We start from the raw sequence: 182,550 nt of genomic DNA, 5'->3' as shown, positions 1-182,550 counted from the left end.
GGGCTGTGGGGGGTGCGGCCTGCGGGGGCACCGGGGCGGCGGGGCGGTGCGCGGGCGGCGGCGGGACGGCGGGGGCGGCGGGCACCGGGCGCAGAACCGTGGTCATCGGGTCGTCGTCGGGCATGGCGGGCCGGTGCGGCGGCTGCGGGGGTATGGGAGGGGTGTGCTGCGGACCCGCGCACTCCGCGTCGGTGCTCACCAGCGCTCCCCCTCGCGCCCCGCGCCCGTCCCGATCGGCAATCCGGGCAAGGCGCTTCGTATCCGGACATCGCTCCGCCGACCTGCCGGTCGCGGCGTTCCGACACTGTACGGGCTGGTGCCGCCACCGCTCCAACCCCTGTCCCCTCTGTGTCCGCTCTGTCGCGTTCTCCCCCCTACCCCGTGGTAGCCGCGTCTGGCAGGCTGCGCCCATGTCCCACTACCCCACCGATACATATGGCGACAAAGCCCTGTACGACCGGGCCACGGCGCATCTCGACGCCCCGCTGGCCGTCGTCGATCTGCAGGCCTTCGACGCCAATGCCGACGATCTGGTGCGCCGCGCGCAGGGCAAGCCGGTCCGGGTGGCGAGCAAATCGGTGCGCTGCCGGGCGCTGTTGGAGCGGGTGCTGGCGCGGGACGGTTTCGCGGGGATCATGAGCTTCACGCTGGACGAGTCGCTGTGGCTGGCGCGTTCGGGGTTCCCGGACGTGCTGCTGGCGTATCCGTCTGCGGACCGGGCCGGGTTCGCCGAGCTGACCGCCGATCCGAAGCTGGCGGCGGCGGTGACGGTGATGGTCGACGATCCGGTGCAGCTGGATCTGATCGACGCGGCGCGGCCGGCCGGGGCGCACAGCGGCGAGGAGATACGGGTGTGCCTGGAGCTGGACACCTCGTACCGGCTGGGGAAGGTGCGGGTCGGTGCCCGGCGGTCGCCGCTGCGGGCGCCCGGCCAACTGGGCGCGCTGGCCCGTACGGTGGTGCGCCGCCCGGGGTTCCGGCTGGTGGGGCTGATGGCGTACGAGGGGCATGTGGCGGGCGTCGGCGACGAGGTCGCCGGGAAGCCGGTGTTCTCGGGGGCCGTGCGGGTGATGCAGGCGGCGGCGCGCAAGGAGCTGGCGCGGCGGCGCTGGGAGGCCGTGCGGGCGGTGCGGGCGGTGACGCCGCGGCTGGAGTTCGTCAACGGAGGCGGGACCGGCAGTGTGCAGCACACCGCGGCGGAGGCGGCGGTCACGGAGGTCGCGGCCGGGTCGGGGCTGTACGTGCCGCGGCTGTTCGACAACTTCCGTTCGTTCACCGGGCGTCCGGCGGCGCTGTTCGCCCAGCCGGTGGTGCGGCGGCCGGGGCCGGGCGTCGTCACGGTGCTGGGCGGCGGCTATCCGGCGTCGGGGGTGGCGGGCGCGGACCGGCTGCCGGTGCCGTATCTGCCCGCGGGGCTGCGCTACGACCCGCAGGAGGGGCCCGGCGAGGTGCAGACGCCGCTGCTGGGGGCGGCGGCGGACGGGCTGGCGATCGGCGACAAGGTGTGGTTCCGGCATGCCAAGGCCGGGGAGCTGTGCGAGCGGTTCGCCCAGCTGCAGCTGGTCGACGGGGACCGGGTGGTGGCGACGGTGCCGACGTACCGGGGTGAGGGCCGCACCTTCCTGTGAAAGGGGAGTGCGGTGCGGCCCGTGCCCGTCAGCCGTGGATGCGGTCCTGCTGGTCGGGGATCACCGAGCCGTCGGGTCGGTGGATCGGTGCGAGCTTGCCGTCCGGAAGGACGTAACCCTCGGTCGAGCAGGGGTAGGGGTCGGTCTTCTGCTTCTTCGGCTCGATGAACATCGGGTTGATCAGCCAGCGGTCGTCGCTGTTGTCGTACGCCCGGCACATCAGCTCGGTCTTGTTGCGGTTGATGGCCAGGTGCGCCCCGGTGGCGTCGCCGACGAAGGTCACATCGGTCTCGGCGTCGCCCGCCGCGAACGCGGGGCGGTGCGCCTTGTCCTGCTGCTTCCAGGCGTCGGCGCCCTTGATGCCGTAGATCGCCTTGTTGATCCAGCAGCGCTTGCCGTCCATGTACGTCAGGACCTCGCCGTTGGTGTCCTTGACATCGCCGCAGCCCTCGACGCCGGTGGTGAGCTTGCCGTCGGTGACGATGTTGCGGATGCCGACGACGTGGTCGTTGTTGATGCCCACGCCGGGCGCCCAGGCGCGGACGATCGGCTCGGCGGAGGCGGAGACGATGTAGACGTTGAATCCGGCCTCCTTGAGGGTGCGGATCAGGTCCCGCTGCTGGACGTAGTAGCGGATGTAGCCCGCCATCTTGTGGGTGCCCACGGTCTGTTCGGTGCCGATGGGCGCCTTGAGATTCTCCTCGCGCGCCTGCTTGGCGTACGCGGTCAGCGTGGCGGGCTTGTGCCCGGCGAACAGCTGGGTGATCCAGACGTAGCCCGGGACGGTGCGGCGGTGGTTCCACTCGCCCTCGAACGCGTCCTTGCCGCCGGAGGTCTTGGCGTCCTCGTAGATGTCGAGGATCTCGTCGGTACAGCCGGTGTCCGTGGAGGTGGGCAGCGGACGGCCGACGGGGACGGAGGTGCCGCAGGCCTGGGTGAGCGCGCGGTGGGCGTCATCCGTCATCCACTTGTTGGTGGCCTTCCAGCTCGCCGGGCGCAGCACCTTGTCGTGCCGCAGCATCCAGGCCAGCGTGGCGTCGGAGACGTCGTTCTTGATGACGGTGTTGTCCCAGTCGAAGGTCGCGACCGGACGCGCGCCGTCGGAGCCGGCGCAGACACCGCGCTCGTCGATCATCTTCTGCAGCTTGGCGCGGTTCTCGCCGTACCAGCCCTGGGAGACGTGGAGGGTGGGACAGTGCTGCGGGGCCGGGCTCGCGGTGGCCGTCTGGGCGACCGCGACGCCGCCTCCGGCGACGGCGAGGGCGGCACCTGCTGCCAGCCAGCGACGCTTGTTGCGCATGAACACACTCCTGTCGAACGGGGAATCGAAGGCGGACGCTAACGTATGGCAGCCGGGCGTTGCACGACGCCCGGCTGCCATGGGGGTTGCCCGGAGGTGAACAGCGGGCGGTTACACCGGGGTGACGTACGCGCCCGCGATACCGCCGTCCACCAGGAATTCGGCGGCGTTGACGAACGAGGAGTCGTCGCTGGCGAGGAACGCGACGGCGGACGCGATCTCCTCGGGCTCGGCGAACCGGCCGACGGGGACGTGCACCAGGCGGCGCGCGGCCCGCTCGGGGTCCTTGGCGAACAGCTCCTTCAGGAGCGGGGTGTTGACCGGCCCGGGGCACAGGGCGTTGACCCGGATGCCTTCGCGGGCGAACTGCACGCCCAGTTCGCGGGACATCGACAGCACACCGCCCTTGGACGCGGTGTAGCTGATCTGGGAGGTGGCCGCGCCCATCACCGCCACGAAGGACGCCGTGTTGATGATGGATCCCTTGCCCTGCCGCTGCATGTAGGGCAGCGCGTGCTTGCAGCAGAGGTAGACCGAGGTGAGGTTGACCTCCTGGACCCGCCTCCAGGCGTCGAGGCCGGTGGTGAGGATCGAGTCGTCGTCGGGCGGCGAGATACCGGCGTTGTTGAAGGCGATGTCGACCGAACCGTAGGTGTCGAAGGCGGTCTTGTAGAGCGCCTCGACCTCGTCGGAGTCCGTCACATCGACCTTGACGAAGACGCCGCCGACCTCGTCGGCCGCCTTCTTTCCGGCGGCCTCGTCGATGTCGGCACACACGACGTTGGCGCCCTCGGAGGCCAGGCGACGGGCGGTGGCCAGGCCGATCCCGCTGCCGGCTCCGGTGATCACGGCGGTACGGCCGACGAGGCGGCGGCACACTGCGGTCTGGTCGGTCACTTGGACTCCTCTGTGCTGATGAAGATGTTCTTGGTCTCGGTGAAGGCTTTGAGCGCGTCGGGGCCCAGTTCGCGGCCGAGGCCGGACTGCTTGAACCCGCCGAAGGGGGTCCAGTAGCGCACGCTGCTGTGGGAGTTGACGGAGAGGTTGCCCGCGGCGACGGCGCGCGAGACGCGGATCGCCCGGCCGACGTCGCGGGTCCACAGGGAGCCGGAGAGGCCGTAGTCGGTGGCGTTGGCGAGGCGTACCGCGTCGGCCTCGTCGTCGAAGGGCAGCACGACGGCGACCGGGCCGAAGATCTCCTCGACGGCGCTGCGGTCCCCGGGGCGGCCCTCCAGGACGGTGGCCGGGTACCAGAAGCCCTTGCCGGCCGGGGCCTCGCCGCGGATGGCGGCCGGTGCGTCCTCCGGGACGAAGGACCGTACCCGCTCGCGCTGAGCGGCGGAGATCAGCGGGCCCATCTGTGTGGCGGGGTCGGCCGGGTCGCCGACGGTGAAGGCCTGAACGGCGGGCTCCAGCAGCTCCATGTAGCGGTCGTAGACCGAGCGCTGGACAAGAATACGGCTGCGGGCGCAGCAGTCCTGGCCGGTGTTGTCGAGGAAGGAGCCGGGGGTGGCGGCCGCGGCGGCCTCGAGGTCGGCGTCGGCGAAGATGATGTTGGGGCTCTTGCCGCCGAGTTCCAGGGTGAGCCGTTTGGTCTGCTCGGCGCAGCGGGCGGCGATCCGGCGGCCGGTGGCGGTGGAGCCGGTGAAGACGACCTTGGCGACGCCGGGGTGGTCGACCAGGGCGGTACCGGTGACCGGGCCCTCGCCGGGCAGGACCTGGAAGAGGCCTTCGGGCAGACCGGCCTGCAGCGCCAGTTCGGCGAGTTTGAGGGCGGTGAGCGGGGTGGTCTCGGCGGGCTTGAGGAGGACGGCGTTGCCGGCCGCGAGGGCGGGGGCGGTACCCCAGGCGGCGATCGGCATCGGGAAGTTCCAGGGGGCGATGACGGCGACGACCCCGAGCGGCTCCTGGACGGTGATGTTCAGGCCGCCCGCGACCGGGATCTGAGTGCCCGTCAGGCGCTCCACTCCCCCGGCGGCGTAGTCCAGCAGATCGCGGACGTTGCCCGCCTCCCACTCGGCGTTGCCCAGGGGGTGGCCCGCTTCCTGGAGCTCCAGTTCGGCGAGCGGGGTGATGTGGGCGTCCACGACACCGGCGAAGCGGCGCAGGATGCGGGCGCGGTCGCCGGGGGCCACGGCGGCCCAGGACTCCTGGGCGGCGGCGGCCCGGCGGACGGCGGCGTCGACCTCGGCGGGCGAGGTGGTGGGGACGGTGGCCACCACTTCCTCGGTGGCCGGGTTGAGGATGTTCAGCTCGTGCAGACCATTGGACACGGTCGGGTTCCTTACATGCGCTCGAAGGAGCGGAAGCGCTCCCAGTCCGTGACGGCGGCGTCGTAGGCGTCCTGCTCGACGCGGGCCATGTGGCGGTAGTGCTCGACGACCTCGTCACCGAAGGCGGCGCGGGCGATCGGGCTGCTCTCCCACAGCTCGGCGGCTTCGCGAAGAGTGGTGGGGACGTGCGCGGCGTCACCGGCGTAGGCGTTGCCGGTGGTGGCCTCGGGCAGCTCCAGCTCGTGTTCTATGCCGTACAGCCCGGCCGCGACCATGGCGGCGACCGCGAGGTAGGGGTTCACATCGCCGCCGGGCAGGCGGTTCTCCAGGCGGTGTGCGGGGCCGTGGCCGACGACGCGCAGCGCGCAGGTGCGGTTGTCCGGGCCCCAGGCGACGGCGGTGGGGGCGAAGGAGCCGGGGCGGAAGCGCTTGTAGGAGTTGATGTTGGGCGCGTAGAAGAGCGTGAAGTCGCGCATCGCGGCGATCTGCCCGGCGAGGAAGTGCTGCATGGTCCGGGACATGCCGTACGGGCCGTCGTCATCGGCCATCACCGGCCGCCCCTCCTCGTCCCGCAGGGAGAGGTGGATATGACAGGAGTTGCCCTCGCGCTCGTCGTACTTCGCCATGAAGGTGAGCGCCATGCCCTCCTGGGCGGCGATCTCCTTGGCGCCCGTTTTGTAGATGCTGTGCTGGTCACAGGTGGTGAGCGCGTCGTCGTAGACGAAGACGATCTCGTGCTGGCCGAGGTTGCACTCGCCCTTGGCGGACTCGACGGTCATCCCGGCCGCGCCCATTTCGTTGCGGATCCGGCGCAGTACGGGCTCGACGCGGCCGGTGCCCAGGACGGAGTAGTCGCCGTTCCACTGGTTGGCCGGGGTCATCTGGCGGTAGCCGCGCGACCAGGCGTCCTCGTAGGAGTCCTTGAAGAGCATGAATTCCAGCTCGGTGCCGGCGTAGGCGGTCCAGCCGCGCTCGGCCAGCCGGTCGAGCTGGCGGCGCAGGATCTGCCGGGGCGAGGCGGCGACCGGGGAGCGGTCGTGCCAGGCGAGGTCGGCGGTGATCAGGGCGGTGCCGGCGTTCCAGGGCGTACGCCGCAGGGTGCCGGCGTCGCCGTGCATGGCGAAGTCGCCGTAGCCGCGTTCCCAGGAGGACATTTTGTAGCCGTCGACGGTGTTGAGGTCGACGTCCACGGCGAGGAGGTAGTTGCAGCCCTCCGTGCCGTGCTCGAGGACGGTGTCGAGGAAATAGCGGGCGGCGAACCGCTTGCCCTGGAGCCTGCCTTGCATATCGGTGAAGGCGAGGACGACAGTGTCGATCTCCCCGGTGTCGACGAGGATTCTCAGCTCCTCGACGGAGAGCGGGGGCGTGCGGTCTGCCACGGTGTTGCCTCCTGTCACTGCATCCGGAGGTCATAAGGTAGGCACACGAACCATTGATTGGGAAGGGGTTCCGATGAACGGTGCGGCGGACCGCCTGGCACCGGTGCTGCGGCCGGTGCGGGCGGGCAACGGTTTCGAGGAGGCGCTGGAGCAGATACTCCAGATCGTCCGGCTGGGGCTGGTACCGCAGGGCGAACGGCTGCCCGCCGAGCGGGAGTTGGCGGAGCGGCTGCAGATCAGCCGGGTCACCCTGCGCGACGTACTGAAGGTGCTGCAGGACGAGGGCCTGGTGGAGAGCCGGCGCGGACGCTACGGCGGCACGTTCGTCCGCGTCCGCACGGAGAAGCCGGGCGAGGCGGAGCTGCGCCGCCGGATCGAGAAGACCGACGTCGAGGACACCCTGCGCTTCCGGGAGGTGCTGGAGGTCGGCGCGGCCGGACTGTGTGCGGCCCACGGGCTCACCGACGAGGGGGCGGGGCGGCTGCGGGCGGCCCTGGCGGCGACCCAGGACGCGCCGCTCGCGGAGTACCGCCGGCAGGACACCCTGCTCCATCTCACGCTCGCCGAACTGTCCGGCTCCCCGACACTGGCCGCCCAGTACGCGGCCGTACGGGCGAGCGTGAACGACCTCCTGGACTGCATCCCGCTGCTCGTACGCAATCTGGAGCACTCCCAGACACAGCACGCCGCCCTGGTGGAGGCGGTGCTCGAGGGCGATGCGGACGGTGCGCGCGAGGTGATGCGCGAGCACTGCTGCGGGACCGCGGCCCTGCTGCGCGGCTTCCTTTCGGGCAGCTTGCGGAACCCGTGAGGCTTGCGAAACCCGCCTGTTACGAGATTTTCCCGCCGGGGTCTTGCGCTCGGCCGACCCGGCAGCAAAGGTATCGGCTCATACCTTTATTGCGGGGCTGGTAGCGGTGCATCGACGGCCGTACCCGCCGCGGACTGTCGAGGCCCTCGGAGGCGTGGTGTCCATCAACGAGCACGCAGCGAACCCAGACCAGGAACAACAACCCCCTCAGCTGTCCAGCGACGAACAGCGCCTCCACGAGCTCGGATACGCCCAGGAGCTGGCCCGCTCGATGTCGGCGTTCTCCAATTTCGCCGTCTCGTTCACGATCATCTCGGTCCTCTCCGGCTGTCTGACGCTGTACGGCTTCGGCATGAACACCGGCGGGCCCGCCATGATCACCTGGGGCTGGCCGCTGGTCGGCCTCATGACGCTGTTCGTGGGCATGGCGATGGCCGAGGTCTGTTCCAGCTACCCGACGGCGGGCGGCCTGTACTACTGGGCGGCGAAGCTGGCCCCCTCGCACGGCCCCGCCTGGTCCTGGTTCACCGGCTGGTTCAACTTCCTCGGCCAGGTCGCGGTGACCGCGGGGGTCGACTTCGGCGCCGCGTCCTTCCTGAACGCGCTGCTGGACCTGCAGTTCGGCTTCACCGCCACCCCGGTGCACACGATCCTGCTGTTCGGCATAGTGCTGATGGTCCACGGCCTGCTGAACACCTTGGGCGTGAAGCTGGCCTCCCTCCTCAGCAACGTCAGCGTGTGGTGGCACGTCTTCGGTGTGCTGGTCATCGTGGGCGCCCTGGTCGTGGTGCCCTCGAAGCACCAGTCCGCCTCCTTCGTCTTCACCCACTTCACCAACAACACCGGCTGGCACTCCGGCCTCTACGTCGGACTGCTGGGGCTGCTGCTCGCGCAGTACACCTTCACCGGCTATGACGCCTCGGCGCATATGACCGAGGAGACGCATGACGCGGCCAAGGCGGGTCCCCGCGGCATCGTGATGTCGATCCTGGTCTCCCTGGTCGCCGGATGGGTGCTGCTGGTCGGCATCACCTTCGCCATCCAGAACTACGACGGCGCGCTGGCCAGCAAGACCGGCGTGCCCCCGGCCCAGATCTTCATCGACGCGCTGGGCGCCACCGGCGGCAAGCTGCTCCTCCTGGTCGCCATCGGCGCCCAGTTCTTCTGCGGCATGTCGTCGGTCACCGCCAACTCGCGGATGATCTACGCCTTCTCGCGGGACGGCGCGCTGCCCGGCTCGCAGCTGTGGCACCGCATCAACAAGCGGACCAAGACCCCGACCAACGCGGTGTGGCTGGCCGCCGGCGGCGCCTTCCTGCTGGGCCTGCCGTACCTGTGGAACGCCACGGCGTACGCGGCCGTCACCTCGATCGCCGTGATCGGCCTCTACATCGCCTACGTCCTGCCGGTCATCCTCCGCCTGCTCCAGGGCGACCGCTTCCAGCGCGGGCCCTGGCACCTGGGCCGCTGGAGCAAGCCCGTCGGCATCATCGCCGTCGGCTGGACGCTGGTCATCTCCGTCCTCTTCATGCTCCCGACCACCAGCCCGGTCACGGCGGAGACCTTCAACTACACCCCGCTCGCCGTCCTCTTGGTCCTCGGCTTCGCCGGCACCTGGTGGCTGGTCTCGGCCCGCAAGTGGTTCACCGGCCCCAAGGTCCAGGGCACGGCGGAGGAGCTGGCCGCCATCGAGCACGAACTGGAATTCTGACCGCAGCGCCGGTACGTATCAGCACCCCTCGGAGGATCCGTGTCCCAGCCCCTCATCGGCATCAGCACCTACCAGGAAGAGGCCCGGTGGGGGGTCTGGGCGCTGCCCGCCGCACTGGTGCCCGCCGGGTACCCCCGGCTCGTCCAGCGCTCGGGCGGCCTGCCGGCCCTGCTGCCGCCCGGCGATCCGGACACCGCCGCGGCGACCGTCGCCCGCCTGGACGGTCTGGTGATCGCCGGCGGCGCGGACGTCCAGCCGGCGCGGTACGGGGCGGAGCCGCACCCGCGGACCGGCCCGCCCGCGCTCGACCGGGACGCCTGGGAACTGGCCCTGATCGAGGCCGCGTTGGCGGCCCGGGTACCGCTGCTGGGCATCTGCCGGGGACTGCAGCTGCTGAACGTGGCGCTGGGCGGCACGCTCGTCCAGCACCTCGACGGCCATGCGGGCCCGCCCGGCGTCTTCGACCACCACGAGGTCAAGCCGGCCCCCGGCACCCTGCTGGAGCGCACCCTGCCCGAGCCGGTCTCCGTACCGACGTACCACCACCAGGCGGTGGACCGGCTCGGCAGCGGACTGGTGGCCTCGGCCTACGCGGAGGACGGCACCATCGAGGCACTGGAGCTCCCGGATGCGTACGGCTTCGCCCTGGCCGTGCAGTGGCACCCGGAGGCCGGGGACGACCCGCGGGTCATGGACGCGCTGGTGGCGGCGGCGCGGGGGGCGGCCCCCGGGGCGTGAGGCGGCTAAGACCCCTTCTTGCACGCGGCGGGGATCCAGCCGGTAACACCCCGGTCAGAAGTGATCTTCAGCCAGTCGATACCGACGCGCCCGCAGAAGGTGTACTTCCCGCCCATGGCCTTGCCTTCCAGGCAGGCCGACTCTCCCTGGTCGAACAGCCCGAGCGCGGTGCTGTTCACCTCCCGCTCCACGCGGATCTTCACACTCTCCTTCGCGTACACGTGGAGGCACTGGACCGACGCCGCCCTGGCGGCCGTGTGCGCTGCCTTCGGTGCGTCGGCCGCGGCGACCCCGCTGGTCATGGCGGTGCCGATCAGGGTCGCCGAGGCGATGGCGGGCGCGATGAACGTGAGCCTCATATGTGGTGGTTCCCCCTTGCATGTGGTGTCGAGCGCCTTGGAGCGCACCAACAATTCGCACACGCTAGCGAAATACGCAGGGGGTGATCAAACGGGTTCCCGGTACCCGTGAAAGGAGGTACGCACGGACCGACCGGCCGTCGAGGGGCCGACGTCGGGCATTGCCCGCTCTGCCGCCACCCGCTGCGTGCCCCGCAGCCTCCCGCCGGCCGGTTCCGGTCCGCGCGCCGTTCAGTGCGTCAGCGGATACGACGTCCGGCCGGACGCCGCGTCGATCTCGTCGTGCGCCTTGGTCAGCAGCTTCATCGCCAGCTCATTGAGCGCCCTGGCTCCGGCGACCTCCTCGCCGACCCTCGGCTGGTCCGAATCGGCGGGGTGGCGGCTGGCGTAACCGTGCGAGCGCACCTCCGTCCCGTCCGGGAGCCGCACAAGGGCTGCCGCCCGGGTGCGGTGGTGGTCCTCCTCGAATTCCAGCTCGACATGCCATCCGACAGCGGTCTGCATCCTCACCATGACGATCACCTCCGGAACCGCTGCTACCAGGGTGCGTCAGGTCCCGCATCCGCGCACACCCGGGCGGTCCCGCGGCTACCCCCGGAAGTCGTCCGCCACCCCCACCAGCAGCACCCGGCTCTCCGGTACGAGGGAGCGCCAGCGGTGCGTGACGCCGCCGGAGCAGTAGAAGGTGTCGCCCGGTCCCAGCTGGTGGCGGCTGCCCTCGGCCTCGGCCTCCACACGGCCCTCGATGACGTACATCAACTCGTCGTGGGGATGCCGGAATTCGCGCTGCCAGTCGTGCCGGCCGGTGAACTCCAGGGCGTGCAGCTGCTGCCGGCCGCGGACCAGGGGGCGGACCCGACCCCCGTCGCCGTCCTCGGGGACGGCCGCGGAACCGGCGCGGACCACGTCGACGGTACGGGGGACGTCGGCGGCGGCGAGCAGGCGGACCGCGGTGGTCTCCAGCGCATCGGCGATCTTCTGGAGGGAGCGCATGCTGGGGCGGGCGCGGTCGTTCTCGACCTGGCTGAGGAAGGGGACGGACAGGCCGGTGCGGCGGGCGAGTTCGGCCAGGGTGAGCTCCAGGGCGCGGCGGCGCCTGCGCACTCCGGTCCCTACCCGGGGAGTCTCCGGCGGCTCGCTCATCTCTCGCCCCTTCGCTGTGGCCTTATTGGTGCGTTCACAGTGCTGCAACAAGGCGTCCCTAACGTCTACGCTGTTTGATCCCATCAAACAAAGTTTGACGAGATCTAGTCCGCCCATCGTCGGCATCGCGTTTGACCAGGGGAATCCTCATGACAGCAGTCGATCAAAACACACGCCGCCGCCGCGGCACCGGCCTGATCGCCCTCGACGAACAGGCCGCCCACGACGGCTACACCCTCTACGCCCCGCTGACCGGCGGCGGCGAAGTGCTGCTCATCGATCTGCACGGCACCGTCGCCCACCGCTGGCGGCTTCCGCACCGCCCCGGACGGCACGCCCGCATCCTGCCGAACGGCAACCTCGCCTACAACGCCACCCTTCCGGACCGGAACACGAAAGACGGGCCAGACGGGCCGCGGTTCCCCATGTGGCACAAGTACCGGGGCGGGCTGATGCAGGAGATCGGCCCGGAGGGGCAGGTACTGCGGGAGTTCACCGATCCGCTGCAGCATCACGACGCCCATCACCACGGCGACGGGCGGATCCTCTACACCGCGCTGGAGCCGCTCACCGGCGAGCGGGCGGCGGCCGTCCGCGGCGGGGTGCCCGGCTCGGAGCCGGACGGCGGCACGGTCTGGGCCGACACCATCCGCGAGGTCGACGCGGACGGCCGGCTGCTGTGGTCCTGGCGGGCCGCCGACCACCTCGACCGCGACGAGTACGCCCTGCACCCGGACTACTCCCGGGAGCACTGGCCGCTGATCAACTCCGTCCTCCCGCTCGCCGACGGCACCGTCCTGGCCAGCCTGCGCAGCGTCTCCGCGGTGGTCGTCATCAGCCGCGCGACCGGGGAGATCCTCTGGCGTACGGAGCCCGGTCTGGTCTCCCAGCAGCACCACCCCACCGAGCTGCCCAACGGCAACATCCTCATCTTCGACAACGGCGTCTTCCGCCCCGGCCGGGACGTCCCGTTCTCCCGGGTCATCGAGGTCGAGCGGGCATCGGGGAAGATCGTGTGGGAGTACCACGACCCGGCCCGCGAGGCGTTCTTCGCACCGTTCATGGGCAGCGCCCAGCGGCTGCCCAACGGCAACACCCTGATCACCGACTCCCCCGCCGGGCGGCTCTTCGAGGTGACGGCGGAGGGGCTGCTGTGCTGGGAGTACGTCGTCCCGCAGTTCGGCGGCTACCGGGAGCCCGAGGTGGGCGCGCTCTTCCCGTCCCTCAACAACGCGGTCTTCCGCGCCTACCGCTACGACGCCGGGCAACTGCCCTGGCTGAAGCGGCAGGTGTGAGCGATGACTCCCCCCGTGGACGAGCGGCTTCCGCTGCTGCGTCTGCTTCCGTACGCCGCCCAGCACGTCCTCGCGATGATCGCGGCACCGGTCTCCTCGGTCTTTCTGATCGCGGCCGGACTGCGGCTGTCGCCCGGACGCACCGCGTCCCTGCTCAGCGCCACCCTGGTGCTGTGCGGGGCGGGCGCGCTGCTGCAGTCCTTCGGGGTGCTGCGGACCGGCGCCCGGCTGCCGTTCATGATGCTGCCGGGCGGCGCGGCGGTGGCCATCTTCCTGGAGATCGCCCACACCCACGGCGCGGCCACCGCCTCCGGGTCCGTCCTGCTCGCGGCCGCGCTGCTGCTGGCCGTACTGCCGCTGTACGGGCGGCTCGTACGGTTCTTCCCGCCACTGGTGATGGGCGCGACGGTGCTGGTCATCGGCATCAACATGATCCGTGTCGCGGCGCCGATGGCGGTCGCGGGGCGAGGGACGGCGCTGGTCACCATCGCCGCCACCACCCTGGGTCTCCTGGTGCTGCGGGGTGCCTGGCGCCGGCTGTCGGTGCTGATCGGCATGGCCGTCGGGACGGTCACGGCCGCGCTCACCGGGTCCGTGTTCCCCGCCGTCCCCGGTGACGCGGTGCTGTCGCTGCCGCAGCCGCTCCCGTACGGCGCCCCGCAGTTCGATCTGCTCGCCGCGCTCCCGCTGATGGTCTTCGCGCTCGCCTCGCTGGCCGAGGCGACCGGCCAGACGGTGCTCAACAGCGAGGCGGTGGGCCGCACACCGGACCCGGCGCGCGACGTTCCGCGCACCGCCCGCGCGGACGCGGTCCTCTCGCTGGGCGCCGGCCTGTTCGGCGGCCCGGTGATGGTGACCAGCGCGGAGAACATCGGGATCGTCCAGCTCACCGGCGTCCGCAGCCGGTTCGTCACCGCCGGGGCCGGTGCGCTGCTCGTGCTCGCCGGTCTGCTGGCGCCCGTCACCCGGCTGCTCGCCGCGCTGCCCGCCCCGGTGGTCGGCGGTGCGGCCCTGGTGATCTACGCCGTGATCGCGGCCATGGGCATCGACATCCTCCGGCGCAGCGATCTCACCGGTCGCACCGAGGGCACCGATGGCACCGGCGGCACCGGCGGCACAGGTCCCACCGGCCGCGCCGCCACCACCGTCGTCGCACTCACCCTGCTGGCGGGCCTGCTCCCCATGCTGGCCCCGCAGTTGTACGCGCCGCTGCCCGGCTGGGCCCGCACCCTGTTCGGCAGCGGGGTGCCGGCCGCCGCCCTGACGGCCATCGTGCTGTCGGCGCTCTTCGCACGGTGCGCACCCCGGGCGGAGCGGCAGTCCCGCGAGGCGCGGCCTCACGTCCCCTGAGTGAGTCCCAGCAGCTCCCGGGCCGGGCCGGCCGGCCGCTGACCGGCCGGCCACACGGCCCGCAGATCGCGGCCCAGGCGCAGGTCGCGCACCGGGATCTCCACCAGGCGGCGGGCGGTCAGCTCCTCCCGGACGGCGAGCTCGCTGACCACGGAGGGGGCGGCCTCGCTGACGACGGCGGCCTTCACCGCGGTGGTGGAGGCGAGTTCGAGCAGCGGGTCCGCCAGGCCGCCGTGCCGGGCGAGCGCCGCGTCCAGCACCTGGCGGGTGCCGGAGCCGCGTTCGCGCAGGATCAGCGGGGCGGCGGCCAGTTCGGCGGGGGCCAGCTCCCTACGGCGCCTGGCCCAGCGGTGGGACGGCGCGGCGACCACGATCAGCCGGTCGTGGCCGATCACCGTGCCGTCCAGCCCCGCGGGCACCTCCAGCCCCTCGACGAAACCGAGGTCCGCCTCGCCCGCCAGCAGCCGTTCCGCGACCGCGCGGGAATTGCCCGCGAGCAGCGACACGGCGGTCCCGGGGCGCCGGGCCCGCAGCGCGACCAGCCAGCCGGGCAGCAGATACTCGGCGATGGTCATGCTGGCGGCGACCCTCAGCCGGGAGTCGCGGCGCCCGCGCAGCGCCTGCGCGCCCGCATCGAACGCCTCGGCCGCCTCCACCACCCGCCGCGCCCAGTCCGTGACCAGCACCCCGGCGTCGGTGAGCCGGGAACCGCGCGGCGAGCGCTCCACCAGGGCCACGCCCAGCTGCCGTTCCATCGAGCGGATCCGGCTGCTGGCGGCGGGCTGGGTGATGCCCCGCGCCCGGGCGGCCCGCCCCAGACTGCCGAGCCGGGCGACGGCGAGCAGCAGCTCGAGCGCGGCGAGATCCGGCACCCGGTGCGCGAGAGGCACCACGGGCTCGGTCTCACCGCCCACCACCGTCACCACCCATCACGCCCCCTGAAGACCCTCCTGCACATAACCCCAGCTTATGCCCTCATAGACCCAAGGTCCCTGGTGGGGACGGCTCCGGCGCACGACGCTCACGTCATGACACTTCTCGCGCAAGCACCTTCCCCGGCACCGGCGGCCACCCCGCCCGCCGCGCCCGCCCTCCGGTTTCTCGGCCCGAACTGGTACGCCGCCGTGATGGGCACCGCGATCGTCGCCAACGCCGGTGCCGCCCTGCCGCCCGGCGCACCCGGGCTGCGCGGGGCGTACGGCCTCGTCTGGGCGCTGTCGGCGCTGATGCTGGTGACGCTGCTGGGCGCCCGGACCGCGCACTGGGTCCGGCACGGCGACCACGCCCGGCGGCAGCTGCTGGATCCGGCGGTCGCGCCGTTCTACGGATGTCTGTCGATGGCACTGCTCGCGGTCGGCTCCGGCACGCTGGCGGTCGGCCGGGACATGATCGGCACCACGGCCGCGCTCACCGCCGACACCGTGCTGTGGACCCTGGGTACCCTCATCGGCCTCGCGGCCGCCGCCGTGATCCCGTATCTGATGGTCACCCGGCACCGCCTCGAGCCCGGCAGCGCCTCCCCGGTCTGGATCCTGCCGCTGGTCCCTCCCATGGTCGCCGCGGCGACCGGCCCCGCCCTGGTGGCACATCTGCCCGCCGGCCAGTGGCAGGAGGCGATGCTGCTGGGCTGCTACGCGATGTTCGGGATGTCGCTGCTCGCGACGCTGCTGGTGCTGCCCCTGGTTCTGGCCCGGCTGTTCCACCACGGCCCGCTGCCGCTCGCGCTGACCCCGACGCTGTTCCTGGTCCTCGGCCCCCTGGGCCAGTCCACCACCGCGGTGAACAACCTCGCCGACGCCACCACCGGAGCCGTCGCCGCGCCGTACGCACACGCCCTGAGCGCCTTCGCGGTGCTGTACGGCGTGCCGGTGACGGGCTTTGCGCTCCTCTGGCTCGCGATCGCCACGGCGATGGTGGTGCGGGCGTTCCGGAACGGGATGGGCTTCGCCATGACCTGGTGGGGCTTCACCTTCCCGGTCGGCACCTGCGTCACCGGCGCCGCGGCGCTCGCCCGGCACACCGGGCTCGCCGCGTTCGACTGGCTGGCGGTGTCGCTGTTCGCCGTCCTGGTGACGGCGGTGGCGGTGGCCGGTACGCGCACCGTACTGGGGCTGGCACACGGACGGCTCCTGGCGCCGCCGCACCCGCAGCCCGCGGCGGGGTGATCACCGCGCCGCGGCCAGCGCCGCCGCCAGAACCCCCGGAGCCTCGGCCAACGACGGCCCGTACCAGGTGAGATGGCGGCCGCTGACCAGCGCGGCGGGCAGCCCCGGGAACGCCTCCGGCCCGTCCTCGGCGGTGAAGCGGTAGGGCTCGTCGAGCAGCACGACCAGGTCGGCGCCGCGGGCGTTGAGCTCGTCGAGGGGGATCCGCGGGTAGCGGTCGGCGTGCCCGGCGCAGAGGTTGCGGACGCCGAGCCGGGCGAGCAGATCACCGGCGAAGGTGTCCCGCCCCAGCACCATCCACGGCCGCCGCCAGACGGGCACCACCGCGGTCAGCTCCGCGGGCGCGGCGGGCAGGTCCCGCCAGGCGGCCGCGGCGGCGTCCAGCCATTCGGGCCGGGGCAGTCCGCAGCCGGACACCAGCACCCGGTCCAGCTCGCGCAGCGCCTGGTCGAGCGTACGCACCTCGGTGACCAGGACATTCAGCCCGGCGGCCCGCAGCGCGCCGAGGTCCTGGGGGCGGTTCTCCTCCTCGTTGGCGAGGACGAGATCGGGCTCCAGGGCGACGATCTTCGCGGTGTCCGGGTTCTTGGTACCGCCGATGCGGGCGGCCCCGAGCCCGGCGGGATGACTGCACCAGTCGGTCACCCCCACCAGCAGCCCCGGCCCGCCGGCCGCCACCGCCTCCGTGAGGGACGGCACCAGGGACACCACACGCCGCACGGAGCTGCCTCGGATCATCCCTCCACCGTACGCCGGTGAACCCGGCGCACCGTCAACCCGCCGCTCATGTACGCGGGTTGGCGGTGCGCCGGAGCAGATGGGCCGCACCGGCGGCCAGCGCCAGCAGGACCAGGCCCCCGGCCGCCTGACTGGCGTTGACGCCTTCGGCGCGGCCGTCCCGTACGGTCACGGTCTCGGTGAACCGCTCGCCGCCGGACCCCCCGCAGTCGATGGTGACCCGGTAGTGGCCGGGCGTCGCGCTCCGGGCGACCGTGGTGTCGGCGGCCATGCCGCGGGTGGCCGCCGGCTCGAGGACCACGGACCCGAACAGCGTCGAGGCCGCCGTGGCACCCCGGTCCGTTGCACACCGTCTGCCGTCGCTGACGTTCACCCGCTGCCCGGCCGCCATCGGATCGGGTTCGACCCGCGCCGACGCGGCGGGCGCGGCGAGCCCCACGACGGCGGCGCCGGTCACGGCGACGGCTGCCACACGGACACGGTTCACGGTCGCCTCCTCCTGCACCGGCCGCGGCTCCGGCTGCCGCGCGGGATGACCGGCACAAGGGGAGCGAATCACCGCCCCGCGCGCGTCGCGACGCGGGCGCGGCCGGTAGGTGGAGCCGATACTCCATCAGGGCGGCCGCGGGCTATCAGGAAACAATCGCAGTGCGCCTGCTTGAGCCGGGTCGTGAAGCGACTCCGAGAAGGGCTCTCACCCGTTGCTTCGGGGCGGACGATGTTGCTGCGGGATGCGCTGGTGGACGATCGGTCGCGGGGCTGTACCTAAGGAACCGGCGAACGGGCGGGAGATTCACGAGTAGGCACACATGACTCTTCCCCATGCTTCACCTGGGCATTGATCATCACGTGGTGACGGCGTCTCGTCATAAAAGTCATCATTGAAGGCGGTAGGCGCCACGTATCTGTCATTTCTGGTCTCCGAGCCTGCGGCCAATGCGAACGGTCGTGCTCATGCAGCTTCGTTACTCCTTCCGCATCGAGCCGGGCCCTGGGCAGCGTCTCGCGTTGAACCGGGCCTTCGGTTGTGCGCGGGTGGTGTTCAACGGCTGCCTGCTTGCGCGGCGAGCCGCGCACGCGGCGGGTCTGCCGTATCCGAAGTCGGCGGAACTGTCGAGGCGGTTCATCACCGAGGCGAAGAAGACACCCGAGCGGGCGTGGCTGGGTGAGGTGTCCGCCGTGGTGCTGCAGCAGGCCCTGCGGGACCTGGACGCCGCGTACGCCAACTTCTTCGCAAGCCTCAAGGGCACCCGCAAGGGGGCGAAGGTAGGTGAGCCGCGCATGAGGTCGAAGCGGGACAGTCGTCAGGCCGTCCGGTTCACTGCCAACGCCCGCTGGTCGATCACTGCGGACGGGAAGCTGCACCTGCCGAAGATCGGTCCGGTGCAGGTGCGTTGGTCAAGGTCCCTGCCGTCGGTGCCGTCCACGGTGACCGTGATCAAGGATGCGGCAGGCCGGTACTTCGCGAGCTTCGTGGTGGAGACCGACCCGGCGGACGAGATCCTGCCCCCGCTCGATACCGACCAGGGCATCGACCTGGGACTCTCCCACTTCGCCGTGATGGCGGACGGCTCCCGGGTCAGGTCACCGCGTTTCCTGCGCAGGGCGGAGAAAAAACTCCGCCGTGAGCAGCGCCGCCTGTCCCGCAAAGCGAAAGGGTCGAGGAATCGTGACCGGCAGCGGGTCAAGGTCGCCAGGGCGCACGCCAGGGTGGCGGATGCGCGTAAGGACTTCCATCACCAGCTGTCCACGAAGCTGATTCGCGAGAACCAAGCCATCAGCGTGGAGGGCCTGAGTGTGAAGGGCCTCGCCCGCACCCGCTCGCCAAATCCGTCCACGACGCCGGGTGGTCGGCGTTCGTGGACATGCTGGAGTACAAAGCCGCACGGTACGGCCGAACGCTGACGAGAGTGGACCGGGCGTTCCCGTCCTCCCAGGTGTGCTCTGCCTGCGGGCACCGTGACGGGCCCAAACCCTTGCACGTCCGCGTGTGGACCTGCGGCCGGTGCGGTACCCGCCACGACCGCGACTGGAATGCGGGAGTGAACATCAAGCACGAAGGCCGCCGCATACGAGCGGCGGCCTCCTAGAGACAGCACCATCCACCCCCGGGCCGGGGGCCCCGCACCGGTAACGGCGCGGGTAAAAGCCTGCGGAGCGCACGTAAGACCAGGATCCGTCCCGGCAGAGCGCACAACCCCCACCCCCAGGTGGGAAGGAACCAGGAACCCGACTCAAGGCGGACCGTCACCACGGACGCCAGGGAGAGAATCCCCCACCTTCATCTGGGGGAGGAGGTCAATTCACCGGCGCCATCTTGTCGACGATCCCCGGGTGGTCAGCGATCCACTTGTCCACGCCCTTGTTCTCGTGGCCCTTGCCGGCGTCCTGGATGTCCTGTTCCAGGCTGCCGAGCTCCTCGGGCGTCATCTTCCAGTTCCTGAGCCAGCCGGCGAACTCCGGGAACTTCTTGGCGAAGCTCTTGTGGGCCAGCGTCTTGATCTGGTTGTTGGCGCCCCAGGTGCCCTTGGGGTCCTTCAGCTTGGTCAGGTCGTACTTGCTGTACGCCCAGTGCGGCGACCACAGGACGACCGCGATGGGCTCCTTCTTGGCGTAGGCCCGGTCCAGCTCGGCGAGCATGGCGCTGGTGCCGGCCTCGGTGACCTGGAAGTCCTTCAGCCCGTAGGCGGGCTGGACCTCGTCGTGCAGGCGCTTCATCTCGCCGGTGCCCGGCTCGATGCCGATGATCTTGCCCTTGAACAGGTCCTTGTGGGTGCGCAGATCGTCGAGGGTCTTGACGCCCTTGACGTAGGACGGGACCGCGATCTCCAGGGACGTCTTGTCGTACCAGGCGCCCAGGTCGTCGAGATCCTTCCGGTATTTGTCCCAGTACTGCTTCTGCGCGACCGGCAGCCAGCCGTCGGTCTCGACGTCGATCTGCCCGGTGGACAGGCCCGTCCACATCGGCCCGATATCCAGGTTGCGGATGTCCGGCCGGTAGCCGCGCTTCTCGAGGACGTTCTTCCACAGGTAGGTGGTGGCGATGCCCTCGTCCCACGCGGGGTAGCCGATGTTCGGCGTCTTGCCCGCGTCCTTGCCCTTGGCGTACGCGGCGTGCGCGGACGGGGCGAGCTTGTCGACCAGACCCGGGTTCTTCTTGAGCCAGGTGCGGACGCCGTCCTGCTCATGGCCCACACCGGCGGTCGTGACGTCGTTCTCCAGGCTGGTGAGCTGCTTCTCGTCCAGGTGGAACTTCTTCATCCACCCGGCGACCTGCGGCTCGTCCTTGGCGAAGCCCTTGCGGCCCAGCAGGTGCAGGCTGTCACCGGAGCCGAAGGAGCCCTTGGGGTCCTTCAGCTTGGTCAGGTCGTACTTGTTGTACGCCCAGTGCGGGGACCACAGGGTGACCGCGATCGGCTTCCTGGCGTGGATCGAGCGGTCCAGCTCGGTGAGCATCGAGGAGGTGCTGGACTCCTGCACCTTGTACTCGCCGCCGAGGCCGTAGTCCTTGAGGACCTTGTCCTTGAGGATGCTCATCTCGCCGGCGCCCGGCTCGATACCGGTGATCTTGCCGCCGAACTCGCCGGCCCTGCCCTTGAGGTCGTCGAGGGTCTTGATGTCCTTCATGTAGGACGGTACCGCGATCTCCAGGGACGTCTTGTCGTACCAGGCGCCCAGGTCCTCGAGCTTGTCCTGGTACTTCTTCCAGTACGCGGCGTGCGTGGTCGGCAGCCAGGCGTTGGTCTGAACGTCGATGTCCCCGCGGGCCTGCCCGGCGAACAGCGGACCGGCCTCCAGCGCCTGCACCTTGGGCCGGTAGCCGCGCTGTTCGAGGATTTCCTTCCACAGGAAGGTGGTGGCCTTGCCCTCGTCCCAGTTGACGTAGCCGAGGCTGACGGGGCGGCCGTTGCCGTCGGTGGTGCCGCCCGCGCCGCCGTCCTTCTTGCCGAGGACGTTCATCCCGCCGGCGAGCAGCGCCAGCACGACGACGCCGGCCATGGCGACGGAGGTGGCGGGCTTCCACTGCAGGAACTTCGCACCGCCGAGCGCGGCCTGTGCCTTGGCCAGGGCGCGGCGGCCGAGCGGGGAGACCCGCTGGTTGAGCGCGCCGGTCATCCGGTCCAGGTACATGGCGAGGATGACGACCGCGAGGCCGGCCTCGGAGCCCAGCGCCACGTCGACGGAGCTGATGGAGTTGTAGACGGAACCGCCCAGACCGCCGCCGCCGACCATGCCGGCGATGACGACCATGGACAGCGCCAGCATGATGACCTGGTTGACACCGGCCATGATCGTGGGCAGCGCCAGCGGCAGCTGGACGCGGAAGAGGGTGCGGCGCGGGTGCGTACCGAACGCCTCGGCCGCCTCGACCAGTTCCTCGTCGACCTGCCGGATGCCCAGCTCGGTCATGCGGACCGCGGGCGGCATGGAGAAGACGATGGTCGACACGATGCCGGGGACGACGCCGAGGCCGAAGAAGAGGATGCCGGGGATCAGATAGACCATCGCGGGCATCGTCTGCATCAGGTCGAGCACCGGGCGCAGCGCGCTGCCGACGGCGCGGCTGCGGGCCGCCAGGATGCCCAGCGGGATGGCGACCGCGATCGTGATGAGGCAGGCCACCAGTACCAGGGACAGCGACGAGACGGTCTCGTTCCACTGCTCGATGGAGTCGATCAGTGCGAAGCCGAGGAAGGTGAGCAGTGCGGCGGGCAGTCCGCGCAGCCACCAGGCGATCACCGCGAGAATGCCCGCGAGGAGGAGCGGTGCGGGCGCGGCGAGAACGGTGTGGATCGCGTCGTACAGGGTGTTCAGTACGTGCGTGATCAGGTCGAAGAGCCAGTTGAGGTGGTCGCGCAGCCAGTCGACGCCGTGGCTGACCCAGCTGCCGATCGGGATCCTAGGCACCGGCGATCACCTTGCCCTTCGCGGCCGTTGCCGGGGCGGCGGCCTCGGCCGCCGGCTCCGGACGGCCGGGTTCACCGAGGACGGCGAGCAGCTTGGCGACCGGTACGGCGCCGACCAGCTCGCCCTGCGCGTCGGTCACGGCGACCGGAACGGTGCTGGTCGAGCAGGGGACGAACAGCTCGGCGAGGGGCGTGTCGACGCCCACGGTGGCGGGCGCGGCGGCGCGGAACTCCGCGGCGGTGCCGAGCTTGGTGCCCTTGTCGGTGGTCGAGCCGAGCACGGTGCCGACCTCGTCCATGACCGCTCCGGCGGTGAGCACCTTCGTGCGATCGACGTCCTGGATGAAGGACGCGACATAGTCGTTGGCGGGGCGGACGAGGATGTCCTCGGCGCTGCCGGTCTGGACGATCCGGCCGTCGCGCATGACGGCGATCTTGTCGCCGAGCCGCATGGCCTCGTTCAGATCGTGGGTGATGAAGACGATGGTCTTCTTCAGCGTCTTCTGCAGTTCCAGCAGCTGGTCCTGCATATCGCGGCGGATCAGCGGGTCGAGCGCGCTGAAGGACTCGTCCATCAGCAGCAGATCGGCGTCGGTGGCCAGCGCACGGGCCAGGCCCACGCGCTGCTGCATACCGCCGGAAAGCTCGTCCGGCCAGGACTTCTCCCAGCCCTCGAGCCCGGTCAGCGCGAGCGCCTCGGTGGCGCGCCGCTCGCGCTCGGCGCGCGGTACGCCCTGCACCTCGAGCCCGTAGGCGGCGTTCTCCAGCACGCTGCGGTGCGGGAAGAGCGCGAAGTGCTGGAAGACCATGGAGATCTTCTCGGAGCGGACCCTGCGCAGCTCCTTGCCGCTGAGCGAGGTCAGGTCCTGGCCGTCGAACCGGACGGTACCGGCGGTCGGTTCCAGCAGCCCGTTGAGCATGCGCAGCAGCGTGGACTTACCGGATCCGGACAGACCCATGACGACGAATATCTGGCCCTCGTCCACCTCGATCGAGGCATCGATCACCGCGGCGGTGGTGCCGTCGGCCCGCAGTTCCGTGCGGTCGGCGCCGCCTTGGAGCTGACGGACCGCGTCCTCGGGTCGTCTGCCGAACACCTTGTACAGGTGCTCGGCCTGCAGCCTGGACACATATACCTCTCTTGTCGCACGAGAAACGACCTGCCACCCCCGCCGGCAGGTCGTGGAGCGGGACGGGTTCGGCCCGTCGTCACCGACCGGAATCCGGAATTGTTCATTCCGCGACCGGGTCCACTCCGGGTGCGCGCCTGCCCGTCTTTATGCGGCGCAAACAAGACGGTGCGCCAGATCACATCCGCGTCACGTTTGGGGCATACGGCATCATGCGGGGTGTGACTCGACGCCTGATGCTCCTCGACACCGCTTCTCTCTACTTCCGCGCCTATTTCGGGGTACCGGAATCGGTCAAATCCCCGGACGGCATTCCGGTCAATGCGGTACGCGGCCTGCTGGACTTCATCGCCCGGCTCGTCCAGGACCACCACCCCGACGATCTGGTGGCCTGTATGGACTTCGACTGGCGCCCGCAGTGGCGGGTCGACCTGATCCCCTCGTACAAGGCCCACCGGGTCGCCGAGGAGGCCCCGGCCGGGTCCGCGGAGCCCGACGAGGAGGAGATCCCCGACACCCTCTCCCCGCAGGTACCGGTCATCGAGGAGGTCCTGGACGCGCTGGGCATCGCCCGGATCGGCGCCGCGGGCTACGAGGCCGACGACATCATCGGCACGCTGACCGCACGGGCGACGGGCCCGGTCGACATCGTCACCGGCGACCGGGACCTCTTCCAGCTGATCGACGACGACCGCGGTATCCGGATCCTCTATCCCCTCAAGGGCGTCGGCACCCTCCAGATCACCGACGGGACGCTGCTGCGCGAGAAGTACGGTGTGGACGGCTCCGGCTACGCCGATCTGGCGCTGCTGCGCGGCGACCCGAGCGACGGCCTGCCCGGCGTGCCGGGCATCGGGGAGAAGACCGCCGCCAAGCTGCTGGACGCGTACGGCGATCTGGCGGGCATCATGGCCGCCGCCGACGACCCGGCGTCGAAGCTGACCCCGGCCCAGCGCAAGCGCCTGACGGAGGCGCGCCCGTATGTCGAGGTCGCACCCAAGGTCGTACGGGTCGCCACCGACGTACCGGTCCCCGACGCCGACCACGCCCTCCCGGCCGGACCGGCCGACCCGGAGCGGCTGGAAGCGCTCGCGGGCCGGTGGGGCTTGGGCGGATCTTTGCAACGGCTGCTCGCCACTCTCCCCCGGTAACCTGTTAGGTTAGGCATGCCTAAGAGGCGGCGTGCAGGTGGTATGCCTACCCGACCAGAGGCCCTGCCCGCCCTGCGCCCCGCAGGCAGGTCCATCCATTCGGCGATCACGTCAGGGGAATGTCGTGGCAGCAGAGCGTCCGGCCCGTAAACAGCCCACACTGCACCGCGGCCGCGTGGTGCGCACCGAGCAGCTGAGCCCGCACATGGTGCGGGTGGTGCTGGGCGGTGCGGGCCTGGCGCGCTTCGCGGCGGGCGAATACACCGACCACTACGTCAAGCTGGTGTTCCCGCTGCCGGAGGTCAGCTACCCCGAGCCCTTCGACATGGCCCGGATCCGCGCCGACCTCCCCCGCGACCAGTGGCCCCGGACCCGTACGTACACGGTGCGCGCCTGGGACGCCGCGGCCGGCGAGCTGACCGTCGACTTCGTGGTGCACGGCGACGAGGGGCTGGCCGGTCCGTGGGCGGCCGGGGCGAAGCCGGGCGACGAGATTCTCTTCCTCGGCCCCGGCGGCGCCTACACCCCGGCCGCCGACGCCGCCTGGCATCTGCTGGCGGGCGACGAGAGCGCCCTGCCGGCCATCGCCGCCGCCCTCGCCCGGATGCCCGCCGGCGTACCGGTGCACGCCTTCATCGAGGTGGCCGGCCCGGAGGAGCGCCAGGAACTGACCGCCCCGGCCGGCGCCGAGATCACCTGGCTGTACCGCGGCGCCGCCCCGGTCGGCCGCGAACTCGTCGCCGCCGTACGGGAGCTGACCTTTCCCACCGGCCAGGTCCAGGCCTTCGTCCACGGCGAGGCCGGTTTCGTCAGGGAACTCCGCCGCCTGCTGCGCATCGACCACGGCATCCCGCGCGAGGCCCTGTCCATCTCCGGCTACTGGCGCACCGGCCATGACGAGGACGGCTGGCAGGCGTCCAAGCGCGACTGGAACCAGCAGGTGGAGGCGGAACAGGAAGCCGTTCCGGCGGGGGCTTCCTGACCCGGCGTCGCCCAACCGCTCTTCCACGGTGATGTCCTCGCAGACGAGGGTCACCCGCCCACCGGGATTCCCGTGCGCGGGCGAGAGGGATGCGCCGGACGGCGTTGTCGTGGGATCACCCGCACAACGGCCGAGACCCCTCCAGGTGGCGCGCGCTATCGGCCGCCCGCGCCCGGGGCCGCACCGCCTTCCGCGTCCTTCTCGTACCGACGGGCCGAGGCGTCCACATGCGCGAGTCGGCGCATCGCCATGAGGACCGCATCGCCCAGCACGGTCCCCACCACGACGCTCTCCACCAGCCCGTCGACCTCGGCGTTGCGCCCCACCCACGCCAGATCGGCGGCGGCCACCCGCTCACAGGCGTCGGCGTAGTCGTCCAGGACCTCCAGGAAATCGCCGCGCCCGATGCCCCGGAAGGCGGCCAGCGCGACGGCCATCGCCTCGGCGGACGGATGATCCGGGTCGGTGTGCCAGCCGCGACGGCGCACGAGCTCCGCGACCGTTCGCCGCGCCTCCTCCAGCCCCTCCGGCGCCACGGCGGACTTCGGGGTGATCGCCTCCTGCGCCGCGCCGAGCACCTTGTGCACCGGCCGCTCCGGCGAGTCGACGGCGGCCAGCACCTCGCGGACGGCCGAGACCGAGAGCCCCCCGACGTCCATCAGCCCCCGGATCAGCCGCAGTCTGCGGACATGACCGTCGTCGTAGCTGGCCTGGTTGGGGCTGGTCAGACGGCCTGCGGGCAACAGCCCCTCCCGGACGTAGTACTTGATCGTCGGGACCGCCACACCCGTCTCACGACTCAACTCCCCGATGCGCATCTGCCGCCCTTCCCTGTCCCCGGGCGCACGTCCCGGCGCCATGCGTCCCGGGTTCCGCCGACTCCCGGCCTTGCCAGTTCCTCCCTCCATCATAGATAGTCTCACTATCAGATAGCGGTAAGCTCTACTATCCATTGCGCTGGGGGATCCGCATGTCCAGATACCGTTCCCTGCTCGCCTTCTCCTGGGCGATGGCAGCAACGGCCGTCGTCTCGGCGGTGGGCCTCGTCGTCGACGACCGCGTCCTGGTCGGCTCGCCGATCTGGTTCAAGCCGTTCAAGTTCTCGTTGTCGTTCGCCGCCTACGGGCTCACGCTCGCCTGGATGCTGTCCCGGCGCACCGCTCCGAGCCGGGCCGGCCGGTGGGCCGCGCACTCCGTCGTGGCGTCCGGCCTCGTCGAAATGGCGGTCATCACCGGCCAGACCATCCGCGGCCGACGCAGCCACTTCAACACCGAAACCCCTCTGGACCAGGGCCTTTTCGTGGTCATGGGGGTCACCATCGCCGTACTGTGGACCGGCACACTCGTCATCGCGGTACTCCTCTTCCGGGCCCGCCTGGGCGACCGCGCCGCCACCTGGGCGATCCGGCTCGGGCTGCTGCTCGCGCTGGCCGGGCTGCTGCTCGGCGGACTGATGGTGCTGCCCACGCCGGAGCAGCTGGCCACGGACGGCGCCGTGCGCACCACCCTCGGCGCGCACAGCGTCGGCGTTCCCGACGGCGGCCCCTCCATGCCGCTCACCGGCTGGAACACCACCGGCGGCGATCTGCGCATCCCGCACTTCCTCGGCATGCACGCCCTCCAGGCACTCCCCCTCTTCCTGTACGGAATCGAGGCCCTGGCCACACGCTTCACCCGGCTGCGGGACGAGCGGGTACGGCTGCGTCTGGTGCTGGTCGCGGCCGCCAGCGCCACCGCACAGCTCGCGCTGGTGACCTGGCAGGCGCTGCGCGGCCAGGCTCTGGTCCACCCGGACGCGGCGACCCTCTGCGCACTCGGCGCCGTCGCGGCGGCCACGGCAGCCGGGACCTGCGCGGCCCTGCGGCGCCCGCACGACAGCGAGCCCGCCTCTCAACGCCCCGCTTCCACAACGGAATTCAAGGAGTTCACGGCATGACCAGCAGCGCCCTCTTCGATCTGGCCTTCTACCTCGCGGCACCCTTCTGGGCGCTGCTGATCCTCGCCCCCGGCCGACGGTGGACCGACCGGATCGCCGCCTCCCCGCTCCCGCTGGTGCCGGTCATCGCCGTGTATCTCGCCCTGGCCCTGCCGGTGTTCCCGCAGCTGTGGGCCGCGGTGAGCCGGCCCGACCTGGCCGGCTTCCAGGAGTTGCTGGCCCTCGACGACGGAGCCGGCGCGATCTGGGCGCAGGTCATCGCCTGGGATCTCTTCCTGGGCCAGTGGATGTACCGCGAGGCCCGCGCCCTCGGCATCCATCCGCTGGTGATGGGGCCGTTGCTGGTGCTGACCATCCTGCTGTCCCCCCTCGGCGTCCTGGCCTTCATCGGCATCCGCGCGGGGGTCCGGGCCCGGGCGCGACGACTCCCGTCCCGCGGCGAGCCGTCCCTCGCCTCCCGATAGCCTGCGGCAGGCGAACGGAACGGCCCCCCGGGGGATCATGCTCCGCGACGAACGGGCGCTCGGCGCCGTACTCGGCTCGGCCGTCGGCGACGCGCTCGGCGCGCCCTTCGCGTCCGGCGCGCCGGGGGCGTACACCGCACGCTTCCCTGACGGCCTCGGCGCGCCGCACGCGGGCGGCGGCTGGGACCGCGGCGAGGCCACCGACGGCATCCAGATGGCGGTGCTCACCGCCCGTTCGCTCCTCGAGCGCGGCGGCCTCGACCTCCCGGATCTCTTCCGCCGCTTCCAGCACTGGGCAGCGGCCTGCCCGGGCTCCGCACTCTGGGCACTGCGCACCACCGGCTCGTATGCCGCAGCGGTGCGCGCCGCGATCGACCTCGGTGGGGACACCGACACCGTGGCGGCGGTGACCGGCGGTCTCGCGGGAGCGGTGTACGGCGCGGCCGCGATCCCGCGGACCTGGCTGCGGCCGCTGCACGTACCGCTGCCGGGGTCCGGCGACACCGTGCTGCGGGTGCCGGAACTCACCGCTCTGGCGGATGAGTTGGTACGGGCCGGAAGCTGACCCGGGCCACCGGCGCCGCCAGCTCCCCCACCAGACACATTGGTTGACTGCGCATACATCTTTTTGTTCCACTGGGCACATGCGTCCTCAGCAGCGGCTGGTCACCCGCGACCACATCGACTTCGGCCGGGTGTGGTCGGCCTCCTGTTGCCGCTGACTTCTCCGTAGCACTCTCCTTCCCCTGCCGTACGGCAACTCCGTACGCCCGCATGCCCCCGCATGCCCCCGCATGCTCTACGAGAAGACGAGGCCACCCCATGCCTGTCGAGTTCCTCGGCATCGCCGCGACCCACGACGGATCCGAAGTCAGCCCCCGCTCCGGCGCGTCCTTCGACAAGGACTACACGCTGAAGCTGGCCCGCGCCCATGAGGAGTACGGCTGGGACCGGGTGCTGTTCGCCTACTCCTCCGGCTCGCCCGACCCTTCCCCGGCAGCCGCCTACATAGCCGCCCGTACCGAAACCCTGCAGCTCCTGGTGGCGCACCGCCCCAACGTCTCGTATCCGACGTTCGCCGCGAAGACCTTCGCCACGCTGGACCGGATCAGCGACGGGCGGCTCGCCGTGCACTTCATCACCGGCGGCAACGACCACGAGCAGGGCCGCGAGGGCGACACGCTCGGCAAGGACGAGCGCTACGACCGCACCCGCGAATACCTCCGTATCGTCAAGAAGATCTGGACCAGCCACGAGCCCTTCGACCATGAGGGCGCCCACTACCGCTTCCATGACTTCGTCTCGGACACCTTCCCCGTCCAACAGCCGCATCCGCAGGTGTCGTTCGGGGGCTCCTCGGCGGCGGCCTACGCGACGGGCGGCGCCGAGGCGGACATCTACTGCCTGTGGGGGGAGCCGCTGGCGGGGACCGCCGAGCAGATCGCCTCGGTCAAGGCGGCGGCGCGGGCGGCGGGCCGCAGCGATGTGCCCCGGATCCAGGTGGCCTTCCGGCCGATCCTCGCGCCCACCGAGGAGCTGGCGTGGGAGAAGGCGCACCGCACCCTGGAGCGGATCAACGCCCGTAAGGCGGGCGCGCCGCTCAACCGCCACCAGGGGCTGAAGAGCCCGGAGAACGCCGGATCCCAGCGGCTGCTCGCGGTGGCCGCCGCGGGCGAACGGCACGACCGGGCGCTGTGGACCCCGACCGCGGCGGCGACGGGCGGGGCGGGCAACTCCACCGCCCTGGTCGGGACGCCGGAAACCGTCGCGCAGGCGCTGCTGGACTACTACGACCTGGGCGTGGACATCATCTCCGCCCGGGGCTACGACCTGCTGGACGACGCCATCGACTTCGGGCGCCAGGTGATCCCGATCGTCCGCGAGGAGGTCGCCAAACGGGACGCCGAGCGAGCGGCGGAACAGCCGCAGCCGCAGCCGGTGGTGTAGCGGATACGACGGCGCCCGCCCCCCGGTACAGGGGAACGGGCGCCGTCATCGGCTCATCCGGCCGACGGCTCACCCCACCGACGAATACGCCACCACGCCCCGCAGCACGCCGTCCACGGCCTTACGGGCCGTCCGCGCCACCGTGCCGCCGGACGGGGCCGCCGCCGCGATCTGGCCGAGGATGTCGACCAGCTGCTTGCACCAGCGCACGAAGTCGCCGGCCGGCATCTCGGCCTCGCGCAGCACCTCGTCGAGGCCGAAGCCGGAGGCCCAGCGGTAGGCCGCCCAGGCGAAGCCGAGATCCGGCTCGCGCTGGCCGACGCCCTCCGCCTGATTGATCTTGTGGTCCTCCTCCAGGGCATCCAGCCGGCCCCAGATCCGGACCATCTCCCCCAGCGCGTCCCGCGCCTTGCCGGACGGCAGCTTGGGGGCCATCGCATCGTCCGCCTGCCGCGCCTCGTACACCAGCGCCGAGGCGCAGGCCGCGAGCTCCGGGGCGCTCAGCCCCTCCCAGACGCCGTCCCGCAGGCACTCGCTGGCCAGCAGGTCCAGCTCGCCGTAGAGCCGGGCCAGCCGCCGGCCCTCTTCGGTGACGGTGTCGCCCTCGAGGTAGTCCAGCTCGGTCAGCAGCGCACAGATCCGGTCGAAGGTGCGGGCGATGGTGTTCGTCCGGCCTTCGATACGGCGCTCCAGCTGGCGGGTGTCGCGCAGCAGCCGGTGATAGCGCTCGGCCCAGCGGGCGTGGTCCTCCCGCTCGGCGCAGCCGTGGCAGGGATGCGCGCGGATCTCCGTACGCAGCCGGCCGATCTCGCGGTCGTCGGCCGCCTCCGCACGCGGCTTGCGGTGCCGGGACGGTACGAGATGACCGGCCTTGGTGCGCAGCGCGGACGCCAGATCGCGGCGCGACTGCGGGCTGCGGGCGTTGAACGACTTGGGGATCCGCATCCGGTCCAGCGCCGTGACCGGCACCGGGAAGTCGATCGAGGCCAGCCGCTTGACCTGCCGCTCGGCCGTCAGCACCAGCGGCCGGGGGCCGTCCTGGGCGTCGAAACCGCGATGGCGGTCCGTACGGCCCGAGGGCATACCGGGGTCGAGGACCAGCGCCAGGCCCGCGTACTTTCCGGTCGGCACATGGATGACATCGCCGGGCTTGAGCTTCTCCAGCGCCGATGCGGCGGCCACCCGCCGCTGCGCCGCGCCCTGTTTGGCCAGCTCCGTCTCCCGGTCCTTCAACTCCCGCCGCAGCCGCGAGTATTCCTCGAAGTCACCGAGATGGCAGGTCATCGAGCCGCGGTAACCCGCCAGCCCCTCTTCGTTCTTCTGCACCTGCCGGGAGATCCCGACCACCGATTTGTCGGCCTGGAACTGCGCGAAGGACATCTCCAGCAGCTCCCGCGACCGGTGCCGGCCGAACTGGGAGACGAGATTGACCGCCATGTTGTACGACGGCTTGAAGGAGGAGCGCAGCGGATACGTCCGCGTCCCGGCCAGACCGGCCAGTGCGCCCGGGTTCATCCCGCGCTGCCACAGCACCACGGCATGGCCCTCGACGTCGATGCCACGGCGCCCGGCGCGCCCGGTGAGCTGGGTGTATTCGCCGGGGGTGATATCGGCGTGCTGCTCGCCGTTCCACTTCACCAGCTTTTCCAGCACCACCGACCGGGCGGGCATGTTGATGCCCAGGGCCAGCGTCTCGGTCGCGAAGACGGCCTTGACCAGCCCCTGGACGAACAGCTCCTCGACGACCTCCTTGAACGTCGGCAGCATGCCGGCGTGGTGCGCCGCGATGCCCCGCTCCAGGCCCTCCAGCCACTCGAAGTAGCCCAGCACATGCAGGTCGTCGTCCGGGATACCGGCCGTGCGGGCCTCCACTATGCGGCGGACCCGCTCGCGGCCCTCCTGGTCGTTGAGCCGCAGGCCCGAGTACAGGCACTGCTGGACGGCCTGCTCACAGCCGGCGCGGCTGAAGATGAAGGTGATCGCGGGCAGCAGGCCCTCGTTGTCGAGGCGCTCGATCACCTCGGGCCGGCCGGGCGTCCAGATCCGGGCCCGCTGGCGCCGCTCGCGCTCGCGGTCCGCCTCGCGCATGTTACGGCCGCGCCGCTTGTCCCGGCCGAACGTCGGGCGGCTGTTCTCCATCCGGGCCAGCCGCTCCAGGTCCGGGTTGACCTCGCGGCGGCCGCCGCCCTGGCCGCCGTCCCGCTCCTCGAACAGGTCGTACATCCGCCGGCCCGCGAGGACGTGCTGCCACAGCGGCACCGGCCGGTGCTCGGCGACGATCACCTCGGTGTCACCGCGGACCGTGTCCAGCCAGTCACCGAACTCCTCGGCGTTGGAGACCGTGGCCGACAGTGACACCAGGGTCACCGACTCGGGGAGATGGATGATCACCTCTTCCCAGACGGCGCCCCGGAAGCGGTCGGAGAGGTAGTGCACCTCGTCCATGACCACATAGCCGAGGCCTATCAGGGACTGCGAGCCGGAATAGAGCATGTTCCGCAGCACCTCGGTGGTCATCACGATCACCGGGGCCTCGGAATTGACGCTGTTGTCGCCGGTCAGCAGGCCGACCTTCTCGGGGCCGTACCGCTTGACCAGGTCCTGGTACTTCTGGTTGGACAGCGCCTTGATCGGGGTGGTGTAGAAGCATTTACGGCCCTGCTCGAGGGCCAGATGCACGGCGAATTCGCCGACGATCGTCTTGCCGGATCCGGTGGGGGCCGCGACCAGCACTCCCTTGCCGGCCTCCAGGGCCTTGCACGCGTCGATCTGGAAGGCGTCCAGATCGAAGTCGTACATCTCTCGGAAAGGGGCGAGTGCGGTGGCCTGCTCGGCCGCCCGGAGCTTGGCGGCGGCATAGCGCTCAGCAGGGGACATGTCCTCGGTCATCGTGCTTACGAGACTACCGGCCGCCTCTGACAACGACCGGATCTTTATCGGGCGCCTTCACCGGACCCTCAGGGGCCGGAACGCCGTAAGAACCCCCGTACCCACCGGACCGGGCGAAACCCCCTTCCGACCCCCCAAATCACCCTGCTTATACCCATCAAGATCATTCCGCATGTACCGCGGGAACCGATACGTCACGCCCCTGACCAGGCGCGACAGCCGCGGGCGGGACAGGAGCGGGCATTCCGCCCCCGTGACGAAGGGGACCGATGAACAAGTCCAAGGCAGCAACGGTGACCGCGGCGCTCGCCGTGACCGCGGTAGGGATCCCGATGGCGGCGGCCGGTCCGGCCGCCGCCGCGAGCTCGGAGTTCGGAGTTCGGAGTTCGGAGTTCGGCAAGTGCGTCTCCGCGACGTGGTACCTGAGCTCGCACTGGTTGGGTGCTCGCCTGTGTGCTCAGGTGACGTCGTCGTAGCCGCTGCGGCGCTCGGCGTCACTGCCGTCGGTCAGCGCCGCGGGCCCCGCCACCGGCTCCAGCTCACCGATGTCCTCGGGCGTCAGATCCAGTTCGGAGGCCTCGTCGTCGGCGGGCCCGGCCGCTTCCCGGCGCGTGCGGCGCAGGTCGTTGGAGAGCGCGATGCCGACCGCGACGAAGTAGAGCAGGGCGATGGGCAGGGCCAGCGCGAGCATGGTGAGCGGGTCCGTGCTGGGCGTGGCGATGGCCGAGAAGACCGTGATGGCCATCACCATCGCGCGCCACCAGCCCAGCATCCGCCTGCCGGTGATGATCCCGGCGAAGTTGAGCATGACCAGCAGCAGCGGCAGCTCGAAGGAGAGCCCGAAGACCAGCACCATGCGGGTGATCAGATCGAGCAGCTTGTCCAGCGGGACGAGGTTGCCGATGCCTTCCGGCGTAAAGCTGATCAGCACCTTCGCGGTGGTCGGCAGCGTCCAGTACGCGAAGTAGGCGCCGGCCGCGAACAGCGGGAACCCCGCGGCGGCGAAGGTCATCGTGTACTTCTTCTCGTGCCGGTGCAGACCGGGCGCGAGGAAGGCCCACAGCTGGTAGAGCCAGATCGGCGAGGCCAGCACGACGCCCGCCATCAGGGACACCTTCAGCGCCAGGGTGAACGGCCCGAGCAGGTCCATCATCACGATGCTGGCGCACCGGTCGTCCTTGCCCAGCTTTGCGACATCGGTGAAGAGCGAGTGACAGCCGACCGACTCCAGCACCGGCTTGGTCAGGAAGTTGATGATCGCTTCGTAGAAGAACGCCGCCACCACCGTCGCGACGATGATGGCCAGTACGCCCTTGGCGAGCCGGTTGCGCAGCTCACGCAGATGCTCCACGAGCGGCATCCGCCCCTCGGGGTCCTTCTCCTTGGCTCGCTTTTCAGGGGCAGACTTGCGCAACCCACGTCCTCATCTCATGCCACAGGCGGCGGCCCGGCCGCCGCCGCAGTCAAGCCCTCGGTCAGCGCTGCGCGGTGTGCTCGGGATCGGCGACGGGTCGCGCGCTGGTCACATCCCCCGGAGCGGCCTTGATGGTCTTGCGCTCGGCCTGCGGCTCATCGGCCTTCGGCGGGTCGGCGGGCGCGTCCTGCTGCTGGGCGGACTCGGACTTCATCGCCTTCGCCTCGCTCTTGAGGATGCGGGCGGACTTGCCCAGCGAGCGCGCCATGTCGGGGAGCTTCTTCGCGCCGAACAGAAGGAAGAGCACGCCGATGATGAGGACGAGCTCCATAGGGCCGATCTTTCCACCGAACATAAGGTCTACCTTCTCACCGAGGCGGCTGGGGATGGAACGAGCTGGACTTGGCCGGACATCCGTCCGCCCGCCGTACTTGCAGCGATCGTAACGCTCACGGGTGAATACGGGGCAACCCCTGTGCGCACTGCCGGTTGCGGGGCCGCGCCTCGAACATCGGCCCTGGGCAACAGCGTACCGTCCACGGGGAACAGCAGGCCGGTCCCGTACGCGGGAGGTCACTTCTTCGTAAGGTCCAGCGATGCGGCAAGCGGCGTGGCCGCCCGCTCGAGATCCTCGGCGGCCCGCTGGATCCGCGCCGACGCCGCCCCGACCTGCCGGGCGAGCCGCCGCACCTCGACGAAGACACGGACGGCGAGGACGCCCAGCACGGCGATCCCGAGGAAGCCGAGGGCAACAGCGATCATGGGCCAGAGCATGCGGCGAGCCTACCGGTCAGCGGGTGTGCAGCCGCAGGGTGCGCACCCCGCCGCCGGTGAGCAGCTCCACGATCCGCTCACCGGCCGGCCGGCGCGCCGAACGGCCGCAGTCGGGGCAGGTGAAGGCGTAGAAGGTGGTGCGCCGGCTGGCGCCGATGGCCAGCCGGAAGGCGTCCGAGGCCAGTTCGAAGCGGGCCCGGCAGTGCGGGCAGGCCGCCTTGAAGAGCACCGGGACGGTGGTCGCCGCCCTCGTGGTGGTCGCTCTCGTGGTCGTCATCCTTCGCTGCCTCCTCCTTACGGTGATCGCCGATCCCTCACAGCGTCCGGTGCACCGCCGGTGCCGGCCGCGCCGCGCTCACTCGCCGTACGCCGCGAGGGCCGCGCCCGCCGCCCGCCGGGCGCTGTCGGCGAGCGCCTGCGGCGCCACGATCCGCCCGTCCCTGCCCAGCCGCAGCGCGAGGCGCCGCAGCGACGCCGGGTCCGGCGTGCGCAAGGTGATCCGCAGCCCGCCGTCGGGCAGCTCCTCTGCGCTGTCGTGCGGGTAGTACTCGGCGACCCAGCGGCCGCCGGGCCCGACCTCGATGCACACCTCGGGATCCTCGGCCGCGGGCTGGACCAGGCCCTCCGACAGATCGCGCAGCTCGATCGGCGGCGGATCGGCGGGCGCGTCCAGCAGCTTGATCTCCGCGACCCGGTCGAGGCGGAAGGTGCGCCGCGCCTCGGAGAGCCGGCACCAGGCCTCCACGTACGTGTGGCCGACGGCAAAGAGCCGGATCGGGTCGACCTCGCGCTCGGTCAGCTCGTCGCGGGCCGGGGAGTAGTAGCGCAGCCACAGCCGGCGCCGCTCGGCGATGGCGCGGTCCACATCGGCGAAGACCCCGCCCTCGGACTCGAAGGTCACCGAGAGCCGGGAGCTGGCACCGGCCGCCTCGCCGGCCGCCGCCTCCAGCTTGGCGGTGGCGCGCAGCAGCGCCTGCCGGTCGCCCTCGCGCAGACCGGGCAGGGTGGCCACCGCGCGCGCGGCGACCAGCAGGGCGGTGGCCTCGTCGGCGGCCAGCCGCAGCGGCTCGGCCACGTCGTCGGGGTTGTGCCACCAGATGCGGTCGCCGTCGGTGTCGATGTCCAGCAGGTCGCCGCCGCGGAAGCTCGTCCCGCACATCGGCAGGACGTCGAGGTCGGCGATCAGCTCGTCCTCGGAGATGCCGAAGGCGCGGGCGACATCGCCCACGCGCGCGCCGGGGCGCTCGCGCAGATAGGTCACCAGGGACAGCATCCGGCGGGTCTGGTCGATCGCGTTCGTCGCCATGGGTCTCGGTATCCCTCTCAGCCCTTGGCCACGGCGCGCAGCCGGTCGATGACATCGGCGCGCAGTTCGGCCGGCTCCAGCACCACCACATCGGGCCCGAACTCCACCAGCCAGGCGTCGAGTCCGTGCCCGCTGGGGATCTCCAGCTCGTCCCAGCCGTCGCCGAGATCCCGTACGGTCAGCGCGCGGGCCCGCAGCGGATAGCCGTGGTCGGCACGGAGCTTGATCCGGGCGGTGCCGGTGGCGGTCTCCCCCGCCCAGCTCTCGACGGTCTCCCGCACGGTGACGTGGTCGGGCACCGGCGCGGTGAACGCCCCTTGCCGGGAACGGACCTTGCCGGTGATCCGGGAGAGCCTGAAGACCCGCTCGGCCTGACGGCCCCGGTCCCAGCCGGCGACGTACCAGTGGCCGCGCCAGCACTCGAGGATCCACGGTTCGACATGGCGCTGCTCGGGGCGGGCGGCGTTGGCCTTGCGGTAGTCGAAGACCACCGGACGGCGGTCGCGGCAGGCCAGCATCAGCGGTTCGAAGGCGGCTTCATGGGCCGGGATACGCGGTTCGAGCGCGCTGTGCGGCGCCGCGTCCTCGTACTCCTCGCCGTCCCCGGCCAGCGGCATACCGGCCGCCCGCAGCTTCTGCAGCGCGCCGCTGGCGGCACCGGCGAGCCGGGCCTGCTGCCAGATCTTGGCGGCGAGCCCGAGGGCCGCGGCCTCCTCGGCGTCCAGGGTGATCGGCGGGAGGCGGTTGCTGTCGCGGCGGGCGAGGTAGCCGACCTCGCCGTCGATGGCGTCGACGGTCTCGATGACCAGCCCGAGCTCGCGCAGATCGTCCTTGTCCCGCTCGAACATGCGGTTGAAGGAGTCGTCGGTGCTCGCCTCGATATAGGCCTCGATCGACGACCTGAGCTCACGCTTGGTCAGCGGGCGTCGCGTCCCCAGCAGGCACAGCGCCAGATTCATCAGCCGCTCGGCCTTGGCAATGGCCATCGACGCCCTTTCTCGTGGAACTCCCGAGCGCTGACCGTACCGCTCGGGGTGCTCCGGGCAAAGCCGAGGGCCCCGGCCGTCCCGGCCGGGGCCCTGCGGGTGCGCCGTACGCCGACGCGGAAGGCCTCAGACGGCGACCAGGTCGCAGACGAAGATCAGCGTCTCGCCCGGGGCGATCTTGCCGCCGCCGGCGCCGCGCTCGCCGTACGCGAGGTGCGCGGGGATGGTCAGCCGGCGGCGGCCGCCGACCTTCATGCCCTGGATGCCCTTGTCCCAGCCGGTGATGACCTGGCCGGCACCCAGCTGGAACTCCAGCGGCGTGCCGCGGTTCCAGCTCGCGTCGAACTCCTCGCCCGTGCTGAACGCCACGCCGACGTAGTGGACCTTGACGAAGTCCCCGGCCTTGGCGACCGGCCCGTCGCCCTCCCACAGGTCCACGATCTCCAGGTCCTTGGGAGCCGGGCCGTCAGGAAAGTCGATCTCGGGCTTGTCGATGCTCACGAATGTGCTCCTACTTACGAATCTTTACGACTACCGCGCCAGTCTCGCAGATCTTGCCGTACCTGCCGCTCCGAGCGGGCCGGGTCAGGCCGTGCCGACGATGTCGACCACGAAGACCAGGGTGTTCTTCCGCAGCTCGCTCTGCGGGTTCGTCCCGTAGGCCAGCTTCGGCGGGATCACGATCTCCACCCGGTCACCGATGTGCTTGCCGACCAGCGCCTTGTCCCAGCCCTGGACGACGCTGCCGGTCCCGATCTGGAACGCGGTCGCACCACCGTGGTTCCAGGACGAGTCGAACTGCTTGCCGTCCTCCCACTTCACACCGGTGTACTGCGCGATCAGGCCCTGGCCGGCCTTCACCTCGGCGCCCTTGCCCTTGATCAGGACCTGCTCCTTGAGGTCCTTGGGGGCCTTCTCGCCCTTGGGGATGGTGATCGTCGCCGCCTTGGCGCCCTCGGCCTTCACCTCGGGCATCCCGCTCTCCGGCGCCGCCTGCTCGCCCTCGGCCTTCGCCTTCTTGTCCAGCTTCTTCGCGGCGGCCACATCCACGACCCACACCAGGCCCTCGTCGGGCTGCAGACCGAGCTGTGCGGCCACCGCCTCGCCGTACGCCGTCTTGGCGGTGGTCTCCACCTCGATGCGGCTGCCGACCTTCTTCCCGGCCAGCGCGTTCAGCACCTTCGGCGGCATCGTCGGCTGGGTCAGCTGGTCGGTGAGCTCGGCGACGATCTGCCGGTGCGGCTCCCCGGGCTTCGCGGCCGGCTCCCAGGTGCTGTCGATGCGCTGGCCCTTCATCGTCTGCGCCGCGACCTCGAGCCGGACCACATCGCCCTTCTTGACGGCCTGTCCCTTGCCCGTCACCAGGGCCTTGGTGACGACCTCGTCGGACGCCTTGGCATCCTTCGGAACCGTGATCTTGGGCTGCGCCCCCGGCTTGCCCGTGACCTTGGCCACGGCCTCGGCCGACGAAGCCTTGCTGTCGTCGGACCCGCAGGCGGCGGTGAACAGGAACAGGGGCACGGTCAGCGCGGCCGCGGCCGCACGACGGGTGTTCTTCGTGAGGTTCATCAGTCCAACTCGGGCTCGGGGGGTGGGTGGGCAGTGCCCGCCACTCTACGACCTGTCCCTGTGCGCGTTACCCGCAGCAACACAGCGGCCCTCCCCGCAGGCGCACACAAATGTGCCGGGAGCGCAGGCGCTCCCGGCACACCATCACACTTCCCGCCGGTCACATCCCGGCGATCAGCTTCTCCACTCTGTCGTCCACCGAGCGGAACGGGTCCTTGCACAGCACCGTGCGCTGCGCCTGGTCATTGAGCTTGAGATGCACCCAGTCCACGGTGAAATCGCGGCGCTGTTCCTGGGCCCGCCGGATGAAATCGCCGCGCAGCCGGGCACGGGTGGTCTGCGGCGGCACCGATTTGCCCTCGAAGATCTTCAAGTCATTGCAGATCCGGGCCGCTTGCCCCTTCCGCTCCAGGAGGTAGTAAAGACCCCGGCGACGGTGAATGTCGTGATACGCGAGGTCTATCTGCGCCACGCGCGGGTGAGACATCGTGATGTTGTTCTTTGCGCGATACCGCTCGATGAGCTGATGTTTCATCACCCAATCGATTTCGGTCGCGATACGGTCCAGCTCCTGGTCCCGGACCGCCTCGAGGGTACGGCCCCACAGTTCCAGAACCCGCTCGACGGTACCCGTACGGATTCCGCGGCGATCGCAGAAATCGACGGCCTTTTCGTAGTACTCCTGCTGCACTTCCAGCGCCGAGGCCTCCCGCCCGCTGGCGAGGCGCACCTTGCGCTGGCCGGTGATGTCATGGCTGACCTCGCGGATGGCCCGGATCGGGTTCTCCAGCGTCAGATCGCGCATGACCGTGCCCGCCTCGATCATGCGGAGCACGAGATCGGTGGCCCCGACCTTGAGCAGCATGGTCGTCTCGGACATGTTGGAGTCGCCGACGATGACATGCAGCCGGCGGTAGCGCTCGGCGTCCGCATGCGGCTCGTCCCGGGTGTTGATGATCGGCCGGGAGCGGGTCGTCGCGGAGGAGACGCCCTCCCAGATGTGCTCCGCACGCTGGCTGACGCAGTACACGGCGCCGCGCGGCGTCTGCAGCACCTTGCCCGCACCGCACAGCAGCTGACGGGTGACGAGGAACGGAATGAGGATGTCCGCGAGCCGGGAGAACTCACCGTGCCGGGCGACGAGATAGTTCTCGTGGCAGCCGTAGGAGTTTCCCGCCGAATCGGTGTTGTTCTTGAAGAGATAGACGTCGCCCGCGATTCCCTCCTCGTGCAGGCGGCGTTCGGCATCGACGAGCAGGCCTTCGAGAATGCGCTCACCGGCCTTGTCGTGGGTGACCAGCTCGGTCACGTTGTCGCACTCGGGTGTTGCGTATTCCGGATGCGATCCCACGTCCAGGTACAGGCGGGCGCCGTTCCGCAGGAAGACATTGCTGCTGCGGCCCCATGACACAACACGGCGGAAGAGGTACCGCGCCACTTCGTCAGGTGACAGTCGGCGCTGTCCCCTGAACGTGCACGTGACGCCGTACTCGTTCTCCAGCCCGAAAATGCGGCGGTCCATGACTGAACATTACGCCTGACGGCCTGCTCTGAAACCGGGTTCGACGGCCCCGTTCCGATCATTTTCCGCCGGGGCCGCACCCGCCTTGGGCTGCACCGGATCCCCGAGAAATCGCTTCGTCGACAAAAGGACGAGCAGTGCGGCGATCCCTCCGGCGCCGGCAACCGCGAATCCCGCCGCCGAGCCGCCGCCCTCCACCGCGGGGCCGACCACCGAGTTGCCCACCGCCGAGCCGACTCCGAACGTCGTCACCAGCCAGGAAAACGCCTCCGTCACCGTGCCGTTGGGAGCATGCCGGTCCACCACCACGAACGCACAGGCCAGCGCCGGCGCCAGAAAGAGCCCGGCGACCCCGGTCAGCGCCGTCATCCCGGCCACGCCGGGGGCCAGCGCCAGCGGCAGGTACCCCAGCGCCAGCAGCCCGATGAGCAGCCGCAGCCGGCCCTCCGGCCGTCCCGGCCACTCGCGGGCGCCGTAGACGATGCCGCCGATCAGCGCGCCGACGCCCAGCGCGGAGAGCAGCCAGCTGGAGACCATCCCCCCGCCGTGCTCATCGGCGTACGCCACCGCCGCCACCGCTATCGACCCCAGCGCGAGCCCCACGAAGAAGAACGCCCCGATCAGCACCAGCAGGCCGGGCGAGCGCAGCGCCCCCAGCCAATGCGCCTCGCGGGGCTCGCTGCGCCACTGCCGGGACGGCTCGGAGACGACGACGGAGAGCGCACCGAGCACCCCGATCGCGTTGATGACCAGCAGCGCACCCCCCGCCGACCAGGCCGCCACGCACAGCGTCACCAGCAGCGGGCCGACGGCGAACATGACCTCCTGCGCCACCGCGTCCAGCGCGTACGCGGCATGCACCTGGTCCGGCCGCCTGAGGACCCCGGGCCACAGGGCCCGCAGGCCGCCCTCCAGCGGCGGGGTGAAGAATCCGGCGACCACCATGGCGGCGCAGGCGGCCCACAGCGGATCCAGGCCGACGGCGGCCAGCAGCGCCATGCCGAGGGCGGAGAGCACCGAGGCGGGCAGCATCACCCGCGGCTGGCCGTAGAGGTCCACCGCCCGGCCGAGCAGCGGCTGGCCGATTGCGTTGCAGACGCCGTAGACCGCGGAGAGCACCCCGGCGAGGGCATAGCTGCCACCCTCGGCGCGGACGAACAGGACCACGGCCAGCGCCGCGGTGGCGTTCGGCAGCCTGCCGACCAGCGTTCCCGTCAGCAGCCGCGCCGCATGCCGGGTTTTGAGCAGCTCCGCATATCCCGTGGCCATCACCGCCCCCTTCCGTCCGGACCGGCCGGACGTTTTACGTATAACTTCCGGCGTTATACGTATCATGGCGCCAACCCGCGGTCCACCCCGCACCGGCCGCACACAAGGAGTGACACACCCGGTGACCAGCCACGAGGCCACGCCGCCCCCCGGTGCGAGCAACGGCTCCCCCGGAGCGGCCCGCATCACCAGCCGGGACGTCGCCCGCGCCGCCGGGGTCTCCCAGGCCGCCGTCTCCCTCGTCCTCGGCGACAAATGGCGCGGCCGGGTCTCGGAGACCAAGGCCGAGGCCGTACGGACCGCCGCCCGCGAGCTCGGCTACCGCCCCAACCTCGCCGCCCGCAGCCTGCGCATGGGCCGCACCCGCACCGCGCTCCTCGTCGTCCCGGCCCTGACCACCGAATTCTTCGCCCGCGTCTACACCGGAGCGGCCCGGATCGCCGCCGACCACGGCTTCGGCGTCGTCCTCTACCCCTCCCCCGAGGGCATCGGCCCGGCCCGCGACCCCTTCGACTCCGCGGCCGCCACCCTCGACGGCGTGATCGCCTCCTCCATGGCCGCCGGAGCCCTCACCGCGCTCCGCGACGCCGGCCTGCCCCTGGTCATGCTCGACAGCGATCCCGACGACACCAGCGCCACCGCCACCGTCAATCTCGATATCGCCGACGGCGCACGGCAGTTGGCAACCCACCTCACCGCCCTGGGCCACCGCCGCATCACCCACCTCGCGGCCGACATCGACTCCTGGACCTTCGCCCTCCGCGGCCACGCCGTCACCGAGGCGCTGGCCGCCGTCCCCGGCACACTCCTGCGACGTCAGCCCTCCGCCCTGGGCGTCGACGCCGGCCTCCGGGCCGCGCACACCGCGCTGACCGCCCCCGGCCCCCGCCCCACCGCCCTGCTCTGCGACGACGACATCATCGCCGCCGGCGCCTGCAAGGCCGTACGGCGCCTGGGCCTGCGCGTCCCCGAGGACATCTCCGTCACCGGCTTCGACGATCTCGCCCTCTCGGTGGCCGTCGAACCGGAGCTGACCACCGTACGGCTGCCCGCCGAGGAATTCGGCGAAGCCGGCATGCGGGCCCTGATGACCGTGCTCGACGGCGCCCGGCCCGCGCCCGCCACCCTCCCGGTCACACTGATCAGCCGCGGCTCCACGGCCCCGCCGCCGGCCGGCGCCCACAACACCGCGCGCCCCGGCGGGCAGTGACCCACCGGGGCGCGCAAAAAGACCGGAACTCTCCTGCGGGACTACGCGTCGTCCGACGTCCCCTCAGAGCTCTCCGAGCCCTCCGAAGACCCCGAACCGGCGTCCGGCTTACCGGACTTGGCGCCCGGAGCGCCGGACTCTCCGGCCGCCCCTCCGGCGTCCGCGGCCGCCTCGTCCCCGGCATCCGCATCACCGTCCGCGGACTTCCCGCCGTCGCCCGCGCCGTGCTCATCCAGCAGCCGGGACAGCTGACGGCCCAGGATCCGCTTGAACTTCCGCTGCTGCGGCCGCGTACGGTCCAGCGTCGCCACCTCGAGCTGCTCCGCGGTCAGCGTGCGCTCACTGCCGTTGGTGTCCCGCGACAGCGACTCCACTGCCAGCTTCAGCGCCTCGCCCAGCGTCATGCCCTCACGGTGCCGCTGATCCAGATAGCTGCTGATCTGATCGGCATTGCCGCCCACCGCGACCGAACCGTGCTCATCCACGATCGACCCGTCATGCGGCAGCCGGTAGATCTGATCCTCCTCCGGGGCATTGCCCACCTCGGCGACGATCAGCTCGACCTCGTACGGCTTCTCCGCGGCGCTCGAGAAGATCGTGCCGAGCGTCTGCGCATAGACATTCGCCAGACCGCGCGCGGTCACATCCTCGCGGTCGTAGGTGTACCCCCGCAGATCGGCGTAGCGCACCCCGCCGATCCGCAGATTCTCGAACTCGTTGTACTTGCCGACCGCCGCAAAGGCGATGCGGTCATAGATCTCGCTGACCTTGTGCAGGGCGCGGGAAGGATTCTCGGCGACGAAGACCACGCCGTCGGTGTACTGCAGCACCACGACACTGCGGCCGCGCGCGATGCCCTTGCGGGCGTACTCGGCACGGTCGGCCATGGCCTGCTGGGGTGAGACATAGAACGGCGTCGACACCGGCTATCCGTCCCTTTCTGTCAATGGCTCTCTCACTGGCGAAGGCATCACGGATCATCCGTCCCGTCAGAGCAGCGCGGCACGCGGGCCGTCGGGCTGGTCGAGGCGGCGCTCGTGAATGGCGCGGACGATCTCCGACACCTCGGCCTCGGTCAGCTTCCTGAAGCCGTCCTCGGTGATCACCGTCACGATCGGATAGATCCGCCGGGCCAGATCCGGCCCGCCCGTCGCCGAGTCGTCGTCCGCCGCGTCGTACAGCGCCTGGACGACGGCCGTGGCGGCCTGATTCTCCGTGAAGTCGTCGCGGTAGAGCTTCTTGAGGGCACCGCGGGCGAAGACGGAACCGGAGCCCGTCGCCGCGAAGCCGTGCTCCTCGGAGCGCCCGCCGGTGACGTCGTACGAGAAGATCCGGCCCTTCTGGCGGTCCACGTCCCAGCCGGCGAACAGCGGCACGACCGCCAGGCCCTGCATGGCCATCCCGAGATTGCCCCGGATCATCGTCGACAGGCGGTTCGCCTTGCCCTCCAGGGAGAGTTGGGCGCCTTCCACCTTCTCGAAATGCTCCAGCTCCAGCTGGAACAGCTTGACCATCTCGACGGCGAGCCCCGCCGTGCCGGCGATACCGACCGCCGAGTACTCGTCCGCCGGGAAGACCTTCTCGATGTCCCGCTGCGCGATCACATTGCCCATCGTCGCCCGGCGGTCACCGGCGAGCACCACACCGCCGGGGAACGACGCCGCCACGATGGTCGTCCCGTGCGGCGCCTCGATGGCCCCCTGCACGGGCGGCAGCGGCCGGTTGCCCGGCAGCAGCCCGGGCGAATGCGCCCCGAGAAAGTCCATGAACGACGAGGACCCAGGCGTCAGGAAGGCCGCTGGCAGACGCCCGGTGCTTCGAGTGTTGGCTTCCACACGTTTCCTTCCAGATATGCGATGGCCCGGCGTATGGCGTCGGGGTCATCTCCCAACTTGCCGAGTGCCGAGTTGCAGTTGAAGCACAGTACGCCTCGGACCTTACCCGTCTTGTGGCAGTGATCCACATGGACGGGCTCGGAGCTCTGGCAGATCGGGCAGAGCCCGTTCTGATCGGCGATCATCACATCGCGCTGGGCCACCGTGATGCCGTACTTGCGCTTGAAATTGCTCTCGCGGTTCCGTTCCGCCCTGCAAGATCGGCAGTAGCTTGCCCAGCCGTCCGACGACGACCTGTTGCGTTCCCACTCGTTGTGCGATTTCACTTCACGGCACTGCGGGCACCGCTTGAGTCCCCGAGGCACAGGCACCTTCTCGCGGACCGTTCGCCCCTCGGCTGCCTGGCGCTGCCGGTAGTACTCCGCAGAGCACTCCCGGCAGTACGCCTGCAGCCCGCCATTCATCGACTTGTTACCGGAGAATGCGCCTCTGGACAGCGTCCGCTTGCACCGTGAGCAGCATTTCCGTCCCCCCGAACTCTTCATGTCCGCTTTGCCGCCTATTGTCCACCTTTTTGAACAAATGACCGGACAAAGTCCTCTGCGTTCTCTTCGAGTACGTCATCGATTTCGTCGAGGACGGAATCGACGTCATCCGACAATTTCTCCTGGCGCTCCTTGAGATCCTCCGAAGCCTGCGCATCCTGCGCCTGCTCCTCGACCTCTTCCGTGGAACGCGTGGCCTTCTGCTGCCCGCCGCCGCTGTCCTTGGTCGCCATGTCCCTCACCCCGCTCGGTTCGCCCGCTCGATGTGACCTTGCTCGATGTGACCTTCAAGATCCGACCCTACAAGCAGGGTCCGACATCGGCCCCGCACTTGGTGCAACGTCCGGGAGTCCCCCAGATCATTCCCGCACTGCGGCCGTTTCAGCCCCGGATCGGCCCTCGATCGGCATGAATCTGTCATGCACCCTTCCCCGGCCCGTCGCACGTCAGCGGCCGGAAAGCGTCCTGACCAGGTCCTCCGCCGTACGGCAGCGGTCCAGGAGCTCCTTGACGTGCTTACGGGTCCCGCGCAGCGGCTCCAGGGTGGGGACGCGTTGCAGGGAGTCACGGCCGGGGAGGTCGAAGATGACCGAATCCCAGGACGCGGCCGCGACGTCGTCGGCGTACTGCTCCAGACAGCGGCCACGGAAGTAGGCCCTGGTGTCCTCAGGGGGCTTCAGCCGGGCCCTCTGGACATCGGGCTCGTCCAGGAGGCGCTTCATCTTGCCGCGGGCCGCCAGACGGTTGTACAGGCCCTTCTCGGGGCGTACGTCGGCGTACTGCAGGTCGATGAGGTGCAGCCGCGCCGCGTCCCAGTCGAGGCCGTCGCGGCGGCGGTAGCCCTCCATCAGCTCGCGCTTGGCGACCCAGTCCAGCTCGCCCGACAGGCTCATCGGGTCGTTCTCGAGCCGTCCGAGCACGTCCTCCCACCTGGTCAGGACGTCCTTGGTCTGCTCGTCCGCATCCGCTCCGTAACGGTCCTCGACGTATTTGCGGGCCAGCTCGAAGTACTCCATCTGCAGCTGTACGGCGGTGAGCGTGCGGCCGCTGCGGAGCGTGATCAGGTGTTGCAGGGTGGGGTCGTGGGAGACGTGGTGGAGGGTGCGTACGGGCTGGTCGACGGCCAGGTCGACGGCGATGAAGCCGTCCTCGATCATGGACAGGACCAGGGATGTCGTGCCGAGCTTGAGGTAGGTGGAGATCTCGGAGAGGTTGGCGTCGCCGATGATCACGTGGAGGCGGCGGTATTTCTCCGCGTCGGCGTGGGGCTCGTCGCGGGTGTTGATGATGGGCCGCTTGAGGGTCGTCTCGAGCCCGACCTCCACCTCGAAGTAGTCGGCGCGCTGGCTGAGCTGGAAGCCGTGCTCGTGGCCGTCCTGGCCGATGCCGACCCGGCCGGCGCCGGTGACCACCTGGCGGGAGACGAAGAACGGCGTCAGATGGCGCACGATGTCCGAGAAGGGGGTCTCCCGCTTCATCAGGTAGTTCTCGTGCGTGCCGTAGGAGGCGCCCTTGTTGTCGGTGTTGTTCTTGTAGAGGTGGATGGGCTGGGCGCCGGGTACCTGGGCGGCCCGCTCGGCGGCCTCGGCCATGATCCGCTCGCCGGCCTTGTCCCACAGGACGGCATCGCGGGGGTTGGTGACCTCGGGGGCGCTGTATTCGGGGTGGGCGTGGTCGACGTAGAGCCGGGCTCCGTTGGTGAGGATCACATTGGCCAGGCCGATGTCCTCGTCGGTGAGCTGGCTGGAGTCGGCGGCCTCGCGGGCGAGGTCGAAGCCGCGGGCGTCCCGCAGCGGGTTCTCCTCCTCGAAGTCCCAGCGAGCCCGTCGTTCCTGGTGCATCGCGGCCGCGTAGGCGTTGACGACCTGGGACGAGGTGAGCATGGCATTGGCATTCGGGTGGCCCGGTACGGAGATCCCGTACTCCGTCTCGATCCCCATTACTCGCCGTACGGTCATGCGGCCCTCCTTGCCCGGCGGCGCCCCCGGATGGGGTCGGCGCTCAAGTACCGCTGCGCTTCCGGTCCGTGTGCGTTCCCCGCTCCCGCACAGCGTGACGCGGCGGTATGGACGAGCCTAGAACGCCTTTGCGGCGCTGGGGAGATCATTACAGTCATTGCTCCAGTCCGGTTTTCCCTGGTCCATCGCACTCTTGACGGGGCCGGCCCATGCGGCGCCCGGAAAAGCGTCCGGCTGCGGACGCCCCGTGCAGGACATCCGCAGCCGGAGTGCGGTGTTACAGGTATTGGCCGGTATTCGCCACCGTGTCGATGGAGCGGCCGGTGTCGGCGCCCTGCTTTCCGGTCACCAGCGTACGGATGTAGACGATCCGCTCGCCCTTCTTGCCGGAGATCCGGGCCCAGTCGTCCGGGTTGGTGGTGTTCGGCAGGTCTTCGTTCTCCTTGAACTCGTCCACGCAAGCCTGGAGGAGATGGGAGACCCGCAGACCCTTTTGATTGTGCTCGAGGAAGGCCTTGATGGCCATCTTCTTCGCACGTCCGACGATGTTTTCGATCATCGCTCCGGAGTTGAAATCCTTGAAGTAAAGGACTTCCTTGTCACCATTCGCATAGGTGACCTCCAGGAATCGATTTTCCTCGGATTCCGCGTACATCTGCTCGACGACCGACTGGATCATCGCGCTGACCGCGGCCCTGCGGGAATCGCCGTGCTCGGCGAGATCATCGGCGTGCAGCGGGAGATTCTCGGTGAGGTACTTCGAGAAGATGTCCTTGGCGGCCTCCGCGTCCGGACGCTCGATCTTGATCTTCACATCGAGGCGGCCGGGGCGCAGGATCGCCGGGTCGATCATGTCCTCGCGGTTCGAGGCGCCGATCACGATGACGTTCTCGAGGCCCTCCACGCCGTCGATCTCGGAGAGCAGCTGCGGGACGATGGTGTTCTCCACGTCCGAGCTGACGCCGGATCCCCGGGTGCGGAAGAGGGAGTCCATCTCGTCGAAGAAGACGATGACGGGGGTGCCCTCGCTGGCCTTCTCCCTGGCCCGCTGGAAGACCAGCCGGATGTGCCGCTCGGTCTCGCCGACGTACTTGTTGAGCAGCTCGGGACCCTTGATGTTGAGGAAGAAGCTCTTCCCCGCGGGCTGCCCGGTCACCTCGGCGACCTTCTTGGCAAGGGAGTTGGCGACCGCCTTGGCGATGAGTGTCTTGCCGCAGCCGGGCGGGCCGTAGAGCAAGACGCCCTTGGGCGGGCGCAGTTCGTGCTCCTTGAAGAGGTCGGGGTAGAGGTAGGGGAGCTCGACCGCGTCCCGGATCAGTTCGATCTGGCCGCCCAGACCGCCGATCTTGGTGTAGTCGATGTCCGGGACCTCTTCGAGGACGAGTTCCTCGACCTCGCTCTTCGGGATGACTTCGTAGACGTAGCCGGAGCGGGGCTCGAGCAGCAGGGCGTCGCCGGGGCGGATGGTGATGTCCAGCAGCGGCTCGGCGAGCCGCACCACCCGCTCCTCGTCGGTGTGCCCGATCACCAGCGCGCGCTCGCCGTCCTCGAGGATTTCCTTGAGGGTGACGATGTCGCCGGCGCTCTCGAACTCCATGGCTTCGACCACATTGAGCGCTTCGTTGAGCATGACCTCCTGGCCGCGCCGGAGGTCGTCGAGCTCCACGCTGGGGCTGACATTGACCCGGAGTTTTCTGCCTCCGGTGAAAATGTCGGCCGTGCCGTCCTCGTTCGTCTGCAGGAAGACACCGAAGCCGGCCGGGGGCTGTGCGAGCCGGTCGACTTCCTCCTTGAGCGCGACGATCTGGTCGCGGGCCTCGCGGAGAGTATTGGCGAGTCGCTCGTTCTGCGCGGAAACGCCGGCCAGGTTGGTCTGCAGCTCGACGATCCGCTCTTCGAGAATCCTCGTGTGCCGCGGAGAGTCGGCGAGCTTACGTCGCAGGACGGCGATCTCCTGCTCGAGATAGGCAACCTGGCCGGCAGGATCTTCAGACCCTCGCCCCGGCCGGATGCCGCGGTTGATGTCGTCGTCGTGGGCTGCCACGGTCCTCACCTCCTCCAAGGAGCTGGACGCTTCCTGACCCTACCTGGGCCGGTGCAGGTTGAAACCCCTAGATCGAAAAGACTGTCGGGGCGTGTCCGATCTTCACCCTTGCGCACGTCCTCACGCCAAGGGAATACCCACCCAACAACATCGGAAAGCGAGCGGTTGTATCGTCGAGTCGGTCAACACCCGTCAGGGCTGGCGCCACTTAGACAAAAACGGTTCACGTACGCAGGAACGGCAGGCGAGATGACCGCGCAGGATGAAGCCTCTCCAGAGCTCGAAGTCTGGATCGACCAGGACCTGTGCACGGGCGACGGGATCTGCGTGCAGTACGCGCCCGAGGTCTTCGAGCTCGATATCGACGGGCTGGCCTATGTCAAGAGCGCGGACGACGAGCTGCTGCAGGACAAGGGGGCCACAACGCCCGTCCCGCTGACGCTGCTCAACGATGTCCGGGACTCGGCCAAGGAGTGCCCCGGGGACTGTATTCATGTGCGCCGGGTCACGGACCGGGTCGAGGTCTACGGGCCGGACGCGGACTAGGACGTGCCCGGCCCCGGGCCGCACGGCCCCGGCCCACCGGTCAGGCGCCGGCCATAACGCGGTGTAGACGAATCGGGGACGGGGCGTAGACGGAGCGTAGGGAATCCCCCGCCGACGCGCACATCATGTGACGGATCAGACACCGGCTGTGCTCGTCCCGGCGGGAACTTCGCTCTGGATGAACTTCCCGTCGCTCCACTGCCACTTGGCGCTCTTGCGGACGTCGGGGCAGCAGCGCGGGACGTCGAACGTGGAGTAGCCCAGGAGCGTCGCTGAGATCTCGCGGCCCTGGAGGGCGAAGTCCTGGACGCTGAGCTTCTGGGAGGGCGCGAGAAGGGTCGCCACGACGCGAGGAGCGGCCTGCGGGTCGGACTGCCGGGCCAGGACGAAGACACCGCTGGGCGGGGTTCCGGTCACGGAATGGCAGCGGACCACCGCGATGGTCTCGGTGGTGCCGTCGCCGTCGAGGTCACCGGAGGTCTTCTTCACCACGTCGAGGCGGTTGGGCCCGCAGTTGACGGGAAACGTGACCTTGGCCGGATCGGGGGCGGCCAGGGCGGAAGCAGCCGAGCCGGGGGCGGCCATGGTGTGGCGGCCGGATTTCGCGCCGTGCGCGGTGGTGGCAGTGGCATCCGGGGGCTGGATCACGGACGCGAGCGCCACGACCGCCGAGACCGCGGTGGCCGTGGCGAGCCAGTGCATGGGGTGGGGCTGGGTATGCAGAAGGTCCTGGCCTGCCAAGGGCTGCACGCGGGGTAACTCCTGTGAAGAGCTGTGGCGGTGGGAGTGCCCAGCATCGTTCCACAGGAGGTGGCGGCGCGGAACCAGCGGGAGCGGAGTTTTACGCTCCGATCACGCGGTGGGCGCAAACGTGAACGGCGGGGTGCAACGGAGTGCTGGGCGGGGAGTCCGACGAGAAGGCGCCGCCGGCGGCTCCCCTGGGGGAACTCGTCGGCGGCGCCCGGTGGTTCGGTGAGGGGACCGGAGGCCGGTCCGGGAGGGTCAGTCCTGTGCGGTCGCGTCGTCGGCGGCGCCGGATGCCGGGTCCCCGGCCTTCTCGCCCGGCGCAGCCTTCTCCCGCCCGCCCGGCGCAGCCTTCTCCCGCCCGCCCGGCGCAGCCTTCTCCCGCCCGCCCGGCCCGGTGTAGTCCTCGCCGTAAGCGCCCTTGGCGGGCCGGCGCCGGCGCAGCGGCGGCTCGACGCCGTCCGCCAGGCGGCGGGCGGTGAGGAGGAAGCCGGTGTGGCCGATCATGCGGTGGTCGGGGCGGACGGCGAGGCCCTCGACGTGCCAGGTGCGGACCATGGTTTCCCAGGCCGACGGCTCGTTGAAGGTGCCGTGCTCGCGGATCGCCTCGACGGTGCGGGCCAGCTGCGTGGTCGTGGCGACGTAGGCGCAGAGGATGCCGCCGGGGACCAGGGCCTTGGAGACGGCCTCCAGGCACTCCCAGGGGGCGAGCATGTCGAGGATGACGCGGTCGACGTCGGTGTCGGAGAGGTTGTCCTGGAGGTCACCGACGGTGAGCGTCCATGCGGGGTGCGGACCGCCGAAATAGCGCTCGACGTTCTGCGTGGCGATCTCGGCGAAGTCGGCGCGGCGCTCGTAGGAGTGCAGCATGCCGTCGTCGCCGATGGCGCGCAGCAGGAAGCTGCTGAGCGAGCCGGAGCCCACACCGGCCTCGACGACGCGGGCGCCGGGGAAGATGTCGGCCATCGCCAGGATCTGCCCCGCGTCCTTGGGGTAGACCACGGCGGCACCGCGGGGCATGGACAGGACGTAGTCGGGGAGCAGCGGGCGCAGCGCGAGGTAGGCGACGTTCCCGGTGGTACGGACAACACTGCCCTCGGGAGCACCGATCAGCTCGTCGTGGGGGAAGGCTCCCTTGTGGGTGTGGAAGCTTTTTCCCTCTTCGAGCGTGAAGGTGTAGTGGCGTCCCTTGGGGTCGGTGAGCTGGACCTGGTCCCCGACCTTGAAGGGCCCGCGACGGCGGGCGGCACCGGTCGGTTCGGACATGTGACCAGCCTACCGGCCGATCGGGGCGGGGCGGACCAGTGGGCGGGCCGGGGGCGCCGCGGGGGTGGTCCGGGCGGCGGTTCGGGGGCGGTGCGTCCGTGGCGTGGCCGGGCTCCATCTGGCCGTTCGAACGCGCTCGTCCCCCCGGCTGGGGGCTACCCAGAGGTACCGGACGCGAAGCCCGCGCGGCACCCGCGGCACGCCCGTGCCCCGCCCGCGCGCAGCGCCCGCGCGCAGGCCGCCGTTCAGGACCGCCGGGCCATCGCCGACACGAAGGCCCGTTCCACGTCGGCCGTCGAGAGGACGCCGTAGATCTCGCCGGTTTCCTCGACGACGAGGTATTCCGTGGCGGGGGTGGCGCGCAGGTATTCCAGGAGGTCTTCGCCGGCGAGTTCGGCGGAGACGCGCATGCCGTCCCTGAGGTCCTGGGCGAGGGTGCCCACGGCGACCCAGGGGCGGCGGTGGTCGGGGACGCCGACGATGGCGGCCTCGCGGACGAGGGCGGTGGGGTTGCCCTGGCGGTCGACGACGACGAGGGCGCGGGCGCCGGCTTCGTTGGCGCGGCGCAGCGCCTCGGAGAGCGGGGTGTCGGTCTCGACGGGGACGGCGCGGCGGGTGAGGATGCGGGCGGTGAGGTCGGGGAGGCGTTCGCGCAGCCGGGCCATGCGCAGGCTGTTGCCGGCGCCGGTCCAGATGATCGCGGCGAGGATCGCGGCGAGCAGGGCGTCGGTGAGCGAGTCGGCGCCGCCGAGCTCTTCGGGGGTGGTGCCGAGGGCGCCGGTGTGGGTGAGCAGCGGAAGGCCGATGAGGACGGTGACGGCGAGTGCGCGGCCGACCCAGGCGGCGGCGACGGTGCCGGTCATGGGCCTGCCGGTGATCTTCCAGACGACGGCGCGCAGCATCCGGCCGCCGTCCAGGGGGAGGCCGGGCAGCAGGTTGAAGACCGCGACGATGAGGTTGGAGATCATCAGGCCGGCGAGCAGGACGCCGGGGACGGTGGCGGGTTCGACCAGCTGCATGCCGAGGTAGAAGATGCCGGCGAGGACGAGGGAGAGCAGCGGGCCGACGAAGGCCAGGACGAATTCCCGGCCGGGGGTCTCGGTCTCCTTCTCGATCTCCGAGACGCCGCCGAAGAACTGCAGCTGGATGCGGCGTACGGGGAGCTTGAAGCGGAGCGCGGCGATGGTGTGGGCCAGCTCGTGGACGAGCACGGAGGCGTAGAACGCGACCGCGAAGAAGAGGGAGACGAGGTAGCGGGCGACGCCGAGCTCGGGCAGCACGCGCTCGAGCTGGCCGCCGAAGACCCAGGTGATCAGGGCCGCGACGACGAACCAGCTGGGGGCGACGTAGACCGGCACGCCGAAGGGGCGGCCCATCAGGATGCCGCCGCCCTTCTTGCCGTCCGGCGCCTTGGGGCCCCTCGGTCCGCCGACGGTGTCCGTCGGCCCGCCGTCCCCAGGTTCTTCGGCCGCCGCGGCGTCCCCGTCCCGGGGCGCGGCGGCTTCCTTGCGTTCTTCGGCGTCCTTGGGCGGCTCGGGCGGCTCGGGCGGCCGGTGCTGCACGGACTCCTGGGGGTCCTGCGGCTTCCCGCTGTCGTCCACGGCGTCCCCTCGTCGAATGCGGCCTTTGCGTCTGCTTGGCGTGATCTACCGATCATGCAGGGCAAAGGGGTCTGCCGTCGATGGTATGCGGAGCGCGGGGCCCGTATCCGCTGCGGGGCCCGCCTTGGGCGGTCCGTACGCGGTTGTCAGTGGCGGGCCGTAGGGTCTGATGACATGGGAACGAGCACCGAGAGGGCCGGGGCGGCCACGCAGGGCGGGCAGGGCGGGCAGCCGGCCACGGGCGGGCCCGGGGCCCAGCGCATGGCGCCGGAGGGCGAGCGGGCGGCGGGCGGGGCGCAGCCGCCGGTGGCGCTGTCGCCGTCGCGGGCGAGCGATTTCATGCAGTGCCCGCTGCTGTACCGCTTCCGGGTGATCGACAAGCTGCCGGAGAAGCCGAGCGCGGCGGCGACCCGGGGCACGGTCGTGCATGCGGTGCTGGAGCGGCTCTTCGACGCGCCGGCGGCGGAGCGTACGGCTCCGGGCGCGCGGGCGATGGTGCCGGGCGAGTGGGAGAAGCTGCTGGCCAAGCGGCCGGAGCTGGCGGAGCTGTTCACCGACGGCGCAGGCGGTGCGGACGGCGAGCGGCTGGCGGTCTGGCTGGCGGAGGCCGAGGCCCTGGTGGAGCGGTGGTTCTCGCTGGAGGACCCGACGCGGCTGGAGCCGGCCGAGCGCGAGCTGTATGTGGAGACGGTGCTGGAGTCCGGGCTGCAGCTGCGGGGGTTCGTCGACCGGGTCGACATCGCGCCGACGGGCGAGGTGCGGATCGTGGACTACAAGACCGGCAAGGCGCCGCGGCCGCAGTTCGCCGAGGGTGCGCTGTTCCAGATGAAGTTCTATGCGCTGGTGATGTGGCGGCGCAGCGGTACGGTGCCGCGGCGGCTGCAGCTGGTGTATCTGGGCAGCGGCGATCTGGTGACGTACGACCCGACCGAGGCCGATCTGCGGGGCGTGGAGCGGAAGTTGCTGGCGCTGTGGGAGGCGATCCAGCTGGCGACGCGGACCGGGGACTGGCGGCCGCGGCCGACCAAGCTGTGCGGCTGGTGCGACCACCAGGCGCACTGTCCGGAATTCGGCGGTACTCCCCCGGTGTATCCCCTGGCGGTCCGCCCGGCGGCGGGTGAGGGCGGGGAGCAGGGCAGAATGGGGACGATCTAACGAAGGAGACCTCGTGGCTATCCGCGTCCTGCTGGTCGACGACCAGCCCCTGCTGCGCACGGGATTCCGGATGATCCTGGAGGCCGAGCAGGATCTGGCGGTCGTCGGGGAGGCCGGTGACGGTCTGCAGGCACTGGAGCAGGTACGGGCGCTGCAGCCCGATGTGGTGCTGATGGACATCCGGATGCCCCGGATGGACGGTGTCGAGGCGACCCGGCAGATCACCGGTCCGGCGAAGGACGGCCCGGCGAAGGTGCTGGTGCTGACCACTTTCGACCTGGACGAGTATGTGGTCGAGGCGCTGCGGGCCGGGGCCAGTGGCTTTCTGCTGAAGGATGCGCCGGCCAATGAGCTGGTGCAGGCGATCCGGGTGGTGGCCGCGGGCGAGGCGATGCTGGCGCCGAGCATCACGCGCCGGCTGCTGGACAAGTACGCCAATCATCTGCCGTCGGGCGAGGAGGCGGTGCCGGACACCCTGCACACCCTCACCGAGCGCGAGGTGGAGGTGCTCAAGCTGGTGGCGCGCGGGCTGTCGAACGCCGAGATCGCCGCGGATCTGTTCGTCAGCGAGACGACGGTCAAGACGCATGTGGGCCATGTGCTGACGAAGCTGGGGCTGCGGGACCGGGTGCAGGCGGCGGTGTACGCGTACGAGAGCGGGCTGGTGCGTCCCGGCGCGCAGTAGGCGCGCAGCAGCACCGAGGCGTGCCGGGTTCGCCGGCGCGTGCGCAGGCATGACAGTGGGGCCGGTCCGAGGATTCTCCGGACCGGCCCCACTGTCATGCCTGCGCAGGCGTCATAGGTGCACAGGCGTCATGCGTGACGCCTGTGCACGGGCCGGATCAGGTGTCGGCCGCCTTGCTGATCTCCCAGAACCGGAAGACGGTCGAGGCGTCCAGGGTCCATTCCAGACCGGAGATCCCGTCGCGGGCGACGGCGTACTGCTTGCCCTGCCAGACCGGGATGACCGGTACGTCGCGGGCGACGATGTCCTGGAGCTCGCGGAACGTTTCCGTGGCGGCACCGCGGTCGGGCTGGTCGGCGGTCTTGGGCAGCAGCCGGCCGGTGATCTCCGGCGAGCTGTAGTGGTTGCCCAGCACGTTGCCCTTGCCGAAGAACGGCTGGGTGAAGTTGTCCGGGTCCGGGTAGTCGGGGATCCAGCCCTTGACGTAGAAGCCGAAGCGGCCGGACGCCATGCCCTGCTCGTACTCCTTGGTGGGCACGCTGCGCACCTTGACGTCGAACAGGCGGCTCGCGTTGAGCTGTTGGGCTATTTCCTTGACGGCGGGGACGGTGCCGGGGCCGTAGCGGTCGGGGGTGGCCCACAGGGTGAGCGGGACCTTGCCGTGGACACCGGCGTCGCGCAGGGCGTCGGCGGCCTTGCCGGGGTTCGGCCGGTCGCCGAAGGTGTCGAAGAAGGCGGTGTTGTGGCCGGTGATGCCCGCGGGAACGATGGAGTAGAGCGGTTCGGCGGTGTGCTGGTAGACGTCGCGGACGAGGGTGGGGCGGTCCAGGAGGTAGGCGATCGCCTTGCGGACGCCGAGCTTGCCGGCGACCGGGTCCTTGAAGTTGAAGACGAGGTGCATGACCTCGGCGCTGGTGCCCTGGATGAGCTGGGTGCCGTGCTTCTGGTCCAACGAGGCGTTGGAGAGCGCGGCGAGGTCCTCCATGGACAGACCTCGGTAGGCCAGGTCGACGGCGCCGCTGCGGACGGCCTTCTTGAGGTCCTCGGCCGCGGTGAAGTACTTCACCGTCATCCCGGAGTTCTTGACCTTGGCGGGGCCCTTGTAGGAGGGGTTGACGCCGAAGAGCGCCCTCTTGGGGCTGTAGTCCTTGAGCGTGTAGACGCCTGAGCCGACCGCCTTGCCGTCGGTGCGCAGCCGGTCGGCCGGATAGGCGGTGTGGTCGACGATGGAGCCGGCGCCGGAGGCGATCTTGCTGGGGAAGGTGGCGTCGGGCGTCTTCAGGTGGAAGACCACGGTCTTGGCGTCCGGCGCCTCGACCTTGTCGAGCGCGGTGAACATCACGGCGGGGCCGTTCTTGTCCTTGATGCGCCGGGTGCGGTCGAAGGAGAACTTGACGTCCTCGGAGGTCAGCTTGTGACCGTTGCTGAAGGTCAGGCCGTCCTTGAGGGTGCAGCGGAAGACCTGGCTGTGGGTGTCGGTGAAGATGCAGCTCTTGGCGGCTTCCGGTTCCGGCTTGGTGCCCCCCTTGGGGAAGCTCAGCAGCGACTGGAAGACGTTGTTGAACAGCAGCCACGAGCCGGGGTCGTAGCCGGCGGCCGGGTCGGTGGAGACGGGCTTGTCCATCGTTGTTCCCATGACGACGGGCTCGCCGTGGCCGTTCGCCCCGGAGTCGTCGGCGCTGCAGCCCGCGAGCGCGAGCAGGGCTGTTGCCAGCCCTGCTCCGATCGGGGCGGCCAGCCGCTGGTCACGCTGCCTCACTACGTGGTTCCTCACGTTCGGTGTCGCGGTGGTGCGGTGTCGCATTGGTGCGGTCTCGCGTTGGTGCAGGCTGCTGCTGCTGCGGGTCTGCCTCGGCAGCAGCCGGTGTCGTACGGGCGGTTCTTGTGTTGTGCGGTGGTGCCTGTGCCGTACGCGTGGTGCCTGGGGGCGTACGAGGGGCCGGGTCAGTCGGCGACGCCGCGGCCCAGTTCCCAGATCTGCAGCCCCGAGGAGGAGTTGAGGGCCCACTCGGTGCCGGTGATGTCGTCGCGGGCGGCAACGTACTGCTTGCCCTGCCACAGCGGGAGCAGCGGTACGTCCGCGGCGATGATGTCCTGCGCCTGCTTGAAGTCGTCCGCGGCGGCGTTGCGGTCGGACTGCTGGCGGCTGGACGGGATCAGCTGCGACTCGATCTTGCCGTTGCGGTAGGGGGAGCCGAGGAAGTTCTGCTTGCCGATGAACGGCGCGATGTAGTTGTCGGCGTCCGGGATGTCGGGGAACCAGCCCATGTGGTAGACGGTGTACTTGCCGTCCAGGGCGTCGGTGCGAAACTGCTGCCAGCTGTCGACGCCCTTGAGGCTGACGTCGAACAGCGTGCTGTCGTTGAGCTGCCGCTGCAGTGCCCGGACCTCCTTGGTGGTGCTGGGGCCGTAGTGGTTCGTGGTGTACGTGAGGGTGAACTTCACCGGGGTGGTGATGTTCGCCTGCTGCAGGGTCTTGCGGGCGGCCGCGACGCTGGGGTCCCCGTACTTGTTGAAGAACGCGTTGATGTGGCCGGTGAGGCCGGTGGGGACCATCGAGAAGAGCGGGTCACCGGTGTACGCGTAGACGTCCCGGACGAGCCGGGGGCGGTCGACGATCTGCGCCATCGCCTGCCGCACGGCCTTGTTGGAGACGACCGGGTCCTTGGTGTTGAAGGCGAGGTAGCGGATCTCCTGGCCCGGCATCGTCTGCATCGTGAGGTGCTCGTCGCGGGAGTTCTCCAGGCCCTTGACCTGGCTGGGTGCCAGACCGCGGTTCATGAGGTCGATGTCGCCCTTGCGCAGCGCCTTCTCCGTCGTCGCGGAGTCGTCGAAGAAGCGCATCTCGACCTTGTCGTTCCTCGCCGTCAGCCCGCCCTTGTAGCCGGGGTTCCTGGTGAAGACGACCTTGGTGATGCGGTTGCCGCTGTGCTCGGCCTTGACGGTGTACGGGCCCGAGCCGACCACCTCGAAGCCGCTGTAGAGGCGGTTCTTGGGGTACACCTCGGGGTCGACGATGGCCGCGGCGGGCGTGGTGAGCTTCTGCGGGAAGGTGGCGTCGGGTCTGCTGAGGTGGAACACCACCTCGGTCTTGCTGGGCGCCTCGACCTTGTCGATGTCGTCGAGCAGCGACACCGGGCCGTTGGTGTTGTTGATGGCCTTCATGCGCTCGATGGAGAACTTGACGTCCTGTGCCGTCAGGTCGTGTCCGTTCGCGAACTTCAGGCCGCTGCGCAGGGTGCAGCGGTACTGCTCGTTCTGACTGTCGCTGAACCTGCAGGACCTGGCCGCGTCGGGCACCGGCGCGGTACCGCTCCGCGGCAGCCGCATCAGCGTCTGCAGGGTGCTGCGCAGCACGTTCCACGCATCGACGTCATAGGCCTGCGCCGGGTCGAGGGGGGCGGGTGCCGCCTTGGTCGCCTCGATCCGGGAGGCGACCCCGACGATGATCGGATCACCTTCGTCGCCCGCGCCGTCCGAGCTGCCGCAGGCAGCGAGTACGGGGGCGATCAGACCGGCCATGACCGGCAGCACCAAGGTCTTGCGGTTCATCGTCGGCAGGTTCCTTATCAGCGCAGAGGTGTTGCTCGCGACGACATTAGTAGGAACGGTCAGCCGGTCCGGGACACAACGTAGTTGAAACAATGGGGCCCCGGGATACCGGTGGCGGCACGACCGATATCCGGACGGCGGAACGTTTCGCACGTTGCTCCACCAATCCGGACACTTACCCCCGCGGAAAACCCCGGACAGACCCCCTGGAACACCTGCCGCCGCCCCTGTCGACGGCCCGGCACGTGAGAAACGTCACGCATTCCCCGGCCTGCAGCACCGGCGGAATTCGGCCGCTGTATTCACCGCGGAGACGTCACGGAAAATAAGCACGCAGCTCCCCTGAGTTCCCAGTGCTTTTCCGTTCGGACACGCTCGGTACTCTCGGTGGATGATTCACCGGCTTTCCGTGATGAGGGCACGGAGAAAAGCCAGATCGACTTCTTTCAGCGACCCCACGACCGTACGGCCCCGGGCCGGCGGGATCGGCGTCACCGACGGCACCGCGACGACCCGGCAGCCCGCGGCCTCGCCCGCCGTCACTCCGGTGAGGGTGTCCTCGATGACGGCGCAGCGGTCCGGGGCCACGCCCAGCCGGGCGGCGGCCGTCAGATACGGGTCCGGATGCGGTTTGGTGCGCTCCATCTCGTCGCCGGCCAGCGTCAGGTCGAAGTTCTCCCGGCCCAGCCAGTGCAGCATCGAGTCGATGATGGCGCGGTGCGAGGCGGAGACCAGGGCGGTCGGCACCTGGTGGGCCCGCAGCTCGGCCAGCAGCCGGCGCGCACCCGGCATCAGCGGCACCCCGCCGGCGATCCGGGCGGCGAAGCGGGCGTTGAGCAGCCCGCTGAGCTCGGTGAGGCCGATCTGGGCGCCGGTGGCCTGGATGAGGTAGCCGGCGCTGCGGGTCATCGGGCCCCCGACGACGATCTCGCGGTGTCCGTCGTGCAGGGTGTGGCCCAGTTCCGCGAAGACCTCGGCCTCGGCCTCCCACCAGAAGCCCTCGGTGTCGACGAGGGTGCCGTCCAGGTCGAGGAAGACGGCCTGGAGGGTGGCGGGCTCGGCCGAGCGGGTGCCGACTGCGGGGATGCTGCTGGTCATCCATCCACCTCCGTGACGACGTCCCCGAAAGGGACGAAAGGGCCGGCCGCTGCCCCCGGCGGGGGTTGCGACCGGCCACTACCGGACCGACCAGTGTACGACGGTGCGGCCCGGAATGCGCGGTACGGCGGAAGGGAAACGGAGGGAGGCCCCCCGGGAGGGCCTCCCTGGCGTCACCGCGTCACCGCGCTACCGCGCATTGAAGTACTTCGCCTCCGGGTGGTGGATGACGATGGCGTCCGTCGACTGCTCGGGGTGCAGCTGGAACTCCTCGGAGAGCTGGACGCCGATCCGCTCCGGCTGCAGCAGGTCCGCGATCTTGGCGCGGTCCTCCAGGTCGGGGCAGGCGCCGTAGCCCAGCGAGAAGCGCGCACCGCGGTACTTCAGCGCGAACATGTCCTCGACATCGGCCGGGTCCTCGCCCGCGAAGCCCAGCTCCGCGCGGACCCGGGCGTGCCAGTACTCGGCCAGCGCCTCGGCCAACTGGACGGACAGACCGTGCAGTTCCAGGTAGTCGCGGTAGGCGTTGGCCTCGAAGAGCTCGGCCGTGGCGGCGCCGATCTTCGAGCCGACGGTGACGACCTGCAGGCCGACGACATCGCGCTCACCGGACTCCTCCGGACGGAAGAAGTCCGCCAGGCACAGGCGGCGGCCGCGGCGCTGGCGCGGGAAGGTGAAGCGGGTGCGCTCGGTGCCGTCCTCGTTCAGGAGGATGAGGTCGTCGCCCTTGGAGTGGCAGGGGAAGTAGCCGTGCACCACGGCGGCTTCCAGCAGGTTCTCGGTCTGGAGCTTGTCCAGCCAGCCGCGCAGCCGCGGACGGCCCTCGGACTCCACCAGCTCCTCGTACGACGGGCCCTCCCCCGTACGGGCCTGCTTGAGGCCCCACTGGCCCTTGAAGAGCGCGCCCTCGTCCAGCCAGGACGCGTAGTCGGCGAGCTGGATGCCCTTGACGACGCGGGTGCCCCAGAACGGCGGGGCGGGGACGGGGTTGTCGACGGCGACGTCGGAGCGCACCGAGCCCTCGGGCTCCTCGACCTCGAGGACGGCGGTGTCCTTCTTGGGGACGCGGCGCTGCTTGAGCTCGGGGAGGGCGGCGCCGGGCACCCCGCGCTTGACGGCGATCAGGGCGTCCATCAGGCGCAGTCCCTCGAACGCGTCGCGGGCGTAGCGGACCTCGCCCTCGTAGATCTCGTGGAGGTCCTGCTCGACGTAGGCGCGGGTGAGGGCGGCGCCGCCGAGGATGACGGGGAAGTCGGCGGCCATCTTGCGCTGGTTGAGCTCCTCCAGGTTCTCCTTCATGATCACGGTCGACTTGACCAGGAGCCCGGACATGCCGATGACATCGGCCTTGTGTTCCTCGGCGGCTTCCAGGATCGCGGAGACCGGCTGCTTGATGCCGAGGTTGACGACGTTGTAGCCGTTGTTCGACAGGATGATGTCGACGAGGTTCTTGCCGATGTCGTGGACGTCGCCGCGGACGGTGGCGAGCACGATGGTGCCCTTGCCCTCCGCGTCCGACTTCTCCATGTGCGGCTCGAGGTAGGCCACCGCGGCCTTCATGACCTCGGCGGACTGGAGGACGAACGGCAGCTGCATCTGGCCGGAGCCGAAGAGCTCGCCGACGACCTTCATACCGGCCAGGAGGGTCTCGTTGACAATGTCCAGGGCGGGGCGCTCCTCCAGCGCCGCGTCCAGGTCGGCCTCCAGGCCGTTCTTCTCGCCGTCGATGATGCGGCGCTGGAGGCGCTCCTCCAGCGGCAGGGCGGCCAGTTCCTCGGCCTTGCCGGCCTTGAGGGACTTGGCGGTGGCGCCCTCGAAGAGCGCCATCAGCTTCTGGAGGGGGTCGTAGCCCTCGGTGCGCCGGTCGTAGATGAGGTCGAGGGCCGTGGTGACCTGCTCCTCGTCGAAGCGGGCGATCGGCAGGATCTTGGACGCGTGCACGATCGCCGAGTCCAGGCCCGCCTTGACGCATTCGTCGAGGAAGACCGAGTTGAGCAGGATGCGGGCCGCCGGGTTGAGGCCGAAGGAGATGTTGGACAGGCCCAGCGTGGTCTGTACGTCCGGGTGGCGGCGCTTGAGTTCGCGGATCGCCTCGATGGTGGCGATGCCGTCCCCCCGGGACTCCTCCTGGCCGGTGCAGATGGTGAAGGTGAGGGTGTCGATGAGGATGTCCGACTCGAGGATGCCCCAGTTGCCGGTCAGGTCGGCGATGAGCCGTTCGGCGATCTCGACCTTCTTCTCGGGCGTACGGGCCTGGCCCTCCTCGTCGATGGTGAGGGCGATCAGCGCGGCGCCGTGCTCCTGGGCCAGCCGGGTGACCTTGGCGAAGCGCGATTCGGGGCCGTCGCCGTCCTCGTAGTTGACGGAGTTGATGACCGCGCGGCCGCCCAGCTTCTGCAGGCCGGCCTCGATCACGTCGACCTCGGTGGAGTCGAGGACGATGGGCAGGGTGGAGGCGGTGGCGAAGCGGCCGGCCAGTTCCTCCATGTCGGCGACGCCGTCCCGGCCGACGTAGTCGACGCACAGGTCGAGCATGTGGGCGCCCTCGCGGATCTGGTCGCGGGCCATCTCCACACAGTCGTCCCAGCGGGCGTCCAGCATCGCCTCGCGGAACTTCTTCGATCCGTTGGCGTTGGTGCGCTCGCCGATGGCCAGGTACGAGGTGTCCTGGCGGAAGGGGACGGTCTGGTAGAGGGAGGCGGCGCCGGGCTCGGGGCGCGGGTCGCGGGCGGTGGGGGCGATGCCGCGGACCCGCTCGACGACCTGCCGCAGGTGCTCGGGAGTCGTGCCGCAGCAGCCGCCGACCAGGGAGAGGCCGTATTCGGCGACGAAGGTCTCCTGGGCGTCCGCGAGCTCGGCGGCGGACAGCGGGTAGTGCGCGCCGTCCTTGCCGAGGACGGGCAGGCCGGCGTTCGGCATGCAGGCGAGGGGGACGCGGGAGTGCCGGGCCAGATAGCGCAGGTGCTCGCTCATCTCGGCGGGGCCGGTGGCGCAGTTCAGGCCGATCATGTCGATGCCCAGCGGCTCCAGGGCCGTCAGGGCGGCGCCGATCTCGGAGCCGAGCAGCATGGTGCCGGTGGTCTCGACGGTGACGGAGCAGATGATCGGCAGGCTGGCGCCGGTGGCCTCGAGGGCGCGGCGGGCGCCGAGGATGGCGGCCTTGGTCTGCAGCAGGTCCTGGGTGGTCTCCACCAGGAGGGCGTCGGCGCCGCCGGCGATCATGCCCTCGGCGTTCTGCTGGTAGGCGTCGCGGAGGGTGAGGTACGGGGCGTGGCCGAGGGTGGGCAGCTTGGTGCCGGGGCCCATGGAGCCCAGGACGTAGCGCTGCTGCCCGGTCTTCTCGGTGAACTCGTCGGCGACCTCGCGGGCGATCCGGGCGCCGGACTCGGACAGCTCGAAGACCCGCTCGGCGATGTCGTACTCGGCCAGCGCCGCGAAGTTCGCGCCGAAGGTGTTGGTCTCGACGCAGTCGACACCGACCGCGAAGTACTCCTCGTGGACCGAGCGGACGATGTCCGGGCGGGTGAGGTTGAGGATCTCGTTGCAGCCCTCGAGCTGCTGGAAGTCGTCCAGCGACGGGTCCTGCGCCTGCAGCATCGTGCCCATTGCACCGTCGGCTACCACCACCCGCGAGGCGAGTGCCTCCCGCAGTGATTCGACTCGGGATGTGCTGGTGGACGATGGCGTGTACGAGGCCATGGAGGTGCTCCCTGGTTGCGACGGCTGTCGGCTTTGCGTCCTCCGGAAGAGGGCGCACCCGGCCAGCGTAGCTGTCGGTCCCGTACAGGGGTTCCCCATTCCACGCCGTGGACAGCGGGGCCGAGCGGGGGGTCCGTCGACTATCCATGATCGTTGACACACTCTGTTCGCTGCCCAAGAGTCGGCATGGGCCGATATCGTTTGGCATTGTCGAACCGCATACTTCGGAGGTTGCCCGATGGCACGCACCATCCAGTCGCTGGAGCGAGCTGCCGCGATGCTGCGGCTGCTCGCAGGAGGGGAACGGCGGCTGGGACTCTCCGACATCTCCTCGTCCCTGGGGCTGGCGAAGGGTACCGCCCACGGCATCCTGCGCACGCTGCAGCAGGAGGGCTTCGTCGAGCAGGACCTGGCGTCCGGCCGCTATCAGCTGGGCGCGGAGCTGCTGCGCCTGGGCAACAGCTATCTGGACGTGCACGAGCTGCGCGCCCGCGCCCTCGTCTGGACCGACGACCTGGCCCGCTCCAGCGGGGAGAGCGTCTATCTCGGCGTGCTGCACAAGCAGGGTGTCCTGATCGTGCACCACGTCTTCCGGCCCGACGACAGCCGGCAGGTCCTCGAGGTCGGGGCGATGCAGCCGCTGCACTGCACGGCGCTGGGCAAGGTGCTCTCCGCGTACGACCCGGTGGCGCACAGCGAGGTCACGGAGGCCGAGCGGGAGGCGTTCACCCCGCGCACGGTGACCGAGCTGGACGACTTCGAGAAGCTGCTGGACCTGACCCGGGCGCGCGGCTGGGCCGCGGACGTGGAGGAGACCTGGGACGGGGTGGCCTCGCTGGCCGCGCCGATCCATGACCGGCGGCGGATGCCGGTGGGTGCGGTGGGCGTCACAGGAGCCGTGGAACGGGTCTGCCAGGACGGTGAACTGCGGCCGGAAATCGTCGCTGCGGTGAGGGATTGCGCACGCGCGGTGTCAAGGGATCTTGGCGCGGGACGGTTTTGACCGTATTGCGGCCTTTTGTTCACCTAAGTTTTTGGCCATGGAACCCTTGACGGGGTTCTTACGGTGAATAAAACTGCCGTTCATCGGTCGGCATTGTCGAACACCTAACGACAATATTCGCTATGGTGGGCACTGCCGCGGGCCGATCACCGCCCTCTAGGAGGGCGCGGACCACCGGAGGGACCCGGGGTTCGCCTTCCCCTGGACGAAGGACAAAGGAGTCGCGGGTGTCCAGCTCCGACATCTTCATCAGCGAGACCATCGGTACCGCTGTACTGCTTTTGATGGGTGGCGGCGTCTGCGCCGCCGTCACGTTCAAGCGCTCCAAGGCGTTCAACGCCGGATGGGTCGCCATCGCCTTCGGGTGGGGCTTCGCCGTCCTGACGGGTGCCTATATCGCCGCGAAGTCGCACGCGCATCTCAATCCCGCCGTCACCATCGGCTCCGCCATCACCGGCGGCACCAAGTGGGGGCAGGTCCCGGTTTACTTCGCCGGCGAGATGCTCGGCGCCATGATCGGTGCCGTTCTGGTGTGGCTCGTGTACTACGGACAGTTCCGGGCCCATCTGACCGACCCCGAGGTGCTGGCCGACCACAGCACGGAAGAGGGTCTGGTCGACCCGAAGGCGGCCCCCAAGGCGGGCCCGGTGCTCGGCATCTTCTCCACCGGTCCGGAGATCCGGAACGTCGTGCAGAACCTGGTCACCGAGATCATCGCCACCATCGTGCTCGTGCTGGCGATCCTCTGCCTCGGCCTGACCAAGGCCATCGGCCTCTCCGGCATCGGTGTCCTGCTCGTCGCGCTGATCGTCGTGGGCATCGGTCTGTCGCTCGGCGGGCCGACCGGATACGCCATCAACCCGGTCCGCGACCTCGGCCCGCGCATCGTGCACGCGCTGCTGCCGCTGCCGAACAAGGGCGGTTCAGACTGGGGTTACGCCTGGATCCCGGTCGTCGGCCCGCTCATCGGCGGAGCCATCGCCGGTGGCATCTACCAGGTGGCGTTCGCCTGAGCCGCCTGACCACCCCGACTCCGCCCGCACAGACTTCTTGGAGCACACCATGAGCGACACCCCCACCACCTCCTCGCACGGCCACGGCACTTCCTCCCACGGGCATGGCCCGTTCATTGCGGCCATCGACCAGGGCACGACCTCCAGCCGCTGCATCGTCTTCGACAAGGACGGCCGGATCGTTTCGGTCGACCAGAAGGAGCACGAGCAGATCTTCCCGAAGCCGGGCTGGGTCGAGCACGACGCCACCGAGATCTGGACCAACGTCCAGCAGGTCGTCGCCGGCGCCGTCGAGAAGGCGGGCATCACCGCCAAGGACGTCAAGGCCATCGGCATCACCAACCAGCGCGAGACCACCGTGCTGTGGGACAAGAACACCGGTGAGCCCGTCCACAACGCCATCGTCTGGCAGGACACCCGGACCGACGCGCTCTGCAAGGAGCTCGGCCGCAACGTCGGCCAGGACCGCTTCCGCCGCGAGACCGGTCTGCCGCTGGCCTCCTACTTCGCCGGTCCCAAGGTCCGCTGGCTGCTCGACAACGTCGAGGGCCTGCGCGAGCGCGCCGAGCGCGGCGACATCCTCTTCGGCACGATGGACTCCTGGGTCATCTGGAACCTCACCGGCGGCGTCAACGGCGGCCACCACGTCACCGACGTGACCAACGCCTCGCGCACCCTCCTGATGAACCTCCACAACCTGGAGTGGGACGAGAAGATCCTCGCGTCGATGGACATCCCGGCCGCCGTGCTGCCGGAGATCAAGTCCTCCGCCGAGGTCTACGGCACCACTGCCGCCGGCGTCCTCGCCGGTGTGCCGGTCGCCTCCGCGCTCGGCGACCAGCAGGCCGCGCTCTTCGGCCAGACCTGCTTCTCGCAGGGCGAGGCCAAGTCCACGTACGGCACCGGCACCTTCATGCTGATGAACACCGGCCACGAGCCGGTCAACTCCTACAACGGCCTGCTGACCACCGTCGGCTACCGCATCGGAGAGCAGCAGCCGGTCTACGCCCTGGAAGGCTCCATCGCCGTCACCGGCTCGCTCGTCCAGTGGATGCGCGACCAGATGGGGCTCATCAACTCCGCGGCCGAGATCGAGACCCTCGCCAGCACGGTCGAGGACAACGGCGGCGCCTACTTCGTACCGGCCTTCTCCGGCCTGTTCGCCCCCTACTGGCGCTCCGACGCGCGCGGTGTGATCGCGGGCCTGACCCGTTACGTCACCAAGGCGCACATCGCCCGCGCCGTTCTCGAGGCCACCGCCTGGCAGACCCGCGAGATCACCGACGCCATGACCAAGGACTCCGGCGTCGAGCTGACCGCGCTCAAGGTCGACGGCGGTATGACCTCCAACAACCTGCTGATGCAGACCATCTCGGACTTCCTGGACGCCCCTGTGGTGCGCCCGATGGTTGCCGAGACCACCTGCCTCGGCGCTGCCTATGCGGCCGGACTGGCCGTCGGCTTCTGGTCCAGCACCGACGAGCTGCGCGCCAACTGGCGCCGGGCCGCCGAATGGACCCCCCGCATGGACGCGGACATCCGTGACCGCGAATACAAGAACTGGCTCAAGGCCGTCGAGCGGACCATGGGCTGGATCGACGACGAGAGCTGACGAGGAGCACATCATGAGCACCCTGCAGAGCGTCCCGGCCCTCGGGACGCACCCGGCCAGCGGTTCCACCGCGAGCCGTGCCGAGACCCGGGAGCAGCTTTCCAAGGCGACCTACGACCTCCTGGTGATCGGCGGCGGCATCCTGGGCATCTCCACCGCCTGGCACGCCGCGCAGGCCGGACTGCGGGTGGCCCTGGTGGACGCCGGTGACTTCGCCGGCGCCACCTCCTCCGCCTCCTCCAAGCTGCTGCACGGCGGTCTGCGCTACCTGCAGACCGGAGCGGTCAAGCTGGTGGCGGAGAACCACTTCGAGCGTCGTGCGGTGTCGCGCCAGGTGGCACCGCACCTCGCCAACCCCCTGACCTTCTACCTGCCCGTCTACAAGGGCGGCCCGCACGGCGCGGCCAAGCTCGGCGCGGGCGTCTTCGCCTACTCCGCGCTGTCCGCGTTCGGCGACGGCGTCGGCCACGTCATAAGCCCGGCCAAGGCCGCACGCGACGTGCCCGAGCTGCGGACGGACAACCTCAAGGCCGTGGCCGTGTACGGCGACGACCAGATGAACGACTCCCGGATGGCCCTGATGACCGTCCGCGCGGCCGTCGCGGCCGGCGCCACGGTCCTCAACCACGCCGAGGTCACCGGACTGCGCTTCACCCAGGGCCGGGTCACCGGCGCCGAGCTCAAGGACCGGATGGACGGCCAGGAGTTCGGCGTCAACGCCCGCCTGGTCCTCAACGCCACCGGCCCCTGGGTCGACCACCTGCGCAAGATGGAGGACCCCGGCGCGGCCCCCTCCATCCGCCTCTCCAAGGGCGCGCACCTGGTCCTCAAGCGGACCGCCCCCTGGAAGGCCGCCCTGGCCACCCCGATCGACAAGTACCGCATCACCTTCGCCCTCCCCTGGGAGGACATGCTGCTGCTCGGCACCACGGACGAGGAGTACGAGGGCGACCCGGCGGACCTCACGGTCACCGAGAAGGACACCGCCCAGATCCTGGACGAGGCCGCCTTCTCCATCCGCGACCAGCAGCTGTCGCGCGACCTGATCACGTACTCCTTCGCGGGTCTGCGGGTGCTGCCCGGCGGCCCCGGCGACACCTCCAAGGCCAAGCGCGAGACGGTCGTCACCGAGGGCAGCGGCGGCATGCTGTCGGTCGCCGGCGGCAAGTGGACGACCTTCCGCCACATCGGCCGTACGGTGATGAACAAGCTCGCCGCGCTGCCCGGCCACCCGCTGGGCGAGGACATGGAGCCGATCTCCCAGCTGCCGAAGAAGCTCCCGCTGCCCGGTATCGCCAACCCGAACGCGGTCGCCCACCGGCTGCTCGTCGACGGCGGCACCCCCGGCCCGCGGATGGCCGCTGACACCGCCCGCCACCTGGCCACCCACTACGGCTCGCTGTCCTTCGACATCGCCCGGCTGGCCAACGACAACCCGGCGCTGGCCGAGCGCATCCACCCGGACGCGCCGGAGATCTGGGCGCAGGTCGCCTACGCCCGCGACCACGAGTGGGCCGAGACGGTCGACGACGTGCTGCGCCGCCGTACGACGCTGATGATCCGCGGACTGGACACGGAGGATGTCCGGGCCAAGGTGAAGGACATGCTCAACGACTGACGGTACGTCAGGAAGTAGTTCAGTGCAGACGACGGTGGGGCGGGCCACGGGGCCGCCCCACCGTCGTCTGCGTACGCACATCCTCTGCGTCCGCGGTTATCCACAGGCAGGCGGCCGAAATGGTCACTGTCAGTGAGGGCTGCGATGATGGGCACCGATATCCCGCCGGGGACACGGGCGGGGATCGGGGCAACGGGGAAGCGGGGGCAGTGATGACGGCGATGACGGCTACGGCCCGGAAGCGATGGCTGCGGGCGGGGAAGTGGGCGGCCTGGCTGCTGGCGGTGCTGATCGTGCTGCCGGTGACGGCGGCGGCCACCGCGCTGCGCGTCGGGTACGCGGGGACGGCCGCGCCCGAGGCCACCACCCGCGGACGGGATGCGCTCTGGCTGGGCCATGCCTGGGTGGACGGGCGGCGGGACGCCTCCGATGTCGCGGCGCTGCGGCGCCGCATCGGGGACACCGGCATCCGCGATCTGTACGTCCACGCCGGGCCGTTGGAGCACGACGGCACGCTCCCCCCGGCCCGTAAGGCCTACCCGCGGGCCCGCTGGCTGATCGCCGCGGTGCACCGTGAACTCCCGGAGGTCAGGGTGCACGCCTGGCTGGGCGACCGGCTGGTGTACGAGCCGGGCGAGCGGGGCGGACTGCGGCTGGCGGACGCCGGGGCCCGTAAGGCGATCGTGGCGAGCGCCCGGCAGGTCCTGGCCGACGGATTCGCCGGGGTGCATCTGGACGTCGAGCCCCTGCACTCCGACAACCCCGACTACCTGCGCCTGCTGGACCGGCTCGTCCCCGCGGTGCACGCCCAAGGCGGCGTGTTCTCCGTCGCCGTCCACCAGATAGATCCCCTGCCCCGTCTCCACACCGTCAGCAACGCCGTGACGGGCCATCGCAAATGGATATCCCAGCGGTTCTTCGGGCAGGTGGCGCGCCGCGTCGACCAGATCGCGCTGATGTCGTACGACACGGCACTGCCGACCGAGGGCCTGTACGGCGGCTATGTGGCGCAGCAGACCCGGCTGGCGCTGGAGGCGACGCCCGAGGGGACCGATCTGCTGATGGGGCTGCCGTTCTTCCACACCGACGGCATGGGCCACCACGCCTCGGCGGAGACGGTGCGTGCCGCGGTGCGCGGTATACGGCTGGGGCTGACCCGCGAGGACCTGGGCCGGAAGCGGTTCGGCACGGCGCTGTATGTCGACTTCGCGGCCACGGAGGAGGACTGGTCGGCGTACGGGCGCGGCTGGGGAGAGCGCAAGGGGTCATAATGAACGCCAGACATCGGATGTCTGCGCCCTCTGCGGGCGTACGGCCGTGCGGACCGCACCCGCGGTGGCGGCCGCAGGGGCATCCGGGCGGGTCCGAGCGGGGAGGGCGGCCATGGCGGTCACCGACGAGGCCATCGAGAAGATCAAGGGAATGATCGTCTCCGGTGCGCTGCGGCCGGGCGACCGGCTGCCGAAGGAGAGCGAGCTGGCGGCCGAGCTGGGCCTGTCCCGCAACTCGCTGCGCGAGGCGGTGCGCGCGCTCTCCCTCATCCGGATCCTGGACGTCCGCCAGGGCGACGGCACCTATGTCACCAGCCTCGATCCCCAACTCCTGCTGGAGGCCATGAGTTTCGTGGTGGACTTCCACCGCGACGACACGGTGCTGGAGTTCCTCGCCGTCCGCCGGATCCTGGAGCCGGCCGCCACGGCGATGGCGGCCGGCCGGATCACCGCCGGGGAACTGGACGCGCTGGAGGCGCAGTTGGCCGCGCTGGGACCGGCGCCCTCGGTCGAGGATCTGGTCGCCTGCGATCTGGAGTTCCACCGCGCCATCGTCTCCGCGTCCGGCAACTCCGTGCTCTGCTCGCTGCTGGAAGGCCTGTCCGGCCCCACCACCCGGGCCCGGATCTGGCGCGGTCTGACCCAGAAGGACGCGGTGGCGCGCACCCTCACCGAGCACCGCGCGATCATCGGCGCCCTGCGCGAGCGGGACGCGGAGGCGGCGCGGGCCTGGGCGACGGTGCATATCGCCAGCGTGGAGCAGTGGCTGCGCACCTCGCTGTGACCGCGGGGCGGGCGCTTCGCCCGCCGGCGCCTCCGCCGCCCCGACCTCGCCCCGCCGTCGCCCCTCTCCCGTTCCGCTCAGGCCGCGAAGCCGCCGTCCACGGTGATGGCAGCGCCGGTGATGTACCGCCCGCCCTCCCCCGCGAGGTGGGCCACCGTCGCCGCGACGTCCGACGCCCGTCCGTAGGAGCCGAGCGAGGTCAGTCCGGCCTGTGTGGTCGCGGTCTCGCCGTCGGCGGGGTTCATGTCGGTGTCGATCGGGCCGGGCTGCACCAGGTTGGCGGTGATGCCGCGCGGCCCCAGCTCCCTGGCCAGGGTCTTGGTCAGGCCGATCAGCGCGGCCTTGCTGGTGGCGTAGAGGGTGCTGCCGGGGATGACCACCCGTTCGGCCAGACAGCTGCCGATGGAGATGATCCGCCCGCCCTCGCCCAGATGCGGCGCCGCGGCCTGCGTCACCAGGAACGGCCCCCGGACATTGGTCCGCAGCACCCGGTCGACGTCCGCCACGGAGATCCCCTCGAACGGCCCGACCACATTGATGCCGGCGTTGTTCACCACGATGTCGAGCCTGCCCAGCCGGTCGGCGACCCCGGCGACCGCGGACCGCACCTCCTCCGCGTCCGCACTGTCCGCCCGCACCGCCCAGGCCTGCCCGCCCGCCTGCCCGATCCGTTTGACCACCTGCTCCGCGAGGTCCTCGCGGCTGCGGTACGTCAGCGCCACCGCGGCCCCCTCGGCGGCCAGCCGCACCGCGATCTCCGCCCCGATCCCCCGGCTGCCGCCGGTCACCAGCGCCACCTTGCCGCCGAGCGGCCGCGCGCCGGAAGCCGTCACCACTGTCGCCATCCTCATCACCTCGCTGGTCTGCGCGGATACGTCTGCGCGGATGCGCGCAGACATCTCCGCGCCTGTGGAGTCCGTCCCGTGGACCGCACCGCCCCGCGCCGTACGGCACCGGCTGCGGTACGCCTCCATCGTCCGGCGGTGCGCGGGCCGGGGCTGGCGGAATCCGGACGGGAACCCGACGCCCGCCCGGCCAGGGCCACCGGGCATGCCCTAAGGCGCCGCCACCCCGTACACCCGCCCCGCCGTCTCCCCGAACACCGCCGCCCGCTCCGCCGGGCCGAGGCGGCCGGTGGCGGACTCGGCGAGGGCGAGGACGTCCTCGTAGTCGGCGGCCAGGGTGCACACCGGCCAGTCGGAACCGAAGAGGAGACGGCCGGGGCCGAAGGCGTCGAGGAGGTGGCGGGCGTAGGGCAGGATCTGCTGGGGACGCCAGGCGGACCAGTCCGCCTCGGTGACCAGACCGGAGAGTTTGCAGGCGAGGTTCGGGTGCCGGGCGAGTGCGGTGATCTCGTCGGCCCAGGGCTGCCAGTCGCCCCGGGCGACCGCGGGTTTGCCTGCGTGGTCGAGGACGAAGGACAGCCCGGGCAGGGCGCGTACGGCGGCCCGCGCGGCGGGGAGTTCGCGCGGGGTGACCAGGAGGTCGTAGACCAGGCCCGCGTCCGCCAGGACGCCCAGTCCGCGCAGCACCTCCGGGCGGGTGAGCCAGCCGGGGTCCGGTTCGTCCTGGACCTGATGGCGGATGCCGACCAGGCCGCCCGGGCCGAGGGGCAGCGCCGCGAGGACGTCCGCGAGCCCGGGATCGGTGAGGTCCGCCCAGCCGACGACGCCGCGTACCGGTCCGTCCCCGGCGGCCACCGCGAGCAGCTCGGCGGTCTCCTCGTACGAGGCGGACGACTGGACGAGGACGGTGCCGTCGAACCCGTGCGCCGAGAGCTGCGGGGCGAGATCGGCCAGCGTGTAACTGCGGCGGACCGGATCGGCCCACGGCCCGTCCATCCAGGGCTGGTCCCGGCGGGTGAGGTCCCACAGATGGTGGTGGGCGTCGATACGCATCAGGCTCCCGGGGCAGCGGTGAGGGGCAGCGGCAGATCCGGGGCGAGCAGGCCCCGGGCGACGAGAGTGTGCCAGAGGGCGTCGGGGATGTCCCGGGCGAACAGGGCGGCGTTCTCCGTGGCCTCCTCCGGGGCCGCGGCACCGACGACGGCCGAGGCGACGGCCGGGTGCCCGAAGGGGAAGCGCAGGGCGGCGGCCTTCAGGGAAACGTCGAACCCGTCGCAGACAGCGGCCAGTTGGCGGGCGCGCTCCAGCAGGGCGGCGGGCGCGGGCGCGTAGTCGTACGGGGCTCCCGGGGAGGGGTCCGCCAGCAGGCCGGAGTTGTAGACCCCGCCGACGACCACCGAGGTGCCGCGGCGTTCGCACACCGGGAGCAGGTCGTCGAAGGCGGTGCGTTCCAGAAGGGTCCAGCGGCCCGCGCACAGGACGACGTCCACATCGAGGTCCGCGACGAGGCGGGCGAGGATGCCGCTGTGGTTCATGCCGAAGCCGATGGCGCGGACGAGCCCTTGGCCGCGCAGCTCGGCGAGGGCCGGGAAGCCCGTTGCGTAGACCTCGGGGAGGTGCTCCTCGACGTCATGGAGGTAGACGATGTCGGCGGCGTCCGCGCCGAGCCGCTCCAGGGACGCCTCGAGGGTGGCGCGGATGCCGTCGCGGGTGAGGTCCCGTACCCGGGCGCGGGCGGGGGTCGCCACGAAGCCCTCCCCGTCCGCCTCCTCCCCCGGCGCAAGCGGGCGCAGCCGGCGGCCGACCTTGGTGGCGAGCGTGTACGTCCCCCGGTCGCGGCCGCGCAGGGCCCGGCCGAGGCGCTCCTCCGACAGGCCGAGGCCGTAGTGCGGGGCGGTGTCGAAGTGGGTGGCGCCGGTGGCGAGGGCGGCGCGCACGACGGCCGCCGCGCGCTCCTCCGGGACGGCGCGGTAGAGGTTGCCGAGCGGTGCGCAGCCGAGGCCGAGGGGCGGCACGGTGACGCCGCTGCGGCCCAGCTCCCGTGGCCCGTGCAGCGGGTACGGCGGGCGTGGGGACCTCATGCGCGGGAGCCTGTCAGTCCTGCTTCTCGCCGCTGGTGAAGCGGGAGATGACCAGCGCGACGATGATGATCAGGCCGTTGAGGAACTGCGTCCACAGGGGCGGCACGCCGCCCAGCGTCATCACGTTGATGACCAGTTGGAGCGTGAGCACACCGGTGAGCGCCCCGAAAAGGGTGCCGCGCCCGCCCTTGAGGCTGATGCCGCCGATCACCGCCGCGGCGAAGACCTGGAAGATCCAGCCGCTGCCCTGGGAGGCGGAGACCGCGCCGTAGTGGCCGGTGTAGAGGATGCCGGCGAAGGCGGCGAGCATCCCGCCGAGGGTGAGCACGGTCCAGGTGATGCGGTCGGCCCGGATGCCGGCCGCGCGGGCCGCCTCAGGGTTGCCGCCGATGGCGTACAGCGCCCGCCCGTGGCGGAGGTAGCCGAGCGCCGCGCCGCCGAGTGCGAAGAGGGCCGGGCAGAGCCAGACGGCGGCGGGGACGCCCAGCCAGTCGGCGCTGCCCGGATAGGCGAAGGACGCGGGGACGTTCCCGATGGACCGGCCCTCGGAGAGGCCCAGCTGGAGGCCGCGCAGCATGGTGAGCATGCCGAGGGTGGCGATGAAGCCGTTGACCCGCAGTCCGATGATCAGGAAGCCGTTGGCGGCGCCGATCGCCGCGCCGACGGCCAGGCAGAGCGGGATCGCCGTCCAGGCCGGGAAGAGCTCCAGACCGGCGAAGCGGGCCCCGTGCGCGGGCATCACCAGCCACAGCGCCACCACCGGCGCCAGCCCGATGGTGGACTCCAGCGACAGGTCCATCCGCCCGCTGATCAGGACGAGCGCCTCGGCCAGCACCAGCAGGCCCAGTTCCGTGGACTGCTGGATGACGCCGACGAGGTTGTCCCGGGTGAGGAAGGCGGGCGAGACGACGAAGCCGACGACGCCCAGGACGAAGATCACCGGGACCAGGGAGAAGTCCCGCCAACGGGCCGGGTCCGGGCGCAGGCCGCGCCCCGCCGCCCGGCCGGCCGGCGCCTCCGCGGCCGGCGGCCGCGCCGTGTCGGTCATGGCGCGTCCCCTTCCGTTCCTTCCGTTCCTTCCCTTCCTCCTGTTCCTTCCCTTCCTTCGGTTCCTTCCCTTCCTTCGGTTCCTCCCGTTCCTCCCGTGACGGCAGCTCCCCTTCCGCCCCCGGCAGCGGCCGCCATCCCCTCCATGGCGGCGACCAGCTCGTGATCGCCCCAGCCGCTGCCGAATGCGGCGGTCACCCGTCCGTGGAAGACCACCAGCACCCGGTCGCAGATCCGCAGATCGTCCGGCTCGTCGGAGACGATCAGCGCGCCGCTGCCGCCGTCCGCGACCTCCCGTACGACGCCCAGCAGCGCCTCCTTCGACCGGACGTCCACACCGTTGGCGGGCCGCACGGCGACCAGCACGCTCGGCTCGCGGGCCAGTGCGCGGGCGATCACGACCTTCTGCTGGTTGCCGCCGGAGAGGGCGGACACCGGCTGGTCCGGGCCGGTGGCCTTGATGTCCAGCGAGGCGATCATCCGGCGGGCGAACTCCCGCGTTCTGGCGGGCAGTACGGTCCCCATGGGACCCAGCCGGCCGGCGACGGTCAGGGTGACGTTCTCCGCGATGCTGCGGCCCGGGACGATCCCCTCGCGGTGCCGGTCCTCCGGTACGTAGCCGATGCCCGCCTCCAGGGCGTGCGGCACACTGCCCGTACGCACCGGCCGCCCCCGCACCGAGATCCGCCCGCCGTCCGGGGTCCGCAGCCCCGCCAGCGTCTCGCCGATCGCGGTGCCGCCGCCGGCCGCCGGGCCCGCCAGACCGACCACCTCACCGGCCCGTACGGTCAGATCGAGCGGTGCGAAGTGACCGTCCAACGCCAGCCCTTCGGTCACCAGCACCGGCTCCCCCGCCGTCCGCGCCGGCCGCCGCACCCGCCGCACCGCGCCCGCCTCCTCCCCCGTCATCGCCGCGACCAGCTCGTCCTCGGCCAGCCCGGCGACCGGGGCGGTCAGCACATGGCGGGCGTCCCGGAAAACGGTGACGGTGTCGCACAGCTCGTAGACCTCCTGGAGGTGGTGCGAGATGAACAGGAAGGCGACGCCCTGGGCCCGCAGGGCGCGCAGCCTGGCGAAGAGCCGGCCGATACCGGCCGCGTCCAGCCGGGCCGTGGGCTCGTCCAGGATGACGGTCCGGGCGCCGAAGGACAGCGCGCGGGCGATTTCGACGAACTGCCGCTGCTCCACGCCCAGTTCCCTGATCCGGGCGGCCGGGTCGGCGTCGACGCCGTATGCGGCGAGCAGCCGGCGGGCCCGCTCGCGCAGCGCCCGCCAGCGGATGGTGCGCCCGCCGGTGAAGCGATTCAGGAAGAGGTTCTCCGCGACGGTCAGCTCCGGCACGGTCATCGGCTTCTGGTGGACGCAGGCGACCTTGTGCTGCCAGGCGGCGGTGTCGCCCCGGCCGGGCGCCGGCTCGCCGCCGAAGGAGACCGTCCCCGCATCCGGCCGCACCATCCCCGTCAGCACGGACACCAGGGTGGACTTCCCCGCGCCGTTGCGGCCGACGAGGGCGTGCGACTCCCCCGGCCGTACGGTCAGATGAACGCCGTCCAGCGCGACGGTGGGCCCGTAGCGCTTGACGATGCCCTCGGCGCGTACGGCCGGGGATCCGGCGGCCGCCGTGGTCATGGTGTCTTCTCCAGCTGGTTGGCCCACAGCTTTCTGTCGTCGACATTGGCCCTGGTGACCAGGGGCGCGGGAAGCCGGTCCTCCAGGCCGTTCCTGATCCGCACGATGGTGGAGCCGTGATCGGTCGGGCCGGGCGCGAACGTCTTCCCCGCCAGGCCCGCCCTGGCGTAGTAGAGCGCGTACTTGGCGTAGAGGTCGGCGGGCTGCGAGAGGGTGGCGTCGATCTTCCCGGCGCGGATGGCGGCGAGCTCGTCCGGTATGCCGTCGTTGGAGATGATGGTGATGTGGCCCTCGGTCCCGGCGGGCCGCAGCCGCTTGTGCTGCTCCAGGAGGGCCAGCGTCGGCTGCAGAAATGCGCCCCCGGCCTGCAGGTAGATCCCGTCGATGTCCCGGTGCTGGGCGAGCAGGCTCTGCAGCTTGGCGGAGGCGGCCTCGCCCTTCCAGTCGGTGGCCAGCTCATGCACGGTGATCTTCGGGAACCTCTTCTTCATACAGGCGGCGAACGCCTGTGAGCGGTCCCGCCCGTTGACGGAGCTGAGGTCCCCCTGGAGCTCGGCGACCCGGCCCCGGCCGCCCAGCTTCCGGCCGAGGTAGGCACAGGACTTCTCGCCGTAGGCGCGGTTGTCGGCGCGTACGACCATGTAGACGGGGCCCTCGTCGGGGCGGGTGTCGACACTGACCACCGGGATCTTCTTCTCCCCCAGCCGCCGCAGCTCGGCGGCGATGGCGCCGGTGTCCTGCGGGGCCATCACGATCGCCCTGGCACCCTGGTCGGTGAGCGCCTGCACATCGGCGACGACCTTGGCGGTGTCGTTCTGCGAGTTGGACAGCGGCAGCGCCGCCGGGCCGCCGTGGCCCAGGTCCTTTTCGAGGTACTGCTGGTAGGAGTTCCAGAAGTCGGTGTCCGTACGGGGCAGGTCGATGCCGATCCTGCCTCCCGCGGCATCGCTGCCGCGGTTGCAGCCGGCGAGCGCGGCGGCGGACAGTACGGCACAGACCGCCGCGCCGGTCGTACGCAGTCTCATGGTGCTCCCTCGGTCGTGGGGGGGGCGTGGGGGTCGTGGGATACGGCTGGGGGCTCGGGTACGGCTCAGGTGGCGGGGCGCAGGCGCAGGCCCTGCATGCCGCCGTCGACGGCGAGCGCGGTGCCGGTGACCGCGGAGGCGGCCGGGGACGCCAAGTGGGCTATGGCGGCGGCGACTTCGTCCGCCGTGACCAGCCGGCCCATCGGCTGACGGGCGTTCAGGGCCGCGCGTTCGGCGGCCGGGTCGTCCGCCCGGTCCAGAAGACGGCCGATCCACGGGGTGTCGGCGGTACCGGGATTGACGCAGTTGACCCGGATGCCCTCGCGGAGGTGGTCGGCGGCCATGGCCAGGGTCAGCGAGAGGACCGCGCCCTTGGAGGCGCTGTAGAGCGCGCGGTGCGGCAGACCGGCGGTGGCCGCTATGGAGCAGGTATGGGTGACCGAGACCCGGCCCGGAGCTCCGGCGGCACTGCGGCGCAGATACGGCAGCGCGGCACGGGCGGTACGCACCAGACCCAGCACATTCACGTCCAGGACCCGGCACCACTCCGTGTCCTCGTTGTCCTCGACGGTCCCGACGGCACCGGTCCCGGCATTGCCGACGAGGGTGTGCAGGGCGCCGCCCAGTTCCCGTACGGCGTCGTCGACGGCGGCCCGTACGGCGGTGTCGTCGGTGACATCGGCCGTCACCCGGACCGTCCCGGCGGGCGCGCCGGAGGGGTCGCGGTCCAGGACGGCGACCCGGGCGCCGCGCGCCTGCAGCAGAGCGGCGGTGGCCGCGCCGATGCCGGAGCCGCCGCCGGTGACCAGGGCGGCCATGCCCGCGAAGTCGGCGGGCCGCGGTGCATCGTTCATCGGGAGACCTCCTGCTCGGGGCGTTCCGGGCGGCCACGCCACACCGGTCCGTCCGGGAAGCGGTGGGCGGCGACGGACTCCGGCTCCATCCGCGCCGAGAATCCGGGCGCGCTCGGCGCGCGGTACCGGCCCCGTTCGACGACCACGGGGTCGGTGAAATGCTCATGCAGATGGTCGACGTACTCGATGACCCGGTCGTCCCAACTCCCGGACACCGCCACGTAGTCGAACATCGCGAGGTGCTGCACCAGCTCGCACAGCCCCACCCCGCCGGCATGCGGACAGACCGGCACGCCGTACTTCGCGGCCAGCAGCAGGATCGCGAGGTTCTCGTTGACCCCGGCCACCCGGGCCGCGTCGATCTGGACGAAGTCCACGGCACCCGCCTGCAACAGCTGCTTGAAGACCACCCGGTTGGCGGCATGCTCACCGGTCGCGACCTTGACGGGCTGCCCGGAGCGCACCGCGGCGTGCCCGAGGACGTCGTCCGGGCTGGTCGGCTCCTCGATCCAGTACGGGGCGAACGGCGCCAGCGCGGTCATCCAGCGGACCGCCTCGGCCACGTCCCAGCGCTGGTTGGCGTCGACGGCGATCCGTACCCCGGGGCCGACGGCCTCCCGCGCCAGCCGCAGCCGCCGCTTGTCCTCCTCGAGATCGGCGCCGACCTTCAGCTTGATCTGCCCGAAGCCGTCGGCCACCGCCTCCTTGGCGAGCCGCACCAGCTTCCCGTCGTCGTAGCCGAGCCAGCCGGGCGAGGTGGTGTACGCGGGGTAGCCCTCAGCCCTGAGACGGGCGGCGCGCCCGGCCCGGCCGGGCTCGGCGGTGCGGAGGATGGCCAGCGCCTCATCAGGTGTCAGCGCGTCGGTCACATAACGGAAGTCGACGAGCGAGACCAGCTCCGCAGGGGTCATCCCGGAGAGGAACTCCCACACCGGCAGGCCCGCGCGGGCCGCCGCCAGATCCCAGGCGGCGTTGATCACCGCCCCGGCCGCCATCTGCATCACGCCCTTCTCCGGGCCGAGCCAGCGCAGCTGGGAGTCGTGGGTGAGGTCGCGGTGCAGCGCGGCGAGGGCGGCGGCACCGGCGGGCGCGGGGCGGCCGACGACGTACGGGGCCAGCGCTCGGATCGCGGCGGCCATGACCTCGTTGCCGCGGCCGATGGTGAAGCAGAAGCCGTGGCCCGGCGGGCCGCCGTCCGTGTGCAGCACCAGATAGGCGGCGGAGTAGTCCGGGTCGGGGTTCATGGCGTCCGAGCCGTCGAGCCGCCGCGAGGTGGGGAAGCGGACGTCGTGGACCTCCAGCTCCGTGACGGTGCCGACTGCGGTCATGCGTACGCCCCCTGGGACAGCGCGGACGACGGAACTGCTGCGGACGACCGGGCGGATGTCAGGGGTGTTGCGAAAGAACATCGGACCTTTCCCGGTCATCCGATGTATAGACCCGTACCGGAGACCGCGTCCAGACCGCATACCGAATCCCGCGCGTAAGGACGAGCAGCGGGCGGCACGCCTACCCGCAACAGGTCGGATGAATCAGCACCCGTTCGTGCACAGGGGCTGCGGCTGGGCACGGGGGACGCCGTAGTGTGGGAAACGCACGCACTGGAACGGCAACCGGTGGCCGCCGCGGAGCGGCCGGACCGGTCGGAAGGAGGCGCTGGGTGATCGAGCTCGAGGGGGTTCCCGAGCTGATCGACCCGGTCATGGTGGCCGCGTTCGAAGGCTGGAACGACGCCGGCGACGCCGCCTCCGCCGCGGTCGCACACCTGGACCGGGAATGGAAGGGCGAGGTCTTCGCCGCGCTGGACGCGGAGGACTACTACGACTTCCAGGTGAACCGCCCGACCGTCTTCCTGGACGGCGGCGTACGCAAGATCACCTGGCCGACGACCCGGCTCTCCGTGGTCCGCGTCGGCGAGGGCGGCGGCAAGGGGCGGCGGCGCGACCTCGTCCTGGTCCGCGGCATCGAGCCCAGCATGCGCTGGCGCTCGTTCTGCAACGAAATCCTGGGCTTCGCCCATGAGTTGGGCGTCGAGATGCTCGTCGTGCTGGGCGCGCTGCTCGGCGACACCCCGCACACCCGGCCGGTGCCGGTCAGCGGTGTCACCTCCGACGCGGACCTGGCCGCCCGGCTCGACCTGGAGGAATCGCGCTACGAGGGCCCCACGGGCATTGTCGGCATCCTCCAGGAGGCCTGCACCCACGCGGGCGTCCCGGCGGTGAGCCTGTGGGCGGCGGTGCCGCACTACGTCTCCCAGCCGCCCAACCCGAAGGCCAGCCTGGCGCTGCTCAACCGCCTTGAGGACCTGCTCGGCATCAGCATCCCGCTCGGCGAACTGAGCGAGGACGCCCGCGCCTGGCAGCTGGGCGTGGACCAGCTGGCGGCCGAGGACAGCGAGGTCGCCGAGTACGTCCAGTCACTGGAGGAGGCCCGGGACACCGCCGAGCTGCCGGAGGCCTCCGGCGAGGCCATCGCCCGCGAGTTCGAGCGCTATCTGCGGCGCCGCGACCCGTCGGCGGGGCCGGGGTCGCCGACGGACGGCGGGGCCGTGGCGGACGGCGTCCCGCCGTGGGGGTTTCTCTGGTGCGCCTGCGGCGGGCGGGGGTTGGTTGTCGGCCGCGGTGCCGGCCCTCCGGACTCCGTCCTGCGGTCCGTCCCCACCGGTCTTCTTCCACCCTCAACGGGGAGGTGCCGGGCTGTAGCGGCGGAGCCGTGTAAGCCCGGTACCGCTGCCGAACAGCCCCGCGCAGCGGCACCAGCCCGCCGCAGGCGCAACCGCGAGAAAGCCCGACACGTCGGCCCAGGCAAAGCGCAGCGGATGGGTCCGGATCTGACAGGGAATCGTCATTGCCGCCACAGGGCGGCAACGGCGAAGATCGGCCCATGCCCACCCCGCACCGAGTCGTCATCGCCGTCTTCCCCGATGTCGACCTCCTCGACGTCACCGGCCCGGCCGAGGTCTTCGCGCTGGCCAACCGGGAGACCGCAGGCCGGGCCGGCTACCAGGTCCGCCTCGCCGGGCCGGTCGCCGGTGAGGTCCGTACGTCGGCGGGTGTGCGGCTGCTCGCCGACGTGGCGTTCGACGACGTCGGCGGGCAGGTGGACACCCTGCTGGTGCCGGGCGCGGTCGACATGACCGACGACGGCCCCCTCGCCCGTATCGACGGTGCCGTCGTGGCGTGGGTGAAGGAGACCGCCGCACACGCCCGGCGGGTCGCGTCGGTGTGTGTCGGCGCGCACCTGCTGGCCGCGGCCGGACTGCTGGACGGGAAGACGGCGACGACCCACTGGTCGACCGCCGCCCAGCTCGCGGCCGACCATCCGTCCGTCACCGTCGACCCGGACCCGATCTTCGTCCGGACCGACCGTGGCCGGCTGTGGACCGGGGCCGGGATCAGCGCCTGCCTGGATCTCGCCCTGGCCCTGGTGGCGGAGGACCTGGGCGAGCAGGCCGCGCTGACGGTGGCCCGGCAGCTGGTGATGTATCTCAAGCGGCAGGGCGGGCAGAGCCAGTTCTCCGTGCCGCTCAGCCGCCCCGCCGGCCGCCGGGACATCGACGAGCTTCGGCTGTGGATCACCGACCATCTCGACGAGGACCTGTCCGCCGGGGCCCTGGCCGCCCGGATGTGCCTCAGCGAACGGCACTTCGCCCGGGTCTTCAAACAGGAGACGGGCACCGGTCCCGCCGCCTACGTCGAAGCGGCCCGCATCGAGGTGGCCCGGCGCCTGCTGGAGACCACCGACTGCCCGCTCGGCCAGGTCGCGGCCGCTGCCGGACTCGGCTCGGCGGAGACCCTGCACCGGGCGTTCCGGCGGCAGCTCGCCACCACCCCGGCGGCCTACCGCCGCCGCTTCCGCACCCAGGCCGTCTGACCTTCCGTACCCCCGTTTTCCCCGGCATGCAGCGAGGCGGAGGGCTTCGCCATGTCCGATTTCCCTGAGGAAAGGCTTCTGATGAGCACGAACCCCGCGTCCACGACCCTGCGCGACGTGAGCGGACTGGACAACCGGCCGCCCCGGCTGAGCGAGTCCGCCCTGATCATGATCGACTTCCAGAACACCTACCGCACCGGCGTCATGTCCCTGGAGGGCGCCGAGGAGGCCCTCACCGCGGCCGCACGCCTGCTGGAGCGTGCCCGCGCCGCGGGCACCCCCGTCGTCCACGTGATCCACGACGGCGGCGAGAACACCCCCTACGACATCCGCGCCCACATCGGCTCGATCAGCGACGAGGTCGCACCGGCCGACGGCGAACCGGTCGTGGTCAAGCAGTTCCCCAACGCCTTCCACGCCACCGGGCTGGAGAAGACCCTCGGCGGCCTGGGCTTCGGACCGGACGGCGGCAAGGACCTCGTGCTGGCCGGATTCATGACGCACATGTGCATCTCCTTCACCGCCGAGGGCGCCTTCCACCGCGGCTACCGGCCCACCGTCGTCGCCGAGGCCACCGCCACCCGCTCCCTCACCGCCCCGGACGGCACCGTCCTGCCCGCCGCCGCCCTCCAGGCCGCGGCCCTGACCACCGTCACCGATGTGTTCGGCCTCGTCGTCCCCACCGCCGACACCCTCCTCGCCTGAGCCGGCACGCGCAGAGGAGGCCACGGCCGGGCGCAGCAACAAGGCGGGGCGCCCCCACCAGCGGTAGAGGCGCCCCGAAGGAGGAACGGAAAGTTACAGGGCCACGCCGAGGAGCGCGTCGACCGCACGGGAGACCAGCCCCGGCGCGCCCTCGTCGGTGCCCCCGTCGGACTCCTGGGCCGCGGCCCAGGAGTCCACCGCGGCCAGCGCCGCCGGCGAGTCCAGGTCATCGGCGAGCGCCGTACGGATCTCCTCCAGGAGGGCGTCGGCAGACGGGCCGTCAGGGCGGGAAACGGCGGCACGCCAGCGCCCCAGCCGCTCCACGGCCTCGTCGAGCACCGCGTCGGTCCACTCCCAGTCGGCGCGGTAGTGGTGCGCCAGCAGCGCCAGCCGGATGGCCGCCGGGTCCGTCCCGTCGCGCCGCACCTTCGACACAAAGACGAGATTGCCCTTGGACTTGGACATCTTCTCGCCGTTCAGGGCCACCATCCCCGCGTGGACGTACGCCTTGGCGAACGGGTGCTCGCCGGTGAGGGCCTGGGCGTGCGAGGCGCCCATCTCGTGGTGCGGGAAGGCGAGGTCGGAGCCGCCGCCCTGGACGTCGAAGCCCATGCCGAGGTGCTCCAGGGCGATGGCGACGCACTCGATGTGCCAGCCGGGCCGGCCGCGGCCCAGCGAGGCGCCGTCCCAGCTCGGCTCGCCGTCGCGGGCGGCCATCCACAGCATCGGGTCGAGGGGGTTCTTCTTGCCCTCGCGCTCCGGGTCGCCGCCGCGCTCCGCGGACAGCAGCCGCATCGCCTCGGCGTCCAGTCCGGAGACCTCGCCGAAGTGCGCGTCGGAGGCGACCGAGAAGTAGATGTCGCCGTCCAGCTCGTAGGCGGCACCGGCGTCACGCAGCCGCTCCACCAGCGGCACGATGCCGGGTATCGCCTCGACGGCGCCTATGTAGTGGCGGGGCGGCAGCATCCGCAGCGCTGTCATGTCCTCACGGAACAAAGCGGTCTCGCGCTCGGCGAGCGCCGTCCAGTCGTCACCCGTGGCCACGGCCCGCGCCAGCAGCGGATCGTCCACGTCGGTGACGTTCTGCACGTAGTGAACCTGGCGCTTCGTGTCGAGCCACACGCGCTGAACCAGGTCGAACGCGTTGTAGGTCGCCGCGTGCCCCATGTGGGTGGCGTCGTAGGGCGTGATGCCGCAGACGTAGATACGGGCGACGGGACCGGGGTCGAGGGTCACCCGTCCGCCGGTCGCGGTGTCGTGGATCCGCAGGTCGCGGCCCTGGCCAGGCAGGGCGGGGACCTCAGAAGCAGGCCATGCATGCATGCCTTGAGCGTAACCGGACGCATGTTCCGCATACGAACCGGACCAGCGGTCTTGGCCGAAATCATGGTCTTGTGTTCCGCGGCGAAGCATGCTTACCGGCATTTCGCGCGTACGGCGCCCGGCCGGGCCGTACCGGGCCGGGTCAGACCGGCGGCCAGGGAATGGCGGGCCACTCGCCACCGGGCTCGGGGTGCTTGCCGGTGCGCAGCAGCTGCGCCACCCGCTCCCGCAGCGCCGCGATCTCGTCGTCCGTGATCAGTTCCGCCAGTCGGGCGGCGAGCGGCGCACCGTCGGCCAGCGCCTCCCGGAGGCCGCGCAGCACCTCCAGCGCCTCGTCGGTCAGCGGCTCCCCCGCCCAGCCCCACAGCAGGGTGCGCAGCTTGTCCTCGGCGTTGAAGGTGACGCCGTGGTCGATGGCGAAGAGCCGGCCGCCGGCGCCGGGCAGCAGATGCCCGCCCTTGCGGTCCCCGTTGTTGATCACCGCGTCGAGTACGGCGAGCCGCCGCAGCCAGGGATGGTCGGCGTGCACCAGCAGCGCGGTGCGGCCCCCGCCGATGTCCGCGTACCCGACGGCCTTCCAGCCCGGCCCCGGCTCCTCGTCCTCCACCAGGGCGAGCAGTTCGGGCACCTCGCCGCCGTCGTCCTCGGGCGGCTCGATCCACTCCTGGACCATGCCGGTGCCGTACGGGCCGTCCCGCAGCACCGTCGCGGGGATCAGGTCCCAGCCGGTGGCCCGGGAGATCTCGTAGGCGGCGACCTCGCGCTGGGCGAGCGTGCCGTCGGGGAAGTCCCACAGCGGGCGTTCGCCGGCGACCGGCTTGTAGACGGCGGAGACGGTGCGGCCGTCGCGCTCGACGGTGCAGTAGAGCACGGCGTTGGACGCCTCGCGGATTTGGCCGCGGACGGTCAGCTCACCGTCGGCGAGAAGGGCGTCGCCGGGCCCCGCGGCGGGCTCCCGTGCGGTCCGCGGCGGGTCGGCGGGCGCGGGCACGGCCGGTTCTGCGGCGGGCTCCATGGCGCTCAGGCGTCCCGTCGGTATCCGTTCTGGCGCGGGCATACGTGTCCCTCCGGGTCGAGCGGCAGGCTGCACAGCGGGCACGGCGGGCGGCCCGCGTTGACGACCTCCAGGGCCCGCTTGGCGAACGCCCTGGCCATCGTGCCGGTCAGGCGCACCCGCAGCATCGGCGGGCCGTTCTCGTCGTCCTGGAGAAGGCGTTCCTCGGCGTCGGCGAGGTCCTCATCGCTGTCGGCCTCCAGCTCGACCAGCGCCTGCGCCTCGATGATCATGCGCTGGTCCTCGCCGTCCCAGGCGAGGGCCATGGTGCCGACCCGGAATTCCTCCTCGACGGGCGATTCCAGCGGTGCGGTGTCGCTCATCTCGGCGGGCGAGACCGCCGGCACCGGGGCATTGCCGCCGCTGCGCCGGACCACCTCGTCGAGCAGCTCGTCGATCCGCTCGGCGAGGGCCGCGACCTGGGTCTTCTCCAGGGCGACGCTGGTGGTGCGGCCGGCCGCCGTCGCCTGGAGATAGAAGCTGCGGCGTCCGGGCAGCCCGACCGTACCGGCCACGAAGCGGTCCGGCGCGTCGTAGAAGAACACCTGACGGGACAACGTCCTGCTCCGATTGCTCGACTTCGGGGGCACTGCGGTCGCTGCGCGGTGCACAGGGGTACGACAGAGCAGCGCCGTCGCACCACCCTACTGCGCCGACTGATCACGGTGCTCCCGAAGCCGGACGATCACGGCGCTCCGGCACCGCCGCCCAGCGCCGCGTCCCGCTCCGCGGCGGTCCCGGCGCCTTCCTCCGGGGGCACCAGGGAGGTGAAGTCACCGGTGTCGCCGAGCCGTACGAGGAAGGGCCGCAGCCGGGTGTAACGGATCACCGTGACCGAGCAGGGCTCGACCGAGATCCGCTGGAAGAGGTCGAGATGCATGCCCAGGGCGTCCGCGACCAGCGCTTTGATGATGTCGCCGTGCGAGCACATCAGATACGCGGCCTCGGCGCCGTGCCGCTCCTCGATGCGGGCGTTCCAGTCCCGTACGGCATCGACCGCGCGGGCCTGCATGGCGCGCAGGGACTCGCCGCCGGGGAATCCGGCCGCCGAGGGGTGCTGCTGGACGGCCTCCATCAGGGGCTCGTCGTTCAGCTCGGCCAGTTTGCGGCCCGCCCAGTCCCCGTAGTCGCATTCGCTGATCCGGTCCTCGGTGTGCAGCGGCAGGCCGGGGCGGGCGGCCAGCAGCGGGCGCAGGGTCTCCTGGCAGCGCTGCAGCGGGCTGGAGACGGCGGCGGCCAGCGGAATCCCCGCCAGCCGGGCGGGCAGCGCCGCGGCCTGGGCGGCGCCCCGCTCGTCGAGGGCGACACCGGGCAGCCGTCCGGCGAGCACTCCGGAGGTATTGGCGGTGGAGCGGCCGTGCCGCACCAGGATCAGCGTGGGCATGACCGCCACCCTACGTTCCCGGCGGCCATGAGCGGCAGGGCGCCCGGCGCCGGGACGCTCCCGGTGGTCATTCCTGGCAGGCCGCCGGATGACGGGCGAGAATGCCAGATGTGATCGTGGACTGCGCCATCTACCGGGAGGGCCGCCGCATCGACTGCGCGGCCGACTTCTCCCACGCCCTGGAGGAGGCGCGGGCCGAGGGCCACTCCTTCCTGTGGCTGGGGATGTACGAGCCGACCCAGGACGAGTTCGACATGGTCACCTCCGAATTCGCGCTGCACCCGCTCGCCGTCGAGGACGCCCTCCACGCCCACCAGCGGCCCAAGCTGGAGGTCTACGACGACTCGCTCCTCGTCGTCCTCAAGCCGATCACCTACGACGTCGGCGCGGACACCGTGACCGCGTCGGAGCTGATGCTGTTCGTCGGCGACTCGTTCGTGGTGACCGTCCGGCACGGCGAGGCCAGCCCGCTGGGCGCGGTGCGCAAACGGCTGGAGCAGCAGCCGAACATCCTGCGGCACGGCCCGACGGCGGTGCTCTACGCGGTCAGCGACGCGGTGGTCGACCACTACATCGAGGTCGCCGCCGAACTCCAGCAGGATCTCGAGGAGTTGGAGGCCGAGGTGTTCGCCCCGGTCCGCGGCGACACCAAGAACACCGCGGCCCGGATCTACACCTTCAAGCGCGAGGTGATGGAGTTCCGGCGCGCCACCGGCCCGCTGGCGGAGCCGATGGCCCGGCTGCAGAACCCGGGGGTGCCGTTCGTGCACGACCACGCCCGGCCGTTCTTCCGCGATGTGGACGACCACCTCACCCGCGCCAACGAGTCGGTGGAGGGCCTGGACCGGCTGCTCTCGGACATTCTCGCGGCCCATCTGGCCCAGATGGGCGTACGCCAGAACGACGACATGCGCAAGATCTCGGCGTGGGCGGCGCTGGCGGCCGTCCCCACCCTGATCGCCGGGGTCTACGGCATGAACTTCGACCTGATGCCCGAGCTGAAGTGGCATTACGGCTACTACGCGATCCTGCTGCTGATGGCCGTCATCGAGGTGTCGCTGTACCGGCTGTTCAAGCGGCGCGGGTGGCTGTGAGGACGGCCGGCCGGACAGGGGCGGACGGACGGCGCGGGCCGCGGCTCAGGCGAACTCCGGGGCCGAGGTGGCCGGCCCGCCCAGCGCATTGCGCCGCTCGGGCATCCGCAGGCTGACCATCCGCCGCCAGCCGACCGCCCGCTCATAGCCGTACATCCCCCAGATCGCGGCGGCGAGCAGGCAGGACTTGGCCGCGGGCCAGCGCAGGATACGGCCCATGTGGTCCATCACCGCCAGGCTGACGTCCCGGTAGACGGAGACCTCGGCGAGCGCGCAGTCGCGCAGGACGCCCTGGATGGTCCGGCCGTGCCCGGCGCGGGCCAGCCGCAGCAGCTCCTCGTGGCAGTAGGCGAGGTGGTTGTCCTCGTCCTGGGAGATCATCCGGATCGCCCTGCCGACTTCGGGGTGGTCGCCGAAGCACCTCTTGAGCATCACCATCTGGTCGGAGGCGCGCTGCTCGGTGACCCGGCTGTGCGCGAGGTAGGTGATGATGTCCTGCTCGGTGAGCGGCTCGTCGCGGCGCAGCTTGTCGTGGGCCAGCCCGATGCCCCGCCGCTCCAGCAGTCCGGTGTAGTCGGTCTCCTTGGGGACGTGGGTGGGCGTCAGGCCGCGCTTGCGCATCAGGGCCTGGAAGATCCGGCCGTGTTTGTCCTCGTCGGCGCCGTGCCGGGTGACCTTGGGCGCCAGCTCCCGCTGCGAATCGGGCAGCAGCGCGGCGATCCGCCCGTTCTCCCAGCCGCCCTGCGATTCCCCGCTGGCCGCGATGGAGCAGAACAGCCGGTAGGCATCGTCGTTGTCGACGATCTCCTGGAACAGGCTTCTGGCCGAGAGCATCCGCGCCACCTCCCGCACGACCACAGCGTAACGAGTCATATGCGGCCTTCAGCCAGTCAAATGCGGCCTTCCGGGAGCGGCAACCGCAGTGCCGGTCCATGCGCCCGTTCGAACGACTCCCCGGTGGTGGCGGGGCGTAACCAGGGCGCCGTCGGGGCGTTGTGCTGCGTGACGGCCGTGGCGGGGAAGACCCCCGAGCCCCCACCACGGCCGCAGAGCCGCACCGGCCCGGCGCCCCTCGGCGCCGGGCTTTCGTATGCCACCCCCCTTACGCCAGTCCGGCCCGCTCCAGGGCCTCGGTGCCCGCCCGCAGCGACGCCAGCCGCTCCTCCAGCGTGAAGCCCGCCGGAGCCAGCGTCAGCGTGGTGACCCCGGCCGCCGCGTACGCCTGCATCCGCTCGGCGATCCGGTCGACGGAGCCGAGCAGCGTGGTCTGGTCGATCAGCCGCTCCGGTACGGCCGCGGCGGCGCCCTCCTTGTCACCGGACAGGTACCTGTCCTGGATCTCGGCGGCTTCCTTCTCGTAGCCCATCCGCCGGGCGAGCTGGTTGTAGAAGTTCTGCTTGCGGCTGCCCATACCGCCGACGTACAGGGCGGTGTACGGGCGGAACATATCGGCCAGCGCGCTCACGTCGCCGTCGGCGCCCACGGCCAGCGGCAGCGTCGGGCAGATGTCGAAGCCCTCCAGCGTCCTGCCCGCCTTCTCCCGGCCGGCCCGCAGATGCGCGATGGCGGTCTCCTCCAGGTGGTCGGCGGACGGGAAGATCAGCAGCGCGCCGTCGGCGATCTCACCGGTCTGCGTCAGGTTCTTCGGGCCGATCGCCGCGATGTAGAGCGGGATGTGCTCGCGCTGCGGGTGCACGGTGAGCTTGATCGGCTTGCCGGGGCCGCCGGGCAGCGGCAGCGTCCAGTGCTCGCCCTCGTACGACAGCCGCTCGCGGGACATGGCCTTGCGGACGATCTCGACGTACTCACGGGTGCGGGCCAGCGGCTTGTCGAACTTGACGCCGTACCAGCCCTCGGAGACCTGCGGCCCCGAGACACCGAGGCCGAGCCGGAAGCGGCCCCCGGAGAGCGAGTCCAGCGTCGCGGCGGTCATCGCGGTCATCGCGGGCGTACGCGCCGGAATCTGGAAGATCGCCGAACCGATGTCGATCCGCTCGGTCTGGGCGGCGACCCAGGAGAGCACCGTGGCGGCGTCGGATCCATAGGCCTCGGCGGCCCAGCAGACCGAGTAACCGAGGCGATCGGCCTCCTGCGCCACCGCGAGATTGTCGGAGTCCATCCCGGCGCCCCAGTAGCCGAGGTTGATGCCAAGCCTCATTGCCGTTCCCCTTACCGATGAGCAATTTACCGGTCAGTAACGTCGCTGTTCCGGGGACTGTAGCGCGCGGCGCCGTCCGCCGTCACCGACGGGTTCCTCCGCCGTCGCCGACGGACCGTCCACCGGCCCCGCCGGTCCGGTTGTCCACAGGTCCCCTGATCCCGGCGTGCGGCGCGTAATCTCAGGCCCCATGGAGCAAAGGCACCTCGGCCGTACGGGCCTTCGCGTGTCCCGCCTCGGACTCGGCACCCTCAACTGGGCGCGCGACACCGACGAGCAGGAAGCCGCCGACCAGCTCAAGACGTTCTGGGAGGCCGGCGGCACCCTCGTCGACACCGCCGACATCTACGCCGACGGCGGCGCCGAATACCTCCTGGGCCGGCTGACGGACGGGCTCATTCCGCGCGACGATCTGGTGATCGCCACCAAAGCGGGCAGCGTCCTGGAGGCGGAACGCCGGGTGGACGGTTCCCGACGCCATCTCCTCGCCGCCCTGGACGCCTCACTGGAACGCCTGGGCACCTCCTACGTCGACCTGTGGCAGCTGCACGCCTTCGACCCCCACACCCCGCTGGAGGAGACCCTCCAGGTCCTCGATCTGGCGGTCACCAGCGGCCGGGCGCGCTATGCGGGGCTGGCGAACTTCTCCGGCTGGCAGCTCGCCAAGGCCGCCACCTGGCAGCTGGCGGCGCCGGGCGTACGCACCCGCCTGGCGAGCACACAGATGGAGTACTCCCTCCTCCAGCGCGGGATCGAGCGCGAGGTCCTGCCCGCCGCCCTCGACCTCGGCATCGGCCTGCTCCCGTCCTCGCCACTGGGCCGCGGCGTCCTCACCGGCAAATACCGCAACGCCACACCCGCCGACTCCCGCGGCGCCTCGGAACATCTCGCGCCCTTCGTCGCGCCCTATCTGGACGAGACCGCGGGCCGCGTCGTCGAGGCGGTCAGCACCGCCGCCGACGGACTGGCCGTCACCCCTCTCCAGGTGGCGCTCTCCTGGGTCCGCGACCGTCCCGGCGTCACCGCCCCGATCGTGGGCGCCCGCACAGCGCAGCAGCTCAGAGCGGCATTGTCAGTGGAGACCCTTAGTCTTCCTGACGAGATCCGCCGGGCGCTGGACGATGTATCGGCTCCGGTGCACCACTACCCCGATCACGACTGGAGCACGCTGTGAGCACCGACCCCCTCACCGGCGACACCCCGCCCGAGCCGGAGGCCGCGGCCGCGGTCCCCGCCCCGGACGCACACGCGGGCGAGGACACCGTGGAGGCCCCGGGCGCCGACGACGCGGGGGCGGTGGACGGCGAGCCGTCCGGGCCGGCCGCGACGGCGACGCAGCCCGGGGAGGCGGGACGGGCAGGGGGGACCGGCGAGTCCGGCACTGCGGATGGCCGGTCAGCGGAGGACGCCACCGGGTCCGATGGCGCCGGCGATCCGGCCGGGGAGGCGGTTCCGGCTGACGAGGCGGCACCCGCCGGGGCGGCGGGCGAGCCCGGCGCCCCGGACGCCCGGCCGGCCGGGGACACCACCAAGACAGCGGGCACCGACGACGCACCCGCCGACGCAAGTGCCGTGCCCCCCAGGGCCTCCGGGACGTCCGCGGCGACGGCCGCGCAGCTCGCGGAGGCGGTACGGGCCGTGGAGCGCGGCGAGCGTTCGGCCGCCTCGTTCTTCGCCGAGACACCGCGCGCGGCCAGGCCCGCCGCCGCCAGGCCACCCGCCGGGAAGCCGGAGGGCGCCCCGGCGGAGCGCACCCGTCCGGCACCGGAGGCGGCGACACCGCACCCGGCCGCCCCGCCCGCAGCCCCGGCCGCCCCCCGGCCGCCCGCCCCCCGCAGCGCTCCTCCCGCGCCGGCGGCCCCCGGCATCGAAGGCGTACGACAGATCCTCACGGCAGGCGGCGCCCCCGCAGCGCTCGCCGAGAAGACCGCGGAGGCGCTGGGCGAGAGTGCCGCCGAGACGCTGCGCGCCGACCCCTGGCAATTGCTCACCGTGCCCGGCGTACGCCCCGACCAGGCCGACGGCTTCGCGCGGGCGCTGCTCGGGTCCGACTGCGGCCCGGACGACGAACGGCGCGCCCAGGCCCTGGTCCTGTGGCTGCTGGAACAGGCCGCCGTGGCGGGCCACTCCGCCCTGGAGGCGACCGCACTCCGCGCCGCGCTCGCCCAGCGGTCCGTGCCCGACCCCGACGCCGCCCTCCAGACGGCCATCGCCGAGGGCGCGGTCCTGGTCTTCCAGGACGCCCTGGACACCCCGGGCCAGTCCCGCCCCGCACCCGCCGAAGACGACGAGGAGGACGACCGCCCGGTCCGGATCCTGCTCGGCCTGGACCGTTTCGCCATGGCCGAGGAGAGCGTGGCCGACGGCCTGGCGCGACTGCTCAACACCTTCGAACCGCCGGCCGACGTACCCTCCGATACTCGCGGCCCGGCCGCGGAGCGGGACTCGGCCGAAGGCGAGGGCCACGACGAGGAGGGCCCGAACGAGAACAACGAAGCCCCCGTCCAAGCCCCTGACAAGGCCCCCGACAAGGCCTCCGACGAAGGCCACGAGGAAACCGCCCCGGGATCCGCCCGCCCCACCGTCGCCGACTGGGCAAGGGTGGCAACCGCCGCCCCCTCCGCATCCGCCGCCGAACTGATCCAGGCCGCCGCGCTCAACGGCCTCGTGGCACACACCGGCGCCGAGGCGGCCCGCGCCGAACCCGCCGCGCTGATCGCCGCCGCCCGCTCCCTGGGACTACGGGCCTACGGCGCCACCCACACCGAGAACGGCCGCGACCGCCTGGCCGCGCACCTGGCCGAGGCCGCACCCGAAGCTGCAGCCGAGGACCCGACCGCCGCGGCGGTGACCGTATCCGGCCTGCTCTCCGGCCAGGAGGGCCCCGGCCGGGACCCCGACGGCGCACTCGCCCTGGACCTCCTGGTGGTGCTGGACGCCCCGCAACTGGACCTCGAAACCGGCGCGATGCTCATCGAATCGCTGACCGACGGCACCCGGCTGATCCTCAGCGGCGACCCCGGCGTCCTGTGGTCCACCGGGCCCGGCCGCCTCTTCGCCGACCTCCTCGCGGCCCGGTTCTGCGACCAGGTCGCCTCCCGCACCCCGGACTTCGGCCCCATCGGCGAGCTGGTGTCGGGCATCGGCATCGGCGAACTGAACCAGGTCGAGGCGCCCGGCAAGGAGGTGGTGATCGTCCCGGTGCGCGACGCCGGCGAGGCGGTACACCGCACCGTCCAGCTCATCGCCGAATCCGTACCCCGCGCGTTCGGCATCCCCGCCGACCAGATCCAGGTCATCACGGTCGGCCACGGCGGCGCGGCCGGCACCCGCGTCCTGAACGCCGCCCTCAAGGAACGCCTCAGCCCCGGCCCCGGCCGCTTCGGCGGCTTCGACCCCGGCGACCGCGTCGCCTACACCCCCACCCCCGGCCGCACACTGCCCGGCACCGTCACCGGCGCCGACACCACGGGCCTCCACCTCGACTGCGCGGGCACCCCCGTCGCCGTACCCCGCGACCAGGTCGAATCCGGCGCGCTACGCCACGGCTGGGCCCTCACCGCCCACCAGGCAGCCGGCCGACGCTGGCCCGCCGCAGTGGTCGTCCTCCCCGGCGACGCAGCCGCCGGCCTGACCCGGTCCTGGGTCTACACCGCCTTCAGCCGCGGCGAACGCCACCTCTCCGTCGTCCAAGGCGCCGACCAGGCCCTCCCCCACGCCGTCACCGCCATCCCCACCAAGGAACGCACCACCCGCCTGCGCACCCTCCTCCAACTCCAGCCCACCGCATCCGAAACCTCCGCCCACCCCCATTCCCCCTAAGTAACGATAAGCAACCACGTCACTACTCAGAGGGAACTATTCACTCCAACCATTCGTTGCCGGAACAAGGAGGCAAGGAGGCAAGGAGGCAAGGCAGACACCAAGGCACCCGCGACAGCCACAGAAACCGCCTCGCCACCGATGCCACCACCACCAATCGACAGCCCCACCCGCCAAGGAGCCCCACCAATCACCGCCGCGGCCCCAGCCGAACCACCCCCAAGGCGATCACGCAACGCCCCCAGGGGAGCCACCCCCTCCAGGGCGATGACCAGCCCCGGGGGCAACAGCGCGGGAAAAGGAGACGGACGGGAAAAGGGGCAGCCCCTGGACGTTATGACGCCGTCCAGGGGCAATGGAGGTCCGCCACTCCACCACGACGTGCAGTCAACGGCGGAGACGCATCAGCGAGACCCAGGCGAAGACCCACCAGCAATCAGATTTCAGCAATCAGATTGCTGGTGGGGTCAGCGGGTAATCAACGCTCCCGATCAACCGGCTCCACCAGCTCGTCGTCCCCCTCCAGCTCTTCGTCAAAGACCGAGCTGACGTCGAAGCGGCACACCACCCGCTGGGGATCGGCCTGGTCGAACGGCGCGGAGAGCCACTCCCCCGGCTCGGTCGGCTCGTCGGCGGCGGCCACCCACAGCGTGGAGTCGCCCTCCTCCAGGCCGAACTCCTTGTGCCGGGAGGCGATCTCGTCCGGTTCGAATTCCCCGAAGAGCACCCCGAGCGCCGCATGCACGCTGGTGCCCACGACGCCCGCGGCCTCGCCCGAGCCGTTCACCGCCGCCTCGTCGACGGCGTCCGGATCAAGATCGGCGATGCGCTGCGCCTGATGCAGCAGGCGCTGCGGTGTGGCGACGGTGTAGTCGCGCCGGATCAGCACGCTGACCGCGCTCGGTTCCTCGGGGCCCGCATAGGCAGGCAGCGCCTCGTTCCCGGGGATCTCGAAGGGGGTGACCTCGTCGTGGGTGTCGTAGAGCAGCTCGTCATAGACCTCAGCCGCCGCGGCGAGCTCGTCGAACGCGGCGTAGACAGCCGGATCGTCCGGCCCCGAGCGGCGTTCGACCGCGTCGAGGTGACGGTCCAGCGCGGCTTTGACCGCCTCGGCGGCGGCACGTACCTCGGCAGCGGAAGGCTGCGCAGCATCAGACATAGTGCAGACGCTATCCGTACCAGGGCCGGTCCCGCACAATAGATGCGATGCCGGAATACGAATTCTGCGATGTGTATGTGCCCCGGGGGGTCTCCCGGTCGGCCGCCACACGCCTGCTGACCGACCATGCCGAGTACGGACACTGGGAGTTGGACCGTCTTCGCCTCAATCCCGACGGGAGCCGCAGAGTGCGGCTGCGCCGCCGGATCATCCGACAGCTCCGCGCCACGTGGTGAGCGCCAGACGCCTCTGAGATGCCAGACGCCCCTGGGATGAGCGCCAGACGTGCCTGAGAGCAGCTGAGAGCAGCGGCGCAACACCAGGGGGAAGCACGGGGGAAGCAGGGGGAAGAACAGAGGGGCCCGGGGGGCCAGGGGGACAGAGGGGCCGGGTGGGGGTGTCTGGCTGTGTCTGTGGCAAAGGGGCGGGCGCAGTGGAGCGGGCCCTGCCATGACAGGGCCCGCTCCTTTTCGTGCGCTCTGCGCGTTTTGTGTGGTTCACGCTATGTGGCGTGTGATCCGCGTTGTATGGCGTGCGGGCCGGCTACATAGCGTGTGGGGTGCGCTGCCTGGCGCTGATCACCTGCGCGCAGTGCGGGCGCGGCGGTAGAGCACCGCTCCACCGAGGAGCATTCCGGCGCCGGCGGGTACGGCGTAGCCGATCGTTCCGGTGCCGGTCTGGGCGAGATGCCCGCCGGGGTTCGGGGTCGCGACGATGGCCGACTTCCCGTGCGTCTCGGTCTGCGGCCGCATCCCCGGGCCCTCCGAGGTACCGGTGGAGTCCGGGCCGTGGGGGTGCTTCGGGGGCGTCGCCTCCGAGCCCCCCGGGCCGTGCGGATGGCCCGGGGCGTGCGGCTGCTCGGGCTTCGGGTGGCTGGGGTGACCCGGCTGGTGCGGGTGGCCCGGCTGATGCGGGTGACCCGGCTGGTGCGGATGACCCGGCTGGTGCGGCCCCGACGGCGACTGCGGGCGCGCTTGGTTGCCGCAGTCGTTGCCGGTGGCGGGGTTCACCAGCCCGACGACGTCGACGGTGTTCCCGCAGACGTTCACGGGAGCGTGGACCGGCACCTGGACGGTGTTGCCGGAGCCGATGCCGGGCGAGTCCGCGGTCCCGCCCGTGGCGGCGGCGCCACCGTGCCCGCCGGAGCCGCCGTGGTGGTGACCCCCGCCATGGTGGCCGCCACCAGGCTGGCTGCCACCGGGCTTGCTCCCCCCGTGCTTGCCGCCCCCGTTGGTGCAGTCGTTGCCGGACGCGGGATTGAGCAGTCCGACGACATTGATGGTGTTCCCGCACACATTCACCGGTACATCGACCGGCGCCTGGACGGTGTTGCCGGAGGCGACGCCGGGCGAATGCGCCGCGGCTCCCTTGGCTCCAGAATCCGCGTGTGCGTATCCGCTGACGGCGGCGAGTACGCCACCCGCGGCCGCCATCGTGATCAGGCCTTTCCTTGCGACCTGTCTCATAGGTTGTTTCCCTGCCTTGTGCTTTGCCGGAATGCGCGCGGCCGGCTCCCGTACGAGACGGGTCCGCCCGCGCAGAAATACCCAGCGGCTCCGGAATGCACTGCATGCATTCCGGAGCCGAACTGGATCGGGCCCTTACTGCGGGCTCTTGCGCAACGTCGAATGAACGTCAGAACGTCGAGGAACGGCGGAACGCCGAAGAGCGTCAGAACGTCACTTGTTGATGCAGGTGTTGCCGAAGGTCGGGTTCAGCAGTCCGACCACGGAGAGCGTGTTCCCGCAGACGTTCACCGGGATGTGGACCGGCGCCTGGACCGTGTTGCCGGACAGGACACCGGGGGAGTGCACGGATGCGCCCTGAGCACCCGAGTCGGCGGCGGCCAGTCCCGCACCGGCAAGCACGAAACCACCGGTGATTGCCGCAGCTGCGACGGCCTTCTTGATCATTGTTCCTCCTTGTAGGCAATGCGGTCCCAGCCGCGGACCGCACACACTGCAACGAGGCCCATGCCGTTGAAGCTACGAACACATCACAGCATTCACTCTTTTCAGCTAATCCGGTACGAACGACAGGAAATCCGCACCGAATCCAGCATCAATGGGCCGCCCGATATCTCCTCTCAGCTCTGGTCGATGAAGCGGTCGAGCACCCGCACCCCGAACTTCAGCCCGTCCACCGGCACCCGCTCGTCCACACCGTGGAACATCCCCGCGAAATCCAGCTCCGGCGGCAGCTTCAGCGGCGCAAATCCGAATCCCCGGATCCCGAGGTCGTCGAAGGACTTGGCGTCCGTACCAGCGGACAGCATGTACGGCACGGCCCGCGCGATCGGGTCCTCTGCCTGGAGTGCCGACTGCATCGCCTCGACCAGCGCCCCGTCGAAGGTCGTCTCCAGGGCCTTGTCCGCGTGGACGTCCTCGCGCCTGACCCGCGGACCCAGGATCCGGTCCAGGTCGGCCAGGAACTCCTCCTCGTAGCCGGGCAGGAAGCGTCCGTCGACATGCGCGGTGGCCTGCCCGGGAATCACGTTGACCTTGTACCCGGCACCCAGCTGCGTCGGATTGGCGGTGTTCCGCAGCGAAGCGCCGATCAGCTTCGCGATGCCGCCGAGCTTGGCCAGTGTGGCGTCCATGTTCTCCGGGTCGAGCTCGGTGCCCAGCGCGTCCCCGAGCTGGTCCAGGAACGACCGCAGTGTCTTGGTCACCCGCACCGGGAACTCGTACCGCCCCAACCGCCCGACGGCTTCGGAGAGTTCGGTGATGGCGTTGTCCTTGTGGATCATCGAACCGTGCCCGGCGTTGCCGTCCACGGTCAGCTTCATCCAGTGCATGCCCTTCTGGGCCGTCTCGATCAGATACAGCCGTACCTGCTCGTTGACGGTGAAGGAGAAGCCGCCGACCTCGCTGATCGCCTCCGTGACCCCCTCGAACAGCTCCGGGTGTTTGTCGACGAGGAACCGCGCGCCGTACGTGCCGCCCGCCTCCTCGTCCGCGAGGAACGCCAGCACGATGTCCCGCGGCGGTTTACGCCCCGTGCGCAGCCGGTCACGGACGACGGCCAGCGTCATCGCGTCCATGTCCTTCATGTCGACCGCGCCACGGCCCCAGACGCACCCGTCCGCGATCTCCCCCGAGAACGGGTGATGGGTCCAGTCGTCGGCATTGGCCGGCACCACATCCGTATGCCCGTGGATGAGCAGCGCGGGCCTCGAGCGGTCCTCGCCCTCGATGCGGGCGACGGTCGAGGCGCGGCCCTTGTGGGACTCGAAGATCTGCGGCTCCAGGCCGACCTCGGCGAGCTTCTCCGCGACGTACTCGGCGGCGGCGCGCTCACCCGGGCCCGAGTGGTCGCCGTAATTGCTGGTGTCGATCCTGATCAGATCCCGGCACAGGTCGACGACCTCGTCCTCGCCGGTGACCGTACGGGCCGGCTGCGGCTTCGACTCGCTCATGCCGGCACCCCGCTTCGCTCGGCCCCGCTTGCGCAGGGCTCGCACCTCTCCATGGTTCGCTCGCGAAGCTCACTCACAGTGCCTCCTCTTGGTTCACGGCCTGGTCGCGCTCCCCCGAGGAGCACGGCCGCGGCGGGGTCCATCGCCATCCTCCCTCTCCGGCCTCCCACACCCAAGGCCGCAATACTCCCGACATGCGCTGGTCACAGGCCCGCGCCCGGCGCCATGTACGGGTGATCGACCACCCCCGAAGGTTTGCTATTGTTTTCCACGTCGGAACGGCCCAGGCCGCAACGGCAGACACCTAGTCCGGGTGGCGGAATGGCAGACGCGCTAGCTTGAGGTGCTAGTGCCCTTTATCGGGCGTGGGGGTTCAAGTCCCCCCTCGGACACCACCAGCGGAATGCCGGCCGGGAGCGATCCCGGTCGGCATTTCGCGTTGTCGGGGTCCATGTCGCATTGTCGGGCCCTCGGAGTCCGGTGGCAGGCGGACGCGCAGCAGCGGGTCCGGCGACCGGCCATCGCGGGCGGGGGCCAAAACCGCCTGCCGCTCCTCACATCTCTCACCGATTTGACGGTTCGCCAGCGAGGGCGCAGCAGCCCCGTCCGAACCAGGCTCCTGGAACACCGCCTGGCGGCCTCCATGTACGCGACACACAGCCCGGACTTTGTCGGTCCGCGGCACTGTCATGAGGTCCGGCGGATCAGCCGCGACTTCGCCGGGGTCATCCGGCCGCGCGGTCGATCAGGTCGACGACACGGCGTTGTGCGAGGTCCTCGGGCGGTACGGGGTGAAGGCGAACGGCATCAGGAGCCGGGCGGGGAGCAAGCTCGTCGGCGTACTGGCGGATGCGTTCTTCGCGGACGCCGCCGTGCTGATGAAGGTGAGACCGGCTGGAATTTCCTGGTCGGGTGAGCGCAGCGGGAGGGTGTCAGCCTCGGGGCGGAGGGGATCGGTTTTGGCGATGCCGGAGGCGAGGGAGGGAGTCTGCCGTGCGGTGCACTCTTCTCCCGGCTGGGTGCGCATGGTCTTCGACGGCGACAACGGCCTGGAGGAGCGCAAGCGGGAGTCGGTCAGGAACAAGCCGGAGGCAGCGGAGCGCCGTGGTGGGCGGGCCCCCTGTCCCGGGCGCGATTTGAGAACGCCGCCGGGCTGAGGTTCCCTTTCCCCGTGAGACGCCGATCCCCCATTCCGCCCGCCCCGCTCCCCCAGCGTGACGGCATCGATCCCGTGCGGGTGCGGCTGCCGGCCGATCCGGAGGGGGTGTGGGGGACGGTCGGTGATCATCTTGTCGGCCGGTTCCGGGAGGCGGTGGGGGCCGGGCGGGTGGAGGCGATGCTGCGGGCGGGGCGGTTTGTCGGGGTGGAGGGGGTGCTGAGCGGGGGCGAGCCGTATACGGCCGGTCGGTATGTGTGGTTTCACCGGGATTTTGTGCCGGAGGTGGCGGTGCCGTTCGCGGTGGGGATCGTGTACCGGGACGAGCGGATCGTGGTGGCGGACAAGCCGCATTTCCTCGCCACGACGCCTCGCGGGCGGCATGTCACCGAGACCGCGCTGGCCCGGCTGCGGCGCGATCTCGGGCTGCCCGCGCTGCAGCCCGCGCACCGGCTGGACCGGCTGACGGCGGGGCTGGCGCTGTTCGTCGTGCGGCCCGAGGACCGGGGTGCGTACCAGGGGCTGTTCGCCGAGCGGCGGGTGCGCAAGGAGTACGAGGCGGTGGCGCCGTTCGACGAGAGCGTGGCGCTGCCGGTGACGGTGCGCAGCCGGATCGTGAAGGAGCGGGGGGTGCTGGCCGCCCGGGAGGTGGCCGGCGAGGCCAATGCGGAGAGCCGGATCGAGCTGGTGGAGCGGCGGGGCGGGCTGGGGCGGTACCGGCTGCTGCCGGCCACCGGGCGTACGCATCAGCTGCGGGTGCACATGGATCGCCTAGGGGTGCCGATCGTGAACGATCCGCTGTATCCGGTGCGGCCGGTTCCGGAACCCGAGCCGGAACCCGAGCCGGAACCGGATCCGGCGGATTTCAGCGCGCCGCTGCAGCTGCTTGCGAAGCGGCTGGAGTTCAGGGATCCGGTGGACGGGCGGGTGCGGCGGTTCGAGAGCGGGCTGCGGCTGTCGGTCTGGGAGGCCGCTGCGCGCTGAATTTCCGGTGCGCGGCGGGGGCCGGGGTGCCTACGCTGCCCGGGTTGCCGGAGCGGAAGGGGAGCCACGGGTGGTGCTGATCTTTGATGCGGATGACACGTTGTGGGAAAACAACGTGATCTTCGAGCGGGTCATCGACGAGTTCCTGGAGTGGACGGTGCGGCCCGAGCCCGGCCGGGACGGGGTACGGACCGGGCCCGGCCAGGACGGTGTACGGGCCCGGCTCGACGCGATCGAGGCGGCGAATGCGCGGACGCACGGGTACGGGAGCAAGGTGTTTCTGCGGAGCCTCGAGGAGTGCCTGGTGGGGCTGCGGGGGCGGGCGGCCACGGCCGAGGAGTCGGCGCGGATTTCCGGGTGGGCCGCGGCCTTCGACGGGCACCAGGTGGAGCTGATCACCGGGGTGGCCGAGACCTTGGCGGAGCTGGGGCGGCGGCATGAACTGCTGCTGCTGACCAAGGGGGACGAGGAGGAGCAGGAGCGGAAGGTGGCGGCGTCCGGGCTGACGCATCACTTCAAGGGTGTGCACATCGTGCCGGAGAAGGATGTGGCCACGTATGAGGAGCTGGTGCGGGCGTATGCGCTGGTGCCGGACGCGACGTGGATGATCGGCAACTCCCCCAAGTCGGACATCCTGCCCGCGCGGTCGGCCGGGCTGAACGCCGTCTTCATCCCGAACGACAACACCTGGGTGCTGGAGCACAGCGAGCTGGATCCGGCCGATGAGAAGGTGCTGCGGCTGGCGGCGTTCGGGGAGCTGCTGGAGCACTTCTGAGCCGCCTGCGGTGACTCAAGGGCCCTGAGGGGTCAGGGGGGTTGCCCGTACGGTCGGCAGGTGGTGAAGGATGGGTGCATGGCGACCCTTCTGGCGTTTCACGCCCATCCCGATGACGAAGTGCTTCTGACCGGCGGCACCCTGGCCCGTGCCGCCGCCGAAGGCCATCGGGTGGTGGTCGTGGTCGCCGCCGACGGGCTGATGGGCGCGGTCCCGGAGGGTGCGGACGAGGCGCCGCGGATGGCGGAGCTGCGGGCGAGTGCGGCGGTGCTGGGCGTGGCGCGGGTGGTGCACCTGGGCTACGCCGACAGCGGGCACGGCCCGGTGCTCTATCCGGACCCGCCGGACCGGGCGCGGTTCGTACGGGCCGGGACCGAGGAGGCCGCGGAGCGGCTGGCGGCCGTGCTGCGCGAGGAGGACGCGGACCTGCTGCTGAGCTATGACCCCAACGGCGGGTACGGCCACCGGGATCATGTGAAGGTGCATCAGGTCGGTCGGCGGGCCGCCGAACTCGCCGGGGTCCCGCGTCTGCTGGAGGCCACGGTGCCGCGGGACGTGGTCACCCGGCTGGTGCGGCTGGTGCGTCTGTTGCGGATCCCGATGCGGCACGACGATGAGGTGCTCCGTACGGCCTTCAGTCCGCGGGCGGCCATCACGCACACCGTCGACGTCCGGCGGTTCGCCCGCCAGAAGCAGGCGGCGCTCGCCGCGCACCGGTCGCCGGTGGCGGGGACCGGCCGGCTCGCGCCCGTCATGCGGGCGCTGCTGCGCCTTCCGGCCCCCGTCTTCGGCCTGCTGCTCGGGCGGGAGTGGTTCGTCGAGGTGCGGTAGCCGGGCCCCCGGTGGGCTGCCGTTACAGCGGTTCGATGCCGGTGAGTTCGCCGTTCTCCAGGGCCGTCCAGCGGGTGATGCCGAGTTCGCGCAGGAACGGCAGGTCGTGGCTGACGACCATGAGCACGCCCTCGTAGGACTCCAATGCCGTCACGAGGCTGCGGACGGATGCCATGTCGAGGTTGTTCGTCGGCTCGTCCAGCATCAGGAGCTGGGGGGCCGGTTCGGCCAGCATCAGGGCGGCGAGGGAGGCGCGGAAGCGTTCGCCGCCGGAGAGCGTGCCGGCCTGCTGGTCGGCGCGGGCGCCCTTGAACAGGAAGCGGGCGAGCCGGGCGCGGATGCGGTTGTTGGTGGCGTCGGGGGCGAAGCGGGCGACGTTCTCGACGATGGTCAGGTCGTTGTCGAGGACCTCCAGTCGCTGGGGAAGGAAGCGGTAGGGGACGTGGGTCTGCGCGGTGCCGGAGGCGGGTGGGATCTCGCCGGTGACGGTGCGCAGCAGGGTGGTCTTGCCGGAGCCGTTGCGGCCGGTGAGCGCGATGCGTTCGGGGCCGCGGACCTCCAGGTGGGCGTGGCCGCCGTAGCGGACTGTCAGGTCGTTCAGGGTGAGGACGGTGCGGCCCGGCGGTACGGCCGTGTGGGGCAGGTCGATACGGATCTCGTCGTCGTCCCGGACGGCTTCGGCGGCCTCGTCGAGGCGTTCCCTGGCCTCCTTGAGGCGTTCGGTGTGCATGATGCGGTGTTTGCCGGCGGCGACCTGGGCTTCCCCCTTGCGCGCGTTCATGACGATCTTCGGTTCGCGTTTGTTGGCGTACATCTTGTTGCCGTAGCGGACCCGGCGGGCCAGTTTGACGTGGGCGTCGGCCAGTTCGCGTTTCTGGCGCTGGACGTCGGCCTCGGCGACCCGCAGCATCCGCTCGGCCGCGTCCTGCTCGGCGGCCAGGGCGTGTTCGTACGCGGTGAAGTTGCCGCCGTACCAGTGGACCTCCCCGCCGCGGAGGTCGGCGATCCGGTCGACGAGTTCGAGGAGTTCGCGGTCGTGGCTGACGACGAGGAGCACGCCGGACCAGCCGCGGACCGCGTCGTACAGCCGCTGCCGGGCGGCGCGGTCGAGGTTGTTGGTGGGCTCGTCCAAGAGCAGGACGTCGGGGCGGCGCAGCAGGAGCGCGGCGAGGCGGAGCAGGACGGATTCGCCGCCGGAGACCTCGCCGATGGTGCGGTCGAGGTCGAGGGACGGCAGGCCGAGCTGGTCGAGGGTGGCGCGGGCGCGTTCCTCGACGTCCCAGTCGTCGCCGATGGCGGTGAAGTGTTCCTCGCCGGTGTCGCCGCGTTCGATGGCGTGCAGGGCGGCGCGGGCGGTGGCGATGCCGAGTGCCTGGTCGACGCGGAGGTGGGTGTCGAGCGGGGCGTGCTGCGGGAGGTAGCCGATGTCGCCGGCCACCCTGATGCGGCCCGCGGCCGGGGTCAGTTCGCCCGCGATCAGCTTCAACAGGGTTGATTTTCCTGCTCCGTTGAGGCCGATGAGGCCGGTGCGGCCGGGGCCGACGGCGAGGTGGAAGTCCTCCAGGACGGGGGTGCCGTCGGGCCAGGCGAAGCCGAGGCCGGTGCAGGCGATGGAGGAAGCGGTGGCGGGTGTGGGCGGCTTTGGCATAAGGGTGGTTGTCTCCTGGGTGCGCTGGGTGGGCGAGGGGGCTCTGCGCTGGGAGACACCGCGTGGGAACGCCGGGTGCGCCGGGGTACGCCGTGCGTACGCCGAGGTCGCGGACGGGCGGCCGCGCGATGCCAACGTCGCGGTGCGGATCGCAGTGCGGAGCACAGTGCGGATCGCAGCGCGCGGGGCGTGTCGCGGGCGCGGTGTCTCAGGACCTCAGACGAGCAACGGCCTTCTCCTGTCGGTGCGGTGGCGGCCAAGACGGCCATGAACGGCCGGGACGACCGTGCCGGCCGTCGACCGATAACGACGTTACTGTGGCCGCCACCGAAACGCAAACGCTATTTTCGTTGCGTTTAGGTGGGTCGTGGGCGGACCCGTTCACGGAACCGTCTACGGGGCTGCTTCCGTGTCCGTGCCTGTGCCTGTGCCTGTGCCTGTGCCTGTGTCTGTGTCTGTGCCTGTGCCTGTGCCTGTGTCTGTGTCTGTGTCTGTGTTTGCGTTTGCGCCCGTGGCCGCGTCCAGGACCCGCGGACGCAGCCGCACCCGCGCCGGCCCCGTCGCCTGCAGCGTGATCCCCGCGGCCACCGGCACCTCCCCGTCCACCGCCTCGAGTTCGTACGCGCGCAGCAGCGTCGCCAGCGCCAGCACCGACTCCAGCATCGAGAAGTGCTGCCCGATGCAGGCACGCGGACCGCCGCCGAACGGGAACCATGCGTAGCGGTGGCGGGCCGCCTCGCGGTCGGGGGTGAAGCGGTCCGGGTCGAAGCGTTCCGGGTCCGGCCACAGGTCCGGGTTGCGGTGGGTTACCCAGGGCGCGACGACCACATCGGCGCCGGCCGGGATGCGGAATCCGCCGATCTCGGTGGCCGCGACGGCCCGGCGGCTGATGACCGGCGCCGCCGGATACAGCCGCATGGCCTCCTTCAGCGCCCGCGTCAGATACGGCAGCCGGTCCAGGTCGGCGGCCGTCGGGGTGCGGTCGCCCAGTGCGCGGTCGATCTCCTCGCGGGCGCGCCGCTGCTCCTCCGGGTGCCGGGCGAGGAGGTGGAGGGTGAAGGCCAGGGAGGTCGCCGTCGTCTCATGGCCGGCCAGCAGGAAGATCAGGACCTGTTCGCGCAGTTCGGTGGCGTCGAGCGAACCGTCCTCGTCGTTGCCGGCCTGCGTGAGGAGGGTGAGCAGGTCGTCGCCCGGTACGGCGCCGCCCCTGTCCCCCCCGGCCGCGCCGGACGCCGTGCGCCGTTCCGCGATGATGCGGTCGCACAGGGCGTTGAGCTCGTCGGTGGCCGCGCGGGCCCGCCGGTTGCGGGGAGTGGGCCACTCGCGCGGGATGTTCACGGGGAGGTAGGCACGCCGTACGACATAGGCGTTGATGACCGGCGCGCAGCGGTCGATGGCGTCCACCGCCGTCGCCGCGTCCGTACCGAACAGGATGCGGGAGACGGTGCACAGGGCCAGGCGGTTCATTTCCGGTACGAGGTCGACGGTGGACCCGGCTGCCGTCCGCCAGCGTGCGGCGACGGCGCCGGCCTCGGTCGTCACGGCCGCCGCATAGCCGTCGACGCGGCGCTTGGTGAACAGCGGCTGCACCAGCCGCCGCTGCCGGAGGTAGTCGGCGTCCTGGCTGGTGAGCAGGCCGTTGCCGAAGGTCTGCCGGACCTCCTCGTAGAACGGGTGGTCCTTGCGGAAGTCGGCGGCCTCGGAGGCGAGGACCTGCTGGATGCCCTCGGGGGCGAAGACCGCGTGGAACACGCTGCGCAGACCGGGCGGGCCGGCTTCCAGGCGGACCACGTCGCCGTGTTCGCGCCCGGCCCGCAAGAAGGTGCCGAGGGGGTCGCGGCGCAGGTCGAGCATCGAGCCGAGGAGGGGGGCGCCGGCCGGGCCGGGGATGCGGCAGGGGGAGGCGAGCGGGGTTGTCGTCATGGCGCATTCCTGTCCAGGAGGCGGGCCGGATATGACACGCGCATGGCACGTAGCATGTGCCGGATGATCAGCAAGCGTTCCGGCCGGGCGGCCGCCGAGACCCCCTGTCGTGTCACCGTGTGCCGCGGCTGCTGCTGCGGCGACCCGGCCAAGGTCCCGGGTGTCGACCACAACGGCCAGATTCCGCGGCTGCGCGCGGCGCTCGCGGGCGCGGCGCCGGTGCGGGCCTCGGAGTGCCTGGACGTCTGCGACCAGGCGAATGTGGTCGTGGTCCAGCCGTCGGCGGCGGGGCGGGCGGCGGGCGGGCGGCCCGTGTGGCTGGGACTGGTCAACGATGACGACGCGCTCGCGGACATCGTCTCCTGGATTCGTGCCGGGGGCCCCGGGATCGCCGAACCGCCGGGCGTCCTCGATCTGTATGCGATCACGGTGTCGCGGCGGGTGCGGGAGGGGCTGGAGGGGTAGCGGGCAAGACGGCCGGCCGGAGGATCAAGCGGTTCTGCACCCACTGTGCAGCCGCGCGAATATGCCGAACAAATACCCTGCAGTCATCGAACGGTGATGGGGAGAGCCCTTTGCGGGACAGCCCTGCCGGACCCCGGAAAAGTCGTTCCGCTTTCAATTTTACCGATGCTGAAAAAAGCGCGGAACCAGATATTCCTGGCGACTTGATTTCGCAGCGAGTTGTTGATGAGTAGGGTGTGACTCGTTGCCACTTGACCAGTGGCAGGATCAAGCCGAATTCGACGTGGCCGGAATGCGGTGCGGGGGGTGACGCCTTCGCCACGGGGAGGAACCATGGCGGCAGGCTCCTTCGAGGGGCAGTACGTATGGAGTCCGGCAGCCGATGACCGGGCACTGGCGCGCGCGTGCATGGACGTCAGGGCCGGCCGGTACTTGAGTGCGCACGAGGCCCTGAAGGAGACCCGGGAAGATTTCGACTTACGGGCCCACCGGTCGCTCGTGCTGGCGTCCGAAGCGGCCGACTCGGATCTCGCGGAGCGCTGGCTGGCCGAAGAGCCGGGCCCGGAGGCCGCGTTGCTGTGGGCCCGGGTGGCGATGCTCCGGGCCCTGCGGATGGCCGACGCCGGTGACGGGCGACAGGGCGCCCTGACGCGGATCGCATGGACGGCGTGCGAACGGGCCGCGGAGCTGCTCCCCGGGGACCCCACTCCTTGGGTGGCCCAGCTGGCGCTGACACGCCTCGACCGTCCGCGGGACCCTGCGCCGCAGGGGCTGCTGACCGCGCCCCGCGGCCCGTGGGGCCTCTTCTTCCACCTCCTCCGGCTCGACCCCTGGCACCGCGAGGCGCACCACCGTTTTCTGTCCTTCTTCTTCGCCCGGCACGGCGGTTCGCCCGGCGCGAGCGGGGACGTCGCCGCGTTCCTGAGCCAGCGGGCCCCGGGGACCTCACCGCTCCGGCTGCTGCCGCTGGTGGCGCTGGTCGAGGGCTACGACGCCTCCGCCCTGCTCGCGGACCGCACATGGGAGCTGCCCCAGTGGATCTCCACCGCGACGGGTGTGCACCACACCTGGTTTCCGCAGGTGGCCGAGTACCGCTTCACGCCGGTTCTCGACCTGTCCTATCTGGCGCATGCGCTGTACATGGCGAAACGTGAATTCGAGGCACGGGAAGTCCTCACCGCCATGGGACCGTATGCCGCACGCATGCCCTGGAGCTCGTTCGGAGATCCCGTGGAGCAGCTGACCAGAGCCAGACGCTCCTGCGGACTTCCCGTCCCTTACGGCATCTGATGCGTTCCGGATTCAGCGTTGCGAGCCCCCCGATTCGCCCCTCGTTCGCCCTGATCCGGACCTCGTTCGCACCTCGTTCGCCGTGTGTCCGTCGCGCATTTTTCTGTATTTCGCGCCGCATTCCTTCCGTCCCGCTCGACCGGTCAGCCCGATCAATCCGCCCCCGATTCCCCCACGAAAGGTTGCGGTTGTGTCCGAGCGCACGAAAACGGCAGCCCGCCAGAAATCCCGCCATCCGGAGGATCCCGTCGCGCTCGACGATGACGCGACGCTCCACGCCATGGGCTATCCGCGGAAACTCACCCGCAGATTCCGCGCCTTCGACAATTTCGCCATTTCCTTCACCATCATCAACATCATTTCCGGGATCTTCTCGTCCTTCGGTTTCGGGATGAACGCAGGCGGTCCGCGGATCCTGGTCTTCGGCTGGATCGGCGTATCGGTCATGGTGCTGTTCGTCGGCGCCGCGATGGGCGAGATCGCCTCCGCCTACCCGACCAGCGGTGCGCTCTACTTCTCGGCCGGCAAGCTGGCCAAACGGCACCAGGGCGCCTGGTCCTGGTACACCGGCTGGCTGAACTTCGCCGGCCAGGTGGGCGGCACGGCAGCCACCAACTTCGCCGCCGCCACCTTCATCCAGGCATTCCTCGCCATGCAGTGGCCGTCCTACGAGCCGACGCCGCAGCAAACGGTGGGCATCACCGCGGCCATCCTCCTCGTCCAGGCACTGGCGAACACCTATACGGTGCGCCTGGTGGCGATCCTGAACCGGATTTCCGTGTGGTGGCTGCTGATCGGCCTGGTGGTGATCGTCGGCGCGCTCACCTTCGTACCCGGCCACCATCAATCGCCCGCGTTCGCCACCCACTTCGTCAACAACACCGGCTTCACCGGTGCCCTGTACGGCGGAATGCTGGGCCTGCTCGTGACCAGCTGGACATTCACCGGATTCGACGGCAGTTTCCACATGTCCGAAGAAACGGTGAAGGCAACGGTCAACGCACCCAGGGGCATCATGCGGGCCATCAGCTGCTCCGCCATCACCGGACTCGTACTGATGCTCGCCCTCGTCTATGCGATCCGTGACTATGGCCACGCCGCGCGCGCCGAGGCCCCGCCGGTACAGATTCTCATCGACGCACTCGGCCAAAGCACCGCGAAGTTCCTGCTGTTGATCGTTATCGGCGCCATGCTGTTCTGCGGTCTCGCCAACATGACCAGCAATACCCGGCAGATCTTCGCCTTCTCCCGCGACGGTGCGATGCCCGGCTCCCGTTGGTGGCATTCGGTGTCCGCGCGCACCCGTACCCCCGTCAAGGCCGTCTGGCTCGCCGCGGCCTGCCCGCTGGTGCTGGTGATCCCCGGCTGGTGGTCGCACACCGCCTTCACCGCGGTGGTGAGCGTCAATGTCGTCGGGCTGTTCCTCGCCTACGCCGTGCCGATCTTCCTGCGGCTGCGGCTCGACGACTTCCAGGCCGGACCGTGGAACCTCGGCCGCTACGGCAAGCCTGTCGCCGCGATCGCGGTCGTCTGGATCCTGGTCAGCAATGTGCTGTTCATGCTGCCCCAGGCGTACCCGATCACCCCCGCCTCGTTCAACTACGCCCCCATCGCGCTGGCCGTCGTACTGATCATCGCCGCCCTGTGGTGGTTCGCCACCGCCCGACGGCGCTTCCAGGGCCCGGTCAGCTACGGCCGCCCCGACGAGGTCGCCGCCATGGACCTCATCTAGCACCCGATTCCGCGCCCCCTGCCACCGGAAGGGACCAACCCCCTATGCCCCACACAGGCGACAACGCACCAGATCAGCAGCCCGCCCCGGCCGGCGGACTCGCCGTCACCACCGCCTCGTCGGCCGACTGGCACCAGGTGGCGCAGTGGGCCGCCGACGAGGAGTGGAACCCCGGCCGCGGGGACACCGCCTGCTTCCACCCCACCGATCCCGCCGGTTTCTTCATCGGCCGCCGCCGCGGTCGGGCCGTCTCCGCGCTGTCGGTCGTCAACTACTCGGACGCCTACGCCTTCCTCGGCTACTACCTCGTGCACCCCGCACACCGCCGGCAGGGCCTGGGCCTCGCCACCTGGCGCGCCGCGTTCCCGCACGCCGGCGCCCGGACCGTCGGCCTCGACGCCGTCCCCGCCCAGCAGTCCACCTACAAGCGCGCCGGGTTCACCCCCGCCCACGACACCATCCGTTACACCGGACGCCCCGCCCGCCCCGGCACCCCTCCGCCGCCGGACGCCGTCCCCGTCACCGGCTCCCATCTCGACGCCCTCGCCGCCTACGACCGGCACTGCTTCCCCGCCGACCGCCGCGCCTTCGTCGCCCGCTGGCTGACCGCCCCCGGCCACACCGCCCGGGTGTATCTGCGCGACGGCGCGATCGCCGGCTACGGGGTGATCCGCCCGGCCCGCACGGGCCATCGCATCGGCCCGCTCTTCGCCGACACCCCGGAGGCCGCCGAGGCGCTCTTCGACTCCCTCACCTCCTCGCTGGATCCGGCCGACGAGGTGTCCCTCGACATCCCCGAGCCCCGGCGGGCCGCCCACACCCTCGCCACGGCCCGCGGCCTGACCCCACGGTCGCACACCGTACGCATGTACACCGGTCCGGTCCCGGCGACGGAGCAGCGGCGCACCTTCGGCGTGACGAGTCTCGAACTGGGCTAGGGACCGGCGGCTCACAGTTACCGGTAACCGGCTCACGGTTACCGGAGTCTTACGGCGGCGGGGGCCTCCGCCCGGCACGCCCTCCCGTGGTGTTGGCTGGACGTATGACGTCCCCCGCGCCCCCGCCGCCCGCGCCGACCGCTCCGCACGGCCCGCCGCGGCGTGTCCTGGTCGTCGAGGACGATCCGACCGTCGCCGAGGTCGTCACCGGCTATCTCTCCCGCGCGGGATACGCCACCGAGCACGCCGCCGACGGGTTCGCCGCGCTCGACCGGGCCGCGGCCTTCCGTCCGCACCTCGTCGTCCTGGACCTGATGCTCCCGGGCATCGACGGCCTGGAGGTGTGCCGGCGGCTGCGCCGCGCGGACGGCGGGGCCGCGGTCCCGGTGGTGATGCTCACGGCGCGGGGCGAGGAGGCGGACCGTATCCTCGGGCTCGAGCTGGGCGCGGACGACTACGTCACCAAGCCGTTCAGCCCCCGGGAGCTGGTGCTGCGGATCGGCTCGGTACTGCGCCGCGCCGAGTCCGTCCCGCCGGCCGCCCACTCCCCCGTGCTGCGTGCCGGGGACCTCACCGCCGACCCCGGCGGCCGGCGCGCGGACCGCTCCGGCCGCGAACTCGCCCTGACCTCCCGCGAGTTCGACCTGCTCGTCTTCCTGATGCGGCACCCGGGGCAGGTCTTCTCCCGGGAGGAGCTGCTGCACCGGGTGTGGGGCTGGGAGTTCGGTGATCTGTCGACGGTGACGGTCCATGTGCGCCGGCTGCGCGAGAAGATCGAGGACGATCCGGCGGCGCCGGCGCTGGTGACGACGGTCTGGGGGGCCGGGTACCGCTTCGATCCGGTGGAAGGTGCGGCAGCGCCATGACGGACTTCCTGGTCATCGTCGCCTTGGCGGCGCTCGGCGCGGCCCTCGCCGGACTGCTCGCTGCGCCCGCCGTGCGGGTGCTGCGCCGGCGCTCGGTGGCGCTGTCGCTGTTCGCGGTGGCGGCGCTGGCGGTGGCCGCGATGGCGGCGGGGACGATGGCGGTCGCCCAGGCGATGTTCCTCTCGGGGCACGACCTGGGCGTGGTGATGGCCGTGGTCGGCGTCTCCGGAGTGGTGTCGCTGGCGGCCGCGCTGCTCTTCGGGCGGCGGATCGCGGCGGGCAGCCGGGAGCTGGCGCGTTCGGCCCGTACGGTCGGCAGCGAGGGTGGTTTTGTCGCGCCCGCCGAGCCGCCGACCGCCGAACTGGCCGCGCTGTCAAGGGCGTTGGAGGAGACCAGCGGACGGCTCGCCGAGGCCCGCGAACGCGAGCGGGCGCTCGATGCCTCGCGGCGCGAACTGATCGCCGGAATCTCACACGACCTGCGCACCCCGCTCGCCGGACTGCGGGCGATGGCCGAGGCACTGGAGGACGGCGTCGCCGAGGACACCGCGCGCTACCACTCCCGGATGCGGATCGAGGTGGACCGGCTGGCCGCGATGGTCGACGACCTCTTCGAACTGTCCCGTATCCAGGCCGGAGCGCTGGCGCTGACGTACTCGCGGGTGTCGGTGTACGACCTGGTGGACGATGCGCTGACGGCGGCCGGGCCGCTGGCGCGGGCGAGCGGGGTGCGGCTGGTGGACGGCGGGGTGGCGCCGCTGCCGGTCCGGGTCGACGCCCAGCAGATCACCCGCGTACTCGGAAACTTGCTGGTCAACGCGATCCGGGCGACGCCGGCCGACGGTACCGTCGCGGTCAGCACGCGGCAGGAGGAGGGCCGCGTGGTGCTCGCGGTCGAGGACGGCTGCGGCGGCATCCCGCCGGAGGACCTGGCACGCGTCTTCGACACCGGCTGGCGCGGCGGCCTCGCCCGTACCCCCCGCGCGGACGGCGAGAGCGGCGCCGGGCTGGGGCTGGCGATCGTACGCGGCATCGTGGAGGCGCACGAGGGGCGGGCCACGGTCCGTAATGCGGGGGCGGGATGCCGGTTCGAGGTGGAACTGCCGGCCGGTTAGCCGCGCTTGCTCAGCCGTACGTTGCCGGGTGCGGCGCCGTTGTTCTTGTTTCCGCTGCGCGGTGCGGTACGGCCGCGGCACCTGGCCTCCACGGCTTCGCCGCTACGGCCCGGCGCCTCCCGTGGGTGGGTGGTGGGTTTCCGGGGGCCGGTCTTGTCGGGCCTCCGCGGCCCACAGCGGATGCTCCCGGCGGGCCCACTGTGCGTCCACCGACCCCGTGCGCATGCCCCGGCGTGCCTCCGGGTCGCCGAAGGCCATCCAGACATGGCCGGCGACGGCGATGATCACGGCGAGGGCGAGCCAGTCGTGGACGAAGGTGGCGCCGGTGCGCCAGATCACGGGGGCGAGGTGGGTGAACCACATCAGGAGGCCGGTGGCCGTCATCACCAGGACGGCGCCGGCGAGCCAGGCGGCGTAGAGCTTCTGGCCGGCGTTGAACTTGCCGGAGGGGCGGCCAGTACGTCGGCGGCGGAGGGTGGAGTGGAGCCAGCGGCGGTCGTGGGGGCCGTAGCGGTTGAGGCGGGTGAGGTCGGCGCGCAGGGCGCGGGAGGCAAGGCCGAGGAGGAGGGGGACGGGCAGGAGGATGCCGGACCATTCGTGGACGGTGACCAGCAGGGCGCGGCGGCCGACGAGTTCGGCGAGGAAGGGAAGGTAGAGGCAGGCCGCGGTGAGGATGCAGAGGGTCAGGAGGGTGGCGGTGGCGCGGTGCACCTGGCGTTCGGCGCGGGTGAAGCGGGGGATGCGGGCCGGGGCGGTGTCGCCCGCGGTCGGCTCCCCGGTGCGGTCAGCTGGTCGGGGCATCGTCGCGTCCGTTCGAGCGGCCGACCCAGGCGTCGACGTCGTAGCCGCGGTTTTCCCAGAAGCCGGGTTCCACGCGGTCGGTGACGGTGATGCCGGAGAGCCATTTCGCCGATTTGTAGAAGTACATGGGGGCCACGTAGAGGCGGACCGGGCCGCCGTGGTCGTGGCCGAGGGGTTTGTCCTGCATACGGAGGGCCACCAGGACGTCGCGGCGGCGGGCCTGGGCGAGGGTGAGGGATTCGCTGTAGGCGCCGTCGAAGCAGGTGAAGCGGACGGCCTTGGCGCGGGGGCTGACGCCGGCCGCGTCGAGGAGGGTGGCGAGGCGTACCCCTTCGAAGGGGGTGCCGGGGACCCGCCAGCCGGTGACGCACTGGACGTCGTGGACGATCCGGGTCTGCGGGAGGCGCCGCAGGTCGGTCAGGCGGTAGCTGGTGGGGCGGCGGACCAGGCCGTCGACGGTGAGGCGGTAGGTGCGCTCGTTCTTGTGCGGTACGGAGCCGGTGACGGAGTAGTAGCGGAAGCCGCCGCCGGCGGGGAGCAGGCCGGAGAGGCCGGTGGGATCGTTCTGCGCGGCGGCGCCGAGGGTGCTGTCGTAGGCGCGTTGGAGGACGGGCCCGGCCGCGATGCCCGCGGCGCCGGCGGCGAGCATGCCGAGCACCAGGCGGCGGCCGACGGGCGTGCCGCGCCCGTCCACACCGCGGGGCCCGTCCACACCGCGGGGCCCGTCCACGCCGCCGGGCCCGTCCTCCCCGCCGCCCTGGTCCGCCGCGCGGGGCGGATACGCATCGTCTGTGGTCACGCTTCGATTCGAACACCGGGCGGCGGCCGGGGCCAGTGTCCCGGCCCCGGCGTCAGACTTTCGTCATCCGGCCTTCGTCATGGGCACCCTGCCGTACTGCAGTGGCCGCCGCTCTCCTCCGGCAGGTCCAGCGCGGGATTGCGGTCGAAGAAGCCGGTGGGACGGAGCGTGAAGCCGCAGCGGTCGACGGGCATCACCGGCCAGTCCTCCAGGCGCGGGAGGTGGGTGGGGCCGAAGGTGTGCCAGAGGGTGAGTTCGGTGTCGAGGAGGGATTCGCCGGGCCGCGACCACTCGAGGACGCCGGCGCCGCCGGGGTGCTGGTTGGGGTAGTCGCCGTCGGGGAAGCGGCGTTCGGGGCGGGTGCGGGTGACCCACAGATGGCGGGTGGCGTAGCCGACGCGGCGGGCGACGGAGGAGCCGGGGCGGGCGAGGAGGGTGGGGCCGGGCTGCGGGGTGAGGGTGTAGGAGACGGGGCGGCCCATGCGGTTGCGGGCGGCGGGGTTGGTGATCGCCCAGCGGCGGCCGGCGGTGGTGTCGGCCAGCCGGCCCGCCTCGGCGGAGTCGGCTATGGGGGTGGCGCGGGTGGTGAAGGCGTTGCCGTGCGGGTTGTCCGGGCCGGTGGGGAGGGGGACGACGTCGATCTCTTCCACGGTGTTGGCGTGGCCGTCGACGGCCGGGTCCAGCCGGACGCAGAACAGGTGCTGGTGGAAGGGTGCCTGGAGGCCGGGCGCGACCTCGGTGGCGTAGTCGCTGCGTGCGCCGGGCGCGGTGGCGGTGGTCTGCACCAGGCCGGTGGACTTGGCCTCGAACTCGATGGTGCCGTCCTGGTAGAGGTACCAGTAGAAGCCGTAGTCGTAGTTGCCGAGGGTCGCGATGAAGGAGATGACCAGGCGGCGGGAGCGGCGGCTGTGGGCGGCGAAGTCGTCGAACATGTTGGAGTGTTTCCACAGGAGGCCGTGGTCCTCCTCGTGGAGGCAGATCGCGTTGGGCAGCGTCTGCGGGGCGCAGTCGTCGTCGGCGACGACGGCGTCGAGGTAGCGGATCTCGCCGAGGCAGTCGCAGCCCAGGCGCAGCGCGTTGGCGTTCCGGCCGAGGGTGTACTCGCCGACGTCGAGGTAGCAGACCCAGTTGCGGGTGACGTCGGGATCGGCGTACGGGACGGCCATTTCGGCGAGTGAGGCGCGGTGGAGCACGGGGCGCAGCCGGTCGCCGTCGCGGTGCGCGAGCTGGTGCAGGACCAGTCCCTCGCGGGCGTTGAAGTCGATCCGTAACTGCCAGTTCTGCCAGGTGAGGAGGGGGCCGTCGAGGGTGAAGGAGGGGCCGTCCGGCTGGCTGATCTCCAGCGGCCTGAGGTCCGTACGGGGCGGGCCGGTGAACTCGGCCTCGTAGCGGCCGCATTCGGCGGGGACGGGGACGGGGCCGGTGTCGATGAGGCGGAGGACCCGGGCCTCGGTGAGGTCGACATCGGCGACCAGGCCCGCGACGGGGTGGGCGAAGGGGTTGTCGGTGGTGTTGCAGCGCAGGAAGGTCAGCGAGCGCAGCATGCGGCGGCCGCGCTCCTCCTCGACGGAGAAGTTGCCGGCGGCGAGCGGGGCGCAGATGACCAGTTCGGTGTCGGTGATACCGCGTTCGGCCATGGCCTTGCGCCAGCCCGGGTCGGCCTTGACGATCGCGTCGCAGCGCTCGTACTCCTCGAAGAGGATGGGCGGCTGGCCGTCGGTCTCCGGGTCCAGCGGGCGGTGGGCGAGCAGGGTGCGGGCGGTGACGTCGACCAGCGCTTCGTGGCCCTTGCCGGTGGCGGGTTCGAGGAGGGTGACGCGGAGCCGGCGGGTGACGGGGTCGCCGGGGCGGTGTGCGGTGACGGTGTGCCGGTCCGGTTCGTCGAGGAGGACGAGCGGGTAGCGGGTGGTCCCGCCCGCCTTGCCGGCCTCCTCCAGGACGGCGCGGGCGGTGGCTATCTCGTCGGCGGTCAGCGGGTCGAGGGGGTGGCGGGTCGTCATGGTCAGTTCTCCTTGGGGGAGGCGGGGGCGGGGGTCGCCGCGCCGGCCGCCTTGTCCAGTTGGAAGGCCTCGTTGCCGAGCCCGATGCGGGCGTGCACCCCGGGCCGCCGGGCGCGCAGTACGCGGCCGTGCACGAGGCCGATGACGGCGGCGATCCCGATCAGGGAGGGCAGCAGCCAGGTCAGTACGGAGCCCCGCTCGGCGGCGACCAGGACGTCGAAGTCGGTGACGCCGTAGCCGAGGACGATCAGCAGGGCGAGGGCGGCGAGCCCCGCGCAGAGCAGCCGGACGGCCTGGGCGCGGCCCGCTCCGCGGCGTACGAAGAAGGCGATGACGGCGACGGAGGCGGTGGCCATCAGCAGGATCACGCCGATCGCGCCGACGTTGCCGGCCCAGGTGAACAGCTCGAGGACGGGGGCGGTCGGGTCACCCGTGGGCTTGTCGTCGGTGGCGGCGAAGACGGTGACGACGAGCAGGGCGATGACGGTCTGGAGGAGGGAGCCGAGGGCCGGGGCGCCACTGGCCTTGGCGGTGCGGCCGAGCGGGGCGGGCAGCAGGCCCTCGCGGCCCATCGCGAAGGCGTAGCGGGCGACGACGTTGTGGAAGCTGAGCATCGACGCGAAGATCCCGGTCACGAAGAACAGGTGCAGGACGTCGGTGAAGACGGTGCCCAGGCGCGGTTCGGTGAGCGCGAAGATCAGTCCCGGGCCGTGTTCGCCGGCGGTGGCGACGACGTGGTCGGGGCCGGTGGCGACGCCGATGAGCCAGGAGCTGAGGGCGAAGAAGACCGCGACGATGCCGACGCAGAGGAACATCACGCGGGCCACGACGGTTCCCGGGCGGCTGGTCTCCTCGGCGTAGACGGGGGCCTGTTCGAAGCCGACGAAGGCGGTGACCGCGAAGCACAGGGTGGTGCCCAGTCCGGCGCCGCCGAGGGTGGCGGGGTCGAAGGCGTGCAGGGACAGGCCCTGCGGCCCCGGCTGCGCGGCGAAGGCGGTGTCGAAGACGACGATCATGGCGACCTCGATGCACAGGAGGACGCCGAGGACCTTGGCGTTGAGGTCGATCTTCAGGGCGCCGAGCACTCCGGTGACGGCGACGGCGAGCAGTCCCGGGATCCACCAGGCGACGCTCACCGAGAAGTGCCGCTCCAGCAGCCCGGAGACCTCGAAGCCGAACATGCCGTAGATACCGCACTGGAGGGTGCTGTAGGAGGCGAGCGCGACGAAGGAGGCGCCCGCGCCGACGGTGCCGCCGAGGCCGCGGGCGATGTATGCGTAGAAGGCGCCGGCGTTGTGGACGTGCCGGCTCATCTCGGCGTAGCCGACGCTGAACAGCGCCATCACCACACCCAGGATGACGAACAGCAGGGGCTGTCCCACGATGCCCATGACCTGGTACGTGGTGGCCATGACGCCGGCGACGACCATCAGGGGTGCGCTGGCGGCCAGCACGGACAGCAACAGGCCGGGAGTGCCGATCCGGTCGGCCCGCAGCGCCCGTTCCTGGCCCTTGAACGTGCTGATCCCGGGGCCGTCCGCAGGCCCGGGTCCGGCGGTGGCGGTGGCGCTGCTCGTCTTTCCCGAACTGCCGATCGGCATGGCGGGGTTGTCCTTTCCAGGGGTGTGGGGGTTCCGGTCGGGTGGGGCTCAGGTGGCGCCGAGGGCGGTGGCGCGGGCGGTCTTGAACGCCTTGACGGGGTCGCGGCCCGCGTAGGACCACGGTTCGGGGGTGACGTGGGTGCCGATGCGGTGGAAGAGCGCGGCGGCTTCGGCCATCCGCCCCTCGTGGAACTTTGCATGTGCGAGGAAGTTGAGGTCGACCTTGGAGCGGGGGTGGTCCTCGCCCTCCCACTCCAGCCACCAGTCGAAGGCGGCCTTCATGGCCTGGCGGGCGCGGCGGGTGGCCCAGTGGCCGGAGGCGGCGGGGTCGGCGGGCTCGAGGCCGTGGGCGGCCAGGACGCGGTAGCGCTCGGCGTGCGCGATGACGGGGAGGACGGCCAGCGGGGAGTCGGCGGGGGCCTGTTCGGCGGCCCAGGCGGCGAAGTCGTAGACCTGGTGCAGGGGGTCGTCGCGGTCGCCCTGCTGGAGTTCGGCGAGGCAGGCCGTCATGAGGTGGTGCGCGTGGTGGTGGTCGGGGTGGCGGGCCCGGATCTGGTCGAAGGCCTGCTCGCGTTCGTCGACGGTGCCGGTGCGGCGGGCGAGGATCAGCGCGGCGAGCCAGGGGGTCGGGTCGGCGGGCCGCATGCCGGCGGCGGTCCGGCAGGCCTCGGCGGCGTCCTGGATGCCGCCCTTGCCGGCCAGGGCGAGGTGGACGGCGGCGCAGGCCAGCAGGGTGGCGGCGTCGCCGCTGTCCGGTTCGGCGAGCTGCCAGTCGCGGGCCCAGGCGGCGCAGCCCGGTGCGGTGCCCAGGACCGTTAACCGGTGGCCGCGCAGGTCCCATTCCTCGCCGGTCTCGGCGAGCAGGGTGCGTACCTCGGTCCACCTGCCGTGGGTCAGCGCCGTTGCGGCGGCGGCGAGTTGGGCGTCGTCCAGGCCCGGGGCGAGGGCCGGGGCGTCTTTGCGGCGGGTGCGTCCCAGCGGAGGGGGCGGGGGCGGAGTCATGGACCAGGGCACTCCATGCCGCACTGCACCGATCTTCCACCTCGCTGTGTCGTCCGGGCGAGCCGCGCCGCCCGGTGAACCGTTTCGTCCCCGTGAGCCGTGTCATCCGCGCGCACCGTGCCGTCCGCCGGGAAGCGGGACGGGTCTGCGCGCGTAGCGCGTCAGCGGAATGGTCTGGTCCACTGCGCGAACTTCACGCACAGCAAACCGGTAGTCACAGCTTCGCGTCAAGGCCGGACGAGGAATGGCCGGATCCCCGTCAACTCCCCTTCCCGAAACCGGCATTGTCCGATCCCGGCCGGAAGCGGCGGCGGGCACGCCCGGGGCGCACGGACCCGTCAGGAAACCGCCCCGGCCGCCGCCCGTCCCGCCGCACGCCCCGAGAACAGACAGCCGCCGAGGAAGGTCCCCTCCAGCGACCGGTAGCCGTGGACGCCACCGCCCCCGAACCCGGCCACCTCGCCCGCCGCATACACGCCCGGCAGGGGCTCACCGCCCTCGGTCAGCACCCGCGAGGACAGATCGGTCTCCAGCCCGCCGAGCGTCTTGCGGGTCAGGATGCTCAGCCGTACGGCGATCAGCGGGCCGGCCTTGGGGTCCAGCAGGCGGTGCGGGGCGGCGGTGCGGATCAGCCGGTCGCCGAGGTATTTACGGGCCCCGCGCATCGCCGTCACCTGGAGGTCCTTGGTGAAGGAGTTGGCGATCTCGCGGTCGCGCGCGACGACCTCGTGGCGCAGCGCGGCCTCGTCGATCAGCGGGTCATCGGTGAGCTCGTTCATCCGCCGCACGAGGGACGTCAGCGACCGTTCGACGACGAAGTCCGCGCCGTGGTCCATGAACGCCTGCACCGGCCCCGGCGCCCCGGCCCGTGCCCGGCCCAGCACCTCGCGCACGCTCTTGCCGGTCAGATCGGGGTTCTGCTCCGAGCCGGAGAGCGTGAACTCCTTCTCGATGATCTTCTGCGTGAGCACGAACCAGGTGTGGTCGTACCCGGTCCGCATGATGTGCTCGAGGGTGCCCAGGGTGTCGAAGCCGGGGAACAGCGGCACCGGCAGCCGTTTGCCGCGGGCGTCCAGCCACAGCGGGGACGGGCCGGACAGGATCCGGATGCCGTGCATCGGCCAGATGGGGTTCCAGTTGTCGATGCCCTCGGTGTAGTGCCACATCCGGTCGCGGTTGATGATCCGGCCGCCGGCCGCCTCGGCGATGCCCAGCATCTTGCCGTCCACATGCGCGGGCACCCCCGACAGCATCCGCTGCGGGGGCTTGCCCAGCCGCTCGGGCCAGTTGGCACGCACCAGCTCGTGATTGCCGCCGATGCCGCCCGACGTGACGATCACGGCCTGCGCCCGCAGCTCGAAGGCGCCGGTGACCTCGCGGCTGCTGGGCCGGCCGCGCTCGGCGTCCGAGGGCGCCAGGATCTCCCCGCTGACCGTGTCCACGCTTCCCGCGCTGCGCGACAGCCCGGTGACCCGGTGACGGAACCGCAGGTCGACCAGGCCGCGGGCCGCCCCCGCCCGCACCCGGCGCTCGAACGGCGCGACGAGGCCGGGACCGGTGCCCCAGGTGATGTGGAAGCGGGGGACGGAGTTGCCGTGCCCGGTCGCGTCGTAGCCGCCGCGCTCGGCCCAGCCGACGACGGGGAAGATCCGTACGCCCTGCCGGTGCAGCCACGCCCGCTTCTCCCCCGCCGCGAAGTCCACGTACGCCTCGGCCCACTTGCGCGGCCAGTGGTCCTCGGTCCGGTCGAAGCCGGCCGTGCCCAGCCAGTCCTGCCAGGCCAGCTCGCGGCTGTCGCGGATGCGCAGCCTGCGCTGTTCGGGGGAGTCCACCAGGAAGAGGCCGCCGAAGGACCAGTGCGCCTGGCCGCCGAGGGACTGCTCGGGCTCCTGGTCCAGCAGGATCACCTTGCGCCCGGCGTCCACCAGCTCCGCGGTGGCCGCGAGTCCCGCCAGCCCCGCACCGATCACGATCACATCAGCGTCGTACGCCATCTGCGCTCTCTTCCGCTCTCCTCGCCGAAGCCCGCCGGACGCCCCGGCCGCCGTGGTGGTCACGATCCTCAGCGCGTGCTCACCATGCCGTCAACCCTTTGTTACCGGGTGGTACGGGCGGGTGCGCGCAAGAATGGTGGGTGTTGAGGGCCACCCCGGGCAGCCCGCCGGATGACTGTCCTCAGGCGCAATCCCCCGCCCCGCGCGATACGAGGTGTGCGACGTGACGGTGATTCTGCTCGCCCTAGGGGCGGCCTGCTGTCTGGGACTGGGCTTCGTCCTCCAGCAGGAGGCGGCGCAGCACGCCCCGCCCAAGGACTACCTCTCGCTGCGGCTGCTGCTGGACCTGGTGCGGATGCCGCGCTGGCTGGCCGGCATCGGGCTGTTCATCGTGGGGATGGCGCTGGGGGCGATGGCCCTGGGGATGGGTGACATCACTCTGGTGGAGCCGCTGCTGGCGACCAATCTGCTGTTCGCGATGGCGCTGGCCCGGCGGCTGAGCGGACAGCGGCTCGGGCGCAGCGGCTGGGCCGGGCTGTGGCTGCTGGCGGGCGGGGTGACGGCGTTCATCGTGGCCGGGCAGCCGCACGGCGGCACCAGCGAGGCCGGCCGCCCCGCCCAGTGGCTGATCACGGCCGTCCTGCTGGGCGCCGCGCTGGTACTGGCGGCCGTCGCCAAACACGAGCGGACGCACGTCAGCCTGGAGGCGGCGCTGCTGGGCGTCGCGGCCGGGCTTCTGTACGGGCTGCAGGACGCGCTGACCCGGATCAGCGGCGAACGCCTCGGCCAGGGCGGCTGGGCCACCGTGCTGACGAGCTGGCATCCGTACGCCATCGTCGTCCTCGGCGTGATGGCGCTGGTGATGGTGCAGAGCGCCTTCGAGACCGCGCCGCTACGGCTGTCGCTGCCCGCGCTGACCGCGGCCCAGCCGCTGGCCGGGATCGCCTGCGGGGTCGGCTTCCTCGGCGACCAGCTACGGGTCACCACCGGGGCGCTGGCCTGGGAGGCCGCCGGGATAGCGGCCGTCATCGCGGGCATCGTCCTGATCGGCAGCCATCCGGCGATGCCGCCGGGGGCAGGCAAGACGGACCCTCCCGTACGGGAGCTGCAGCCGCGATAGGCGCCCCCGCCGCCAGGTGGGGGCGCCCCACGTTGTCGGCCGTCCCGCCGTGGGAGGGATGTCGCCGTTGCGCCTGCGGCGGGCTGTTCGGCAGCGGCGCCGGGCTTACACGGCTCCGCCGCTACAGCCCGGCACCTCCCCGTTGAGGATGGGAAAACCCCGTGGGGGCTTGCGTGGGTGGTCCGGTGCCTCTTGTGGATCGATCATGGTGAACGGACACTCGACGCATGACCGATCCCGCTCAGCAGCCGCTCAACGCCGACGAGGTCCTCGACGTCGTCGATGAGAACGACGAGGTCGTGGGGCAGGCACCACGCGGCGAGACGTATGCCCGCCGGATGCGGACCCGCTGCGCCTTCGTCCTGGTCCGGGACGCCGAGGACCGGATCTTCGTGCACCGGCGGACCCCGCAGAAGCTGGTGTTCCCCGCGCACTACGACATGTTCGTGGGCGGGGTGGTCGGCACCGGCGAGAGCTACGACCAGGCGGCGCTGCGGGAGGCGGAGGAGGAGCTGGGGGTGCGGGGGCTGGCGCAGCCGGAGCCGCTGTTCAAGTTCCTGTACGAGACGGCCGAGCACACCTGGTGGTCGGCGGTCTACCAGGTGCGCTGGACGGGGCCGGTCGACCCGCAGGCGTCGGAGGTCGACTGGCACGCCTTCATGACGGAGGAGGAGCTGGCCCGGCGGCTGGAGGAGTGGCCGTGGACGCCGGACGGGCTGGCCGCGTACCGGGAGCTGCTGGCCCGCCGGGAGTCCGGATCCGTCGGCGGCAGCCACGGGACCGGCCGTTAGGGTGCGGGCATGATCCTCAGGGACGGTCTCCGGTCGGTCGGCGCTGCCGTACGGCTGTGGTGGGCGCCCGCGCGGGTCCGCGAGGAGGGCAGCACACCCGACTACCGCTTCTCGCTGGCCAATGAGCGCACGTTTCTGGCCTGGTTGCGTACCGGGCTGGCGCTGGTCGGCGGCGGCTTCGCGGTGGACCAGTTCCTGCCGCGGCTGTCCGGGACGCTGCGGCTGACCTGCACCGTCGTCCTGCTGGTGGCGGGCGCGCTGTGCGCCCTGCGGGCGGTCAACCACTGGGTCCGCTGCGAGCTCGCGATGCGCCGCGGCGAGGATCTGCCCCTCTCCCGCTTCCCGTCCGTGCTGGCCCTGGGTGTCGGGGTGCTGGCGGCCGTGCTGGTCGTCCTCGTCGTGCTGGGCCGGACCGGCTAGCGATGGGGGACGCGCAGCGGGGCGCGGGGTCCCGGCCGCCGGCACCCGGCCGGGACCCCGGGCTCCAGCCGGAACGCACCCGGCTGGCCTGGCGGCGGACGACCCTGTCCTGCACGGTCGTCGCCCTCCTGGCCGGCCGCCGGCTCCTGCGGAGCACCGCGCCGTTCGCGGTGGACGTCGCCCTGGCGGCCCTGGTGGCGCTGCTCTGGCTCACCTTCGTCGCGGTGTCCCACCGCCGGGTCCGCGCCATGGCCACCGGCCGCCCGCCGGACCTGCCCGCGTGGATCGCGCTGCTGCTGGCCGGCTGCACGGTGACGCTGGCGGTGTTCGGGGCGGCGATAGTGGTGTCGTAGTCACGGAAAAAGACAGAGAAGCTGACCGCTCGTCACAAGGGGATTCATGACCGGTTCCGCCCGTACAGCCGACGCCGCCCTCCCGGAGCCCTATCTCACCCAACTGGCTGCCGGTGTGCACGCCTTCATTCAGCCGGACGGCGGCTGGTGCCTCAACAACGCCGGGTTCGTCACCGACGGGGACGCCACCCTCGTCGTGGACACCGCCGCCACCGAGCGCCGGGCGCGCCTGCTGCGCCGCCGGATCGCCGAGAGCGGCGCGCCCACGCCCCGGACGGTGGTCAACACCCACCACCACGGCGACCACACCTACGGCAACAGCGTCTTCACCCCCGAGGCGACGGTCATCGGGCATGCCGCCTGCCGCCGCGAACTGCTGGCCGCCGGCCACCAGCTGCATGCGGTGTGGCCCGAGGTGGAGTACGGCGACATCCGCCTGACCGCGCCCACGGTCACCTTCACCGACGAGCTGACCCTCCACGTCGGCGGCATCGAGGTGCGGCTGCTGCACCCGGGCGTCGCGCACACCCCCGGCGACACCATCGTCTGGCTGCCCGCGCAGCGCATCGTCTTCACCGGGGACCTGGTCTTCCACGGCGGGACCCCGTTCGTCTTCATGGGCTCGCTGACCGGTTCGCTGCGCGCCCTGGACCTGCTGCGCTCGCTGGACGCGCAGACCGTCGTCCCCGGGCACGGGCCGGTGACCGGGCCCGAGGTGTACGACGGCATCGAGCGCTATCTGCGGTATGTCGAGGCGCTGGCGCGCAGCGGCCGGGAGGCCGGGCGGACGCCGCTGGAGGTGGCCCGGGAGGCGGATCTGGGGCCGTTCGGGGAGCTGGCCGAGAGTGAGCGGCTGGTGGCGAATCTGCATCGCGCCTACGCCGAGCTGGCGGGCGGGGAGCCGGGTGCCCCGCTGGATCCGGTGGCCGGGTTCGGTGAGATGACGGCGATGAACGGCGGGGTTCCGATGGCTTGCCACGCCTGACGGGCCGGGTGCGGGGCGGGATGCGGGGCGGACGGGGTGCGTGACGGAGGCCCCACGCTCCGGCACTGGACTCCATACCGACTAGTCGGCATGATCGGTGCAGCGATCGGTCGACCGTCCCCATCCACCATCGGAGGAGCATGATGAGCAAGGGCACCCCTGCCCCGCAGGCCGCGGGCCGGGAGGAACCCCCGGGCCTCGATCTCACCCGGCTGCGCGCGCATCTGGACCGGGAGCGGCCGGGCCTGGCCGGCGGGCCGCTGAGCGCGCAGCTGATCGAGGGCGGGCGGTCCAATCTCACCTACCGCGTCACCGACGGCGCCTCCTCCTGGGTCGTCCGGCGGCCGCCGCTCGGCCATGTGCTGGCGACCGCGCACGACATGCGGCGTGAGCACCGGGTCATCAGCGCGCTGTACGAGACGCCGGTGCCGGTGCCCGAGGCGCTGCTGCTGTGCGAGGACGAGTCGGTGATCGGGGCGCCGTTCTATGTGATGGAGCTGGTCGAGGGCACCCCGTACCGGACGGCGGACCAGCTCGCCCCGCTCGGCGCCGAGCGCACGCACGCGGTGGTGCTGTCCCTGGTCGACACGCTCGTCGATCTGCACGCCGTGGACCCGGAGGCGGTCGGGCTCGGCGACTTCGGGCGGCCGGAGGGCTTCCTGGAGCGTCAGCTGCGGCGCTGGGGAAAGCAGCTGGGGGCATCGAAGAACCGCGAGCTGCCGGGGATCGACGAGCTGCACGAGTCGCTGGGCCGGGCGCTGCCCGCCTCCCCCGCACCGGCCGTCGTCCACGGCGACTACCGGCTCGACAACGTTCTGGTGGGTGCCGACGGGGCCATCAGGGCCGTCCTGGACTGGGAGATGTCCACGCTCGGCGATCCGCTCACCGACCTCGGCCTGCTGGTGATGTACAGCCAGGACCTGGGGCTGGCCGAGTCGCCCGTCAGCACCACCAGCGGCGCCGCCGGCCACCCCTCCCCCGCCGAGCTGATCGAGCGCTATGCCGCCCGCTCCGGCCGGGACACCTCCGCGATCTCCTGGTACACCGCCTTCGCCTGGTTCAAGCTCGCGGTGATCCTCGAGGGCATCCACTACCGCTTCACGCTCGGCCAGACGGTCGGCGCGGGCTTCGACCGGATCGGCGAGCTGGTGCCGGTATTCATCGACCACGGACTCACCACCCTCAAGGAAGGCTGAGGCACCCATGGACTTCGCATTCGACGCCCGTACGGAAGAGCTGCGCGAAAAGCTCCTGACGTTCATGGACGAGCATGTCCATCCGGCCGAGCGGACCGCGGACGAGCAGCGGGCCGCGCTCGCTTCGCCGTGGGACACCCCGGCGGTCGTGGAGGAGCTGAAGGCCGAGGCCCGTCAGCAGGGGCTGTGGAATCTCTTCTTTGTCGACCAGCACAGCCTGCCGGGCGAGGAGCACGGCGCGGGGCTGACCAACCTCCAGTACGCGCCGCTGGCCGAAATCACCGGGCGCAGCCCGCAGTTGGCGCCCACCGCGCTGAACTGTGCGGCGCCGGACACCGGCAACATGGAGGTGCTGGCGCAGTTCGGCGACGAGGCGCAGAAGAAGCGGTGGCTGGAGCCGCTGCTGGCGGGCGAGATCCGGTCGGCGTTCGCGATGACGGAGCCGGAGGTCGCGTCGTCGGACGCGACGAACATCGAGACCCGGATCGAGCGGGACGGCGACGAGTACGTCATCAACGGGCGGAAGTGGTACATCTCCGGGGCGATGAACCCGCTGTGCCAGATCTTCATCGTGATGGGGAAGACGGACCCGGAGGGCTCCGACATCCGCCGGCAGCAGTCGATGGTGCTGGTGCCACGCGATACGCCGGGCCTGGTGGTGAAGCGGGCCATGCAGGTCTACGGGTACGAGGACCACTATCACGGCGGGCACGCCGAGGTCGTCTTCGACGACGTACGCGTCCCGGTCGGCAATCTGATCGGTGAGGAGGGCGGCGGCTTCGGTATCGCCCAGGCCCGGCTCGGGCCCGGCCGGATCCACCACTGCATGCGGCTGATCGGGATGGCCGAGCGCGCCATCGAGCTGATGTGCCGGCGCGCGGTGTCCCGTACGGCCTTCGGGAAGCCGCTGGCGCAGCAGGGGGTGGTCCAGGAGTGGATCGCGGACGCCCGGGTCGCGGTGGAGCAGCTGCGGCTGCTGGTGCTGAAGACCGCCTGGCTGATGGACACCGTCGGCAACAAGGGCGCGCACACCGAGATCCAGTCCATCAAGATCGCCACCCCGCGGACGGTCGTGGACATCCTCGACAAGGCGGTGCAGCTGCACGGTGCGGGCGGGGTCAGCCAGGACTTCCCGCTGGCCGAGCTGTGGGCGGCGGCGCGGACGCTGCGGCTGGCGGACGGGCCGGACGAGGTGCATCAGCGGTCGCTGGCGCGCCGTGAGCTGCGGCAGTACCGGTGAAGCAGTACCGGTGAATCCGTATCTGTAACGGCGTTACGGGCGCAGTGCCCGCAGCAGGAGGTCGGCCAGATGGTCGGCCACCTGCTGCGGGCTGAGCGGGCCGTCCTCCCGGTACCACGTGCCGAGGTGGTGGACGGACCCGAAGTGGTAGTCCACGACGAGATCGGCGGGGATGCCGGAGGTGAAGACCCCGGTCCGCTGGCCCTCCTCGATCAGCGCCCGGAAGCGCTCGTGGTAGCGCCGCCGTTCGGCCCGTACCTGCTTGTCCTTCTCGGGGCCGAGGTGGTGCATCGAGCGGAAGAAGATCTTGGTGTCGTCGAGGTTCTCGATGGTGGTGACGACGACATCGGCGGCGGCGTCCCGCAGCCGCTGCTCCACCGGAGCGTCGGCGTCCGCGAAGTGGTCCAGCCGTTCCTGCTGGAGCCGCAGCACCCGGCCGTAGACCTCGTGCAGCAGATCTTCCTTGGAGCCGAAGTAGTGGTAAAGGGCGCCCTTGGTGACCCCCGCCGCGTCCACGATCTCCTGGACGGAGGTGCGGTCGTAGCCCTGTTCCGCGAAGAGCCTGGTGGCGGTGGCCAGCAGCCGTCGGGCCACCGGCTTCGCGCTGCCGTTGCCGCCGTTGCCGCTGCCGTCCTTCGTGCCGGCCATCGCCCTCACCTGTCCTTCGTCGTACGTCATGCGCGGTGGCGCAGCTCCCGTCGGAGGATCTTGCCACTCGTGGTCTTGGGGAGCTCGGCCAGGATCACCACCGTCCGGGGATATTTGTACGCGGCCAGCCGTTCCTTGCAGAAGGCGGACAGCTCGGCGGGCTCCGCCGAGGCTCCGGGACGGAGACTGACATATGCCTTGACCGACTCGCCGCGGTAGGGGTCCGGCACCCCGACGACGGCTGCCTCGCGCACCGCCGGGTGGGTGTAGAGGACGTCCTCGACCTCCCTCGGCCACACCTTGAAGCCAGAGGCGTTGATCATGTCCTTCTTGCGGTCGACGACGTAGAGCCAGCCGTCGGTGTCCATGAAGCCGATGTCACCGGTGCGCAGTTCGCCGTCGGGGAGGGCCGCGGCGGTGGCCTCCGGGCGCCGCCAGTAGCCGGGGACGACCTGGGGGCCGCGCACCGCGATCTCGCCCGGTTCGCCGAACGGCAGGTCCGCACCGTTCTCGTCGATGATCCGGATGACGGTGTCGGGGCCGGGGACGCCGACGGCGAGCGCGCCGGAGACCTTGTCGACGGGGGCCTCGCGGCCGGGCGGGACGCTGGCGCAGGGGGCGGTGCACTCGGTCAGTCCGTAGCCGTTGTGGAGGTACGGGCCGAAGTCGGCACGGAACGTCTCCACCAGGGCGGGCGGCAGCGGCGCCCCGCCGGAGTACATGGCGACGAAGGACGCGAAGTGGTCGCGGCTCGCGTCCGGGTGGGCCATCAGCGCCATATAGGCGGTGGCCGGGCCGACCGTGTAGGCGGGCCGGTGCTCCAGGAAGGCGTCCAGGACGACGCCTGCTTCGAAGCGGTAGGCGAGCGCGAGGGTGCCGGCGTTGACGAGGGCGGCGGCCAGCTCGCTGACCAGGCCGGTGATGTGGAAGAGCGGGGCGAGCGCGAAGTAGGTGGCGCCCTCGGGCAGGCCCAGGCCGGTGCGCTGGCGTTCGGCGATGTAGGTGATGTTGCCGTGGGTGTTGGTGGCGCCCTTGGGGGTGCCGCTGGTGCCCGAGGTGTAGCTGATCAGCGCGACGTCGTCGGCGGTGAGCTCCGGGTCGGGCGGCACCGCCCGGATCCGGCCCGCCGTCCGCGCGACGGCCAGCAGGTCGTCGGCGCCCTCGCGCGGGCCGGAGCGGGTCCCCCCTGCACCGGAGCCTGTCGAAGGTGCTTGGGGGAGCTGACCGCGCAGCACCCGCTCGTCGTCGCGCGTCTGGAGTCCCGCCTCCTGGGCGGTGAGCGCGATCCGTACGGACGGCGTCCCGGCGGCGAGGGCGCGGAGAAAGGCGTCCCAGGTGCGGTCGGCGCAGATGACGGCCGTGACCTCGGCGTCGTCCAGGATGTGCCGCATCTCGCCGGATTTGTACATGGGGTTGACGGGCACCACCACTCCGCCCGCCTTCCAGACGCCGAGCACCGCGAGCACGAAGTGCGGGGTGTTCTGCAGCATCACCGCGGCCCGGTCGCCGCGGGCGAAGCCGCGGGCGGCGAGGTGGGCGGCGATGCCGTCGGAGAGCGCGTCGGTCTCGGCGTAGGACAGCCGCCCGTCGAAGTAGGCGAGCGCGGTGCGGCCGGGCGCGCTGCGGACCGCCGCCCGGAAGGCGTGCAGCACCGAGGGCGGCGGCTGGACGGGGGCGCGCTGGGCCTCGTTGAGCTGTGCCAGCCACGGCTTGTCCCGGTAGGAGGTCACTGCACGTCCCCCTCGCGCTCTTCGAGCTTTTGCTGGAGATGGTTCATGCTCGCCAGCCAGCGGTCGGGGTCGGTGGCCCGCCCGATGTAGTAGTCGCCGGCCTCGGGGTGCGGCAGGACCAGGAAGCGGCCCTTGTCCATCGCCGTGAAGAGTGCGTCGGCCACCTCCTCGGGGGCGATGGCGGTGGGCGCGAGGACGAGGTCCCCGGCGGCTCCGCTGCCAGTGAGCATGTCGGTGCGTACGCCCTGGGGGCAGATGGCGTGCACATCGATGCCGCGGTGACGGTACGTCAGCGACAGCCACTCGGCGAAGGCGTACGCGCCGTGCTTGGTCACGCTGTACGGCGCGGCGCCGACCATGCTGAGCAGCCCCGCGGCGGACACGGTGGAGACGAACCGGCCTTCGCCCCGGGCCAGCCACTCGGGCACCAGCTCGCGCGCGGCCCGGACATGCGCCATCACATTGACGTCCCAGGCCAGCTCCCAGGCGTCCTCGGGCGCCTCGGGCCCGCCGCCGGTGCCGACCCCAGCGTTGGCGCAGAAGATGTCGATGGCGCCGCCGAGCGCCTCGCGGGCGGCCCGGACGACGGCGGAGGCGTCGCCGGGGACCGCGATGCCCCCGGTCTCCTCGGCCGTCCGCTGCGCCTTGGCCTCGTCCAGGTCGTTGACCACGACCCGGGCGCCCTCGGCGGCGAACCGGCGGGCGAGCGCGGCGCCGATCCCCCCGCCCGCTCCGGTCACGACAACGGCCTTGTCCCGTACGGCTGCCACGGTGCGTCTCCCTCGGTCGCGCTGACTCGGCTCTCCCCCGCGGACGGGGTGCCTCCGCACGCAGACTAACCAGTCGGTATGTAGCAACGGAAGAGCCTGTTTCCGTCACGGCGGAATGCGTTCCGTTACGGCTCGGCGCGTTCCGTAACGCCTCCGGGAGCGTTAGCGTGCCCACGTCACAACCAACCATCGGCTCCATCCCGATCACGGAGGTGTGCGCATGGCTCTGTCGAGACGTGTTCTGGTGGGCGGACTGGCGGCGACCGGAGCGGCCACCGCCGCGGGCCCGGCCCGCGCGGCCTCCCCCGGCGGCCGCCGGGTACGCACCGGCTTCGACCGCCTCTCCGCCGACGGCTACCGCCTCCTGGACGGCCGGCGGGTCGGCATCGTCACCAACCCCACCGGGGTCACCCAGGACGTCCGGCACATCGTGGACGTGATGCACGCCGACCCACGGGTCCGCCTGACCGCCGTCTTCGGCCCCGAGCACGGCTTCCGGGGCACCGCCCAGGCGGGCGGCTCGGAGGGGCGTGACGACGATCCCGCCACCGGGCTGCCGGTCTACGACACGTACAACAAGAGCGGCCGGGAACTCGCCGGTGTCTTCACCGACTCCGGCGTGGACACGATCGTCTTCGACATCCAGGACGTCGGCGCCCGCTTCTACACCTACATCTGGACGCTCTACGACTGCATGGTCGCGGCCGTGCTCGCCGGCAAGCGGTTCGTCGTCCTCGACCGGCCCAATCCGGTCACCGGCCGGGCCGCGACCGGGCCCGTACTGGACAAGAAGTACGCCTCCTTCGTGGGCCGCGAGCCGATCTCGCAGGCGCACGGGATGACGGTGACGGAGCTGGCGCTGCTGTTCAACGGCGAGTTCGTGCCGCAGGCCGCCGGGCGGCCGGCGGAGCTGGAGACCGTACGGATGACGGGCTGGCGGCGCGACGACTTCTTCGACGCGACGGGGCTGCCGTGGGTGCCGCCGAGCCCCAACATGCCCACCGCCGACACCGCCCTCGTCTACGCGGGCACCTGCCTCTTCGAAGGCACCAACCTCTCCGAAGGACGCGGCACCACCCGGCCCTTCGAGCTTCTCGGCGCCGACGGCATCGACGCCCGGTGGGCCGCGGCCGCGAACCGACTGGACCTGCCCGGCGTGCACTTCCGCGAGGCCTACTTCACCCCCACCTTCTCCAAGTTCCAGGGGAAGACGATCGGCGGCGTCCAGCTGCATGTCCACGACCGGGACGCCTTCGACCCCGTACGGACCGGCATCGGCCTGCTGGTGACGGCCAGGCGGGTCTGGGGCGGCTTCGCCTGGCGGCCGGACCACGGCATCGACCGGCTGACCGGATCGTCGGCGGTACGCACGATGATCGACGCGGGTGCCGGGACCGACGAGGTGGCGGCCTCCTGGCAGGACGGGCTGCGGGGCTTCCGTAGGATGCGGCGGAGGTATCTGCAGTACACGTAGGCGGTTCGGGGGCGGGGGACGGGTGGTGGATCAGCGGGCCGTCGCCGTATGGCAGGCGCTGAGGCACCGCCCCGCGCGCTATCTCGTCTCGGGGTGGCCCTGGCGGTGCTGGGCCTATCTGCTGAGCGGCACGGTGCTCGGCTACGCTGCGCTGATCGCCCTGGTGCTCCTGGTGCTGGCCGGTATCGCGCTCTCGGCCGTCGGCGTGGGGCTGGTGATCCTTGCGGCCACTCCCCTGTTCGGCAGCGCCGTCGGTGCCCTGGAACGGCGTCGTCTGCGGCTGATCGAGCCGGTGCGGCCGGCCGGCCCGCACGGTTCCGTCACCGGACGGGGACCGGTGGTCTCCCGGCTGGGGAACCGCCTGCGGGAGCGGGCCACTTGGCGCGAACTCGGCTACACCGTGCTGTTCGGGACCGTCTTCACCCTCGCCGGTGCCGGCGTCATGGCCGTGGTGTCCGTCAGCGCACTGCTGACCGTCTCCCCCGTGGTCGCCTGGGCCCTGGCCCCCGAGACGGTGATGATCATTCCCGGGCAGCCGGTCACCGGCCCCCTGGACGCCCTGCCCGGCCCGGCCGCGGGAATCCCCGGACTCGTCCTGGGCGCCTACGCGGCCGGTCTGCTGGCCGGACTCCAGGCCAGAACCGTTCAGTTCCTGCTGGCGCCGCGGGACGACGAACCGAGCGAACGGGTCATCGAACTCACCCGCTCCCGCGCCCGGCTGGCCGATGCCTTCGAGGCCGAACGCCGCCGCATCGAACGCGATCTGCACGACGGCGCGCAGCAGCAGCTGGTCGCCCTCAACATGACCCTGGGCCTGGCCGAGACGGAGCTGCGCGCGGCCGGCTCCCCCACCACGGAGCTGGTCTCCCGCGCCCGCGGCGAGGTGCGGGCCGCCCTGACCCAGCTGCGCGACCTCGTCCGCGGTATCCACCCCCAGGTGCTGACGGACCATGGTCTGGCCGATGCCGTCGCGGAGGTGGCGCTGCGCCATCCGGTCCCGGTCACCGTGGACATCGCGCTGCCGCACCGGCTGCCCGAAGCGGTGGAGACCGTCGCCTACTTCACCGTGACCGAGGCGCTGGCCAACGCCGCCAAGCACAGCGGCGCCGGCGCGGTCACGGTCGTCGGCCGGCTCCGGCACGGCGCGCTGCGCCTGCTGATCACCGACAACGGGAAGGGCGGCGCGGACCCCGCCGCGGGCACCGGCCTGCAGGGACTGGCCGATCGGATGGCGATTCTGGGAGGCAGGCTCGTGGTGTCCAGTCCGGTGGGCGGTCCCACCCAGCTGCGCGCGGAGGTGCCGTGCTCCGCATAGTCCTGGCCGAGGACTCCGTACTGCTGCGGGCCGGGCTCGTCGAGCTGCTGACCCGCAGCGGCCACACGGTGACCGCCGCGGTCGGCGATGCCGGGGAGCTGGCGCGCGCGGTGGACGCCGACCTCCCCGACGTCGTGATCACCGACGTGCGGATGCCGCCCGACCACCGCGACGAGGGCCTCCGGGCGGCGCTCGCCCTGCGGGCCCGGCACGTCCGGCTGCCGGTGCTGGTGCTGTCCCAGTACGTGGCCACCGCCTACGCCACCCAGCTGCTCGGCGGCGGGGCCGGGACCGGCGGCCTGGGCTATCTGCTCAAGGACCGGGTCGGCGAGGTGGCCGAATTCCTTGACGCGCTGCGGCGGGTGGCGGACGGCCGGACCGTGATCGACCCCGAGGTGGTCCGCGTCCTGCTGGCCCAGCAGACCGAGGACCGGCCGCTGAGCCGTCTGACGCCCCGTGAACGCGAGGTCCTGGCACTGATGGCGGAGGGACTCAACAACCAGGCCATCGCGCAGCGGCTGACCGTCACGGAGGCGTCCGTGGTCAAGCACTCCGGGAACATCTTCATGAAGCTCGACCTCGATCCGACGGAGGGAAACCGGCGGGTCCTTGCCGTCCTGGCCCATCTGCGGAGCCGGCCGGGCTGAGCCGGCGGCCCGACTCCGTGGTGAGCAGCCGCTCCAGGTGGCGGGCGGAGGCCTCCCAGGTCCACCGCTCGGCCACCCAGTGCCGGCCGGCCTCCCCCATCGCGGCCGCCCGCTCCGGCGACCGCAGCATCCGGACCAGCGCCTCCGCGACCTGCGCGACCCGGCGCCCGTCGGTCACCAGCCCCGTCTCCCCGTCGCGTACGGCATCGGGTGCGCCGCCGGAGTTCCCGGCGATCACCGGCAGTCCGCACGCCGCCGCTTCCAGGTAGACGATGCCCAGGCCCTCCGCCTCGAGGCCGCCCTTCCGCGTACGGCACGGCATGGCGAAGACATCGGCGGCGGCGTAGTACTGCGCGGTCCGCGCGTGGTCCATGCCGCCGGCGAAGACCACGGACCCCGGGGCGTGCCGGCGGGCGAGCCGGCGCAGCCGCCGTTCGTCCGGCCCCTGTCCCACCAGCACCAACACCGCGTCGGGTACGGCCTGTCGGACCAGCGGCAGCGCGCGGATGAGGGTGTCCTGGCCCTTTCGGGGGACCAGCCGCGAGACGCAGAGGATGGTCTTGCCCCCGTTGCGGGCGGCCGCTCCGGGCCGGAACGCGCCGGGATCGACCCCCGGCACCAGCCGGCTGAGCGTCGCGTGCGGGCCCAGGGCCGGGGCGATGCGTTCGCGGGTGTAGCGGCCCAGACAGGTCACGACGTCCACGCTGTCGCCGATGCGCCGCAGGACGCTCCGCGCCCCCGGGATGCGCGCCCACCAGATCTCGTGGCCGTGCGTGGTGGCCACCATCCGCCGTATCCCGCTGCGCCGCAGTGCGGGCGCCATGAAGGCGAGCGGGGCCGCGGCCCCGAACCAGACCCGGTCGCAGCCGTGCGCGCGGGCGATGCCGATCGCCTCCCGGGTGACGCGGCGGGTCGGCAGCAGCATGCGACGGGGGTCGCGGACCACGGGGAACGGCAGGGTGGCGTCGTATGCGGCGGCGCCCGGTTCGCTCGAGGTGTAGACGACGACGCGGTCGGCCGGGAGGCGGGTGGCCATGGCGTGCACAAAGGTCTCGATGCCGCCTTGGCGGGGCGGGAAGTCGTTGGTGATGACCAGGGTCCTGCCCGTGGCACCCCCGGTGGGTCCGGCCGGGCGGGCGGGCCGGACGGCGGTTGCCGCCCGCGTCCACACCGCCAGCACGATGGGCAGCGCGAGATAGCCGAACCGTCCGGCGGGCGCCAGCACGAAGGCCAGGCACAGGCCGAGCGCGAGCCGGTCGGCGGCGGCCACCGCATCGGCCGGGGGACGCCGCAGCAGCGACCCGGCGACCGCGAGCGCACCGCACACCAGCAGCCCCACCGCGAGATACCAGCCGCCGGGCACACAGTTCGCGAGGAGTTGGCCCGGGAAGGGGCTGCGGGCCGGGGTCGCCACCTCGGCACGTCCGGTGGGAAAGGCCAGGACCTGCTGGACGACGGCCTGCGGTGAGCGCAGGGCGCACGGCAGGATCAGCGCCGCCGCGCCCGCCGCCGCGGCGCCCGCGCACCTCAGTGCCGCCCGCCCTCCGCAACAGCAGGCCAGCAGCGCCGCCGCGACCGGAATCGCGGGCCACGCCGTCCACTTGAGGGAGCAGGCGAGCGCCAGCGCGGCCCCCGCCGGCAGCGGGCGCCCCCGTGCGGCCAGCGCGAGCGCCAGACAGCACAGTCCGGTCAGCGGAAGGTCCACCCCGCTCACGCACAGCGGCAGGGCCACGACGGGCGAGGCGGTCAGGACCGCCATGGCCGTTCCGTAGGGACTACGGCCGCGGCCCAGCACCCTTCTGCCCGCCCACAGGCACCCGAAGAACGCCGCCGCGCACCAGAGCCGGGCATCGCCCAGCGGGCTGCCGCCCAGCACCGCCCGGGGAATCCCGAACAGCGCCATGCCCGGCAGATACGGCGTGTAGTCCCCGACGTTCTGAGGATGCGCCAGATACGGGGTACCCCGCTCCAGCAGCAACGCCCCGGAACGCTCGATCACATGGACCTCGCTCTGCCCCTGCCCGGTCAGCACGAGGTACAGCAGGGGAAGGACGACGGCACCCACGAGAGCGATCGCCGCGGGTGCCGCCGCCGTCCGGGCGCTCCCGCGGGGCAGGCAGACGACGGCAACCGCCGCACAGACATAGCCGATTGCGGCGCCCGTCCCCCACAGCCGATGGGTTTCCAGGGAAGAGAACAGCGGAAATATCGCGGCCCACGCTGCGGCGGCCGCCCATCCGGCACACCGGACGGAACGAGAAATACTCACCCTGCTATTGCAGTCGCGGGACGGGCGCAGGTCATGACGGCTGAGTCGAGGGTTCATGGTCGGGTTTCCCCTACCGTCGCGGCACCTGTGCCTCCCGGGATCTCACCAGCCGGGACGGGCCGGTTCGCCTCTTGACTGCTCCGTACACCTACCAAGAGAGTGCGGCCCGTGCAGAGTGACGCGAGATCAGACAGCATTGCGCCGGACACGGCGGCGAGCACACCGGACCAGGGCGGCGGCGAGAGCCTGCGCCGGGTGGCGGTGGCCTCGTTCATCGGGACGGCCATCGAGTTCTACGACTTCTACATCTACGGGACGGCCGCGGCCCTCGTTCTCAACCAGGCGTTCTTCCCGACCCTCGACCCGGTCAACGCCACCCTCGCGTCCTTCTCCACCTACGCGGTGGCGTTCGCCGCGCGCCCGCTCGGGTCGGTGGTCTTCGGGCACTTCGGGGACCGGGTGGGCCGCAAGTCCGTACTGGTCGCCTCGCTGCTGCTGATGGGCCTGTCCACGGCCTTCGTCGGGCTGCTCCCCGGCTACGGCACGCTGGGCGTCTGGGCGCCGCTGCTGCTCATCGCGCTGCGCTTTCTGCAGGGCATCGGCCTGGGCGGGGAGTGGGGCGGGGCCGCGCTGCTGGCCGTCGAACACGCCCCGAAGCGGCGCCGTGGCCTGTATGCCGCCTTCCCCCAACTCGGGCCGTCCGTGGGTTTCTTCGCGGCGACCGGGGTGTTCTGGCTGCTGTCCGCCGTGCTGGACGACGCGGCGTTCCGCTCCTGGGGCTGGCGGGTGCCGTTCCTGCTGTCTTTCCTGCTGGTCGGGGTCGGGCTGTTCGTACGGCTGAAGATCAGCGAGACGCCGGTGTTCGCCAAGGTGATGGACGCCCAGGAGGCCGCCAAGGTCCCGGCTCTCGAGGTCTTCCGGCGCCATCCGCGCGAACTGCTACTGGGCGCGGGCGGCATGATCGTCGCGTACGGCCTCTTCTACACCGCCACGACCTACTGTCTCGCCTACGCCACCACCACCCTCGGCATCTCCCGTAACACCATGTTGGCCCTCTCCCTCGTCGCCTGCCTCTTCCTTGCGGCCGGCACCTGGCTGGCGGCCACCCGCTCCGATGCCGCCGGCCGCCGCAAGCTGGTCCTGACCGGCTGCGCCCTCGCGGCGGTGTGGCCCCTCTTCCCGCTCCTGGACACCCAGCGGCCGGTGTTCGTCGCGCTCGGCATCGGCGGCGCGCTGTTCTGCATGGGCGTGGTGTACGGCCCGATGGGCGCGTATCTGCCGGAGCTGTTCGGTACGACGGTGCGCTACTCGGGCGCGTCGCTGGCGTACAACCTGGGCGGTGTCCTGGGCGGCGCGGTGGCACCGCTGGTGGCCACCCGGCTGCAGTCGGAATTCGGTTCGTCGTCGGTGGGCTGGTACGTCAGCGCCATGGCGGTCGTCTCGATGGTGTGCGTACTGGCGCTGCCGGAGACCCGGGAGCGCGAGCTGGGCTGAGGCATCGGCTCGTTGAGGCATGGCGGGTGGGTGTCGGCGGGGTGTCGGCGGGCTGTCGGCGGTGTACGCGAGGGTGGCACCGGGCCGCTGCCCGGCCGCCCGGCTTCCCCGGCCGGCCTCTTCCCGGACTCTCGGAGGTTCACCATGACGACACCCCGGACCGGCACCCTCGAAGTGCCCGGCGCCCGGCTCCACTACGAGGTGCGCGGCAGCGGGCCCGTACTTGTCCTGATACACGGCGGCGCAGGTGACGCCGGGGTGTTCCACGAGATCGCGGACCCGCTCGCGGAGCACTTCACCGTGGTGGCGCCGGACCGCCGGGGCCACTCCCGCAGCCCGCTCGATCCGCCCAGCGGCACCCCGCGGGTCGCCGACCACAGCGACGATGTCGTCCGGCTGCTCGGCGAGCTGACCGACGGGCCCGCCCTGGTCTACGGCAGCAGCTCCGGCGCCGTCGTGGCGCTGGACCTGCTCGCCCGGCACCCGGACCGGGTGCGTCGCGTCCTCGCCCATGAACCGCCGGTGATCGGGCTGCTGCCGGACGCGGCGGCCTACCGGCGGCTGTTCGCCGATGTCCGGGTCACCCATCGGCGGCAGGGCGCCGAGGTGGCGATGCGGCAGTTCCTGGTGGGTGTTGGGCTGGCGGAGGCCGGATGGGAGATGCCGCCGCTGTCCGAACTCCCGCCTCCGCTACGGGAGCTGATGACGCGCACGGCGGCCAATGAGCCGTTCTTCCTGGAGCACGAGCTGACCGAGGTCACGGAGTACGAGCCCGATACCGGTGCGCTGCTCAAGGCGGCGGACCGGCTGCTGGTCGGGGTCGGCCGCGACGCGGCCCGGCAGATGCCCGGCCGTACGGGTGCCGCGCTCGCCGCCCGACTGGGCCTGCCGGTGGCGGAGTTGCCCGGTGGGCACACGGGCTACGTGGAAGACGCCGAGGCCTTCGCCGCCCGGCTGACGGAACTGCTCGCGGACGGCCCGCTCACGGCCTGAGCCACCACCGCTCGCTCTCCCAGGACAGCGCCTCCCAGAGGCGGTTGAGGGGGTGGGCGGGGCCGTACGAGTCCCGCTCGCCCCGCCGGGTGAAGACCCCGACCAGCACCTCGGTCCGCGGCCCCACATCGCCGACGATGTCCAGCATCCGCAGCCCGGCGGCCTCCGGGAGCCGGCCGTCCGCCGCCGCCTCCCCGATACCACGGGTGACCAGCATCGCGCCGCTGACCACCCCCGAGCGCAGCAGCTCGAAGCCGTAGTGGGCGGCCTCTATCTCGGCGGCGACGGTCAGCTTCTGGCGGTAGTCGGGGCCGTACCAGGACGTGAGAAAGCGGCCGATCAGGCCGCGCGCGGAGATCACCAGCGGCAGCGCGGGCAGGTCCCGGGCGCCGAAGGAGCCGCCGGGGAGGCGTTCGGGCGGCAGATTCGTCAGCAGGGACAAGCCGCTGCGGCGCCACTCCATCACCTCGTACGGCTCCAGCTGCTCCTGTTCCTCGCCCTCCGTCACCACGACGCTGCCGCAGACCACGTCCAGTTCCTTGGAGCGGAGTTTGGCGAAGAGGTCGCCGGTGCGGACATGGGTGACCTTGAGGTCGACGTTGTCGCGCTCGTACTCCCCGCTGACGTGCTCCACGGCGTCCAGGAGGAAGCCGAGGGTGTAGCGGGTGGTGCCGACGGACAGCGTCCGGCCCAGGCGGCGGCGGGCGTCGTGCACCCCGTCCGTCCAGTCGCCGAGCGTACGCCGCGCCAGTCCGACCAGCGCCTCGCCGGTCGCGGTGAACAGGGCATCGCGCCCGCGCCCCTGCTTGAGCACCAGTTCCTCGCCGCACAGCGCCGCGAAGGTACGGTTCATCGTGTCCAGCTGCTTCTGCACACTGGACTGTTCGCGGCCCAGCCGGCGGGCGGCACCGAGCGCGGTGCCTTCCTCCCGAACCATGATCAACGTGCGCAACTGGTCCATGGTCGTATCGAGCAGCTCCGGCGGATACTGCAGCGGACCCTCTAAGGCCATGCGCCCCTTCTCGCTTTCGCACTCCCTTTTCACATCACGGCTGTGCAGCATATCCCTTTGCCCAAAACCGGCCACGAACTGATCCCGAGACCACCAGGGATTATCTGGGGATTTCTTCCGGAAAAGGCTGGATGCGTTCCCGGTACCCATGCAATGGTCAAGCCAATCCCCAGCAACCATCTTCTCTGCAAGGAGAGTTGAGCTCGTGAGCCATTCCCAGGTCGCGCCGCCGCACGGCGGATCCGTACCGATGGGCCCGGCTGCCAAGCGGCCCGGCACCCTTACCGCCACCGTGGTGGTAACGGTGCTCTCGGCGGTGTCCGCCTTTGTCGGCGCGATCCTCGTCTACGCCGGCGGAAAGGAAGGCGCGGAACAGAACATTGTGGACGTCTCCAAGGCCCATCCGGAGATCCTCGGGGGTGAGACCATCTCCGCCGTCAAGTCCCTCGGTGCGCACTACTGGCAGGAGGCGGTCAGCGAGCGTTACAGCACCCTGTCGGCCCGTGCCGGAATCGCCATCTTCTTCGGACTGTGCCTGCTCGTCTTCGGACTGTGCGCCCGAAACGGAGCGACCTGGGCCCGCGTGCTCATCACCATTTCCTCGGTGCTGGCGCTGTTTCCCCATATCCTCATCGCCGGTGATTACGAGCCGAACCCGGTCTTCCTGACCAGCCTGGCCGCCATGCTCACCGCGGTCGTGGCGATCGTGGTCAGCTGGCTGCCGCCGAACGGCCGGTATGCGAAGCAGTTGACGGCACAGCGGCCGGTCGGATAGCCCCGGCCGGAACGTGCGACAGGCCCCGGGCGGGTGCCCGGGGCCTGTCACGTCGGTTCTCCTTTGCCGGCGCGCGGGATTTACCCGTGTGCGGGATTCACCGGCGTGCGGGATTCACCGGCGTGCGGGATTTACCGATGTGCGGGGAATTCCACCACCTGCTGATAGGTCGGCCGGTTCTGCCAGCTGATGGTGTCGTGGGTCAGACCGCCCACCGCGCGGTGGATGATCGCGTCCGCGCACCACTGGTCACCGGCCTTGCAGCTCGCGTCGCCCGGGTAGACCTGCTCGGCCGTTAGGGCGGTGGCCTGGCGCAGGGTGTCCAGCAGGGTGTCACGGCAGTCGGACAGATCGCCCTTGCCGCAGTACCGCTGGGCGAGCGGGCCCTTGACCTGGTCGCCCAGCACCGAGCGCAGATCCTTGTCGGCATAGCCCCACCAGCCGTACTGGAAGGCCGACCCGGCATGCCCCCCGGTGGGGCCGTGGCCCGCCGAAGGGGACTCGTCGATCGCGAGGTTGGCGGTCAGTGCCTGGTACAGATCGCCGCCGAGCCCCGGCTCGAAGACGGCCTCGATCATCCGCGGCCACCAGGCGTCCATCAGCCGTACGGCGTCGGAGTGGGCGTAGGTGTGCGAGCCCGCGGCGGTCTCGCGGCGCTGCGCGCCGTCCCTGCGCCAGGCCTCCAGCTGCTGCACGGCCCGCTGCAGCGCGGGGTCGGTGACCGGCTTGCTGCGGAGCACCCGCAGCATCTCGGGCAGCACGTCCTCGCCGCGCAGATCGGTGACCGCGGCCTCGGCCATCGCCCGGGTCAGCGAGGCCCGGGTCACCCCGCCCTCCTGGGTCAGCGCGCGCACCCGGTCGTCCAGCAGATTGGCGCGGTGCACCGGGCCGTTGCCGAATCCGGCCGAGTCGTAGTCCTTGGCCTGCTTGTTGTTCCAGGAGATGTAGTAGTCCTGGTCGACGGACTGCGGGTGCTGCGCGGGCGGTGTGTAGTCGGTGGTGTTGGTCGCGGGGTCGTAGCCCTTCCAGGCATAGGCCGGGTCCGCCTTGACGGGCAGCGCGGGATCGACATCGGGGTTACGCACCGGGTTCAGGCCGCTGTTGTAGTACGCGATGTGGTGTGCATCGGCGTAGAACCAGTTGAAGGCGTAACCGATGTGCTGGGCGGCCTTCTTGAAGGTCGCGGCACTGTGCACGGCCGAGGGGTCGTTGAGCATCTGGAAGCCGATGATGGAGTCGGCCTCGTGCCGGTAGGTGGTGCGCAGCGCCGTATAGGCGACCGGCCTGCCCTTGATGGTGGCGCGGTGGGTGACGGTGCCCCACTTGGTCCGGTAGACCTGCATCCGGTACGAGCCGGCGGCGGTCGGGTCGGCGATGGTGGGCTGCCAGGAGTTCGTCCGCTCCAGCTTCTCCATGGGGATGCAGGCGCCGCGGTAGCGGTAGGACGTCGAGTCCTTGGTGGGCCTGGAGCCGTCCGCGTTGCACAGGTCGAGGGCGTAGGTGTCGGTGATGTCCTGGCCCGCCGAGGTGGCGCTCCAGGCGTAGTCCTGGCCGCGGCCCAGCTGGACGTACATCCCGACGCCCGCGAAGGAGGCGCCGCGGGCGCTGATGCCCGGCCCCTGGATCTCCTGGAGCATCAGCAGCTGGGGGGCGAAGTAGCCGGTCTGCGGGCCGAAGACGGCGACCGGGTTTCCGCTTGCGGTGTGCTTGCCGGAGACCAGCAGGGCGTTGGACATACCGCGGCGCTGGGTGGGGTTGAAGCTCCCCTCGGGCAGCACCCCGTCCTTGAAGAGGCCTTCCAGCTTCCGGTATTTCTCCGGCGCCCTGACCGGGTCCTGCGGGGCCTGTCCGCCCTTGACGGCCGCGCCGCCGGTGCGGTCGAAGACCAGCGGCTCGGGGGTGACCGAGCCACGGTCGGGCAGTGCGGTGCCCTTGGCCCTGGCGGGCTTGACCGCATACGGGAAGCTCTGGCCGTCGTGCAGGGTCCTGACGGCCTCGGGGTCGTTGCGCTCCCGGAAGGACTCCCAGACCTTGGTGCCCTTCTCGACGCCGTACTTGTGCTGGGCGGAGAGCAGCGCGAGGGCCGATGTCACCTCGCCGCCACCGCCGTTGCCGAACAGTCCGCCGACGACGGAGGCCAGGGCTATCAGGTCGGTGAGCTTGAACGGCTTGATCTCACCGGCGTTGGTGACGGCGTTGATGTGCCCGGTGAGGACGTACTCCCCGGGGAAGTAGCGGCCGTTCTTGGACTGCTCCCGGTAGGCGTTGATGCCGTCGACGTACGCCTGGGCGTCCTGCATGGCCTGCCTGCCGCGTGCCCCGTTGTTCTTCCGGATGGCGTCGACCTGCGCCTGGAGGTCCTTCTCGGTGTACGGCGCCTGCGGGAAGAACTGCTGCTCCAGGCCCTGGTTGGCGGGCGCGCCGCCGGCGAAGGAGGTCAGCTCGCCGCGTCCGATGTGCCGGAAGAGGTCCATCAGCCACAGCCGGTCCTGGCCCGCGGCGTATCCGGCGCCGAACTCGGTGCCGTAGCGGGTGGTGCCCTTGATGTGCGGGACGCCGGTCTTCTTGTCGCGGGTGATGGTCACGTCGTCGCGGGGCGTGGAGACCTTGCCGGCCTGGTCCTGGGGGACGCCGAAGGAGGCGTCGTTGAAGAAGTCGGTGAGCGTGTCGTCCGTGAGGTTCTGATAGCCGCTCGCCAGCGCGCCGTACGGGCCCAACTGGTCGGTGGAATGCGGGGGATGGGTGCCGAACAGCTTGTTGCCGAGGATCTGCATCAGGGTGGCGTCGCCGGTGGCGCCGGGCGGCAGGATGTCGGCGCACTGCCCCTGGCAGTAGTCGCGGGCATCCTGGCCGGGGTTCGGCGCGGCCGAGGCCGCGGTGGGGGGCGGTGCCAAGAGCGTGGCACCCAAGGCGAACAGGGCAGCCGCGGCGGCAGCTCTGAGCCTTCCGGTACGTCGTTGCATTCCTGCTCCTTGGGAGGCTGGTCGGCGGGACGTTACCGGCGGTTACTCATGACGGGAAGATGAACACCGGTCACCTTTTCGAATTCCCCACAGTCCGCTGCACGGCGGCCGGGCCGGGACGCAGGAACGAAGCACACGGAAATTCGATGGATCCGGGCGGCGATCGGGTACGTCCCTTCCGTGTCCAGTCGGGTTCTCCGCACGGAGGTGGGGACAAGGTGGCCGGTTTCAGAGCACTCGCACAACAGGTCCGCAATCCAGGGCTCGTGGCCGCGCAGCGCCGGACGGCGCTGCGCAAGTGCCTGGAGCGCTTCGCCCCGTACGGGCATCGCGCCACCTGGCACCATCTGTGCACCCGGGCCGGGATCGTGGCCCACGACCGCAATCCCGACCCCGAGCGGCTGGTGGCCGCGCTGGCCGAACTGGAGGAGGCCCGTACCGTCTGGCTGGCGTACGAGCAGGAGTTCGCCGCCCGGCGCCGCAGAGAGAAGCACGACGGCATCCGCCAGCCCGGCGCCCTCGACGACTGGCACCGGCGCACCTGGGGCGGCTGTGACATCGTGCCGTGCGAGTCACCGCAGCGGCATCCGGCGGCCCGCCTCGCGGTGGTGCTGCGCAGCATGATCGCGGCGATGGAGTCGGGGCGGCCGCGCCGGGACTGCCCGGTGTGCGGCGGGACGCGCTTCGCCTGGCTCCCGGAATCCGCCGACTGCCCGGCGTCCGGGCCGGCCTGCCGGGAGTGCGGGGTGGTGGCCCCGGTATCGGTGCTCACCTCGGAGGCACTGCGGGAGGCGCTGGCCGCCGCCGGGCGGGCCGGCGGAGCGGGGGCCTTCGCGGCGGCGTGAGCGTGCGGAGGTGAGAGCCGGCCCCGCCCGCTCCCCCGCACCAACGACCGTGAACTCCAAGGGCGTTGTCAGACCCCTGTGCCATGATCGGAACATGATTCAGGTCTGTTTGAACGGCGCCCGGACCGCGGCCGAATCCGCCGCGGTCCTGCTGACACCGGCCGCGCTCGCCGATGCCGCCCGGCAGGCGGTGGCGGCCGGCGCCGAGGACGTCCATGTCCATCCGAAGACCCCCTGCGGCGAGGATTCGCTCTCGCCGAATGTGGTGGGCCCGGTCCTGGAGGCGATACGGGAGGCGGTGGACGTGCCGGTCGGTGTGACGACCGGCGCCTGGGCCGAGCCGGACCCCGAGCGCCGGGTCGAACGGATCCGGTCGTGGACCGTGCTGCCCGACCACGCCTCCGTCAACTGGCATGAGCCCGGCGCCGACAGCGTCGCCGCCGCCCTGCTGGAGCGCGGCGTGGGCGTCGAGGCCGGGCTGTGGGCACGCACCGACGCCGTGGCGCACTTCGCCCGCTCTCCGCACGCGCCGCGGGTCCTGAGGGTGCTGGCCGAAGCCATCATCGACGACGCCGAGCCGGCGCTCGAGGCCGTCCGCGAGCTGCTGGCCGCTCTGCCGCAGCACGGCCGCCCCGTACTCCTCCACGGCATGAACGGCAGCGCCTGGCCGGTGCTGCGGCTCGCCGGTGAACTGGGCCTGCACACCCGCATCGGCATCGAGGACACGCTCCTGCTGCCGGACGGCAGCCCGGCCGCCGGCAACGCCCAGCTGGTGCGGGCGGCGAAGGCGGAGTACGGCAGCCGGGCCGGCTCGGCCGGGGCGCAGGGGTGAGCTCGGCGCGGCCGGACAGCCGTACCGCCTGACACGGCCACGGCGGAGCAGCCACCGGCCACCGGAACGGAGAAAACCGGCCCATGACCGCCCGTCACGCCCGTCGCCCCGCGCTTGTGGTGCTGGGATGGCTGTGGGCCGGCGTGGCGACGCGGCGGCCCCCCGGTCCGTGCGGCACCAGGGCGGCACGGACGCCAGACGAGAGGGTGGACGCCCATGGCCGAACTGCACGATCTGACCGCGCTCGAGCAGGCCGCGGCCATCCGGTCCGGCGAGCTCTCCCCCGTCGAGCTCACCGAGCACTATCTGGTGCGGATCGACCGGCTGGACGACACCCTCGGCGCCTTTCTCACCCGTACGCCCGAGATCGCCCGCAAACAGGCCGCGGAGGCCGAGCGCGAGGCCGTCGCGGCCCGCCGGGAGGGGCGGGCACTCCCGCCGCTGCACGGCGTCGCGGTGCCGGTGAAGGACCTCAACCACGTGGCGGGCGTGCGCTGCACAATGGGCTCGCGGGCGCTGGCCGAACATGTCCCGGTCGTCGACGACCATGTGCAGGGCAAGCTGCGGGCGGCCGGCACGATTCTGCTCGGCAAGACCAACACCCCGGAATTCGGGCTGCCCTGCTACACCGAGAACGGCCTGGCGCCGCCCGCCCGTACGCCCTGGGACCTGGAGCGTTCGGCGGGCGGTTCGAGCGGCGGGGCGGCCGCGGCCGTCGCCGCAGGCCTGGCCCCCGTCGCACACGCCACCGACGGCGGCGGCTCGGTCCGCATCCCGGCGGCGGCCTGCGGGCTGTACGGCATCAAACCCAGCCGCGGCCGGATCAGCAACGGCCCGGTGCTGCACGACATCACGGGACTGATGACCTCCGGCCCGCTGGCCCGTACGGTCGCCGATGCGGCCGCCCTGCTGGACGCGATGGCGGGCGCGATGCCCGGCGACCCCTACACAGCTCCGCCGCTGCCGCCCGGCGAGACCTTCGCCTCGTACGCCCTGCGCCATCCCGGCCGGCTGCGGATCGCCTGCCTCACCGGGGCGCCCGTCCCCGGCGTCGAGGTGCACCCCGACTGCCGCGCGGCGGTCACCGACACCGCCACGCTGCTGACCTGGCTCGGCCACGAGGTCGAGGAGCTGTCGCTGCCGTCCGACGACGCGATCGACGAGGCCTTCCTCCACGTCTGGTCCGTGATGGCCGCGAACCGCCCGGTCCCGCCGGGAGGCGAGGAGCTGCTGATGCCGCTCACCCGCTATCTGCGCGACCGCGGAGCCCAGGTCTCCGGCACGGACTTCGCGCGCTCGGTGTACGCGTTCCGCACGCTCGCCCAGTCCCTCGCCGACGGCCTGATGCCGCCGGGCACCGGCTACGACGTGATCCTCTCCCCCACGTTGGCGTCACCCCCGGTGCCGGTCGGTGCGCTGCGCAACGACGCCGCCCTGCAGGTCGAGATCGCCGCCCTGGCGGCCTTCACGCCGTTCACCGGGCTCTCCAACATGACGGGGCAGCCCGCGGTGAACGTCCCGCTGCAGTGGAACGCCGAGGGCCTGCCGATCGGTGTGATGCTGGCCGGCCGGTACGGCGACGAAGCGACGCTGATCGCGCTCTCCGCCCAGCTGGAGGGGGCCCGCCCGTGGGCCGGCCGTAAACCGTCCGTCTGGTGATCAGCGCCGCGCTCGCGCTGCCCCGCGCGAGCGCGCGCTCACCGGCGGACGGCGCCGCCCTCCCCCGGCGCGCAGGACCCGCCCTCGGCGGCGCTCTCCTGCTCCGGGTCCTTGGCGCTGCGGTCGACACGCAACCGCCGCGCGCCGGGCCCCTGTTCGCCGAGGTTGTCGTACGGATTGGACAGCGCGCACTTCTCCATCGAGAGGCAGCCGCAGCCGATGCAGTCGGTCAGCCGGTCGCGCAGTTCGACGAGCTGGCTGATCCGTTCGTCCAGTTCGCCGCGCCAGACCTCGGAGAGCCGGGCCCAGTCGGCGCGGTTGGGCGTGCGCTCGTCCGGCAGCTCGGCCAGCGCGTCCCGGATCACCGCCAGCGGGATGCCGACCCGCTGCGCCGCCCGGACGAAGGCGACCCGGCGCAGCGCGTCCCGGGTGTAGCGCCGCTGGTTGCCGGCCGTCCTGGTGCTGCTGATCAGCCCCTTGGACTCGTAGAAGTGCAGCGCGGAAACGGCCGCACCGCTGCGCGCGGAGAGCTGGCCGACGGAGAGTTCATGAACCTTGTGGGGAAGCTGAGGCACCCCTCAACCCTAGCCGCCGACGTTTCCCCGGCCGTTGACACGGGTGCTCGCACTCCGCATGCTGAGCAAGCGCTTAGTAAGCGCGGCGCCGAGCAGGTATGCGCCGAGCAGGACACCGAATCCCGAGGAGGCGGACAAGGATGGCAGAGCCCCGAGTGTTTGCATCGGCCGACGAGCTGCGGGGAGCGGTCGGCGAGGAGCTGGGCCCCAGCGACTGGCTGGAGATCGACCAGAAGCGGATCGATCTGTTCGCGGACGCCACCGGCGATCACCAGTGGATCCATGTGGACCAGGAGAAGGCCGCGGCCGGCCCCTTCGGTACGACCATCGCGCACGGCTATCTGACGCTCTCGCTGCTGCCCACCCTCGTACCGCAGCTGATGCGGGTCGACAACGTGAAGATGGGCATCAACTACGGCACCAACAAGGTGCGTTTCCCCGCCACCGTCCCGGTCGGCTCGCGCCTGCGCGCCACGGCGAAGATCGCGGAGGTGGCCGAGGTGAAGGGCGGGGTGCAGCTCACCACGGTCGTCACGGTCGAGCGCGAGGGCGGCGACAAGCCGGTGTGCGTCGCGGAGTCGGTCAGCCGTTTTTATCTGTGACGCGGGCACCCACCATGCGCAGGACGAGGTCGGCGTAGAGCGCGCCGACCTCGTCGGGGGTGCGCGGGCCGTCCGCCGTGAACCAGCGGGCGACGTCCACGCACAGCGACAGCACGGCGAGCGTCGTGCCCGGGACGTCATCGACCAGGAATTCGCCGCCGTCCGCACCGTCCTGGATGATCCCGCGCAGCAAACGGTCGGTCCGGCGGCGCAGACCGGTGATCTCGGCGTAGTGCTCCGTGCTGAGCGCCTGGAGTTCGTACTGGATGACCCGGGCGGTGGTGTGGTGCTCGGCGTGCCAGCGGGCGAAGGTGCGCACCGCATCGGCGAGCCGCTCGGTGGCGGTGCCCCCGGCCTCGGCGGCGGCGCCCATGATCCGCAGCGCCTTCTCGTGGCCGATGCCGCTGATGCGGTAGAGGAGCTCTTCCTTGGTCTTGTAGTGGATGTAGAGCGCGGCGGGGCTCATCCCGGCCCGGCCGGCGATGTCCCGGGTGGTGGTGGCGTGGTAGCCGCGCTCGGCGAACGCCTGGACCGCGGCGCCGACCAGCCGTCGCGCGGCGTCCGGGGTGACCCCGGCCCACTCCTCGTTCTCGGCCTTCGCGCGTTCCGCCGCCGCACCCATCGCGTACCCCGCTCCTCGATCCGCCAGGGACGTTCCCCTGACGGATCGAACACCATACCGCGTTGCTGAGCAAGCGCTTAGCGACGCGGCCGGGCCGCGTCAGAAAGCGGAGACCCCGGTCAGCGCCCGCCCGATCACCAGCTTCTGTATCTGGCTGGTGCCCTCGTAGAGGGTCATCACCCGGGCGTCCCGCAGCAGCTTGCCGACCGGGTACTCGTCGATATAGCCGTAACCGCCGAAGACCTGAAGGGCGTTGTTGGCGGCGCGCACCGCGGCCTCGGACGCGAACAGCTTGGCCTTCGACGCCTCGGTGACAAAGGGTTCGCCCCGGTCGATGAGATCGGCCACCCGCCAGGTCAGCAGCCGTGCCGCATCCACATCCACCGCGATATCGCTGATCAGCTCCTGCACCAGCTGATGCCCCGCGATCGGCCTGCCGAACTGCTCGCGCTGCCCCGCGTAGCCGAGCGCGGCGTCCAGGGCGGCCCGGGCGATGCCGACGCACCCCGCGGCGACCGACATCCGCCCCTTGGCCAGCGCGGACATCGCGACCGAGAAGCCCTTGCCCTCCGGCCCGAGCAGGGCCGCGGCCGGGACCCGTACGCCGTCCAGGATCAGCTCGGCGGTGGCCTGGCCGCGCAGCCCCAGCTTTCCGTGGATCTCCCGGCGGTCGAGGCCGGGTGTGTCCGCCGGTACGAGGAAGGCGCTGATGCCGTGGTGACCGGGGGCGTCGTTGGTGCGGGCGAAGAGCAGGACGACATCGGCCCAGGTGCCGTTGGTGATGAACATCTTGGCGCCGTCGATGACGTAATCGTCGCCTTCGCGGACCGCCCGGGTGGCGAGGTGGGCCGCGTCGGAACCGGTGCCCGGCTCCGTCAGGGCGAAGCAGCCGACCGCCTCGCCGGACGTCAGCCGCGGCAGCCAGGTCCGCTTCTGCTCCTCGTCGCCCCAGGCGGCGAGGGTCTTGGCCACCAGCCCGAGGGAGACCGAGACGATGCCGCGCACCGCGGAGTCGCCGCGGCCCAGCTCCTCGGTGACCAGGACGTACGAGAGATGGTCGCCGCCGGAACCGCCGTACTCCTCGGGAACGGTGAGCCCGAGAAAGCCCACCTCGCCGAGCTTCTTCACGATGCCGCGGTCGACCTGCTCCGCACGGTCCCAGGCGGCGGCGTTCGGTGCGACCTCGCGGTCGACGAAGTCCTGGGCGAGCCGGCGTACCGCGGTCTGCTCCGCGCTGAGCTCCAGATTCATCAAGGCCCCCTGTCGACGACAGCAGTCGATCACCACTGGATCACCACTTAATTACCACTGCTAGTTTTAGCCGGACGGCCTTTACTATGTGCGTCATGGCCCGACCCCGCAAGCCCCTCCTGAGCCGCGAACGCATCGTCACCACGGCGCTGGCGCTCATCGACGCGGAAGGACTCCCGGCGCTCTCCACCCGGCGCCTCGCGGCGGAGCTGGGCGTGAGCGGGCCGTCCCTCTACAACCACTTCACGACCAAGGACGAGATCCTCGACGCGGTCGCCGACACCGTCATCGCCGAGGTCGATGTGTCGGCGTTCCGGGCGGGTGGGGACTGGCGGTCCGGGCTGCTGGGCTGGGCCCGCTCCTACCGCGCCGCGCTCGCCGCGCATCCGCACATCGTGCCGTTCCTCGCCCAGGGCCCCGGCCGCCGTCCGGCCGGGCTGAAGATGGCCGATGCGGCGTTCGGCGGCATGGTCGAGGCGGGCTGGCCCCCGGCCCAGGCCACCCGGATCTGCGCGATGGTCCGCTACTTCGTGGCGGGCTCCGCCCTGGGCTCGTTCGCCCGCGGCTTCGTGGACGACCCGGGCGCGTACGACCCGGCCGACTATCCGCACCTGGGCCAGGCCCATCTCCTGGCCGAGCACCAGCGCCAGGTGGACGAGGGCGCCTTCGAAACCGGCCTGCAGGCCCTGGTGGACGGCCTGGCGCTGCACCACCCGGAACGCGTACCGCCCCACCACGACTGACGACGCCGTACGGAGCGACGAACGGCACCCGACACCTCCGTACGGAACGACGATGTCCGGATAACCCTGCGCACCCGGAAAATAAAGGTAAAGTCCCTCGGCCTCCGGCGGTCAGGGACATCCGGTACCTGCAGGAGGCGGCGTGCACGCGTCGGGCACGGCGGCCGTCAACGGCCCTTTCCGGACGGGTTGCAGACGGCTCGTCGGCTTCGGCATCGAGGTGCTGCGCGGTCAGGCGCAGGTGGACTTCCTGCCGAGCGCACTGACCGGTGTGGTCTTCTCGGTCGCCCTCTTCGCGGCGGGCTGGGAGTTCGGCCTCTACGGACTGACCGGCACGGCCGTCGGCACCGCCACCGCCCGCCTCCTGGGCGCCGACCGGGACCGGATCACCGCCGGCCTCGAGGGGTTCAACTCCTGCCTGGTGGCCGTCGGCTGTGCCGTCTTCCTCGGCCCCCACCATCCGTCCACCGCCGTACTCGCCCTCACCGGCAGCGCGGTGGTCACGATCCTCACCGGCGCCGCCGCGCGCATACTGGCCACCTGGGACCTGCCCACCTTCACCCTCCCCTTCTGCCTCACGGCCAGCGCGATGACCATCGCCGCGCCCGCCGAAGGGGGTACCTCCCACGCCCTTTGGCAGTGGGGGAGGGTCTGGCACCAGGACGCGGGCCCGGCCACGCTCTCCCGCCCGGCCGCCGGCCCCACCGCCCTGACCGTCACCGACCTGTGGCACGCCTTCTTCGCCAACATCGGCCAGATCTTCTTCATGCCGCAGTGGTACGTCGGCCTGATCTTCCTGCTCGGCATCTTCCTCGCCTGCCGCCGGGCGGGCGTCCTGGCGTGTGTCGGCAGCGCCGTCGGCATCCTCACCGCCTGGGCCCTCGGCGCACCCGCCGAGCAGGTGGCCGAGGGCACGATGGGCTACAACGCCGTACTGGCCGCGATGGCGCTGTGCGGGGTGTTCCTCGTCGCGGACGCCTGGAGCCTGGCCTACGCCGTCATCGGCGCGGCGGCCGCGACCGCCCTGAGCCCGGCCCTGGCCGCCCTCTTCGCCCCGTCCGGCGGCCACACCTTCACCTGGCCGTTCGTCCTGGTCTCGCTGGCCTTCCTGGCGGCGGCACCGGCGTTTCCCAGGCTGCGGCGGGTCACGGGGTGAGGGGGCCTGGGACCTGTCCGGCGGATCAGGGCCGGAAAGGCCGCAACGTCCGGTGCTCCCCCACGCCTTGAGGGCGCGGGAGCTACCCCCCCTGGCTTCGCCCCGCCTGAGCCCTGAGGACGTTTCGGCAACGCCACGAAGTGCCGTGGCAGGTGTCGCGGGCCCGGCCATGATCCGCTGGACGGGCCCCAGGGGCGGCTCAGTGGCCGAAGGGCGGCTCGAAGCAGCCGTGTTCCAGGTACGGGCCGTTGGTCGCGACCTGGTAGTTGGTCTTCTGCACGAACGCCGTCACACAGGCGTCGTCATGGACACGAAGCCCGACCAGGGCGCCCTCGGGCGTGACGTAGTGGTCGGTCTCGAACCGCGAGTCCATCTCCCGCACGGTGAGCGTCCCGCCGAGCCGTTCGCCCTTCGGCCCGGTCCGCTCCTCCTTGTACCCGAGCTCGAGCAGCGCCGCGCGCACGCTCTTGGGGTCCCACTTCTTCTGTCCCCAGAGCCGCTTGAGCACGGGCTCGATGCGATCGGCTTCCTTCTTCGCGTCCTTCGCACTGGCGGGGGACATATCGCGGGGACGGCGAAAGGCGTTGTTCTCCCGGTAGTGCGGAGCACCGTCGCCGGCGCCCGGCTCCACGTAGGGGGAGGCGCCCGGGGAACCGGGGCTGTGGCTGGGGCTGTGGCTGGGGCTCGGGGGCGCGCCAGGGGCACCGGCCGCCACATCCGTAGCGCGCTGCGTACCGCAGGCGGTCAGGGATATGGCGGCGCTCACGAGGAGAGCGGCCGCGGCAACGCGTCTGCGCCGGCCAAGGGGCAAGGTCAACATGGCGATGACTCTGCCATGACAGGCGCGCCGAATGTCGGATTCCGGCACATCCGTACCCGGCCGACTGCGGTGCCCGGTGCCACTCACCGTCCTGGAACACCCCCTAGAACACCACCAGCGACCGCCCGCCCTTCCCCGCCACCATGGCCTCGAACGCGGCCGGGATGCCGTCGAGGCCGATGCGTTCCGTTACCAGGGCCGAGAGGTCGAGGGCGCCGGAGCGGACGTGTGCGGCGATGACCGGGAGGTCGGCGGCCGGGTTGCTGTTGCCGTAGACGCAGCCGGACAGGGTGCGGCCGAAGTAGAAGAGTTCCAGGGCGGAGAAGGTGACCTGCTGGTCCTGGCCGCCGATGCCGACGACCGTGGTGCGGCCGCCGCGGCGGGTGGCGGACCAGGCCGTACGGATGGTGTCGGCGCGGCCCACGCACTCGATGGCGACGTCGGCGCCCATGCCGCCGGTGAGTTTGCGGATCCGCTTCGCGGTGTCCTCCCCCGACACCACGAACTCGGTGGCCCCGGCCGCCCGCGCCAGTTCCTCCTTCTCCGGGGAGACGTCCACGGCCACGACCGGGCCCGCCCCCGCGATCCGCGCCGCCTGGAGGGTGGCCAGGCCCACCCCGCCGACCCCGAAGACCGCGACCGACTCGCCCGCCCGCACCTGCGCGCTGTGGTGGACGGCGCCCCAGCCGGTGAGCACCGCGCAGCCCAGCAGCGCGGCGTCGGCCAGCGGTACGCCGTCCGGCAGCGGCAGCGCGGCATGGGCGGGCACCACCGTCTCCTCGGCGAAGACGGCCGTGCCCAGGCCCGGGTAGAGCTCGCTGCCGTCGGCGGCGAGGGTGGCGTACGGGGTGTTCGCGGTGAGACCGGCGTTGGCGCAGAGCCATGGTTCGGACAGCCCGCAGAAGTGGCAACTGCCGCAGGACGGCGCCCAGTTGAGGACGACCTTGTCGCCGGGGGCCACCGTCGTCACCTCCGGCCCGACGGCGGTGACGGTACCCGCGCCCTCGTGGCCGAGGACGGCCGGGGCGGGCTGGCGCAGGGTGCCGTTGGACAGCGACAGGTCGGAGTGGCAGACGCCCGCGGCGGCGAGCCGGATCCGGACCTGCCCGGGGCCGGGCTCGGGCAGATCGATCTCGGCGACCCGGAGCGGGGCGTTGACGGCGGACAGGACGGCGGCGCGGACGGCCACGGGAGCTCCTCGGGGAGTAGGGAGGGGGCGGCTCAGAACTGCAGCGACGTCAGAACTGCAGCGACTTGGTCTGCAGATACTCGGTCAGACCGTGCGGGCCCAGTTCGCGGCCGACGCCGGACTGCTTGTACCCGCCGAACGGGGCCAGCAGGTTGAAACGGCCGCCGTTGATGTCGACCTGGCCGGTGTCCAGGCGGCGGGCGAAGGCCACCGCGGTCTCCTCGTCGGCGGCCCAGACCGCACCGGCGAGCCCGTAGACCGTGCCGTTGGCGATCCGTACGGCCTCCTCCTCGTCCTCGTACCGCAGGATCGAGATGACCGGGCCGAAGATCTCCTCCTGGGCGATGGTCATGTCCTCGGTCACGTCCGCGAAGACGGTCGGGCGGACGTAGTAGCCCGACTCGAGGCCGTCCGGGGCCTCCTCGCCGCCGGTCACCAGGCGGGCGCCCTCCTTCACGCCCTGCGCGATGAAGCCGCGGACGCGGTCGCGCTGCTTGGCGTTCACGAGGGGGCCGAGGCGGCTGCCCTCCGCCGTCGGGTCGCCGGGCACGCACTGGGCGACCGCCTCGGCGGTGAGCGCGACCGCCTCGTCGTACTGGTCGGCGTGGACGAGCATCCGGGTCAGCGCGTTGCAGGACTGGCCGGAGTTGCGGATGACATCGCCGACATTGGTGTGCACGGCCTTGGCCAGATCGGCGCCGGGCAAGATGACGTTGGCGGACTTGCCGCCGAGTTCGAGGGCGACGCGCTTGACGGCGCCGCCCGCGATCGCGCCGATCTTCCTGCCGACGGCGGTGGAGCCGGTGAAGGAGACCAGGTCCACGCCCTCGTGCTCGGCCAGCGCCTGGCCGGCGACCGTACCGAGCCCGGTGACGAGGTTGAAGACACCGGCCGGGATGCCCGCCGCGTCGACGCACTCGGCGAACAGCTGGGCGGTCAGCGGGGTGTCCTCGGCGGGCTTGAGCACGACGGTGCAGCCCGCGGCGAGCGCCGGGGCGACCTTGTTGGTGATCTGGTGGAGCGGGTAGTTCCAGGGCGTGATCGCGCCGACCACGCCGACCGGCTCGTGCAGGACGGTGGAGTTGCCGAGCTTCTCCTCGAAGGCGTACGAGGCGGCCAGTTCGGCGTAGATCCCGGTCACCGCGACGGGCACGGCAGCCTGCACCCGGGTGCTGAAGGCCAGCGTCGAGCCCAGTTCGGCGGTGATGGTCGCGGCGATCTCCCCGGCGCGCTCGGCGAGCCGGTCGCGCAGTGCGGCCAGCCGGGCGGCGCGCTCGGCCGGGGCGGTCGCCCGCCAGGCCGGCAGCGCGGCACGGGCGGCGCGTACGGCGGCGTCGATGTCCTCGGCGCTGCCGGCCGGTACGGTCGCGATCACCTGCTCGTCGGCGGGGTTGCGCACCTCGATGGTGCCGTCCCCGGCCGCGGGCCGCCACGCTCCGTCGATGTACATCCCGTCGTGTGCCGTCATCTAGCCGTCCTCCCGAGCGGTCCAGGCGCGCGGCGGTCTGCCGCGCCCCTCAAACTAGCGGCGCTAGTTTGAGGGGCGCCACCCCTCTCCGGGAGTGGAGCGCGTCACCCGGCCATCATGACGAACGGGGCGTACGAGCGGTCACCCGGCCGGGAGGTGTGCCCGGAACTTCTTCGTCAGATCGGCGCCGCGGATCACCCCGCCCTGGTGGTACTTCAGCCCCCAGGCGTCGATCACCGACCCGTCGCCGAACATGCAGGCCGAGACCGGCTTCGACGGGTCCGTCTCGTTCCGGACGCCCCAGCCGCCGCCGTCCGTGGGCCGGTTGCCGAACATCGCGGTGCCGTTGATGCCCTGGCAGTAGGCGATGGACGGGTTGCCGGGGCCGCTCGGGCCGTCGGGCTTACGGACGTAGGCGAGCGCGGCCAGGGTCGGCTTGCCGGCGGCCAGGGTGTCCGCCGCGATCATGATCCGGCTGCCGTCCTCGGCGGTGAACAGGCACATCTCCCGCTCACCTCCCAGCGGCGTGATCTTGTTTCCGCTGCCGGTGTAGTACGGGACGCGGGTCTGGGCCTCGCCGCCCTGCTGTGCACACCAGGACGCGGCGGCCGACCTGCCGTGCGCGGCGGGAGCGGCGGAACGGGAGCCGTCGGCCGCATGAGCCGTCACGGCCGTACCGGAGACGAGAACGAGGGCGGAGAGCACAAGAGCACGGGAACGCTGCACGCTTCCTCCTGGAAGGGGTCCACCGCACGGCGGCGGAGTCGCTCACCGGGGCGATGTCGCTGGTCGGGGCGGTGTCGCTGGTCTGGCGGTGCGTACGGGCACATCCTCGACACCGCCCCGCCCCACCGTCAACGCACATCGGGCCTCCTCCCGGCGGCCCCCGGTACATTGACGCGATCACTGCGGCCGACCGCCCGTGACCGGCCACGCCGAAGGACCGGATCCCGCCAGTGACATGCCAGTAACAGCCCCCGCTACCCGATCGGTTGGAGCGTCCACGGCCATGACTCCCCCGCTGCTGCGCATCCGTCTCCTCGGCGGATTCCGGCTGGCGCGTGACGGTGGCGCGCCGCTCGCGGAGCGCTGGTCCCGGCCCAGCGCCCGGACGGTGGTGAAGCTGCTCGCCCTCGCGCCGGACCGTCAGCTGCACCGCGAGCAGATCATGGCCGTGTGCTGGCCGCACGCCGAACTCCCGGCCGCGCTGCGCAGTCTGCGGGTCGCGCTGCACGCGGCCCGGCATGCGCTGGAGCCCGAACTGCGGCCGCGCGCTGCCTCCTCGTATCTGACCGCCGACGGGGTACTGCTGCGGCTGGCTCGGGACGCGGTGTGGATCGACACCGAGCACGCCGCGGCGCTCGCCCGGCAGGCACTGGCCGGCGGCCGGGGCCCGGAGCTGACGGCCGCACTGGCGGCGCTGTCCGGTGAGCTGCTCCCCGAGGACCGGTACGCGAGCTGGGCCGAACCGTCGCGCGAGCGCCTGGCGCGGCTGCGCGACGAGGTGCGCGGCGCCCTGGCCCGCGCGGAGCCCGCCGCGGGGGATGCGGGGCCCCGGCCCGAGGCGGACGCGGCGCGGGTGCGGCTGGACTGGGCGCGGGACCTGGACCGTGCGGGACGGTACGAGGAGGCCGTCGGCGTACTGCGGGAGGCGCTCGCCGCGTACCGGCGCCAGGGGCTGTGCGACGCCGCCGCGCTGGCCGCCGCCCGGCTGGCGGAGGTGCTCTCCCGCAGCCGCGGCGCCGGCGCGGAGGAGGCGCTCGCCGTGCTCGGCGCCCATCCGCCGGGGCCCGGCGCGCCCGACGAGGTGCGGGCGGCGCATCATATGGCGTGGTCCGCGGTGTTCTCGTACACCGGCCGGTACGAGGAGGGGCTGGCCGCCGCGCGGGCCGCCCAGCGGGCGGCCGGAACGGCCCACGGTCGCGGCGGCCGCATCCTGCTGGCCCGTTCCCTCGCCCAGCAGACCGTCTGTCTGGGCCTGTCCGGCCGGACCGGAGAGGCGGCGGGGCCCGCCGAACGGGCGCTGGCCCCGGCCGAGGAGTCCGGGGATCCGGCCGTGATGGCCACCGTCCTGTCGGTACTGCGCGAGACCGCGCGCCGGGCGGGCCGGTACCGGCAGGCACTGGAGTACGGGCGCCGCGCCCTGGCCCTGGCCGAACAGGCCGGGCGCCCCACGGCCACCGCCTTCGAACGCGCCAATCTCGCCGAGCTGCATCTGCTGCTCGGCGAGTCGGCGGAGGCCGAGCGCCTGGCCGGGGCGGCCGTCGAACTGGCCGCCCCCTTCGGCGGTACCGCCCTCGCCTTCGCGCTGACCGCCCTGGCCCGGGTCCGTACCGTCCCCGCCCCGGACGACGCGGCCCGGCTCCTGGACCGGGCCGAGCGCTGCGCGGAGTCCGGCGGGCATCTGCAGGCGATGGACGAAGTCCGGGCGGCACGGGCGGCGTTGGCCGCGGGGCGGCCGATGGGCGGACCGGCGGGGGCGGCCCGCGGCGTCTAGATGATGCCGAACAGCAGCCCGGCGCCCAGCACCACCAGCGAGGTCAGCGCGGCCCATTTGACGGTGAACCTGGTGTGGTCGCCGAACTCGACCTTGGCCATGCCGACGAGGACGTAGACGGCGGGGACCAGCGGGCTGGACATGTGCAGCGCCTGGCCGACGAGGGAGGCACGGGCGATCTCGATCGGGGCGACCCCGTGGGCGGCGCCGGCCTCGGCGAGGATCGGGACGATGCCGAAGTAGAAGCCGTCGTTGGACATGAAGTAGGTCAGCGGGATGCTCAGCACGCCGGTGACGAGGCCCATGTGCGGGCCGAGGGCGTCGGGAATCCCGGCGACCAGCCAGCGGGCCATGTGCTCGACCATGCCGGTGCCGGTGAGCACACCGGTGAAGACGGCCGCGGCGAAGACCATGCCGGAGACGTTCAGCACGTTCTCGGCGTGCGCGGCGACGCGGGCCTTCTGGTCCTTCATGTGCGGGAAGTTGACCGTCAGGGCGAGGGCCGCGCCGAGAAGGAAGAGGACCGGGATCGGCAGGGTCTGCATGATCAGCAGGGTGAGCAGCGCGACGGTGAGCGCGGCGTTGAACCAGTAGAGCCCGGGCCGGAGAGTGGGCCGCTGCGGGTCCAGGCCCTGGAGGTCCACCTCCGCCGCGGCATCGGCAGCCGCCGGGCCGGTGCCCCCGCCGCCCGCCGCGGCCGTACGCCCGGTGGCGACCGCACCGCCGCCGCCCGCGCCGACCAGCACCTGCTCGGCCTCCTTCTCCTCGACGGTCTCGTCCACCACCCGGACGTCCCCGAGCGTCAGCACGCCCAGCCGCTTGCGCTCGCGGCGCCCGAGGACGTACGCGAGGGCGAAGACGGCGACCAGTCCGACGGCGAGCGCCGGGATCATCGGGACGAAGATGTCTCCCGCGTCGAGCTTGAGCGCGGTGGCGGCGCGGGCGGTCGGGCCGCCCCAGGGGAGGGTGTTCATCACGCCGTTGGCGGTGGCGGCGACGCCGGTCATGACGACCAGGCTCATCTTCAGCCGCTTGTAGAGCGGGTAGAGCGCCGAGACCGTGATCATGAAGGTGGTGGAGCCGTCACCGTCCAGCGAGACGATCGCGGCGAGCAGCGCCGTACCGACCACGACCCGCACCGGGTCGGCCTTGCAGAACCTGAGGATGCCGCGGACGACCGGGTCGAAGAGCCCGACATCGATCATCACCCCGAAGTAGATGATGGCGAACATCAGCATCGCGGCCGTAGGGGCCAGGTCGCCGATGCCCTTGAGGACGTAATCGCCCAGGTGGGCGCCCTGTCCGACCAGGACGCAGAACAGCGCGGGAATGAGCACGAGCGCTGCCATCGGTGACATCTTCTTCATCATGATCAGCACCAGGAAGGTGGCGATCATGACAAATCCGAGGATTGTCAGCATTAGGGGTACCTCACGTTCGCCCTTGAACATCAGCCGGGGGGTGGCGGCTGGGGTGACGTTAGGTGCCGCAAAGTTTCGTTAACAAGGCCTTGACACGCGAGCAATACGAGCAAAACGGGGCGCTGCGCTTGGGGTTTCTCCCCACGTTGTCGGCCGTCCCGCCGCGGTTTCTTCTCGCCGTTGCGCCTGCGGCGGGCGTGGGTGCGTACGGGTGCGGTGCCCCTCCTCCGGACTTCGTCCTGCGGAGTGGCCCCTCCCGTGGGTGGGGGTAAGGGGCCGGTGGGGGCAGGCGTGGTCTGCTCACTGCGCGCGTACGAGGTGCCGGGCTGTAGCGGCGGAGCCGTGTAAGCCCGGTGCCGCTGCCGAACAGCCCCGCGCAGCGGCAACCAGCCCGCCGCAGGCGCAACGGCGAGAAGAAACCGCGGCGGGAAAGCCAAAAACGTGGGGCTCAGGCCAAGCGCAGCGACAGGTATGCGCCCAGCACCGCCTTGCACTCCGTCACGATCGCAGGATCGCCCGCCGCATCCACACGGAAGGCAAGCTGCAGCAACGCATCGGCCGCCTCGACCGCGACGAGGAACGCGGTGCGCAGCCGTTCGTCGGCGGGGTCCAGGCCGAGGGGGCCGGCGAGGAGGGCGAGGAGCCGGTCGGCGACCTCGTGGTTGGCGCGGCGGGAGGCCGGCGGGGCGGGGACGGTGAACTCCACCAGCGCGAACCCGGGGACCGTCCGCTTCATGGCGAGGTATTCGTCGACCACCACATCCATCGCGGCCCGCCAGCCCGCCACCGCGTCCGGGGCGGTGAGGCGGGCGGTGATCCGGTCCGCGTAGGCGTCGAGATTGCGCCGGGCGAGCGCCTCGGCCATGGCGCGTTTGTTGGGGAAGAAGCGGTAGACCGAGCCGATCGGGACATCGGCGCGGCAGGCCACGGCGCGGGTGCTGAGGTCCTCGTAACCGGTCTCGTCGAGGAGTTCGGCACAGGCGTCGAGGATGCGGGCGAGGCGCTGGGCGCTGCGCTGCTGGACGGGGGCGTGGCGGAGCGCGGCAGAAGGCGGAGGGGACTGTGGGGTCGGCTGCACCCGGACATCCTGCCCGGCCTTCGTACGGGGAGTGGCGGAACGCCGGGATCCGGCCATCGCGGCCGGGAACATCCATTGACGTACGCGACCCCGGCAGGCAATCCTAAGGTCTTGCATAGGATTGGTTCAGGAGCAGGAGCAGGAGAGGGACCAGAACCGGGGCCCGCCCCTGCGAGGGGAGCGCACGATGTCAGGTACGGGCAACGAGCAGGCGAGGAAGACGGCCGAGGGGCTGACGTACTCCTCCGGCTTCGGTAACGAGCACAGCTCGGAGGCCGTCACCGGCGCGCTGCCGGTGGGCCGCAACTCCCCGCAGCTCGCACCGCTGGGCCTGTACGCCGAGCAGCTCAGCGGGTCGGCGTTCACCGAACCGCGCCGCCACAACCGCCGCTCCTGGCTCTACCGCATCCGCCCGTCGGCCGCACATCCGCCGTTCGTCCGCGCCGAGCAGGGCGCGATCCGCTCCGCGCCGTTCACCGACTGCGTCCCCGACCCCAACCGGCTGCGCTGGAACCCGCTGCCCGAGCCGGCCGGCCCCGTCGACTTCCTCTCCGGCCTGTGGACGCTGGGCGGCAACGGCGACGCCACCCAGCGCACCGGCATGGCCGTGCACCTGTATTACACCAACTCCTCCATGACGGACCGGGTGTTCAGCGACGCCGACGGCGAGCTGCTGATCGTGCCGGAGCGCGGCGGGCTGCTGATCCGTACGGAACTGGGCCTGCTGCGCGCCGAGCCGGGGCATGTCGCGCTGATCCCCCGCGGCGTCCGCTTCCGCGTCGAGCTGCTGGACGCGGACGCCCGCGGCTATGTCTGCGAGAACTACGGCCGTCCCTTCGAGCTCCCCGACCTCGGCCCGATCGGCGCCAACGGGCTGGCCAACCCGCGGGACTTCCTCGCCCCGGAGGCCGCTTACGAGGACGTCGAGGGCCCCTTCGAGGTCGTCAGCAAATTCTGCGGCAACCTCTGGAAGGCCACCTACGACCACTCCCCGCTGGATGTCGTCGCCTGGCACGGCAACCACGTTCCGTACGTCTACGACCTGCGCCGTTTCAATGTCATCGGGTCGATCAGCTATGACCACCCCGACCCGTCGATCTTCACCGTCCTCACCTCCCCGTCCGACACCCCGGGCCTGGCGAACGTCGACTTCGTGGTCTTCGCACCGCGCTGGCTGGTCGGCGAGGACACCTTCCGGCCGCCGTACTTCCACCGCAATGTGATGACGGAGTACATGGGGCTGATCGAGGGCGCCTACGACGCGAAGGCGGAGGGCTTTGTCCCCGGTGGCGGCTCGTTGCACAACATGATGTCGGCGCACGGTCCGGACCGGGAGACCTTCGACCGGGCCAGCGCCGCCGAGCTCAAGCCGCAGAAGATCGACGACGGGCTGGCCTTCATGTTCGAGACCCGCTGGCCGCTGACGCTCACCGAGCAGGCCCGCGACGCCGGGCATCTGCAGCGCGGTTACGACGACGTATGGCAGGGTCTCCAGCGCCACTTCCGCCCCTGACACCGGGGGAACCCTCTGCACACCGGGGATCGCTCTGTGACCACCTTCGCTCCCGACTCGCTCGCCCTGAACCGCAAGCTGCCGCTGTGGTATCAGGTCTCGCAGTCGCTGCGCGCCTCCATATTGGGACGCGCTGCCGATGCGCCGCTGCGGCTGCCCACCGAGGACGCGCTGGCCGCGCACTACGGCGTGAGCGTGCTGACCATGCGGCAGGCCCTCAAGGAACTGGAGGCGGAGGGCCTGATCAGCCGGCACCGGCGCCGCGGCACGTTCATCGAGCCCGGTGCACAGCGGGGGGCGCCGGTACGGCTGCTGGGTTCGGTGGATGCGATCGTGGCCCAGCAGTCCGGGATGCGCACGGAGCTGCTGGAGCACGGCCCGGTGCCGGTACCTCCCGAACTGTCCGAGTATTTCCCGGACATGACGGAGGTGACCGGCTTCCGCCGGCTCCGCAGCGACGAGAAGACGGACCAGCCGACCAACCACGCGCGCAATTACGTCCGCCCCGATGTCGCCGCCCTGATCGATCCGGCGGACCTGGAGCGCGGGCCGATGACCAAGGTGCTGCGGGATGCGGTGGGCGTGCGCATCAGCCGTATCACCGACACCGTCGAGGCCCGCCTGGCGGACCCCGAGACCGCCCGCCTCCTCGAAGTGCCGCTGCTCAGCCCGATCCTGCACTACACGGGCGTGACGTACGACGAGGGCGGGCGGGTGGTCGATGTGGCCCGGATCCACTACCGCGGGGACCGGTTCTCGTTCACGGTCACGCTGGATGCCCACTGACCGTACGGACCGGCCCCGGACGGCCGTACGGTCCCGGACCCGCGGCCGCTTCAGATCCGCTCCAGGCTGCGCCCGGTACTGCGCGGCCCCAGCAGCGCCACATCCAGACACAGCAAGAGCATCAGCACCGCCGACCCGGTGAACACCGCCGCAGCGCCCAGACCGTCCAGCACCGCCAGCGCGACGAACGGCAGCGCCACGGACGTGAGCCGGGACAGCGAGTACGCGATGCCGATGGCGCTGCTGCGCAGGCCGGTCGGGAAGATTTCGGTCTGGTAGACGTGGAAGGCGTTGGAGAAGACGTTGCTGCACACCGTCAGCAGGAAGCCGAAGGTGACGACGGCCCAGGTGGCGGCGGCGAAGCCGAAGGCCAGACCGCAGGCGGCGATGCCCAGCGCCGAGGCGATGATCAGGGTCCGGCGTTCGATGCGGTCGATGAGCGGGACGGACAGCGCCGAGCCGATCGGATAGCCGCAGAAGCCCAGCGCCGCGTACAGCAGCGACTCGGTGACGGTGTGGCCCTTCGCCGTCAGCACCACGGGCGCCAGCGACCCGAAGCCGTAATAGCCGACGGTCTGCAGCACCTGGAAGATCCACCACATGACGGTGCGCCGCCGCAGGTCACCGCGGAACATCTCCCCGAGCGGCACCCGGCGCTCCGGAACGGTCTCCGCTTCCGGTACGGAGGGGAGGGTGAGGCCGGTCTCCCCCGCCACCCGCTCCTCGATGTCCCGCACGATCCGGACGGCTTCCTCCTCCCTTCCGTGCACCGTCAACCACCGTGGTGACTCCGGCAGTCGGCGCCGCATGAGCTGGAGGAAGCCGGCCCCGAGCGCGCCTGCGACCAGCAGCCAGCGCCAGCCCTCGATGCCCAGCAGCTGATGTCCGGCCACCAGACGGGCGCCGAGCAGCGCCGCGACCGGCACCCCCACGAATCCGAAGGTGTACGCGGCGGCGATGTATCTGCCGCGCACCGCCCTGGGCAGGAATTCCGCGAGGTAGGTGTCCACCAGGACGAGTTCGGCGCCCAGCCCGAGTCCGGCGAGAAAGCGCAGTACGAGCAGCCAGGGCAGATCCGGGGCAAAGGCACAGGCCAGCGAGAAAACGGAGTACGCGCCCAGATTGACCAGGAACATCCGGCGCCGTCCGAAGCGGTCGGCGAGCACGGAGAGCACATTGGCGCCGGCGAACATGCCGAGGAATCCGGCCGCGATCACCCATGACTTCGCGGTGTGCCCGAGGTCCCACTGTTCGGCGAGGACCGCGGCGAGCACGCCGCCCAGGAAGATTTCGTAGAGGTCGAAGAAGGCGCCGATGCCTACGGTGAGGGTGATCCGGCGGTGCCACCGGGACGGCGGCAGCCGGTCCAGCCGCGCGGCGACCCGGGCCCGGGAAACAGCGGTGTCCGTCATGGGGTCCACCCCGTCATACGGTCCTCCCCTGCATACGGTCGTCCTCCCTGCATACGACGGGCGTACGGCGGGACCGTACCGCTCCAAGATCAGTAAGCGGAAGGGCGCACCGGCACGGCGGACGCCCCCGGCAGCCGCCCCGGGGCGCCCGCGCCCGTGGATACCATGCCGGGGTCAACCGAACGGTCCGGGAGGGGCTCCGCGTGACGGCGAAGCAGGGCGCGCCACGGCCGGCCGCGCCACGGCTGTCCGAACTGATGCCGTGGTCCGTGCCGCCGCTGCGGCTGGGGCGTTCCTGGGTGCGGGGGCCGGATCCGGCCGTGCTGCGCGCCCGGTGGAACGCGCTGGTGACCGCCGAGGACGCGGCCGCCCGCGAGCGGCTGTTCCGCCCGTCCCGGGCGCGGACCCTGCACTCCGCCGTCGGGCAGCTGCCGGGCCAGGCCACGCCCACCGGCCGGCTCTCCCGCGCGCTCGGACCGTGCCCCGAGCCCGTACGGATCCTGCACGGCCCCTTCGACCGGCAGTGGCTGCTGCCCGACCACCGGCTGATCGATGCGGCGCGGCCGGAGCTGTGGCGGGTGGCGGACGCGCGGCAGCTGTTCGCGGTCGAGGCGGGGCAGGTGCCGCAGGTGCCCGGCCCGGCCGTGGTGTGCTCCGCGCTGCTGCCGGACGGCAGTTCCCCGGCGGGCCGCCCCGGCCGTATCCACCCCCTGTACCGGCGCCCCGGCGGCCTCGAACCCAACCTCGCCCCGGGCCTGCCCGAGTTCCTCGCCCGCATCCTGGACCGCCCGGTCGGCCCCACCGGCCTGATCGCCTGGATCCTCGCGAGCGCCCGCCACTCCCCCGACGGCACCACGGTCCCCCTCACCGCCGACCCGGCCGTCTGGGACGCCGGCGTCGCACTCGGCGAACGGCTGCTGTGGCTGCACACCCGGGGCGGCTACGCCTACGGGCCGCACGCCGGCGAACGGCCCCGGATGCCGGGCGGCCGCCGCCCCTACGTCCGCTCCGCACTGCCCGCCCGGGGCCTGCCGGGGGCCCTCGGCTACGACCCCGACGAGGAGGCCCTGCTGCTCGGCGACGGCCGGATCTCGCCGGTGCCGCCGGACGCGTGGGACTTCCACGCGGGCGGCGTACGAGTTTTGGAGACCTGGTTCACGGAACGCGCGTCCGCCGCGGATCCCGCCCAGGAGGGCACGCTGGCGGCGCTGCGCACCACGGCCTGGCCACAGGAGTGGACGTCGGAACTGCTGGAGCTGATCACCGTGGTGGCGCTGCTGGCCGAACTGGAGCCACAGCGCGCGGAGTTGGCGGAACGCACGGCGGATGCGCCGGACATCGCACCGGACCGGCTGCGGGAGGCGGGCATCCTCCCTGCACCGGTTGCCGCGCGCCGCCCGGCCTCCGTCCTCGACCATCACGAAGAGGGGCCGGAGGGGCAGTTCGCCCTGCTGTGATCACTCCGGTGGTGCCGCCGTGGGTGATCGCCCGTCCGCCGGCCGGGACAGCGAGGGTCTCCCCGGGCCGTGCCCCGAGGGGCACTCCGGGCACGCCCAGGCCCGCAGCAGGCCTCACGCCTCCTCGTCCCCGCGCCCGTACCGCGGCAGCGTGAGCGTCGCGCCCGCCGTCAGTACGAGCCCGGCCGCCGCGAGCAGCATGCTCCACCGCATTCCGGCCAGGAACGTGTTCGCCCCCGCCAGCAGCGCCCCGAAGACCGCCACCGCGATCGCTCCGCCGACCTGGCGGCCGGTGCTGAGCACGGCGGACGCGGTGCCCGCCCGGTCCGCGGGCACCGCGTCGAGCAGCATGGCGGTCAGTGCCGGCACGGTCAGTGCCCCGCCGAGACCGACCGGCACCATCAGCGCCGCCACCGCCCACACATGGGTGTGCGCGCCGACCCCGAGCAGCGCCAGCAGCCCGGCCGTCCCGACCAGCTGTCCTGCCACCATCGGCACCCGCGGGCCGAACAGCGCGGCCAGCTTCGCCGAGGCCAGGTTCACCACGGCGACCAGCGCCGTCATCGGGATGAACATCAGGCCCGCCTGCAGCGCGGACTGCCCGCGCTCCTGCTGGAGGTACAGGCTGAAGATGAACACCCCTCCGTAGTAGGCGGCGTTGAGCATGAAGCCGACCACCAAGGACACCGCCACCACCCGCGAGCGGAACAGCGGCAGGGGGAGCATCGGGTGCGCGCCCCTGGCCTGCGCGGTGAGGAAGGCGGCTGCCGCGGTGGCGGCCACCAGCAGCGACGCCACCACGAGCGGCCGGCCGAAGCCCTTGTCGCCGCCCTCGATCACGCCGTACGTCAGCGCGCCCATCGCGACCACCGCCGTCACCTGCCCGACCACGTCCAGCCGTGCGGGCAGCCGCGGGGAGGTCGGCACCCGGGCCAGTAGGGCGAGCGCCAGCAGGCCCGCCGGGAGGTTGACGAAGAAGATCCACCGCCAGCCCACGGCAGCGGTGAGCGCCCCGCCGAGCACAGGCCCGGCCGCCACCGCCACCGCGCCGCCCACGGTCCAGACGGCGATCGCCTGCGCCCGCTTCGCCTGGTCGGGGAAACCCTGCCGGACCAGCGCCAGCGACGCCGGCATCATCACCGCCGCCGCGGCCCCCTGCACCAGCCGCGCCGCCACCAGCACACCGAGGTTGGGCGCCAGTCCGCAGGCGGCCGAGGCCAGCGCGAAGAGCACCAGCCCGCCGCCGTACGCCTGTCGGGCCCCGATGCGGTCGGAGAGGGCGCCTGCGGAGAGCATCAGGGCGGCAAATACCAGCGTGTATCCGTCCACCATCCATTGCAGGCCGGACATGCCGCAGCCGAGGCTGCGGCCGATGTCGGGCAGTGCGACGGTGACGATCAACGCATCCAGCGAGATGAGGAAGAAGCCGAGCAGGGCGGCGCCGAGCACCACCGTGGAGCCGCCTCGGGCCGCCTTCGGCGCATCGGCCGCGGCGCCGGCGGCAGGGGAGGACTTGAGCAGGGATTTCATCAGGGCACTCCTGAGACACTCTTGAAGGTGTGGATTCGTCCGACAGCCCGCCGGCGGGACGGCGTCGGACTGGGCCGCCGTGGTCCGGTTGGCGTTGTCGCCGCCAGGAACGCAGAGGAACGGGTTCTGCCTGCGCTGACAGGTCCCGCGCCGCTCTGGACCGTCACCGGGGGTCGAAGTCCGTCCCCCGAGAGACCTTCTCCCACACGGCGAGCTCGGCCCGCACCGAGTCCAGGTGCCCGACGAGGAAGTCCACCGCATCGCCGCCGAGGGCGAGCCGCAGCGGGGTTTTCTCGGCGTCCAGGGCCAGCCGGATCGCCGCCGCGGCCTTCACCGGGTCCCCGGGCTGGGTGCCGTCGCCGTCCTGCAACAGCTTCCGGGTGGCGCCGACCTTCTCCGCGTACGCCGGGTGCTCCTGGGAGAAGTAGGCCGCGCCCTTGCCGAACAGGTTGGTGCGGAACGCGCCGGGCTCCACGATCAGCACCTTGATGCCGAACGGCGCCACTTCGTCGGCCAGGCCCTCCGACAGCTGCTCCAGCGCCGCCTTGGTCGCGCTGTACGCGGAGAACCCGGCGAAGGACAGCTGTCCGCCGAAACTGCTGATGTTCACGATCGATCCGCTGCCCCGCTCCCGCATCTGCGGAAGCAGCGCCCGGGTCAGCCGCGCCGGGCCGAACACGTGCAGCTCGAACAGATCGCGCAGCTCCCGGTCGGTGGTCTCCTCGAACGCCCCGACCTGCGTGCGCCCGGCGTTGTTCACCAGCACGTCCACCCGGCCGTAGCGAGCCAGGACGTCAGCGGCCACCACGTCGATCCGCCCGCCGTCGGTCACGTCCAGGCCGATCGCCTCCACCCGGTCGGGGTGCGCGGCGACCAGGTCGGCCAGCGCCTCGGGCCGTCGGGCCGTGCCGACCACCGTGTCACCGGCGGCGACCGCGGCCTCGGCGATGGCCCGCCCGAAACCGCTGCTCGCACCGGTGACCAGCCATACCTTGCCGTTCTCGGTCATCTCTTCGTCTCCCTGGTCAACTGCTGTTCGGGACCTGCCCGCCGACAGCTCCCATCCTTCGCCGGGATCCGGGACCACGTCCAAGACCTGTCGTGATAGCCATGAGTTATGGATGTCCACGGACGCGATCTGCGCTACTTCGCCGCAGTCGCAGAGGAGTTGAACTTCACACGGGCCGCCGAGCGGCTGTTCGTCTCCCAGCCCGCGCTCAGCAAGCAGATACGGATGCTGGAGAAGCAGGTCGGCGCCCGTCTGTTCCATCGGGACCGGCGGGTGGTGCGGTTGACCGTGGTGGGGGAAGCCCTGCTGCCGCACGCCCGCGGGATGCTGGCCGCATGGGAGGCCGCCGAGGCGGCGGTGGAGGAGGCGAGGGCCGCCGAGCTGCACACCCTGGTGATTGGCATGTCCACCAGCCCGGGCCGCGGGCTGCTGCCCGCCTTGCGCACCCGGCTGGTCTCCCGGTATCCGCACGCACGGCCCGTCCTGCGGCAGGTCAACTGGGCCGACCCCAGTGCCGGGTTGGCGGACGGATCCAGCGATGTCGCCTTCGTCTGGCTGCCGCTGCCGGACGGCGACCGCTACCGGCATGCAGTGGTGGCCCAGGAGCCACGCCTTGTGGCACTGCCGCAGGGGCACCCCCTGGCGGCGCGGGCCGCAGCCGATGGCGAGGGGGCGGTGGACTTCACCGATCTCCTCGACGAGCCGTTCCTCGCCCTCCCCTCCGAGGCTGGTCCGCTGCGGGACTACTGGCTGGCCCTGGACGCCCGGGACGATCGCGCGCCGCGGATAGGCGGGGTGGTGGGCAGCGCCGAGGAGACCCACGAGGCGGTCGCCAACGGCCAGGGCGTGGCACTTCTGGCCACCGGCAACGCCCCGCTGGTCGTCCGGGACGAGGTGATCGCCGTGCCGGTCCGGGGCATCTCCCCGTCCCGTCTGGCGGTAGCCGCCCGCCGGGACGACGAGCGGCCCTTGGTGGCGGCCTACCTGGCCGCGGCGGCAGAGGTGGCAGGCACCACCAGCTGAACGGAGCTGCCCCCATGGCGCATTGGGTGAACCGGACGCTCGGGGTGCCTTTGCTGGACAGCACACACCGGTTCCAGCGTGTTCGAGGCCCAGAATCCAGGAACCTGCGCGTTGTCGTCATCGACATGCTGACCGCCGACACCGGCGCATTGCTGGGCATCGCCCTGGTGGCCGCCCGCAAGCACTGGGGAGCGTCTCCGCACGCAGCGGAACGCACGCAGCGGAACGCAAAAAACCACCCGTCACAAGAACGGGTGGTAAAGGAAGAGCCGGGTGGTGCGTGCCTCGGCGAGCACACCGAAGCGTTGCGGACGCCCGGAACTGACGGGCGGTGAATCGCAACGCTGTGCCGGGACGGTGTGTTCTCCGAGGTCTCGCTTCAGGAAGGCGTCAGCCGTGCCCGCCGAACAGCGAACGCCGCAGCCTGCGCAGCGGCGCGAACAGCGACACCCTGGCCCCACGGCTCTTCCTCGTGCGGGAGTGATCACGGGTGGTGAGCTCTCGCATCAGCGAGGTCGCACCTTCCGTCTCCCGCTGCGGTATGGCGGGACCGCCCAGCACCGCGAGATGGCGGTCCAGACGCGCACTGGTCGCGCCGCTGCCGCAACTGATGGCAGGGACTCTTGCCCTGCTTCGCACTGTTATCTGTTCCATGACTCTCCCCACCCTGACGAGGGCACCCGGCACGGGCAGGGTAACCCTATCTCTCTTGGAGGACACGCGTGCAGACCGGTCAACGGATTCACCTGCCTCGCCTTGACGTTGACGGACACCATACGTAATGGCGCCTGCAGGGCAGCCATCAGGGCAAGTTGACTGACCGTCGGGCCCTCGGAGGCCGTCTGACGGGGCATCGGGACGCACGAGGAGGTTCCGCACGGGCGGTTCCCCCTCGGCGTCACGTGTACGGACAGTTACGCAGCGGAGCCGAAGACCGGGAGATAGCCGCTGGACTGACCGGCGGCCGTTGGGTGGTAGGACTCGTCGACCGGGTAGGTCACGCTGCGCAGCCAGGGGCTCCCGGAGCACAGTTCATGGCCGGAAAAGGTCGAGTTGACGTCGGCGAAGGCGAAGCCATGGTCGGCGGCCCGCTTGGCGGTGACGCCGTTGATGTCGTCGGCCGCGGCGTTTATGGCGGCCCGGGACTTTTCGGAGAGACCGGCGACACAGCCGCCGTTGAGCTTGTAGAAGCGCGGATAGCCCAGGACCACCACTTGGGCGGCCGGGGCCTTGGCGGCGATGGCGTTGTACACCGTGTCGAGCCGCCCGGGCAGGGTGGTGGCGATGTACTTCCTGGCTTCGGCCACCCGGGCCAGGCAGGCGCTCTCACCCTGGAGCGCACAGGTCGTCATGGTGTCGGCGAAGCCCGCGTCGTTGCCGCCGATGGTGATGCTCACCAGACCGGTGGCGCTGTTGAGCGGGCCGAGCTGACCGCTGACAACATCACCCGTACGGGCGCCGGAGCATGCGGTGAACGAGAAGGACGAGGGGGAGTGGGCGGCAGCCCAGAGGGCCGGATAGGCCTTGGTGCTGCGCTTGCAGGAGCCGCTGCCACTGTCGTAGCTGCCGGCTCCGACGCCCGAGGAGTAGGAGTCGCCGAGGGCCACATAGCCGGTGGCGAGCGGGAGTTGGGCGGATGCGGCGGCGCTCGCGCCGGTGAGCGCGAGCGCCGTGGTGACAAAGAAGGCGGACCCCAGGGCCGCCGCTCGGGACAGTCTCATGGAACCTCCCATAGCAGGGTCTCTGCCTTATTCGTGGTAGCAGGACCCACGGGGAGCCGGAAGTGTCCATGTCAAAAGTTGTTACCGGGCTCTTCGGATTTCACGGCATATTCACCGATTCAGCTCGACCTTCACGGTGATGTCCTTGCTTTCGTTGCCGCGATGTGGCCTGCCGTGTCATGCCGATGACATGTCGTCGGAAGTCTTGCCGGGCATCCGCCGTACCCGCCAATCTCTTTGACGGGCGGTCAACAACGGGTCAAGGCTGCGTCATCACATGGACAGCGGCCCCCGCGCCGCCCAAGGCGTACGGCTCCGTACGTCACCCCCACAGCGCGCGCACCACGGCGCGCCACCGATGAGGAGGCTCCCTCGCGATGGCAGTGATGCGTTCCACCACCCCCCGTTCCACCACCCCCGGTTCCGCAACCGGCCGCACCTCCGCGCGGCGTCCGTCCCTGCTGCGGACCGCCACGGCGCTCGCCGCGGCCACGGCGGCCGCCACCCTCGGCGCGCTCGCCCTGCCCGCCCAGGCGGCACCCGCCCGGGCCACGGTCGTCGGCGCCGGCGCCCCGGACGCCGTGCACGGCAGCTACCTCGTCACCCTCAAGCGCGGCTCCGGCCTCAAGGCCGCCTCGGCGGACGGCAGAAACCTGATATCCGCGTACGGCGGCACCGTGCGACGGACCTACACCGCCGCGCTCAACGGCTACGCCGCGCAGCTGACCGCGGACCAGGCGAGACGGCTGGCCGCCGACCCGGCCGTGGACCAGGTCTTCCAGGACCGCACCCTGCACGCCCTGGGCACCCAGACCAACCCGCCGTCCTGGGGCCTGGACCGGATCGACCAGGCGAAGCTGCCGCTCGACAAGAAGTACAGCTACCCGGACAGCGCCGGCTCCGGCGCCACCGTCTACGTCATCGACACCGGCGTCCGCATCTCCCACCAGGACTTCGGCGGGCGCGCGGTCAACGGCTACGACGCCGTCGACAACGACAATGTCGCGCAGGACGGCAACGGCCACGGCACCCATGTCGCGGCGAACGCGGCGGGCACGTCGTACGGGGTCGCCAAGAAGGCGAAGATCGTCGCGGTGCGGGTGCTGAACGACTCCGGCTCCGGGACCACGGCCCAGGTCGTCGCGGGCATCGACTGGGTCACCAAGAACCACAAGGGGCCCTCGGTGGCGAATGTGTCGCTGGGCGGCGGGCCGGACGCCGTCCTGGACAAGGCCGTACAGAACTCCATCGCGAGCGGGGTGACCTACGCCATCGCCGCCGGCAATTCGGGGGCGAACGCCCAGGGCTTCTCGCCCGCGCGGGTCCCGGAGGCGCTCACGGTCGGCGCGACCACCTCCGCCGACGCCCGCTCGTCCTACTCCAACTACGGCTCCCGGGTCGACCTCTTCGCGCCCGGCAGCTCCATCACCAGCGCCTGGAACACGGGCGACACCGCCACGAACACCATCTCGGGCACCTCGATGGCCACCCCGCATGTGACCGGCGCGGCCGCCGTCTACCTGGCCGGGCACCCGACGGCCACCCCGGCCCAGGTCGCCACGGCCCTGACGGACGGCGCCACGCCGAACGTCGTGACCAACCCGGGCGCGGGCTCGCCGAACAAGCTGCTGAGGATCGTCCCGTAAGAACGGGGGCCGTGCGGGCCCGCCCGTCACGTGCCGGCCGGTCCCGGGCCGTCGTCGTCCCCGGGACCGGTCATCCGCCCCTCCCCGTCGTTCTGACGATGGGTCAGTCCGGGGACGAGGAGCGCGGTGGCCGCGACCGTCACCGCCACGAGCAGCAGCACCAGCGGCGGCCGGGTCCCCAGGCCGATCAGCCAGGCCCCCACCAGCCCGCCCGCGAACATCGACCCGACCGAGGCCAGCCGGCGGGGTGCGGCATGGGTGCCGTAGCCCAGTCGGGTGTCATGCCCGAGCGGAGAGCCGCTGACCAGGGCCGCCATCGAGCGGGTCGCCACGGTGGTGGTGAGATCGGGGGCGCCGGCCCGTAGGGCGGTGACGTTCCGCATGCCCATCGCCATCGCCATCAGCCCGATGACGGTCCAGCGCTGAGCGGGCGCCAGCTCCAGGGCCGGGCCGGCCTCCCAGCCGGTCACCGCGGCCGCGGCCAGCAGGCCCGCCTCGACGAGGAGGGCGACCGGGAACCACTGCTGCTGCCGGGCACCCAGCGTCGACTCCGTCCGGGCGCCGAGCACCGCACCCAGCACGAAGGAGCCCAGCGAGACGGCGGTGGTCACCACGGGCAGCCCGCCCTGCCCGGCGATGCCGAAGCCCAGGAAGAGCAGATTGCCGGTCTGGGTGGCGGTGAAGACATGGCCGAGGGCCAGAAAGCTGACGGCATCGAGCACCCCGGTGGCCACGGTGAGGCACACCATGACCACCGTCAGGGCGGTTCCGCTCGGCGGCTCCACAGAGCGGCTCCCTTCCACCGACGGCACGCCGTCACCAGTGTCCGGAAGACCGGCCCGGGGGGCCGCCATTGCGCCGTCTGTGGGCGGCCCGCACCGCGCGGCGCGGCCCGCCGGGATATTCCGTGTACGCGGCGGGCCGCTCTGGCGGATCATGTCGGGATGTGTGCCGATCACGTGCCGCCGCCCGCCGTGGAGCCGTCCGCCGTGCCGCCGTCCGCCGCCGAGGAGTCCTTGCCGATCCGGCTGACCCTGGACGACAGCGACTCCCCCTCCGATGTCCTCGACGCCCTCTTCCTGGGGCGCTTCGCCAAGGGTGAGCAGCCGTATGCCCGAAGCCGTTCGGTGGAGCGGGTGAGGACCGGCCTGACCCTGCTGCCGCCCGGCGCGCGGGTGCTGCGTTGCGCGCGCGACGACGACCGCAGCGCCACCCTGGCCGAGGGCGACGGCTACACCCTGCTGGTCTCCCGCTGGAACCGCGGCGCCGATGTGACGGTCACCGCCGTCACCGACGAGCTGGCCGCGAAGGTGCTGGGGCAGTCGGCGGACGGCGCGGAGGACGAGCCGGAGCCGCAGCCGGACAACGTTGCGATGGGATTCTGGTACTTCTCACCCCGCCGCGGCCCGTACCGCACCTCCCGGCAGATCACGGCCGGCACCTGGGAGGAGATCCGCCCGAACTACACCGCGCCGGTGGCCGGGGCGATGGATGCGCTGATGAAGGTCGCCCCCGAGGAGATCGCCGGCCGCCTCCTGCTGCTGCACGGCCCGCCCGGCACCGGCAAGACCTCCGCGCTGCGCACGCTGGCCCGCTCCTGGCGCGACTGGTGCCAGGTGGACTGCGTACTGGACCCGGAACGGCTCTTCAACGACGTCGGCTACCTCATGGACATCGCCATCGGCGAGGACGACAGCACCGGCAAGGGCCGCTGGCGGCTGCTGCTCCTGGAGGACTGCGACGAACTGATCCGCGGCGAGGCCAAGCACACCGCGGGCCAGGCGTTGTCCCGGCTGCTCAATCTGACGGACGGGCTGCTGGGGCAGGGACGCAACGTCCTGGTCGGCGTCACCACCAACGAGGATCTGGAACGGATGCACCCCGCGGTGGTCCGCCCCGGCCGCTGTCTGGCCCGTATCGAGGTCGGCCCGCTGACCCGTGCGGAAGCGGTGAACTGGCTCGGCACCGACGAGGGCATCGGCCGTGAGGGCGCCTCCCTCGCCGAGCTGTACGCGCTGCGCCGGGGCACCCGCCCCGCCTCGGTCCCGGCACAGGACACCGGCGGGGAGGCGGGGCTGTATCTGTGACGGCGCCGGGCGCGGCCTGACGGCTGGGTAAAGTCCGCCCCGGAGAGCGCCGATCGCCGGGCGCCGAAGGACCGTCCGGCGCGACGAGGGGAACGGATTGAGCACCACGGTATGGCTGCAGAGCTCGGACCGGAAGGCCGGGGCGGCGAAGGAGCCGCAGAGAGCGCAGGGGCCGGAGGGCGTCCCCGTCCGGTGGGAGATACGCACCAACGGCACGGCGCAGCAAGGCCATTCGGCGGGTGCGGGCGGCGGAGACGCGCAGTCGTCGACGTTCGCGTACATCGAGAGGGACCTGTCCGCCGGCGGCAACGACGCCTACCGTGCGGCCCGCAAGGACGGCGCGCGCTCGTTCCTCCTGTGGACGGACCCGCAGCGCGGCCGGCTGCTGGCGCGGGTCGTGACCAGGTCCGCGACGAAGCGGGAGAGCGCGGTCTTTGAGGTGCTGGGCGGCGCCGGTGAATCCCTGGCGCTGATCACCCATGAGCGGGCGATGAGCAACGGTCACGGCCGGTCGCGCTGGACCGTACAGCAGGCGGACGGCCGGACCGCGGCCGGCGTCAAGGGGAATCTGTTCTGGTGGTACGTGTGGTGGCTGCTGTTCCCGCTGTGGGTGGCCATCGCCGTCGGCAGTCTGGTCAGCGGCAGCGGTGATATCGCCCGGATGCCGCGCAGCATCCGCTGGAAGGCGTCCGGGGAAGAGGTCCTCAACTGGACCGACGGCGGGGTGGAGTTCGCGCTGACCACGGTGGCCGACGGCTGGGACCCGCGGGTCACCGCCGCCCTGGCCGCGCTGGTCAAGAGCCACGAGGGCTGGCTCGGCCATCCGTGGGACGACGGGCAGTAGGCCCTGGGCGGCAGGGGCGCACCGGCCACACCCCGCACACCGAAGACCACACAGGGAGACCGCACAGGGGCAGACAGGGGTTGTCGGGGCGCGGGCCACGATGCGAAATTCAAGTTCCGGCAGTCCCGTCCGCCCCGTCCATCCCGTCCATCCCGTCCATCCCGTCCATCCCGTCCATCCCGTCTACGGCAGGAACGCACCGTGACCACTTCGGCAGCGCAACAGAGTGATTGGCTGCGCCGTTTCCATCCCACTCCGCAGGCCCGGATGCGACTTGTGTGCTTCCCGCACGCGGGCGGGTCCGCGAGTTACTACTTCCCGATGTCGGCCGCGCTCTCCCCCGCCGTCGAGGTGGTCTCCGTTCAGTATCCGGGCCGTCAGGACCGCAGGAAGGAGCCGTGCATCGACGACATCGGGGAACTCGCGGACCGGATCGACGCGGAGCTGCGGGCCGGCCAGGCCGGTGCCGGAGTGCCGGTGGCGTTCTTCGGTCACAGCATGGGGGCGGTGCTGGCCTTCGAGGTGGCGCTGCGAGTGGAGCAGCGCGGCGGTCCCGGCCCGGTCCGGGTGTTCGCCTCCGGGCGCCGTGCGCCCAGCCGGTTCCGGCCCGGGGCCGTCCACCAGCAGTCGGATGCCGTCCTGATCGAGGAGATGCGGCGGCTGGGCGGCACCGATTCCCGCTGGCTGCAGAACGAGGAGCTGATGGCCGTGGTGCTGCCGGTGCTCCGTAGCGACTACCGCGCGGTGGAGCGGTACCGGAGCGGGCCCGACAGGGTGATCGATGCCCCGATCACCGTCCTGACGGGCGATGCCGATCCGCACACCAGCGCGGAGGAGGCGCAGGCCTGGAGCGGGCACACCCGGGGCGACTTCGCGCTGTCCACGTTCAGCGGCGGGCACTTCTTCCTGGAGCAGCACCAGGCAGCGGTGACCGGCACCGTCACCGAGGCGCTGGGGCCGCTTCTGGAGCGGTAGCGGACGCGGGGGCGACCCCTAGGGGATGGTCGAACAGATCCCCTAGGGGATGGGAGGGCCCCTTGCATGCCACAACGTGGCGGGGCGGGCGGGTGTTCCCGCGCCGGTGGCCGAAGGAGCACCGCCGGGGGCCGAAGGAGCGCCGCCGGGGGCCGAAGGAGCGCCGCCCACACCGCCTGACGCCGTCTAGAGGTCGGCGCAGAGACCGCCCACGCTGCTGGAGAGCGTCTTGGGCAGGTCCCGGCGCCGCTGTACCTGCAGTTTGCGGTAGATGCGGGTGAGGTGCTGCTCCACGGTGCTGACGGTCACATACAGCTTTGCGGCGATCTCGCGGTTGGTGTGTCCGTGCGCGGCGAGCACGGCGACCCGCGCCTCCGCTCCGGTGAGGGCTTCCGCGCTGTTGGGCGAGCCGGCGCCCTGGCCGGAGATCTCGAGGCGGTTGTCCGGTGCGGTGTCGCCGGGGAACAGCCGCTGGCACAGGGGTTCCGCACCGCACAGCTTGGCGGTGTGCCATGCCTTGTGGGCGAACATACGGCCCCGGTGCACATCCCCCGCGGCCCGGTAGCCCCGTCCCAGTTCGCCCAGTGCCATGGCCAGTTGCACGCGGTCGCCGCCGTTTCTCAGGATGTCGACGGCCTCCTCCAGCGCTCCGAGGCGCTCGCGTCCCGTGCCCGCGGTGCCCAGGGCGCGCAGCACCATGCCGCGTTCCCGGTCCGGGCTGAGCGCCCGCTGCTCCTCGGCGAGTGCGAGGGCCTTCTTCGGTTCGCTGATCGCCAGCCAGGCGTCGGCCGCGTCGATACGCCAGGGCACCAGCTCGGGCGCATCCACCTTCCAGCGCCGCATGAGATCGCCGCAGGTCAGGAAGTCGCCGAGCGCGGCGTGGAAGCGGCCCGTCGCCAGATACCAACGGCCTCTTGCCCGGCGGAAGTGCAGTCCGGGCAGGGTGTCGAGGTGCCGTTCGGGAGCGGTGTGGTTGAGCAGTTCCATGGCGTCGTCGTGGCGGCCCATCTCGGTGTAGGCGAGGACCAGAGTGGACAGCGGGAAGTAGGCGGCGGTGCCCCAGGCCTGTCGCGGCAGCAGGGTTAATGCCGACTCGGCCTGGCCCGCGGCCTTGACGAGATCGCCCTGGCGGAGCGCGATTTCCCCGCGGACCGCCGTCAGCAGCGCCTGCCACGTCAGCCCGTAGCGCTCGTCGCACTCGCCGAGGAGCCGGTCGCACCAGGTCAGGGCGAGATCCGAACTACCCGCGTAGACCAGCGCGATCAGGGCGAAGGCCAGCGGCCAGACATAGCCGTCACCGAGCCGGAACCGCTGGAGGACCCTGGTGGCCAGGGAGACCGCCTTCCTCGGTGCGTTGCCGGACAGTGCCGCGGAGACCGCGGACGCGGCGTGCTGGTGCGCGATGTATGCCGTGCCGCCGAGGGGTTCGGAGGTGACGGAGACCTCCGGGAAGGCGGCGGAGACCTCCGGCGGTCCGCCGGGCGCGGCGGTGCGGTGGCCGGGACTGATCATGACGAGCCACTGGCGCCCGACGCCGAGGGCCTCGCGCTGTTCGGCGCTCGACCAGGTGGCGGACCGCTCCAGTACGTCGAGGACGGCGGCGGCCTGGTCCATCCATCCGCCCCAGATCAGATAGCCCAGGCAGACGATCAGCTCGTCCGGGGTGAGCCGTTCCTGTGTCATCTCCGGTACCAGCGCCGACAGATGCTCGCCGAGGGCCGAGGGGTTGGAGCGCCACAGCACATCGGCGAGCCGCACCTGGACGGCGATGCGTTCCTGTTCGCCGGTGCAGTAGTCCTGAGCCAGCGTCAGACAGTCCCGGGCGACGTCCGAATCGCCGTCCAGCAGCGCGTATTCCGCCGCCTCCCGCAGGACGGGAACGGTCCACTCGTCGCCTTGCGGCGTCGTACGGACGAGGTGCCGGGCCACATCGGAGGCGGCGGCGCCGTCGTTGCGCAGCAGTACGGCGGCGTGGTGGTGCAGGCGGGCGAGTTCGGCCTCCGGTACGGCATCGAGCACGGCCCGTGCGCCCGCCTCGTCGCGGAACCGCCCGTTGCGGAACAGGCCGTTGTGCGCCAGGCCCCGCGCTCCGGCCTCGATCACTCTCGTGGGGAGCGCGAGGAGCCGGCTCAGCAGGGCGGGCGTCGCGCCGTCGCCGAGGACCGCGGTGCCGCGGGCGAGGGCCAGCGCCTCGGGTCCGCAGCGGTGCAGAGTCTCGGTCACGGCGCCGATGTAGCTCTCCCCCCGGGTCAGCGCGGCAGCGCCCGCTTCGCCCTCGCCGGCGTGGGCAGCATGGTCCTCCAGCAGGGCGCGGACCAGCAGCGGGTTGCCCCCGGTGGCCGCGTACAGGTCGGCGGCGAGCCCCTCGGCCACCGGCCCCTGGGCGTGCTGGGCGGTCATCCCCGCGACGGCGTCCTCGGACAGCATCTGCAGCCGCAGGCGCCGGCAGTGGGGCTGGCTCAGCAGTTCGCCCATGAGCGCCGGCCGGCCCTCGGGCAGATGGGACGAGGCGGTGAGCACCATGAGGACAGGTGCGCTCCGGACGCGGTGGGCGAGGCTGAGCAGCAGCTGAAGGGAGAGATCGTCGCCGAGGTGCACATCGTCCACGGCGATGACCATCACCCGGTCCTTCGCCGGTGCCAGGATGGCTTCGGCCAGGCTCGGCAAGCGGCGCAGCTCGGCTTCCCCGGTGCCCTCGGTCACGTCGTCCATCAGGCGCGTCACCTCGTCGCGGACCGCGGACGGCTGCGGAAGGCCCGCGAACAGCCGTCTGGCCAGCCCCAGCGGCCAGTGCCGTTCCGCCGATGCCCCGGTGGTGTCGAGCAGCAGGGCGCCGTCCGCGACGGCCTGATCCGTGAACTGTGCCAGGAGCTCGGTCTTGCCACTGGCCACGGCGCCGGTGATCACCACGACCCGGCCGCGCCCCTCGACGGCCGCTTTGTACATTTCCCCGAGAGCGGCGATCTCGGTCTCTCGTTCCACAATGCGCGCTGACGCCAACAAATTCATTTCCCCCGTACCGCGGCACACACGAGTTCAGCGGGCGTGCCGCAAAGGTCCCGTTCAGGAAGAGAAGTTCAAATCGGCAGCCGTGGAGGTCAGCCCACGAAAAAACTGCCACACATCGTGCGCACGCCATTACGGCCGTGCACAGGGAATGGTCCATGACGTCCAAGAGGCCGTTCGGCGAAATTCCGGCCGAACCGCCGCCCGGTCATCGCCGCGCATCTCCACTGCCCCAGTGGCCTGCGCATCCGCGCACCGGTCCGCCGGGATCCGGAGCGAATCGGACCCACGACGAAGAAGTTGGGGTTTGTTCAATCATCCGACATCCAGCGCTCCCGTTCTCACAGGTTTCTCGCGTCGCGAGAAACGTGACGCGATTGCCTGCTCCTTTGCCCGATACGCATTTAACCAGCGAGACAAAGGTAGGGGGTACCCCTAAACCTGTTACGCAAGGGGCAGATGAGTCACTTGAGTCGCCCGGTGCACCATCACACCCACCTGCATGGTCATCAGAGGCGCAGTTCAGGCGAATAGGGAGCACGCAATTCCGCTTACTCCCGGGCAAGTTGGATGATCCTCCAGTGATGCACACCACCCGCTTTCGCGGGTGTCTTGCACCCTACTGGCCCGTCACATCCGCTATGGGGCACCGCGTACGCGGCAATCAGGGTGGATAGGGGTTGTCCGCACTCACCGTCCAAAAATAGCTTCTGTCCGTTGACGCACCGTCGTCCCCCCTCGGCCGAGCCCCCGGCCGGCCGGCGTGCCCGCCCGGCCGGGCCGCCCCGCTCCCCGCGCCGCGCCCTTCGCCGCCACCTTTCCGCTCCGCACGGAACGAGGTACTTCGACCATGACCACGCACTTGTCCACGCCCGCATCAGCACTGGGCGTCGCCGCCACGGTGCCGGAGGCACTGCGGCTGCGCAGCGTGAAGGAGCCCGACGAGACGGCGTTCGTCTTTCTTCGCGACGGCGAGGAACCGGAAGCCTCGCTCACCTACCGGGAGTTGCACGACGCCGCGCTCGACCGGGCGGCGGCGCTGTCGGACGCGGGACTCGCCGGGGGCCGGGTGGTGATGCTCTACCCCTCGGGCCTGGAGTTCGTACGGGCCCTCCTCGGCTGCATGTATGCGCGCGTGGCCGCCGCTCCCGTACAGGTGCCCACGCGGCAGCGCGGTCTGGCGCGGCTGCGCCGGATCGCGGACGACGCGGGAGCGACGACCGTACTGACCACCGGGGCGGTCAAGCGGGACCTCGAGGAGCGGTTCGGCGACCGGCCCGAGCTGGCCGGGCTGACCCTGGTCGACACAGAGGCGACGCGGGCGGGAGCGGGCGCCGGCCGGTCCGGCCCGGAGCCCGCTCCCGACGATGTCGCGCTGCTCCAGTACACCTCGGGGTCGACCGGCGACCCGAAGGGCGTGGTCATCACCCACCGCAACTTCCTCGGCAATGTCGCCGAGACCGAGGAGCTGTGGCCCTCGCCGTCGGACGGCGCGGTGGTGTCGTGGCTGCCGCTCTTCCACGACATGGGCATGCTGTTCGGCGTCATGCTGCCGCTGTGCTCCGGAGTGCCCGCCTATCTGATGGCACCGGACGCGTTCATCCGCCGGCCGGGACGGTGGCTGGAGGCCATCTCGCGGTTCCGCGGCACCCACGCCGCCGCGCCGAGCTTCGCCTACGAGCTGTGCGTACGGGCCCTGGCCGAGGGCAAGGTCGCCGACGGCATCGACCTGTCCTCCTGGCGGGTGGCGGCCAACGGCGCCGAACCGGTGCGCTGGCACACCCTCCGCGCCTTCACGGAGGGCTTCGCTCCGTCGGGCTTCGCCGCCACCGCGATGTGCCCGGGGTACGGCCTCGCCGAGAACACGCTGAAGGCCACCGGAAGCCGCTGGGACGAGGAGCCGTCCGTGCTCTGGGTGGCCTCGCAGGCACTGACGGCGGGCCGGGTGGAACGGCTCCGGCAAGGCGACGAAGGGGCCCAGCCGCTGGTGAGTTCCGGCGTCACCGTCCCGGGCACCCGGCTGCGGATCGTGGATCCCGGCTCGCACACGGCGTGCGGCCCGCGCCAGGTGGGCGAGATCTGGCTCGACGGGCCGTGTGTGGCCGAGGGCTACCTGGACCGGCCCGAAGAGAGCGCGGAGACCTTCGGCGCACGGATTGCCGGGGAGGCGGCGACCACCTATCTGCGCACCGGTGACCTGGGATTCCTGCACGACGGGGAGCTGTACGTCACGGGCAGGCTCAAGGACGTCATCATCCGCAAGGGCCGTAACTACTACCCGCAGGACATCGAGCTGTCAGCCGAGAGCACGGTGCCCGGGCTGCAGCCGAACTGCGCCGCCGCCTTCTCCGTGGACGACGGCATGGAGGAGCGGCTGGTCCTGGTGGTGGAGGCCGACGGAAGGGTGCTGCGCAGGCTCTCGCCCGACGTGGTCCGGGAGCTGATACGGCAGGCCGTACGCGACGGCCAGCGGCTGGACGTCGACGAGATCGTGCTGGTGCGCCGGGGTGTGCTGCCGCGTACGACGAGCGGCAAGCTGCAGCGGCGGGCCTGCCGGAAGCTCTATCTGGCCGGCGAGCTGAAAGCCGCCGTCGCCGCCACCACTGCGACTGCCACCGCCGCCGCGACTGCCACCGCCACCACGACTGCCATCGCCGTCACCACGGAAGGGAGCGTCTGATGACCGCGGACCAGGGAACCGAACCGGCCCACGGGCCGACCGACGGGCCGACCGACGGGCCGACCGACGGGCCGCTCCGCGGCAAGCAGACGACCGCCGAACGCCTCGCCGGACTGGCACAGCTCCGCGCGGAACTGGCGGCACACGCCGACTCCGACGCGGTACGCCGCCAGCACGAGCGCGGCAAGCTGACGGCGCGCGAGCGCATCGAGGCGCTGCTGGACCCCGGCACCTTCGTCGAACTGGACGCGGTGTCACGGCACCGCAGCCACGAGTTCGGCCTCTACGACCGGCGGCCGCTCGGCGACGGCGTCGTCGCGGGACACGGGCTGATCGACGGCCGCCGGGTGTGTCTGTTCGCCCAGGACTTCACCGCCTTCGGCGGCAGCATCGGCGAGGCGTCGGGGGCCAAGCTGCACAAGCTGATGGACCTGGCGCTCAGCATCGGCTGCCCCGTCATCGGCATCAACGACGGCGGCGGCGCCCGCATCCAGGAGGGCGTCGTCTCCCTGGGCTACTACGCCGAACTGATCAAACGGCATGTGGACTGCTCGGGAGTGATTCCGCAGATCTCGCTGCTGATGGGCCCGTGCGCGGGCGGTGCGGTCTACGCGCCGGCGCTCACCGACTTCGTGGTCATGGTCGACGGCATCTCCCATATGTTCGTGACCGGCCCCGAGGTGCTGCGCAGCGTGACCGGACAGGCGGTCGACCGCGAGGAGCTGGGCGGCGCGTACAGCCACAACACCGTCTCCGGAAACGCCCATTACCTGGCGCACGACGAGAAGGACGCGTTCGAGTACGTACGTCAGCTGCTCTCTCACCTCCCCTCCAACAACATGGAGGATCCGCCGGTCTTCGAGAGCAGCGCCCACAGCGGCCGGACCGCCGCCGACGAGGAACTGGACACCCTCATCCCCGACCAGGCGAACCGGCCGTACGACATGCTGCGTGTGGTGCGGGCCGTGCTGGACGACGGCGACCTGCTGGAGGTGCAGCCGCTGTTCGCGCCGAACATCGTCTGCGGCTTCGGCCGGGTGGACGGGCACAGCGTCGGCATCGTCGCCAACCAGCCGCAGGTCGCCGCGGGCGTACTGAACATCGACGCCAGCGAGAAGGCCGCCCGCTTCGTGCGCGTGTGCGATGCGTTCCACGTTCCGGTGCTGACCTTCGTGGACGTACCGGGCTTCATGCCGGGTCTCGACCAGGAGCACGGCGGCATCATCCGGCGCGGCGCGAAACTGCTGTACGCCTACTCGGAGGCGACGGTGCCGATGGTCACGGTCGTCACCCGCAAGGCATACGGCGGCGGTTACGGCGTCATGGGGTCCAAGCACCTGGGCGTCGACATCAACCTGGCCTGGCCCACCGCCGAGATCGCCGTCATGGGCGGCGAGGGCGCGGTCGGGGTACTGCACCGGCGTGCCCTCCAGCAGGCGGCGGACCCCGAGGCGGAGCGCGCCCGGCTGCTCGACGCGTACGAACGCGCCCTGCTGAACCCCTATATGGCGGCGGACCGCGGCTATGTCGATGCGGTGATCATGCCGCAGGAGACCCGGTCGGCCGTCGCCACGGCCCTGGAGACGCTGCGCGGCAAACGCGCCACCCGGCAGCCGCGCAAGCACGGGAACATCCCGCTGTGAGCGCCATCGGGGCACCGGCCGCCCCCGGCCCGCCCGACATCCGGGTGCTCAGGGGCGATGCCACGGACGAGGAAGTGGCCGCCGCGGTCGTGGCGATCCTCGCCCGGCTGACGTCGACGGCCGCGCAGCACACCGCGGACCGGACCGCCGATCACCGGACCGCGCAGCGCCGTTGGGCCGCGCCGGTCACGCGGATGACCCGGGTGCCGGTGCAGCGGGGTGCGGGAGCCTGGCGCCTGGGGCTGTGAGGGTGCCGGGGCCCGCTCCACCGGCCCTCGAGAAGCACTGCCACGAAGCGGGGAACCAGAGAAACCACAAGAGAAACCACAAGAGAAGCAACAACAGAAACACAGCGGACGAGAGAACGAGAGAACCGATGGTGCGCAAGGTACTGATCGCCAACCGTGGCGAGATCGCCGTCCGGGTTGCCCGTGCCTGCCGGGACGCGGGGATCGGGAGTGTGGCTGTCTACGCCGACCCGGACCGCGACGCCCTGCAT

159 protein-coding genes, 1 tRNA gene and 3 pseudogenes are annotated in these 182,550 nt (G+C 71.5%); 75 read left to right on the top strand and 88 right to left on the bottom strand.

Annotated features, from left to right (window positions below):
- Positions 1-199: pseudogene (locus ADL29_RS43625) on the bottom strand (protein phosphatase 2C domain-containing protein); the annotation flags it as partial.
- 211 nt (positions 200-410) lie between these two features.
- Between ADL29_RS43625 and ADL29_RS24740 the strand changes: the two are divergent.
- Positions 411-1,628, top strand: a complete 1,218-nt coding sequence (locus ADL29_RS24740) for an amino acid deaminase/aldolase (RefSeq protein WP_053925775.1) — start codon at positions 411-413, stop codon at positions 1,626-1,628.
- Positions 1,629-1,656: 28 nt separating this feature from the next.
- Here the strand turns inward: ADL29_RS24740 and ADL29_RS24735 are convergent, their stop codons facing one another.
- The 4 genes from ADL29_RS24735 to ADL29_RS24720 all read right to left on the bottom strand — a co-directional run bounded on the left by ADL29_RS24735 (position 1,657) and on the right by ADL29_RS24720 (position 6,580).
- Complete coding sequence (locus ADL29_RS24735) at positions 1,657-2,928, bottom strand: HAD family hydrolase (protein WP_053925774.1); 1,272 nt, start codon at positions 2,926-2,928, stop codon at positions 1,657-1,659.
- A 111-nt stretch (positions 2,929-3,039) separates the two neighbouring features.
- Positions 3,040-3,825, bottom strand: a complete 786-nt coding sequence (locus ADL29_RS24730; protein ID WP_053925773.1) for a 3-oxoacyl-ACP reductase — start codon at positions 3,823-3,825, stop codon at positions 3,040-3,042.
- A complete protein-coding gene (locus tag ADL29_RS24725) occupies positions 3,822-5,201 on the bottom strand; it encodes an aldehyde dehydrogenase family protein (RefSeq protein WP_053925772.1) in 1,380 nt (459 codons plus the stop codon). The genes ADL29_RS24730 and ADL29_RS24725 overlap by 4 nt, the downstream gene beginning before the upstream one ends.
- Before the next feature lie 11 nt (positions 5,202-5,212).
- Positions 5,213-6,580 carry a glutamine synthetase family protein gene (locus tag ADL29_RS24720; protein WP_053925771.1) on the bottom strand — a complete coding sequence of 456 codons (1,368 nt, stop codon included), beginning with the start codon at positions 6,578-6,580 and terminating at the stop codon, positions 5,213-5,215.
- A gap of 73 nt (positions 6,581-6,653) precedes the next feature.
- On the opposite strand from ADL29_RS24720, the gene ADL29_RS24715 reads away from it, so the two are divergent.
- The 3 genes from ADL29_RS24715 to ADL29_RS24705 all read left to right on the top strand — a co-directional run bounded on the left by ADL29_RS24715 (position 6,654) and on the right by ADL29_RS24705 (position 9,840).
- The gene (locus tag ADL29_RS24715; RefSeq protein WP_053925770.1) at positions 6,654-7,391 is read left to right on the top strand and encodes a FadR/GntR family transcriptional regulator; all 738 of its coding nucleotides are present in this window, start codon (positions 6,654-6,656) and stop codon (positions 7,389-7,391) included.
- A gap of 271 nt (positions 7,392-7,662) precedes the next feature.
- The gene (locus tag ADL29_RS24710) at positions 7,663-9,102 is read left to right on the top strand and encodes an amino acid permease (RefSeq protein WP_425424273.1); all 1,440 of its coding nucleotides are present in this window, start codon (positions 7,663-7,665) and stop codon (positions 9,100-9,102) included.
- Between the two features lie 39 nt (positions 9,103-9,141).
- A complete protein-coding gene (locus tag ADL29_RS24705) occupies positions 9,142-9,840 on the top strand; it encodes a gamma-glutamyl-gamma-aminobutyrate hydrolase family protein (RefSeq protein WP_053925769.1) in 699 nt (232 codons plus the stop codon).
- A 5-nt stretch (positions 9,841-9,845) separates the two neighbouring features.
- Here the strand turns inward: ADL29_RS24705 and ADL29_RS24700 are convergent, their stop codons facing one another.
- The 3 genes from ADL29_RS24700 to ADL29_RS24690 form a co-directional block, all read right to left on the bottom strand.
- Complete coding sequence (locus tag ADL29_RS24700; RefSeq protein ID WP_053925768.1) at positions 9,846-10,199, bottom strand: SH3 domain-containing protein; 354 nt, start codon at positions 10,197-10,199, stop codon at positions 9,846-9,848.
- 231 nt (positions 10,200-10,430) lie between these two features.
- Positions 10,431-10,712, bottom strand: coding sequence for a DUF1876 domain-containing protein (locus ADL29_RS24695; RefSeq protein ID WP_046931433.1), 282 nt, complete (start codon positions 10,710-10,712; stop codon positions 10,431-10,433).
- A 75-nt stretch (positions 10,713-10,787) separates the two neighbouring features.
- A complete protein-coding gene (locus ADL29_RS24690; protein WP_046928917.1) occupies positions 10,788-11,342 on the bottom strand; it encodes a helix-turn-helix domain-containing protein in 555 nt (184 codons plus the stop codon).
- 149 nt (positions 11,343-11,491) lie between these two features.
- Between ADL29_RS24690 and ADL29_RS24685 the strand changes: the two genes are divergently transcribed.
- Together ADL29_RS24685 and ADL29_RS24680 are read left to right on the top strand one after the other, a co-directional pair.
- Entirely contained in the window at positions 11,492-12,637 is a 1,146-nt protein-coding gene (locus ADL29_RS24685; RefSeq protein WP_053925767.1) for an arylsulfotransferase family protein, read from the top strand.
- Between the two features lie 3 nt (positions 12,638-12,640).
- Positions 12,641-13,987 (top strand): uracil-xanthine permease family protein, encoded by a 1,347-nt coding sequence (locus tag ADL29_RS24680; RefSeq protein WP_053925766.1) that lies wholly within the window; start codon positions 12,641-12,643, stop codon positions 13,985-13,987.
- Here the strand turns inward: ADL29_RS24680 and ADL29_RS24675 are convergent.
- On the bottom strand, positions 13,975-14,901 hold the full coding sequence (locus tag ADL29_RS24675; protein WP_107095071.1) for a LysR family transcriptional regulator: 927 nt from the start codon (positions 14,899-14,901) through the stop codon (positions 13,975-13,977). The genes ADL29_RS24680 and ADL29_RS24675 overlap by 13 nt on opposite strands.
- A 114-nt stretch (positions 14,902-15,015) precedes the next feature.
- Between ADL29_RS24675 and ADL29_RS24670 the strand changes: the two genes are divergently transcribed.
- Positions 15,016-16,152, top strand: coding sequence for a TDT family transporter (locus tag ADL29_RS24670; RefSeq protein ID WP_053925765.1), 1,137 nt, complete (start codon positions 15,016-15,018; stop codon positions 16,150-16,152).
- On the opposite strand, the gene ADL29_RS24665 is transcribed toward ADL29_RS24670, so the two are convergent.
- Together ADL29_RS24665 and ADL29_RS24660 are read right to left on the bottom strand one after the other, a co-directional pair.
- The gene (locus tag ADL29_RS24665; protein ID WP_053925764.1) at positions 16,153-16,890 is read right to left on the bottom strand and encodes a helical backbone metal receptor; all 738 of its coding nucleotides are present in this window, start codon (positions 16,888-16,890) and stop codon (positions 16,153-16,155) included.
- Positions 16,891-16,936: 46 nt separating this feature from the next.
- A complete protein-coding gene (locus ADL29_RS24660) occupies positions 16,937-17,377 on the bottom strand; it encodes a hypothetical protein (RefSeq protein WP_053925797.1) in 441 nt (146 codons plus the stop codon).
- Between the two features lie 449 nt (positions 17,378-17,826).
- Between ADL29_RS24660 and ADL29_RS24655 the strand changes: the two genes are divergently transcribed.
- Both ADL29_RS24655 and ADL29_RS46670 read left to right on the top strand, forming a co-directional pair.
- Complete coding sequence (locus tag ADL29_RS24655) at positions 17,827-18,795, top strand: RNA-guided endonuclease InsQ/TnpB family protein (protein WP_425424272.1); 969 nt, start codon at positions 17,827-17,829, stop codon at positions 18,793-18,795.
- Complete coding sequence (locus ADL29_RS46670; protein WP_425424271.1) at positions 18,756-18,980, top strand: zinc ribbon domain-containing protein; 225 nt, start codon at positions 18,756-18,758, stop codon at positions 18,978-18,980. The genes ADL29_RS24655 and ADL29_RS46670 overlap by 40 nt, the downstream gene beginning before the upstream one ends.
- A 208-nt stretch (positions 18,981-19,188) precedes the next feature.
- Here the strand turns inward: ADL29_RS46670 and ADL29_RS24650 are convergent, their stop codons facing one another.
- Entirely contained in the window at positions 19,189-21,798 is a 2,610-nt protein-coding gene (locus ADL29_RS24650) for an ABC transporter permease/substrate binding protein (RefSeq protein WP_053925762.1), read from the bottom strand.
- Positions 21,791-22,927: a quaternary amine ABC transporter ATP-binding protein gene (locus ADL29_RS24645; RefSeq protein ID WP_046928910.1), complete on the bottom strand. Its 1,137-nt coding sequence runs from the start codon at positions 22,925-22,927 to the stop codon at positions 21,791-21,793. Before ADL29_RS24645 ends, ADL29_RS24650 begins: the two co-directional genes overlap by 8 nt.
- Before the next feature lie 236 nt (positions 22,928-23,163).
- Here ADL29_RS24645 and ADL29_RS24640 point away from each other — a divergent pair, with 236 nt between their 5' ends.
- Positions 23,164-24,078: a 5'-3' exonuclease gene (locus ADL29_RS24640; RefSeq protein ID WP_053925761.1), complete on the top strand. Its 915-nt coding sequence runs from the start codon at positions 23,164-23,166 to the stop codon at positions 24,076-24,078.
- Between the two features lie 124 nt (positions 24,079-24,202).
- Complete coding sequence (locus ADL29_RS24635) at positions 24,203-25,060, top strand: siderophore-interacting protein (protein ID WP_053925760.1); 858 nt, start codon at positions 24,203-24,205, stop codon at positions 25,058-25,060.
- A 155-nt stretch (positions 25,061-25,215) separates the two neighbouring features.
- Here the strand turns inward: ADL29_RS24635 and ADL29_RS24630 are convergent, their stop codons facing one another.
- Positions 25,216-25,878: a MerR family transcriptional regulator gene (locus tag ADL29_RS24630; RefSeq protein WP_053925759.1), complete on the bottom strand. Its 663-nt coding sequence runs from the start codon at positions 25,876-25,878 to the stop codon at positions 25,216-25,218.
- 191 nt (positions 25,879-26,069) lie between these two features.
- Between ADL29_RS24630 and ADL29_RS24625 the strand changes: the two genes are divergently transcribed.
- The 4 genes from ADL29_RS24625 to ADL29_RS24610 all read left to right on the top strand — a co-directional run bounded on the left by ADL29_RS24625 (position 26,070) and on the right by ADL29_RS24610 (position 29,407).
- Complete coding sequence (locus ADL29_RS24625) at positions 26,070-26,996, top strand: hypothetical protein (protein WP_053925796.1); 927 nt, start codon at positions 26,070-26,072, stop codon at positions 26,994-26,996.
- Positions 26,993-27,460, top strand: coding sequence for an ABA4-like family protein (locus tag ADL29_RS24620; RefSeq protein ID WP_053925758.1), 468 nt, complete (start codon positions 26,993-26,995; stop codon positions 27,458-27,460). The genes ADL29_RS24625 and ADL29_RS24620 overlap by 4 nt, the downstream gene beginning before the upstream one ends.
- Positions 27,461-27,497: 37 nt before the next feature.
- Positions 27,498-28,025, top strand: a complete 528-nt coding sequence (locus ADL29_RS24615) for an ADP-ribosylglycohydrolase family protein (RefSeq protein ID WP_053925757.1) — start codon at positions 27,498-27,500, stop codon at positions 28,023-28,025.
- A 257-nt stretch (positions 28,026-28,282) separates the two neighbouring features.
- Positions 28,283-29,407, top strand: a complete 1,125-nt coding sequence (locus ADL29_RS24610) for an LLM class flavin-dependent oxidoreductase (protein ID WP_053925756.1) — start codon at positions 28,283-28,285, stop codon at positions 29,405-29,407.
- A gap of 69 nt (positions 29,408-29,476) precedes the next feature.
- Here ADL29_RS24610 and ADL29_RS24605 read toward each other — a convergent pair whose 3' ends face one another.
- From ADL29_RS24605 to ADL29_RS24550, 11 genes are all read right to left on the bottom strand, one after another.
- Positions 29,477-32,296 (bottom strand): DEAD/DEAH box helicase, encoded by a 2,820-nt coding sequence (locus ADL29_RS24605; protein WP_053925755.1) that lies wholly within the window; start codon positions 32,294-32,296, stop codon positions 29,477-29,479.
- Between the two features lie 457 nt (positions 32,297-32,753).
- Entirely contained in the window at positions 32,754-33,710 is a 957-nt protein-coding gene (tatC, locus tag ADL29_RS24595; protein ID WP_211274383.1) for a twin-arginine translocase subunit TatC, read from the bottom strand.
- Positions 33,711-33,771: 61 nt separating this feature from the next.
- Positions 33,772-34,065 carry a Sec-independent protein translocase subunit TatA gene (tatA, locus tag ADL29_RS24590; RefSeq protein WP_046928900.1) on the bottom strand — a complete coding sequence of 98 codons (294 nt, stop codon included), beginning with the start codon at positions 34,063-34,065 and terminating at the stop codon, positions 33,772-33,774.
- Between the two features lie 218 nt (positions 34,066-34,283).
- Positions 34,284-34,484: a hypothetical protein gene (locus ADL29_RS24585; RefSeq protein WP_046928899.1), complete on the bottom strand. Its 201-nt coding sequence runs from the start codon at positions 34,482-34,484 to the stop codon at positions 34,284-34,286.
- A gap of 16 nt (positions 34,485-34,500) precedes the next feature.
- Positions 34,501-34,761: a hypothetical protein gene (locus ADL29_RS24580; RefSeq protein WP_046928898.1), complete on the bottom strand. Its 261-nt coding sequence runs from the start codon at positions 34,759-34,761 to the stop codon at positions 34,501-34,503.
- Positions 34,762-34,839: 78 nt separating this feature from the next.
- The gene (locus ADL29_RS24575) at positions 34,840-35,790 is read right to left on the bottom strand and encodes a helix-turn-helix transcriptional regulator (RefSeq protein WP_053925752.1); all 951 of its coding nucleotides are present in this window, start codon (positions 35,788-35,790) and stop codon (positions 34,840-34,842) included.
- A 17-nt stretch (positions 35,791-35,807) separates the two neighbouring features.
- Positions 35,808-36,776, bottom strand: coding sequence for a helix-turn-helix transcriptional regulator (locus ADL29_RS24570; protein ID WP_046928896.1), 969 nt, complete (start codon positions 36,774-36,776; stop codon positions 35,808-35,810).
- Positions 36,777-36,902: 126 nt separating this feature from the next.
- Positions 36,903-37,277 (bottom strand): FKBP-type peptidyl-prolyl cis-trans isomerase, encoded by a 375-nt coding sequence (locus ADL29_RS24565; protein WP_053925751.1) that lies wholly within the window; start codon positions 37,275-37,277, stop codon positions 36,903-36,905.
- 84 nt (positions 37,278-37,361) lie between these two features.
- Entirely contained in the window at positions 37,362-38,345 is a 984-nt protein-coding gene (locus ADL29_RS24560; RefSeq protein ID WP_053925750.1) for an FKBP-type peptidyl-prolyl cis-trans isomerase, read from the bottom strand.
- Positions 38,346-38,505: 160 nt separating this feature from the next.
- Entirely contained in the window at positions 38,506-39,867 is a 1,362-nt protein-coding gene (gene pafA, locus ADL29_RS24555; RefSeq protein ID WP_053925749.1) for a Pup--protein ligase, read from the bottom strand.
- A gap of 9 nt (positions 39,868-39,876) precedes the next feature.
- Entirely contained in the window at positions 39,877-41,136 is a 1,260-nt protein-coding gene (locus ADL29_RS24550; protein WP_053925748.1) for an MFS transporter, read from the bottom strand.
- 121 nt (positions 41,137-41,257) lie between these two features.
- Here ADL29_RS24550 and ADL29_RS24545 point away from each other — a divergent pair, with 121 nt between their 5' ends.
- Positions 41,258-42,346, top strand: coding sequence for a LacI family DNA-binding transcriptional regulator (locus ADL29_RS24545; RefSeq protein ID WP_053925747.1), 1,089 nt, complete (start codon positions 41,258-41,260; stop codon positions 42,344-42,346).
- Positions 42,347-42,387: 41 nt separating this feature from the next.
- On the opposite strand, the gene prcA is transcribed toward ADL29_RS24545, so the two are convergent.
- The 6 genes from prcA to arc all read right to left on the bottom strand — a co-directional run bounded on the left by prcA (position 42,388) and on the right by arc (position 48,728).
- On the bottom strand, positions 42,388-43,269 hold the full coding sequence (gene prcA, locus ADL29_RS24540) for a proteasome subunit alpha (protein WP_053925746.1): 882 nt from the start codon (positions 43,267-43,269) through the stop codon (positions 42,388-42,390).
- Positions 43,270-43,335: 66 nt separating this feature from the next.
- Positions 43,336-44,181, bottom strand: a complete 846-nt coding sequence (gene prcB, locus ADL29_RS24535; RefSeq protein WP_053925745.1) for a proteasome subunit beta — start codon at positions 44,179-44,181, stop codon at positions 43,336-43,338.
- Entirely contained in the window at positions 44,133-44,507 is a 375-nt protein-coding gene (locus ADL29_RS46360; protein WP_342671180.1) for an endonuclease VII domain-containing protein, read from the bottom strand. The genes prcB and ADL29_RS46360 overlap by 49 nt, the downstream gene beginning before the upstream one ends.
- 233 nt (positions 44,508-44,740) lie before the next feature.
- Positions 44,741-44,959 (bottom strand): ubiquitin-like protein Pup, encoded by a 219-nt coding sequence (locus tag ADL29_RS24525; RefSeq protein ID WP_046928888.1) that lies wholly within the window; start codon positions 44,957-44,959, stop codon positions 44,741-44,743.
- Between the two features lie 213 nt (positions 44,960-45,172).
- Entirely contained in the window at positions 45,173-46,684 is a 1,512-nt protein-coding gene (gene dop, locus ADL29_RS24520) for a depupylase/deamidase Dop (protein WP_342671179.1), read from the bottom strand.
- Between the two features lie 277 nt (positions 46,685-46,961).
- A complete protein-coding gene (gene arc / locus ADL29_RS24515) occupies positions 46,962-48,728 on the bottom strand; it encodes a proteasome ATPase (RefSeq protein WP_053925795.1) in 1,767 nt (588 codons plus the stop codon).
- A gap of 249 nt (positions 48,729-48,977) precedes the next feature.
- Between arc and ADL29_RS24510 the strand changes: the two genes are divergently transcribed.
- A complete protein-coding gene (locus ADL29_RS24510; RefSeq protein WP_046928886.1) occupies positions 48,978-49,274 on the top strand; it encodes a ferredoxin in 297 nt (98 codons plus the stop codon).
- Between the two features lie 135 nt (positions 49,275-49,409).
- Here the strand turns inward: ADL29_RS24510 and ADL29_RS24505 are convergent, their stop codons facing one another.
- The 3 genes from ADL29_RS24505 to ADL29_RS24495 form a co-directional block, all read right to left on the bottom strand.
- Entirely contained in the window at positions 49,410-50,024 is a 615-nt protein-coding gene (locus ADL29_RS24505; RefSeq protein ID WP_053925743.1) for a hypothetical protein, read from the bottom strand.
- A gap of 252 nt (positions 50,025-50,276) precedes the next feature.
- On the bottom strand, positions 50,277-51,284 hold the full coding sequence (locus tag ADL29_RS24500; protein ID WP_053925742.1) for a tRNA (adenine-N1)-methyltransferase: 1,008 nt from the start codon (positions 51,282-51,284) through the stop codon (positions 50,277-50,279).
- A gap of 245 nt (positions 51,285-51,529) precedes the next feature.
- On the bottom strand, positions 51,530-52,885 hold the full coding sequence (locus ADL29_RS24495) for a site-2 protease family protein (RefSeq protein ID WP_053925741.1): 1,356 nt from the start codon (positions 52,883-52,885) through the stop codon (positions 51,530-51,532).
- A gap of 174 nt (positions 52,886-53,059) precedes the next feature.
- On the opposite strand from ADL29_RS24495, the gene ADL29_RS24490 reads away from it, so the two are divergent.
- Together ADL29_RS24490 and ADL29_RS24485 are read left to right on the top strand one after the other, a co-directional pair.
- Positions 53,060-54,040 carry a RecB family exonuclease gene (locus ADL29_RS24490; RefSeq protein WP_053925740.1) on the top strand — a complete coding sequence of 327 codons (981 nt, stop codon included), beginning with the start codon at positions 53,060-53,062 and terminating at the stop codon, positions 54,038-54,040.
- A 13-nt stretch (positions 54,041-54,053) separates the two neighbouring features.
- Positions 54,054-54,725 carry a response regulator gene (locus ADL29_RS24485; protein ID WP_046928881.1) on the top strand — a complete coding sequence of 224 codons (672 nt, stop codon included), beginning with the start codon at positions 54,054-54,056 and terminating at the stop codon, positions 54,723-54,725.
- 157 nt (positions 54,726-54,882) lie between these two features.
- On the opposite strand, the gene ADL29_RS24480 is transcribed toward ADL29_RS24485, so the two are convergent.
- The 4 genes from ADL29_RS24480 to metH all read right to left on the bottom strand — a co-directional run bounded on the left by ADL29_RS24480 (position 54,883) and on the right by metH (position 63,074).
- Positions 54,883-56,484, bottom strand: coding sequence for an ABC transporter substrate-binding protein (locus tag ADL29_RS24480; protein WP_211274382.1), 1,602 nt, complete (start codon positions 56,482-56,484; stop codon positions 54,883-54,885).
- 185 nt (positions 56,485-56,669) lie between these two features.
- On the bottom strand, positions 56,670-58,277 hold the full coding sequence (locus tag ADL29_RS24475) for an ABC transporter substrate-binding protein (RefSeq protein WP_053925738.1): 1,608 nt from the start codon (positions 58,275-58,277) through the stop codon (positions 56,670-56,672).
- 396 nt (positions 58,278-58,673) lie between these two features.
- On the bottom strand, positions 58,674-59,375 hold the full coding sequence (locus ADL29_RS24470) for an HAD family hydrolase (RefSeq protein WP_053925737.1): 702 nt from the start codon (positions 59,373-59,375) through the stop codon (positions 58,674-58,676).
- A 189-nt stretch (positions 59,376-59,564) separates the two neighbouring features.
- Positions 59,565-63,074: a methionine synthase gene (gene metH / locus ADL29_RS24465; RefSeq protein WP_053925736.1), complete on the bottom strand. Its 3,510-nt coding sequence runs from the start codon at positions 63,072-63,074 to the stop codon at positions 59,565-59,567.
- Positions 63,075-63,312: 238 nt separating this feature from the next.
- Here metH and ADL29_RS24460 point away from each other — a divergent pair, with 238 nt between their 5' ends.
- From ADL29_RS24460 to ADL29_RS24435, 6 genes are all read left to right on the top strand, one after another.
- Positions 63,313-64,077 carry an IclR family transcriptional regulator gene (locus ADL29_RS24460; RefSeq protein ID WP_046928876.1) on the top strand — a complete coding sequence of 255 codons (765 nt, stop codon included), beginning with the start codon at positions 63,313-63,315 and terminating at the stop codon, positions 64,075-64,077.
- 227 nt (positions 64,078-64,304) lie between these two features.
- Positions 64,305-65,090, top strand: coding sequence for an MIP/aquaporin family protein (locus ADL29_RS24455; RefSeq protein WP_053925735.1), 786 nt, complete (start codon positions 64,305-64,307; stop codon positions 65,088-65,090).
- Positions 65,091-65,139: 49 nt separating this feature from the next.
- A complete protein-coding gene (gene glpK / locus ADL29_RS24450) occupies positions 65,140-66,702 on the top strand; it encodes a glycerol kinase GlpK (RefSeq protein WP_053925734.1) in 1,563 nt (520 codons plus the stop codon).
- Positions 66,703-66,715: 13 nt separating this feature from the next.
- The gene (locus ADL29_RS24445; RefSeq protein ID WP_046928873.1) at positions 66,716-68,320 is read left to right on the top strand and encodes a glycerol-3-phosphate dehydrogenase/oxidase; all 1,605 of its coding nucleotides are present in this window, start codon (positions 66,716-66,718) and stop codon (positions 68,318-68,320) included.
- A gap of 221 nt (positions 68,321-68,541) precedes the next feature.
- Complete coding sequence (locus ADL29_RS24440; RefSeq protein ID WP_053925794.1) at positions 68,542-69,591, top strand: glycoside hydrolase family 18 protein; 1,050 nt, start codon at positions 68,542-68,544, stop codon at positions 69,589-69,591.
- A gap of 112 nt (positions 69,592-69,703) precedes the next feature.
- Positions 69,704-70,375 carry a FadR/GntR family transcriptional regulator gene (locus ADL29_RS24435; protein WP_053925733.1) on the top strand — a complete coding sequence of 224 codons (672 nt, stop codon included), beginning with the start codon at positions 69,704-69,706 and terminating at the stop codon, positions 70,373-70,375.
- Positions 70,376-70,452: 77 nt separating this feature from the next.
- On the opposite strand, the gene ADL29_RS24430 is transcribed toward ADL29_RS24435, so the two are convergent.
- From ADL29_RS24430 to ADL29_RS24395, 8 genes are all read right to left on the bottom strand, one after another.
- A complete protein-coding gene (locus tag ADL29_RS24430) occupies positions 70,453-71,220 on the bottom strand; it encodes a 3-oxoacyl-ACP reductase family protein (protein WP_107095065.1) in 768 nt (255 codons plus the stop codon).
- A gap of 210 nt (positions 71,221-71,430) precedes the next feature.
- Positions 71,431-72,273, bottom strand: a complete 843-nt coding sequence (locus ADL29_RS24425) for an amidohydrolase family protein (protein ID WP_053925732.1) — start codon at positions 72,271-72,273, stop codon at positions 71,431-71,433.
- Positions 72,273-73,301, bottom strand: coding sequence for an aldo/keto reductase (locus ADL29_RS24420; protein ID WP_078971251.1), 1,029 nt, complete (start codon positions 73,299-73,301; stop codon positions 72,273-72,275). The genes ADL29_RS24425 and ADL29_RS24420 overlap by 1 nt, the downstream gene beginning before the upstream one ends.
- A gap of 13 nt (positions 73,302-73,314) precedes the next feature.
- Complete coding sequence (locus tag ADL29_RS24415) at positions 73,315-74,349, bottom strand: ABC transporter permease (protein ID WP_053925731.1); 1,035 nt, start codon at positions 74,347-74,349, stop codon at positions 73,315-73,317.
- Complete coding sequence (locus ADL29_RS24410) at positions 74,346-75,977, bottom strand: sugar ABC transporter ATP-binding protein (RefSeq protein ID WP_053925730.1); 1,632 nt, start codon at positions 75,975-75,977, stop codon at positions 74,346-74,348. The genes ADL29_RS24415 and ADL29_RS24410 overlap by 4 nt, the downstream gene beginning before the upstream one ends.
- The gene (locus ADL29_RS24405) at positions 75,974-77,002 is read right to left on the bottom strand and encodes a sugar ABC transporter substrate-binding protein (RefSeq protein ID WP_053925729.1); all 1,029 of its coding nucleotides are present in this window, start codon (positions 77,000-77,002) and stop codon (positions 75,974-75,976) included. The genes ADL29_RS24410 and ADL29_RS24405 overlap by 4 nt, the downstream gene beginning before the upstream one ends.
- A 65-nt stretch (positions 77,003-77,067) precedes the next feature.
- Entirely contained in the window at positions 77,068-77,856 is a 789-nt protein-coding gene (locus ADL29_RS24400) for an SDR family NAD(P)-dependent oxidoreductase (RefSeq protein WP_053925728.1), read from the bottom strand.
- On the bottom strand, positions 77,853-79,184 hold the full coding sequence (locus ADL29_RS24395; RefSeq protein ID WP_053925791.1) for an enolase C-terminal domain-like protein: 1,332 nt from the start codon (positions 79,182-79,184) through the stop codon (positions 77,853-77,855). The genes ADL29_RS24400 and ADL29_RS24395 overlap by 4 nt, the downstream gene beginning before the upstream one ends.
- Positions 79,185-79,516: 332 nt before the next feature.
- Here ADL29_RS24395 and ADL29_RS24390 point away from each other — a divergent pair.
- From ADL29_RS24390 to ADL29_RS24380, 3 genes and pseudogenes are all read left to right on the top strand, one after another.
- Positions 79,517-80,416, top strand: a pseudogene (locus ADL29_RS24390) (PAC2 family protein); the annotation flags it as partial.
- Positions 80,417-80,739: 323 nt separating this feature from the next.
- Complete coding sequence (locus ADL29_RS24385) at positions 80,740-81,729, top strand: GlxA family transcriptional regulator (RefSeq protein ID WP_053925727.1); 990 nt, start codon at positions 80,740-80,742, stop codon at positions 81,727-81,729.
- A gap of 81 nt (positions 81,730-81,810) precedes the next feature.
- On the top strand, positions 81,811-82,434 hold the full coding sequence (locus tag ADL29_RS24380) for a cysteine hydrolase family protein (RefSeq protein WP_053925726.1): 624 nt from the start codon (positions 81,811-81,813) through the stop codon (positions 82,432-82,434).
- Positions 82,435-82,527: 93 nt separating this feature from the next.
- On the opposite strand, the gene mshC is transcribed toward ADL29_RS24380, so the two are convergent.
- The 4 genes from mshC to ADL29_RS24360 form a co-directional block, all read right to left on the bottom strand.
- Positions 82,528-83,757: a cysteine--1-D-myo-inosityl 2-amino-2-deoxy-alpha-D-glucopyranoside ligase gene (gene mshC, locus ADL29_RS24375; protein ID WP_053925725.1), complete on the bottom strand. Its 1,230-nt coding sequence runs from the start codon at positions 83,755-83,757 to the stop codon at positions 82,528-82,530.
- Positions 83,758-83,899: 142 nt separating this feature from the next.
- Positions 83,900-84,814, bottom strand: a complete 915-nt coding sequence (locus tag ADL29_RS24370) for an SCO1664 family protein (RefSeq protein WP_425424270.1) — start codon at positions 84,812-84,814, stop codon at positions 83,900-83,902.
- Complete coding sequence (locus ADL29_RS24365; protein ID WP_078971250.1) at positions 84,778-85,368, bottom strand: DUF3090 domain-containing protein; 591 nt, start codon at positions 85,366-85,368, stop codon at positions 84,778-84,780. Before ADL29_RS24365 ends, ADL29_RS24370 begins: the two co-directional genes overlap by 37 nt.
- A 128-nt stretch (positions 85,369-85,496) precedes the next feature.
- Positions 85,497-86,195 carry a histidine phosphatase family protein gene (locus ADL29_RS24360; protein WP_053925790.1) on the bottom strand — a complete coding sequence of 233 codons (699 nt, stop codon included), beginning with the start codon at positions 86,193-86,195 and terminating at the stop codon, positions 85,497-85,499.
- 101 nt (positions 86,196-86,296) lie between these two features.
- Here ADL29_RS24360 and corA point away from each other — a divergent pair, with 101 nt between their 5' ends.
- Positions 86,297-87,289 carry a magnesium/cobalt transporter CorA gene (gene corA / locus ADL29_RS24355; protein ID WP_053925723.1) on the top strand — a complete coding sequence of 331 codons (993 nt, stop codon included), beginning with the start codon at positions 86,297-86,299 and terminating at the stop codon, positions 87,287-87,289.
- Positions 87,290-87,334: 45 nt separating this feature from the next.
- Here the strand turns inward: corA and ADL29_RS24350 are convergent, their stop codons facing one another.
- Both ADL29_RS24350 and ADL29_RS24345 read right to left on the bottom strand, forming a co-directional pair.
- Positions 87,335-88,123 (bottom strand): hypothetical protein, encoded by a 789-nt coding sequence (locus tag ADL29_RS24350; protein ID WP_053925789.1) that lies wholly within the window; start codon positions 88,121-88,123, stop codon positions 87,335-87,337.
- A 268-nt stretch (positions 88,124-88,391) separates the two neighbouring features.
- Positions 88,392-89,447: an LLM class F420-dependent oxidoreductase gene (locus tag ADL29_RS24345; protein ID WP_053925722.1), complete on the bottom strand. Its 1,056-nt coding sequence runs from the start codon at positions 89,445-89,447 to the stop codon at positions 88,392-88,394.
- 190 nt (positions 89,448-89,637) lie between these two features.
- Here ADL29_RS24345 and ADL29_RS24340 point away from each other — a divergent pair, with 190 nt between their 5' ends.
- A complete protein-coding gene (locus tag ADL29_RS24340) occupies positions 89,638-90,621 on the top strand; it encodes an aldo/keto reductase (RefSeq protein WP_053925721.1) in 984 nt (327 codons plus the stop codon).
- The gene (locus ADL29_RS24335; protein ID WP_053925720.1) at positions 90,618-93,269 is read left to right on the top strand and encodes a helix-hairpin-helix domain-containing protein; all 2,652 of its coding nucleotides are present in this window, start codon (positions 90,618-90,620) and stop codon (positions 93,267-93,269) included. Before ADL29_RS24340 ends, ADL29_RS24335 begins: the two co-directional genes overlap by 4 nt.
- A 478-nt stretch (positions 93,270-93,747) precedes the next feature.
- Here the strand turns inward: ADL29_RS24335 and ADL29_RS24330 are convergent, their stop codons facing one another.
- Complete coding sequence (locus ADL29_RS24330; protein WP_053925719.1) at positions 93,748-94,428, bottom strand: hypothetical protein; 681 nt, start codon at positions 94,426-94,428, stop codon at positions 93,748-93,750.
- Positions 94,429-94,475: 47 nt separating this feature from the next.
- On the opposite strand from ADL29_RS24330, the gene ADL29_RS24325 reads away from it, so the two are divergent.
- Complete coding sequence (locus tag ADL29_RS24325) at positions 94,476-94,664, top strand: DUF5703 family protein (RefSeq protein WP_046928855.1); 189 nt, start codon at positions 94,476-94,478, stop codon at positions 94,662-94,664.
- Between the two features lie 342 nt (positions 94,665-95,006).
- Here ADL29_RS24325 and ADL29_RS24320 read toward each other — a convergent pair whose 3' ends face one another.
- From ADL29_RS24320 to ADL29_RS24310, 3 genes are all read right to left on the bottom strand, one after another.
- Positions 95,007-95,894, bottom strand: a complete 888-nt coding sequence (locus ADL29_RS24320) for a chaplin family protein (RefSeq protein WP_053925718.1) — start codon at positions 95,892-95,894, stop codon at positions 95,007-95,009.
- A 213-nt stretch (positions 95,895-96,107) separates the two neighbouring features.
- Positions 96,108-96,341, bottom strand: a complete 234-nt coding sequence (locus ADL29_RS24315) for a chaplin (RefSeq protein WP_053925717.1) — start codon at positions 96,339-96,341, stop codon at positions 96,108-96,110.
- A gap of 173 nt (positions 96,342-96,514) precedes the next feature.
- Positions 96,515-97,846 (bottom strand): M20/M25/M40 family metallo-hydrolase, encoded by a 1,332-nt coding sequence (locus tag ADL29_RS24310; RefSeq protein WP_053925716.1) that lies wholly within the window; start codon positions 97,844-97,846, stop codon positions 96,515-96,517.
- Between the two features lie 307 nt (positions 97,847-98,153).
- Between ADL29_RS24310 and ADL29_RS24305 the strand changes: the two genes are divergently transcribed.
- A tRNA-Leu gene (locus ADL29_RS24305) sits at positions 98,154-98,241 on the top strand.
- A gap of 350 nt (positions 98,242-98,591) precedes the next feature.
- Here ADL29_RS24305 and ADL29_RS24300 read toward each other — a convergent pair.
- On the bottom strand, positions 98,592-98,873 hold the full coding sequence (locus ADL29_RS24300) for a hypothetical protein (protein WP_053925715.1): 282 nt from the start codon (positions 98,871-98,873) through the stop codon (positions 98,592-98,594).
- Between the two features lie 144 nt (positions 98,874-99,017).
- Between ADL29_RS24300 and ADL29_RS24295 the strand changes: the two genes are divergently transcribed.
- The 3 genes from ADL29_RS24295 to ADL29_RS24285 all read left to right on the top strand — a co-directional run bounded on the left by ADL29_RS24295 (position 99,018) and on the right by ADL29_RS24285 (position 101,592).
- Positions 99,018-99,986 carry a pseudouridine synthase gene (locus ADL29_RS24295; RefSeq protein ID WP_053925714.1) on the top strand — a complete coding sequence of 323 codons (969 nt, stop codon included), beginning with the start codon at positions 99,018-99,020 and terminating at the stop codon, positions 99,984-99,986.
- Positions 99,987-100,059: 73 nt separating this feature from the next.
- A complete protein-coding gene (locus tag ADL29_RS24290; RefSeq protein ID WP_053925788.1) occupies positions 100,060-100,761 on the top strand; it encodes an HAD family hydrolase in 702 nt (233 codons plus the stop codon).
- A 78-nt stretch (positions 100,762-100,839) separates the two neighbouring features.
- Positions 100,840-101,592 (top strand): PIG-L deacetylase family protein, encoded by a 753-nt coding sequence (locus ADL29_RS24285; RefSeq protein ID WP_046928851.1) that lies wholly within the window; start codon positions 100,840-100,842, stop codon positions 101,590-101,592.
- A 22-nt stretch (positions 101,593-101,614) separates the two neighbouring features.
- Here the strand turns inward: ADL29_RS24285 and ADL29_RS24280 are convergent, their stop codons facing one another.
- Both ADL29_RS24280 and ADL29_RS24275 read right to left on the bottom strand, forming a co-directional pair.
- On the bottom strand, positions 101,615-103,240 hold the full coding sequence (locus ADL29_RS24280; protein WP_053925713.1) for an ABC-F family ATP-binding cassette domain-containing protein: 1,626 nt from the start codon (positions 103,238-103,240) through the stop codon (positions 101,615-101,617).
- Positions 103,241-103,633: 393 nt separating this feature from the next.
- On the bottom strand, positions 103,634-105,163 hold the full coding sequence (locus tag ADL29_RS24275) for a cytochrome P450 (RefSeq protein WP_078971249.1): 1,530 nt from the start codon (positions 105,161-105,163) through the stop codon (positions 103,634-103,636).
- 63 nt (positions 105,164-105,226) lie between these two features.
- Here ADL29_RS24275 and ADL29_RS24270 point away from each other — a divergent pair, with 63 nt between their 5' ends.
- The 6 genes from ADL29_RS24270 to ADL29_RS24245 all read left to right on the top strand — a co-directional run bounded on the left by ADL29_RS24270 (position 105,227) and on the right by ADL29_RS24245 (position 111,569).
- Entirely contained in the window at positions 105,227-105,628 is a 402-nt protein-coding gene (locus ADL29_RS24270) for a (2Fe-2S) ferredoxin domain-containing protein (RefSeq protein ID WP_211274381.1), read from the top strand.
- A gap of 333 nt (positions 105,629-105,961) precedes the next feature.
- Positions 105,962-106,918 carry a hypothetical protein gene (locus tag ADL29_RS24265; protein ID WP_053925712.1) on the top strand — a complete coding sequence of 319 codons (957 nt, stop codon included), beginning with the start codon at positions 105,962-105,964 and terminating at the stop codon, positions 106,916-106,918.
- A gap of 280 nt (positions 106,919-107,198) precedes the next feature.
- Positions 107,199-108,650 (top strand): amino acid permease, encoded by a 1,452-nt coding sequence (locus ADL29_RS24260; RefSeq protein ID WP_053925786.1) that lies wholly within the window; start codon positions 107,199-107,201, stop codon positions 108,648-108,650.
- A gap of 44 nt (positions 108,651-108,694) precedes the next feature.
- Positions 108,695-109,588 carry a GNAT family N-acetyltransferase gene (locus tag ADL29_RS24255; RefSeq protein ID WP_053925711.1) on the top strand — a complete coding sequence of 298 codons (894 nt, stop codon included), beginning with the start codon at positions 108,695-108,697 and terminating at the stop codon, positions 109,586-109,588.
- 104 nt (positions 109,589-109,692) lie between these two features.
- A complete protein-coding gene (locus ADL29_RS24250) occupies positions 109,693-110,454 on the top strand; it encodes a response regulator transcription factor (RefSeq protein WP_053925710.1) in 762 nt (253 codons plus the stop codon).
- The gene (locus ADL29_RS24245) at positions 110,451-111,569 is read left to right on the top strand and encodes a sensor histidine kinase (RefSeq protein WP_053925709.1); all 1,119 of its coding nucleotides are present in this window, start codon (positions 110,451-110,453) and stop codon (positions 111,567-111,569) included. Before ADL29_RS24250 ends, ADL29_RS24245 begins: the two co-directional genes overlap by 4 nt.
- A 102-nt stretch (positions 111,570-111,671) precedes the next feature.
- Here the strand turns inward: ADL29_RS24245 and ADL29_RS24240 are convergent, their stop codons facing one another.
- From ADL29_RS24240 to ADL29_RS24215, 6 genes are all read right to left on the bottom strand, one after another.
- Positions 111,672-112,370: a cytochrome b/b6 domain-containing protein gene (locus tag ADL29_RS24240; protein ID WP_063788527.1), complete on the bottom strand. Its 699-nt coding sequence runs from the start codon at positions 112,368-112,370 to the stop codon at positions 111,672-111,674.
- The gene (locus tag ADL29_RS24235; protein WP_107095070.1) at positions 112,354-113,019 is read right to left on the bottom strand and encodes a molybdopterin-dependent oxidoreductase; all 666 of its coding nucleotides are present in this window, start codon (positions 113,017-113,019) and stop codon (positions 112,354-112,356) included. The genes ADL29_RS24240 and ADL29_RS24235 overlap by 17 nt, the downstream gene beginning before the upstream one ends.
- 227 nt (positions 113,020-113,246) lie before the next feature.
- A complete protein-coding gene (locus tag ADL29_RS24230) occupies positions 113,247-115,169 on the bottom strand; it encodes a primary-amine oxidase (protein ID WP_053925708.1) in 1,923 nt (640 codons plus the stop codon).
- A gap of 2 nt (positions 115,170-115,171) precedes the next feature.
- Complete coding sequence (locus ADL29_RS24225; protein WP_107095064.1) at positions 115,172-116,770, bottom strand: APC family permease; 1,599 nt, start codon at positions 116,768-116,770, stop codon at positions 115,172-115,174.
- 48 nt (positions 116,771-116,818) lie between these two features.
- Positions 116,819-117,772, bottom strand: a complete 954-nt coding sequence (locus tag ADL29_RS24220; protein ID WP_053925707.1) for a hypothetical protein — start codon at positions 117,770-117,772, stop codon at positions 116,819-116,821.
- A gap of 338 nt (positions 117,773-118,110) precedes the next feature.
- Positions 118,111-119,766 (bottom strand): FAD-binding dehydrogenase, encoded by a 1,656-nt coding sequence (locus tag ADL29_RS24215; RefSeq protein ID WP_053925706.1) that lies wholly within the window; start codon positions 119,764-119,766, stop codon positions 118,111-118,113.
- 223 nt (positions 119,767-119,989) lie between these two features.
- Here ADL29_RS24215 and ADL29_RS24210 point away from each other — a divergent pair, with 223 nt between their 5' ends.
- The 7 genes from ADL29_RS24210 to ADL29_RS24180 all read left to right on the top strand — a co-directional run bounded on the left by ADL29_RS24210 (position 119,990) and on the right by ADL29_RS24180 (position 125,871).
- A complete protein-coding gene (locus ADL29_RS24210; RefSeq protein ID WP_053925705.1) occupies positions 119,990-120,886 on the top strand; it encodes a DMT family transporter in 897 nt (298 codons plus the stop codon).
- A gap of 227 nt (positions 120,887-121,113) precedes the next feature.
- The gene (locus ADL29_RS24205) at positions 121,114-121,677 is read left to right on the top strand and encodes an NUDIX hydrolase (protein ID WP_046928839.1); all 564 of its coding nucleotides are present in this window, start codon (positions 121,114-121,116) and stop codon (positions 121,675-121,677) included.
- A gap of 9 nt (positions 121,678-121,686) precedes the next feature.
- Positions 121,687-122,097 carry a YidH family protein gene (locus ADL29_RS24200; RefSeq protein ID WP_053925704.1) on the top strand — a complete coding sequence of 137 codons (411 nt, stop codon included), beginning with the start codon at positions 121,687-121,689 and terminating at the stop codon, positions 122,095-122,097.
- Between the two features lie 2 nt (positions 122,098-122,099).
- Complete coding sequence (locus ADL29_RS24195; protein ID WP_046928837.1) at positions 122,100-122,450, top strand: DUF202 domain-containing protein; 351 nt, start codon at positions 122,100-122,102, stop codon at positions 122,448-122,450.
- Between the two features lie 46 nt (positions 122,451-122,496).
- Entirely contained in the window at positions 122,497-123,435 is a 939-nt protein-coding gene (locus ADL29_RS24190; protein ID WP_053925703.1) for an MBL fold metallo-hydrolase, read from the top strand.
- A gap of 143 nt (positions 123,436-123,578) precedes the next feature.
- Positions 123,579-124,631, top strand: a complete 1,053-nt coding sequence (locus ADL29_RS24185; protein WP_053925702.1) for a phosphotransferase family protein — start codon at positions 123,579-123,581, stop codon at positions 124,629-124,631.
- A gap of 7 nt (positions 124,632-124,638) precedes the next feature.
- Positions 124,639-125,871 carry an acyl-CoA dehydrogenase family protein gene (locus ADL29_RS24180; protein ID WP_053925701.1) on the top strand — a complete coding sequence of 411 codons (1,233 nt, stop codon included), beginning with the start codon at positions 124,639-124,641 and terminating at the stop codon, positions 125,869-125,871.
- Positions 125,872-125,904: 33 nt separating this feature from the next.
- Here the strand turns inward: ADL29_RS24180 and ADL29_RS24175 are convergent, their stop codons facing one another.
- From ADL29_RS24175 to ADL29_RS24165, 3 genes are read right to left on the bottom strand one after another with little or no spacing between them, the layout of a single operon-like run.
- Complete coding sequence (locus tag ADL29_RS24175; protein ID WP_053925700.1) at positions 125,905-126,519, bottom strand: TetR/AcrR family transcriptional regulator; 615 nt, start codon at positions 126,517-126,519, stop codon at positions 125,905-125,907.
- 26 nt (positions 126,520-126,545) lie between these two features.
- Positions 126,546-128,249, bottom strand: coding sequence for a class I adenylate-forming enzyme family protein (locus ADL29_RS24170; RefSeq protein ID WP_053925699.1), 1,704 nt, complete (start codon positions 128,247-128,249; stop codon positions 126,546-126,548).
- On the bottom strand, positions 128,246-129,019 hold the full coding sequence (locus ADL29_RS24165; RefSeq protein ID WP_053925698.1) for an SDR family oxidoreductase: 774 nt from the start codon (positions 129,017-129,019) through the stop codon (positions 128,246-128,248). The genes ADL29_RS24170 and ADL29_RS24165 overlap by 4 nt, the downstream gene beginning before the upstream one ends.
- 220 nt (positions 129,020-129,239) lie before the next feature.
- Between ADL29_RS24165 and ADL29_RS24160 the strand changes: the two genes are divergently transcribed.
- The 3 genes from ADL29_RS24160 to ADL29_RS41490 are packed head-to-tail and all read left to right on the top strand — an operon-like array spanning position 129,240 to position 132,455.
- Positions 129,240-130,493: an exo-beta-N-acetylmuramidase NamZ family protein gene (locus ADL29_RS24160; protein WP_053925697.1), complete on the top strand. Its 1,254-nt coding sequence runs from the start codon at positions 129,240-129,242 to the stop codon at positions 130,491-130,493.
- 25 nt (positions 130,494-130,518) lie between these two features.
- A complete protein-coding gene (locus tag ADL29_RS24155; protein WP_053925696.1) occupies positions 130,519-131,808 on the top strand; it encodes a sensor histidine kinase in 1,290 nt (429 codons plus the stop codon).
- Positions 131,796-132,455 carry a response regulator transcription factor gene (locus tag ADL29_RS41490; protein ID WP_078971247.1) on the top strand — a complete coding sequence of 220 codons (660 nt, stop codon included), beginning with the start codon at positions 131,796-131,798 and terminating at the stop codon, positions 132,453-132,455. The genes ADL29_RS24155 and ADL29_RS41490 overlap by 13 nt, the downstream gene beginning before the upstream one ends.
- Here the strand turns inward: ADL29_RS41490 and ADL29_RS42860 are convergent.
- Together ADL29_RS42860 and ADL29_RS46355 are read right to left on the bottom strand one after the other, a co-directional pair.
- Complete coding sequence (locus tag ADL29_RS42860) at positions 132,373-133,551, bottom strand: glycosyltransferase family 4 protein (RefSeq protein ID WP_053925782.1); 1,179 nt, start codon at positions 133,549-133,551, stop codon at positions 132,373-132,375. The genes ADL29_RS41490 and ADL29_RS42860 overlap by 83 nt on opposite strands.
- 135 nt (positions 133,552-133,686) lie before the next feature.
- Positions 133,687-134,358 (bottom strand): annotated as a pseudogene (locus ADL29_RS46355) (glycosyltransferase 87 family protein); the annotation flags it as partial.
- Between the two features lie 561 nt (positions 134,359-134,919).
- Between ADL29_RS46355 and ADL29_RS24145 the strand changes: the two are divergent.
- Together ADL29_RS24145 and ADL29_RS24140 are read left to right on the top strand one after the other, a co-directional pair.
- Positions 134,920-136,218, top strand: a complete 1,299-nt coding sequence (locus ADL29_RS24145; protein ID WP_046931415.1) for an MFS transporter — start codon at positions 134,920-134,922, stop codon at positions 136,216-136,218.
- Positions 136,219-136,362: 144 nt separating this feature from the next.
- A complete protein-coding gene (locus tag ADL29_RS24140; protein WP_053925695.1) occupies positions 136,363-137,211 on the top strand; it encodes an alpha/beta fold hydrolase in 849 nt (282 codons plus the stop codon).
- Here the strand turns inward: ADL29_RS24140 and ADL29_RS24135 are convergent.
- Complete coding sequence (locus ADL29_RS24135; protein ID WP_053925694.1) at positions 137,201-138,223, bottom strand: LysR family transcriptional regulator; 1,023 nt, start codon at positions 138,221-138,223, stop codon at positions 137,201-137,203. The two genes, ADL29_RS24140 and ADL29_RS24135, sit on opposite strands and share 11 nt — an antisense overlap.
- Positions 138,224-138,428: 205 nt before the next feature.
- Between ADL29_RS24135 and ADL29_RS24130 the strand changes: the two genes are divergently transcribed.
- On the top strand, positions 138,429-138,998 hold the full coding sequence (locus ADL29_RS24130) for a hypothetical protein (RefSeq protein ID WP_244319227.1): 570 nt from the start codon (positions 138,429-138,431) through the stop codon (positions 138,996-138,998).
- 131 nt (positions 138,999-139,129) lie between these two features.
- On the opposite strand, the gene ADL29_RS24125 is transcribed toward ADL29_RS24130, so the two are convergent.
- Positions 139,130-141,961, bottom strand: a complete 2,832-nt coding sequence (locus ADL29_RS24125; protein WP_053925693.1) for a penicillin acylase family protein — start codon at positions 141,959-141,961, stop codon at positions 139,130-139,132.
- Between the two features lie 218 nt (positions 141,962-142,179).
- Here ADL29_RS24125 and ADL29_RS24120 point away from each other — a divergent pair, with 218 nt between their 5' ends.
- The 3 genes from ADL29_RS24120 to ADL29_RS24110 all read left to right on the top strand — a co-directional run bounded on the left by ADL29_RS24120 (position 142,180) and on the right by ADL29_RS24110 (position 145,297).
- Positions 142,180-142,806 carry a hypothetical protein gene (locus ADL29_RS24120; RefSeq protein WP_053925692.1) on the top strand — a complete coding sequence of 209 codons (627 nt, stop codon included), beginning with the start codon at positions 142,180-142,182 and terminating at the stop codon, positions 142,804-142,806.
- A gap of 94 nt (positions 142,807-142,900) precedes the next feature.
- Positions 142,901-143,638 (top strand): 3-keto-5-aminohexanoate cleavage protein, encoded by a 738-nt coding sequence (locus ADL29_RS24115; protein WP_053925691.1) that lies wholly within the window; start codon positions 142,901-142,903, stop codon positions 143,636-143,638.
- 216 nt (positions 143,639-143,854) lie between these two features.
- Positions 143,855-145,297 (top strand): amidase, encoded by a 1,443-nt coding sequence (locus ADL29_RS24110; protein WP_053925690.1) that lies wholly within the window; start codon positions 143,855-143,857, stop codon positions 145,295-145,297.
- 38 nt (positions 145,298-145,335) lie between these two features.
- On the opposite strand, the gene soxR is transcribed toward ADL29_RS24110, so the two are convergent.
- Positions 145,336-145,872, bottom strand: a complete 537-nt coding sequence (gene soxR / locus ADL29_RS24105) for a redox-sensitive transcriptional activator SoxR (protein WP_053925689.1) — start codon at positions 145,870-145,872, stop codon at positions 145,336-145,338.
- Positions 145,873-146,012: 140 nt separating this feature from the next.
- Between soxR and ADL29_RS24100 the strand changes: the two genes are divergently transcribed.
- On the top strand, positions 146,013-146,474 hold the full coding sequence (locus ADL29_RS24100) for a MaoC family dehydratase (protein WP_046928821.1): 462 nt from the start codon (positions 146,013-146,015) through the stop codon (positions 146,472-146,474).
- Here the strand turns inward: ADL29_RS24100 and ADL29_RS24095 are convergent.
- A complete protein-coding gene (locus ADL29_RS24095; protein ID WP_046928820.1) occupies positions 146,455-147,096 on the bottom strand; it encodes a TetR/AcrR family transcriptional regulator in 642 nt (213 codons plus the stop codon). The genes ADL29_RS24100 and ADL29_RS24095 overlap by 20 nt on opposite strands.
- Positions 147,097-147,195: 99 nt before the next feature.
- Positions 147,196-148,347, bottom strand: a complete 1,152-nt coding sequence (locus ADL29_RS24090) for an acyl-CoA dehydrogenase family protein (RefSeq protein ID WP_053925688.1) — start codon at positions 148,345-148,347, stop codon at positions 147,196-147,198.
- Positions 148,348-148,442: 95 nt separating this feature from the next.
- Here ADL29_RS24090 and ADL29_RS24085 point away from each other — a divergent pair, with 95 nt between their 5' ends.
- Positions 148,443-149,090, top strand: coding sequence for a TetR/AcrR family transcriptional regulator (locus ADL29_RS24085; protein WP_053925781.1), 648 nt, complete (start codon positions 148,443-148,445; stop codon positions 149,088-149,090).
- A gap of 142 nt (positions 149,091-149,232) precedes the next feature.
- Positions 149,233-150,246 (top strand): urea transporter, encoded by a 1,014-nt coding sequence (locus ADL29_RS24080; RefSeq protein ID WP_078971245.1) that lies wholly within the window; start codon positions 149,233-149,235, stop codon positions 150,244-150,246.
- A 199-nt stretch (positions 150,247-150,445) separates the two neighbouring features.
- On the opposite strand, the gene ADL29_RS24075 is transcribed toward ADL29_RS24080, so the two are convergent.
- The 4 genes from ADL29_RS24075 to ADL29_RS24060 form a co-directional block, all read right to left on the bottom strand.
- Positions 150,446-151,012 (bottom strand): hypothetical protein, encoded by a 567-nt coding sequence (locus tag ADL29_RS24075; RefSeq protein WP_245689607.1) that lies wholly within the window; start codon positions 151,010-151,012, stop codon positions 150,446-150,448.
- A 157-nt stretch (positions 151,013-151,169) separates the two neighbouring features.
- Complete coding sequence (locus ADL29_RS24070) at positions 151,170-152,255, bottom strand: Zn-dependent alcohol dehydrogenase (RefSeq protein ID WP_053925686.1); 1,086 nt, start codon at positions 152,253-152,255, stop codon at positions 151,170-151,172.
- 49 nt (positions 152,256-152,304) lie between these two features.
- A complete protein-coding gene (locus tag ADL29_RS24065) occupies positions 152,305-153,723 on the bottom strand; it encodes an aldehyde dehydrogenase family protein (RefSeq protein WP_053925685.1) in 1,419 nt (472 codons plus the stop codon).
- Positions 153,724-153,864: 141 nt separating this feature from the next.
- Entirely contained in the window at positions 153,865-154,449 is a 585-nt protein-coding gene (locus ADL29_RS24060) for a hypothetical protein (RefSeq protein WP_053925684.1), read from the bottom strand.
- A 283-nt stretch (positions 154,450-154,732) separates the two neighbouring features.
- Here ADL29_RS24060 and ADL29_RS24055 point away from each other — a divergent pair, with 283 nt between their 5' ends.
- The gene (locus tag ADL29_RS24055; RefSeq protein WP_053925683.1) at positions 154,733-156,220 is read left to right on the top strand and encodes an AfsR/SARP family transcriptional regulator; all 1,488 of its coding nucleotides are present in this window, start codon (positions 154,733-154,735) and stop codon (positions 156,218-156,220) included.
- Here ADL29_RS24055 and ADL29_RS24050 read toward each other — a convergent pair.
- Entirely contained in the window at positions 156,217-157,641 is a 1,425-nt protein-coding gene (locus ADL29_RS24050) for a CitMHS family transporter (RefSeq protein ID WP_053925682.1), read from the bottom strand. The two genes, ADL29_RS24055 and ADL29_RS24050, sit on opposite strands and share 4 nt — an antisense overlap.
- A 448-nt stretch (positions 157,642-158,089) precedes the next feature.
- On the bottom strand, positions 158,090-158,719 hold the full coding sequence (locus ADL29_RS24045; protein WP_053925779.1) for a TetR/AcrR family transcriptional regulator: 630 nt from the start codon (positions 158,717-158,719) through the stop codon (positions 158,090-158,092).
- Between the two features lie 187 nt (positions 158,720-158,906).
- On the opposite strand from ADL29_RS24045, the gene hmgA reads away from it, so the two are divergent.
- Both hmgA and ADL29_RS24035 read left to right on the top strand, forming a co-directional pair.
- Positions 158,907-160,232 carry a homogentisate 1,2-dioxygenase gene (gene hmgA, locus ADL29_RS24040; RefSeq protein ID WP_053925681.1) on the top strand — a complete coding sequence of 442 codons (1,326 nt, stop codon included), beginning with the start codon at positions 158,907-158,909 and terminating at the stop codon, positions 160,230-160,232.
- A 36-nt stretch (positions 160,233-160,268) separates the two neighbouring features.
- Entirely contained in the window at positions 160,269-161,018 is a 750-nt protein-coding gene (locus ADL29_RS24035) for a GntR family transcriptional regulator (RefSeq protein WP_053925680.1), read from the top strand.
- A gap of 50 nt (positions 161,019-161,068) precedes the next feature.
- Here the strand turns inward: ADL29_RS24035 and ADL29_RS24030 are convergent, their stop codons facing one another.
- Entirely contained in the window at positions 161,069-162,430 is a 1,362-nt protein-coding gene (locus ADL29_RS24030; protein WP_053925679.1) for an MFS transporter, read from the bottom strand.
- A gap of 203 nt (positions 162,431-162,633) precedes the next feature.
- Here ADL29_RS24030 and ADL29_RS24025 point away from each other — a divergent pair, with 203 nt between their 5' ends.
- A complete protein-coding gene (locus ADL29_RS24025; RefSeq protein ID WP_053925678.1) occupies positions 162,634-163,887 on the top strand; it encodes a type ISP restriction/modification enzyme in 1,254 nt (417 codons plus the stop codon).
- 114 nt (positions 163,888-164,001) lie between these two features.
- Here ADL29_RS24025 and ADL29_RS24020 read toward each other — a convergent pair whose 3' ends face one another.
- Together ADL29_RS24020 and ADL29_RS24015 are read right to left on the bottom strand one after the other, a co-directional pair.
- Complete coding sequence (locus tag ADL29_RS24020; RefSeq protein WP_053925677.1) at positions 164,002-165,417, bottom strand: MFS transporter; 1,416 nt, start codon at positions 165,415-165,417, stop codon at positions 164,002-164,004.
- Between the two features lie 163 nt (positions 165,418-165,580).
- Positions 165,581-166,426 carry an oxidoreductase gene (locus tag ADL29_RS24015; protein WP_053925676.1) on the bottom strand — a complete coding sequence of 282 codons (846 nt, stop codon included), beginning with the start codon at positions 166,424-166,426 and terminating at the stop codon, positions 165,581-165,583.
- 108 nt (positions 166,427-166,534) lie between these two features.
- On the opposite strand from ADL29_RS24015, the gene ADL29_RS24010 reads away from it, so the two are divergent.
- Both ADL29_RS24010 and ADL29_RS43620 read left to right on the top strand, forming a co-directional pair.
- Positions 166,535-167,449 carry a LysR family transcriptional regulator gene (locus tag ADL29_RS24010; RefSeq protein WP_053925675.1) on the top strand — a complete coding sequence of 305 codons (915 nt, stop codon included), beginning with the start codon at positions 166,535-166,537 and terminating at the stop codon, positions 167,447-167,449.
- Positions 167,450-167,463: 14 nt separating this feature from the next.
- Complete coding sequence (locus ADL29_RS43620) at positions 167,464-167,784, top strand: hypothetical protein (RefSeq protein ID WP_157878558.1); 321 nt, start codon at positions 167,464-167,466, stop codon at positions 167,782-167,784.
- Positions 167,785-167,839: 55 nt separating this feature from the next.
- On the opposite strand, the gene ADL29_RS41480 is transcribed toward ADL29_RS43620, so the two are convergent.
- Both ADL29_RS41480 and ADL29_RS24005 read right to left on the bottom strand, forming a co-directional pair.
- On the bottom strand, positions 167,840-168,103 hold the full coding sequence (locus tag ADL29_RS41480; protein WP_078971244.1) for a hypothetical protein: 264 nt from the start codon (positions 168,101-168,103) through the stop codon (positions 167,840-167,842).
- A 260-nt stretch (positions 168,104-168,363) separates the two neighbouring features.
- Positions 168,364-169,170, bottom strand: coding sequence for an SGNH/GDSL hydrolase family protein (locus ADL29_RS24005; RefSeq protein WP_046928806.1), 807 nt, complete (start codon positions 169,168-169,170; stop codon positions 168,364-168,366).
- Positions 169,171-169,547: 377 nt separating this feature from the next.
- On the opposite strand from ADL29_RS24005, the gene ADL29_RS24000 reads away from it, so the two are divergent.
- Positions 169,548-170,816 (top strand): S8 family peptidase, encoded by a 1,269-nt coding sequence (locus tag ADL29_RS24000; RefSeq protein WP_078971243.1) that lies wholly within the window; start codon positions 169,548-169,550, stop codon positions 170,814-170,816.
- Between the two features lie 26 nt (positions 170,817-170,842).
- Here the strand turns inward: ADL29_RS24000 and ADL29_RS23995 are convergent, their stop codons facing one another.
- Positions 170,843-171,601 (bottom strand): YoaK family protein, encoded by a 759-nt coding sequence (locus ADL29_RS23995; RefSeq protein WP_078971242.1) that lies wholly within the window; start codon positions 171,599-171,601, stop codon positions 170,843-170,845.
- Positions 171,602-171,760: 159 nt separating this feature from the next.
- Here ADL29_RS23995 and ADL29_RS23990 point away from each other — a divergent pair, with 159 nt between their 5' ends.
- The 3 genes from ADL29_RS23990 (at position 171,761) to ADL29_RS23980 (ending at position 174,722) form a co-directional block, all read left to right on the top strand.
- Positions 171,761-172,903, top strand: a complete 1,143-nt coding sequence (locus ADL29_RS23990) for a DUF5925 domain-containing protein (RefSeq protein WP_053925674.1) — start codon at positions 171,761-171,763, stop codon at positions 172,901-172,903.
- Between the two features lie 97 nt (positions 172,904-173,000).
- Positions 173,001-173,747, top strand: coding sequence for a hypothetical protein (locus ADL29_RS23985; protein ID WP_107095063.1), 747 nt, complete (start codon positions 173,001-173,003; stop codon positions 173,745-173,747).
- Positions 173,748-173,948: 201 nt separating this feature from the next.
- Entirely contained in the window at positions 173,949-174,722 is a 774-nt protein-coding gene (locus ADL29_RS23980; RefSeq protein WP_053925673.1) for a thioesterase II family protein, read from the top strand.
- Positions 174,723-174,908: 186 nt separating this feature from the next.
- Here the strand turns inward: ADL29_RS23980 and ADL29_RS23975 are convergent, their stop codons facing one another.
- The gene (locus ADL29_RS23975; protein WP_063788526.1) at positions 174,909-177,731 is read right to left on the bottom strand and encodes a helix-turn-helix transcriptional regulator; all 2,823 of its coding nucleotides are present in this window, start codon (positions 177,729-177,731) and stop codon (positions 174,909-174,911) included.
- An 847-nt stretch (positions 177,732-178,578) separates the two neighbouring features.
- Between ADL29_RS23975 and ADL29_RS23970 the strand changes: the two genes are divergently transcribed.
- From ADL29_RS23970 to ADL29_RS46090, 4 genes are all read left to right on the top strand, one after another.
- A complete protein-coding gene (locus ADL29_RS23970) occupies positions 178,579-180,408 on the top strand; it encodes a fatty acyl-AMP ligase (RefSeq protein WP_063788525.1) in 1,830 nt (609 codons plus the stop codon).
- On the top strand, positions 180,408-182,051 hold the full coding sequence (locus tag ADL29_RS23965) for an acyl-CoA carboxylase subunit beta (protein WP_078971240.1): 1,644 nt from the start codon (positions 180,408-180,410) through the stop codon (positions 182,049-182,051). The genes ADL29_RS23970 and ADL29_RS23965 overlap by 1 nt, the downstream gene beginning before the upstream one ends.
- Positions 182,048-182,299, top strand: coding sequence for an acyl-CoA carboxylase epsilon subunit (locus ADL29_RS23960; protein WP_053925671.1), 252 nt, complete (start codon positions 182,048-182,050; stop codon positions 182,297-182,299). The genes ADL29_RS23965 and ADL29_RS23960 overlap by 4 nt, the downstream gene beginning before the upstream one ends.
- A 131-nt stretch (positions 182,300-182,430) precedes the next feature.
- Positions 182,431-182,550 (top strand): biotin carboxylase N-terminal domain-containing protein (locus ADL29_RS46090; protein WP_157878347.1); only part of this gene is annotated, 120 nt, incomplete at its 3' end.

The sequence above is a fragment of the Streptomyces chattanoogensis genome (assembly GCF_001294335.1).
GTDB classification, from domain to species: Bacteria; Actinomycetota; Actinomycetes; order Streptomycetales; family Streptomycetaceae; genus Streptomyces; species Streptomyces chattanoogensis.
Note: the sequence above shows the minus strand (reverse complement) of the source record. Positions and strands in the feature narration are given on the sequence as shown.

Bases quoted from the DNA above. Each gene is read 5' to 3' on its own strand.
- ADL29_RS24620 (WP_053925758.1), top strand. From the start codon at position 26,993: ATGACCAGCAGCGCCCTCTTCGATCTGGCCTTCTACCTCGCGGCACCC.
- ADL29_RS24670 (WP_053925765.1), top strand. From the start codon at position 15,016: ATGACACTTCTCGCGCAAGCACCTTCCCCGGCACCGGCGGCCACCCCG.
- ADL29_RS24680 (WP_053925766.1), top strand. From the start codon at position 12,641: ATGACTCCCCCCGTGGACGAGCGGCTTCCGCTGCTGCGTCTGCTTCCG.
- ADL29_RS24195 (WP_046928837.1), top strand. From the start codon at position 122,100: ATGGGGGACGCGCAGCGGGGCGCGGGGTCCCGGCCGCCGGCACCCGGC.
- ADL29_RS24695 (WP_046931433.1), bottom strand. From the start codon at position 10,712: ATGGTGAGGATGCAGACCGCTGTCGGATGGCATGTCGAGCTGGAATTC.
- ADL29_RS23990 (WP_053925674.1), top strand. From the start codon at position 171,761: ATGTGTGCCGATCACGTGCCGCCGCCCGCCGTGGAGCCGTCCGCCGTG.
- mshC (WP_053925725.1), bottom strand. From the start codon at position 83,757: ATGCATGCATGGCCTGCTTCTGAGGTCCCCGCCCTGCCTGGCCAGGGC.
- metH (WP_053925736.1), bottom strand. From the start codon at position 63,074: ATGGCCTCGTACACGCCATCGTCCACCAGCACATCCCGAGTCGAATCA.
- ADL29_RS24360 (WP_053925790.1), bottom strand. From the start codon at position 86,195: ATGCCCACGCTGATCCTGGTGCGGCACGGCCGCTCCACCGCCAATACC.
- ADL29_RS24385 (WP_053925727.1), top strand. From the start codon at position 80,740: ATGCCCACCCCGCACCGAGTCGTCATCGCCGTCTTCCCCGATGTCGAC.
- ADL29_RS24575 (WP_053925752.1), bottom strand. From the start codon at position 35,790: ATGGCGACGAACGCGATCGACCAGACCCGCCGGATGCTGTCCCTGGTG.
- ADL29_RS24585 (WP_046928899.1), bottom strand. From the start codon at position 34,484: ATGCTCTGGCCCATGATCGCTGTTGCCCTCGGCTTCCTCGGGATCGCC.
- ADL29_RS24205 (WP_046928839.1), top strand. From the start codon at position 121,114: ATGACCGATCCCGCTCAGCAGCCGCTCAACGCCGACGAGGTCCTCGAC.
- hmgA (WP_053925681.1), top strand. From the start codon at position 158,907: ATGTCAGGTACGGGCAACGAGCAGGCGAGGAAGACGGCCGAGGGGCTG.
- ADL29_RS24200 (WP_053925704.1), top strand. From the start codon at position 121,687: ATGATCCTCAGGGACGGTCTCCGGTCGGTCGGCGCTGCCGTACGGCTG.
- ADL29_RS24630 (WP_053925759.1), bottom strand. From the start codon at position 25,878: ATGCGCATCGGGGAGTTGAGTCGTGAGACGGGTGTGGCGGTCCCGACG.
- ADL29_RS24185 (WP_053925702.1), top strand. From the start codon at position 123,579: ATGAGCAAGGGCACCCCTGCCCCGCAGGCCGCGGGCCGGGAGGAACCC.
- ADL29_RS24115 (WP_053925691.1), top strand. From the start codon at position 142,901: ATGATTCAGGTCTGTTTGAACGGCGCCCGGACCGCGGCCGAATCCGCC.
- ADL29_RS24570 (WP_046928896.1), bottom strand. From the start codon at position 36,776: ATGGCCATTGCCAAGGCCGAGCGGCTGATGAATCTGGCGCTGTGCCTG.
- ADL29_RS24415 (WP_053925731.1), bottom strand. From the start codon at position 74,349: ATGACCGACACGGCGCGGCCGCCGGCCGCGGAGGCGCCGGCCGGCCGG.
- ADL29_RS24440 (WP_053925794.1), top strand. From the start codon at position 68,542: ATGACGGCTACGGCCCGGAAGCGATGGCTGCGGGCGGGGAAGTGGGCG.
- ADL29_RS46670 (WP_425424271.1), top strand. From the start codon at position 18,756: ATGCTGGAGTACAAAGCCGCACGGTACGGCCGAACGCTGACGAGAGTG.
- ADL29_RS24000 (WP_078971243.1), top strand. From the start codon at position 169,548: ATGGCAGTGATGCGTTCCACCACCCCCCGTTCCACCACCCCCGGTTCC.
- ADL29_RS24090 (WP_053925688.1), bottom strand. From the start codon at position 148,347: ATGAATCTGGAGCTCAGCGCGGAGCAGACCGCGGTACGCCGGCTCGCC.
- ADL29_RS24740 (WP_053925775.1), top strand. From the start codon at position 411: ATGTCCCACTACCCCACCGATACATATGGCGACAAAGCCCTGTACGAC.
- ADL29_RS24255 (WP_053925711.1), top strand. From the start codon at position 108,695: ATGCCCCACACAGGCGACAACGCACCAGATCAGCAGCCCGCCCCGGCC.
- ADL29_RS24710 (WP_425424273.1), top strand. From the start codon at position 7,663: ATGTCGGCGTTCTCCAATTTCGCCGTCTCGTTCACGATCATCTCGGTC.
- ADL29_RS23965 (WP_078971240.1), top strand. From the start codon at position 180,408: ATGACCGCGGACCAGGGAACCGAACCGGCCCACGGGCCGACCGACGGG.
- ADL29_RS24380 (WP_053925726.1), top strand. From the start codon at position 81,811: ATGAGCACGAACCCCGCGTCCACGACCCTGCGCGACGTGAGCGGACTG.
- ADL29_RS24640 (WP_053925761.1), top strand. From the start codon at position 23,164: ATGCTCCTCGACACCGCTTCTCTCTACTTCCGCGCCTATTTCGGGGTA.
- ADL29_RS24010 (WP_053925675.1), top strand. From the start codon at position 166,535: ATGGATGTCCACGGACGCGATCTGCGCTACTTCGCCGCAGTCGCAGAG.
- ADL29_RS24420 (WP_078971251.1), bottom strand. From the start codon at position 73,301: ATGAGGTCCCCACGCCCGCCGTACCCGCTGCACGGGCCACGGGAGCTG.
- ADL29_RS24225 (WP_107095064.1), bottom strand. From the start codon at position 116,770: ATGCCGATCGGCAGTTCGGGAAAGACGAGCAGCGCCACCGCCACCGCC.
- ADL29_RS24475 (WP_053925738.1), bottom strand. From the start codon at position 58,277: ATGAACCGCAAGACCTTGGTGCTGCCGGTCATGGCCGGTCTGATCGCC.
- ADL29_RS24240 (WP_063788527.1), bottom strand. From the start codon at position 112,370: ATGCCCCGACCAGCTGACCGCACCGGGGAGCCGACCGCGGGCGACACC.
- ADL29_RS24190 (WP_053925703.1), top strand. From the start codon at position 122,497: ATGACCGGTTCCGCCCGTACAGCCGACGCCGCCCTCCCGGAGCCCTAT.
- ADL29_RS24500 (WP_053925742.1), bottom strand. From the start codon at position 51,284: ATGTCCGAACCGACCGGTGCCGCCCGCCGTCGCGGGCCCTTCAAGGTC.
- ADL29_RS24655 (WP_425424272.1), top strand. From the start codon at position 17,827: ATGCGAACGGTCGTGCTCATGCAGCTTCGTTACTCCTTCCGCATCGAG.
- ADL29_RS24445 (WP_046928873.1), top strand. From the start codon at position 66,716: ATGAGCACCCTGCAGAGCGTCCCGGCCCTCGGGACGCACCCGGCCAGC.
- ADL29_RS24550 (WP_053925748.1), bottom strand. From the start codon at position 41,136: ATGGCCACGGGATATGCGGAGCTGCTCAAAACCCGGCATGCGGCGCGG.
- ADL29_RS24330 (WP_053925719.1), bottom strand. From the start codon at position 94,428: ATGTCTGATGCTGCGCAGCCTTCCGCTGCCGAGGTACGTGCCGCCGCC.
- ADL29_RS24470 (WP_053925737.1), bottom strand. From the start codon at position 59,375: ATGACCAGCAGCATCCCCGCAGTCGGCACCCGCTCGGCCGAGCCCGCC.
- ADL29_RS41480 (WP_078971244.1), bottom strand. From the start codon at position 168,103: ATGGAACAGATAACAGTGCGAAGCAGGGCAAGAGTCCCTGCCATCAGT.
- ADL29_RS24125 (WP_053925693.1), bottom strand. From the start codon at position 141,961: ATGCAACGACGTACCGGAAGGCTCAGAGCTGCCGCCGCGGCTGCCCTG.
- ADL29_RS24280 (WP_053925713.1), bottom strand. From the start codon at position 103,240: ATGCCAAAGCCGCCCACACCCGCCACCGCTTCCTCCATCGCCTGCACC.
- ADL29_RS24085 (WP_053925781.1), top strand. From the start codon at position 148,443: ATGGCCCGACCCCGCAAGCCCCTCCTGAGCCGCGAACGCATCGTCACC.
- ADL29_RS24615 (WP_053925757.1), top strand. From the start codon at position 27,498: ATGCTCCGCGACGAACGGGCGCTCGGCGCCGTACTCGGCTCGGCCGTC.
- pafA (WP_053925749.1), bottom strand. From the start codon at position 39,867: ATGGACCGCCGCATTTTCGGGCTGGAGAACGAGTACGGCGTCACGTGC.
- ADL29_RS24370 (WP_425424270.1), bottom strand. From the start codon at position 84,814: ATGCCCGCGCCAGAACGGATACCGACGGGACGCCTGAGCGCCATGGAG.
- ADL29_RS24220 (WP_053925707.1), bottom strand. From the start codon at position 117,772: ATGACTCCGCCCCCGCCCCCTCCGCTGGGACGCACCCGCCGCAAAGAC.
- ADL29_RS24430 (WP_107095065.1), bottom strand. From the start codon at position 71,220: ATGGCGACAGTGGTGACGGCTTCCGGCGCGCGGCCGCTCGGCGGCAAG.
- ADL29_RS24395 (WP_053925791.1), bottom strand. From the start codon at position 79,184: ATGACCGCAGTCGGCACCGTCACGGAGCTGGAGGTCCACGACGTCCGC.
- ADL29_RS24325 (WP_046928855.1), top strand. From the start codon at position 94,476: ATGCCGGAATACGAATTCTGCGATGTGTATGTGCCCCGGGGGGTCTCC.
- ADL29_RS24180 (WP_053925701.1), top strand. From the start codon at position 124,639: ATGGACTTCGCATTCGACGCCCGTACGGAAGAGCTGCGCGAAAAGCTC.
- ADL29_RS24020 (WP_053925677.1), bottom strand. From the start codon at position 165,417: ATGAAATCCCTGCTCAAGTCCTCCCCTGCCGCCGGCGCCGCGGCCGAT.
- ADL29_RS24350 (WP_053925789.1), bottom strand. From the start codon at position 88,123: ATGCTCTCGGCCAGAAGCCTGTTCCAGGAGATCGTCGACAACGACGAT.
- ADL29_RS24065 (WP_053925685.1), bottom strand. From the start codon at position 153,723: ATGACGGCACACGACGGGATGTACATCGACGGAGCGTGGCGGCCCGCG.
- ADL29_RS24095 (WP_046928820.1), bottom strand. From the start codon at position 147,096: ATGGGTGCGGCGGCGGAACGCGCGAAGGCCGAGAACGAGGAGTGGGCC.
- ADL29_RS24285 (WP_046928851.1), top strand. From the start codon at position 100,840: ATGGCGACCCTTCTGGCGTTTCACGCCCATCCCGATGACGAAGTGCTT.
- ADL29_RS24135 (WP_053925694.1), bottom strand. From the start codon at position 138,223: ATGGCCTTAGAGGGTCCGCTGCAGTATCCGCCGGAGCTGCTCGATACG.
- ADL29_RS24005 (WP_046928806.1), bottom strand. From the start codon at position 169,170: ATGAGACTGTCCCGAGCGGCGGCCCTGGGGTCCGCCTTCTTTGTCACC.
- ADL29_RS24690 (WP_046928917.1), bottom strand. From the start codon at position 11,342: ATGAGCGAGCCGCCGGAGACTCCCCGGGTAGGGACCGGAGTGCGCAGG.
- glpK (WP_053925734.1), top strand. From the start codon at position 65,140: ATGAGCGACACCCCCACCACCTCCTCGCACGGCCACGGCACTTCCTCC.
- ADL29_RS24605 (WP_053925755.1), bottom strand. From the start codon at position 32,296: ATGACCGAGGACATGTCCCCTGCTGAGCGCTATGCCGCCGCCAAGCTC.
- ADL29_RS24270 (WP_211274381.1), top strand. From the start codon at position 105,227: ATGATCAGCAAGCGTTCCGGCCGGGCGGCCGCCGAGACCCCCTGTCGT.
- ADL29_RS24340 (WP_053925721.1), top strand. From the start codon at position 89,638: ATGGAGCAAAGGCACCTCGGCCGTACGGGCCTTCGCGTGTCCCGCCTC.
- ADL29_RS23975 (WP_063788526.1), bottom strand. From the start codon at position 177,731: ATGAATTTGTTGGCGTCAGCGCGCATTGTGGAACGAGAGACCGAGATC.
- ADL29_RS24215 (WP_053925706.1), bottom strand. From the start codon at position 119,766: ATGGCGTACGACGCTGATGTGATCGTGATCGGTGCGGGGCTGGCGGGA.
- ADL29_RS24050 (WP_053925682.1), bottom strand. From the start codon at position 157,641: ATGCTGACAATCCTCGGATTTGTCATGATCGCCACCTTCCTGGTGCTG.
- ADL29_RS24055 (WP_053925683.1), top strand. From the start codon at position 154,733: ATGACTCCCCCGCTGCTGCGCATCCGTCTCCTCGGCGGATTCCGGCTG.
- ADL29_RS24265 (WP_053925712.1), top strand. From the start codon at position 105,962: ATGGCGGCAGGCTCCTTCGAGGGGCAGTACGTATGGAGTCCGGCAGCC.
- ADL29_RS24030 (WP_053925679.1), bottom strand. From the start codon at position 162,430: ATGACGGACACCGCTGTTTCCCGGGCCCGGGTCGCCGCGCGGCTGGAC.
- ADL29_RS24245 (WP_053925709.1), top strand. From the start codon at position 110,451: ATGACGGACTTCCTGGTCATCGTCGCCTTGGCGGCGCTCGGCGCGGCC.
- ADL29_RS24300 (WP_053925715.1), bottom strand. From the start codon at position 98,873: ATGCGCACCCAGCCGGGAGAAGAGTGCACCGCACGGCAGACTCCCTCC.
- ADL29_RS24580 (WP_046928898.1), bottom strand. From the start codon at position 34,761: ATGACGACCACGAGAGCGACCACCACGAGGGCGGCGACCACCGTCCCG.
- ADL29_RS24665 (WP_053925764.1), bottom strand. From the start codon at position 16,890: ATGATCCGAGGCAGCTCCGTGCGGCGTGTGGTGTCCCTGGTGCCGTCC.
- ADL29_RS24410 (WP_053925730.1), bottom strand. From the start codon at position 75,977: ATGACCACGGCGGCCGCCGGATCCCCGGCCGTACGCGCCGAGGGCATC.
- ADL29_RS24715 (WP_053925770.1), top strand. From the start codon at position 6,654: ATGAACGGTGCGGCGGACCGCCTGGCACCGGTGCTGCGGCCGGTGCGG.
- ADL29_RS24175 (WP_053925700.1), bottom strand. From the start codon at position 126,519: ATGGCCGGCACGAAGGACGGCAGCGGCAACGGCGGCAACGGCAGCGCG.
- ADL29_RS24015 (WP_053925676.1), bottom strand. From the start codon at position 166,426: ATGACCGAGAACGGCAAGGTATGGCTGGTCACCGGTGCGAGCAGCGGT.
- ADL29_RS24460 (WP_046928876.1), top strand. From the start codon at position 63,313: ATGGCACGCACCATCCAGTCGCTGGAGCGAGCTGCCGCGATGCTGCGG.
- corA (WP_053925723.1), top strand. From the start codon at position 86,297: ATGCCAGATGTGATCGTGGACTGCGCCATCTACCGGGAGGGCCGCCGC.
- ADL29_RS24140 (WP_053925695.1), top strand. From the start codon at position 136,363: ATGACGACACCCCGGACCGGCACCCTCGAAGTGCCCGGCGCCCGGCTC.
- ADL29_RS24735 (WP_053925774.1), bottom strand. From the start codon at position 2,928: ATGCGCAACAAGCGTCGCTGGCTGGCAGCAGGTGCCGCCCTCGCCGTC.
- ADL29_RS24320 (WP_053925718.1), bottom strand. From the start codon at position 95,894: ATGAGACAGGTCGCAAGGAAAGGCCTGATCACGATGGCGGCCGCGGGT.
- ADL29_RS24700 (WP_053925768.1), bottom strand. From the start codon at position 10,199: ATGAGGCTCACGTTCATCGCGCCCGCCATCGCCTCGGCGACCCTGATC.
- ADL29_RS24435 (WP_053925733.1), top strand. From the start codon at position 69,704: ATGGCGGTCACCGACGAGGCCATCGAGAAGATCAAGGGAATGATCGTC.
- ADL29_RS24110 (WP_053925690.1), top strand. From the start codon at position 143,855: ATGGCCGAACTGCACGATCTGACCGCGCTCGAGCAGGCCGCGGCCATC.
- ADL29_RS24610 (WP_053925756.1), top strand. From the start codon at position 28,283: ATGCCTGTCGAGTTCCTCGGCATCGCCGCGACCCACGACGGATCCGAA.
- ADL29_RS24685 (WP_053925767.1), top strand. From the start codon at position 11,492: ATGACAGCAGTCGATCAAAACACACGCCGCCGCCGCGGCACCGGCCTG.
- ADL29_RS24235 (WP_107095070.1), bottom strand. From the start codon at position 113,019: ATGCTCGCCGCCGGCGCCGCGGGCATCGCGGCCGGGCCCGTCCTCCAA.
- ADL29_RS24310 (WP_053925716.1), bottom strand. From the start codon at position 97,846: ATGAGCGAGTCGAAGCCGCAGCCGGCCCGTACGGTCACCGGCGAGGAC.
- ADL29_RS24100 (WP_046928821.1), top strand. From the start codon at position 146,013: ATGGCAGAGCCCCGAGTGTTTGCATCGGCCGACGAGCTGCGGGGAGCG.
- ADL29_RS24425 (WP_053925732.1), bottom strand. From the start codon at position 72,273: ATGCGTATCGACGCCCACCACCATCTGTGGGACCTCACCCGCCGGGAC.
- ADL29_RS24405 (WP_053925729.1), bottom strand. From the start codon at position 77,002: ATGAGACTGCGTACGACCGGCGCGGCGGTCTGTGCCGTACTGTCCGCC.
- ADL29_RS24490 (WP_053925740.1), top strand. From the start codon at position 53,060: ATGGGAACGAGCACCGAGAGGGCCGGGGCGGCCACGCAGGGCGGGCAG.
- ADL29_RS24560 (WP_053925750.1), bottom strand. From the start codon at position 38,345: ATGAACCTCACGAAGAACACCCGTCGTGCGGCCGCGGCCGCGCTGACC.
- ADL29_RS24315 (WP_053925717.1), bottom strand. From the start codon at position 96,341: ATGATCAAGAAGGCCGTCGCAGCTGCGGCAATCACCGGTGGTTTCGTG.
- ADL29_RS24260 (WP_053925786.1), top strand. From the start codon at position 107,199: ATGGGCTATCCGCGGAAACTCACCCGCAGATTCCGCGCCTTCGACAAT.
- ADL29_RS24345 (WP_053925722.1), bottom strand. From the start codon at position 89,447: ATGAGGCTTGGCATCAACCTCGGCTACTGGGGCGCCGGGATGGACTCC.
- ADL29_RS24250 (WP_053925710.1), top strand. From the start codon at position 109,693: ATGACGTCCCCCGCGCCCCCGCCGCCCGCGCCGACCGCTCCGCACGGC.
- ADL29_RS24625 (WP_053925796.1), top strand. From the start codon at position 26,070: ATGGCAGCAACGGCCGTCGTCTCGGCGGTGGGCCTCGTCGTCGACGAC.
- ADL29_RS24525 (WP_046928888.1), bottom strand. From the start codon at position 44,959: ATGGCGACCAAGGACAGCGGCGGCGGGCAGCAGAAGGCCACGCGTTCC.
- ADL29_RS24400 (WP_053925728.1), bottom strand. From the start codon at position 77,856: ATGAACGATGCACCGCGGCCCGCCGACTTCGCGGGCATGGCCGCCCTG.
- ADL29_RS43620 (WP_157878558.1), top strand. From the start codon at position 167,464: ATGGCGCATTGGGTGAACCGGACGCTCGGGGTGCCTTTGCTGGACAGC.
- ADL29_RS24230 (WP_053925708.1), bottom strand. From the start codon at position 115,169: ATGACGACCCGCCACCCCCTCGACCCGCTGACCGCCGACGAGATAGCC.
- ADL29_RS23970 (WP_063788525.1), top strand. From the start codon at position 178,579: ATGACCACGCACTTGTCCACGCCCGCATCAGCACTGGGCGTCGCCGCC.
- ADL29_RS24510 (WP_046928886.1), top strand. From the start codon at position 48,978: ATGACCGCGCAGGATGAAGCCTCTCCAGAGCTCGAAGTCTGGATCGAC.
- tatA (WP_046928900.1), bottom strand. From the start codon at position 34,065: ATGTTCGGTGGAAAGATCGGCCCTATGGAGCTCGTCCTCATCATCGGC.
- ADL29_RS24160 (WP_053925697.1), top strand. From the start codon at position 129,240: ATGGCTCTGTCGAGACGTGTTCTGGTGGGCGGACTGGCGGCGACCGGA.
- ADL29_RS24275 (WP_078971249.1), bottom strand. From the start codon at position 105,163: ATGACGACAACCCCGCTCGCCTCCCCCTGCCGCATCCCCGGCCCGGCC.
- dop (WP_342671179.1), bottom strand. From the start codon at position 46,684: ATGACCGTACGGCGAGTAATGGGGATCGAGACGGAGTACGGGATCTCC.